We start from the raw sequence: 230,686 nt of genomic DNA, 5'->3' as shown, positions 1-230,686 counted from the left end.
GGCGGCATTTTGGTTGCCATAATAATGATAGGCTCGATTTTTCTGATTTATAACTCGTTCAACATCTCGCTGAACGAACGCACACGCCAGTTCGGGATTCTCGCATCGGTGGGTGCAACGGCAAGGCAACTGCGAAATTCTGTGCTATTTGAGGGACTTTGCATTGGTGCAGTCGGCATACCTATTGGCATTATGGTCGGCATAGGCAGTATCGGACTTGTAATTCCTATGGTTGCCGAGAATTTCGGGAAAACTTTCCACAGCACCGTGCCTTTAAACCTATCGTTGTCTGTCCCCGCAATTGTCGCAGCTACAGCAGTCAGTTTAGTTACCATTTTGATTTCAGCCTATATCCCGGCCAGAAAAGCTGCAAATACTCCCGTGATGGAGAATATTCGTCAGACCAACGAGGTCAAAACCGAATCGAAAGCGGTAAAAACATCAAAATTTGCACAGCGTATTTACGGTTTGGAGGGTACACTTGCGTTAAAAAACTTTAAAAGAAACAAAAAACGTTATCGCAGCATTGTGTTATCGCTCACTTTAAGCGTCGTGCTGTTTGTATCGGGAAGTGCTTTTGGAACAACTCTAAAACGACTTTCAGAACAGTTGATAATGGACATGGACTATGACATTCTTTTTACCACTCAGGTGACGGACGACAGCGAAATGATCCCGCTTTACAACAAACTTAAAACCTCTGACGGGGTTTATGAAAGCTCGTACCAAACCGTTTATGTGTATACATCCGTAATTAAGGCAAGCGATTTTTCAGACCGTTACCGGGAATACGCGGGGTATACTACGCCGGACGAAACGGTTCAACTACCCATGGACATCCAGTTTATTGAGGACAGCAAATATCTGAGTTTTATCAAAGAATTGGGTTTGTCTGCAGATGAATATACCGGGCAGGACGCGAAGATGATTGCCGTTGCCAAAAAGCGGATTGATAATAATGAAAGGCCAAGCGAAGTGTTTAATATGTTTGCAAATCATTCCATGACATTTAGTGTCGCCCCCCAAACAAATGACAAGCAAATGATGGAACAGGGGCAAAGCATAAACATTACGTTTGTCGATACGTACCCGGTGGATCCGCCTCCAAGGCAATCTTTAGAGCAGCGGCCATACGTTTTTATGGTGGTAGCTCCCTATTCACTTAAAGAGAACTTTAAAAGCCCGGATACCCATGCGGAAATGGGCCTGGCCTTTCTTTCAAATAATCCCTCGCAATCGGTGGCTGAAATGGAAGCGATCATTCAGGACACGGGAATGATGTCTGCTTATACCCTTTACAATGTCCATACAATAGTTGAACAATACCGCAGTTTAATATTTGTTATTGATGTGTTCACCTATGTTTTTGTTATTATGATTTCCCTGATTGCGGTTGCAAATGTATTCAATACTATTTCCACAAATATCAGACTGCGCAGGCGGGAACTTGCCATGCTCCGCTCGTTGGGGATGTCCGACCGCGATTTCAATAAGATGATGAGTTTTGAGTGTTTCTTTTATGGGATGAGGACGTTGCTGTTCGGAATTCCAATAGCGGGAATCATCTCGTGGCTGATTTATGAAGGGTTAGTGGCCGTAGAAAGGATAGATAACTTTAATTTTGTATTCCCGTGGGGCAGTATGGCAATTAGCGTGTTTGGCGTAATCTTTATCGTGTTTATTACAATGTTGTATGCCATTAGCAAGATAAAAAAAGAAAATATCATTGACGCGCTTCGGGATGATTTGGCTTGATTTTAATACCGATATTAAGATCAGGTTTTACTGCAAAATTGTGGACATACGGCTTTCTATGTATTCAAATTTAAACTTCACCAAAAAGTAAATCCTCCAATATAGATTATTTACAATTCAACAGTAATCGTTCGGCTGTGTGCCTAAACAATTATGTTTATCGTAAACATCCTTATTGGAGGATTTGCATTAGCGCAGGGTTTTTCCTTTAACTTATATTTAGAGCTACTTAGTCAACTTTATTAAATTCGATCCAGTCGATCTGTAAACCTGGTTTAATGAATTCCAGTTTCATTTCATAAAGACCTGCTTCGAGTTCTACTTTCACAAGCTTTTGTCTAATCCATTGACCTTCTGTCCCGTTGGTTTGAATGGTTGTCATCAATTGATCATTCAAATTAACATTGCATGCACTTTGAGCCAGCTCAGGTTCTGTTGACATGATATGCACGAGGATCCGATATTGTCCAGCTTGGCCAACTTCAAAGAAAGTCGATCCTTCAACTGCTGGCTTAACCTGTGGATTTTGAGATAAGGATTGTACTTGTTCTGCAGTAAGTGAAGGATTAGCCTTAAAGGACTCAACTGTTTCAACAATTTGCTGTTTTCTCGAGAATACTGGAGCATGTATGATGAACTCACAAATATTCATTGCAGAACGTTGCAGCTCTCCTCTAGTCAAAGATCCATTTTCCAAGGATTCAATGGTGTTGTCATTCCATCCATTAATTTCGGCGCCATAGTTAGCTACAACCATGTACAGGTCATTTTGTGCACGGACCATCCAATTTGTAAATTTCCGGTCTGCAGCTCCACCATTAACGACATCATTCATGATAGCCCACCAGTCTGTCATGACAATACCTTTGAAGCCCCATTCTCCGCGGAGAATTGTAGTGTTCAAATCGTAATTTGAAGCGGCCCAATGTCCATTAACAGGGTTATAGGAGGTCATAATTGAATTCGCTCCACCCTGCTTCACTGCAATTTCAAAACCTTTCAAATAAATCTCGCGAAGCGCACGTTCCGACACAACAGCGTCCACTTTACTGCGATGTTTCTCCTGATTATTGCAGGCAAAATGCTTCAGCGTGGCATTAGAGCCACCTTTCATAATCCCACGTGTACATGCAGCCGCAAACACCCCAGAGATCAAAGGATCTTCAGAAAAATACTCAAAGTTGCGGCCATTAAGCGGGCTGCGACGAATATTTAGACCTGGTCCAAGCAAGGTGTCTATGTTGTTTCGTACCAACTCTTGTCCTTCTAACACATACAGCTCTTCGACTAATTCGGCATTCCAAGTAGCTGCAAGAAGCGTTCCGATCGCAACCTGAGTCGCTTTTGCTCCACTATCCATACGAATTCCTGAAGGACCATCTGCCGTACATGCAACAGGGATTCCTAAGTTATATAGACTATCACTTACTCCTCCAAATGCAGAAGCTGTACCCGGTGTAACCAATGGGCTGCTCATACCTTCACCCCGTACAATGGCAGCCAAATCATCGTCACTAAGCTGGGCAATAAAAGCTTCCATACTAACTTTTTGTTCAAATACATCTCTTAATTTATGCCCTTGATTGCCTGTCTGGGAGATCGTTGTTGGTAGATTGCTCTCGATCCGTTCTGCTAACGAAATCTTGCGTGTTGGAACCTCTGCATAAACAAGTTCATATGAACCGTCTGCTTTTTGAACACCAGGTTGCATTCTTGTAAAGCTTTGCGTGGGTGCAAGAGCTTCTTGTAACTGTTCCACAACTTGAAGAGTTTCCACGACATAGCCGCTATTCCCTTCAACCTTGACTTCCTCCACTTTTTTAACACTCGTTCCCACAAATATGCGGTACGTGCCTTCTTCTAGCACATAAGCGGAAGCATGCCCTGACACACCAGCATCATCATAGGAAGCCATTGAATGAACAGGGAAACTCACGGTAAGACGTTGAGCTTCGCCTGGCTGAAGGACTTCTGTTTTTGCGAAGGCTGCCAAAGCTTTAGCAGGCTGTCCCAATTTTCCTTGTGGAGCTTCATAATAGACCTGAACAACCTCTTTTCCAGCAAAGGTAGTTCCTGTATTAGTTACGGTTACGCCGACTTCAACATTAAGTTCGCCAGCTTTGTAAATAAGTTTAGCTTCTTCTGGCTCGAGCTTAAACGTGGTATACGATATTCCATAACCAAATTCATATTGAACCTTTTCTGGGCAAAATGTCTCGAAATAACGATAACCAACATAGATATCTTCCTGATAAAGGTTTGTAAATTCATTACCGTAGTTGTGTGTTGACGGGTAATCGTTGATGGAATATGCGATCGTGTCTGTTAATTTTCCGCTTGGAGTTACTTCTCCAGCCAGCACGTCCGCAATTGCATTACCACCTTCCATTCCCCCCTGCCAAGAGTAGATGACAGACGAAATCGGATTTTTATAGCTTTCATCGTTCAGCCAGCTCATATCAATAATATTAGAGACGTTCAGTACAACAATCGTTTGCTCAAAATATGTAGTTACCTGCTTCAGCATCGCTTTTTCATCAGCTGTTAGTTGGTAGCTTCCTGAACCATCGACATTATCCTGATCTTCTCCTGCTGTACGTCCGATTACAATGATTGCTTTGTTCGATTTACTTCTAGCCTCAGCTACCAATTCGTCGGATAAAAGCATTTCCTTCTGGTTCCATGGCTCTGCAGCCCAAACGCCGCCACCATTATCAAATGGATTTTGCTCAATCCACTTCTCATATACTGCTGCCAAATCTTCGTTGACCGTAAGGTTCTTTTTACTGCGAAGACCGCCCAGCAGGTTGGTCGTATAAGTAACATGAACACTACCGCCCGAACCAGTACCACTGCGATAATAATTCACTTGAGTTCTGCCAAAAACAGCAACATTATCACTTTCAGCAAGCGGAAGCACCTGATGATCATTCTTCAACAGTACCGCACCTTCTGCTGCTACCGTTCGGCTAAATTCTGCAAAACCTTCTAATGGAATTCCCACACTCTGTGTACTCAACTTGTTTCCTCCTGTTGTTCAATTCTATAGGTTGTTTCTTTAGGCATCAATTACATATCATAAAGTTTAACTATACCATTATAGTACATTGGATAACTGTAATATATATAATAATTATCTTTATTAATATAATAATATTGGTCTGTTAGAGTTGGAAATTTTCAATCGGTGCTAAAAATATCAGCTAAGTTCAATGATCTTCGTGGCAACATTATGGCAAAATTCGCGATCATGCTCCACAAAAACGAGTGTTGGTGTATATTCAAGCAATAGCTCCTCAATTTGCATACGTGAAATAACATCAATAAAATTAAGCGGTTCATCCCAAATATACAAATGAGCTTTTTCACTAAGACTTTTGGCGATCAGGACTTTTTTCTTTTGGCCGCCACTGTAAGTGGATATATCCTTATCAAATTGAATTCTGGAGAAATCAAGCTTTCGCAGAATAGATTTAAAAAGACTTTCATCTATCCCATTCTCTCTAGCATAATCTGTTAAATCGCCCCGTAGATCTGAAGTGTCTTGTGATACGTAGGAAATGATAAGCTGGCTATCCTTAGTGAAGGTGCCGGTATAATCTATATCCTCACCGCAGATCAATTTGATGATACTTGATTTTCCGGAACCATTTTTACCCGAGAGTGCAATTCTCTCCCCCTGCTCAATGGTAAAGCTTACTTCTGAACATACCCTTTTCTCTCCGTAAAAAACCGAAACATTATCCAGCTCCGCAAGATGACGTTTATGATAAGCAAGCTGCGTAATCTCTAAGTTCTCAGAATTTTCGATGTTTTTAAGAAGCTTAGACTTTTCGTTGATGGCAGATTGCTGTCTCTGCTCGATGGCTTTAGAGCGTTTCATCATTTTAGCGGCCTTGTGTCCAACATAACCTTTATCTAACTTAGATCCAGAATTTCTAGTTCCATTTTTAGTTTTTTCCACCTCATGTGACCAGTTACCTGTTCGTTTAGATGAGGCTGACAAGCGTTTGATATCTCTTCTAAGTTTTTCGTCTTCCGCTATCTCAAAGTTATCTTGTCTGACTTTATTCTCCCACCAGCTAGAAAAATTGCCCTTTTGAATCTCTATATTGGTTTTGTTGATTGACAAGATGTGGTCCACACAATTATCAAGAAAGGATCTGTCGTGAGAGACCAGAATATATCCACTTTTCGTATTGAGGTAATCACTGACAAGTTTTCTTGCCGTCATATCCAAATGATTTGTAGGTTCATCAATCAACAGGAAGCTATTTTCCTTAATGAATAATGTGGCTAACAGCACTTTCGTTTGCTCTCCGTTAGACAATGAATCAAAGGGACGATATAACACATCCTCAGAAACCTTTAGCAAAGAAAGCTCACGCATTAACTTCCAATGAATATAATCCGGAAAAATCTCGCTGATCACATCTATGGTGTTAAGCTCCTTGTTATTCACCTGAAAGGGGAAATATTCAAAGCTGACATGAGCAGAAATATTACCGCTGTATTCATGCTTTCCAAGCAATAAGCTAAGAAATGTAGTCTTTCCTCGACCATTTCTCCCTGTGAAACCTAATTTCCAATCGGTATCGATTTGAAAGTTTACGTTCTCAAATATGTTATCGTAGCTGCCTTCATAGGCAAAGGTTAGATTTGTGACATTTATTAATGACATAAAATAATCCTCCTGTATTTTAACAAAATAAAAGCCACAAGAAAGTTACTTTCTTGTGACTCAAATAAATACAGCAAATCCAGCCCCAAATGGAGTTAGATATGGATATATTTTCGAGTGAAAAGAAGTAGTAACTTTCTTGCATACAAAGAATAAAACAAACGAAATAAACCATTGTTGTTGTTTTATTCATCATGGGACGCAAGAATAATTACTACACTATACTTTTCAACTCCGATCATTAATTTGTAATTATGTTATCATGCATACTTATTATTTTCAACTTCCTACCCATAATTCGTTAAAAAAGTTCAAATTCTTCTTCTATAAGATCCATATTTACACTCATAGCTGTCCGACTCCCGTCAGCCGCGGCATACACTAACTGAGAAGGCATAAAATAAGAAACATCTCCAGCCGAATATAATCCTAGAATCGAGGTTCTCCCCGCACCATCCGTGCTAAACCCACCAGAATCATTCCGCTTTACAGTCAAATGGTCTACGATTGATGACGTTTGGATCAAATTCGGAGAAATAAACCCTCCCGTTCTTAAGATCTCAGTACCATCTGCAAAGCGAACCGCCTGAAGTTGCCCGTCATGACCCATAAAAGAGGAAACTGTTTGTTCATTGACTACAACTCCCTTAGCCTCAAGACTTTTTTTCTGTTCATCTGAAAGGAATGTCTTGCCGTTCGTGCAGATAACCAAATCTTTACTCCAATTGAGCAGCATTTTTGCCATATGAAAAACATGTGGATTTTCGCAAACAACGACAAGGGGTTGATCTCGTAATTCCCAGCCGTCACAATACGGGCAATTAAACAGACTTTTTCCGTATAATGGTCGTAGGCCCTCTATCTCAGGAAGGACCTCTTTTAACCCAGTCGCCAAAATCAATCTGCGAGCTTCAATGTGACGACCAAACGAATCATGTACCGCAAATCCAGAATCAATTTTGTTAATCAAAATAATCTCAGTCTGGATATGCTTAACAGACGGATAACGTAGTACCTCTTCATACGCAATGCGACGAAACTCGGCTGGTGTAACCCCGTCTCTTGTAATAAAACCATGTGATGTATGGGTAACAGCATTCCTTGGCTGATTATTATCAATTAAAGCTACTTTTCTTCTTGCCCTACCAAGAACAAGGGCTGCGTTCAAGCCTGCGGGTCCACCACCAACAATAATGCAATCGTAAATCATATGAATCATCTCCTATATGCAGATATTAAAGACTCTTTTTGTCTATTATTAAACCAAAAAATATTTGCCACATCATAGACTTAATGAATCTATAATATCTCCAAATTAGCTAAAGTGTCAACCCAAACTTTCCGATCCTCCGTGAGTTTTATTTAGTGTAATACTAGAAAAAAGTAAATAAGCCCATTACCTTATGTTTGGAGGTAACTTAATACTCCAATATATCAGGTAAGAGCTATATGTTGAACTTACTTGGCAGTGCAGGGCTTCCTCACTTATCAACCTTCACCGTTTGCTAATTCTAAATCATCAGCCGAGGGTCCGTAAAGACCAGGTACCGGCACGTCAAGCAGCCGCAGATAAACTCCAAGCTGCGCCCGGTGGTGAACCATATGATTCAATCCGATGGTACGAAGCGCAGCTGCCCGTGTCTGACGACGGATGATCTGCTCCCCGTTCCGCAAGGTCCACTCCGCGCCGAGCATCTCCACATTGCTTGCAGTAATTAATTCCTCAATCTCACGAGCTTTCAGGTCGAACTCTTGTAGAACCGCGTCGGGACTCTCCAGTGCTTCTCGTCGATATGCCACAGATGCCAAATCAAACTCCGAGTAAAGTAGAATTGCAGATTGCCAGCTCAGAAGGTTAACGAGGTGTGTGGCCAGCCCACCCAGGCTCATTGACTTAGAGTGTGGTTTCCATGTCATATTCTCTTGAGGCAGCTTCTCCAGTATCCGACGTGTACCAGCCAGCTCTTGCAAAACATCCCCAATGATCAGCTCTTTAACCATTCATCTCTCTCCTCTCTTCTGTAAAGCAATTTCTTTTGATCATTCGTGTGATACTTTTGATTTCTTTTCCCAAACACTTTCTAACTCTCCGCTAGATCGGACCGAGGTGCACTTATTTCGTAGATTTATAGCATTTCACCAGGTTATCGGACCCAGATGCAGTTATTTCCCTAAATACACTCCAATTCTGTGCCATTACAAGCCAATAAGAGCTATGCAGTCCGATAAGCTTGAAAAATGCAGCGAAAATCTAAAATAGCTGCAATGGAGTCCGATACGATGGACATTTGGCGAAAGTCCAATACAGAATACATCAGAAGGAAGATCTAATTGGATTATCAATAACGACTTCGACATCGCTTAAGAAACATCCTGCTGAGCATTCGCTTTTCAAGTCTTCTCTCTGCAACTTTTTAGATACTTTCTGCCAATTGCATAGTTGTAACACATGTATTATCACTCTTAAAAGTGGAAAGCTCAGATTTTGCTGTTTTTCCGTCCTGCTCAATGGTTACGTTATATTGTTTGTCCCGGGGCAACCAAAGATCAATAAATCCGTTAGATAGCGATTTCATTTCTTGATCCACAATCACATTGCCTTCGCTGTCTTCGATATATACTTTAAACTCATCATCCGTTAATTCCCCTTGGCAGCCAGTCAAGCTATGTGTTGCGCAAGGATGCGTATTCTCCACATATGGAGCTATAGAAACAAAAAACTCATCTTTAGGCAAGTCGTAAGTTTTCTCTTTATTGTTACTATCGGTTACAATAAGTTGCTCAGAAGTGATAGACGCGGACAGGTTTTCCAGACTGCTTGAACTATATTCTTGCACTAATTGCTTAATGTCGGTTGTATCTTGTGCTGAAGGCGTATCCTTATCGATACCTCCCAATAACAAATACGCACCTAATGCAACAACCGCCGCTCCCGATACCACCAAGATATTTCTTTTCATTTGTAATCATCTCCTTCGCTTATTCGCCAGATTATGTACTCACTCAAAGTATCTTCCATTTCTTTTAGTATAACTAGTTAAACTAAACTAACACAATTATGAACAAGGCAAAATAGTGAAAAGTTATGTATTTGATTCATCCTCTATCAACACAAAAAAAGGCCTCCTCACTGGTTTTTCAACCTCGAGGAAGCCTTTTATCTTTTATATTATTATGCTTGTAAATTACCGACCATAACACGAATGACATCCGCAAGAGGAGTAGCTGAACGTTTCAGCAGTTTCTCTAAATCGCTACTTTCAATATTAAGCCAACCTTCACGAATCCCACGTTGTATAGCTACAACTATTGGAAGCGCAGCTTCTGGGACACCCACCTCCGACATGGTCTTGGCATAAGCCTCGTCGTCAACCTGGATTACTTTGATTTCTTTACCGATTACACTGCCTATGATCTCAGTCAATTCCTCTTGTGTTAAAGGGTTGCCAGACAATTCATACACTGTGTTCTCATGTCCGTCACCTGTCAGAACATTTGCTGCAGCTTCTGCATAATCTCCGCGTGTAGCCCAGCCAACTTTACCATTCCCTGCTGAAGTCACCCATGGGGCACCTGCTAGAGCACCTTGAATGGAGCCGATCTCATTCTCCAAATACCAGTTATTACGGAGGAAGCTGTAAGGAATGCCTGTTGCGCGAATAGCTTCTTCGGTGATGCGGTGAACTTCAGCAAGAAATAGTTCACTCTTGTCTGCTTGTCCTACACTTGTGTAGGCAATGAAGCCGACGCCTGCTTTTTCCGCAGCAGCAACAGCTGCTTTATGTTGACGAATCCGGGTTTCATTATCACCATCTGCAGATACAATTAATAATCGATCCACACTGGCAAATGCTGATTCCAGCGTCTCAGGTTGATCAAAATCACCATGACGGACTTCCACTCCACGTGCCTGAAGATCACTTGCTTTTTCTGGGTTCCGCACACTAACTACAAGATCACTTGCGGGTACAGTTTTAAGTAAAGCTTCTATCACCAATGATCCGAATTGACCTGTTGCTCCTGTTATTGCTATTTTCATTTTTACTTCCTCCTCAAATTAGGATGATAAATTTATTTTAACCACTACCTGTAACTATTGTAGTTACAATCAGTTTGGATGTCAACTTATTTATGATCCCAACTCTGGCTGGATAATAAACAGGAGAATTAAAAAATTATATTCAGAACAAAAAAAACACCGTCATTTCCGTTAGGAAAAACGCTGGTTCTATGATTAGCTCCAACTCAACTTAATAATGGTCCCTTGTCCAGGGCTACTCTCAACAGCAATTCTGCCCTCCATACATTCGATTAATCCCTTGGAGATCGCCATGCCAAGGCCGGATCCGTTGGAGCTAGATACGGTGTCCGTTCCTCGATAATAACGTTCAAATAATCGGTTAAGTGTGACTTCATCCATTCCATCGCCATCATCGGAAAATTGAATAGTAAATCCACTGTCCAAATCATTCATAGTAAGCGAAACCGTTAAAATCGTATCCGAGGGGTTATGAAGTAAAGCATTCGCAGTCAAATTGTTCACAACCCGCTCTAGCCATGGAGTATACAATCGGGCCCTCACTTCGTTTGGTGCCGGCACAAATATAATTCGCTGCTTCCCGTATTCGGGATTTGCAGCAGCTTGATCAAGGGTTTGATGTAACCAAGAGTTCAATTCCACTTCCATCAGCTCTGGTGGCTTGATCCCTGTTTTTAGCCGATAGGTCATGGCAAGATCACTGATCAGCATGTCCATATGGGCTGATTTATCCAGCATCGTCCTTGTAAACTTGCGAACTTCCTCTTTCGACCAATCATACGAAGGCTCCGCCAGTAAATGAGCATAACCAGTTATAGAAGATAAAGGAGTTTTTAAATCATGTGTAACACCTGCGATCCATTCTTCCCTCAAATTCTCTGTTTGTTGCCGCAACGCCTGATCTCTCTGCAAATTAGCAGATAATTTCTCTATGGAGACCATTACATCAGAAAAAACCCGGTATCTCCGCCTCCATTTACCTACGTGTGTTCGACTACGACGATTTCCTTTACGGTCCAAAGGCTCTGTATATATGGCATTTCCAATAGAATCGAGCCATACAAGCATATGCAGCATTGGCGCTCCAAACCTATGAGCTTGCCATAAAGATAGCAATATAAATGCAAGCAATAAAGCCGCGAGCATTGCTAATGAGCCTTTAATGACAATTTTAACCTCTTCAGGTACCCATACCTTTTGTCCTGTATCTGCACCCTTTACGTTCGGTTGTCCAACGATCCATGTTTGGCCCGTTTGTTTATCAAAAGAAGATCGGACATGATAGCCGTAACGTTCACTGTAGAGAGTGCGTAGTGCTAGCTCTGGCACTGAGTACTTGGTGGGAATCATCTTTGGCCTATTATAGGAGAGCAGCTCCGTACCCGATGAATCAATGAGTTGAACAAAAGCCTGTGATGATTTAATTTCTCTTTCAATCGAATCAGGCAGAACCAGATCTCCATCTACTGCATCAAATGTACCTTCGCTCATTTTTTTTAACAAAGGATCTAGTGTATTTGGCGCGCCATAAAGAAGCGTGAATTGTCTCCCATTTTTCTCTTGAATCCATACAGCCAGAGTATACGGAAAAGGCTGAGTCCCTGTCCAATAGGCGACTACTTCACCCGGTCCATATTGAATTGGGACATCTTTTGGAGTGTTGTAGGCACTTTCAACTTTTCCATTTTCATCGATATTTTGCAGCCAGCCCTTATTCTTCTTCACTTGCTCCAGCAAGCTCGGGGAAAATTGAATGCCCTTCTCATCGATTTTGGAGGATTCAACCAGTTGCTCTAAGCCAACATTAGCAAAATCACGCGTAATACTGATATCGAGAAAACGCAACAGCATCCAAGTAAACGTTACTGCTGCAATAGCGAGAACAACCATTCCCGTAATTGCTAGCTGTAGAACGAACCTTAACGTTAACCGACGTTTGATATTCATGGCATGGACAACTCCTGGCGGTCTACCTTCACCAGCTTATAACCAAGACCCCTAACGTTAACAATAAATTTTGGATCGGACGGGTCTGCTTCGATACGTTCTCTAATTCGATGAATATGAACCATGACCGTATTATCATCGCTCAGTGCTTCATCGCCCCATACTTTCTCATATAACTCACTTTTGCTGAAAATCTGATTAGGATGTTTGCATAAGAAGACCAGCAGTTGAAATACAAGTGCCGGACAAGCAACAGACTGACCCTCTACCAGGAGTTCTCCCGCTGTCTCATCTAGCTTAAACCTTCCGTAATCATATACATTTGCAGATTTATTGGGGACTATTTCTACACTCTTGCCAGTAGCCTGTTGGTTAGCAGAAGCAAAATATCTCCGCAGTTGTGCTCTTATACGAGCCACCACTTCAAGCGGGTTAAAGGGCTTGGTAATATAATCATCTCCGCCTATAGCAAATCCCGTTAATTTATCGAAATCAGACGTTCGAGCAGTCAGAAAAAGAATAGGGGCATCCGTCGTCTGACGGATAAAAGGGCAGATTTCGATACCACTTCGTCCGGGCAGCATTACATCCAGCACAATTAAATCATATTTTTTGGATTCACAGGCACTTACTGCTTCCTCACCTGTTTGCACTGTATCTATATTGGCGTAGCCTTCCTTACGCAGCACTGTCTCCATAATGTCTAAAAGCGATACCTCATCATCAACCAATAAAATTGAAGCCTCATTCATATAAATTTTCCCTTTCACAATAGACGTTTTTAACATCATAGCATGATTTTTTTGGCTAGCAATCTTACTAATCTTAACGGAAGCTTAATTCGTATTCATTAAATAGCTAGTAAATTATGTAAGTGTTAATATAGAATTTCAGAAGAGCTAAGGATAGACTGCTACAATCGTAATACTGGGAGGCGATATATATGAACAAAAAACCTAAAAAAATCATTCATAAAGTTATTTTGAATACAAGAACTGCATTGGCTGTAGGGTCATTGTCTTTATTAATGGCTGCCTGTGGAGGAGAGAATGCAGATGTGCCGACTACTGAAAAGGCGGAGCAGACAACAAGCCCGGCCACAGCTGCCATTCTGAGCGGATTTGCTCCAGATGAACTATCAAAGATTCTACTGGACGGGAAGTACAAGGAGTTGTATGCCCGCTTTAATCAGCCTTTAAAAGATGAAATAAGTGAAGCAGAATTAACAGAGACAGGAAAAGAATTCACTAAGGGTATCCATGCATTGGAAAAGGCATCGACCATGCAGCTTAATGGATTTGATCGACGCACATGGGTTAGTGATGCTGGCAATAAGGGGCTTGTCGGGATGTTTGATCCGGATGGGACGATTACATTAATTCAAGTTCAAGAGCTTACCCCTTCTCCTGAAACCGACAATGTACTAAGCAAACATGAATACGCACTGCCGTTTGAGGGAGATTGGTATGTATTTTGGGGTGGTGAAAATGTGCTTGTGAATTATCATTATGAGTTAGAAATCCAGCGGTACGCTTACGATTTTATCCAAACCAAAGATAACTATTCCTATACAGGAGATCCACTAAAAAATGAAAGCTATTATGCCTTTGGCAAAAACATTCTCGCTCCAGCGGACGGCACCGTTGTATCGGTTGTGAATGACATTAAAGACAATGAGCCAGTTGGGGTCATGAATCCGAATCAAGCTACCGGAAATATCGTTGTCATTGATCATGGCGGGGAATATAGTCATTTGGCGCATCTCAAACATGGGTCAGTTACTTTAAAACCGGGGGATAAAGTCGAAAAAGGTGAAGTTATTGGCTTAACAGGTAATTCTGGTAATACGAGCGAGGCCCATCTACACTTCCAAATCTCAGATGGAGCTGATCTATTCACTTCCCGGGCAATCAGAGTTAAATGGGAGCAAAATTTAAAACCAATTCAAGGTGAGACTATTTCCGCTGCTAATTAGCGCTAAATTCCGGGTCGCTAAGGTTGTCTCTCATAAATAATAAATCAGATGAGACAACCTTGATCTTCCCTAAAAAACATCCTACTTTCTTGTAATACCAATACATATAATCCGGGTAATTCACAAATAATAATAGACATATAGGATATATAGTGACTAAATATGGCTCTCTTTTCAGAGGAAAGGAAGTGTCAACCCCGATGTCTTTACTCCTAGGCTCTCATGTGTCTATGACCGGAACAAAAATGCTCCTTCGAGCTAGTGAAGAGGCAGCCTCTTATGGAGCGACCACCTTCCTTTTTTATACCGGAGCCCCACAAAATACACGCCGCAAACCCATTGAAGCTTTGAATATTGAAGCAGGACATGCTCATATGAGAGATAACGGTATTTCTAATATTATTGTACACGCTCCATTTATTGTTAACTTAGGAAATACACTTTCGGCACAGGTCTTTGAGCATAGTATAGAGTTTCTTCAATCAGAAATCATAAGAACAGAAGCTTTGGGTTCAACCCAAATCGTCCTACATCCTGGCTCCCATGTTGGTGCTGGCTCTCAAGCTGGAATCTCTCGGATCGTGGAAGGCTTAAACGAAGTGCTAACAGATAAACGAAATGTTCAGGTTTCATTAGAAACTATGGCTGGAAAAGGTAGTGAATGTGGAGTCTCTTTTGAAGAACTTGCAGCTATTATTGATGGAGTGACCCATAATGAGCGCCTATCAATTTGTTTGGATACTTGCCATATCCATGATGCCGGTTATAACGTAAAAGAAGATTTTGATGGCATATTGGATAAATTTGATCGATTGATCGGAATAGAGCGACTAAAGGTAATTCACGTCAATGATTCAAAGAATATTATGGGCTCACATAAAGACAGGCACGAAAATATAGGACACGGATATATCGGCCTTCAGGCGCTTCGATATGTGGTCCACCATCCTCAACTATCAACCATTCCCAAACTCCTAGAGACTCCCTCCATCGGTGAAAAGAAATATGTAAACGCACCCTATAAGCATGAGATTTCCTTGTTAAGGGGAGAAACAGATGAGCTGGTAAAAAAATAAAAACCGCCAATTACGCGGTTTTTCATCTGTGCAGCCATGATCGACTATCCTTTTGTGGAATCAATTGTAGTAGGTGCGGTTCCATTTACCTGGAGTTTTTTTAACGAGTTTTTCTTTGCTGTTAATTCTTTGGAAAGATCAGCTTGCAGGCGATTCATGTTCTTAATTTCATCGTTAAGCTTTTTGATTCGCGTCATTTTACTGCTCAAATCTGTGTGAGACTTGCTAAATTTCATATCCTGTTCTAATTGATTAATTTTGAATTTGGATTTTTCTTTTTTGTTCTTCACGTTTTTGAGCTTGCTCTCTACCTCTATGATTTCTTGTTCTAACCTTTGGATCATTGGTTTGGTGAAATTAATCGCCATTCTTACACCCCATATCATTTAGTGTTGCCGAGAATCAATTCTACTATAAAAGAAGAAAAAAGCACACTCATTAGAGTATGCTTTTTAAAAATAATCAGAGAAATAAGGATGTTCTGGCCTGATTAACCCTTCCAGGAATTGAACTGTAGCTTCATCTGCCTGGATCCGACCGATCCTAGCCAAATAGGTAGGTCGCTTATAGCCCATTAACATCGTGGTTAAAGTAGGAATGTCAATCAACAAGGAAGGGTTAGTCCCTCCTGCGTGCAAAACACCTGTTCCATCTTTATCCACATTAAGCGTAAATGTACCCCGGTTCCATTCCAGCATCGGATCACTCAAGGTGAAGATAAGGCAACCATCTTTATCCTGTTTTTTAAACGGATACTGTTCGATAAATAATTGCACATCCACTATCCGGGCCATAAAATAAGGAGCAATGGTTTCCTTGATGTCACCATCATCTAAAACGAAGGAAAGCGGCTCCCCTTTATAAATATCCCCTTTGACAAGAGTAATCATCGAAAAATGTGCACTTATAAAGTTCCATAATCCCACGCGAGCTTCTTCGTTAATATATACCATTTCTTTGATGTAAAAGATCTCCTCAGCAACCCAATACAACAAATACCCTGTGGGCAAATCATCATTGTTATAGTAGATGCCCACTGTCATTTCATCCAGATCCCAGCGTAAATATTCTTCCCAAGCCAACTTATTTCGAAGCATAGCTCCATGATGCTGCATGGAGAACTGATCATATATCTCCTTGATATCTGGATGTTCAATAGTTACCCGCTCCACGTTCCCAGGAACTTTTTTAGTTTTCGGCAGCTGGGTATCCGGAACTTCAAATGAGATTTTATCGGTAATGATCTCCCAGCCTTTCCGCCTATAATACGGAATAGAATACGGAAATAGATAAGAAATTGATTGCTTGCGGCCCCGCATTTTAGTTAATGCATGCAACATCAGCTTATTCATTAAACCTAAATTAGCATATTCGGGATAGGTTCCAACACCCGTCAGGCCACCCATCTCATAAATTCGCCCAAAAATATTTACTTGAAATGGGTATACTGCTAACTGTGAAATCAATTTATCACCATCAAACCAACCGACCACATCAGCATACTTTAGAACTGGCAGCTTCGCTTGGGTGATTTCACGATTTTCCCAACCAAAGATTTGTAAATCACGATTCGTCACTTGAAATACATAACGCAATAAATTATTAAATTGCTCTGCATGTTTAGTCTCGACATTTGCTAACCTGATTCTGTCCTGTAACTTATTGCGACTCACTAGCAATACCCCCGCTGAATTCCCCAGATATAAATCAGAAATCACTCTTATTATTCTTTATATCCGTTCAATAAATACATTCTTTCAGAGAAGGTTAGCCTAGCGAATTCTTTTGCAGCTGCGGGATCAAAGCATACGCAAACGTAATGAATGGGCTTAACCACAGAAGGGTGGCATAAGGTATATATTCAATTACCGGCACACCTAGTGTAGCAGCGAAAAAAGCACCGCTAACTCCCCAAGGAATTAAAGGATTAACAAGGGTTCCACAATCCTCTAACGTACGGGATAGTGTCTTTGCTGGAATGCCTCGGTGATTATATTCATCTTTGAACATTTGACCAGGCAACAAAATAGAAAGATACTGTTCACCAGTCATCCCATTAACCGCAATGGATGATGCGCCGCTCATAAGCACGATACTGCTTTTACGTTTGAGGGGTTGAATGATTTTGCGAAAAAAAGCCTCTATGACACCACAATGTTGTATTAGCCCGCCTAATGATAAAGCAATCAAGATAAGTGAAACGGAACTCATCATTGATTGCATTCCACCTCGGTTAACGATAGAAGCAACGGTTCCATTGGCAATAGTACTTTCGTATCCATTCTGCATCACACTGAACCAGACACCGATTTCTGCCTGCTGCTGAATAATAGCGGTCACTAGAAGACCAGTAACAATACCAACTATCAGTGTAGGAAGGATTGGGATTCGTTTGATTGAGCAAATAATAACGGCAAGTGGTGAGATCAACGTTAACCAGTGGATATGAAATCCATCTTGTAGAGCAAACTTAATCCCCTGAATCGACGATAAATCAATCGCATCGGCTTTTGGTGCGAACAAGAAAAAGACAGTAGTTATAATAAGCGCTGGAATCGTTGTGTACATCATATTACGAATATGTGTGAACAAGGATATACCTACCACTGCAGGTGCAAAATTCGTCGTATCGGATAAGGGTGACATTTTATCACCAAAACAAGCTCCGCAAATGATCGCTCCAGCAGCAAGTGTGGGAGAAATCCCTGTCGTCAAAGCAATACCCATCAAAGCTACGCCGATCGTGCTAACGGTGGTGAATGAGCTTCCAGTAAACATAGAGACGACAATTGTGACATATAACGCGCTTACTGCAAAGTAGTTCGGATTAATATAATCCATACCATAAAATAAAAGTGTAGGCACCGTACCACTCATCATCCATACAGCGATCAATATTCCGATTAGCATGAGGATAAGAATGGGCATTATAGCTGTTTGGATGCCTTTAATGATAGCTGCCTCAATATCTTTCCATGACACGCCAAATAAACCCAATAAGACTGCTGTGCCAACTGTGGTTGCGAGAAGAGGGATATGAGGTTCTGCTTTCAATAGGAAAATAGATACAAAAAGAAGTGCAAAAATAAAAGCGATAATAATCATACTTTTTGAAAAACTAAGCTGACGGTCCATAACGATAGTGCTCCTTAACATTGTGATTGGGATAAAATTCGGAGATTGCGGTGCTTCCTTACTTTTAAGCTTTTAAGCTTTTAGGCTTTTGGGCAATGAAGCACAGAGGTAATATTAACGATAAGATAGAGAAGAGTCAATGTTAAGAACATACAATGAAGGTTTTTCCATTAAAAAAACAGAGGGCAAAATGCCGCTCTGCTATATATTCACCCTATTCACTTTACAATTGCAGCTTTAAAATATCCTGCGGAGTTTCAAATTTATATTTCGCGGGAATATGCTCATGCTGCTTGCATCCCCATAAAGTTAAATCCAAAATCGACACCAGCATCTCGTGCACATTCATAATCATAAATCGTGTCCCCTATGTAAATAGATGATTCAGGGTTTGCTTTTGATACTCTAATAAATTCTAGCAAGGGGTCTGGATGTGGCTTATGCTCTGCTGTATCTTCTGCGATAACGGTATATGATAAATATTTAGTTAAGCCAAATGGAACGAAATCGTCATTTAGCTCATCTCTTGTCTTGGAAGTCACAATTCCTTGAACGATCTCTTTTGACTGTAATGAACTCATTACATCTACAATTCCGTCAAAGATGTTAATAGTATCATAGAAATCTTTCATGAAAACATTCCATCTCTCATTGCCCTCATGAATATCTTCGATCCCAAGTTGTGGTAATGAAGCTGAACCGGGAATACCTAACACAAAATAGAGCTCTGACAATTCATACTCTCTGTTATGATCCACCTTTAACATCTTTTGCAGAGAACTCAGAACAGCGATTTCTGTATCAATTAAGGTTCCATCCACATCAAAGATTACAGTGTTATATTTACGCATAACTACCTCCTATAGGATTACAACAAATATAAGATTATTAATCGTTAAGCTTCTATTACTTAGAAAATAACTCTACGGCTTGCGTATCCATAATCGGATTAATATATTTCTCTAGCGTAATCGTTAGGGGTTGAGGATAATCTTTCGCTCCCTTTCCAAAAGTATAACGCATTTCATCCACGGCTGTACCATCCTTTGAAGTCATGTAGCCACCGAAGTTTCCTGCCGAAGTTGTTTTGATTGCTCTTTTATGCACATTTCCTTCCGCATCAGTAAAAGTCTCAGCAAGTCTAGTGTAGTATTTTAAATATTCGGCATCAGTAATTGTATGCCGCAACAAGATCTCTCCTTCATCTGCATAATTCTCTTGCGTTGGAACAACAAGCTCAAGGCCACTTCCCGGTGCTTCAATGATTTGCTGCTTATTGAGATCGACAACAATTTTCATTTTATTCTTTTCCACTGCCGAGATACCAAAGGTTTTTAATGAAACGGTGTCTGGCTGACGGTTTAGACTGCTCTGGCTGTTCCTGAACACCAGTGTAAACTTGGAGTTGTCCGAATAGACTTCAGAATTGTCAGAGTTGATGATGTCGGGGTAAAATAATTTTTCGGTAGCTCCCCCATTTGTACTAATCAGAACTGGATTAATCAATTGGAAAATTTGTTTATCATTGTTCGGATCATACTCCAAATCTACATAGGTACTAAGCGGTGTATATTGCACTAGATTCACTTTAATCTTTTGCCCGTCAACTGTCAGCGTTTTATCCGTTTTTAGAATTCTTTCCTGTGCTTTGAGCATATCAGGATTAAGTTCGAAAGCAACATCCAGATTAGTCCGGTACTTATTACTACTGGATTGTAGCGCCTTATCTGAAGTTTCAGTGAGAATGACATTATAGTTTACTTCCTTTGGATATTTAACCGTTGGTGAAAGACTAGTAGTGTATATAAAATCCTTAGACTGGCCTGGTTGAATTCGGTTATCGCTGGCAAGCATACTTAGTGCAGCACCTTTATGTAGATTCGACTCCTGTATGCCTTCATATTGAAGCGCAAAATTCGCATGTATAACTTCTTTGTCTGTATTGTTCTGAACACTGTATAGAATATACACCTTCCTTCCATCTGTTACTGCACCAGTTACATCCACTCGGTACCCCTTGTTTTCCGCGCTCTGACCCACCGGCATCACGAGATTCTCTTCCAGAGCACTAGCAAGCGCTGGTTCTAACCTTGAAAATGAACGATAAGCTGCAAAATCATCTGTATTTTTAGGGCTGGCGGTTTGAACTGAAGGTTCAGCCACTTCCTTGGCCGGTAACCCGATTGAAGAGTATGTAAATAAAAGGGCTGCGGCTGCAACTGCGATCACTCCCAAACCTGCGGTATAAACGCGGCGTTTCTCACGTTTTTTTCCTTCCATAATTCCCTTTCGCATCGCGTTATAAATTTTCATTTCCTGTAAAGTTTCAGTATTCTGATTCATTTCATCAACATTTTTCTGCAAAATACGATCTTCTTTATCTGTCACTCCGTTCACCTCCCATATCACTTCAGCACATTACGAAGCTGTTTAAGTCCCTCGCGTAACCAGGTTTTGATTGTACCTTCAGGTTTTTTTAGCACTTTTGCGATTTCGATTGTAGTCATGTCATTGTAATATTTAAGAAGTACCACATGCCGATATTTGGGCTTTAATCGGTTCAGAGCACGTTCCAGATCAATCCGGTCGTTACTTTTCATTTCCTGAGTTGCAACCTCTGCCAGCTTCTCCGTAGGAATCACTCGTTTTTTTCGTCGTAGTTCATCCATACAGCAATTGATCGTAATTCGAATCAACCAAGGTGTAAATGACTGTTCATCTTTAAGCTTCTTACGTTTCATCCAGGCTCGACATGAAGCCTCTTGTACAACTTCTAACGCGTCCGCTTCTGTCCGTAGATAACTATAAGCGACAGTGTACATTTTCCGATGCTCCACATACAGGCGTTTAAAGAAAACTTCCTCATCCATTCGGGCAAAATCAACCATTCTGACCTCGTCCATCGTCCTATCCACCACTCACCACACCCCCTCTTTTTTTGTCAGTGTCGGTATTAGGATAAAGTCATCGTTCTGATGTTCTTATAAGTAAGACGGAGTTGAACGTAAAAACGATTGATTTTTTTCATAAAAAAGTGCTGGCAAAGATGCCAACACTCCATTTTCATATTTATCGATCACGATTAACCATATAATTCAATAGATGTTTTAAAAAATTGATATTGCGGGGGATCTCTTTTAGCGCCTCCATGGCAAGACAATAGTGCTCCCACATCTCTTTTCTAGCGCCTTCTGAACCCAGAATGGAGACAAACGTTGCATTGTTATTCTCAACATCCTGCCCTGTGGGCTTACCCAGTAATTGTAAATCCCCTTCCAAGTCGAGTAAATCATCTTTAATCTGAAAAGCAATCCCCGCATGATAAGCAAATTTCTTCAAAGCTTCAATTTCTGTCTCCTTAACCTGTGCGAGAATCGCTGGCATAACTAGTGAAGCTTCGAACGCAATGCCCGTCTTATAGAAACAAATCATATTTAATTGCTCTAGCGTCAATGCTTTCCCTTTAGAATTCAAATCCATCGCTTGCCCCATGCAGGTATCTTCCGCCTTTTGAGCTGAATATTGCATTAAAGCAATTACGGATTTAGCATCGAATGTAGAAAGGGATGCCTGTTCCTCAATCGACTTCTGAATTAGAAAGAGTCCTGTCAATTCCGCCGTTGCGCTATTATACACCTCATGTAGAGTTGAACGGCCTCTTCGAGTGGGGGCATTATCCTGTGAGGGCAGATCATCGAAAATTAAGGATGCAGTATGCATATATTCCAAAGACCTCAAAAGCGGCACAATTGCCGCGCTGTCTAATCCGTATTCGTTCACCCCCATAACCCAAGTCAGAATAGGTCGTATTCGCTTGCCATCACCCTCTAAACTATAATTGGCTGCATCAATTAACATTTCTTTCATAGCTGGTGTCCCAACAGGTTTATTAATCGGCAATTGATTGTTGATTTCACCACGAACCTTTTGAATCGTATTGTGAAAATCCACCTTTTCCTGCTTGTTGTTTTTTAAATTCGTAAGCATTTGATCTCTTAGTAGTTTGTCAAAAAAATCCACATCATCAGCTTTCAACACCATTTGCTGCACGAGACGATTAAATTCGGGTTGACCCGAAGCAAAGATCTCCATAATCTCTTTATACTTTTCAGTACCCACACGTTCTTTACAACGCTTCAAACCGTTAATTGCTCGATCTAGAATCACTTCACGGGTTTTGGCATCGGAGTGATATACGGAATGGATTAGATGAGAGATGACGGTCCAGTATAATTCAAAAGGGTTTATCAAATCTGAACGTTGATCACGGTATTTCAGAAAATAGGTATACGGCGTTACCGCTCCCTCTTTCATATCGTCAAACATATCTGCAAAATCATCAGCCAGTTGATTGTAAAGACCATAATAAAAAGTGCGTTGATCAAATCCATCATCTGTAGGTGCACTAATAACGGATCGGACAATTAAACGGGAAGAAGAGGATTTTAAGATAATGGGGATATAAAGCTCTTCATTGGTGTAATTAGCGTTGGAAAGTTCCTTAACACGGTCCAGCTCCTGAGATTGAAAAAACACAAAGGATTGCTCGAAAAATATGTTCTGCATTTCTGGACGTTGATAGCTTTTAATATATTCGAAAGCTTCACTAAGCTCCGAATGTACGTATCGAATGAATTCCATGTTCTCTCTGGACCATTCTCCAAGCTCAGGCACAGATCTAGTAAGGATAGCGTCGCGTATCATGAGGGAAAATTGCTCTTTTTCTTGAACCGTTAAGACACTGGAATCGAGAAGATCATCAATAAAAGGGTAAGTCAGCCCATAAGAATAACCAAGTCTAATGGCTTCACTAAGCTTCTTAGAACGTTCCAAAGGTGGGGTACTCTCCCCCATTTCCTCCATTACATGCAGAATGACCCCGATAATGATCTTAATTAACTTACGCTGCGCTTGTTCGGCATTCATTTCCTGCGGAATATGGGTTGATACGTTCTTTAGCTTGTCGATCACCCAGATGGTGGCGGTCTCGACGCCTTCTTTCTGCGCCCAGCGATATACTCCTGCCAAACTCATAAATTCCGATTGATCTCTTATCGTTGTTGAATCGTCTGGGATCAATTGAGATCTAATGTCAGCAACCATTCGCTGAATCCTGTTTTGTGTATCAGTAGAATCCAAGGCTTTGCCCAGATCCCTCATATATAAATAGGACACGCTGCGATCTAAATAATCATCCAATTTACCGTTAAGATTCAGCCAGCCTATATACCTATGATAATCCTGCGAATCAGGTTTCCTTTTCCCTCTAGAGAAAAATGACAACCATGAGCGGCGATGAATATGATGTTTTTTCCATAATTGAATATCTTCAGTGAGAGTAGATACATAAGTTTTTTCTTTGAACTGCATGTACAGTGAAACAAAATACTGAGCCGCCCTCTGCTCAGCTAGCGAATAGGCTGAATCGGCATGATCGGTTACATTCACATTCATAGGTGGATTACCTCAACTTCTCTTTTGGTTAATTGTCGGTCATGTTCATATCTTATACGGAGAAGTGTCTTTATGGTTACGAATTCTTCGCCATACGTTTCCCAATAAAGTCAAAGATCAGACCCGCTGTCCTTTTTATAGGACCCAATGAAACAGGATAATAATAACCCGACTCAAACCAGCCTTGTTCTTTGTAATAACGATAATCCTTGGAATGATCATCAAGCATTGTTTTTATACTTGTACGTGACATTCGAAACAGCATTAATCTGAGAAAAGAAGGAACTGGAGTCTTGGGCGACATAAGGTCCTTATAGAATCTTTCGGAGGCTTTCTTTATTTCTCTCGTCATTTTTTTCTGCGCAACTTCTGTTCTTGGCTCCAAAGTAGTCAAGACACAGCATTTTGTAACTTGAAATCCGAAATTCTCGCCCATATTACTAAGGTATTTCACAATTTTGCTGCCTCCAAAGATCCCCTGATTGACAATAGCCGTGAAGGTTTTCCCGAAAAATCGAGGTCTATGAAATACAAAAGCAAGCCGGTCCAAGAGGTTCTTCATCGGTGCCGATACATGAAATGCATAATTAGGCGTGGCGAAAATAATTCCGTCAGAATGGATCATTTTCTCCATCAATACATCGCGATCATCCTTTAGTGGACAATATTCCTCACCTTTATTGAAACATATCTTGCAGCCCCGGCAATATTCAAGCCGATAATCTTTTAAAAAGACATACTCAAATTCAATATCACCATATGCTTTTAAATTATTGCCAAATTCACAAACCGCTTCAAAGGTCGCATGCTTTTGTTGATTCCCAATAAATGCAGTAACTTTTTTCATTTGAACCCCTCCATATATGCATATTTTGAATAAGACCCATCAATATGAATGAATATTTTTTTGTTCATTCATATTGTAGCACCTTGATCCCTTTTATGCGATATAATTCCATTTGAGAATGCAAAAAAAAGAAGCCCGACTTGACCAGGCTTCTGTTAACTTCCCTCTATATCTTTTTAGCGTAATTATGTGTAACAAAATCAACTAGCAGATTCACACTGCTCTCCATATCGTAAATCTCTGTGTTAACTTTCAATTCGGCATGTTCAGGGGCTTCATAAATAGCATCAATACCTGTAAACTCACGAATTTCACCTTTTCTAGCTTTCTTATACAGCCCTTTAGGATCACGTTGTTCGCAGGTTTCTAATGAACATTGCACATAAACCTCTGCAAACTCGCCAGACTGAAAACGATATCTAATCGCTTCTCTAGCAGCTGAAGAAGGTGAAATCATCGGGACAAGCACTATAAAGCCTAGTTCCAAAAACATAGATGCTACTTCGGCTGCGCGACGCATGTTTTCTTTACGATCCTCTTCTGAAAAGCCTAAATCAATATTCAAACCTTTCCTTAGCTGGTCGCCGTCGATCACAGCACATCGGATGCCTTGCTTAAACAATTCTTTTTCAGCTTGTTGTGCTAGTGTACTTTTTCCTGAACCTGATAATCCTGTGAACCAAAACACGCCCGCTTTATGACCGTTCAACAGCTCCCAATCTTTTCTATTCATTCTAAGACGCCCCTTTCTATATGATTAATATTATACTAGTTTACCGCAGTCTTGAGAGAAATGGCTGATCCTAATTCCTTCTGTATATACGCTATATCAGTCATCTGCTCAATATGGTAAACTCCACCTGGGGGTGGTGAATCATATAGATGTTTTGCTACTGCCGCTGTTACTTTTGCCGTAATGATAGATTGATTCTTTCCTTGTAATAAAAAATCCGTATGAAGTAATTTACCTTCTGAATTTCTTCCATGTGCTTCAACCTTAATAGCGAACCCATCATCCCCCAAATGCAGCCGCCCCATAACACGAACAATTGAATTCTTCAGCCAGCCTATTTGCAGTAAGCGAACGGCTCCAGTTCTTTTCGTTATTGCCAGTATTTTAGTAACTAGAGCTGAATCAAGACAAAATCGTGTAGAGATAGACGATGATTTCAGTGTTCTGCTAAGTGTCTGTTGATCTGAGAATGGAAAACGGTAAGCATATCGGTTACCCATCTCATCACCAAAATGATACAACCTTCTGTCTGTAAAGCTCTCCACCTCAACCTGGCGATTATCCTGCTTCACTTCGAACTTAGCTGCTAAACTGTCAACTGTCCATTCTAGCGCCGCTTTGCCATGAGAATCACCTAATCCGAGCATAATCGCAATTTCTATCTCCTCAATCTGATCCATCTGCCGCTCTGCTTCAAGGGCCAGGAGATTAGTGATGCCGGGAGCAAGTCCTACACTTAAGACAGCACTTGACCCATTGTCTTCAGCTTCTCTCTTGTATTTCTCAATTTCATTCAAAAACAAACCGTTCGCAGATACATCCACATAATGAATACCGCTTCGAAACACAGCTCTTATAAAATCCGTATCCGTTTGATCTAAGCACATAATGATTAATTTCACTCGTTCTAACTTATCAGTAGGTAAAGGTTTATTAATATCCAACTGCATCGGCTTAATTTTCCCATCAGTTGCTTGACTGAATTGCTTTGCTTTTACAAGACTTCGCCCTGCAGCATATACTTTTCCAGGATATTTTTTCTCTAAGATTTCACAAATGGTACGCCCTACATGGCCATATCCACCGACGACTACAATATCTTCTTTTCTCTGCATTTTATCACCGCATCCTATATAATAGAAATAATTAAGAACCATTCTCAATTATACGGATATGGTTTACATTCACTATCCCATAAATGTGGGATACCTGTTTTTATACTCCATGACTAGAGGGCTGACCTATGAAAACCATAAGACAACTTAATCATATTAAACAACAAATCATAAGGTTAGGTACTGTTTCTGAATCTTCACATAGCTACCGTACTTCATTACTGTCGATTTTACGCGAGGCTGTACCCTTTGATGCTGCCTGCTGTACCCATGTTGATCCACAGACACTACTCTCGACAGGTGCGGTTACAGAAGATAACGTGGAATCCATTCATCATCACTTGTTCCAGATCGAATACGGTGAAGACGATATTAATCCCTATGAGCAAATGGTTCATAGTAAAGTGCATGTAGCTACTTTATATGAAGCAACCGAAGGGCAGCCAGATTTGAGTGCCCGCTATCAAAAAGTACTGTCTCCGGCAGGATTTGAGGATGAATTACGCGCTGTACTTGTTCATGGAGATGCGTGTTGGGGGTATCTGACACTTTACAGAAAGTCGGGTCAGCCTGTATTTTCACAGGAAGATTGTGTACGGATAGCCTTAATGCTTCCTGAGATTGCCGCAAGAATGCGGGCTTTCAGTCTTGAGTTGCCTGAGAGAAATCAGACTTGGCTGGAAGAAGATTACGGTTCCGGAATTGCCGTCCTTTCTGATCAACTAGTGCTCCTCTCCTCCAATCCTACAGCAGACCGCTGGTTAGAGAAACTTCGTTCATTAGAAAAAATTGATCACCATATCCTGCCACGACCAATTCGGGCGGTGAGCACACAAGCAATCAATAGTCCCTCTGAATCTTCGGGGATGGCAAAGTCCTGTATCCGGATGTCAGACGGACCTTATCTAGTGATCCGGGCTAGCCGGCTTCATGCATACGACGGTCAGACGCAAATTGCCATTTCATTCGAGCCTGCACGTCCAGCAGATATGCTTCCTATCATTGCAGAAGCGTATGATCTGACGAAACGGGAACAGCATTTACTTGAAGGAGTAATTCGCGGATTATCTACTAAAGAATTGGCTGCTGAATTACATATTTCTGCTTACACGGTTCAGGATCATTTAAAATCCATTTTTGCTAAAGCAGGTGTCAGTAGCCGTAGAGAGCTTATCTGGCATTTACATTCTCGTTATAGCATTTCAGAGAAATAGGATCGCCGAGCTTCTTATCAAAAAAGCCCAAGCCTTTATTAACAAAGGACTTGGGCTTTAATTTTTATCTTTTATTTCCTTAATGCGATGCCGTAAATTCTTCCAGCTCAGTAGCAGGGTCAAACTTCTCCCTGCTCATCACAAATGCTGCCATTAGAGCTATAACTGATGGAATAATCGCCCAAGCAAAGGTATGAACAAGAGAAGAAGATAATCCTTCGGTGATTTTATCAAGAACCTCAGAGGGAATTTTGGCCCGTGTGTCGGGAGTCAAAATTGTACTTGGATCACTTAGATTAACACCTTCTGGTGCCGCGCCTCCCTTACTGAACATGGAAGCTAGTTTATTCGAAAAAATGTGACTTTGAATAATACCAAATACCGTAATGCCAAGTGTCATTCCCAGCTCCCGTGTGAAGCTAAGTGTCGAACTTGCAGAACCCCGTTGTCTTGCTGTAAATCCATGAATCGCTGCATTGCTTAGAACAGAAAATGATGAACCTATGCCAAGACCCACCAGAAACATAAAAATAGTGACCATAAACCGGGAGGAGTCTGGTGTTAGTGTGGTAAGTAGAGCCATACCTGCTACAAGGAGTACTAACGTAGAAATCATGATCGTGCGATAATTAAATTTAGAGAGCAAGAATCCTCCGCCAGCAGCAGTGATAACAGAACCAATCATCATCGGAAGTAGAATAAGCCCCGAATTTGTGGCAGACCCGCCAAGAACCCCTTGAATATAAATTGGAATGTACACCGAGGCTGTAATAAATGCCGCTCCGCTAAATATCGCCATAACATTACTCGTAGAATAGAGACGATTCTTGAACATGCCAAAGGTAATGATTGGCTCTTCTGCACGACGTTCGATAACAATAAAACCAATTAAAAACACAACAAAAGCCATAAACAATCCCAGAATCATTGTCGAGTCCCAAGCATATTTCTTACCCCCGAGCTCAATCGCAAACATGAGACAAAGGATTGAAGCTACAAGTGTAAAAGCCCCAAGATAATCAATTTTTTCTTTGGAATGCTCAACAGATTCTTTGTAGAAGAAAGCGATCATAAAGAATGCAATAACACCAATGGGTAAATTGATATAAAAGACCCAAGACCAATGAATATAATCCGCTATATAAGCGCCAATAAGAGGACCAAAAATACTGGAAATACCATAGGCAGCACCGAATAACCCACCGATTTTCCCCCGTTTTTCTGGGGCCACTACATCGAACATAATCGTGAATGCAATAGGAACGAGTGCCCCTCCACCAATACCCTGAATTGCCCGATAAATACTAAGCTGAACAATAGAATTTGCCGTACCACATAAAGCTGAACCAATCATAAAAACAATAATACCGAAAATAAAAAATCGCTTACGTCCATACATATCCGATAATTTACCGAAAATCGGCATACCCGCCATCTCAGCTATCATATAAGCGGACGTAACCCACATCAATTTGTCAAAGCCGCCAAGGTCACCTACAATGGTTCCCATTGCGGTTGCAAGTATAGTATTATCCATTGATGCCATAAGTGTAGCCAACAATAGAGCTACTATAATAACCCCAACTTTATTTTTCTTTTCCATGCTCCTTTTTCTCCTCCACTTTTCCCAAATGTTTAGTTCTACTCTAATTGTTAAAGGATTGTGCACAGGCTTCATTCCAAACCACGTGATGTTATACCCTTTGCAAATTAGTGAATAATTCGATAAAATCAAGACAATTAATTAGGTGTTCATCAAGCATCTTGTTTATTAATTATCTTGACTATCAAGATATAAACATTTTAAAAGGAGGGTCCTCTTTTGTCAAGAGATCGACACAATCAAGTTACAATTCAGCAGGAAGACTTAACTTTACGCATGCGGGGCCTAGGCAGCCGAACGGTTTTGTATCAGCAAAAAGTAGCGACTTCTCTAGGGTTATACAATAACGATTTTCTATCTATAGATATCCTTCATGAAAAAGGTCCTATCACCGCCGGCGAGCTATCCAAATTAACTGGACTTACTACAGGCAGCATTACCACATTAATTGATCGACTTGAAAAAAACGGCTTTGTTCGCAGAGAACATGATCCCAATGACCGTCGTAAGGTGATCATTGTTCCTTTATATGAGAATAACGAGGTTGGAAATGCCTACCTTCCTTTGCACACTAAGATGGTTAAACTGGCGTCTTCCTTTACTGAGCAGGAGCTTGAGCTTATAACAACATTTTTAGGCAAAGCAAGTACCATCCTGGAAGAGCAGATTCACTATCTCAGCACTACAACGAGTAACTAAGACTGTATAATCGTCAAAAAGGACGATATCCCATGCAGTCAAATGACTTTGAGATATCGTCCTTTTAATATAAGTATGGCTCAAAGAGAAGCTGAAGCTTGAGCAACTAAAGAGACCAATTGTGCAGAATCAAATGTGTCTCCTTTTCGAAGCTTCAGGGTTTTCCTTTCAGGTGGTCCCTCAAATGCTCCCTCTGGAAGCGTTAGCTCGGTTGTATTAAAGATTACAAAGCTGACTGCGTCTTTTGATGTCGAGATGGCCGCAGCGTATTTTCCATTTTTCAAAAAATGAGGTTTCTTATACTGAATACGTTCCTGCACATCCGGTATAGCCTGATGAACAACCTCACGTAGTGAGGTGGACAACTCCACCTGCCATGATTCTTTTAGCGCTTCAATAAAATCGATTACTTCCTGATTCATTTTTCATCTCTCCCTTTAAGTAATTAAATGGTTTGCCTGAATAAGCGCAGTAAGTTGTTTAACAAAATCAGGAGGTCCTTTGAGATCCGACGCATCTGCTATGACGAACATAAGATGATGAAATCAACACATCCGCAAAAGAATTTCAAAAATTTAATAGTTTAAATTCCCCTTATATTAATTTCTTGTTCATGTAGTCATTATCCTTCTGGCAATTTAGAGATATCCAGCTCGTTACAAGCTAAAAAGGGAAAAGCTCCTAAGAGCTTCTCCCTTAACCTCGTACATAAAATTAATGAATCGTTAGATTAAAACCGCTCTGAATATAATTCAGATTCGGATAAGCAATGTTGGAGGTTGTCAGGTTATTAAAGGTTGCAGCACCATTGCCTGTATAGGTGTAAATAGCTGCACCTTTATGTGGACCTGAGAACCGTGAAGTTGTTATTCCATCAAGTCCTGTACCGTTAATATTGATGTTGTTGAACACGATGTTCTCGAATCCACCACCATATCCAAATTGAATCGCATCACGCTGGGTATTAATGATGTCTATGTTATTAAATGTAACGTTCTTGATAGCATCATTTGATGCTTCAAGATCAATTGCGCCACGTTCACCCCCATAAAGATCTTTACTCGTGCCACTGTTAATAATGGTTGTGTCTGAGAAAACTACACCCGTATTATTCTGGAAATGATAACCTGGAAAAACGGTATTCATACGTATGCCGGAACCACCAACTGTATCAATGATATAGTTATGATCAGCCTTATGACCACTTCCTCCAAAGAAAGCAATCGCTGCCGCACGCCAGTTATTCTCAATGGTGTTATACGAGAAGGTATTATTCACACCAGCAGGTGCACCATTTGTGTTACTGGTCCATACTGCAAGACCATCGTCACCATTATTTCGCACACTGCTATTGCGTACAATTGAATTGCTAGTTCCTTGCGAGAAGTTGATGCCGTCTGCAAGATTGTTCCGAATCCGACTGTTTTCAACTACCAGCCCGGTAGCATAAATCGCAGGTGTATGAGCGTAGTCGCCTACCCACATTCCGCATTCAAAATGCTCTACCCAGACATCATGGATAATAGAGTTGGTTCCAAAGTTATCCATAAAACCTTTGTAAATTGCATTTTGTCCATAACGTGAGCGCAAATTAGAATTCATATATACATTACTGAAATCTAGCTTACCTGAAATACGGAGTGAAATACCACCGCCCGCAGCATTAGGATTGGTGAACTGAATATTGGTATGCCAGAGACCAGCACCAGTAATAGTGAGGTTATTGATCATATTACTAGCAGAACCAATCTCCCACATACTGCTAAGATTAAAGGTACCTGCTGGAATATAAATAGACTTTCCGCTTGCCACGGCTGCATTTACAGTAGCTTTAAAAGCTGCCAGATCATCTTGTCCGTCGTTTGCCACAGCACCGTAATCTGTTACAGATACGGAGTTAGCTGGGCGAGAAATTGCTGTTGGAACAGATTCAATTTCAAGGAAATCCACACCATATTCCAAGCTATCTCCATTGTTCTTCTGGATTCGAATCTTATCCCCAGGTTGGAGGGGTGTATCCATCTTCCAGTGAACTTCATCAAAACGGAATAGTGGACGTCCAGCACTAGGTGTATCGCCAGGCATATCACCTGAGAAATACTGCCAGCTGTAGTATGAGGTTAAGGAAACTGTTTTTACTTTCGCTCCATTCACATACACATCCAGTGAACCATTCAATCCCATCCCATCTGCAGAGTCAGGCATTGTAAATCTCATAGTTACACCTGCGCCGCCTTGACCCTGTCTGACCGTCCACTCTAAGTTCGAACCATTCGAAGGAAGAGCTATATAACGCTGACCAGAAGCCTCAGAGGCGATTAATGCTTGATCAAAGGTTGGCGCCGATTTCAATGTCGCGCCACCCCCAAGTGTAGCATCCTCGGTATCATATCGGCTATACGGCATGCTCGCACCACGCGCAGCATAGACAACGAGATTAGAAACACTTACATTATTCGCTTGCTTGGCAGCTATCTCATTAGCATCCACTTCAACAGTAGTGGTGACTGTGTAGTTACCATTAATCGCTGTCCAAGTCCCTGGAATCGCAACATTAACTATTGCCCCCGCTGCTAAGGCACCGTTATAAGATCCATTATAGGTTTGAATAGTGGACCCCGCAGAGTTTTTAAGAACAACGCTTATACCATGTGAACCACTTGCAGAGGCAATGGTTCCTTGATTCTTAAGATTTACATTAAACGCTACATTGTTATTAGCAACAGGATTACTTGGTGTCCATGTAACAGTTCCCACTAAGTCAGAGCTGGACACTGGAGCGATAATAAGTGACGCTGGGTTCGTGTAGCTGTTATTCGCTTCATTTTGTTCGATAACTAGGTTGTCTTCATCAACTTTGGCACTAACTGAATACGTTGCGGCAGGCTTAACTCCTGCGGTAAGTGTCATCGATGCTGTTGTCGATGCTCCAGTTGCTAGTACACCTATCGGAGCTGAGCCTACAAGCTCATTATTTAAATAGAAATTAACAGTAGTAGCTGGAGAGCTGGCATTGCCGATATTCTTTACGATTGCGTTCAGCGTAATCGCATTAGACTCAACCGGATTCGTTGGTGACCAGGACATGCCAGTAATCACCAAATCCGGATTCGGAGCTGGAGTACCGTATACTTCAAATTCGGCGATCTGTCCAGCTGGAGCACCCGAGTTGGCAGTAATATTAAGCTGTAGACGTTTGACAGTTGCGGTAACAGGAATGGTTACTGTATTTCCTGAAGCTGGATTAAACGAATACGATTGTGCTGACACCAGATTCCCAAATGTCGTTGTGTTCTGATTGTGACCGAGCACTTGAATCGTTTGGGTACGTGCTCCCCATGCAGCGGCTGGATTTAACTTTAGAACGATGGAGGAAACGTTGTAGTTTGACCCCAGGTCAAGTATCAATGAACTAGGATTACTGCCACCTTCCCAGTATGTGTTGGTGTTGTTGTCATTAGCATTTGCTGCCACAAATGATTGCGTATTAGAGGATGCGGTAATCGATTTGCCAACCGCGATATTACTGCCCGCAACAGGTGTGGCCGTTGGCGTTGGTGTGGCTGTTGGCGTTGGTGTGACTGTTGGCGTTGGTGTGGCTGTTGGCGTCGGTGTGGCTGTTGGCGTTGGTGTGACTGTTGGCGTCGGTGTGGCTGTTGGCGTTGGTGTAACTGTTGGCGTTGGTGTGGCTGTTGGCGTCGGTGTTGGTGTACTAGCTCCATAAATTTCGAACTCAGATACTTGCGCTGCCGGCCAACCCGTATTGCCTGTTACATTCAGGCGTACATAACGAGTGCTGGTTGCTGAAAAATCAATCTTAACGGTGTTCCCTCCTGCTGAAGGATTGAACACATAATCAGCTGAACCAACAATGTCAGTGAATGTAGATCCATTTGTGCTGCCTTGAACGGCGAGTGTTTGCGTACGCGTCTCCCAGCCCGTTGGCAGCTTCAATACGATTTGGTCAATACTTGTCTCTGTACCGAGATCTACTTGGATCCATTGCGGAAATGCATTATTGCTGCTTTCCCAATACGTCTCTTGATTGCTGTCTTTCACATTGTTTGGACTATACGTTTGTGATTGACCACTAGCCGTCACAGTTTTGCCCAGCGTCAAATTCGCGCCACCAGAGGCACTAACAAATGTGAACGGACCCGCTGCCAGGTATAAACTTGAAATCAACAGGGTTACTACAAGCGACCAAACGACATACTTGTTGCGCATTATAATCCTCCTCTTAATGTAGATACTCACTAACGTGTCGCCTTATCGGAGTGCTCAAATGATAGCGTTTACAATCAAATTCATCTCAGAGCACATTAAATAACAACCGATCCTCCTTTCAATGTGAGACACTCTCATTATAGAGAAGAAGCGGATCAAGCTATAAGATGTAATTCTACGGAAAAGATATGTGATACCAATATCGCGAAACTACCCTAAATATGGAATCTATTAACATCACGTCCATCAAATAAAGGCCTGATTTCTCAGGCCCTAGTTTTTTATGAAGATTAACTTGTGGTTTTAAGTTCTTTTTCATTAGCTGAATCTGGAGAGTTTAATAAAACCACACCTCCAACTATTAATACTATGCCTGCAAGTGTAAGCATACTAAATGGATCCCCCCATATTACGATACCAACGATGGCGGTTAGAACTGTACCTACACCTGCCCAAATCGCATAAGCTAGGCTTAAAGGTAAAACTTTGAGACTTATGGACAAACTATAAAATGCGATAATAAAACCAATAATAACACCTATAGTAGGCAATATTTGTGTGAACCCTTCTGACATTTTCAGCATAGTTGTACCTATTACTTCGCTTATAATAGCTACCCCAAGTACCCAAAAACCCTTATTCTTGTTCATAACATTTCCTCCAAGCTCTAATGAGATCCACCAGAAAGTTTCATAATGACTACTCCACCAATGATAAGAATCAGGCCGAGTAGTTTTTTCAGATTGAAGTTTTCTTTATAAATGATGACTCCAATTAACGCAGTTAAAGCCGTACCTACCCCCGACCAAATAGCATAAGCCGTCCCTAGTGGAATCGTTGAAAGCGCTAAAGAAAGACAATAAAAGGCTGAACCCATGCCGAGTACGACTCCTATTGAAGGTAAAATCTTTTTAAACCCGTTAGAAACCTTAAGCATGGAGCTACCAAATACCTCGCAGATAATCGCTGTTGCCAGTAACACATATGAATTCAACAATAGCCCCTCCTTACTCCGTCATGTTTATTAATTCTTTAATTACTTTATCTCGTAAATCCTTATCTAAAGCTCCTAATCCGAACATTTCTGAATACCATAAACCGTCCGCTGCCAGCCTGACAATTGTGGAACGTACAGGATCTATTCCATCGTTCTCTATATTGTTTTGCCATACTGAGTATTGATCTTGAAATTTCTTAAGGATATCCGGATTCGTAAAAAGAGCAGCCGAAAGCGCGGTGCTAATCTCTTGCTCTTCCTTAAGATCGTCGTCAATCGCCTGAACAAACGCTCGTCCCCACTTCCCCGTTTCTCTAGATGTATTCGCTACTCTTTCTTGAACATTACTGAAAAAATCACTTGTTAATTCTTCCACCATACTTTTTATTAAAGCTTCCTTATTCGGGAAATGGTGCAGCAGTCCACCTTTACTGACCCCGGCTTCTTTGGCAACGGCTTCAAGGGTAAGCTTCTCCACCCCATTGTTTTTAACTACAATAGAAGCTGCTAATAAAATACTACTTCGTTTTGAATTACTGTTCACGATAATCACCTCTGTTATTTACTATACCGTCTGGACGGTTTTATTGTCAAATAAAAAATCATTACCTTAGATCAAAAAAAGCCTGGTAATCCAGGCCTCCAACATTTTTAAAGCAATTCACATTAAATTTTTAATATACCAAGCATCACAAGCGAAATGCTCCGACCCCGCAAGCGGTTCATCCAAAAGCTCAAATCCATTTTTCATATAGAAACGGTTAGCTGCGTGCATGTTTTGAAGTGTCTCCAAATAACATTGGTTGTAATGAAGCTTAGCAAAGTCCAACGCTGTATTTAAAAGTTCTTTGGCTATCCCGTTACCTCTAATCGACTGAGATAAATACATTTTTTGCAACTCACATATCTTGTCATCATTCCCGAAAGGAGCAATGCCACAACCCCCTAATACTTCCCCTCCCTCTTCGACAACCCAATAAGCCCGATTCTCACTATGATTATAATCATCTGATAAATGATGCAGGCTGTCATCCTCCCAGGCTAGACCCGAGCGATTCCCGCCAAACTCAATTAGGCATTCCCTAATGACCTTTTCAATGGAGCTATTATCTTTCATTTGTAATAGTCGGATATTCATGAGTAACGTTCTCCTATCTTTCGATTAGCTTTCTTCAGTTATTATATTGTATCAAGCTTCAGAATGGATAATTATAATGGGATTCAAACATAATATAGAGAAATTTATTTAGGAGGGGCTTCAATGAAAATGGCAGCTAAGCAACTCTCGATTGCAGCATTAGGTGGGGTTCATGAAATTGGTAAAAATATGTATATCCTACAATACGCAGATGATATTGTTGTCATTGATTGCGGCTCTAAATTCCCAGATGAAAGTCTCTTAGGGATTGACCTAATTATTCCTGATGTTTCGTATTTATTAAATAATATTGATAAGGTACAAGCGTTGGTGGTGACTCACGGACATGAGGATCATATCGGCGGGATTCCTTACCTGCTTAAACAGTTGAATATCCCAATATATGCTTCCCGTTTAACCTTAGGATTAATCGAAAATAAACTTAGGGAACATGGAATTTTACGACAAACGAAACTCCATTGTATTAATTCAGAATCCACGTTGACCCTGGGAGCCATTACTACAACATTTTTTAATACAAATCATAGTATTCCAGATTGCCTTGGCGTAGTATTCGATACACCTGAAGGTATCGTAGTTCATACGGGAGACTTCAAATTTGACATGACGCCTGTCAACAAGCAGTATCCAGATATACATAAAATGGCCGATATTGGGAAAAACGGTGTAAAGATCTTGCTGTCAGAAAGCACTAATGCTGAGCGTCCTGGCTTCACCCCTTCTGAAAAGCTTGTTGGCGCTCACATAGAAGAAGCCTTTTTAAAAGCAGACCGTAGAATTTTTATTTCTACCTTCGCCTCAAATGTACATCGTCTACAGCAGATCATTGATGCTTCTCATTTAACTGAACGTAAATTGACCTTACTCGGCAGAAGTATGGTAAATGTAGTCAGAGTGGCCCAAGAACTCGGTTATTTGAACATTCCGGACGATATGCTGATCGAACCTGCAGAAGCTGCTAAGCTCCCTCCGGCACAGGTAACTGTTTTATGTACAGGCAGTCAAGGAGAGCCCATGGCCGCACTATCCCGCTTAGCGAACTCAAGCCATCGATTGATGGAGATCCAGGCTGGGGACACGGTGCTGCTCGCAGCCAATCCCATCCCGGGAAATGAACGGAATGTTTCAAGGATTGTCGATAATTTATATATGCTGGGTGCTAAAGTCATCTATGGTTCACGCAGTGAGCTTCACGTCTCCGGGCATGGCAGCCAAGAGGAGCTTAAGCTAATGCTGACTCTAATGAAACCTGAATACTTTATTCCGATTCATGGTGAATACCGTATGCTGCATCATCATAGCTTGTTAGCGGAGGCGGTAGGCGTCAAACCGGAAAATATCTTTATTCTAAAAAATGGAGACATCGTTGAGTCATCGTCTGGTGTTGTCCGCCAATCCGGTCGAGTGACTGCTGGGCAAATTCTAGTAGATGGCCTTGGGATCGGAGATATTGGAAATGTTGTGCTTCGCGATCGTCGCCAGCTGTCAGCAGACGGTATTCTGATTACAGTGATTACACTGAGCCAAACCGATGGACGTCTATTAAACGAGCCAGACACTATCTCCAGGGGATTCGTTTATGTCCGTAACTCCGATAATTTAATGGACGAGATCAACCAGCATGTAACATCAACCCTTAAAAAAATGAACGAAACGGATCTCGGCCAATGGAATATCATCAAGCAGACCATCAAAGAATCATTAAGTAAGTTCCTATACGAAAAAACGAAACGGCGGCCAATGATTCTTCCAATCATCATTGAGGTTTAATGTAGGAATGCAATCGAATAGATATTGGCGAATTCTTACTCCATTATGAGTAAGAATTCGCCTTTTTTGTGTTTTATAGTTTTATACTCTCCTTTTATATCTTCTGCTGATAGTATTAGGTTCAGATGCAAATCTCTACATACTGAAGTACAACTAAGCAAGAATTATCAAAATCCCTTTAAATAGGTGAGGTATATTAATACCAGGGAGGTGATTAGGCTGTATTACAAGATGATTCACAATAGTATTGAATTTATTGAGAACCATTTGGAAGAAGAATTGAATCTGGACAGAATTGCGAAAGTGGCTGGATTCTCCAAATATCATTTCCACCGGCTCTTTCAGAAATATGTCGGCAAAAGTGTAGCTGAATACATTCGTTCCCGTAGGTTGAGTTCTGCTGCCCAACTGCTGCTCTATTCCGAAGAACGCATTCTAGATATTGCACTGCTTTATGGTTTTGATAGTCAAGAGGCTTTTACAAGAGCTTTTAAAGGACTTTATGCTCTCCCCCCAGCCCAATACAGGTCGCAGATAAAACTATTGATTCAGGAAAGAGAGGAATTTACCATGTCCGAAATTAAAGGTTGGTTCATCACCGGAACATCCCCCAGCAAATATAAGGCATCATTAGATATGCAGATTTACCATAAGGGAAGGAACTCTGTATCACTGGAATGCGCAGAAACTGAACCACCTGAAGAGAACGAATTTGGTACTCTAATGCAGCAGTTTGATGCAAAAAATTATCTTGGGAAGCGGATGCGGTTTGCCGGCTTTATCCGGACCGAAGAAGTCAGCGACTGGTGCGGCTTATGGATGCGTATTGATGACAAGCTCCAGAATATGCTGGGTTTTGACAACATGCAGTACAGAAGCATTAAAGGAACTGCTTCCTGGAATTTTTACGCTTGTGTGCTGGATATCCCGGCAGAGGCGGATTGTATCAACATTGGTATTCTCCTATCGGGATCAGGAAAGATTTGGCTAGATGACTGCACATTTGAAGAAGTAGGCCTGGACGTTCCCGTCACTGATTCCCGTGCACGGACAGAAGAATTTCCGACGGAACCACAGAATCTGAAGTTTGAAGCCTAAAGTCTTCTTATCGGACGGAAAGTTTTGAGGAGTGATCTATTCTTTGTGTTAATTATGAAAATCATTAAGGCGGCCATCAATTTTTGACGGATTTGTTATCTGGGAATCTGCATTGAAAGTGGAATCACTCCACATGATGATCTTGATTTCTACTCAGACGCCAATTTAAATCGCCACAATTACTACAGATAGTGCCTCGGAATAAAAAACAGGATACCCTTCGGAGTATCGAAGTAAGGTATCCTGTTTAAGATTCGTTAATTGAACTCGTATACTTAGAATACTTTCGTTGTCCAATCTTCGCAATTCCAGATATCGGTTACGATGTCCTGATAAAAATCGGGTTCGTGAGAAATCATAAGAATGCTTCCTTTGTATGCTTTTAGAGCGCGTTTCAGTTCATCTTTGGCATCGATATCCAAGTGGTTCGTCGGCTCATCTAATACGAGAATATTAGTTTCGCTATTAATCAGCTTACATAGACGAACTTTAGCTTTTTCCCCACCACTTAGTACAGCAATCTTACTCTCAATATGCTTCGTGGTTAATCCGCATTTAGCAAGGGCAGCACGTACTTCGAATTGTGACAGAGACGGGAATGTATCCCAGATTTCCTCAATACAAGTCTTGTAATTGCCTTCCTTCATCTCTTGCTCAAAATAGCCAATCTCCTGATGGTATCCACGTTCTACCGAACCGGACAAAGCAGAGATTTCACCTAAAATGCTGCGCAGCAAAGTTGTTTTACCAATTCCGTTTGCCCCAACCAACGCGATCTTCTGTCCACGCTCCATCAACAAATTAAGCGGTCTGGACAATGGAGAGTCGTAGCCGATAACCAATTCTTTTGCTTCGAAAATCATCTTGCCGGCAGTTTTACCTTCTTTAAAGTTAAACTGTGGTTTCGGTTTCTCCTTGGCAATCTCGATGATCTCCATCTTGTCGAGCTTCTTCTGTCTGGACATCGCCATGTTACGGGTAGCCACGCTGGCTTTGTTACGAGCTACGAAATCCTTCAGCTCTGCTATTTCTTGCTTTTGGCGATTGTAAGCAGACTCAAGCTGCTGTTTTCTCATTTCGTAGACTTGTTGGAACTGCTCATAATCACCCACATATCGGGTCAGCTTTTGATTTTCCATATGGTAGATCAGGTTGATAACACTGTTCAAGAATGGCATATCATGTGAGATCAGAATAAAAGCATTATCGTACTCTTGAAGGTAACGTCTCAGCCATTCAATATGCTGCTCATCCAGATAGTTCGTAGGCTCATCGAGGAGCAAAATATCTGGTTTTTCAAGCAATAGCTTAGCAAGCAAGATTTTGGTACGTTGACCACCACTAAGATCGGCTACATCGCGATCCAATCCAATGTCAGTGATCCCTAGTCCACGCGCGGTTTCTTGTACTTTCGCATCGATCATGTAAAAGTCTTGATTTGTAAGTGTATCTTGGATGGTACCTACTTCTTCAAGCAGCTTTTCCAGCTCTTCAGGTGAAACGTCACCCATTCTGCCATACATATCGTTCATCTCTTGCTCAAGATCGAACAGGTACTGGAAAGCACTTCTGAGTACATCTTGAATCGTCATTCCTTTGGTTAACACTGCATGCTGATCGAGGTAGCCAACACGCACCCGCTTGGACCATTCGACTTTACCTTCATCAGGTTGCAGTTTGCCTGTAACAATATTCATAAAAGTGGATTTCCCTTCGCCGTTAGCGCCGAATAATCCGATATGCTCGCCTTTTAGGAGACGGAATGAAACATCCTTAAAGATCGCACGATCTCCAAAGCCATGACTTAATCCTTCAACATTTAATATGCTCATTTATGGACACCTTTTTCTTATTTTTCTCGCTATATTATAAGCAGGATTAACTAAAAACTCAATGGAGAAGCAAAAAATTATCATTTTATGGGCTAATTTGCGAGCAATTTTAGTTTTGTGGACCGTCACTTGCCGAGAATGGGTTTGCGCTGGCGATTGCTCGTCATCTTTTATATGATAGTATGCATAGATACACATTGGAGTTGACTTGAGAACTAAGGAGAATTAAAAATGAATAAACTTGTATTTTTTCTTGGTCCAGCTGGAGCAGGCAAAACAACGTTAGCTAAAGCGATTGCTTCGCGGCGCAAAATACCTTTTTTCGATATGGATATCCTACTACGGCCTGCTGCTGACGCGATAATGACTTTACACGGACTGGATCCGGCAGATAGAGACTCAGCAGAGTACAAAAGGTTATGCCGCGATTTAGGTTATCGAATCACTATGGATGCTGCGCTAGATAATATAAGCTTGGACGTCGATGCTTTTGTGGTTGGTCCCTTTACCAAAGAGGCGGCCAGTTCTGACTGGATCAGCCATGAATTAGCTCGGATCGGGCGTTCCCTTCATGATGTTGAGGTCAAGGTTGTCTTGGTAGGGTTAGCCAACGAGGAATTGTACCGGGAACGAATTCAAAACAGACAATCACCACTAGATGAATGGAAGTTCCAGCATTGGAATGAATTCCGCACTTCTCTTGGCAACCGTACGGTAGAATGGCCGCTCCCGGCTGAAAATATTGCGTTGATCGACAATTCTAACCCGGATATTACTGCTACTGCTGCGGCAGTAGAACGATTTATTTACGGCTAAACTTTCGGACCCAGATGACGTTATTTCCACTTTTATCACCTTTTGCGCAATGTTTCGGACCCCAGTGCAGCTATTCGTTAGAAAAGTGGCTTGAGGCGTGTTTTTCGTGCCAATAGCGACGATGCGGTCCGTTAGAATTGCAAAAGTGCGATAATGCTGCGTTTAGGGTCAGCAGAGTCCGTTAGCTGCTGCGTCACCCGTAAAATAACGAGAGCAAACGATGTTTGAGGTTTGGACAAAGAGCCTTGGCTAAACTTTCGGACTCAGATGACGTTATTTCCACTTTTATCACCTTTTGTGCAGAGTTTCGGACCCCAGTGCAGCTATTTGTTAGAAAAGTTTGCTTGGGGAGTGTTTTTCGTGCCAATAGCGACGATGCGGTCCGTTAGGATTGCAAAAGTGCGATAATGCTGCGTTTAGGGTCAGCTGAGTCCGATAGCAGCAGCGTTCGCGTCAAATAATGAGAGCAAACGATGTTTGAGGTTTGGACAAAGAGCCTTGGTTAGACTATCGGACCCAGATGACGTTATTTCCACTTTTATCACCTTTTGTGCAGAGTTTCGGACCCCAGTGCAGCTATTCGTTAGAAAAGTGCGCTTGGGGCGTGTTTTTCGTGCTAATAGCGACTATGCGGTCCGTTAGAATTGCAAAAATACGATAATGCTGCGTTTAGGGTCAGCTGAGTCCGATACCAGCAGCGTTCGCGTCAAATAACGAGAGCAAACGATGTTTGAGGCTTTGACAAAGAGTTTTGGTTAGACTATCGGACCTAGATGACATTATTTCCACATTTAGCACCTTTTGCGCAGAGTTTCGGACCGCAGATGACGTTATTCCCACAATTCTTTTATTGAATATACTTCTGACTGACCAAATCATCAGCAAGCACCGCGGTTGGTATCACAAATTCAACGGAGCCCATATAACCAGGTGCGACATCGTATTTGTTAAACACAATCACAAGCTTACCTTCGGTGTTGATATAAAAGCTCTGATCCTTCGTAATGGAGGTAAACTGATCCGTTGGCACATCATCGCCATACTCAGGGATCCAGTAAACACTCTCAGAGTCTGCTTTCATTTGGGCAATCATCTGTTCTTTAATATTTTCACTGATGCGTTCAATGTATTGATCATCTTTAAATAGCATTGGCAATGTAATAAGGATCTGGTTCACTTTGTCTATCGTATCAAAAGTAACTTCCATTGAAGATGAACCAGCGGTTTCCTCAACATATCTGCCAATGGAGAAAATGCGCTCATTATCCGTTTTCACTTCATAACCTACATCCAGCCCCAAATGGCCCCCACCTTGTTCTTTCAACGCTTCGATCTCCGCTTGGAACTTTTCGTATAGTGCTTTATTCTCACTTAAATATTTGCTGTTCAATCCAAGCTCCAGTTCTTTATTTTCCATATCCGTAACGGCTGGAACCTTGATATTTGCATCGTAGTTCTCTTCTTCTACAACGTATTCTTTAATAGTCAGCACTTTTATTATCCGATCAACGCCTGGAATGGAAGATAATGCACTTGCTACGGTTGTACTGGTGTTTATGGCTACTAGAAAAATAACTGCGGCCGCACCAACACTAGCCACCCACTTAGTTGTCGTGTGTTTTTTTCTATTGGCTTTAAGTGACTGCTTTATAGAGCGGTTTACAATCAAATCAAGTTCTTCCGGAATGGGAATATCGGTATACTCTTTATGTAATTCTTGTATTCTTTCGTCCATCTTACTTTATCTCCTTTAAGGCTTCATCATTCAGCTTCACCCGCAATAACTGAAGGGCCTGATACAGCCTTGTCTTTATTGTATTGGTGTTCTCGTTAAGAACTTCAGCCACTTCATTAATCTTCATATCCTCAAAATATCTAAGCACAATCACACTTCGGTATTTCGCCGGCAGCTCTTCCAGTGTTCTTTTCAAATCCATATCTGTATAGCTATCCTCAACAGCCGGACTATAGGTTTCTATTATCTCTGGCTCCATCGTCTGAACCTTCTTGTTTCTGCGCAAAAAGTCTAAGGAAGTATTCACGACAATCCTGTAAAACCAGCTTTTCACGGCGTCGTGATCCTTTAGCAAATCCATTCGTGTCATCGCTTTATAAATAGAATCCTGCACAATGTCGAGGGCATCCTCTTTGTTTTTCACATAACTGTAAGCAAGCCGGTATACATTTTCTTTGTTTTCTTTGATACATCGCGTCAATATTTTCTCGGTTTTCCTATTCAACATGGTCGATTATCCTTCTCTGTTTGTGATCTGGTGTTGTAACAGGAGTAAGACGTTTGGTGAGTATAAAAAAGTTTGGAGATTCCAAATAAATTATTTATTTTCTTTTTCCAAAGCTTTAATTAGAATTGATGCATAATACTTGGCACCCTCACGTTTCAAATGAATACCATCTTTGTAGAAGTAGTCGTCTTTTCCTTCACTAGCTGAGTACCAGTCTACTATGGTCGTATTCCTGAATTCACTGGAAACTTTTGAAAGGGTGGAATTCACAGGCTGCTCCCACTTTCTCGGCACACGTGTATTGACCAAAATAATCTGCTCCGCATCGCTTAACGAGTTTAGTAGTTTACGTAATTGCTTGGAGTTAAAAGCTCCATTCGTTCCCAGCTCTATGATCATCCGCTCCCCTAACCGTCCTTGTGCTCTAAGCTGATCAATTACCTCCTGTGCCTGCATCATCTGTCTGCCGACCTTTCCATCGATGACAATACCAGGGAGACTTTCTACCAAAAATGGTGCTGCATCCAAAATGACAGAATCGCCAATGGCCGTAATATTCTTTCCAGTTTGATTTTTCCCGGTTACCGCTATGTTTCCTTCTGGTTCAACTTGTTGCTCTTCAGTGTCAGGTTTTTGCTTTTCAACATCAGTCGTATCTTTTTCTACGGGTGGTGCCAATGAGTTGTGATCTATTGGATCTTGCGCTATTCCCTCTTGCTGTACATTCTGCTTATCTGCAACTTCGATTGGAAGTGTGTCAGATTCAGCGTTGGATAAATATCCATTGCAGGCAATCGGAATAAGAATCAAAAAGATCATGGTCATAAGAAAGACTGGGCGGTAGCTGCGGCGTTGTTTTGCACTCCAATTGTTCCAAATGTTTCTTAATGATCCCCGCCGGAGCGGCTCCTCGACATATTTGTATGATAAGGCTGCCAGTAGAAAACTTCCTGCTAACTGAAGGATAATTCGAAGCACGCCGCTCTCATCTGGATTCCCATTAGGGCTGGTAAGAATTATTACGGGATAATGCCAAAGGTATAAGCTATATGAACGTACACCTATCCATCGCAAGGGTTTACAGCCCATTTTCCGTCCAAGAGAGCTGGCAGGATGAGCAAGCACGGCAATCACTACTGCAGTAATGATAGAGATGATCAAAAATCCACCCCGATATAGTGATTCATCAAACTCGTTAACCCGGTAAACTAGCACCATTAATACCAGCAGTCCCAGAGCACCAATGATATCAAACATATAACGAGATCTTTCTGTGACTGTATTTTTAAGTTTCTGACTAGGCCATGCAACAGCAAGCGCCGCTCCAATTAGAAGTGCAAATATGCGAGTATCTGTTCCATAATAGACCCTGCTTGGATCTGTGCCCGGTACATAGAACATAGCCATGGCTAAAGCTGAGACAACAGCACAAGCCAGAATCCAGGCAATAAGTTTACCTCGACGAGGTATGATCTTTAGTCCTAATACGAGCAGCAGCGGCCATAGAATATAAAACTGTTCTTCAATAGAAAGTGACCATAAATGTCCGATCGGAGAAGGAGGTCCAAAACTTTCGAAGTACGAAACATCATGAAATATTAACCACCAGTTATTAACGTAAAATAGTGATGACATGAAATCTCCTGTCAGCCCATTTAATCTCGTGGGATCTATGATTAAGAGCCATATGGTGACAACGATCAGCATGACTATCGTCGCCGGCAGCAACCTCCGTGCTCTACGTATCCAAAAGTCCAGAAGGTCCAATCTTCGATGACGCTCCCATTGGTTAATGATTTGGTCTGTGATGAGATAACCCGAGATCACAAAAAAGATTCCCACTCCCAGCAGTCCACCCCCAGCCCATTTCAAATTCAAATGATAGGCTATGACAGCGAGTACGGAAAAAGCTCTTAGTCCATCAATACCAGGCATATAACGCTTGTTGTCATTCATTCTGTTTCAGTCCTTACCCTTAATTTGTTGTTCATAGGCAGGACGCAGGAGCAGCTCAAAAAGTTCTTTAAACTGGCTAATCTGTTATCAAAAGTAAAAAAAACACCCGCGCAAGAATTACCCTGCGGGATGTTTTTAATAAATCAAACTACTTTCACAAACTTCTAAATGGTTATTTCTGAACTTCAACCTGAAGAATTTCTGATACGAATTGAACAGGTACATAGGTTTTGTTATCTTGCAGAACAGGTGCGGCACCTAAAGCTTTAGGAGTCATTTTTGCGAAGAAGTATGAATCTTTGTTAAGCGTAACACTTGTCCACTGTGCTCCTTTCATCAACTCAGCGGTTTTGGTAGACTGATTCCATTTCAATTCATAGTTTAGTTGACTGGCCACATCACGAAGCGATACCATGAGCACGCCTTTCTTATTCGTGAAAGTAGCTACTTTTTTCAAATCAAGCTTAGTTGTATCCGTTGAACTATGATTTAAGCTGAACCGAAACTCTGGTGAACCTACATAACCTGGCGCAATGCTGTATTTAGGGAATACGATTACTAAGTTACCTTTATCGATATAGAACGACTGCTCAGTTGAAGTTCCTGTGTACTCTTCTAAGAAATATTTATCTGAATCCTTTTTAATCGCTGCCAGAATGTCTGCATCGAGCTTCTCTTTGTAGTTAGCGCCCAGTAGATCCGTTAGCGCAACAGGTTCTGCCTCAGCTATATTTTTCACATTATAAGTATCGATCCGCGGCATGCTTGTTCCACCTTCAGAACCTTCAGTAGTAACAGTCAAGGAGATAACGCCTGCTGGAGAACCTGTTCCATCTGATTTCAGATCATAAGTAATATAAAGAGTATAAGGATGAAATTCCATTTGATCAGCCTGTGCTTTTTTGCCCATTTCTGCGGCGTCTTTCTCCCACTGTGCCAGATCCTTTTCAGCATGAGAGAGGATAATATCGTTCAGTTCATCTTGATAATGAGTATCCAGCATTCCTGTTAGCTGTGGTACTTTTAAATCTGCAATCAGGTATTTACTTGTTGTGTTAAGTACTTTTTCTTGCACTTTTATGCCAGCAAGGACTGGTGCTTTCGACGGTAAAGCCGCAGAAACATTAGCTGTTACTTGTGTGGAAACCATAGCATGAACCGGTAAAGAAACTGCACTCACTCCCATAATGGCTACACATCCAACTGCACTCATTTTAAATAGATTTTTTGTTCTTTTGTTCATATCTCGTCATCCTCCATCTCTATTTATAAGTGCCTTCCGATGACACTCATTAGCTAGGACGCAGGAGGACCTCTAAAAAGTTTGCTGGTTTTCTAATTTAAATATAATTTCCTCAACTTCTGTACCCCGTAACTCTACGTAAAAAGGCTGCACCTCATCATTTAGACAATACTCCAGCCGCAGTCTGAGGTTTTTCCATGTGACCATTTCCAATGCTTGTTCTATCGAGAAAAACCCAACTTCTAAGCTCTCGGAACTAGTAGCAGGTTCGCCGCCGATGGCTTTCCCTAGAAATAGGTTAGTACAAATAGATCGATCAACATTTTGAAAAACTCCGCAGAACTTATTAATCTCTATATCAATGCCCGATTCTTCTTTGGCTTCCCTGATTGCTGCTTCTATAAGGGACTCCTCCTCTTCAACCTGTCCGCCTGGCATCTCCCATCCTCTACGTGGACCTTTTATTAATAAGATTTCTTCTTGATCATTGAATACAACAGTAGCTGCTGAAAGAATATGTTTGGGGGGATTCATATCCATTGTTACCTCGCTCTAAATTTATTCTAAGCCCTAATTAATTCTGAATACAGGTCCTTTGGGTGAGAAAGGCAAGTCATTTCCCTTGGGCAAGATATAAGCATGGTCTCTTTTAATGGTCAGCTTGTCACAATAACCATCTGTAATAATTAGAAGTGGTCCTTTTTTCGGAAAATCCTCAGCTTGTTGAATCAAATCAATAGCTGGTTGTAAGATCGTTCCCCCTCTTCCCTTCACTTGTACCCGATCCGCGATAGCCTCCGGGGGCATGTAACCTGCATCATAAGGACAAGCATCACAAAAGAAAATCCGTGCAAAAGGAACATCACGAGCCTGCGCATAACTTGAAATGGCCCCTAATGCTTTGGCCAGAAGCTTTTTATCCATTGAGCCTGAGGTATCTAAAATAACTCCAAAAGTGCGGCCATCATCTGCAGCACCGCTATGAACCCACTGTGGTCGAGGGATATCAGGCGTAGAAGATTGACGTCTGCTAATTCGTGAATAAGATCTGGTCTTCTCAAGCGGTGAGAAATAATGATCAAACCAACGAGCAAGCTCTACATCCCATTTAATAGGTGGCTGGCCCAGCGCTCTAATCTCTTCAACTAGGCCTGATGGCAAAAGACCGCGACTATGCTCTTCATGATACATAAGTCCTTGTTGCATAGCATTTTTACAGAAATCATCTAGTGTCTGTCCTTCTCTCGCATCCCAAAAACTTGATGAACCGTTATCTAAAATGTCACCAAGTCCATTCCCTCTCAAGGTTGCCAGTTTCTTATAAGTGCGGATATCTCCGACCATACGATCATAAATCGTTTCAGCAGATAAACCTTTAAGCTCAGGATCTAATAAGAGTCCAATTCGCGGATACTCCCCTACACTCATTTCTACTAGCCATAGATTTATTACGTAGTCACAAGCCACATTCCAAAGATAATGATCCCGGCCAAGACATCGCTCGTGATGCTGAAGCCCCGCGTGCAGAAGCTCATGCGCCATCACGAAAATACACTCCTCATCGTTTAGTCCGGCTGCAGGGTTCATAAATATTTTGCGCTCAATAACGTCAATGGCAGCTATGGAAATATCAAATCGCCGACATATCGCTGGATCTTCTATAATCTCAAAGCCGGCGGCAAGCGCACCTAATAAAGGATATCTGTCCATAAACCATCGTTTTGCACGTTGTGGAGCGGTTAATGAAAGTGTAGGGTCACTAATAGTATTAGCATGGCCTCCAGCAACACTTACTGCATTCGTCACAGCATTAGATAACCCATAAGCAAAATAGGCTTCCCAATCCGGTGCTTTTCCCCAGTATCTTTTGGTGGTTTCTCTAACATTCATATCCAGTTTTGAAACACCCGCAGTCCCAAAATATCTGGAGGTGTCCGGAATTCCTTTTATCATAAACTGCTCGTAAAGCTGTTGTTCATCTTTAATTGTAAGATCAATTCGCGACTCCATATCTGCGGGTACTTTCCCAAGCTTCAAGTCATTTAAAAACTTTGCTATGTACACATCACATGCAACGTTCCACGCCACTTGATTCTCTTTAATCTTTAAATGTCCAAGACCTAAATGAAGATAACAATGTGCCAAAACGTACATCCATTCAGCAACCTCGCCACGCCGTTTAGGATGAGTGTAAATGTAACCGTTATTAGTGACAATTGCCCAGCCGTCTTCAGGATAGGGACTATTTTCATTATGAATAATCGAAGCTCGAACAGATAACGGCGCAAAAATAGGATGATCCGCGATTAACGAACATGCTTCATTAAAATTTTTCAAAGCGGGATTATCTGGAGTTGTTTTTTTAGCCATATTTACCCCCGCTCTTTTATTGCAAGACGTGGTAAATCACGTACAATTTCAACCATTAACCAATCTGGAATATTATCACTTTGCTCCTGCTTAGCAACTACTAGCTGTGCAATTTCAAAGCTAATGACGGACAGGTCTTTAATCAGCTTTTTAACAGTGTGTGCAAATTGGCGATGTCCATCTCGTACGTTATCTTTAATCGGAGGGAGTTCTTTGATAATCTGGGCACGCAAGGATTGCGCCAGGAAATACAGGAGATCCCGATCTTCTGGAGCCGTTGGAAATGAGGATTTACCATCTATAATTTGATTAAGTTCATATTTTCCAGTTAGATTTTTATAAAAAGCCCTGAATTGTGTGGCGTGAGCAGGTGTCAGTGAACCATTCGCTAAAATCCCCACGGTATCCGTATTTATATCATCGCCAAACTCATGTAGTGCATCACTAAGCATATGCCAAGAGCGTGGCGTGGAGAAAGGCTCTTCAGTCTTTGGAGGTGCACTCCACAAATGATCGGGACGCAATTCCAGATATTCAATAACCATAGGATGAATGTTATGCTCATATGCCCAAGAGATCCAATTTTGAAACGATACATTTAACTGTATATGGAACATCCGATTGATAAGCGCGGAGGACATAGGTTTAACAATTGCACTATCTTGTGCACGGTTACCAGCTCCTATTACTATAGAGCCCTCAGGTAGGTGATAATCGCCTATGCGGCGTTCGTGGATGAGACTATAAAAAGCTTTTTGCACTTCTTGAGAACAGGCATTAAGCTCGTCCAGGAACAAACAATAAGGTTCATCCCGAGCAATCATTTTTGGAGGACAGAATTGGCTCTTACCGTTAACGATTTGCGGGACTCCAATGATGTCTTCAGGTGCTAATTGAGAACCTAATAGAGACACACAAGGAAGACCCACCTGATCAGCAAAAGCTTCTACTAGCGAAGATTTCCCAATACCAGGCGCCCCCCAGATAAAAACAGGGCGAATCACAGAAACGTTTAGAAGTACTTGCATAAGTTGAATAGGTGTTACTGGCGTTGCTAGATTCAAATAAATGCTCCTTTTTTAATGTATTGATAATAACGATAACTATACACAGTATAACAAATAATTCATTAGCTCAGGAACGAACTTCAACAACAATATTATCAACCCACTCTATTTCATTCGAAAAAACAAACCTTTTCTTGACGAGATATAAAAAAGGATGATATATTGTTTCACGCTTTAATAATTAAGTAGTTAATCATTTAGTTGTTATCTAAAATTTAATGGAATTACTTATTCCGCCCTATTTCATAACTTTAGGAGGCGTGATTTGGCTAATAATGAAGATTTTCTTCAGATATCTACTATGTTCAAATCCTTTTTAAAAGGAATCTCTCAAGATTGGAACAAACAAGACTACCCCCTAAATATTACACAGTTCAAAACCCTCAGGACTTTATCTAAGAACGGTCCACAAAACGTATCACAGATTGCTGCAGCTCTTGGTATTACCTCAGCAGCAATTACAGGCGTAACAGACCAATTAATCGCTGAAGATTACGTAAATAAGGAACGCGCCAAGGATGATCGAAGAGTGGTACACATCACCATTACGCAGAAAGGAGAAGCAACGATTAAAGAGGTGCAGGAACGCCATCAAGAACTTATGGAATCTTACTTTAAGATACTGCCCGATGAAGATATTGAGCATTTAAGAAGAATTTTCGCAGTTATAATTTCTGATTTAGACAAGAGATAAAATTTAAAAAGTGGCGGGGAAACAATCGAATGGAACATTTATCCAGCAAACGAAAACTTAGTATTATGATAGCTATTATGGCTGCAATGCTGTTCGCAGCGATTAATCAGACAATTACAAGTACTGCTATGCCGCGTATAATCGCAATTCTTGATGGCATGGATTACTATACTTGGACTATTAACATTTATTTATTAACATCAACAATAGCAACCGTTCTTGTCGGTAAGTTATCTGATATGTTCGGACGTAAACCCTTTCTATTAGCAGGTATTCTATTATTTATGGTTGGGGCTTTTCTGACAGGAACATCTTCCGATGTTTATCAATTTATCATTTATCGTGGGATACAAGGGGTAGGTGCAGGTATTATTCAATCCACCGCATTTACTGCCGTAGGTGACTTATTCCCTCCGCGTGAACGTGGTAAATGGATGGGGTTGATGATGGCCGTATTCGGTTTCTCCAGTGTGCTTGGACCAACGCTTGGAGGCTTTTTGATCGACAATATGGATTGGCATTGGCTGTTCTGGATCTTCCTACCGCTTGGTGTAGTGGCCTTCGTGATGATTCTTACCTTATTTCCTAAAGGCAAACGCGGAGAGTCAACCAGCATCGACTATTTAGGTTCCTTGTTAATGACAACTACCATCGTTCCTCTACTGCTTGCCTTCACCTGGGCAGGTACAGAATATGATTGGGGTTCTTCGCAAATTCTCGGCCTGTTGGCGGGAACAGTCGTTTCGGCACTTCTCTTTATTTTTGTCGAATCCAAAGCTAAAAATCCAATACTCCCGCTTCATCTATTTAAGAATAGTGTAGTTACCATATCTAATATTATTGGTTTTATTATGAACTTCGGTATGATGGGAGCTATGATCTATCTTTCCTTCTTCGTACAAGGTGTTCTGGGGATCTCCGCGACATATGCAGGGTATGTTACTATGCCAATGTCGATCGTTATGGTTGTAGCCAGTGCCCTTACCGGTCAAAAGATGGCGAAAAAAGGGAAGTATAAACGTTACGCATTAATTGGAATACCCATTATGATTGCCGGTATGACAATTATGGTATTTATGAATAATGTACCGATGGCTGTCCTAAGTATGATTGTGTTTGGTCTTGGGTTAGGATTGGGGATGCCAGTATTCTCACTAGCTACTCAAAATGCGGTTTCACACACAGAACTAGGTGTAGTAACGGCCTCCTCACAATTATTCCGTAATTTAGGCGGTACGATCGGTATCGCAGTCATGGGTACCGTTATGTCCAATAGTCTTACTAAAAACTTGAAGGAAGCTCTGCAATCGTCATCAGCACCGGATTTCACACAGATAGATCCAAAACTTGCTGAGCAAATGCTCTCCTTCGCTAATCCACAGGCATTAATGAACAAACCATTGCTTGAACAGACTCAAGCTAGTCTGCCAGCCGATGTACAGCCTGTCTTCTTACAAATGATTGAGGGTATCCGTGATGCTTTAGGACAGACATTGTCATCCGTGTTCTTAACCGGAACCATTGTGCTTGTTGTAGCTTTCGTGCTTGTCTTCTTCCTGAAGGAGCTTCCACTTCGTACTTCTAACCAAATGCCAGTTCCTGAAGAAGCTGAACAGGACCTGTCAAACATGAAATCTTCAAAACTTGCAGTGGATAAAGCCTAACCGCAAATTATTTTGAAGCTGACTATAAAACAACAAAAACTGCAACGTACTCATGCGTAACTGAGTAAGTTGCAGTTTTTGTGTTGATCTATTATTTTACAGGTGAAAGCTCATCTTCTGTTACCCACTTATGATTTTTCACTTCATCTCCACCCGTAGTAGGTTTGTAATTAATCATATAGACAATGGTTTTTTCTGCTGAGTTAATCTGAGCCGTTGCACCCTTCATATCCTTCATATGATCAGCTTCCATAATAACCTCTGAGCCTGGTTGATAGGATATATCATCTGCTTCTTTTATTTCTTCATGAATAATCCACTTATGATTTGTGACCGGTTGACCTCCTGTAGTAGGTCTATAGGAAACATTATATGCTGTCGTCTCATAAGCTCCCACAATTGTCGCAATGGCTCCCTTCATCCCTTCCATATGGTCAGTTTGGATCACAGCTTCACTTCCTACTTTGTAAGTAGGATTCTCCGCTACCCTCAGATCTTTTGGAACTTCACCTGAACTTGAATGTGAGTTATGTTCCATTTGTGTATCGTTAGAAGACATCTGATTGCCATAGCTATTGTCATTACTACAAGCACTTAAGCTGAAAGCAGCTGCGACGACTAGTAGAAATAATTGCTTTTTCATATAAAAGACCTCCGAAATTTTATCTGCCTATAAGTATTATTTTACCCATTTCAGAAAATCACAAACGGAACTAAGGATTTACAGTTTGTAAAACAGTAATTTATTTTCCATTAAATGAGTGTTGTCTCAATGATTAAACTATATTTATAATGTTTTCTGAAAGGAGGCTACTATAATGAAGACTAAAATATTCACTTTGTTGCTTCTTTTGGGTCTGGTGAGCATGGCTACTATGATCGGTTCTGCTAATGCAGCTCCGCTATTAACCATAGGAAGTTCTTCAGGAGATGTATGGGATCTACAATATAGATTAAAAACCCTTGATTTCTATATTGAGCCCTTAGATGGGGTATACGGATCACAAACGAAAGCAGCGGTTGCTAAATTTCAAAAGGCCTATGGCATAAGCGCTGATGGAATTTCGGGGACAAAAACTTGGAATATTTTAAAAAAACACACACTTAATATTAATGAAATGGATATTTTGGCTAAAGTTATCTACAGTGAGTCTCGCGGTGAGCCTTATGTTGGACAAGTTGCAGTGGGTGCAGTAGTCATGAATCGTATACAATCTAGTCAATTTCCTGACAATATTAAAGAAGTTGTATTCCAAAAAGGAGCTTTCACAGCCGTATCTGACGGCCAGTATTGGCTTACACCAAATCAGACAGCTTATTTAGCTGCTCTTGATGCTGTTCGAGGTTGGGACCCCACAAACCATTCAATCTATTATTTCAATCCCGATACAGCAACTAGTGCATGGATTTGGTCACGTCCGCAAAACTTAAAAATTGGTAAGCATATATTTGCGAGTTAATTACATCAAATAGCTAAGATCAACAAAAGCCGATCTAACTACGATAGTTAGATCGGCTTTTATTATTAAACCTATTCGGTTGTGTTAGCATCCATTTCAAGCACTAAAGCCACCAAATATTGCAGTGAATTGTACTTATAAGCTTTTGCTTTTAGGAATGAATTCTTAAACATAACTTCGAAATCCCCTTTTATGGATTCGATAATTCTGATTGGTTATTGAATGTAAAAATCATCTTTAATTCATCATCATATGACTTCCCGCATTCCTCTAAATAACTATCCCCAGTGTATTCTTTTAAAGTTTTCCTCCAAAAATGCTGTGCTCTCCTATTTGTATCCGTGGGATTCGTTTGTAGCTCCCAGTTACCCAAATGAAGCTTAAAGACTTCCTTAGCCGCATATTCAGCGAGCCCCTTACCACGGAAAGGCCGTAGAATAAAAAATTCATTCAAATAGAATTCACAAGCAGACGGAGTATATGGTGGTGTAGCAACTAATGCAAACCCTATTGGAATATCATTTTCTTTTATTAAATAAGGATACAAAATGCCAGCTTTCTCCCACCAAATGTCGAAGACTTTATTCTGTTCCTGCAGTGACTGTGTCTCGTCCTCCTCGAATACCCCGTATCGATTAGGAATCGTCCCCCATATTTCTGATAGATCGTGTAAGTATAGTGGGTAAAGGTTGTTAATAATAAACTTCGAGGCACTGTCAGTTAAGGTGATTGTGATATTCATGTCGTTCCCTCCCTACCTTCTGTCGAATTCCTGAATATATTTATGGAGATCACTAAAATATTATGGTTACTGGAACAAGCTTAATCTCCATCATACCTCCACAAGTTCTTGTCTAATGTCACTTCTTTTTTAGTATAATTACGACCTCGCTCTAGTTATATGCCATATTCGATTAGAATTAATTTTTATATAATGTCACCATTTATATTTGATAATTAAGTTAACCGTACCTACTGTACTTCTATATACTCGTCTTAACTTTTGCGGATACAGTACAAACCTCACGCATATTACAATTGTATAAAAATGGGAGGTGCGCTCAGATATGCCGGATCCTTTTGTTTCGAGATCTCTAGATGAAATAAGATTCTGGTCACGAATCATGAAAGAACACTCTTTTTTTCTTAAATTAGGGTTTCGTTGTGAAGACACGCAACTAATTAATGAAGCAAACCAATTCTATGTCACATTCGAAGCCATAGAGAATAGATCACTCGGATTTACTGTGGATTCTGATCCAGCTGTAATACGGAAGTTTAATGAGGAAGTTCATAGTGCAGCTTCACATATCTGGGCGTTTAAAAGAAAAATACTAGGTCTAATTCTACAATGTAAGCTTCCAGGCGGAACGAACTTCCCCTTATTAGTGGATCATGTCAGTAGGGAAGCCAACTATTTTCGAAATCGACTGGAAGAACTGAATCAGGGTAGGTTAGATCTTTTATCAGACGCAATTATTAATGAAAACCAAACCCCTGCTCAGTCAGCAACTTGACGAGAATAAAGTCTCAGTTAAATCTCTCCGTGACTTTAAGAAAACGGCACGTGATCTTATTGAGGAATGCCGAATAAAGAGCATCATCCATCCATTGCTTGCGGATCATGTATTCCGGGAAGCAGAACGATTCCTGTATATAATTGATGCATTTGAAGCCTCTTTGAATATGAATAAACAAATCGTATAGCATTACATGAAATCTATTTAAAAGCGATTAATGTTGCAATTAGAAGCAATGACAATGATGAAAGAAGCACTAAACAAAACAAAGGTTTCTAGTACAGCTATTAATGCCGCAAATAAAAAGATGGATGAATTATAATTAAATTCCAAAAACCACGTCAGAGTTTCCTCTAACGTGGTTTTTTTGGATGATAAGCTATTTTTTTGAATAAACAATTTTCTTAATACTATCCCTAGATAGGCAATATTCATCTGAAAGCTGGTCAACCGTTGCACCCACAGCAAACCTTAGACAGATTTCGATGTTTCTAGATCTTAAGTATTTTCTGCTCCCTGACTTTTCGCCCCATTTTACATGTGATTCTTCAGGCTTAGGGATATAAACCATACCCCCGTTGATATATTTCTGAATTTCCTCTAATAATTCTTTTGGGAAAATCGTATCTGCATTTACATATTTCATAATCGCTCTGCTCCTTAAACTTTTTATGAGTTTGAAGGTAGCAAAGTCTATTCTTTAAACAACCCATGCACACTGCACTAGCGGTAAAATCAATTTTTCGCTCTATACAAACAACCGCCGTTGTTTATAAGTCTAGACTTTGCATAGAGCTGATCGCTAATCTTCTCACGATTGTACACCCTCCTTTTTAATGTGTAATTACTTGTTTCAGAATACGCTCTGCTGTTTTTTCTCCATTCGCAATACAATCTGGAATGCCTACACCATAATAGGAGCATCCAGCAAGGATAACATTAGGATACCTGTCTGTCATCTTCTTCTCTAAGGATACTACAATTTGATGATGAAGTTTATGGTAGTTTGGCATTACATCATGCCATTTGGTCACATCGTAGGTAGCTGGCTGTCCTGTTATCCCGAGACTGGTCTGTATATCTTTCAAAGCCACCTTCAATAGTTCCTCTTCAGATAGCTTGATCAACGAATCATAATGAGGGTTTGAGCTTTTATAAAAGAGTCTGACAAGCAGACGCTGTTGTCCTGACGTATGCTCCCACTTGCGACTTGTCCACGTACACGCATTACATAGAACATCATCGCTGTTGGCAGTGATGAACCCTGTGCCATTCGCAGGCAGCTGACTGTCGGGGATATCAAATCCTAAATATACACTAATCATAGAACTATTATATAACTGATTGAAATCTTCATTTAGTTTTTCGTCTTGAAGTAGCGCTTGTGCAGTAGAATGCATCGTTCCAAGTACGACAACATCGGAGTCTATGATTCGTCCATCTGCCAAAGTTACCTGGTACTGCTCTCCACGCTTCTCAATTCTTTCGGCACGAATCCCTTTGATGATCTCCGAATTAGAAAGATGTTCTTCCATAGAGTCGATCAAGGCAGATACACCTCCCTTGAATGACATGAACTTCTTATCACCATTCCCTTGAAATTTGGCTTTATTTGCGGATAAGCCTTGAATAATACTGCCATATTCATTCTTATAATCAATCAAATAAGGCAGCGTTGAGGCAATTGTAAGTTCGCTTAGCTTCCCGGAATATACACCTGAAAGAACCGGTGAAATTTGCTTCTCGACAAGTTCTTTTCCAAAAAAAGCTTCTAGAAAATCACCCACGGAATCGTTTTTCGCAAACTTATTATTGGGAGTGTAGAAATCTTTGAGTGCTTCAACCTTTCCTTCAGCTGAGATCAGTTCTGTTGTAGCAAGCGACTCCATACTGAGCGGAATGCCAAAGACTGCATCTTTAGGAATTTGCTTCAGTTTACCTTCTGTATAAATAAAGGATATTCCTGTCGCGTTATATACAACCTCATTTTGAATACCCAACTCTTCAATCAGAGGTGCAACATTCGTTTTGCGAGTGACAATAGAATCTGCCCCAGACTCCATAATGAAGTCTTCTTGTTTTAGTGTTCTGATTTTGCCGCCCAGTCTATCGCTGGCTTCAACCAAAATGATTTTTACATCTAGCTTGTTATGCTCTATAGATTTCTGTAAATAGTAAGCGGTAGACAATCCAGTAATTCCCCCGCCAATCACGACAACTGTTCTCAATTCGTTGACACCTACCTCGTGGTTATAATCTGTTCAATTCAATTGTGTACATTATATCATAGGAATTTATAAGAATTTACATACCAACGTGTCAGATATGACACAAAAAAGCCGCGTTAAACGCGGCAATGATGGGCTAATAGTTATATATTTTCCTGTTTCAATGCATCGATAATGTTCTCTTTTTTCACTTTTGAGCTTGAATATAACATAGCTGCGCTAACGATGATAAACACTGCCAATATGACACACAAGATACTCATCCACGGAAGTGTGAATCCATAAGAGAAGCTGCTCATCATTGATCTATAGATCAAGTACATAATAACTATACTAATCGGAAGCCCATATAGTAGTGACTTTATTCCATAAAAAACACTTTCGTAATTAATCATTTTATTAAAACCATTTGGCGTCATGCCCACAGACTTCAGCATCGCAAACTCTCTTTTACGAAGAGATATGCTAGTTGATATCGTATTAAAAATATTCGCAATTGATATTAAAGTAATCAAAGCAATAAAACCATAGGTGAAAATAGACATTAACATGATCATCTGCTCACTATTTTGTCTATTTTGATACACATTTTGAACATAGATATTCCGCTCTTTCATTTCCTCTATGGCTTGTTGTGTCGCTAATGGGTTTGTGCTGTTCAAGTTAAGCCGGCTTTGAATATCTTTGCTCATCGCATCATTTGTTAGTTTATCGAAGACTTGTTCAGAGACGATGATGTTTATTCCACCAACCATTGCTGAATGTACTCCCATTGGACGTTTATCAGTTAGAGCGACAATTTTTACTGGTGATAAATTCGTCTCTTTTTTGGTATCCCAATCCGTATAAATAAGCTCAAGCTTTTGGCCGACTTCAGAGTGAAAAGCTTTGGTCTCAACAATTTTTTTAGCTTTCTCATCCTCAAAGGTAACCGTATCATTCACAATAGCAGTCATCTGATCAAGCTTCGTTAGTTGTTCATAATTTATACCGACCGTTTCTGCATAGGTTTTCAAACTCTGTTCATTTAGTGCATAGATCTGAATATAGTAAGGATATTTCCCGTTCTTTAGAACACTCTTATCCGCCTGCACAATCTCTTGCAATTCTTTTGCCATATTTTTCTCATCAATCCATGAACTCACACTGAGTTCCTTAGTCACATTATATTCCGTTATATTAGGTAATTTGGATATCGAGTTCGTCAACCGGTCCACTTTTTGAGCGTCCTCAGTCCCCATATATACTTGGATATCATAGTTCAAACCATCCTGTGAGAGTTCTACCGATCTTCTCATATTAGAAGTGAACGCTGATACAGATAAAAATAAAACAATACTAATGACAAGTGAGAACACGGTTGCTTGGTACCTGCGTTTATTTCTCTTTAAATTCTTCAAACCAATTTCTGCTTCAATACCAAACAATCTGCGCACGAACTTGGATGTTTTCACCGCTTTACCTGAGAGCTTAACATCGGTTGTTTGTCTGATCGCATCAATTGCCGAGATCTTTGAAGCCTTTCTGGCTGGAAGATAGGTGGATATAAAAATTGTCAGTATTGAAACTAAACAAGCGGTTAGTAGAGACAGAGGTGTAACAATCAACATTAATCTCTCAGTTATCCCTAATACATCTTTAATCATCGAATTGATAAACATAAAAGTGATCCCGATGCCTGCTATACCGCAAATGATCCCAATTGGAATACTAATTAAACCGATAATCATTCCTTCAAAAAACACTGAATTCTGCTTTTGCCACTTTGTAGCCCCTACACTGGAGAGCATCCCTAAATGACGTGCACGCTCCGAGACAGAGATTGCAAAAGCATTATAGATTAAAGAAACGGAACCAATGATAATCACAACCATAATAATTACTGACAATAAAAGAAGTGTGTTACGTAAGCCATCGTTATTCGTCACACCATAATAGCGGAGCAGACTATTATTATAAGAGATCGACTCGATCTTATTTTCTTTTGCCAATTCCTCTGCATGCTTGTATATGGAGCTGTCCACCTTTTTTAATACAACCGTCGCTGTGGTTTTTTCAGCTGCTCCAATCATGCTTTCATCCACATAACTTATGGCAGTATAACCCGGAGACCATGTTGGTTCCCAAGTAGGACGTTTTATCACTCCCACAATCGTATAGTTCATTGATTTTTTATGAATAATCTTTTCAAGCAAGGTATCCTCTTCAGTCCGTAATCGTTCATTCTGAGATAGGGGTTGGCCACTATTTTCATCATCGCTAGTGACACGTTCACCCACATCAAGCGTTAAAGTTTCACCAATCTTGTAAGAGACTTTTGCATTCTTTGCAATCTCCTCAGAAATGACTACTTCGTGGTTTGTCTTCGGGAGTCTACCTTCCAGCAGTTCAATCGGGAATTGTTTAAAACCAGCTGCATTATATTCCTTGATATACCAATAGGGTTTATTCTCATTCTTCCCACCCTCTAAAGGGGCGTAGCCACGATCGTTGGAGATCACTAGGGCTTTTGTCGCATCATCTGTTTCTATCGCTTTGAGCTGAGCTTTAGTAACATTTCTATATTGGACATGCCATTCTCCATTTGTAGAGATACTTTGCTTCTTCATTAATTCCATAAAAGAAAAACCTAACGTCGCCACAGCCGTTACCATAGCTACTGAAATGATAACTCCAATGATAGTTACCAATGTTCTTCGCTTATTCTGTTTCAAATGTCTTATAGTTAATTTGTTTACGATATTCACGGACGAATCACCTCATCTTTAGCGATCCTTCCATCTTCAATAGTAATGACCCGATCTGCTTGCAAGGCAATACGTTCATCGTGAGTAATCACAATAAGTGTTTGATTATACGTTTTATTAAACATTTTTAATAATTCAATAATTTCACTGCTATTCTTGCTGTCTAGATTACCAGTTGGCTCATCTGCCAGCATAATTGCAGGGTTACTAATTAATGCTCTGCCTATGGATACCCGCTGCTGCTGTCCTCCTGATAGCTGATTCGGCAGATGGTTTAAACGATTTTCCAAATTTAACGCCTTCACGGTATCTGCAAATTGCTTCTTATCCACTTTATGCTGATCGAGCAGCAACGGAAGTGTGATATTCTCTTCAACCGTCAGCACCGGTATGAGATTATAGAACTGATAAATAAGACCAATTTGTCTGCGTCTAAAGATCGCCAGCTGTGTTTCATTCAAATCATAAATATCCGTGTTATCTACAAATACTTTACCGCTTGTCGGTCTATCCACCCCACCTAATAAATGCAGAATCGTTGATTTTCCTGAGCCGGATGGTCCAATAATCGCTACGAATTCACCTTTTTTAATTGAAAAAGATACATCATCCAGAGCCTTTACTGCGGTCTCGCCTTTACCATATGTTTTAGACAGATGTTCAATCTTTAAAATATCCATTGTTAGACCCCCATTTGTTGATGAGATCAGTATATCTGTCTACAATGACTCTTCAGTGACTCTTAAGTGACATTCTAGTCACTAAGCCATAATTGTTAAATCACTTGCTTGTAAAATTTGATCCGAAATTGTGTACCCTTTCCTACTTCACTCACCACATCAATCGTGCCGTTTTGTTCAGTGATAATACTTTGCGCCAAGGCAAGTCCAATTCCAACGCTGTCTTCGTTTGCATTTGTACCCTTGTAGAATCGTTTGAAAATATAGGGGATCTCTGCTTTAGGAATTCCTTTTCCATTATCAGTAATGACAATTTCCGTGAACAGCGTGTTTTCTGCAAAAGAAATCGCAATCTCTCCCCCAGCAGGTGTATGCTCTACACAGTTTTTCAGAATATTAATCATCGCCTCAGTTGTCCAATTGTAATCGCCTATAAATGAGGTAGCGTCTTCACCTTCGATTAGGATCCGTTGCTCCTTAATATCCATTGGAATCAGTATGGGCTCCATAGATTTCTGAACAAGCTTCTTTACTTTTATTGAATCTTTTTTAAATTGAATGGTTCCGGCATCGATCTTTGAGAACTTTAATAATGAAGAAACCAGCCAGCCAATCCGATCGAGCTGAAGGCTGATTTTCCGCGTAAATTCTATTCTTTTCTCAACGTCCAGATCAGGATCGCTTAATAAATCTGCCATCACGGTCATGGAGGTAAGTGGTGTTTTGAGCTGATGGGAGATGTCGGAGATCGCATTGGTAAGCTTTATTTTATCCTCTTGCAAAAGCAAACGCTGCTCCGATAACATCAACGTCACCTTATAAATATCATTTTTCAGGATACTAAGCTCGCCTTCCTGATTATCACGAACATCGAGCGAATAATTACCGCTGCTAATTTGACGTAGATACCCTGAAAGCTTCTCAATTTCGCGGTATCTCCAGCGGGTAAATAATAAACAACAACCTATAAGCAGAACTGAAGTTACCGCCGTGATCCCCATCGCTGCTGATGAAATAAATGCCGTTCCTATAATCGCCAGAAGGCTGATCGTAGTCATCGTTAGTAATAACCATCTAAATTCTCTGTTTCGTAACATCTAATCACCAACCTTATACCCTAAACCGCGTACTGTTTTGATCAGTGTGGGTTCTTGCGGGTTATCCTCTAACTTTTCCCTTAAGCGTTTAATATACACAGACAATGTATTATCATTTACAAATTCTCCGGCGACATCCCAAATCCGCTCTAACAGCTGATTTCTGGAAAGGACTTGTCCCACATGATTAGCAAATATCAGAAGCAGACGATATTCTAATGCTGTTAGCAGAACTTCATCGCCGTTCTTATAAACTTTTCCTTCAAGCGTATTAATCCGTATATTCTCTAGTTCAAAATTAGATGGAGTTTGAGCCTGCTTGTTATATCTCCTTAACACCGATTTAATGCGTGATAACAGCTCGCGAATCCGAAATGGCTTAGTTATGTAATCGTCTGCTCCCATATCAAGTCCCATCACTACATTAACTTCGTCATCAATCGCAGTTAAAAAGATGACCGGAATATCGCTCCGCTCCTTCACGATCTTACACAGATCATATCCGCTGCCATCCGGTAGAGAGAGATCAAAAATGCAAAGTGTTACTTCAGATAACCGCTCCGCCAACACCCTCCTAGCAGAGGTTGCATCATAACATAAAATAGTTTCAAAATGATCCTGCTGCAAGGAATATTCAAGTCCTGAAGCAATCGTTCTATCGTCCTCTACGAGCAATATTCTCATCAATGTTCATCCTAACCTAATAATTTGCGAAACCGTCATATTGAAAAAGCACTACACTTATATTGATGAATTTGCTGAAATCCTAAACGGAGCGCTAGCTTTCGGGAAGCTTCATTATCTAATGAACAGTCCCAGTAAGGTGTAAAACCATTTGTAAGTATATCCTCCGCTACTAAGGCCGCTAAATGAGTCCCCACTCCTCTATTCTGATACTTGGAGAGAGTTTCAATTCCGATAGCATGTGTATCCTCCGTAACGAAACTAGAATAACATACACCCATAATCTCAGTTCCCTCAACAGCAGCATATCCATAGCCTTTTGCCCTAAAGTCTTCTTTCGATGACCAGAATAAATCAATATTATCATGTACAAATTCTATATTCTTTAGATCTAAGTCCTCCCAGTCCAGCATTTTAAGATTTATAATTCTAATCGCATTATTAAGGGACTCAACGGGCTTGTGGAATAACTTGAACACCATTTGTTCAAAAGGATATAGCTTCCTAGAAGGAAACATCAATGCCAGATTCCATTCATTGTGTTGACCTGAGACTTCAAAATACTCCAGCCCAAGCTTTTTCATCCTCGGTGCAATATGACTGGATATATAACTATCTAAGCTCTTAATAAATAACTCATTGGTGTGATCGCCTATAATATAAAATCCTTGCATCCCCTTACTCCATACCAACGCGCTTTTTGGTGTTACAAGTTGATCTACAAAAATCCAGCCCGGATTATTTCCCTCGATAATGGAGAGAATTTCAGGATGAATAGGAGCACCTGTAAGTAACGGTTTCACTTCATTAAAATCCTGTTGAGATAATTCATGCATATGAACACTCCTCGCCAACAATTTATCTAAATCACTGATCAATACTTAAAAAGATTAAATCCCCTTTGTATATTCTATAAGATAATTCAGCAAATTGCTTATTATAAAATCCGATCCGGGTATCCTAAATAAAAAAGAATTGGACCCAATGCTTGACGCACAGGCCCAATCCTTTATTTGGAGTATCCTTAATGATCGAAATCAGCTTGCATTATTGACCTATCATACCACCGTCGACTGTATATAGAGAACCCGTTACGAATGAAGCCTCATCCGACAGAAGGAAGTTCATCACAGCGGCAACCTCTTGCGGTTCTCCGTAGCGTCCCATAGGTGTTGCAGCTTCGTTAGCTGCCTTGTATTCTTCTGCGCTTCCAAAATTATTTTCAATTTTACGCATCATTTGTGTATTGATCGTTCCTGGGAGTACCGCATTTACACGAATACCAAGTGGTGCAAGCTCATTTGCAGCTACGCGAGTCAAACCAATTACAGCATGCTTAGACATAATGTAAGGGGCCATGCCGGGTGCACCCATGAGTCCTGCCAGAGAAGAAGTGTTCAGAATAGCACCTGATTTTTGTTTTTTCATCACAGGAATTACATAATGTAGTCCAAGAAATACACCACGTACATTGACGTTATATACAAGATCAAGTGCTTTAACGTTAAGCTCTTCGATTTGACCTGTCGGACCTTCAATTCCGGCATTGTTTGCAAAATAATCAATGGTTCCAAATTTTTCTACCGCTCTATTAACATAATTCTGAACGTCTTCTTCATTAGAGACATCCGCAGCTACAGCTAAAGAGTTAGATTCATTTAAGCCTAAATCTTGGATGACATTTTTTATCGCTTCTTCATTCAGATCGACAAGTACAAGATTCAGTTTACGATCAGACAATCGACGGGCAAGCTCTTTACCGATTCCACCTGCAGCTCCAGTAATTACAGCAGTTTTTACATATGATTCACTCATTGTATGTTCGCATCCTTTGTTATGAATTGGCTATATATTATAGTCTTAGGAGATGGGATAACCTATCTCTATTACTAGAGTACACCCCATTAGTTAACCTGTTCAATAATCAGAATTTTAAGTAATGTCGCCTAACCAACATACTTGCTCTACGTGTTTACTTATGTCTAAATCTTGAACATTAGCTGATCTTTTGTTACTTTTAAAGTAAGAACTATAAATGAACGATAAAAAGATCATAGCTGGAGGTAGTTTTTTTGATACAGGAAGAACATGAAGACAGAAGAACCAGAAGAACACGCCAAGCTCTGAAATCTGCATTCGTTGAGCTAATATTGGAAAATAGCTATGATTCAGTTACGATATTGGACGTGACTAATCGAGCGGATTACAATCGAGGGACTTTTTATAAACATTTTGAGAGTAAAGAGGCTTTGCTTAAGGAAATACATGATGAATTTCTACAGGGTATAGGAGAGGCGCTATTAGACCCTTATGAGGGATTGGAACGTATTGAGGCAACGGAGGTCTTCCCTTCCATTCTGCAGCTGTTCGAATATATTGAGGGGCATAAAGCGGATTTTTTAGCCTTATCCGCAGTGGAACGAGGGAAAATGACTGTTGAACTGTTCCACCGTTTACGGGAATCCATGCGTGAGGATATGCGAATTGAGATAGAAGCTGATGCTGCTCCTGTGGATTATGAAATTATGTTGAGTTACCAAATGTCTGCTACAGTAGGTGTCATTATGCACTGGGCTGAAGTCAATTTCAAATATTCGGCGAGCTATATGGCAGAACAGTTAATTACACTGGTGAACAGCAAAATAGACCATATAGCTTTTATGAAAAAATCTAATGGGTAAGAAATGAATTGCAAGTGCCATATATAGGAACGAAATTTAAAAAACCAGCGCATTGAGAGATGATCTCAAATGCTCTGGTTTTTAGTAGCAGTGCTCTACTCAGCGAATATCTTTTACTCGAATATTGCTTCCTAACAGGCCCGAATCACTACTTAATCTGAATGACGGGTAATTCTCATCTGCTTCAAGTCGCATCTGTTCATCAAATAAAGATTCCTGTTGACGGTCCACAAAAAAAGTAAAGGGCTCTTTCTGAACTTCAATATCTGTAGCATGGGGTTCACTAATAATCTGAATTACGATCACGCCATTACAACCACAGCCCTCTGTATCGAAGAACAATTTAAAATAACCTGGTCGTTCACCAAGGTTTTCATTTAACTTTTCTGTAGTTAGAGAGTTCAATTGTATGAACATTGGATGATCTGCTCCTTATTTATAATTGAGTTACTACTTTCCCAAAGTATAGATTGATTTGCTTTCACTCTCGTGTGACTGCCATCACTTCTATTTTGACAAACATGAGTCTGAGGATAAATTAAGCCGACTTTTGAGTCTCCCGGGCACCACCTAGCTTAAACACTAGAATACCGCCAACAATCACGAGTACTCCGACCAACTGCTTCCAGGTGAATGGAACCTTTTCAAGCCCTAACCAGCCGAGGGAATCCCACAATAAAGCAAACCCAAGCTGAGAGATTAATACGATCGAGATCGCATAGGTTGGCCCAAGACGTTTGGTGCCTTGCACGAGACAGATTACTACACCCACCCCGATCAATCCGCTGATCCAGTACCAAGGCTCCATATTTCGCAAAGTAAATATTCGGCCGCCTTCAAAGATAAGACTCATGATAAAGGAAGCCAGAAAACCCAACCCTAATACTAACGTCGTTGTGGCCCAAGATCCAACCTTTTGATTAACCTTCGTATTAAAAATATTTTGTAAACTAACGAATGAACCCGCGACAAGCGCTAATATTAACCCTAAAATCATAACGTAACTCCTCCAGTTGTTGATTGTATTCTCAGAATTTCAAAATCACTACTCCAGCAATCATCAACCCTATTCCAATAAACTGTGGGAGTCTCATTTGTCGTTTTTCCATCCCAAACCAGCCTTTAATATCAATTAAAAAGGTCAGGCATAGCTGTGCAATGAGCAATGTCGATATAGTAAAAGTAACGCCAATCTGTTGAATGGCAGTGACTTCACTGAAAATAACGACTGCGGCAAAAGATCCGCCAATTAGATATAATGGTTTTACTTCTTTTATTCCTTGCCATTTCCCATCTCTAACAAATAAGAGGATTAGTAACGACATGATAAATCCTGTTAACTGTGTAATTGTCGCAGCTTGCCAAGTCCCAATATCTTGACTAATTCGAGCATTAGATACTCCTTGCAGAGTGATACAAGCCCCCGCTAAAAACGCAAATATAATTCCTCTCATTTCTCTCTCTCCTCAACTTCGATCTCTTACATATTAAAAAGCAATTCAGGCCTTTAAAAAAGGACATCTGTCCCAAAGCAAAATAAACGATGTTGTTGCCCCTATAAGCCTTTCGTATATTTTCAAAAAAAAGACCGCCTCAAGCCATCTCTTAGGCTTAAAACGGGCTTTCAGAACTTTAAATTGTGGATTAGGAAAGTAATTTATGCTCATGCAATTGATCGAAAATGATCTGTGTAACGACTGAAACACGATTTCGATCCTTATAAGATAACCAGGATAACTCTTCAATTTCCGACGCAGGACTAAGTGTACCTTCAAAATCCGCGATATAACATGTCATTTTAACTATGACGCCTTCAGCTTTACCGTGAGCTTCCGCTTCAAAGGTTCCAAAATAGGAGATGGTTTCTGGTTTAATACGAACAGAGATCTCTTCCTCGATTTCGCGCACGAGCGTCTCCTCGTCTATTTCTCCAGCTTCTCTTTTTCCTCCAGGCAAATAATAGGTATCTTTCCCTTTGGAACGCGCACACAAAACTTGTCCATTCTGAATATGAATCCATGCAATTTTATCAATGATTGTAGTCATACAGTTCTCCCCATATTTTTTTCTAATAATTATATCATACAGCCAAGACCATCTATTTATACAACGTCTATATTTGATTTTTGTATGTGCAGCTTAGCTTTGGCCTGAGGTACATGATGAAGCAAATAGTACGCAGCAAGCGAAAGAAGTGTTACTCCCCCCGCAACCTCATACATCATTCGGTAATCCGTATAAGAAGCAATTAAACCCATGAAATACGAGCCCGCTCCATAACCCAAATCAAATAACAAGAAAAAGGTCCCATTCGCACTACCTCTACGATCTTTAGCCGCTAATTTAAGCGCAAGAGTCTGGAAACATGGCATAAGTGCACCATATCCAATTCCCATAATGACACCAGACATCATTAACATCAAACCAGACCGAGCTTGACTTAAACTAAGCAATCCAACGGCGAAGATTAGAATTCCGGGATAGATGAGAAAATGCTCATTATATTTATCGAATACTTTACCTATAACCGGGCGAAACAATACAATCATAATTGCAAAAGCCACAAAAAAATACCCAGTAAGCTGTGATTGATGAATTTCTTTCGTAAAAGAAGCTATAAATCCAGACAAGGAGCTGTAGGAAAAAGCAAGCGTAAATCCGACAAGTGATATCGGCAAGGCTTTCGGCTCGATTACGTCTCTCCAGCGAAGCCCTTTTCGCGTCTTAGCAGGTTTCTTAACAGCTTCAATAACGTTAGCCTTATCTTCTTTTGGCATCCGAACACCTAACGTGAATAACAGCGAGAGAGCGGCAATCACACACACGCCTAACAGTAGTACATTAATATTTTCATCTTTCCAGAGAAAAAGACCCAATGCGGGTCCAATGACCATAGCAATGCTCATAAACATGCTAAAATAACCGATGCCTTCTCCTTGACGTGAATAAGGAATTAGCGTCGAGGCTATTGTACTAGTAGCTGTCGAGGCAACAGCATAACTCATTCCGTGTAGGAAACGAATTACCAGGAATAGTACAATTCCATTAGATCCGAAGTAACCAATACAGGCGATTAGAAATATGGTTAGCCCAATAACCGCCATTTTCTTTTTGCCGAATTTATCGACCCATTGTCCCGAAAAAGGACGGATCAAAACTCCCCCTATTACATAGATAGTAATCGCTAACCCCATTTGCTGCTGATTCCCGTGTAAGCTTTCCTTTACGTATAACGGGAATGCAGTTGCCAGAATGTAAAAGGTCAGGAACATAAAAAAACTACTTAAGCAAACAACAATAAAATTCCGGGTCCATATTTTCTCTCTAATCACAACAGACTCTCTCCATCCTACCTATAACTTTTTATATGTTACAATAGTATAGGACTGAAAATTAATTAAGTAAAATACATATTATATGATCGATAGATCACATTAGAGTTATAAGTAAAGTGAGGTTTTTGTTATGGAATTCCTTCAGCTTCAATATTTTCAGGCAGTTGCACGCCATGAACACATGACTAAGGCCGCAAAAGAATTAAATGTATCTCAGCCCTCCCTTAGTAATTCCATACAGCGTTTAGAGAAAAACTTAGGTGTTCCCTTATTCGAGCGACAAGGCAGAAATATAAAATTGAACGAATTCGGAAAAACCTATCTGCAACGTGTCGAGCAAGCTTTTATGGAACTTGAAGAAGGACAGCGTGAGCTCACAGATATGGCTGGACTTGAACATGGTGTAATTTCCATTGCGGCCACACTCCCGTATGTATTGCCCACTTTACTAAAAGAATTTCTTACCCTTCATCCGCATGTACGGATCATCCAACGTCAGCTCGGCTCTGCGTTAGAAATGAGAAATGATTTAGAGAGTGCAGCGATTGATTTTTGCATATCATCTACACCTGTTACCGGACCAGATATCGAGTGGCATACCTTAGCAGAAGAAGAATTATGTTTAACTGTGCCCAAGAATCATCGCTTTGCTAATCGAAAGAGTATTTCTTTGATAGAAGCTGCAGGTGAGAATTTCATTTCTTTATCTTCTAGATATAATTTCCGTGAAATTTCAGATGAATTTTGCCGACAAGCTGGATTTGAACCTCAAATTACGTTTGAGCTTGAAGAAGTAAGCGCCATTCAAACCCTAGTAGAAATGGGACTAGGAATCACCTTCACCCTCCCTCTCTCCTTAGGCAGAAGAAGTCAAAATACAGAAATTGTTCAATTAAAAATAACAGAACCACTATGTCAACGCTCTTTTGGCATCGCATGGAGCAGAAAGCACTTTTTATCGCAAGCAGCTATACATTTCCGGAAATTTGCTGTGGATTTTTTTAGTAAACCTCATGAATATAATTAAGGTAAAAACTACTATGCTAAGCATTTTTAGTTATACCAAGATGATTGTAAAGCGTACATATCTGCATAAATCCCTTTATTATTTATTAAGTCTTGATGCTGCCCCACTTCAGCTATACTTCCATTATCAATAACATAGATCGTATCAACATTTTTCGCCCAGCCCAGTCTATGTGAAATGAAGATCGCAGCTTTATCTTGGCAGATATCTAATAATTGTGTATAGATCTGCATCTCAGCATTCGGATCAATCGCAGAAGTAGGTTCGTCAAACACTATAAGATCCGCATCATTATATAACGCACGCGCTATCGCCAGCTTTTGCCACTGTCCGCCTGATAGCTGCCTGCTTCCTTCAAGCATTTGACCTAACCTTACATCTAGTCCCCCTAATTCGTAAAACAAATCCATCAGCTCACATTTTTCCAGAATACTTAGTATTTTCACATCGTCCGGCGAAGATTTGGCATCACCCAACAGGATGTTTTCTCTTAGTGTCATTTCGAATTTAATAGAATGCTGGTACACGACGGATACTTTACCTTGAGGTTCTGGACTGTCTTTCCAGTAAATAGATCCAGAACTAGCAGTGTACTGCCCTAATAACAATTTGATCAAGGTAGACTTTCCTGCTCCATTTTCTCCAACGATGGCTATTTTCTCACCGGGCTTTATGACCATATTGATGTTAGATAAAACATACTTACTGGATTTGGCGTATTTAAAATAGATATTTGAAACGGTAATAGGAAGCATAGCTTCAGAGCTGTTATTGATATTATTTTTTCGGAAATCTCTATTTTTATAGGTAAGCACTTCATTTAAGTCATATAATTTACTGCTGCTGATGTAAAGCTTGCTTAGCGGCCAGGTCAAACTCATGATTTTACCACCACAGGTTAACAAAGCCAGAAATAACACTGAGATTGTCCCCACAGTAACTGTATTTGACTCCCCCATTTTACTTAACAGATAGACCAATACGATAAAAATAGCACTCGTCTGAACCATAGCCACAATCATCCCTGTTTTGATCTCGAATTTCCTGGCACTATACCTTTTATCATGCTGCTTTTTCATAAGCTTTGCCCAGAGATCCGTAAAATAGGAGATAGAGTTATAGATTCGCATTTCCCTAATCGCATTAGGATCTTCCAAAGTTACAGCTAGATAATCTCCCATTCTTCCGTCAAAAGTAAGCTCTCGCCCTGTTCTTCTAACTTTAATCTCTGTAAACATTCGAAAAGATAAAGTAGATACGATCATTAAACCCACCACCAGTGTGACAAAAAAATATCCACTTGTAGCCGATAACCAGATGATACTTATAAGTCCTGAGACATTCCCTACACTGGACAGCAAAAAACCAGTAATTCCCTCTAAATCTTCTCCAACTATTGTTTTAGCTCTTTGCAGCTTGTTCCCAAACTCTTCATCATCAAAATCCTCAAAGTCAACTTGGTTTGCAATATCTATCAGCTCGGATTGGAAAGCGAGAGTTAGTTCCGCATTCATTCGACTTTTCATTATGTTGGTTATACTCACTGAACAGGCTTGTACCCCATGAATTAAAACAAACCATAGAATCGGAAGAAAGGTTATCGCACCAGCAGCTACTGCATTAATGATATGAACTTGAACAGAATACGAGTAAAAAGTTAATAATCCACTGATTACAGGAACTATGATCGTTATTGTTGAGATTGCTGGACTTTTTCCAACCATCCGTGCCAGTATCGTTAAAATATTCTTAAGGTCTCTTCTCAGCAGAATCTCTCCTTTCTCAGCCATATAAAGAGGACTGGCGGTTAAACATTCCCCTGTACTTACCATCCAACTTCATTAATTCTTCATGTGTTCCACTTTCAACGATTTCTCCATGCTCAAACAGAAAAATTCTATCAACGAATTTGGACATATATAGCCGATGTGTCACAATAATGGAGGTCTGCTGCTCTCCTAATTTCATAAAGGTTTCAAACGCCTGCTGTTCCGCGTAAGGATCGAGGGCTGCAGTAGGTTCATCAAAAATCGTAAGCGAGCCGTTGTTGAGATATGCACGTGCAATCGCAAGTCTTTGCCATTGTCCACCAGACAGATCAATCCCCCCAAACTGTGGACCTACTAAAGTGTCCAACGCAACACCATAAGAATCGGCTTCTGCTTTTCTCATCGCAGCTAATAATCTTGAATCGTCATACATGGCAGCAATATTCCCCATGGCTATGTTTTCTCGAATTGGTCTATGTAATTTAGTGAAATCCTGAAAAACAACTCTCACACCCTTTGTGACGTTATGAGCCAGAACTTCCTGCTCTCCATTAAACCACTGGATGTTTCCCGCTGTTGGATGATATAACCCTGCTATCAGCTTGATGAGCGTGGATTTTCCTGAACCATTCTCACCTACAAAAGCAACTCGTTCACCAGGTTTGAGGGTCATGTTTATATTTTTAAGCGTGTCCTGTGCATTGGTTGCATAACGATAATTCAACTGCTGAATTATGATCTGCATCGCATCGGTATTCCTTATGGAATCTTCCGGATCTCTTTGAACTTGCTCTTCAAGTTCCAAATACGCACTATACTCATTGAAGCGCACGCGACTTTTGGTCAGATCAGAATACATCCTTGTTAGTGCAGGAATGACAATAAATAATTGACTAGATATCTGAAGTAATAATACGAAAAGTCCGGCGCTCTGCCCGCTACCTCCAAGCGTAATTGCTAAAATAGCAATCGTAAGCCCGTTTAATAAAGTCATAGTTATACTTTGGGAGAAGCTTAAGGTCTCAGATAAAATAACTTTTCGGTGCATTTGTTTGAAATTCCCATTAAAGATCTCTTTCATTGTGGTAACCAAGTAGGAGGACATTCCGTACATTCTTACTTCCGGGAGGGTATTTCTACTAACCAGCAAATCAACGATATAATTAATCATTCGTACAGAGGAGGTTTGATTCGCTGAAATGGCCTCTACTTTCCGAGACATCCATCTGATGAGGTAAAGCTGCAGAATTTGTACTACTAAAATGAACATTGCCAGGATATAAAAGCCATAACAGGATAGGACTACGATTAGTGCGATCAATGTTATAAAGTGGATTGTCACCCCGGTCCATTGATCTAACAAATCGATCAGGGAAAGCCGTTTTGCTTTTTCTCTAATCGTTTTTGTTGCGGGATCTTCCAATAAAGCCGTCGATAATTTAGAGGTCTTAGCCAAAATACTATGTTCCAGTTCATAAATACTGGTTGCCGTTAAATTGGTTACAGAAATGGCTCGAAGAGAACCATTGATGCCAGCCAGATATAAAATTAACATCAGTGAACTTACCAATAGTAAGATATGTAGGTAGGCGTTAGTCGTGAAGTTCTGAATGAGGTCAACCACATATTTCGTTATGAACAGCTCTGCAAATAGAATTGGTGGGCTCAGCAGGTTAGTGATAAAATATAAAAGTGAGTTTCTTTTGTCTTTTACATAGAGTAGCTTTACAACGTAGAGAAAGTCAGGCAGATAGCATCTCTCCTTAAGTGTATATTTTTCACTGAAAACTCTTTCCTTTTCAAACGTGGAATCTGATTATAACGTTAATTGTTTATAATTGGAAGAAGCACTTTCAAGCTCACCAAATTATAGGAGTGTGAATTCATGAAACTTCAATTCAACTTATTCCCAGGCGGATTATCAAAGGCGCTCACTATGAGCTATGATGACGGCCAGAAACACGATATCCGCTTGGCTGGTATTTTTGATCAATATGGAATTAAAGGGACCTTCCATTTAAATAGTGCAATGATCAATGCACCTGGGTTCTTATCGCCCGCTGATGTTAAGCATTCGCTCAGGAATCATGAAGTGTCCGCCCATTCCGTTACTCACCCACATCTAGAGCGTCTTCCTTTACCGATGGTAATTGAAGAGTTGTTCGAAGACCGTAAACGATTGGAAAAGCTGGTGGATTATCCAGTGCGAGGCATGTCCTACCCCTACGGTACATACTCTCAGGAGATAATTGCACCACTTCAGTCCGTTGGAATTGAATACAGCCGCACTGTTCACTCTACTAAACAATTTGATATGCCTCTTAATTTCATGGAATGGCATCCAACCTGCCACCATATTGAAGATCTGCATCAGGTTTGGGAGCGATTCACAATGGAAGGACCCTCCCAGAAACTAAGACTCTGCTATGTTTGGGGCCATAGCTATGAGTTCGCACAGCAGAACAATTGGGAGCTAATCGAAACTTTTTGCCAACAAGCAGGTGGACATTCAGATATTTGGTACGCTACTAATATTGAGATTTATGATTATGTCACTGCCCTGTATTCACTGAAATTAAGTGCCGACAAAACGATTATCCGCAACAATTCTGCCATAGATGTTTGGGTATCTATAAATGATCAACCCGTTCAGATTAAGGGTGGAAGTATGATGACAACGAAATAATCATAAATACATAAAAAAGAGCGATGTTCAACATCGCTCTTTTTTTGTACTAATTATATTGATGTGATTCCGAATTATTTCGCTTGAAGTGTATATGTCACTGTTTTTGCTTTTTCTTCAAGGATTGGCGTATAGGTGAATGTCAGTACATTCCCCTTACGGCTTTTCATCCCTAACATTCTGCTCAGAATGTATTGATCTCTGCCATCATTTACTTTATCCCATTCTTTACGATCCTCACTAGTAATCAGTTGTTCACTGAGATTGACGATTTCTCCTGTACTGCTGTAGACAATATATAATTGAGTTGTATCTAATAAGCGAACGAGTGCCACATCCTCCGCGGCGTACTCCACTATGAAATCACCGGTTGCCCCGGTTAATTTCTCCATCTCAAACAACTTGCCCAAACCGCCATCCTTAGTAATATACTGAACGTTCTTCCCATCGGTCATATACACCTGAGTGGAAGGCACTTGAGGCGCGTGTGGATAAGCCGGAATCATATATTGATAATCCATTTGCTTAATTATTGTACCTGCTTGAACTAGTACCTGATAGCTGCTGTTGAAATCATAAAACATTGCATAATGATTGTCCGTTAATTGAAGTAAGTCCGTGCCATTTCCAAGTTTTTTAATCTCAAATCCATGATTGTAAGCTGACTCCTTAAGGGGTAGTTGGCCAATAATTACTGGTTTCCCAGCTGCCGTAGCCCGGTAATATAAATTTGCGTTTTTTTGAGATATCCAATAGGATCTACCTTCTACAGAAGCAGCAACAAATCTAGGTTCATCTACGATTTGGATAACCCCATCCGTTTTATTAAACGCGGTTTTACCCCCAAGTACACTGACTGCAGAGACCAAGGGCATGTACAACGAACCTTTTATGATACGCGGAGATTTTGTTAATGCCATCGCTGCCCCGTTCACTTTTGACGTTGCAGCACCCGCGGTGAAGATGACTTCACGCTCTGGACGTACCAGCTTGGCCATTTTGGACTTTTGATCCCACGATAACGTATAACCCATAGCATCTGCAAGTGATTTCAAGGGTACAAAAGTTGTATTCTCCGCGATCACTTGTTTACTGCTGATTCCAATTTCTTTATAGTTGAATTGAATTTGCTTGTCTGCTTGCGCAGATACCGCTCCATACCCAGTACTTAAAATCAAAACTGCAAAGATCCCTAGTGTTACCTTCCATTTATTCATTTCTATCCGTCTCCTTCGACCTTATAATCATATGTAATTAGACGGAAGATAATAGAAAAAGTTTCTTCTCACCCTCTAGCAAACTCATAAAATGCCAAAGCATCCTCCCAAGTTGGGAATCCTGCTTGCGCCAGTTTATCGCTGCCCCCGCCTTTACCATTATAGCTGCCTAGATGAGCTTTGAAAAAAGCTCCACAGGAAATCTCCGTGCTCCCATTCTGCGCAAAAACAACCTTATTCTCCGCAGAAGTAGCTAATAATACAGGAAGATCACATTTCGAAGTCAGCTTATTTGCTAAGCTCTGTAGATCTTTTAGAGATTTACCCTCAAATACTTGTGCGATCATCTTTCCCGCTTGCTCATTTAAAAGCTCTTGCACAACATAGTCGTCATTTTTTTCTTTAAGCAGGTAAATTTCAGCTTGCAGCAGCTTTTGTTCATTTTCCCATTTTTCAATTCGATCAATAATCTCATCTTTGCCTGTGTTGAATTTGGAAGACAGTGTTCCAAGGATTTGCTGACTAGTATTAAATTCCTCTAAAGCACGATACCCACATTTAAAATAAATCCGCATGTTCGCTTTTATTTTCTCAGCTTTTAAAAGCTTAATCATTCCAATTTCACCCGTTGAGGACACATGTGTCCCCCCACAAGCGTTGTATTCAACATCTTTGATCTCAACAATCCGGATGTTCTCTGTCACTTTTGGCTGTTTAACCAATTTAAGCTGTGCAGCCTCTTCCCCTGTTACGAAATAACTGAGAATATTGTGATTTAAGTAAATCTGCCGATTAACTTCTCTCTCTATGGAGTACAGTTGATCAGCAGACAGTTCTGGCACTTCTATATCAATAGTGCAATAGTCCTCACCTAAATGAAAGCTTAAGGTCATAAAGTTATGTTTTTCTAGACAAACCGCTGAGAGCAAATGCTGGCCACTATGCTGCTGCATATGGTCAAATCTTCTATTCCAATCGATCTGACAAGTTACCGATTCCTCATTAGGTAAACGTTCCAGCTTATGCAGTACAAGCTCTTCCTCACTGATTACATCAAGCACAGGGATTCCCTGAATAGCTCCAAGATCACAGGGTTGTCCACCACCATGCGGATAAAAAGCCGTCTCCTCTAAAAGAACATAAAGCCCATCTTCTCGTTCTATGGTTTCAGTCACACGGGTTGGCCAATCAGTCTGGTATGTAGAATTGTAGTATAGTTTGTTGGTCATAAATGGTTTCCTCTCTTTTTTACGTTATCGACATATTAAGTTTATAGTATCATAACGGATAGTTTGAATCTTATTATTTCAAAAAAACCAGCTCCACGCAAAAACTGCGTAGAACTGGTATTAGGGTAATTAACAAGAACAAGTAGCATCTTTTAAATTTCTAATGGCAATTGCATTTAGTCGAAGCGCTTCTACTATTGAGTCTCTTACTGCTAACAATTCAAATCTTTCACGACTGCCAATAGGCAACCTGCAAAGAATGGCTTCAATTCTTTTAAGACTTTCTTTCAGAATCACTCTTTGCTTACGCAATGCGTTCAAAGCTCTTTGAATTTTTCTCTTCTCTGCAGCAGTCATAAACTACCACCTCTTTTCGATTGTGATAGTATATGAGATGCTTATTCCCCCTTATTTGCTTGTACAATCCGGAAACCAAATAACTATATTTACTCTTTTTTGCTAGCTTCCATGATAGGAACGGACCAGTCTACATTAGCATACATTCGATTGTTTATCGTGCGCACTAATTGAAGCTGCTCGGGAATTTGTGTAAGGCCATCAGCACGGAATTGGAAATATTTCTTTTGATTATTTGACTGAGACTCGATAAATTCAATATAACCATCTTTCCATCCTACCCCTTTAGTAGTAAAAGCTCCTTGTTCAGTTAGTTTGTACTCCTTGCCATCTAGTGTCTTAAATATCCATTCACTATTTAAAAACTCATTTCTCAATCTTCCTCTAAAATGTAATACACCTTCCTTCGCTGATACATTGTTATCGGGAGATGACTCCACTGTAAAATCATTTAACATCAGTTCATCCCCGTCAAATGCAAAGGGAATCGGCTGTTCTTTCAACTTGGCAGGCTCAAATTGCACACTAGAACCATCCTTCTCTGGGATGAAATATCCATCCAATACGAAAGTATAAGGCGTATCCTGAGGTAAATATTTAAACGTATAGCTCCAGTGCATAAGTCCCTTTGTTGCCCCGGGAAGGTTAGAGTAGGACATCACGCTATTCTTATTAGGAAACTTTCTAGCATTAACACTGTGAATCTCTTCGCCTGCTGTATCCTCAAAATGGAATTTCAAGCCCTGTTGCTTCCATAGTTCGCCAGGAGAACGGGTCAATGCCTCTTCACTCAATTGCGTATCAAACTCAAAACGAACACCTTGCACCATATGAGTTAATTTTTTCAAGGTCACAGTTAAACCGTCCGGGGAGGTGTAGCTACCCGTTAGTGGCATGGAGGTTGTTTGTTTATTCGCTTCTGTCATATCCATAGAAAAATTGAAATTCCAATCGCCTTTAAGAGTAGGGATGTTCTTGCGTTCACTTCCCAATTCAGTAATATGACCTTCGACCGTAATTCGATCAGTTTGCAGAGGTTCAGTGAAATTAGCGATCAAATAGTAAAAGTCACTGGTAAATCCTATATCGTATAACTCCCCAACAACCTTCCCTTGATCATCCTTAATCGCAATACTGTTCCCATCATTAAGGGCCAACCGCTTTTTATCATGCTTTCCATCTGGTCCAAACAACTGTAACGCAACAATTACCCGTGTAGGATCTGCCACTGCTTCATCTATTTTGATTGTGTAGCCCTTATCCTTCACCTTAATATTAGGATGCTCTACCAACCCAAATTCTTGTGCTCGTAGAAGGCCAATGTCCATGTTGTTTTTTACAAAAAGAGAACGTAAAGTCTCTGCCAGTGTAGGAACGGAATATAAGATCACGGCACTTAGCACAACCAGTAACAACGCCGCACCCATAAATAATCTCAGCAACTTATTGCGCTTCGGATGCTTGCGATTCCTTTGTGTTGGAGTAAATTCCTCAAGCTCTACTTGTTCCAAAGAAGCCATTACTTGAGCAGTAAATGAATCTGGTAAGCGCTCTTCATACATAGCCTGCGACCATTCAGCTTGTTCCTCAAGCTCTGCTTCGTAGATCATATTACAATGCGTACAAGTTGCCATATGTTCAGCTACGGCTTGATCTCGTAAGATAGATTTGCTTAAAATATATTCTTCGATCTCATAGGAATTTAAGCACCTCATCGGTCTTCACCTCCTGGAGTGTAATTAGCTGCTTCAAACGCTGTTTAGCCCGGTATAAATCATTTTGAATCTTGCTTAATGGAACATCTAGAACCATACACATTTCTTCATAGCTTAAATCATTGGTATAACGAAGCAGTAAAGCCGTACGATAATTAGACGGGAGCTTCTGCATCAGGTGAAGCAGCTCTGTGCGATGCTCCGATCGCATTAATTCTTCTTCTGGATTATCCGAAAGAGAATGTTCGGCATTGTCGTCCGGCAAACTCGCTGTCGGTCGGTCTTTTTTCCACAAATCCTTCAGTAAATTAGTCGCGATAGCATATAGCCACGCCGCAAAATTCTTATCCAAATCATGTGAGGCCAGCTTACGGTAAGCTTTAATAAACGTCTCCTGCGTTATGTCTTGTGCATCTTGATGATTGGCTCCCATTCCTCGCAAAAGCCCATAAATTTTATTCTTATATCGATTTACAAGATACGAATAGTCTTCTTTATGTCCATCGAGAACATTTTGGATCCATAGCCTCTCATCCTCTTTTTCAACTTTCGGTACATGTCCCTTCACCTTGAAGCCTCCTTGAAGCACGATACTATATAGACGATCCCTATTAAAAAAACTCTCACTTTATACAAAAAAAAGTAGATCTTCAAATAAAACGAAGACCTACTGTGTAATCTACCGATTACGTTTTAGAACAAAATACAATAATTGATCCATTTCTAAAGCCATAGAATCACTGAAGCGCTAAAGAAACCACTTTACTCCAATAAATTAACTCTTCATCCCTGCCATATGCCCCGATACATTGAAATCCTAATGGCATGTTATTTATAGAGGCAGCTGGAATACTCACCGCAGGCGCTCCAGCATATGACCAAATGGCCGTCATTCCGGTCCATCCGGTTCGTGAACCCCACAGCGGAGCTGTTCCTGCCTGAGCTGGCGAAACCCACAAATCAATCCCCTGTGATTTCTGCACATCTAATAGATCATTTCTGAGCTTGATTTGTCCGCTACGATATCCTTCCAGTTCTTCCTCAGTGATGGTTCGTCCAGATAAAATAGCCCGCCGTACGGTATCCTCATAAAGATCTTTATAAATATCAAATAGTGAATGATGGACTTGCGCCATTTCTCCGTGAACAAACCGCACCATGGCATCTCCGTAGATAAAGCTATCTTCCCACGGCATCGCAACTGTTTTTATGCTGAACCCTGCTTCCTCAAGCTTCTTAAGCTGCTTCTGAAAGGTTATCTTGGTGTCATCCTCCAATAATGTCATGTATACACCTTCGGGTATCCCTAGCACAGGTTTACGAGCTTCATTAAATGGTTTCCATTCTGTTACTAGCTCCGCGGCGAGAAAGTCCATACCCTCCATATCCTGAGTGAAAAATCCAAACGTATCAAAAGATGGCGACATCAATTGGACACCATCTATAGGGATACGCGCATAACTAGGTTTAAAGCCGACCACTCCGCAAAATGAAGCAGGTGCCATAACAGAACGCAAGGTTTGTGTACCTATCGCAAATGGACAGATACCCGCGGCAACCGCAGCAGCAGAGCCTGCACTAGAGCCGCCAGGCGTATGATCCAGCTGATGAGGATTACGGGTCGTGATAGGTCCGGCATAAGCAAATTCCTCCGTCACTGTTTTGCCGGTGAACCAAACCCCTTTTTGCCGAAGCTTTTGAATAAAACTGCCCTCAGACTTCGTCAAAGCTTGTGGGGGAAGGTTCGACCCTGCACAGGTAGGCAACCCGTCTAAGTGAATTAAATCTTTGATTCCAACAGGTATTCCATATAGCGATGGTTTAGGAAATTCCGAATACTTCTCTTTTACCCTAGCCACTTCATTTTTTATTCTATCTGCTCGGTTCTCCTCTGGCACAAAAGCACGCACGTGTGGTTCTACCTTATCGTAAAGATCTAAATATTGTGTAAGATATCTATCCATGGTCACATCTGAGGTCTTATTGCCCTGAGCAAACTGAGCTAACGAAGATTTATTAATGTACATGTCTGATTGGAGCCCTCCTTAATATTCACTTAAACCAGGAAGCCATTTAAAGACGATTGTATTAATTTGGAACAGCTTCATGTTACTAGGTAACCTTATCTATGGCTATACTTTAGTTCTCTATTTCTATTTTCATCCACAATATTGATTACACGATCCACCCACCCTTGATAAAATTGCTCCTCATGAGAAACCAGAATCACTGTACCTTTAAATTGGATTAAAGCATTCTGTAAAGCATCTTTTGTTTCGGCATCTAAGTGATTAGTGGGCTCATCTAAGATTAAGAAATTACATGCTGTAAGCAATAAAAGACACAGCTTAACTTTGGATTGTTCGCCACCGCTGAGTGTACGGATAGGCTGTGTAACGTGACTATCTTTTACAACACATAATGCTAGATGACGACGTATTTCCTTAATAGTCAATTTTGGATAAAACGATGCGACGATTTCAATGGGTGTCATGCTATCGTTTTCCCAAATTAAATCTTGCTCGTAGTAACCAATAGAGACTTGTTCGGCAAAGCGGAATGCTCCGGCAACACAGGGGATTTGACCAACTAATGTTTTCAGCAATGTTGATTTTCCGATGCCGTTAAAGCCTGCTATGACTATCTTTTGTCCTCCTCGAATGGAAAATGTTAATTTTGGAAGCAGCGGCTTATCGTAACCAACCACAAGATGGTCTACTCTAAGCGCAACTTGTGCAGTAACAGGAAGCTCTTGAAAACGGATAGATGCTTTAGTGACAAACGTCGGTGCAGCGATTCTCTCCATACGATCCAGCTGCTTCTGACGGCCACGGGCAATTCTAGAATTAACACCAGCACCATTTTTCCGGATATATTGCTCAGTGGCTTCAATTTTTTTCTGCTGTGCATGGTACTGCCGGATATGGCTTTCGCGAAAATGCTCCTTCTGTCTCAAAAAATCAGCATATTTGCCATGATATTTTTTAATCGTTTCCCCTTCAATATCGCAAATGCTTGTTGATATTTTATCGAGAAAAGTGTAGTTATGAGAGACCACAATGAAGGCTTGATCGAACGCTATCAGATATTCAGCAAGCCAGTTAATATGCGTGGTGTCGAGATAATTGGTGGGCTCGTCGAGCAATAACACATCAGGTTGTTCAAGCAACAGCTTTGCCAATATAACTTTGGTTCGCTGCCCCCCACTAAGCTGATCAATAGGACGGTCCATCCCCATTGCATTTAATCCTAGCCCCGTAACCACTTTACTGATATTGCTCTCGATAGAATAATAGTCGAGCGCCTCAAGTCGTTCCTGAAGGTCTGCTGCCTTCTGCAAAAGCACTTCATTGCCAGTAACAGCACATTCCGCATAAAGTGCATTCATCTTTTCTTCCATTTCGTATAATTCAGTGAACGCTCTCCTTAAATAACTTTGAACGGTACTTGACCCATCAATAACCGCGTATTGATCAAGATGACCTATTTTGATATTGGGCTGCCATTTAATCGTTCCACCATCAGGAATCACCTCGCCCGTCAGAATACCAATCAATGTGCTTTTCCCTGTTCCATTCTGACCCACTACACCTACATGCTCCCCTTTGTAGACTTCCAAAAAAACCTGTTTATACAGCACTTTATCTCCAAAAGCATGTGATACATTAGAAACCTCAAGTAAACTCATTTGCTTTCCTCTTTTCTATAATTGTTTTTAAGCACAAAAAAAGCAGAAGACACCGCGCCCTTGGGCGCAAGCCTTCTGCTTATTAGTGCACGAATAGACGGCACAAATAGATAATTGTCAGTTTGGAAACTGAACATTATAAACACAAAAGGCTGTAGACGAAAATTGTCTACAGCCTCTTAATCATTAACATCGGAAGATGGCGTAATCAAATAAGCATGAATAATCACACTAAAATGACCTAGCTATCTTTCGATGATATAAAAAGCGATTCGCTTTTTGATTAAGCTCCGGACAACGTTTCATCGTTTGTATCCGATTGTTCGGAGCAGCTTCTGGTATATAATTTTTCAGTTTCCACATGAATCATGTTGAACCATCCCTTCGTTTGGCTACATTTTAAATCGTGTATCCGCACTTGTCAACCACCATCCGAGAGGTGCTGTTATTTTTTGCGGGCGCGTTTGACCGTACCGATCCTAGTCCCTTGAGGAATAGTAATGAACTGGCTCTTCGATACACCAATAAGCTGTGAAGTATAAATACTACTATGTCCGGAGAATAAATAACTCACCACACAAGCGATAAACATGTATATGGCTCCTTCCGAACCAAACAGCTCGATACCCATTAAGAAGCAAGCGATAGGCGTGCTAGTAGCTCCACAGAAGACAGCAATAAAACCGAGGGCAGCTAAAAAGGGTCCATAAACATGTAATATTCCAGCCAAGACATTTCCTAGTGTGGCACCAATCGTAAATAACGGAGTAACCTCACCACCCTGAAATCCTGTTCCTAAGGTAAAGGCGGTAAAGATCAGCTTCCATAAAAAAGCGAACGGCGAGACATCTCCCTCAAAAGAATCCTTGATTAACGGAATTCCGAGGCCTAAGTAATCACGAGACCCTACAAGGAATACTAAGGCAATGATAATTAATCCACCTACGGCACCTTTTATCATTGGATTGCTTATCCTGGCGGTGAAGATTTTTTTTAGAAAATGAGTCAGTTCACTGAAAAGCATACTCACGAGACCAAAAATTACAGAGGCCAATACCACTTTTAGAATAATCATTAAACTTAAAGCTGGAAATTCATTCACTACATAGTGTGTATGATGAACACCCCACAATCGAGTGGTGACCAGATCACCAACAAAACTAGCCACAAAACATGGAAGTAATGCCTGTTGGCTAATAAGTCCAATGGTTACTACCTCTAGACCAAATAAGGTTCCAGCCAGCGGTGTTCCGAAAATAGAACCAAAGCCTGCACTGATCCCGCACATTAACAGTATCTTACGATCCAGAGGACTGATTTTAATCAGCTTTCCGAACCATTCCGCAAGGCTTCCGCCCATTTGAACAGCTGTCCCTTCACGCCCAGCGGATCCACCAAACAAGTGGGTTACTAATGTTCCGAACAACACCAATGGAGCCATTCGCAAAGGTATAGTCTCTTGGCCGTCCTGAATTTGTTCTATAATAAGGTTATTTCCTTTAGCGCTGTTTTTTCCGTAACGCATATATAGGAAACTAACAAATACTCCCCCAAGAGGCAACAAATAAAGTAGCCCTGGATGCTCTAAACGTACATCTGTTACGTAATCCAAGCTTTTTAGAAAAAAAGCAGAGGCGGTGCCGGATAAAATACCAACTACACTGCCGAGCACAATCCATTTGATAAATGTACTCCAAAGAGCAAAATAACTTCGCTTCTTAGTGATTTCAAACCATCGGGTAGACCATGGATTCATCTCGACAGCTCCTAAGGACAAAATAAATTAGTCTCAACAATAAAACAGACTCCTACCAGGGAAGCTCACACTGGTAGGAGTCATTAGTCTCAGAGAGACAGTTACGGCGAACTCCATCGCCCTTTATAAAACTTAAATTATTCTTCTTCTGAATCTACGTTATGATACACTTGTTGAACATCTTCCAGGTCTTCCAAAGCATCAATCAATTTCTCGAATTGAGCTTGAGCATCTTCTGGGAGTGCCACATAGTTTTGTGGAAGCATGTTTAACTCAGCAACAGTAAATTCAGTGATGCCTGCATTCTTGAATACTTCTTGTACTGCATTGAACTGATCAGGTTCTGCATAAACAATAACTGCATCATCCTCTTCCAGCACATCGCGTACATCAAGTTCTGCATCAAACATCATTTCAATTACTTCATCAGCAGTTTTACCTTCCACACCTATAACGGCCGTAGAGTCAAACATGTAAGCTACTGATCCGCTGACACCCATATTTCCGCCATTCTTACTGAAGGTTGAACGGATCAATGGAGCTGTCCGATTAACGTTATTTGTTAGCGCATCAACGATGATCATTGAACCGCTAGGTCCAAATCCTTCATAACGAAGCTCTTCATAATTTTCTTCAGCGCTACCTTTAGCCTTATCAAGCGCACGGTCAATGATCGCTTTTGGTACATTGTAAGTTTTTGCACGTTCTAATACAACTTTCAGGGCCCGGTTCGCTTCTGGATCGGGTTCGCCCTTCTTTGCTGCTACATAAATCTCAACACCAAACTTTGCATAAACACGACTTGTGTTTGCGTCTTTGGAAGCTTTCTTTTCTTTAATATTATTCCACTTACGACCCATATTGTTCCCGCTCTCTTTCAACATGAATTAAAAACAATTGTTACTTATTATACCCTTCTTCGATAGCTCTAGTAAAGTGCAGTAGTAGGTTAATCCTCTAAGCTGTCACAATACAGATAGAAAAAGCCCCTGATTCAATCAGGAGCCTGCTAATTTTTTATAGATTACTGCCAAATTTCATCTGCAATCTCTTTAATAAACTGCAGTTTATCCCATTGCTGTTGATCTGTCAGATGGTTTCCTTCTTCCGTAGAGGCAAAACCACATTGTGGGCTCAGGCACAACTGATTGATATCCACATATTGCGAAGCTTCTTTAATCCGTCCAATGATTTCTTCTTTATTCTCAAGCTCACCTGACTTCGAACTGAACAAACCTAAAACTACTTGCTGATCTTTAATAAATCTAAGGGGTGCAAAGTCTCCGGCCCGATCCGTATCGAACTCCAGATAGAAACCATCTACATCCACCGTTCCAAATAACACTTCTGCGATAGGCTCGTATCCGCCGGATGCTGCCCAAGTGGACGCGTAGTTCCCACGGCATACATGCATCGTGATAACCATATCTGCTGGGTGATCTTTTATCGCTTCGTTATTTACAAATGCGTATAACTTAGCGATTTCGTTAACATCTACACCCTCTTTTTGACGGGCTTCCCAATATCCTTTATCACAAAGCATACCCCATGTACAGTCGTCCAATTGCAGATTACGGCAACCTGCCTCATAGAAATCACGAATAACTTCACGATAAGCTGCAGCAATATCAGCCACAAGTTCATCCTGCTTGTCGTAAACAGCTACAGTAGTCTTTTGATTGCGCTGAAGTTCAGCAAGGAACTGCGCTGGCGAAGGAATCGTTTGGCGCGCTACTACATCATTTCCCGCTATGCTAACCAATTGTCTGTAGTCAGCGATCATTGGATGGCTAGTCCCACGGATTCTTCCGGATAGTTCTGCAGTTTCCGCTCTGGTCTCTACACCATTAAACAGGTAGCCCACTGGGCTGACTTTCTTTGTTACCCCTTCAAGGCCCCACATAAAATCTAAATGCCACCAGGAGCGGCGGAACTCTCCATCCGTTACACCTTTTAATCCAACCGCTTTTTGTTTTTTCACAACTCTGGCAATCTCTGTATCTTCTACCTTGCGCAATTCATCAGCGGAGATTTCATTATTTTGATATTGGACACGAGCTCTCTTAATCGTTTCCGGACGTAAGAAGCTGCCAACGATATCTACTCTGAATGGCACTTCAGTTCTTTGTTTTCCTTTTTGGATGGTACTCATAGGGGTTCGGCCTCCTTCATTGTCTGTGCTTTTCTGTTGAATTCACTATAGCACTGTACAATCAGGACAGGGTAACTCCTAAAAACTATGGCCTACCATAAGCTTACGCTATAGCAGGCCACCAAATTAGCTTATTTAATTATAACCAGACCTCTCGGGCGGTTTCGATCACAAGGCGTATTTTATCCCACTGCTCTTCTTCAGTTAGAATATTTCCTTCCTCCGTAGAAGCAAATCCACACTGAGGGCTAAGGCACAGCTTTTCAATATCTACATATTGTGCGGCTTCTTCGATTCTTGCCTTAAGCTGCTCTTTACTCTCCAGACCCCCATGTTTGGTCGTTACTAATCCCAACACTACAAATTGGTCTTTAATAAATCGTAAGGGCTCGAAATCGCCAGCTCGTTCATTATCATATTCCAAGAAAAAGGCATCAACTTTTGTATTGGAAAAAAGCACCTCGGCAACAGGCTCATAACCGCCAGCAGCGAACCAAGTGGAGCGAAAATTACCTCGGCAAACGTGCAGCGCGATGGTCATATCATGCGGACGATTCGCAATACTCTCATTGATCAGCCTAACGTAATCCTTTGCTAACTGATCGGGATCTGTACCTCTACTGCGTAAATGGGCGCGATGTCGGCCACTGCTCAGCGTTCCCCAAGTTGTGTCGTCTAACTGAAGATAACGGCAGCCTGCATCGTAAAAGGCTTGAATCGCAGTTTGGTAAACCGCAATGATATCTTGAAATAGAGTTTCCTTATCAGGGTAAACTTCATTTCCATTAAACTCCTCCACAAAGTGAAATAGGGCAGGTGAAGGGATCGTCATTTTGGGTAACCGGTCTCCCGCCATTTCCTTGAGCTTTATAAATTGCTGTAGCATGGGATGATCTTCAAAGGAAATCCGGTCAACAATTCGGAATGATTCTGCACGCTGAACCGTTTCGGCTCTTCCATTCCCTTGGTTTAAGTTAATCTTTTCAGTTCCTTTAATTCCGACAAAGAAATCAAGATGCCACCAGGAACGGCGAAACTCACCATCTGTTACTGCTAATAATCCTACTTCCTTTTCTAATTCCAGTAGTTTAGCAATTTCAATATTCTCTATTTCATAAAGCTCACTACCTGTAATTTCACCATTCTCATATTGGAGGCGGGCTGCTTTAATCTCTTCCGTACGCAAGAAGCTGCCGACGATATCATAGCGAAAGGGTGGAGCATTTCTCTGGGTGCCAGTTACGGGTCTAATCATACCGATCCTCCTACAGCTATAGTAAAAAATGATTTAGATCAAAATAACTTCCGGAAACCAAGTCATTTAAGATTTCTATATACTTGGATGCCATCACACTAGGTCTACGATCTTTATGCGCAATCCAACCAACCGTGAATACTTCATTACTCTCAAATGGAATCGTCTTCAGTCCATTACCGTTCAGATCGGATGCCATGATTCCTGTACCCACTGTATAACCGTCCGTGCCCATTAATAAATTGGTCAAGGTTGCCCGGTCATTCACTTTAATATTCTTCTCAATCTGAGAAAAACTTAACATTTCCTCCGAGAAGTGAAGTGAATTGTTCTCACCCTGTTCAAAAGTAATATACGGAAAAGGTAAAATATCGTCCTGCGAGATCCTTTCCTTCTGGGCAAGCGGATGTCCAGTTCTAACATAAAGATGTGGGTCAGTATTAAAGAGTGGCGTGAATTTCAGATTACCGTCACTGAACAGCTTATTCATATGCTTATAGTTGCTCTCGTTAATATAAAGAATCCCCAAATCGCTACGGAGAGTACGCACATCTTCGATGATGTCGTAGGTTTGCGTCTCTCTCAAGCTGAAGTTGTACTCTGAGACATCACTTTGCTTCATGAGACTCACAAAAGCATCTACCACAAAAGCATAATGCTGAGTCGAAATGGAAAAATAGATTGGGCTACGCTTTTTCCCAGTATAACGATTCTCCATAAGCTCTGTTTGTTCAATGATTTGACGGGCATATCCGAGAAATTCCATTCCTTCTACAGAAATGCTGATTCCACGGTTCGTCCTTTCAAAGATGGTAATCCCAAGTTCATTTTCAAGCTCTTTAATAGCGTTGGACAGGCTCGGTTGAGAAACAAAGAGTTTCTTTGCCGCCTCATTCATGGAGCCACTATTTGCAATTTCGATAGCGTAGCGGAGCTGCTGCAACGTCACTCCTATTCCCCCTGTTCCAGACCTATTCGTACTACATTCTGTTTCATACTAGCTGATATCGTAGCATAAATACACATCTCATTCCAAGATAATCCTTATTATGTGCCCAATAACGCGTACTTATTGTGTTCTCTTTTTCCCAGCATCAATCTTGGCAGGATCTAGTCCTTTCCAGATATTTGGCATATCAACCTGTTCTGGATGCTCAAAAACTAAAAAAGCTGTAGGCAAATACCGCTCACCATATTGGGATGAGGGTTTATTCATAATCTCATTATCTTTTACTAGTACCGTAGAAGATCCACCATCCAGATTAGCCGCTATCACAGCTCCATGCTTAAGCAAAATTTGCTGCACATCATAGAGATTTGCTCCAATACTATAAGTAGGCTGTCGTCCGTCAATTACCACAAAAATAATAGCGCCATCTGCCCGCTGACCCATTGCTGTTCTAGGTGCAATCCCCCAACCTTCCGCTGCATTCTTAATCAATCCTTTGCCATTGACGATTAGCCGCGGGCTAAAAGTAACTGCCTCCTGAACCCCCATTTTACTAATCTCATCTAGCGTATAATTCCCTGCAACCATTTTTCCTTGTTTATCCAGACCAACAATCTGTGTAGATTTTTTACCGCCAAGACCGTTGTAATATAACTTACCTTGTGAGACTACAATTCCTATGGGTTTAAACCCGTTACCTTTCCAGTTCGGATCAGCGAACCCACCACCGTTAACTCCAGCGATAGCGCCTGTACGCTTCACCATACTGGTTACTTTTTCACCTGAACCAATCTTATTAGGTATTCCTAGTCGGACTTTGGTTGGATCATTAACAATCATTACATATCCGGTATAGCCACTGCCTGAGACATTCTCAATCTCGACAAGCGGCTTCTCTACCACCTCAGGTTCGGGAGCGATCGTATGTGTATCTATTTCGTCCCCCATCTCTTCAAAACGGGCGGTATATTCGGTTACCCGGCCCTTCAGTTGATCTTCACCTATAATATATTTAGCCATATAGCGATGTTGTGTTGTAATTAGCGTATCTGCGATTGTATAACGTAAGTTCTGAGCCGAGGGTGCAAAATAAAGCCATCCACCAGCAGCGATCATTAAGAATAAGCAGAATAAAAAAACTTTGGATAAGGTGCGAAAAAAACTCCGTTTCTTCCGCTTTTTTATTGGTTTCTTTACAGGTTTCTTATTGCGTGCATTGGAATGTTGAGGTAATGATGAAGTGCTCACTTCTGAGTATTCCTCCCTAAATATTACTAATTTGATAATATGTACAACTCGTCCTTATCATAGACGATGATTTTCGTTAAAAGTTTCTGTTTGAGAAATAGTCAGCATTCAAAAACAAAAAACGAGCAGGTTTCCAATATCTTGGCTACCTGCTCATCTAAAGCTAAACAAATTCTAATGTCTTCCTACTCCACCGCCGCTGCTAGCGCTACCGCCGCCGCCTGATGAGCCACCACCGCCGGAATAACCGCCACCACCTGATGAGCCTCTATCATCATCATCTGAGTAGCTGCGGCTGGATGAGCTTGAAGAATGTCTTCCTGCTCCTCCACCACTGCTGGAACCTCCACCACCATGGTTCTCGTTGCTTGAGGAATACCTTCCTGCACCGCCACCGTTAGTAGAGCCTCCGCCACCACTGTTTCCCCAGAAACTTGATTGCGAATTGTTTGTATTCCTATGGTGGTGATGATAATAACGTCTGTGCCAGCGTCTGCCATAACCGTAATCCGCTTGACCATGCCAAGGACCATAACGGCGTATATTCCTTTGGCTATATGGATTAAATGGCAAACCATACATTTCTATATATCTATTGCGTCGTGAAGCAGTAAATCCAAATAAGATAAGCGAACCAAAAATCGCTGAGAAAATTAGAAAAGCCTTGCTTTTACTAACCGCCTCACCTCCACTTGTAGCTGTAGTAGAGGAAGTACCAGAATTCGTTGTAGTTCCAGGATTAACATTGTTTCCGTTGTTTCCAGTGACTCCTTGCGGATGATCCGCTCTAGCTAACAAGAAACTGTAGAACGAATTAACTGTCGTTGTAGCTCCCGTACCGTAATCTTTTTTCACAAATTGGGGTTCAAGCACGGTATTTAAAATATTACTAATAGCCTCATTGGTTAAAACCTTGTCGATATCCTTGCCTTGTAGAACATGATAGTTGTCTCCGCCTATGTCCAATACCAGCATAACATCCTTAGGACCCGCACCTACCGAAGCAAACTTCATATAAGTATAGTCCTGCAATGTTTTATCCCCAGCATTTTTTACGGTGACCACATAAATTCCACTTCCGGTTGTTGTTTTATATCTGTTGCTGGAATCGTTCAGATAGTCTTTAGTTACTTTTTTGAGCACACCCGCATTATCGGATACGTAATTTTTGGTGCCAACATTTTCTGCCCAAGTGCCGCCCATAGCTTGAATAAAAGCTCCATACGTCTTCCTAGCACCATTACTGTATGTTTTAGCTGCGAAATCCGGCTCAAGATATTGTGAAAGAATCTCTTTAATCTTACTGTTAGGCAATGATTCCTCTATACCTTTACCTTGTACCGCCCAATAATCATCATCTTTTATAGAAAGGAGCAGCAGCAGACCGTTATTTTTATCCGCAGCCCCCACACCCCAGCTATTGAAAAGCGATTTTGCATACTCTTCCATCGAAACCCCTTCAGTAGAATCGACAGTTACAAGCACAACTTGAGCTCCAGTAGCCTGATGTAATCGAATACCGTAGTTCACCATGTAATTCTCTGCTTTCTCGTCAATCACATTCGCAAAATCATTCACATAAAATGACCCTGTATGCTTAGGTACAGCAGTTTTGGCTAAACTTACGGCCGGCAAAAGCAATACACTTAACAATAAGGCAGCAAGTGTGGTATGTAGCAGTATTTTTAGAGTTCTCGTGTTCATATGTACCTCCTGATCTATCATTATCTCTCTTATTTATCGGTTACGCGCGGTTAGCGGAATAGTTCCATTTTATTCTAAACTGGAAATTACACAACAGGAAAAAACGGTTAGAGTTTATGAGGCGGGTGATTTGAGGCGTGCGAGTCACTTCAGGGGCAATCATCGTGTTGTGTTGATGGATCAAACTCAAGAGCATTGGAGATTTGGAATCCCCTAATGGATAACATACTTTTCACTGATGCATCGGACTCAGGAGACGTTATTCTGTTTATTTGAGCGTTTGCGGCAGGCTATCGGACTCAGTTGCAGCTATTTACTCAAAACCACACTGTTTATCCACAAAAGTTGGCCAATAAGTGCTATTCAGTCCGATAACGCAGCAAAATGAGCTTAAAAGCCGAAATAGCTGCAATACGGTCCGTAACACCCTGAACTCTCTTAGTTACTTGAAATAATGGGAGTTTTGGATCCTTCTTAAACTTCTTAGTTACTTGAGGTACATTGGAGTTTTGGAATCCCCTGCTGGATAACACACTTTTCGCCGATTCATCGGACTCAGGAGACGTTATTCTGTTTATTTGAGCGTTTGCGGCAGGCTATCGGACTCAGTTGCAGCTATTTACTTAAAACCACACCACTTATCCGCAAATTTTTGGCCAATAAGTGCTATACAGTCCGATAACGCAGCAAAATGAGCTGAAATGCTGAAATAGCTGCAATACGGTCCGGAACACACTGAACTCTCTTAGTTACTTGAAATAATGGGAGTTTTGGATCCTTCTTAAACTTCTTAGTTACTTGAGATAATTGGGGCTTGGAATCCCCTGCTGGATAACATACTTTTCGCCGATTCATCGGACTCAGGAGACGTTATTCTGTTTATTTGAGCGTTTGCGGTAGTATATCGGACTCAGTTGCAGCTATTTACTCAAAACCACACTGTTTATCCGCAAATGTTGGCCAATAAGTGCTATTCAGTCCGATAATGCAGCAAAATGAGCTGAAAAGGCGAAATAGCTGCAATACGGTCCGTAACACACTGAACTTCCTTGGCTACTATACAAAATGGGAGGTTTGGAATCCCCCTTGAACTTCTTAGCTACGTGTAATAATAGGAGATTTGAATCCCTCTTAAACTTCTTAGTTACTTGAGATACCCGTTATCTGGAGCTATACAGCCAATACTCCAACAACAAAAAGGCTCAGCCTATAGCTGAACCTTTTGCTTGCTTTTTAAAGCCAATTCCTTGGATCTAGCGCTCATGTTCCGTTAAAAATCAAACAGCGTAGTAGTTAAGTAACGTTCACCGGTATCCGGCAGAATCACCACGATGGTCTTGTCCTTATTCTCAGGACGCTTAGCGATTTGTGTAGCTGCGTAAACAGCTGCTCCGGAGGAGATACCCACCAGCAATCCTTCTGTTCTCGCAAGTGCACGTGATACGCTATAGGCATCATCATTTTTCACCTGAAAAATCTCATCCACCACTTCATTATCGTAATTCTCCGGAATAAAGTTTGCTCCAATGCCCTGAATCCCATGTCCCTTAGGACGGCCTCCTGATAAAACAGGGGAATCAAACGGCTCGATGGCGACAATTTGGACTGCGGGGTTCTTTTCTTTCAACGCTTTCCCAACACCCGAGATAGTGCCTCCAGAACCAACACCCGCTATGAAAATATCAACATCTCCATCGGTATCCCGCCAAATTTCCTCAGCTGTAGTCGTTCTGTGTATTTCCGGGTTCGCAGGATTGCTGAATTGCTGAGGAATAAATGAATTTGGAATTTCCGCAGCTAATTGTTCTGCCTTTCTTACAGCTCCGCTCATTCCTTCTGTTCCCGGTGTTAACACAAGCTCCGCACCTAATGCCAGCATTAATTTACGGCGTTCAATACTAAACGTATCTGGTAGCACGATTATCAGTGAATACCCTAAGCTAGCAGCTGCAAAAGCAAGCCCTATCCCAGTGTTTCCACTAGTTGGCTCAATAATGACAGAATCTTTATTGATGAGACCTCTCTCTTCCGCATCTTTGATCATTGCATACCCAATACGATCTTTAACACTACCTGCAGGATTAAAAGATTCCAGCTTGGCAAGAACCCTTGCTTCTACGTTTTGGGTTTTACTATACTTTGAAATCTCTAATAACGGTGTATTTCCGATCAGATCGGTTAAGCTCTTATAAATATTAGCCATAATGATCCGCACCTCATTTCTTAATTTCCAATCAAATTACTCTGTATTAAGTCTAGCAGGATTTAAAGGATTTACAACCTATTCATTCTTAGTAGTCGCAAACTTGAGGCCTTTAATTCGTACTACGTCTAACCGAAACACTTGACTCTCGCACGATTAATCGCGGATCAAGCTGCACCCTTTGATACTCCCCGGTAATATTATCCTGAATACGTTGCAAAAGAAGCTGTGTGGCTAATCGTGCCACTTCATTCCCCATGATCGAGACCGAACTAATCTGCGGACTTGTAATGGTTGTCCATGAGTTATTATCTACCCCAACCACCGCCACATCTTCTGGAACACGAACGCCTAATTCTTTAAAACGATTCACAATACCTATGGCCACCATGTCATTCACTGCATAAATAGCATCTGGCATATGCGTCAGGCTGTAGAAATAGTCAGCGGCTTGTAGTCCAGTTTGCAAGGAAAAGTCTTCGCCAAAATATACAAGCGAAATATCCACTTGATTTAAAGCTTGCTGATAAGCAAGATAACGATCTTCAATAAGATCTTTTTGTGCCCCTGCATATGCAATCCTAGTACGACCGATATTGATTAAATGCTCCATCACTAATTGTCCTTCAAAACGTGACAAACTAACGATGTCAGCTTTCACATTTTCTGTGATTCTTTTCCCGTAGTTAATGATAGAGACCGGAACACTCGATTTATTAATTAACTCTACCATGGTCTTTGGATAAGCAAGAGGCATGATAATGAGTCCATCTACATGTAATTTTTTGACCTCACGGATTGTTTCGAGCTCAGTCCGCGGGTTGCCAGAAGTATTAATCTGGATTACCCGATAGCTATGTTGTTTGGCGGCTTGCTCTACGGACCAGGCGATATCCGGAATAATTGCGTTGCGAATGTCAGGAACGGCCAGAGCAATTTGCTTCGTTTGGCGGATTTTGAGGCTTTGCGCAGAGGTATTTGGAGTGAAACCCATCTCCTCAATCACTTGCAGTACCAGCGCCTTGGTCTTGGAACTAATTCCCTCTGAATTATTAATGGCTCTTGAGACAGTAGCAATACCTACCCCCGCCCGTTTCGCTACATCCTCTATGGTTACTTTGTTTTTATTAGCCACTCTGATAGTCCCCTTATTTCCGGAATCGTTTTCGTATTTATCTCTATTCCACTCATCTAAAATCAAAATTCCAATGTATAGATTATAACATAATAGTACATAGAAGAATACTTATCTCAACGACTAATGTGAGCCTAAAGGCTTGATATAACTCTGTTTTAGTGAATTATTTCACTAATTTTCAATATTAATATTTTCATTATTTAAATTTGACAATATGAAAATTATGTGACATATTTGTTCTCGGAAACGTTTCCTCTTTTCCAGAAATAAAACACTATTTATTATCAATTATTAATCTAGGAGATGAATGATATGCAAGCATTAAGATGGCATAACGTCAAAGATCTACGGTTAGAAACGATTGAAGAACCAGCAGCCCTTGAAGGAAAAGTGAAAATCAAAATCGAATGGTGCGGAATTTGTGGCAGCGATCTTCACGAATATGTAGCCGGCCCTATTTTCATTCCCCAAGGAACAGATCATCCCCTTACTGGTGAAAAAGCTCCAGTCGTAATGGGACATGAATTCTCTGGACAAATCGTAGAAGTAGGTCAAGGCGTTAGCAAGTTTAATGTTGGTGATCGCGTCGTCGTCGAGCCTGTTTTTGCATGTGGTGAATGTGTAGCTTGTCGACAAGGTAAATATAATCTTTGTGAAAAAATGGGCTTCCTAGGTTTGGCTGGTGGTGGCGGTGGATTCTCAGAATACGTCGCAGCAGACCAACATATGGTGCACAAAATTCCAGACAGCTTATCCTATGAACAAGGTGCTCTGGTGGAACCTTCTGCCGTTGCTCTACACGCTGTTCGTTCCAGTCAACTCAAGGTTGGAGATAAAGCTGTAGTATTCGGTGCTGGCCCAATCGGTTTGCTGGTCATTGAAGCTTTGAAAGCATCCGGCGCAGCTGAAATCTATGTAGTAGAACTTTCCGAGGAACGTAAGAGTAAAGCTGAAGAACTTGGTGGTATTGTAATCGATCCTAAACAATATGATGTGGTCGAAGAAATTCAAAAACGTACCGATGGTGGCGTAGATGTTGCGTTTGAAGTGACAGGCGTACCTCCCGTTCTAACCCAAGCAATCAATTCCACTAAATTGAGTGGACAAATCATGATCGTTAGTATTTTCGAAAAAGATGCTACGATTACTCCAAACAATATCGTACTTAAAGAACGCAACTTAACTGGTATCATTGGTTACCGTGATGTTTTCCCCGCTGTAATTAGCTTGATGGAACAAGGGTACTTCCCTGCTGAAAAACTTGTTACTAAGAGAATTAAACTGAATGAAGTGATTGATCACGGGTTTGAGGCTCTTTTGAAAGAAAAAAATCAAGTAAAAATCCTTGTAAGTCCTAAACAATAACCATAAGCAGCCTATTGGCTGAATCATAAAAGAAGGCGCTGCTCCAAGCAGCTCTTTCTAGAATTTGTAGCGGTCTCTGTTATTAAAAAACAACCAGGCAGCGATTCTCCGGGAATTGGAGTATCACTGCCTGGTGTTTTTGATCTGTGGGGGGTTTAAGCAAATTCATGGGCAAATCCTTATACGCTCTGGCTTAACTCGCTTAATCATCCGCTGATCCACCAAAGTATATTCATCCTCACTAAGCAGGAGTTGCAAGTCTGATGCCTTGAAGAAATCCTTTCAGACAGAACGTAGCTTCCGGTGCATTCCCTCTTGTTATACTTCTAGCACCTAATTCAAAGGATTCGAATGAGATAATGGAGAGTGATATAGGGTAAATGTGAAATAACTGTATTCTGTACAATTAAAACCCTGAAAATCCTCCTATAAGGAAGTAAATGAGGAATATAGATGTAATAAATACAGTTATATCTATGCCCCGACCAATTAAGGAATTATAGTTGTACAAAATACAATTAAACGCTCACTCTGCTTTAACAAATTGCTTCCGTCACCACTCTGATTCATCAATTATAGATGAAGTGTAGCTCCCTATGGAACGGCCCCTAGCCCGTTTGTTTGCTTCATCTATACTTATGCGTATTTATCATTTATCAAATAATGCAGATTCTCTTTTACAGCAGGCCATTCGGTATCCAATATGCTAAAGACCACATTATCATGAATCGATCCGTCAGACTTGATTCTATGCTTACGCAGAACCCCTTCTTTAACCGCCCCTATTCGTTCTACTGCTCTTTGTGACCTCAAGTTGTTCGCGACCACTGTAAATTCTACGCGGATCAGCTTTAGTTCTTCAAAACAATAGTGTAGCAGCAGCGACTTGCCTTCTGTGTTCACACTAGTTCTCCAATAGTCTGGTGAGATCCAGGTACATCCAATTTCAGCGTTACGATGAACCAAATCCGGATGCATAATACGAGTGGTTCCGATAATTCGCTCCGTTGCTTTATCAATGATAGTAAAGGTAATTTGTGAACCGTTCTTTTGATTCGCTAAAGCTGTTGAGATTAATCCTTGCACCTGCTCGTCCGACGTTATTTTTCGCCAGGTAAATTCCCAGATGTCTGGATTTCTTAACACTCTCGCCAATCCTTCTGCATGACTTTCATCTATTGGAACCAGCTTAATCGATTTCCCGTCAAGTATTTCAGTATTCATAACACTCATTTGGTGCACCGTTCTCTCAATGAAATATGCTGAATGATATCTGCAATTTCTTCCACACGAAAGGCGATATGGTCTGCTCCGGCTTGTTCAAGCTCTTCCTTGGGACCATAACCAAAAGTCACTCCAATAGATTCGACACCACAGCCAATAGCACCGATGATATCATGCTTACGATCTCCTATCATTACCGCTTCCTCTGGATGTATGTCATTCTCATCAAGCACGTACTGAATAACCTCTTGCTTCTTAGAACGGGTACCGTCCAGATTACTTCCTCCGATATGTTTGAAATAATGATCGAGCTTATAATGCTCAAGAATCTGTGCTGCAAAAACAGTCGGTTTGGAGGTTGCTACATACAATGAGTATCCATTCGTCTTAAGTCCCTCCAGCAATTGGGGTATACCTTCAATCACCTTATTCTCAAATAATCCCGTGGCACTGTAACGCTCCCGGTAAAAAGCAACCGCTTGAAGCGCTTGTTCCTCAGTGAAATGGTGCAGCTCGATAAATGAATCATATAACGGAGGACCTATGTAAGGAAGAAGCTCATCCAAATGCTCGATCTGTATATCAAATTTGTTCAAAGCGTATTCTACGCTTTTGGTGATGCCTTCTTTGGGGTCTGTTAAAGTACCATCTAAATCAAATAAAATGTTTTGTAATCCTCTTCCCACGGTTGTCTTGCTCCCCTCGACTGATATTATTGCATATATTTATCATACCTTCGTTTCCACATACTTTCCACATACTTCTCGAATACGATAAGTAACTGAAGCTATTACATATTATCGGAGGAGTATCTTATGAACATGACGCATTACATGTCTTTGCTAGCGGACAACCAGCCTTGGAATTTGATTATATTCATGGCCATCCCCGTGATTTTTGCTGAGACGATTACCATTACAGAGTTTATTATTTTGTTCACCAAGAATCTAACAGGCCCACTACGATCCTTCAACAAAGTCTGCAGCATACTCGCAGGGATATATTTCACAGGTGTATTTCTCTACTTGTTCCCAACTGCGTTTATTCCTTTGTCTGTGAATGGGGAATGGCACACATGGGTTGATATCGTAGCCGTGGGCTTCTATTTAAGCGGAGTACTCTTCTTATTGCCACTGGCTTTGTTAGATCTTGGTCTGATTGCCCGTAAACGATCGGAAGAGCACAAGATGAAGCTGCATTTTCTGCTTATTAGTGGATTCTTGGTCGTGGCGCATATCGCGATGATATTTGGGATGATTAATCCGGAAATTGTAGGGAGTATGGGTGGAATGGGCGATATGATGCATTAAAGTTTATTAACAAAACGTAATCTAAGACAAAAAGCAGATCAAGGATAAAACCTTGATCTGCTTTTTGTATCGTACCGGTTATCCTGCGTTTTGTACAGTTACCACAGTACGCTTCTTGCGTAATAAAAACATCAGTGGAAATCCAAACAACACAATAATGGAACCTACCACAAAAACATCATTCACACCCATCGTGAACGATAGCAAACGTATCGAATCTGTATTACTTGCACCGGAGCTGATCAACTCTTTAGAGTGGAGTAAGGATCTACTCGACAGCAGGGAGGTGAATACTGCAATCCCAAGTGAGCTTAACACATTGCGAACCCAGTTGTTGATCGACGTAGCATGCCCAGACCATTCGACAGGAATTTCCTCCATTGAGGCTGTACTGCTTGGAACATTGGCTAGTCCAATGCCGAGATTACGAACGACCATCGCCCACATAATAAAGCTATAAGATATGTTCGTTTGCAGCCGACTAAGCATGAATAAACCGATGAATATAAATAAAATACCCGCAGAAATCAACTTCACAGGTCCGAACTTTGGATACAGCTTACCTACGATTGGACTCAATAAGGCAAGGAGGATCGAGGACGGCAATAAAATCAGCCCTGTTTTAAGCGTTGTAGCCCCTTCTACCGTTTGTAAGAACAAAGGGGTTAAATAGGTTCCGGCATACATCGCAATCGTAACTAAACTATAGATACTAAGCATGGCGGTAAAACGGCGATTACGGAATACACGCAAATTCAGCAGAGGTACCTCCGCCTTCAGCTCGCGCAAAACAAACAAAACTAACAACACAACTCCCAAAAGGATTAACGATAAGGTTTTCCACGAAGTCCATCCCCAGCTATTGCCTTGGCTAAATGCAGTTAATAATGATAAACTACCGAGGACAACGGTAAGGAAACCAGGAATATCAAATGACTTCGGAATATTCATTCGATAATATGGAATTAACGTTAGGGTTAGAATAACAGCTATGATTCCAATAGGGATGTTAATTAAGAATAACCAATGCCAGCTGGCATATTGGAGCAGCCACCCGCTAAACGTTGGTCCTATGGCTGGCGCGACCATCGCGGATAACGACCAGAGGCTTACTGCAAAAGGTCTGCGTTCTCCCGGTATTACTTGAAATATGATGGTCATCGTACAAGCCATGATGAGACCGCTGCACGAACCCTGAAGCATCCGAAATACAATTAATGATGTTGGATCCCATGCCAAAGCACAAAACAAAGAGAACATGGTGAATCCCATCAAGGCGAAAAGATAAAGCCTTTTGTAGCTGAATCTTCCTCCGAGATAGCCGGCGAGTGGTGCGGTTACTCCTGTCGCCAGCATAAAACCCGTGACCATCCATTGCATGGTGTTCAGACTCGTATTGAAATGATCCATTAAAAGAGGAACAGCAATGTTGATCGTCGTTGTACTTAAGACAGAGACGAAATTTCCGAAGAATATGGCAATCATGATCGGCCAAAAATGTATTTTGCTTGCTTGATTTTCTTCCATGCTTCCCCTCCTCATTATTTTTTATATGTCTACTTTTACATATATAAGGTGACTTGAATAATGTTATAATCGTATGATCAATATGTCAATGATGACATATCCCCGAAAAATTCAATGAAAACGGATTTATAATAACTGGAGGGCTTTATAGTAATGAATACACTGTCTTATGGACTTCTAGCTTTACTTAGCGCTAACTCATTGTCTGGATATGAATTAACTCAGAATATCAAGCCGCTCTGGCGTGCTGGACATAGTCAAATCTACCCTCTATTAATGAGCATGGAGCAGCAAGGTTATATCACCTTTAAGCTCATTGAACAGACCGATAAACCGGATAAAAAAGAATACTCCATTACGAAAGCAGGACTGGAGCAATTGCGGCAATGGGTGGAAACTACTGCAGAGCCTCCGGTGCTACGGGATGAGCTGCATTTTAAGCTGTATAGCTTATGGCTATCCAACCCGGAAGAAGCCAAGGACCTATTGCTAAAACGTGCAGAGTTTTGTAAAAGTGAGCTGGAGCGATACAAGGTTTTGCTCAAAGCAAACGAAGTCTTGCGTGATGAACGCGGTGAGACTCGTGAGTTAAAAGCCACCACTTTTGGACGTTATTTACTGATCCGCAAACGTGTGCTTGATATGGAGAGCTCTATACAATTCTGCGAATGGGCACTTGAAGAGCTTGAGTCGAATCAATAACATTATAAACAAGCAAAAAAGAGACCTCATTTTGTATCGGAAGTCTCTTTTTACTTACATTTATTCGGATTTAGATAAATTCAATAGTTGCACCTCGCAACGAGTACCCGCTCCAGGCTGACTCATCATTCGAATCTTGCCTCCATGCAATTCCACCAGCTTTTTAACAATGGAAAGTCCCAGACCTGAACCTCCGTATTGTCTTGAACGTGATTTCTCTACCCGGTAGAAACGTTCGAAGATATAGGGAAGCTCTTCCTCAGGAATACCTATTCCTGTATCTTCAACTATTAGAGTTGCAGCATCCGCTGTAAATTCCACATGAACAATAATCTCGCCTTCATCCGTATAACGAATTGCATTTTCCAGAAGGTTCATTATAATCTGTTCCATACGTTTTTGATCTCCACGGATCATATACGCATCTCCGCTAAGCTGAAGCTTCAGCTGTAACCCCTTCTCTTTTGCTTTCAGTTCAACTCTGCGCACGGCTTGTTCCGTTAGCTGACTGAGATCGATCCACTCTTGGGTAAGTGTAACCTTTCCTTCCTCCATCTTTGCCAGTTCAAATAAATCATCCACCAGATGCTGGAGCCGATGTGCTTCCTGATGAATGATATCCAAGTATAGATCCCTTTCCCCCTCGGTCTCGTAAAGCCCATCTTTTATAACCTTGGTGTACCCCTCCAAATATGTAATGGGCGTTCTCAGCTCATGTGAGATATTTGCCAGAAATTCCTGCCTTGTATCCCTGTATCGTTGCAGATCGACAGCCAGATCATTTATGGCCTCTGCCAAAAAACCAATCTCATCGTTACTACGTATAGACAGTCTCGTTTCCAACTCGCCAGCCGCGATTTTCCGGGTTGCCTTTTGCATCTTGATCAGAGGTCTGGACAAAATCATGGCGATCACACCAGTGATCCCTAAAGCCAATATAAAAGCCCCTATTCCTGCAATCAGCAGCAGGTTCCGGATGGAAGCCAAAGATTGCTTCATACTCTCTGTAGAGGACATTACATAAAGTGCAGACTGAGTTGTATCCCCCTCCATTATTGGTTTTCCAATGATAAAATAAGAATATCCAGCAGGATCTTTATACTCAAAATCAACACTTTTCCCAGCGAAAATCCGGCTAACATCCGAAGCTTGGATGAATGAACGATCCATACGATCATGTGCACCCGAGTGGAGTATCACATGGCCATCCTTCGAGATATTAAAGATACTGACATCCGAAAATTCTGCAAAGGTACTCATCATCTGCTCGTTTGAACTATCCTGCGATTCCGCCATTCCAATAAAATGTGAGGTGAGTTCCTCCGTCTCTTTTTGCATCTCGTTGTAATAGAAGCTTGTAAACATCCGGTCTATAGTAATTCCAAGAACAAGCAAAACAACCACAAAAACAGACATAATAACAAAACCGAGCTTAAGTCCGATGATGTTATTTCTCATACCTGATTACCGGGAGCATGAAATTTATAACCTAATCCCCACACCGTCTGAACCGGATTATAGGCTAGGCCTGCTTTATGTAGTTTCTCGCGGATATTCTTAATATGAGTGTCAATAACACGATTCTCCCCCTCATAATTATTCCCCCATAATCGCTCCACCAGTTCTTCTCTCGTAAAAACCCGGGTAGTGTTTTGCGCCAAAGTGGCCAGTAGATCAAACTCCTTGAGCGTGAATTCAATGGATGTATCCTGAATATGTACCTCCCTAGCTTCTGGGTATATTTTAAAATCAGGGTATGTGAGCACCTTTTCCTGAGGTTGTTGAACAAAAGTAAGTGTTGAACGCCGCAGCAGAGAATAAATCCTAGCCACTAATTCTTCCGGCTCAAACGGTTTAGTAAGATAATCATCTGCACCTATACCGAGACCACGTACCTTATCCTTGGTTTCAGAACGTGCGGTTAGCATTAGAATTGGGATAGAGCTTGACTCCCTCACCAGCTTGCAGACCTGCCAGCCATCCATATCCGGCATCATCACATCCAGCAAGATTAGGTCAAAGCTATGTTGTTTCAACAGTTGGAGTGCCTCATGACCCGTTGACGCCTCTTTTGTAGACATCCCTTCTTTACTTAAATAAATCCGCAATAAATTCCGCATGTTCCACTCATCATCTACGATCAGTATCTGTAGCTTATTCAAGCCGTTCACCCTCTTTACGACCTAGTTCTTCTCATTATACAAAAAAAACACAGAACAAGCCGACATCATCCCTAAATGATGCCAGCCTCTGATGATGGTTAGTGACCGGAATGCGGATTGCCTCCTGCAGCAGGCGAGATTTCTAGCATGTCATCGATTTCACTTTGTGCTCGCTCATTTATTGTAAGGTTATCCCCACTTATCCAAGCATGATTGTAAGGACCTTCTGCTGGTGAATCTTGAAATTTAGGTTGAAGCTCCATCATATACTCCATTACTGAATCTGGCAGCCCGTCTTTTTCCGTAAAAATAAGCGGCGCATGTTTCCCCAAATGAGAAAAAGGCGCAGCGGCGATAGCGAGCATCGTTGAATCCGTGGTTAACAAAGACAGGTTATGACCGGGTGTATTGATTCCCCAGCCGAATCCGTTATTGGCATCCTTAAAACTTGCAAAAGCTATAGCGTTCTTAAAAACATCTTCTCCAGCTATACGGAGAACTGTTCCGTATTCTTTTAATTGCTTTTCTACATCTGCTGAGACAATGTCTTCTGGTCCTAGGATGTAAATGGTTGCGCTACCTCCACGTTCTTTTAAAGCCTCGACCGTTGAGTTAGGAATTTCGTCTTTGGTTACAAAGAGAAGAGGTTCAGGCATATGTGCGATCCAATTCACTGCTGGCAACGTGTACTCAGGGCTATCCATAGAACCAATAATGACCGACTTTGGAAGTTCACCCGCTGCTTTGGCGTAATAAGTATCTATAGCCTGAGCTACTGCCGCTGGCTCATCCCCTTCTATCCGGTCTACTTTTAAATCAATGGCCTTTAATTGTTGTTCGACATTGGATGCCATAGGCCCAACAAGCACTACCTGAACCCCTTTATTGCCTTCAGCACCTATTGGATTCAGTCGCTTAAGTTCAGCGAGAGTAACCTCAGGAACCCCTTCTTTTGTAGTATACAGTACAGGCCCATTACTGGGATGATGAATCAAATCTGCACTAACTGCGGCGATCTGCCAATTACTCACATCCGTCAAAACTACACTTGAAGGTCTATTATTCTTTGTTTGCGCAGTCCATAAAGTCTGAGAAACTAACACTGCGGCTTGAATCGGATCTGAAGTGTTAATACGAGTAGTATTCTTCGTAGCTATCCATGGTTGCTCCACCGTTGCAGAACTAGCTTGCGAATTAACCTTAGATGGAACATTATTGCCTGATTGGCAGCTTGTTAACACTGTACTCAAAAGCAAACTAACGGCAACAAATGGTATGATTTTTTTCATCCTAAACCCTCCTGTGTGATGTTCTCGCTTGATTTAGAGTAGTTTAGTCTACAAATGTGTGGAAAGTATGTAGAATTTAAAATAAATAAAATTTGTATATAATGCAAAAAGAGCATCCCGTAAGCCATGAATGACTCAGGATGCTCTTGGTTTAAAGTTTTTTCAACACTTACCAGTGTTTAGCGATAAAAGTATCCCGACCGGATTGCTCCCGATCTTCTTTGTAGTGCTTGGGATTCTTATGATGATAATCCTGATGATACTCTTCTGCACGATAAAAAGTTGGCGCCGGAAGAATTTCCGTAACGACTGGACCGGAGAATCTGCCACTGACCGCAACCTGTTCCTTCGAGGCAAGAGCTGCTAAACGCTGTTCTTCATTATAATAGAAGATCGCTGTCCGGTACTGAGTTCCTCGATCCTGGAATTGCCCACCATCATCGGTAGGGTCAATCTGAGGCCAATATAATTCAAGCAGCTTCTCGTATGAAAAAAGCGCTGGATCAAACGTAATCTGCACAACCTCGTAATGCCACGTTGTTCCGGTTTTGACTTCTTCGTAGGTTGGATTCTCAGTTAACCCTCCCGCATATCCCGATACAATTCCATGAATGCCTGGTAATTCCTCAAACGGTGTCACCATGCACCAAAAACATCCGCCTGCAAACATCGCTTGTTCCATATGATCAAATCTCTCCCTATCTATCTTCATCTAATAAATAATATATGCTATGACGATAAAGCCAAAAGATCATAAAGTCAATGGAAGTCCGAAGCACCATTAGAATTCAATTCTCCAAAACGTTATAATATAACAACAACAGAAGTAGAAAGGAATGCGCTATGAGAAAAAATCGTTTAGGACAATCCGATTTGTATGTAAGTGAAATAGGACTTGGCTGTATGTCTTTGGGTACGGATGAGGCGAAAGCCATTTCCATTGTTCATGAAGCACTCGATCAAGGAATCAATTTTGTTGATACAGCAGATCTTTATGATGAGGGCCGTAATGAAGAGATTATTGGCCAAGCCATTCGTCAACATCGACAGGATGTAATCCTGACCACAAAAGTTGGCAACCGCAGAATTCCCGGCCAAGATGGCTGGAGCTGGGATCCTTCAAAAGCCTATATTAAAAATGCAGTCAAAGATAGTCTCAAACGGCTGCAAACCGATTACATCGATCTATACCAGCTGCATGGCGGCACTATTGAAGATCCAATTGACGAAACGATTGAAGCTTTAGAAGAACTTAAGCAAGAGGGTCTTATCCGCTATTATGGGATCTCTTCTATTCGTCCTAATGTAATTAGAGAATATGTGAAAAAATCAAATATCGTAAGTGTTATGAGCCAATATAGCATTTTAGATCGACGTCCTGAGGAAGAAATCCTTCCTCTACTAGCTAAGCATGGAATTAGCATGATCGCACGCGGGCCTTTAGCAGGGGGCATACTGTCAGAGCGTGGTCGCAGCAAGGCGGAGAAGAATTACTTAGATTACAGTAGTGAGGAACTTCTGAATTTACATGATCAGCTTTCGCAGGAAACTAGTGACTCTCGCAATCTTGCACAAACAGCGCTTCATTATCCACTAGCCAATCCATCTGTAGCCGTTATTATTCCTGGGGCAAGCAGTCTGGAGCAATTAAAAAGCAATGTAATGGCTGCTGATGTAGCTCCACTCACTTCGGAGGAACTTGCAGACATTCAGCGGATAAGCAAAGCAAATCGTTACAAGCTTCATGTATAGATTAGTCACTTTCGTTAAAAACAATGAGGTGTCCATAGCCATACAATGGCTGTTGGGCACCCCCTCCTTTTTGAAGCTACCTGATCGCTGATCTAATCCTTAAACTTGGTTTAATTAAGTACTAATCACACTTATGAATCGCACTATAGGACACAGTTGACCTTATACGCTACTTTTTCCTATATTAAGGGTGCTCGCGGACTCCATAGCCGCTATGAGCATGATAATCACCATATATCACCCTCTATTTAAGGAATAGCAGCACTGGAGTCCGAAATCATGCTCCAACGCCTAAATATATACAAATAACGTCATCTGGGTCCGAAAGTATTCAAGTCACTCCGCGTGACACATCCAGCCTGCCATAATTCCAGTAGAATAAAATCGAGTGATTCTTGTGAAGCCTGATTCTTTCAATAACTCTTCAATTTGTTTTTCAGGAAGGAAAGAAATTTTTGTAATATTGCTACTTACATTATCAAACGCTTCGGGAGATTCATACCCTGCAACCCAAAAGCTTTTCCATACGTTTATTCTGTCGTGGAGTTCAGGATCATCCAAATCTCCATATGCACTTACGAGAACAAATGGAGCACCCGGTTTCAGATTATCCTTTATGGAGCGAAGCAATTTCAATTTTTCTTGAACATCATGGATGAAATGAAGGACCAAAATACAACTTGCCACATCGAACTTTGAGTCCTGCTGAGGAAGATCATCGATTGTACCAGGAATCAGACTGACACGGCTCTCTAGGCCCAGTTCATCTATCTTTAATCTCGCAATCTTAAGCATATCTTCCGAAGGATCCACTCCAGTAAATGTCCAGTTTGGGTTAGATGGCCCCCATGCCGAAAATTCATTTCCTCCCCCCGCACCGACCACGAGCATAGATACAGGGATGTCACCTAATTCGAAGCGAAAATAAGATTGGATCATCGAAAATAATGAATCATAAGAGGGAATCGAAATATGAGTGGTTTTTTCATAGGTTGCCCTCTTGGCATTTAATTTTTGCTCTTCAGTCATTGTAATCATCCTCCATTGTTTTAAACTTCATATTTTAGTATCAAAACCCACATTAAAGTCATTACGGATTTATATTGTCTCTAATAACCCCGAAAAAAGAACGGATCTTTACTCCGTCTTCATCGTTTTTGCCAAATCTGCAATTTTCGTGTTCTCTAAGTACTGCTCCATCTGTCGCTCAGCGTCAATCACAACCTGTTGAATCAGACATTCACTTCCGTGATCTAGACTGCATTCAAAAAAGGAAGCCGTTCCTTCGATTGCATGGATAATATCCAAAAAAGAGATTTCTTCCGACTTGCGTCTGAGACGATAACCACCATTAGCACCAGGTGCAGATTGAATCAATCCAGCCTTCACTAGCTTAGTCATCATTTTGGACAGATAGGTTTGGGAAACACCTAGCTTCTCAGCAAGCAATTGAACACCCACCGGCTTATCAGACGCCACCGTCACCATATAGAGCATTGCATGAAGTGCATAATCTGTCGCTTGGGAATATTTCATTCAGCACCTCCATTAACGACTTTAGAAATCTATGATAACTCTAACATAGCTAAAAGGCAAGTTTGTTCGCTTTTTAAAAGAGAAGAAGCTCAAGAACCTTTGTCCCAAGCTGGCTCATTTTTCCCTTCAAAAGTAACGATAAAAACCGGAGTTTTATTTAGATGTTTTGCTGTTGCAGCGTATTATTTTTTCCAGAGCATGTTCTGAAAATAATTCAAAATTAGGGTTAGTCATTAATAAATACTCAGCCTTAATATTCTTAACTGTGACCATCCGAATGAACTCCCCTCAACTAATTGGAGTATACTCACCATTAAACTCAAATTCATAGTCATTAGCGATACGGATATAGCCATATACGCAATGCCAGCGATCTCTGTAGAAAACACTGGAATAATTCTGATTATCCCTATTTCCTTCAGCAACTAAGATCTCCTTGTCATCGCATGCTAAAACAATACCTGTATGATCGTGAGGGTCATTAGTTAGCAATTTTTCATAAATCACAATATCACCACGTTGAGGAGTAAACCCCTCTTGCCCGTCAAAATAAAAAAATGCGGTCTCAGGTAGTTGCGCCCACTCTAACCAAGCCCCTACGCCAGCTAATCGAAAATCAGCATTCGGATATCGAATCGGCAGCAGAAATCCAGCTTGCATACAGCAGTAATATACAAATGCTGCGCACCAATTGTTTTGTAATACTTTATAAATCGCTTGGTCAGGCCAATATTTACAGATTTCTCGATATCGTTCGTTTCCTGGTATTCCAACAATGTTTTCTTTTCCAAATGCTTCAGCAATAGTAGCTAACTTACCTCGTTTATCCGTAGGCTGGAGAACTTCAGCCCCGCTACTGTAATCTATCTCTTCCAAAAAATCCTCTGGAATCGTCATTTCACGAAGTACATTCCGAAGTCTAGTATTGTCCTGAGGCATTAAGATACAATTCCTATTCTGCAAGTGTAATTGTAGAACTTGAGCATCCTTTAGAATCTCTTCATAGGGACCCTGAACTTTATTTCTGTCCCCTTGATGGAAGATCGCCTTTAGAATTTGAGTCAGCTCTTCTTTGGTAAACATATTCAAGTCTCTTAATAAAGGCCTTATGGTATCTGCACTGTTGGGACCTGGAAATTCCTTGACTCCGGTTTTGAAGAAATAATAATTATGAAGCAGTCCTATAATGGCTGCCAATTCCTGATTTTGTTCTCTTTTCATGGCAAGCAATGAAGCGAAACTAGACACTCCGTACAGGTGAACACACGCTTCCTGTTTCCGTTGTTCGCTACCTATAGACATGATCATTTCTTGAACCAGCACACGCACACTATCGAGGCGCTGGTTCACTTTTGTTATCAGGCGTTGAGTCACTGGAAACCTTCCCTTCCGTTACTACTCAGCTGTAATAATATTAAAGCAAATAACTCACATATTTATTTTTATCAATTCATTCCCTAAAGACTACCTTTTTCTGTCCATCCTTGACGAACTCCACACCAAAATAATCGGTATTACCGTCCGCCCCGAATTCAGCGATCCGAGCATCAGGCTTACTCTCAAAATAAATGTGATGTCTAATATTAGATCTTGGTAACAAGGTGATTTCTTGCGGCTGAACCTCTGCGAATGACCAGATCCCTTGAGGATTAACATACTCTCGAAAAATTGGACGAATCTTAATGGTTTCATTTTGCCCGCCATAGTTGATTAGCCTGATTCTACATTGGACCTGCACAATATCCTCTTGAGTACCGTACATACAGTGCGAATCTTTTTCCAGAAAATCCACAACTCCAATTCCATCATTGTTCATATTCACAAGATAATACAATCGTTCTGTTAGAAATGGATACAAATAATAAAAAATGATAAAAAAAAGAATAACCGTTCTGCCTACATATTTTTTATAGCGCTGCTTAAAGTGCATTATAGTTAAATTCCCACTGAAAATTAACAAAATGATCCCGAATATTGCTGAATAATGTAAACCATGGTTTGTCGCAGGTTCGCTCCAAGGTGGAATTCCAATAGTTCTGAAGAGGTAATCCCCAAACATAGTCCCCTGATGTGTGATTCCCACAAAAACTAAAGAAAACAGCAAAAATAAAACAGCTATCCAACCTTTACCCTTGGTCATTTCATCCCTCCCAACCAATAACAGTTATGTCTTCTCTATCCTCTAAGGAAAGATTCCTATGCATATGCAGTTCAATTTTTTTACCGCTAAAACTCAAAGTGTAATCAACTACGTAAGGGGTTTCAATGTAATATACCGTGAGGATTAATTTGGAATCATCATATTGCCAGCTTGCAGATGTACAAACTTCCTGCTCACTAAGGGATAAGTCTTTAATAAATAAACTTTTTACATGGGTAGGCCTTGAAAAATCGAACGGAAATTCATCTAAATGATCGTCGTAAAGTAAAGAAAAACTAAGGTGCTCTTCTTCAATCTTCAGTGTTAATTCTTTGATTTTATGCTTATTATCTTCAAAGATATAAATTCCACTGTACGATCTATAATCTACTTTAACAATCCTGTTTACTAAGGAGGTAAAGGTAGGAGGTTTAATAATGTTAGATGCAACCGTTGGCCAATCAAGGTTCAGTAAATTTGCATATATGATATCTAAAAAATCCTGTAACTTCTTCATCTCGGTAAAACTTGAAGTTGAAGCAATCACAATCTCTTGACTCGGATCAATGAAACACAATTGACCAAAAGCTCCATTCCCCATCTTACATCCATTCCTGCACATAAAGAACTGATAACCATATCCGTTTGACCAGTCGGGCTTATTTTGTCCCCAACGATTATCGCTTTGTTCATTTAGCGCCAGCTTTAAATAATCTTCAGAAACAATTCTACGACTATTGTAAACCCCTTGATTGAGGAGCATCTGGCCAAATTTCGCGATTCCATCTGTTGGTATGCTTAGTCCCATTCCACCAGCAACAATTCCTAACGGGCAAGTCTCCCATTCCGGTCTTTCTATGTCCAACGGGGCAAATAATCTTGGCATTAGAAAATCAACAAGATTTTCTCCAGTCGTTTTTTCGATAATAGCCGAAACCATATAAGTGGCGTGTGTATTGTAATTGTAATAACTTCCCGGTTCATCTTCTACGTCCAAAGCTAAAAAGGCACGAACCCAATCATTTTGCTTGGCTATCGCACCATATATATTATTGTTATGTCCTGTATTCATGGAAAGAAGATGATGTATCGTCATCTTCTCTAAATTAGGTGAAATTGAGCTAGGAAGCTGATCCGGGAAAAAAGAAACCACTTTATCCGTTAATTCAAAATAACCCTTATCCCATGCTATGCCTGCTGCAATAGATGTAAAGCTCTTACTTAGAGAAAATAAAACCTGGGGAACGTTTTTGCGGTACGGTTGACGATAAAACTCGGTAATAACTTCTCCCTTACGCAATAGCATAAAAGTATTAACCGGTAAATCAGATCGTTCAAGTTCTTCATAAAACTTAGACAGCGCTTGGGTCAAATTCTCTGGATTATCCATTTAAACCTCGCTTGTCGTTATATTTTTGAGTTTTCTAATAATCTCAGGTGGAGTGCTAAGTCTCGTGTCAGGTCTCCTCCATTTGTTCATTTAGACGGCAACCTTCTCATACTTAACCTAAAGACTTGTTATACCAAAAATAATCTTCAACGATTTACGACTCTTCTTACATATTTTCAAGCCTTGTTTTAAGTCTAGAATGATTACAGTTTTGCCAATCCAAATCCTTAAATATAATGAGCGGAACTTTACCGGTTTCACTATGCCTTTTTCTTCATATTCCGTTCCATCCTCTAACTCCGTTTCAGTTCTAATAAGCCATGTATTGCCGAGACCAAATTCGATATACTTCAGAATCTATCTCCCCCCGTACATGAGCTGCTTTTATTGCTCAATAGTTTTTATAAGATAAAGGCAGAGATCATCGTCCACACAAACATGTGCCCCAGGCTCAACAGGCTTATTATCGTACATGATTCCCCGCCCATCAGGGATAAAACCACGCTTTATATACATCCGTTGTGCGGTTCCATAGTCAGCGTATAATCCAAATCCAATACCAATAGTATTAGATATAGTAAAAGCATCTTTTTCAAGAGCTTCAATTAATACACTTCCTACCCCACGTTTCCTAAATGGCGGGATGACGTCAAAGTTTTGAATTTCAGGTATATTATTCTCTGCAAAATAAGGATATTCCGACCTGTATACCACATGTCCCCATCCAACAAACTCATTTTCACAAAAAGCTAAAAGTGTAACTCGCTTTTCATTTTGATTTTCTTGCCAACAACGTTGGACATAATCAAGAGGTTGGCTTACGTCATGCTCAGATAACCCCATATGTATAATATCAATATCGTTTTGTGTCATTCGACGGATTTGTAAAGGTAAGGCCATAATATAATTTCCTCCTAACTTATTAAATGAGTCCATTCCTATATTAACATACTAATTAGGATTAATCTGGTAAAAAACAATTATTGTTAAACGAACCTGTCAGATAAAAGAACAGGCTGCCGAATATACCGGCAGCCTGTTCTGATTTTGTTATTTTTTTATTTCTTTAAAGTAAAAGTCATATAATTGATCAATAGATGAACTGGAAAAGATAGACGTGGCTTGTTCAATTTTCTCACGTTTCCAATCGAACCAGCGCATTTCCTTTAACTTTTCGATTTCTTGATCTGTAAACCGTTGCTTGATCACTTTAGCAGGATTGCCGCCTACTATCGTATACGGTGGGACATCCTTTACAACAACTGATCCTGCCGCAACAATAGCACCTTCGCCTATTTTCACACCGGGCATAATCATTGCATTCATCCCAATCCAGGCATCACTAGCAATGATTGTATCCCCTTTGGATTCGTAAGAGTTTGCAATCTGGTCTACAAAAGGATACACGGTAATCCATTCAGGATGATGATTGTGATTCCCACCCATGAGAATAATTACACCACTAGCAATACAAACATAATTTCCTATAATCAATTTATCTAAATCCCAGCCATAATCTTCACTGGGATTAAACAACTTTCTTGATTGTTCATCACCCCAAAGGTATCTGACACACCCATCTTCAAAATCAAGATTATCGTAATAACCAGAGTAGTAAGAGTACTCTCCTACCTCTATCATTGGGTTGGTGACAATATCCTTTAAATACTTAGTTTCAGACCAGTGGCTAAACTGATGTTGTTTCATTTTCTTTCCCTCGCTTCTAAGTAATGTAATTCATTTATACTTAGAAGCTTGATGCAGTAGCGACATTCTTAAACCTTTTCAAACGACGAACCATCGTCCTCATCCTTTTCCTAATTGATGCCGTCATTGTAACAAACGAATGATTTATTCGTCAAATCAACCGTATTGTCCGAACTCAGCTCAATTATGAATTTATCGGATTACGGCTAGCCTTAACATGTTTAAGCTGGGCAACTATAATGACGCTAATGATCACTAGAAGGAACCACGAACTGATCTTACTGAAACTAACCAGTTGCCACGTTTGATATTGATCAGGATATTTCCATGCATTAAAAAATGTAGCGATATTTTCAGCTAACCAGATAAAAAATCCTACAATAAAAAAGGCCAGTGTCAAGGGCATTCGATAGGTAACCGTCCGTACCCTATAAATGATCCATGTTTTCCAGAAGACAACAACCACAAGCGCTGTCAGCCACCAACGAAAATCAGGAATGAAATGATGTGTGAAAAAATTTAAATAGATGGCTCCTCCCAACAATCCCGCTGAAGCAAGCCCCGGCCAACCGGTCATATCCATTTTCAATCTTCGCCATATCTGGCACATAAAGCTTGCGACACTTGCATACATAAATCCACTATATAGGGGTACACCAAACACCTTCGTAAACCCTGGCTCAGGGTATGCCCATGAACCCATCTTTACCTTATAGATTTCCAGCAATAAACCAATAACGTGGAACACACAGATTACTTTTATTTCATCCAGTGTCTCTAATCCAGTACGGTACATGAGGTACTGCACTGTAAGCAGTATTAGAAGAATAGCATCATAACGGTAAAGAAAAGGCATTTCTATTATGTTAGAAAGAGCTAAAGTCCCAAAAATCGCAACAGGAAATATGCAACTCATCGCCTGATGATATCCGAAATGCAGTAATTGTGTTATTGACTTCATTCTTATGTTTCCTCATCATTTTTGTATTCTAATAGATCTCCAGGCTGACATTCCAATGCCTTACAAATTGCCTCTAACGTTGATAATCGCACCGCTTTTGCTTTTCCATTTTTCAAAATAGAAAGGTTAGCCATTGTTATTCCAACTCTCTCCGAAAGCTCAGTAACACTCATTTTTCTTTTAGCCAGCATCACGTCAATATTAATTATAATCGCCATTGTTTTCACCTCAGACAGTTAAGTCATTTTCTGATTTTATATCAATAGCTTCTTTTAAAAGCTTTTGTAGAACTGCAGCAAAAACGGCAATCACCATGGAGGCAAAAATGATAATCAAGCCGATGACTATAATCCCTGGGGCATCATCTTTCTCCGCCATGAGGTAAAAGAGTGGCATACCAACTACATACAAGCAACTGATGATGATTGCACAATATTTTATTTTCTTTAAAACCTGTACAGACATTTCCGAGAAAGCATTGTTCTTGTCAATATAGCCTAACAGTTTAAAAGCTTGATACAGTGCAAAGTAAAAAGGTATAGCCGAGGCATACAAATCAATGGCAATGAGATATTTCAATAAACTATAATCCGGATACAGTTCTGCTGCGAAACTCGCTATTTCCGGCACCACAAATATGCACAAAGCAAGCACCGGGATACCAATAAGAATAACCGCTGCCCTTAAAAAAAGTGTTGATCCTCTTTCCATAATAAACACACCTCACAGATTTATTGTGAATTGAATTTATCATATTATTTATCGTTTTACAATATATTTTAATCGATATACAGTTATTATTGGTTGTTTTATAACTTTCGACTAAAAAGCCGAGCTAATTGACTTTTGAAGTCACTAGCTCGGCTTATTTCACCTTTTCATATCTCTTTATCTCTATTTTTCTATTCTACAAGTAATCCTAATACTGACCGAGATCGATAAAATTCAAATCCATGTTAGCTTCATCTTCAGCCTGATTTGTAACCTCTGTTGATACTGCTTTTCCTTCGTATTCAAGGTTACCGCTTGTCAAATTGAATACATACAGACGATTACCTTTGAAGTACTTATTACCCATATTCTTATAACCCACAATATAGAGATAGTCTTGTTTAAAATCATAGGTAATGTTTTCACTTAAATCTATATTTGTATTCTTCAGAGTAGTCTCATATTCTTTACTCACGAGATCGTAAGAAATAACAGTAAATCCTATATTCTCCTTACCCGATACAGCTTTTTGCAGGAAATAAATTTTCTGTCCATACGCATTCATAATATTATTCAATAACATTTCATGCCCTTGGAACGCGAGCGGCGAGATTTGTCCTGTTGCAACATCTACTTGATATGCCTTTTTATGATTATCTTTACTAACCGTTAAAATCCATTGATCCGAGTGATCCAGATTTTGATTGGCTAACCTAACGAATTGATTATCCCCATTTGCTGCTTCAGATTTAGCTCCTGGTAATACGAGCGGCTCATTCGTAATCTCCTTTGTTGTTAGATTAACACGGATAATCTGCGGTTCAGTTACATAACCTTTGGCGCCGTGATTCAAAAACACCATTGCAACAAGCTCTTGATCAACAAGCTGTACATTTTGTACATAGATATCTGAAATATCATGATCAACATTGATATCGGATCTGATTTCCTGCGTATTATCCTTTTGCTTATTAAGCACAGAAATACTGAGTCTAGCATTTTTCTTCGCTGATGGATCATTTGATTGCTGCTTATCTACGGTCCAATTCACGTAAGCAAGCATATCCTGATTTTCATAGAACCCAGCTAAGTTCTTCTTCCCACGCATGAACTGACGATGCTGATCCCTCCATTTATCCAATTGTGTGTTCACTGGTCTTCGGTTTAAGCTTTGGCTGATCGTTAACTTTTCATCTGGATAATCTGTACCATTTGTAGTGATATTAGCTCGTTTGATGCCAAAAACACTATCCTTAGTCAGATAATTTCCGTATAAGGCTATACCTTCAACGAGGGAAGCATCCCCTTGAACCATCGTCAGCTTATAATTAGGTAGTGTCTCTTGTGAGGCCTGTACATAATACGTCCCGATTGTAACAACCGAGAACACTACAAGAACGGCGGTAACCATATATTTTCTCATTCCTTAACCTCCATACCCCTTCAATTATACCGATATTTTCTTACGCAATAGATATAAACTGTACCAAAGCGAACCTCCAGCAATAATCACTATTAATCCGAGACAAACACCCATGATCTCTCCGGGATAGAAGTAGCTATCATATCTGCTATAACCCATAAGATAGGGTATTGAGGCTAATCCAGCCAGAACCGCTAAGTATAATATGATAAAGCCGATCCCTTTCAGTCTGTAGCTCCGCTCCATTAGAATCGCTGTGAACAAGACGATCAAGCCCGTAATGCCCAGTCCATAATATAGAACAAACTCAGAAAAGTAGGGCGGAACCAGAACTTTAAGCACAGTAGGATACTTCAAATAATCAAATACCGAGATGTTCCGATATAGTTCAGCAGGAAGAATCGACTGTGCTATCAAACGCTCCAGTGGCACAAGCACAATTTGCAGGGCAACAAGTCCAAATGCGAATAGCAAGATCGTAACCAGCTTGGCAAAATACAAATTCGACCGATTGGATGGCAAGGTGAGCAGGCGATATACTATCGTATTTTTACCTCTCCAGTCACGGTACCAGATGAAGCAGCTATATATTAGCAACACTGTTATGCTCAAAAATATGGGTCCGAAATATAGAAGTCCATTATAGCGAGCATACAGCATACTGTTTAGCTGAATATATCCAGTCACATTGTGATATTGCTCAAGCGTCCACTGATTCACTCTCATTGCCTCATTCGCAGAATCCAGCCAATGATTAGCACCGATGGTGACTGCTGCAAGCTGCAAGGCAACTGTCAGCACCATGAGTCCAATATATATTTTGGCAAATCGGTTCATTTCAAAATTCAATAGCTTCACAAAAGCTCTCATTTCATGTACACCTCTCTCATTACGTCCGTAATGGACTTACCTTCCTGCTCGCGAACTTCTTCACAGTAGAATTCACGTTCTACCTTCCCGTGCTGTAGCAAGACCGCTTTATCAATTAAATGCTCAATATCGTTAATTTCATGAGTTGTAATAATCACACCACGATCCTCGATCAATTCACTCGTGAACACATCAGTAATTTGCTCGCGGCTGAACATATCAATTCCCGAGAACGGCTCGTCCATTAGAATGTAATCACAATCCAAGGCAAGTCCCAGCAACAAATTCACCTTCGCAGCCATCCCTTTCGACAATGAGGATACGCGATCTGAAGAGCTCAGTCGGAAGAACTTAAGCATTTCCTTTGCACGTTCAGCGTTCCAATTCCGATAAAAGTCAGCCATAAAGCTCAAGCAATCAGCAATTCGCATATTAGAGGGCATCGTTAACGAATCTGGTATGAAAGTCATTTTCTCATACATCGCAGGTGTTAGTGATACATTATCGATTAAGACTTCCCCTTTGAATGGTGTCAGTCCCATGATGGACTTCAGCACTGTTGACTTCCCGGCACCATTGATTCCGATCAGGCAGGTAATCTCTCCCTTGGCAGCAGTGAAGCTAACGCCATTTAGTACCTTCTTGAATCCATAATTCTTCACCATCTGATTCACTTGGATCATCTTGTGTCACCACCCTCTGGAGATAACTTGCGCTCGGATGTATATTTTGTCTTTATGATCTCTACCAGTTCTTCAACTGGAATTTGAATATTCTGAATGGAGCTGATGAATATATCCACTGCACTTTCGATTAATTCAGCTCGAATCGAGTTTAGGATTTGCTGATCCTGTGTAATTCGGCTCGGGGAATTCCCTTCTGTTACGATCAAACCCTGTTCCTCCATTTCCTTATATGCCTTCTGCGCCGTGTTCGCATTAATCTTCATTACTGATGCCAGTTCACGCCGTGAAGGAATTTTGTCTCCCGCTCCGATTTGCCCTGTGGCGATCTGTTCCTTGAAATGACGCACAACTTGAATATATACCGGCTCACGAATATTAAAGCTGACGCCTGATTTCTGTTCTTCTGTCATACAACCAACTCCATATACTAAGTGTGTGTACTAAGTGGTTCATACATCTCATTTATGTACTATACGTGTAATACACTTTTGTGTCAATAGTTCAGATTTGAGCAAAAAAAAACTGCCTCTCGGCAGCTCCTTTATTACTAAAACACCTTTTGATTAAAAACATGTTCTTTTCCACCTAAACCCAGTGTATCTGCTGTTGTAGTGTGAATTTTCTGCAGAAGCACGGGATTATCCATTAGTGACAAACCATAAGAAGGAATCATTTCTTTAATTTTGGGTTCCCATTCTTTTATATATTGAGGGAAACATTTGTTAAGCACTTCAAGCATCACGTGAACAGCCGTAGAAGCTCCAGGGGAAGCCCCTAACAATGCGGCGACCGAACCATCAGCGGCACTAATAACCTCCGTACCAAATTGAAGTGTGCCTTTGCCAGCTTCTGTATCTTTGATAACTTGCACACGCTGACCAGCTACAACAAGATCCCAATCTTCAATTTTGGCATTGGGGATAAACTCTTTCAGTTCTTCCAGACGTTTTTCTTTCGATAACAGCACTTGTTCGATCAGGTATTTTGTTAATGACATATTTTTAGCACCTGCCGACAGCATTGTTATGAGGTTATCCGGTTTCACAGAAGTTATTAAATCAAACATTGAGCCCGTTTTTAAAAATTTAGGTGAGAAGCCGGCAAATGGTCCAAATAGCAGTGATTTTTTATTGTCGATAAATCTTGTGTCTAAGTGCGGTACGGACATTGGAGGGGCTCCAACTTTAGCTTTGCCGTATACTTTGGCATGATGCTGCGCAATAACTTCCGGATTATTACACACCATAAAAATACCGCTTACTGGGAATCCACCAATATGTTTCCCTTCAGGAATACCGGATTTCTGCAGTAAGTGCAGGCTTCCTCCCCCGCCACCAATAAACACAAATTTCGCTGTATGTTGTTCAATGTTACCGCTGGCATTTCTGATTTTTAGATCCCATAAGCCAGCACTGTTGCGCTTCATACTATTGACACTATGTTTGTAGTGGAGATCGACGTTTTTACTCTTTAAATGCTCAAATAAGATACGCGTTAAAGCACCAAAGTTAACATCCGTTCCAGAGTCAATTTTTGTAGCCGCAATGGATTCGTTCGCAGGACGATTTTGTATAATAAGCGGAATCCATTCCATCAGTTTTTTAGAGTCAGCGGAAAATTCCATCCCTTGGAATAAAGGATTTTTTGAGAGCGCTTCAAATCTTTTCTTTAAAAAAGCTATATCCTTCTCCCCTTGCACCAAACTCATATGAGGTAACGGCATAATAAAGTCCTGGGGAGTATGTATCAGCTTGCGATTTACAAGATAAGACCAAAACTGCATCGAAAGCTGAAACTGTTCATTAATCTGAATAGCTTTGCTAATATCTATAGATCCGTCTGGCTTTTCAACAGTATAATTAAGCTCACAGAGCGCCGCATGCCCGGTTCCTGCATTATTCCATTCATTAGAGCTTTCTTCCCCTGCTTTTTCAAGCTTTTCAAATACTTTAATTTTCCATTCCGGTACTAATTCCTTCAAAAGTGTTCCTAAAGTCGCACTCATGATTCCGGCACCAATTAAAATGACGTCTGTATCAGTTGCACTTTTGCCCATTATTACCATCCTTATCCCCTGAATTTTGCAGAAAGGATGTGGGCGCTCCTTCTTAGGCGTCACACCTTTTCTGTATCAATTATAACCTTATCATGGTGTATTACAATTATTTATAAATTTAATATCTACTATTATATGAAAAAAATAAAATATTTAAAAGCTTGTAAAAAAGATAGAAATAAGTCCTCAAGATTTATGGAACAAAAAAAGGCTGCATCATGCCCTGTTCTCATTGTAGACAATTCCGTTTTGATAGCCCATCCCCACTATTGTTTTTTGAATTTCCTGATCTACTTTTCTTTTAAAAGTTGCAAACTCTAATGTGGTTAAGCCGATTGGAAGCTCTTGTTCTATAAATGAATCAAAATCGATCGCCGTTTTGAAAATACGAAGCTTGTGCAGAAAAGGTAATTGCTCCATTCCCGTCAAATGAGCCAATGTTTTGCAATTCATAATCGTTAGCTCTTCCAGTGCCTTCATCTGCTGATCAAAGTTAATCTCACGTAGCTGGATTTGATCTTCAATCACAAGCTTTTTTAACGCACGAAAAACCGAAATATTACTCAGGTCATGAAAGCCACGGACTCTACAAATTTCCAGGCTCTCGATTTCATTTTCTTCGATGTCCTGAATATGTTCTCTGCCTCCAAGTAAAATACGTAGGTCTTTCAATTTCTTTAGCCGATTAATAAAATGTAAGGGTTTGTTGCTGATGGAGTGCAGCGCGAGATAGGTAAGATCCTCCAGATCTCCAATAGCATCAAGGTTTTTAACCTTACCTATAACATGCAACTGTTCTAAACGGGAGAATTCTTTTAGGTATTCCAGATTAAGCATCTTTTTCTCCGAGCTAATATTTAAAATACTTAGAGACCGTAACGTATCTATACTCAGAATTTCCGGATTTTCAAGCTCATATATCCCCACGCTCAGACTATACAGGTTATTCAGCTTAGCCAATACGTTCGTGTTATGTGCCTGGTGAAGACAATTCAGCAGCAGCATTTTAACATTTGGAATCTGCAGGAGTGTCTCACAATCAAAGGATACAGAATAGTGGCCATAAAAACGCACTCCAAAATTTTCATCAAAACGCGCGCAAAGCTCATTTACTTCATCCAGAATCGAACCATAGGTCGATGGATCAGAGAACTGGACAATAACTTGGTTGCCGCTGTACAAGTCTTGCTGAATCTGAACTGGATCTAGTGAAATAGGATCATTGATCAGAATCCTTCTTTTCCATGTAACACTCATTCCTAATCCCTCCTACTTGCCGTTAATCATCAGTGTATATTTATTGTAAATCTACGAATTACTTACCCAAGAACATAATTACATAAATCAACCCCATGGACAAGCTACCAAGGAAGGTTACAGGTTATTTAGAGTTTCGTTGATTTAGGAGGATTGAGTACAAGTGTTTTACATTAAAATACAATAAGCTGTATCATTCGTAGATTACTCTACTTTTGATACAGCTTATTTATTATTTATTCAGCCTTCTGCAATGAACTATAAATCCCCGCCACCAACTCCAGCGCTTTTATCCCTTCAGCACCATCCAACCAAAACTTTTGGCCCCTGGCTACATGCTCATAGAAGTCCTCAATCAGTCTCTTATGCCCGGTGCCCCAATAGGATTTACCTTCCGTGGCACTGAAACTAGGCTCGCACAGCAAGGTTTCCTTTCCATCCTTCCAAAGATACAAATGATCTCTGCGGAGGTTGATAGTACCCTTTTCAAAAACTAGCTCCAGCTCCACTGGAGAATTCTCCAGATAGGTATTTGTACCATAAAAAAGCCCTCTGACATTACTAGTGAAATCGATGCAGGCATGGGCGGTATCTTCTACCTCTATGACCCCATTTAGCACATCCGTGGTAATACTCCCTTTCACCGATGCCACCTCTCCACCAAACCACTGAAGTAAATCCAGTGTATGAATGGTTTGGTTAATTAGCAGACCTCCACCTTCCGTAGACCAGCGTCCTCTCCAGTTACTATCGCTATAATAACTTTCGCTACGGTGCCAGGTCACGATTCCTTTCATACAGAGCAGCTTCCCATATATTCCTGAGTCAATCACCTGCTTAATATACATCGAGGCATCATTATAACGGTTCTGAAACACCACACCAAGCTGACCTGTGCTTTGCTGTGCGGCTTCAAGTATTCGTCTGGCTGAAGGAAGATCTGCCGCCATAGGCTTTTCGGTAAGGACATGTTTTCCTGCTTGTAACAACTCCGTAGCCATCTCTGCATGTAAATAATGAGGCGTACAGAGATGTACAACATGAATACGGTCATCCTTTAAAATTTCTCTATAATCATTAGTGGCTTGGCAGTCATATTCATTAGACGTCTGCAATGCTTTATCAGCATCAATATCTGCAACCGCAAGTAGTCTCACACCATCGATGCCTGTTAATGTTTTTGCATGAAGAGGGAAAATGGCTCCGCATCCAATAATGGCTGCTCCAAGTTCTTTCATCTATATTACCCTCCGTTCATCATTCCATCGTTATCTGAGTATTGCTGGGGTTAGATTGATCGCTTGCTCTTGAGCCTTCAGACATAGCTCGGCAGCTTTGAACACATGGGTCTGTGTCATCGCCAGCTCTGTCCGATTCAGACAGTCAAGGATTAGCTCACCAAAGAAAGGAAAACCAACCTTTCCTGCTACATGCTCATAATGTTCCCCTTCCCCATTGACCCAGTACACATGATCCGGTGTATTTGAACGACTTATATCAGTATATTTACGCAGTTCAATGTATCCTTCAGTCCCCATAATCATCGTGCGCCCGTCTCCCCAAGTGCCCAGCCCATCAGGGGTAAACCAATCCACGCGAAAATATTGTGTTGCCCCATTGTCCCCTACAAGAGTAGCATCACCAAAATCCTCTAATTCGGGATAAGTCGGATGATTGTAATTGGCCACTTTACTATGAATAACCGAAGCATCCTGACAATCTGCATAATACAAAAATTGTTCTATTTGATGACTGCCTATGTCACATAGAATCCCACCATATTTCTCCCTTTGGAAAAACCATTCCGGCCGGTTAGGAGCATTTAGACGATGTGGCCCTAATCCAATGACTTGCAGGACACGGCCAATAGCGCCTTGTTGAATCAGCTGCCCCGCATAGATAGCGCTTTCAACGTGAAGGCGTTCACTATAGTAGACCATATATTTCTTATTGGTTGCAGCTGCCATTGCTCTAGCGGATTCAAGCTGTTCCAGGGTCGTAAAGGGGGCTTTATCCGTAAAATAGTCCTTACCATGAGCCATTACTCTATTGCCTAAAGGTCCTCGTTCAGATGGAATTGCGGCCGCTGCAATTAATTGTACTTCGGGATCTTCCAGAACTTCTTCCATTGATCCGGCAGCTTTGACACCGGGATATTTACTAATAAAATTTCTGACCTTTTCCTCGTCCGGATCATATACCCATTTCAGCTCTGCCCCTGCCTCAACCAGTCCGTTACACATCCCGTAAATATGACCGTGATCTAGGGCAATAGCGGCAATGATGAATTCCCCCGCCTTCACTACGGGTTTGGATTCATACGTTGGTGCATAGGTCATCCCATTTTTTCGATTCATAGAAACCCTCCTTCTATTAGTATTACTCCATTCTATAAGGTATTAAGAAGATACCGCAGACTGATCTCCAAGCTTTCAAAAGGATCACGGCGGCAAACATCCTGCTCCACTACGAACCATTCAACACCCGTTTCGCGACAGACATTGATAATTTCTTTATAGTCCATATTCCCTTCACCGATTTCAGCAAAGATCTGTTTTCTATTAACAATCGCCATATCTTTTAAATGCACTACCTGCATTCGACCTGCAACTTTGCGTATCCATTCGGCTGGACTCCCTCCGCCCGCTTGAACCCAATATAAATCCAGCTCAAAACCAACGGCAGGATCAGACTCAGTGAGCAGAAATCCCATGCCAGTCAATCCATCAAACCGTTCAAATTCAAAATCGTGATTATGATAAACAAATTGCAGATCATGTTGTTCTTTTAGTGTAACTGCAATGCCCGACATCAGCTTGGCGAATTCACGGTAACCTTCTTGCCCCGTACGGAATTTTTCCGGTAAACTTCCTAGTCCAATATTTTTGCAGTTCCACAGCTTATGTTCAGCGGCTAAAGCATCTAAATCGTTCACTAGCCGATCCCAAGACACATGGGTTGCACATATTGCCAGTCCTGCTTCATCTGCATACTCTTTTACGAGCTTCGGATCGATTGGCCCGATGCCTGAAATCTGAATAGCTTCATAACCCATAGCAGAGACCTTTTGAAAAGTGGATCTTAAATCCTCCGCAGTTTTAGTAAAATCACGTAATGTGTACATTTGAGCAGCAATGGTTGAACGATTCATAGGATCTTTCCTCTCTGATTAAAATTTAATGAGTTCCCTTAACATCAAAGGTTTGGGCGGCTGTGGTTTCTTTGTTGAAGTTAGAATTCTCCACCTTTTCCATGAGCTTCTCATAAAATAAATCTTCATCAATCGGTAACTCCACCCAATCGTCGGTCCAAGCCGATAAATACATCCCATTAGATAGCGTTAGACCGTGAATGCCTTCCTCACCCGGAGCTAACAATTTCTCATCGTGTAGAATGGCATTCGTAAAGTTCCGCAAAATTCCTTTATGCTGTTCCCCGCCACCCTCTTCTACAGGAATCTCACATTTCCAACATTCTGGACTGCCGAATCCTCCCGTAAACTCTGCATTGAATTGCGGCTCCGGCGTGCGTAGACGCCAAAAGGTTAATTTCCCGTCTTCCACTACGATTTTTCCATGATCACCAGTAATTTCGAAACGGTTAGTTCCCGGTGCTTCACCTGTTGTGGTGATAAAAAGCCCTGTCGCACCATTTTCATATTCCACATAAGCGGTTACATCGTCTTCAACCTCAATATTGCGGTATTTACCAAAATGACAAAACGCTCTGATCCGCTTAGGCATCATACCTGTCGTCCACTGCCATAAATCTAGTTGATGAGGATCTTGATTCAGCAACACCCCACCACCTTCGCCTGCCCATGTAGCCCGCCAACCACCGGAGTTATAGTAACTTTGTGATCTGTACCAGTTGGTGATAATCCAATTTGTGCGGCGGATTTCGCCTAGTTCACCAGACTGAATGAGATCCCTAAGCTTTTGATACAAAGGATTCGTCCGCTGGTTATACATGATTCCGAATTTGCGATCAGACTTTGCTGCAGCTTCGTTCATCTGCTTAACAGCTTTGGTATAGACCCCAGCCGGTTTCTCAACCAATACATGATAGCCATATTGAAAAGCCTCGATAGCTAAAGTTGGATGATCATAATGTGGAGTACAGATTAATACTGCATCTATGAGATGAGACTCATATAACTCTTGGGGTGTTGCAAATTTCTGTACACTTTCCGGTAAATGCTCTTCTGCCCATTTCAAACGTTCTTCCCTTACATCACATACAGCTGCAAGCTCAGCATCTTTAATATGATTCAACAGACTTTGTGCATGTGCACTCCCCATATTCCCAATTCCAATAATGCCATACCGTACTTTATTCAATCAGATCACTTCCCTATTTGAGGTTATGTTATGAGAATATACTTAATTAATAGACATGAACATGAGCGAAACTAAGCATTATTTGCACAATAATAAGATGATTTAGTTAAATTAATTCGTTATAATAAGGATAATCAAGTCATAGAGGAGCTAGATGATGAATAATCCAGGTAACCTTACCGGCAGATTCCTCCAGAATCTTACCGTAAAAGTGACCCATGCCCAACTTAGAAGCGGATATAGCGGGTGGAATCGTACGTTGGAAACTCCAACCTTTAATCGGCTGTATTTTATTGACCGCGGTGAGGGAAAAGTTATCATTAACGGTGTTACTTATTATCCGAGAGCAGGTCAGCTAATGATCATGCCCGCAGGAAGCACTCAAACTACAGAGACGTCAATGAATGATCCCTATACACGCTATTTCTGCCATTTTGATGCTGATATTGGGGAGTGGCCCTTATTCCATTCGGCAAACAAACTGTTTATCTGTGATGCGCCCAACCCAGATTCCGTACGGGTTATTTTCACAGAAATGATCGAACAGTTTCAAAAAGATGATGTATTGTCCATTCTGCGTACTCAGGCCAACGTCCTCAATCTAATTGCTACTTGTCTTGAATCGAACGAGAATATCAAAACAGACTTTATGCAAGAATTTATACATACGGGGGATCAAGGAAAGCTCGCCTATGTGCTTCAATATATTGATGAGCGGCTGGATAAACCCATAGAAATAGAAGAGTTAGCAGAAATTGTCCACTTACATCCGAACTATTTCATCCCCTACTTCAAGAAATTTATAGGGGTTCCCCCCATGCATTATGTACAATTGAAAAGAATGGAGCATGCTAAAAGACAGCTTTCTTATAGCAATTTCAGCATTTCAGATATCGCGGAGCAAGTCAGTATGGAATTAGCCCATTTCTCTAAATATTTCAAAAAGACAATAGGAATCTCCCCTTCTGCCTATCGTAACAGCACTAAGTAAATTTATTAGGGAATGTCTTAATCTATGTGATGAACTATAATAAAAAGGCTCTAACCTACAATTTTGAGGTGGTGAACGATATTCTTATCAGAACAGCATCTATAAGCGACATTCAAGAGATAGCAAGACTCTCAAGCCAGCTTGGATATCCTTTGAATATCGAACAATTAGGAGAAAGACTACAAGAAATCGGAACACACAAAGATCATACTGTATATGTAGCTGAATCAGATCAACAATTGGTAGGATGGATACATGCGACCGTTCGAATCTTACTTGAATCTCCTTCATTTGTTGAAATCGGAGGTCTTGTTGTTGATCAGACTTGCCGCGGAGAAGGAATTGGCAGACAGCTTGTAGAAACCTGTGAACGATGGGCAATCCAAACAGGGTTTAGCAAAATTAGAGTACGTACCAATCAAACCAGAGAAGATGCTGTACAGTTCTATAATCATATAGGATTTTCGCAAAAAAAATCACAGCATGTACTTGATAAGGAACTTTAATCACACTCAGGACTTTTAGGGAGGTTCAATGGTTATGATAGAATTAACTTTGCATCCAGCATTAGAAGGAAAAATCGCTGTGATTACCGGAGGAGCCGGTGTATTATGCCGGGTTATGGCGCTAGAGTTAGGTCGGCAAGGAGCTAAAGTCGCGATTCTAAATCGCACCGCAGCTAAGGGAGATTTGGTTGCCGCTGAAATTACAGCCGCAGGCGGTCAAGCGATTTCACTCTCCTGTGATGTTACAGATCAACAGAGTGTTATGAAAGCCGCAGAAGCTGTTAAGAATCACTGGGGTCCTTGCGATCTATTAATTAACGGTGCTGGCGGAAATGATTCCTCAGCAAATACGACCCAAGAGATTTTCAAAAATGATGATCTGGAGAACCCGGACATATTTACTTTTTTTGACCTTAGTGTAGATGGATTTCGCAATGTGATGGACCTTAATCTGATTGGAACATTGATCCCAACCCAAGTTTTTGCCAAGCAGATGCTCGGCAGAACGGGCACATCTGTTATTAATATTTCATCCATGAGTGCACCTTCTCCAATGACCAAAGTACCTGCCTACAGCGCTGCCAAAGCAGGAATTAATAATCTCACCCAGTGGCTCTCCGTTCATTTCGCTGAGTCTGGTATACGTGTGAATGCCATTGCCCCTGGCTTTTTCCTTACTAAACAAAATGAGAAGCTGTTGGTTCGTGAAGATGGCGAGCTTACAGACCGTTCCCAAAAAATCATCTCTCATACTCCAATGCGCCGCTTTGGACAGCCGGAGGATCTGCTTGGCACACTACTCTGGTTAGCAGATGAAGCAATGTCAAGCTTTGTGACCGGAGTTACCGTCCCCGTTGACGGTGGATTCTTGGCTTATTCGGGAGTATAGACTAATCTAATGAGGGATTACAATGATTGTAGATCCATTACGCGTATTCGTTACTGTAGCTGAACTGAGTCATTTTTCCAAAGCAGGAGAAGCGCTGAATTTATCTCAACCCGGTGTCAGTCTGCATATCCGAAATCTTGAGAATGAGCTCGGTGCTAAACTCCTGCATCGTTCTTCTAAACAGGTTAGATTAACAGAAGCCGGCAGTATTCTTTATAAACACGCCAAACAAATATTGGCTCATTTCGATGAAGCAAGTCAGGAAATCCATATGCTTCAGGACGAAGTCACTGGGAGTATACATATCGGCGCTAGTTTTACTATAGGTGAATATATTTTGCCGGCAAGACTTGCTGATTTTGCCAATCAATATCCGCAGGTCAAGCTGCAAGTGACGATAGGTAATACTGAGGAGATTATTGGAGGCGTTAAATCCAACGAACTGGACATAGGGTTTATTGAAGGTGAGGTCCATGAGAATGATCTGAATGTCACTCCTTATATGAAAGACGAGATGATTATGGTCGCTCCTGCTACCCACCCTCTGTCAAAAGCGATTTCTGTGGAGCAGAGTATGTTGCAGGATCAGGTTTGGGTGCTTCGCGAACACGGCTCGGGTACACGAGCTTTCAGTGATCATTTCCTACAGGAGGAAGATATATCTGTTAAAAGATCCTATGTCTTCAACAGCTCTCAAGGTGTTAAAGAAGCTGTAGCCTCTGGCCTCGGAATCGCCATGCTCTCCAGATGGATTGTACGGAAGGAACTAGAAAGCGGTGAGATCAAAGAGCTGCCAATCAGACAACGTCATCTGGAAAGGCAATTCTCAATCATCCGACATCAAGAATGTTCTTCTTCCTTAGCTACCGATGTCTTTATAAAAAAGCTACTTGTCTTTAGAAAAGACAAGTAGCTTTTTTTCTTCCACACTATGAAATTATACTTGATGTTCAACCAAATGCCCGTCTTCCAGATGCAGAACGCGGTCACACCATTCGAGCATCCGTTCATCATGAGTGACCATTACCGCTGCTTTACCTTCACTCTTCACCTCATCAGCGATCATGCGTACAACTTCTCTTCCGCGTTTGAAGTCCAGACTGGCTGTCGGTTCATCTGCAAAAAGAATCGCTGGTTTATTCATCCATGCTCTAGCGATAGCTACACGCTGCTTCTCCCCACCGGAGAGCTGTTCCGGATAATGATTACGCCGTTTCCAGATATCCAGCCGCTTCATCAAATCAGCAGCCCGTTCCTTCGCTTCCTTAGCACTCATTTTCGCCTGCTTGGCTACAAAAAGGAGTTGCTCCTCCACCTTCAAATAAGGCAACAACTGAGCGCTTTGGAACATAAAACCTATCTTCTCTAAACGGAGCTCCGTCAGCTCACTTTTACTTTTATCTGTAAGTGATTCCCCATCTATAAAAATTTCACCACTAGTAGGTGTTAGAAGTGCACCAGCCGCTGAAAGGAATGTACTTTTCCCTGTTCCCGAAGGTCCAAGGACAGCAACGAATTCCCCTTCATTAACGATCAGATTCAAATTGTTCAGCACAGACACCGTTGTATCGCCATCACCGTAGTTTTTGGTTACTTGCTTCATGATTAGTTTTGCACTCATGCTCCAGCCCTCCCAATAGCTTCTAATGCATCTACTTTTGCCACTTTAGCGACAGAAATTAGTGATCCTAAAAGAGACATCCCAACGAATAAACAGCTGGTTAAAAGAATGGTGGAAGGCTCCAGTTGGAATGGCATCGAATCAGGCAAAACCTTATTCATCCCAAAGGTAAGCAGTAGGCTAATGCAAAGACTTGAAATAGCTAAAATCATAACCTGCCCTACCACACTCCAAGCCAAGTAAGACATTTTGGTACCCATCGCCTTCAGAATACCAAACTGGCTAGTTTTCTGAATCGTAATGACATAGAAGAATACTGCCAGAACAAACGCTGCGATCACAAACAGGAAAACAATCATCATTAGCAGAGAACCCTGCTCTGCCGAGTAGCCCGGAACATTGGATATAGCTACTTTTTGAGTAATGACCTCTACATCTTTTACATTCGTTGAAATCTTATTTACTTGATCAGCATTCGCATTCAGGGCAATCACATTAAACGGTACCGACGAAGAGGTTTCTTCTCCTTGGTTAACCCCCTGCTTCATAGCTTGCCAATCCTGATTGTTGATATAAACTACTGGGGTATGGCTGTAAGAGCTATCCTCAACAAAACCTGCGACAGTAAATTCCATCCCGGTTGCCTGATCACGAATGATACTGCCAAGTTTGATTCCTGACTGTTCCAGGTCACGATCAACAAGGACTTTACCGTTTGTCTCATTCGTAATCTTGTCACCTTCAACTACTTTAGGAGCTAATAACCCATTCATATCTACTGCAAAAAAAGTAATATCTGCTTTTACGTCTGCCTCGTTAGCAGTGACAGTGCTCATCTGCATTGCAAGTGAAGATGCATTATTGTCTCCAACTACTGCACGTACATTCTGGAGCTCCGTATCTGTTAACTGAGAACGTCTAAAGGTCTGATCCGCATCACCTTGCACTACAAAATAATTCGCCGGCATGTTCTCTACTGCAGAGATATTTGCATAAGCTAATCCTCTGGCTAGTCCCGTGACGAAAAGTACAAGAAAGGAAACCAATAACATGATAACCATAATTAATAGGTATCTGGCTTTAGAATGTCGCATTTCCCTTAAGGCTAAAAACATATTACCACTCCTTCTAATCTGTATAGTCACAGTTTAGAAGATGAAAATGAACGGAGTATGAATAATGAATTACAAAAGCGGAAGTGTAACTGTAAAGGTAGTCCCTTCACCCAAAGTACTGGTTACTTCAATGGTTCCGTTATGCGCTTCTACGATTTTTTGAGAAATCGCAAGTCCAAGTCCGCTGCTATGTGTTTCATGCGTACGTGCTCGATCTACTTTATAGAAACGATCAAAGATTAACGGCAACTCCTCAGCTGAAATGCCTTCACCCGTATCAGACACAGAAACAATACAGTTCTGTTCCACAAGCTTCGCGGAAATCATAATGGAACCCTCAGCAGGTGTGTATTTTATGGCGTTGGAGAGCAGGTTCATCCATACCTGGAACAATAGATTTGGATCACCTAGAACGCTGATGTCTGCAAGATTCAAACGCACGGCCAGTTGTTTCTCTGTTAATCTCCATTCCATGATTTGTACGACCTGTCTTAGTTGTGCACGTAAGTCTGTCGACTTTTTCTGTATGGAATTAGGATCATAATCAAGCGAAGACAAGGTAAGCAGCTGTTTGCTTAGCAATGAAAGACGATGGCTTTCTTGGTCAATGATATTGAGATACTGTAACCGTTCATCCTCAGGTAAGGTTGAATCTTGTAACGCTTGGGCAAATCCCTGAATAGATGTTAATGGCGACTCAATTTCATGTGATACATTAGCGACAAATTCCTGACGTGCCCGATTTGTTCGTTCCAGCTCCCGGCTCATAATCATAAAATGGGAAGCTAACTGACCAATCTCATCACGCCGCCACGTATTCAATTTGATATCGTATCTGCCTTTTGAGATCCGTTTAGTGGCCGTCGTCAAACGTGTAATAGGTCTAACTACATGCAGTACGCTAATCATTACAAAGCCTAAGCTAAACAACACGGTGAACCCAATGATCACAGCAAAAAAGACGCGCAGCTCACCGAATTGTACTTCAGCATCCGGACGCATAAACAAAGCATACGTCTCATTGTTTACTTTTACAGGAACACCAATTGAATTACGCAGTTGATTATCAAAAAATCCGGTAATAAATGCACTGTCCGGGAAATCCGCAACCCCATGATAAATTTGCCCATTCAGAACCTTCTCTAGTTGCTGCTCATCCAAATCTTCTTTTCTAAAGGGCTTCCCGTAGAATCTTGATTCCCCTTCAGCATCTGTTAAATAGATTTTATAACCCAGCTTGGCTATACTCCGCAAATAATCCTCCATTGTCTCCGGATGTGATTCTGCGAATTGTTGAACCTCGATAGCCATTCCGGTAAGTTTGGCATCGTTCTGAGATTTAATCTGGGCTTGATAGTAAATATTAGACACCAAAAATCCAAGAAGGCTACTCACCACAATTACTGAACAGAAGACAATACACATCCGGACATACAAGGATCTCATACGTTAACCATCTCCAATTTATAGCCAATGCCTCGAACGGTTCGGATCACAAAATCTTCCTGATAATCTACAAAGCGCTGACGCAAACGTTTGATATGTACATCGACTGTTCGCTCATCCCCTTCATAATCCATGCCCCATACCAGTTCAATTAACTCACTTCGTGTATATAACCTGCCTGGATATTGTGCGAGTTGAGCCAGAAGCTCAAACTCTTTTACCGGTAGCAGCAGAACCTCATCACCATCGGTTATTTCATAATTTTTGCGGTCAATAACTAGAGAATTTAATCGAATCCGATCATCTGAAGCAATGGAATAGCGGCGAAATAACGCTTTGATCCGAAATAGCAACTCTTCAGGCTCAAAAGGTTTCGTTAGATAATCATCCGTCCCCCGCAAATAACCTTGCTCTTTATCACTCAGCTGCTGACGTGCTGTCAATAAAATGATCGGAATATCATACGTTTCTCTAATATGCTGACATAGCTCTAACCCATCTACATGTGGCATCATTACATCTACGACCGCTAAATCCGCAATACTGTCCTGCAATTTATGTATCGCATCTCGGCCATCACTGGCCTCCATCACCTGATATCCTTCCCTTGTTAGTACATGTTTTAATAATGTTCGAATATTCACATCGTCATCTGCTACTAAAATCTTCTTCATCATTTACACTCCCTGAATAATGGATGAACTCATAGTAACAACTTTATAACGATAGAACAACTAAAGTCAGATCAAACAAAAGGCTTAATACTCTCTCTAAGTGTGGTAACCGGCCGCTCCATCAGTCTCTCCAGATCTTTTGATGTAGAAGCAGTATCTATCTTCGCTAGAAACGAATAAATCCAATGCTGAATACTTGAATCCTGGCGAAACGTAATTTTTTTCCCTGATAACTCTGATAATACATCAACTAATTCGTTGAAGTCCCAAACGTTTGGTGCAGCTAGTTCGTAGACTTGGTTCATATGTCCATTCGTTGTAAGAACCTTTGCCGTAGCTAAAGCGAGGTCCTCACGAGTGACTGAATTAAACTGCCAGTTCCCTGGATAAGTGGGTAGCTCACCGCTTTCCATCGCTTCCTTCAACCCAAGCACACCCACAAAATCTATATACAAAGCGTTACGTAGAAACGTATAATCTATCCCTGATTCAAGAATCATCTGCTCAGTTAGTAAATGAACATGATAAGAAGGAATCGGACCTTTGGGTGGAAAGGCAAATCCAGTATAAAGCAGATGCTTCACATTGGCCTTTTTTGCTGCATGAATGACCTGAGCATGCTGATATAATCTGATCTTATCATCGGTATGAGAGCTGGAGATTAAAAGTAACGTTGTGACCCCAGTAAAAGCTTCAATCAGCGTATCTAACTGGTCATAATCGCCAAAACGGACTTCGAACCCTTTTTCTAAAAAATTAACAGCTTTCTCTGGCTGACGAACACAAGCAATAACTTGACTAGCCGGAACGTACTTCTCAAGCTTCTCCATAATTAAGCTGCCTAATTGACCTGTGGCTCCTGTAACCATAATCGACATACATAACACCCTTTCTGTTATTCGAATGTACTCAGTTTTTGTAATAAAAAGATAAGTTGATGAAGCTCCTGATCATTCAGATTCTTCATTCTCTCTGCGACAGCCTGACGATTCTCTGGAAGATGCTCCAGAAGTAATTGCTGGCCTTCAGTCGTAATCGAAATGACGCTTTTTCTGCCATCCTTGGTATCATTCGAACGGGTTATTAATCCATCTCGCTCCAATGGTGTTAACAGCATGCTTATATTAGCTTTGGTAACTCCAATAATGTGAGCCAATGTAGAAGGCAGAATCGCACCTCCCTGTTTAGAGATCTCCACCAAGATACGAATTCTTGCTCCGTTCAATCCTTTCGACTGCCAATATTTCTCAGAAATAGAAACTAAATTTGCAGTAGCTTCAACTAATGTAAAAAATGCTTTGGTATGCAATGGCTGATTCAGCACAAACTGTTGTAAATGATCCATTTTCTATAATTCAGCTCCAATATAGTTAAGTCCTTAACTATTTTTAACATACTACACTCCCCATGAGTTGTCAAAAAAAGAAGCTGCCTCACCTAGCAGAATAAATCTGCTGATGAAACAGCCTCTAAATAAACTCACTTTAGATTAACACCGTTTTTGTGGAAACAGGCTCTTCACTGTATTTTTTAGAACCCTCCAGCATAACCTCCAGCTTAATGATCTCCGACCGGCTAGCTAAACGAATTGGGGGTCCCCATGTTCCATAACCTGACGACACGACTACATGCAAATTGTCCTTACGAAGATATCCCCAGTCCAGCTCGAACAAACGTTTAGTGATCCAGTGATTAGGAGCAATCTGTCCTCGGTGTGTATGACCCGAGAGTAGAACGTCTACCCCAGCTTGAGCGGCTACGTCGAAGCCGGTAGGCTGATGATCCATCATAATCACAGGACGTGTAAGATCAAGTCCTTCGAGCAAGGAGCTTACACTTTGTCTGCCACCGGCTTCCATCGCCTCGGCTGTCTTATCTTTTCGGCCTACAATATAGGTTCCTGCGACTTCTTCAACCTCATCTTGCAGGACCTTGATCCCAATACTACTCATCAAATCGGTATATTCCTTAATTGATCCACCATAATATTCGTGATTGCCCAGTACTGCGTAGACACCATAACGAGCTTTTAACTGTTTAATCTGTTCACTCATACTATTGCGGATAAAAGGTTCAATGCTGTCATCCAAGACATCTCCAGCCAGCAAAATCACATCGGGTTGCATCGCGTTCATTTGTGCCACCATTTTTTTGAGATGACGATTGCCCACGATATTCCCTAAGTGCAGGTCTGAAGCAACCGCGATCGTTAATGGCGTGCTGGTGCCAATAGATTTATCAATAGGAATGGAATGTGTGCGGATCACGGTACTCCAGGCGTTGATTGAACCCCAGACCAGAAAGACTGCCAGTAATATCAGAATTGTCCCGCCCGCTTCTGCGATGTAATAGGTACGATCGATTCCCGACCATCCCAGTATCACATATAATAGGTCTGCCAAAGGTAACGTAATGATAGCAAATTCCATACACGCTAAATAATACGATCCAATCACTTTAAAGAATCTGGCGATCGGTTTAACCGATTTTGGCCATGGAATCATTCCAATGACATACGCAAAAGCGATGAGCATAAATAATGTCCAGAATACTGCTGACGAAACACCAGAAAACCATTCATGAATAAGTAACCAGCCGTGATAGCCAATGTAGAAATTAACAAGACCCAGAATGAGCAGCATAGCAAATCCTGAAGCTAACATTCGTAATGTTTTCATCGTTTCTCTCCCCTTTACCTAACTACTTCTCTACTTCTTATCTCAAATCATAACACAAACCGTTAACCCAGTATAAACTGCAATGCGGTGTTCGGAAAACATCGGAACTAAAAAAAGAAAATGCCCATAGGCATCTTCTTTGGAGGTTTATCTTATATCGCTTTATCACGTGTGGCCATACATTGACCAATCAGCTTATCGCATTTATTGATGTGATTTATCAGCCAGTCTGTTAACGTTCGATTAAGCTTGATGGTTGAGAGTACGGATACTCCCTTTGTTTTGACCGTTTCTTCCAATTCGAGAACTGCCTTCACGAAATCAGCATGCGTCTGACGATGTTCAGCTAGTTCAGGGAAGTTGATCTCCTCCATCAGCTGCTCTTCATTACTGAAATGTTCAATCGTGTATTCTTTTAAGAATTTCAGTGTTTCCTCAATCTTTTCTTTCCCTTGCTGATTACTGCATGCTTCAAAGAATTCGTTCAATTTCGCTAACAACTGTCTGTGCTGGCAGTCAATTTTTTCTACACCGATATCATATGAATCTTTCCAAGCGATCATGAAATCACCATTCCGTTTCTTGAAAATTACATTTTAATTTTATTTTCCACCTTTCTCCACAAAAGAACTATTAACAACATCACAGGTGCTTATATTCAACCATTAGCTGTACATATGGCACCTATTGATAAATCTCTACTTCATCACGGGTTCGATATGTACAAGTACATTGGAAACTTGGTGCCGGTCTTTTAACTGTTCTTCAATTTCTTCCGTAATATCATGACTCTGCACTACACTTAGCTGAGAATCCACTAGCACAGTTGTGTCTACTAATACGTTATTCCCATGGATACGGGCTTTGATATCTTTTATGGATTGTACACCATCAATTTCTGCTACAGTTTCTTTCATATGTTCAAGCTCTTCCGCATCAAATCCGTCCGTCAGATCATGCGTAGCTTTGCTAAAGATATCCCATGCCGTCTTACAGATGATTAGTCCGACAATGATGGCTGTAAGCGGGTCAAGCCAAGGAACGCCCAAGGAGGAAGCCACAATTCCGATAAAAGCGCCCACGCTAACTATAGCATCTGATCGATTATCCAGTGCTACTGCCCGCATTGCGTTACTGTTAATGGCACGGGCCAGCCTAATATTATACATATAGACAGCCATCATAACTACAGCACAGCCCACTGCCGTCCACGCTGCTATGAGATCAGGACTTTCCAGTGCTGGTTGAATAAATTTGTTCACAGCTTGGTACAAAACTTGAAGCCCTACCGCAATCATAATGAATGAAGCAATTAATGAAGCCACGGTCTCCGCTCTAAAATGCCCGTAGCTGTGGTTCGAATCCGGCGGTCTTCTGGAAATCTTCAGGCCAATTAGTACCGCGATAGAAGCAATAATATCTGTACTGTTATTCAATCCATCTGCAAGCAACGCTTGAGATCCTGAGACCGTACCTATGAACAGCTTGATAGCTGATAAAAAGATATAAGCAACGATGCTTAGCCAAGCTCCTTTTTCGCCTTGTTTAATGTCGTTATAAGTTTCCAAAAAAAGAACCCCCAAAGAATAGTATTGTTCTATACTACACTTTGAGAATCGGGTGGGTCTAGAGAAACAGTGTTGCTACGGGGCGCAATAGTTCCCTCTGTCAAATAGAGTTGCAAGGTCGTAACTGTTTTGCAGGACGCAACATAGTTTGCCCCCGTTCAACTTTGCTTCCATTCTTCTGGAATAGTAACTTTTTGCTATTTTTATTGTCTAATTATAGTAATGACTAATTCAAAGGAGCGTGGAGTGATGATTCAGTCTTTGCCGAAGAAAATTGTTACATGTTTAGCTATAGGGAGTATTTTAATTCCAATAACAAACAGTGGATCAATATCAGTCATTTCTGCAGAAAAAGCAATTGTAAGCCTAAGTAACACTTATTACAGTGAAGTCACAGCCCCGATCCTAAAACCTGTTTGGTCAGCACAACTCGCCATTTTAAAAAAAGACAGAATCACCGGACAGGACATTACAGCACTCGCGGAAAACGGGAAGATCTTTGCATTGCAGCGCAATGAAAAATTAACCGCAATGAATGCGGCAACAGGCAAAAAAATATGGGAGTTCGGAAGTGGATTAGCGCCGCTATTCACGTACAGCAATGGATTTATCTACGGTCTGACCCAAAGCGGCTCCCTATATGCCGTTAATGAGGCAGGTAAAAAAGCATGGTCGGCTTCCATAACACTCCCCAAAGCTACAAATATACAGCGTTTAGGATCTACTATTTATGTTACTCAAGAGGAACAATTAGCAGCAGTTGACGCAGTAACCGGAAAGATCAAATGGAAGGCTGTAGAGAAAAGCAATAACTTTACAGGCTTATCAGAGGTCATGGAATCAGATGGGGTCGTTATTCGCAGCTATCTGTCTCAAGGGGCCTTAACAACTGCTGGACTCGCCGCTTATGACAGTCTGACAGGAAAAAAACTATGGGACCAGACCCGGCAGTGGATGCCGTTAGCAGTGAAGGATGGGCTCCTCTACTCTATCACGAATACATTTATGATGGATGATGACCCGGTAAATCGAAAAGTCAAAGTATCCGTGTTCAACATAAAGACAGGTGAATTAAAAGGAGAACGTTTATATAAATGGACAGATACCGAGAATAAAGATGGTGTGTACAGTTATAATGGGATGAATGGAAACGCGTTTTTGGATGGAAAGGACTTTTATATCTTTCAGGGCAGTAAATTTGTGAAATATGATTTCTGGAATTATTCTGCAGAGGGTAAACCGGTGCAAACCTGGGCCTCGATGGTTAAAGAAAAAGACTCTCCATTGAACCAAGTTTATCAACAAAGAATGTTATTTCAAAATCAAGATAAAGGTACTTTATCCGCACTTAAGCTAGGAACCGGCCAGCTTGTCGACCTCAATATTGGAGAGAATCCAGTGGTACAGACGGATCTGTTCGGAAACGTGGTTTATAGTGGACAATCTGATGGCCTATTTCACGCTTATGACATGTTAACTCTAAAGCCTATTTTCACTGTGAACACAGGCTCTCGTAACTTTGCCCCTTCCCTTAAAACTGGAGGGATGCTGATGATTCGGACGGATAATAAGCTGCTCGCGATTAAACTTCCTACCTCTATAAAATAAAAAAGCCTGATTTCTCAGGCTGTTGGGCTTCAATAACTTATTCAGCCGGAGCTGTAAAAGTACGTGCAGCAAACTCGGCATCCAGCATGTAGAAGGCGTTGCTATCTTTTTCAATTCGTTTCAGTTTACTGATGATGTTGCTAAAGAGTGCTTCTTCTTCTACTTGCTCGTCTATAAACCATTTCAAGAAATAAATCGTCGCATGTTCACGCTCATCCAGAGCAAGGTCAGCCAAATGATAGAACCGTTTAGTGTTCTGCTGTTCATGCGCGAAGGCATGTTCAAAAGCATCTAACATCGAGTTATATTCGTTCTTCGGCTCTGGCAGTGCTTCTAGCGTAGCACGGTTATCCCGGTCGTTAAGGAATTTATAAATCTTCATGGCATGGAACCGTTCTTCTTCGGCTTGAATTAGAAAAAAGTTTGCAAATCCATCCAGACTTTCGCCGGAACAATAAGCAGCCATCGCTAGATAAACATGAGCGGAATAAAACTCGAAATTCATCTGTTCATTAAGTGCTTGTACTAATCCATCTTTCATTGGACCGTCACCTCATTATTCAAATTTAATATGTAAATATTTAAGTTTATCTTATCACCGTGCTTCTAAGTCAGCAAGGATTCCTCTCCCAATATCTAATTTAGCTAACGAAAGGACGACTATTCAGATGATTAGATTCACCCGTCACAGCCTAAAGCCTAAGATTTCCGGTACACTCTTCATTATTGCAGCTATGGTGTCACTGTTCCTCATTGCTGGCTGTTCTAATAGCAGCAGTAATTCACAGTCCGAAGCTACCGATTCACCGACCTCCCAATCCACACCTGCACCAACCACCAGCTTGGCTCCCACCCCCTCAGCAGTCAGCGATCCAATTGCTCTTCAGGTTGCTGAGATGACTTTGGAAGAAAAAATCGGACAAATGCTCCTAGTTGGAATTGATGGAACTGTCCTTGATGAGCAAGCTAAAAAGATGATTACCGAAGACAAAATAGGTGGAATCATCCTCTATAAGGACAATATTAAAAGCCTGAAAGGGATGATCAGTCTTATCAATTCTATGAAAAAGAGTAACACTGGCAACCCTGCCCCACTATTCATGAGTGTTGATCAGGAGGGTGGAAAAGTCAGCCGGATGCCTAAAGAATATGCTACATTCCCTTCTAACGGAACAGTGGGTGCAAGTAATGACGCTGCTGCTGCCGAGAAAATGGGAAAGCTGCTCGCAAGAGAAGTACGTTCAGCCGGATTTAATATGAACTTTGCTCCCGTTCTCGATATCAATAGCAATCCAGACAATCCAGTCATCGGAGACCGGTCGTTCGGCAATGCTGCTGGCCAAGTCATTCAACTAGGAATTGCCGAAATGAAGGGAATTGAGAGCGAAGGCGTCGTTCCTGTTGTCAAGCATTTCCCAGGACACGGAGATACTTCTGTCGACTCCCATCTGGATCTGCCGATTGTGAACAAAACAGCCGGTCAGCTAGCTGACTTAGAATGGCTCCCCTTCCAAGCAGCCATTAAAGAGGGGACGGACGCCGTAATGGTCGCTCATATTTTGTTTCCAAAATTAGATCCAGACAAACCTGCATCCTTATCGCGTACCATTATTGGTGAACAGCTTCGAGATGAAATGGGCTACCAAGGAATCGTAATTACAGACGATCTAACCATGGGAGCCATTATGAAGAACTACGATCTGACTACAGCAGCAGTAGATACTGTGAATGCAGGTAGTGATATTCTCCTTGTTGCTCACGGCTATGATAATGAAAAACGGGTCATGGACTCCCTCCTGCAAAACGTAAAAAACGGTAAGATTCAAGAAACACGGATTGATGAAAGCGTCTATCGGATCTTAGCCTTAAAAGCCAAATATAACCTTTCCGATGAGCAAATCCCGGTTCCTGATCTTACCGATCTTAATAAAGATATTAACGTTTGGCGTCAAACAATTGAGAAGTAAAACAAAGGGTTAGTCATTTTTACTGAAGAACAACAACATCTCCAACCTTCAACCCAGAGAGAACCTCTGTTTTGTCCGTTGTTTCCAGTCCCACTTCGATATCTTTTCGTTCATATTGCCCGTCCCCTTTATCCAGCATAACGTAGGAGAGGTCTCCTTCATGCATTACAGCTATGCTGGATACAACGGTGGCATTTTCTTTGCGAACTGTTTCAATTTCTCCGTTTAAGCTTAAGCCACCGATCAAATGCTCGTCAGGCTGCAGCGTGATAACCACTTCGAATTGAGGAACCGAACTGGCAGTAGCATTCTGCCCTGAAGCTGTCTTTGCAAATTTCGCTACCTTCGTAACTTCTCCAGATAACTTCAAATCTTTTATAGCTGTCATTTTTACGTCGACCTTCATGCCTGTCTTTATACGGAAGACGTCTTGTTCACCTACAAGAGCAATGAATTCTAGCTTGTTCATATCTACTATTTTTCCGATATATTGATTATCTGTCACTGTTTGCGGAATTTCGCTTGCACTGTCAAATAAGAAAATGCCGGTTGCCGGAGCATAATAAAGTGCTGTTTTGAGTTTGGCTTTTTTCTCTGTTAATTCGCGTGCTTGTATTTCGGCATTGACCTGATTAAGCTCGTCCCCTAGCCGTGTTGCTTCTTGGGCTGTGAGTGCTTTAATGCGTTCTGCTTCAGTCGCACCAAGGGCAGCATTCTCCTCGTCTTGCTGGCTCACAAATGCATTCAGCTCTGCTTCCAGCTTTGCTTTACGGATGGTCGCCTCTTGTGTAGCAATCTCATTCTTCAAGGCTTCCTGATCGAGAGTAAACAGTAAATCACCTTTTTTGACCTGTCCACCGTTCTCAACCTTCCACTTTGTCACCTTTGAAGCATATGGAGCATAAACAAGCGTTTCTTTCTCATAATTAGAATTACCTTTAACTTGTATGGAATTGGTAATGGTCTCCTGTGTGACCTCAAAAGTTATGGCTTGTGGGGGTTCAACAGGCTCTAACTGCGCTTCAGGCTTATACATCTTACTATATAGAAAATAACCTGCTGCAATTATAATCAGTACCAATACAATCCACTTGATTCTCCTCTTCATCACTTTGGCTTCCTTTCAACTTAAAAATAGCTAATCCCGTTTAATCGCCGTGAGTGCATTCGTTCTGGATGCACTGATCGCCGGATAAATACCCGATAATACCCCTGTCATTACCGCAAATGCGATCCCTACCGGAAGAGTCATCAGAGGAATATAAATCACCAAAGGCTCGCCTCCACCCATTCCTGAAGAGTTACCGATGAGCTTATTAATTCCTAATACAATCAAGTATGAAAAGGCTATGCCGAGCAATCCGCCCAACATCCCGAGCAATGCCGCTTCTGTAATGAACATATTGCGGATCTGGCCCATATTGGCGCCCAACACTTTCATAATACCGATCTGCCGTCGTCGTTGATGAGTGGACATAGTCATCGCAACGATAATGGAGATCGAAGCAATAATCAGAATAAATACACCTATACCGAGAGCTGCTTTCTTGACCATGCTGAAGGTATCAGCGAGTGCCTCTTTTTGATACAAATTCGTGCTTGTTGTTAGAGTAAGTTTCTGAATAAGCTTCTCTAGTTCCACGATATTCTCAGTGCTGTCTACCTTTACAATCGCTGAGTTATAGACACCCTTTTGCCCAGCGGTTCCACTCGATAGCTTCATTTGTTCTACAAGCCGCTCGCCAGTCTCTAGTGACACATAGATCTTCTTGTCGTACATAGCCATGTTCTCGTTCGTTCCACTCGGGTTGTCGAGGATTCCCACCACTTGAATCGGTGAGCTAACCAACATCCCTCCAGTTTGAGAGGCGGGATCAAAAGACTGTAATTGAACCTGTTGCTTGTACATATCTGTTGGAAGCATGCTTAAGCTGTTGTACTGTTCCATCAACTTATTGTTATATGGATCTGTACTCAGTTGTTCAAAAAGACGCTGCCGAGTTTCGTTATCAATCAGTCCAACGGTTGCACCATAGTTCAGTACAGCCATTCCTACCAAATCAGAAGCTCCGCCTTGTTTGAATTTCTTATCATATTTCGTTAACAAGCGTAGATCCGTTCCAATAAGCTGTACATCTGTTATTTTATTATCGATAGTCAACATCTGTATGTACCCTAGCTCTTGAAAGGGAGCTGCTGCAGTTACATGCCGCAAGCCTTTAATAATCTCCAGCTTTTGTGCTGTCAGCCTGCCGGGATCAAGCTTTTCATTGGCCGCAGACGATCCGCTGCCACCGTTGCCTCCTCCTTGGGAGGGTATACCTCCGTTGGGAGACACCGTAATTTCATCCATTTTGAAATTGCGGTTGATTTCCCGCTCCGTGTAGCTCTGTGCGGAGTCTCCTATACTTAATGCAACTATGATTGCAGCACATCCAATGGATATGCCAGCCATACAAAGACCTGTGACAACTTTCCGCCGTTTGACCTGTTCCCAAGCCAAGCGGGAAATATCACTAATCCTCAATGAGTATACCCCCTTCGAGTTCAGTATTCGAAGAAGTTTGGTTTTCAGTAATCATATATCCGTCCCGAAGCGTGAATATCCGCTGCATTTGCTCCGCGACTTTTAGCTCGTGAGTTACAACTATGAAGGTGGTCTTCATCTTCTTGTTCAGGTTAAGCAGGATATTGATAATTTCTTCTTCTGTCTTCGAATCTAGGTTTCCGGTTGGTTCATCTGCAAAGATAACAGATGGTTCCGTAATCAAGGAGCGTGCAATACTAACACGCTGCTGCTGTCCGCCAGACAGCTGGGAAGGGAACAAGTCGGCTTTATCAGGAATGCCGACTCCTTCCAACAATTCTAAAGCTTTTTGTTTACGTATAGAGGGTGCAACGGATTGAAAAACCAGCGGCAGCTCTACATTTTCACGGACTGTCATGCTAGTAATCAGCTCATAAGCTTGAAAGATAAACCCGATATTTTTTCTGCGAAATTCCGATAGCTTATTCTCACTCATCTTCACGATATCTTGATCGGCAATATAAATATGGCCTTCCGTAGGTTTCATTAGTCCTGCCATCAGATTGAGCATCGTTGACTTACCGGAACCCGAGCTCCCCAGCAGTGCTACCATCTCCCCCTCTTTCACAGAAAAGTCAATTTGATGAAGCACTGCTGTAGTTTCATTACCGTTTTTATAAGAATGCGTTACATTTTCCACTCGCAACATTGGAGCTGCTCCTCTTCGTACAATAATAGATATGAAATGCTATTTCTCAGTTACAACTGCTCTATCAATCTTGATGTTATAAGCTTGACTAGCCAGCTCGATCCGTTCGCCTTGGAATTCATCGTACAGCGTGATCCGGTAGGTTCCTCCTGACAAATTCTTATACATATTATTGCTAAAGCTTGCTGTATACGAGTTGTTGGTCCCTTCAAGAATATCGGTGCCAATGTTCAAGCTTCGTTCCTGAGATAGACCATATGGATCCGTCATTTTGAGGACCAGCTTATGCGTGAAGGTTCCCATATCATAGCTGCTGTCACGAAGAAGATTGTAATTCATAACTATATTTATAGAGTCACTGCCTTGTAGTGAGCGCCCTTCCGAACTTAGAACGGACATGGTATACGGATAAATAGCCACCTTCGTCAAGTTCTTCTCTGGTGGTGTGATGACCGGATTTAATGACAGTGAAGCCATATTAATAAATCCAGTGGATTCCTGACCGGGTTCCGTCAGCTTATTTCCAGTAATCCCTGGCCCAAGGAACAGGCTTACATCAGAAGCATTAACAGCCTTGGGAACCTTAGCCCAAAAGGTGATTAATTGCTTACCGCCTGGAGTAGCAGACGTATCCGGCTGATTGGCTGTAGCTTCGAATAGCTGACCATCTCCCGTTTTGTAATAAGCTTGGAGACGAGCCATTTTGCTTTGTCTTTTCTCTTCACTGCTCAGAAGCAGCTCTGTGTATACGAGATTGGAGTTAAGTCCTTCATAAATAATGGTTTTGTTCTCTTGCACTTTAGCGTTCTTGCCTTTACCAGAGATAACATAACTTCCTCCAGTTTCAATAGAGGCTACAGCGTTCATCATGCTGTTCGTAGTAACTGACAGGAACGAGCTTTTCTCTTCTTTTACCATAGAATAAAGATTTAATTTTAATTTATCGAACTCTTGTGTATAAGGAATTTTGGCAAACACATAGATTTCAGCGTTTTTACCGGGCCCAATCGTTGAAGTTTCCTTATCCATAAACAATTCCGTTGAAGATGTCATGTCCTCATTGTCTACCTGAACAGCTCCCTTTAATTCCGGCAGTGACAAGGCAACCGATTGGGTATTCGTAATATTTAATCTGGCAACAACGATATCATCGTCTTTCCATGGAAAACGCTGCAAGGAAACTAAACTATAAGTAAACGTCCCATATTCATTTGTTGCTCTATATTCCATACCTTTTTGTATCTCAGGACGCAAGGTATAGGAGATCGTAAAGTAAGCAACCGGAACCGTTAGTTTAGCTGTGTTGCTCGTAGCGACATTGGTTCCACCAGTGCTTCCAGTTGCTGCACCTTCTCCAGTAGTTCCCGTTTCACTATTATCTGGAGCAGAAACAGCCTCAATCATCTGCAATTGCAGTGAATTCTGTTCTACCTCAAGGGGTACCTGTGCGGTAAGCGGGATGATTTTTTCCTCCAGAGGCTTTATGGTTAATCCGCTCAAGCCCTTAGAATTGATCGGAAAGGTTGTCCCAGTTGAGGATTTGACGGCAAGCTCATAAGAAGGTAACGTAACGGCTGACTTCCCTGTATTCTTCACTCGCAGCTGAAAAGTCCAGAATCCCTTGTTGTTCTCTGCGTATACGGTTGCGTTATTTAATTGGGTTTCAACCGTATTGTTATTGATGGTAATTTTCTTGATTACACCTTTGCCAACTACCAGATTTGGTGTAGTAGCCGCAGGCAGCTTGTACGAGGATTTGGCAATCTCCAGCTTCAGCGCCTCATCCTTTTGGGTGAATTGCAGTTTCATATTCTCCGTCTTCATATACGAAGGAATTTCTGTAAGATAATAAATGGTTTTTTTCTCTTGGGGCTGAATTTTATAACTAAGCTGAGAACGGTCAAGGGCTAATTCATACGAGCTTCCCCCTGCCGAGACCAAATATGCTGCGTAACCAGGATCACTTAATACTTTGCTGCCTTTATTGGTCAAGCTTATGCCCACCTTGGCATAAACCTTTCCGCTGTATTTGTAGAGCTCCAAGGATTCACTTTTAGCAATAACCGGAATGTCATTCATTGTAGTGCTTACATTTTTTCCGTTTACAGCGGTTGGCGAATAGTTGGCGGGTATATTAAAAGTTCCTACTTGCTTGAGATACCCCTTGGTTTTGGAATCCCAAACGTACATTGGAATCTTGATACCTTTTAACGAATTTACCTGGCCAACATTAACATAATATGTAACGCGCAAGCTTTCGTTAGAACCCACTTTTTTCTTAGTAGCGTCCGCACTTAGTGGATTCCCTGGAATAACAGAGCCGCCAGAGGTCATAACTCTCGAAAAATAATACAGTAGGCTAGCACTTTTGCTGCTGCCATTCGAATAGTTAATTGTATAAGTTAAAATATTACCTCCAGGCTGTGACCAAATATTCACATCTTCCAGTGTAGCTTTGATATTAGCTCCTAAAGAAACGGAACCCAGATTACTAGGAGCTGTTACAGTTGCAGCAGCTACCGCCGATTTTGGCTGAACAGAACTAACTGCTGCAGCCGAAGCGGGATGCCCTGTCAACTGGCTTATGACAAAGGTGCTTAAGAGTAAAACAACATATGTACTGCTATGCTTTCTCATTGACTTCCCTCCACGAGTATTTTACTAGAATTATTATAGTGGTTAGCACAGATCCAATTGTATCCATGTTGTAACTCTTACAGGTCTTTTGTAACCTATTTGTTCCAATTTGCATATATTCTGAAAATGATTCTATAATTTCAGTTGATTTTTCAAAGCTGCAATATCAGAAGCGGCAGGCTCGTCTTCTCCGTATCTAACTTTTTCATATATTTCAATCAATTGATCTGCTGCTAAAGAATCATCATCACCCTTACGTTTATGCTTGCTACGATCTCCCCATAGCAAAACATCCCTTTTTGTTTCCTGCGGCGTAAGATAACTTTTCATTTCATAACCGTTATCGCGCTTTATATTAAGCCACCGCCGATAAAGCCAACGGACACGTTCCTGCTCGCCATTCATCTGATCCCAGCGATCCTTACGATGTTTTGAAGGAAGACGAGAGCTCCAGAAATCCTTTAACCCTCGAACGGTTTGTTCCCAAGTAAAGACGCTTTTCTCCTCGTCAAGATATGCTGTATTATTCTTAGGGGTATGTTCCCTACGTAACATCGATAACAATGCATCTATGACTTTCCGCCACTTTTCTCCAGCATTTCTGTACAACCAGCGAAGTGCATAATAGGCTGTAAACCCCAATAATACCGCCGCCAAAATATAAAACCCGTATTCTAGTATAATAGCTAGCCAGCCACGCTTTTGCTCGCCAACAGGTGGTAACATCGGAGTTGCTGGCGGCAATTCTGCTGGCGGTGGCTCTGGTTCTTTTGTGCCAGAAAATAACTGATTAATAAAATTGAAAAATGAGCGTAAGAGTCTCCATACCAATGATCCTATAGCTTTACCGACACCTGCCGCTAGTACAGCTGCAATAACTCCAATCACAATGACATATATACGATTATTCCGTTGTATCCCTTTGGGAAGCGTTTCATTCTCTTCAGTAAGTGCGCTGTATCGTATATAGCTGCTATTAGAAATAAGTAAAGTCAGTATTAAATACAGACTGCCACACCAGGTCAATAACGGCACACTTGGCTCCAATTCAGGAACTCTATGAAACGCTATAGTTGCCACAAAATAGATTATTATACCTATCCAAAACATTCTGAATCTATTATTTCTAGAGTCTACCGTCATCCCTAAGAATGTACATATAATTCCAGCCACACCTAAGGGAAGGCTTTCGATGGATAAACTCCCTGAAGCCACACCTAATAATGCCCCGAGGATTAAGGCGGCAAGTAATTGCTTCCATCTTACATTGCAAAAATTGCGCAAAAGAATGCCTGCTAAAGCTAGTATAGGCAGCGCAATCAACCATATTTGTTCATCTTGTTGGGGCAACAAATAAATCTGAAATAGAACCCAAACCGGTAGAAATAGCAACAATTCAATAATAGACCACAACCAGAGTTTCACTGTTTCCCTTACATAGCCAGACAACGTAAGCTTCATGCGCTCTCTCTCCCTTGTTCCGGAATATCCAGCCATTCCACACCATTGCCTTGCTGCATTAGGAGATCCGTCGCCTTTTGCAATTCTGCTCCCCTATGGCAGCTTATGATTAGAAAGTCTGTGTCACTAATTCCACTCTCAACCTGCAATTCCAATAGTCGACTCATAGGAAGTGTTCTATCCAGCTTCAGCCTTGCCAGGAGCTCTAACATATCTTCGAGCTGAGCCATCGGCTCTGCTTCAATTGGATCTCTTTCGCCAGCATCGTCCAATCTGCCATTACAGATTAATCCGGTCTCAATTCCATGCTGCATTGCGTATTCAGCTATAGTCGCTGCATATCTTATTCCTTGCTCGATTCGTTCCACATCAGTCACCGTTCTCCACATGGAATCACTGTCCTCTATATTCAGACAGATGACGAGCCGGGAATCAGCCGTGTAATCTTTTTTATGAACCTGCATAACACCAGTACGTGCTGTAGCCTTCCAGTTTACCAATCCCATAGAATCTCCTGAGCTATATTCACGAATGCCAGCAGTCAGAAAAGGGTCTTCAACGATCCATCTTTTCACAGGAAGCTCACCCAGCCAGCTATGAATGGGCAATGGAAGCTCGTCTAGATTCAGCAGAACGGGATAGATCAACAACTCTAACTCGAGTGGATATGTTTTGTTTTTTCGAGTCAAACCAAATGGATCTCCCGTTGTCATAGTCACGGATTCTAAACGATATAAACCACGACGCTCACATGTCACTTGATGCCGTCTTTTAATATGACGATAAGATTTTAAATAGAATAAACTAATATGATTCTGAGAGATTTCTCCTGTACTAATCCCAAGATTATCCTGACTTCCAAATTCCAGACCTCTCGCAATACTAGACTCCAATCGGAGCCACGGCAAAGGAAGAAGCTTCGCATTAATGATCTCCTCGATCATCTCAATACGTTCTCCTTCATAAGCAGTCTTACTTGAAAAATAACGAGAATAACTAAGCGCTTTCAGACCATTCCGTTTATAAATGTCAGCAAGAAGTAACACCAACGCCACTGTAATGAAAATGAACCAAGGCAAAGCCATAGGTCATTCCACCTTTCCGCCTCTTAAGGACGTCACGGGTTCAGCAGGCACCTCAACTTCACGAAGCACTTGCAATACAATATCCGCGGCTTGTCCCTCTCTTGAGCCTAATCCCCGATGAAGCAGCAGACGATGTGCAAGCACGGAAACAGCCACGGCTTTGATATCATCCGGTGTTACATAGGATCTGCCTTGAATAAGTGCATATCCCTGAGCTGATCTAAGCAACGCGCCACTGGCACGTGGACTCGCACCCAGTTTTACTGCCGTAGATTTGCGTGTAGCTTCCGTTATCCGTACGATATAACCTAATAAATCATCACTGATACTTACCGATGCGGCTAAACGCTGTGCGGCTTGAATATCTTGTGCCGTTGCTACAGGAAAAGACTCTTCGAGCGGATTATTCTCACGAAAACGCTGCAAAATATGTATCCCTTCATCAAAGGTAGGATAACCCGTAGTAATCCGCATCAAAAATCGATCTAATTGAGCCTCAGGCAGTGGGAAGGTCCCTTGGTTGTCTATCGGATTCTGAGTAGCAATGACAAGAAACGGTGCTTCTAATCCGTGCGTTACCCCATCGATAGTAATTTGCCGTTCCTCCATACACTCCAGTAGGCTGGATTGGGTTCTAGGTGTTGCACGATTAATTTCGTCAGCCAGCAGTATATTAGCAAATACCGGACCTGGTCTGAACTGAAACTCTCCCGTCTTCTGATTGTAATAGTTGATCCCGCTTAAATCGGAAGGCAATAAATCCGGCGTAAATTGTATGCGCTTAAATGAACAATCCAATGATTTGGCAAGAACCTTTGCCAGCAAGGTTTTACCCGTACCAGGTACATCTTCCAGCAAGACATGTCCATTCGCAAGTAATGCGGTCAGCAGCAGGTCTACTCCCTCCTCTTTTCCTACAATGACTTTGGCAAGATTGGCCCTAATAGATTTGATAAGTTCAGTTACTTCTTGAAGATTCATGTGAATACACCATCCAATCTGAGGATAATTATGTAATAAGTGCTTTAATCATAACAGAAAGCGTACCCGATTTATAATTCACAAAAAAAGCACTGTCCATAATTAGACAGCACCCGTCTTCCATTCGATTTTCATTTCGCAGTCTTATGCCGATATCGAAAAAAGGCTACAATCCCATAATAGATGGGTATGCTTTCAACGATTAGCCAAATGATCACAATGGCAAAGCTTTTGTAGTGTTCGTAATATCTGCCGACGTCGCGTGAATATAAGTATGCTATTGTCACTGAAGCCAGTGTTAAAAGGGGAACGTAAAATTTTTTACTATTAGTATTAAACAAACTTGCTACACATTTTGAAGCTACATAGATAAGGAAAGCGCTGTGAATAAACATCGAAGACGACCATATTCCAATCAAAAGCGGGTCAGTATTACCTAATAAATTATCTTCTTTTGAACTACGCACCATCTCAAGAAAAGGATATTGGAGTTGCTGGCCTAAATGTGGACCAAAACTCATCATTGTCAATAACCATCCTATTAAGACCGTAATTGAAACATAGAACTGCGCAAATACTAATCTTTTCATCATTTTCGCTTCAATTTTTAAATCAGGTGCAATGAACAAAAGCACAATCCATTCTCCAAACCATGACATGACCACAATAGAATCTTTCAGGGCGATTCCAGGATCATGATAATGAAAGAAAGCAGGTACCATATTAAAGTCCGCGTTTGGAAGGAATAAATTAAATAATATGATCACGGTAATAAAGAAAATAATAAATAATCCATCGGCCATATATGTAATTGTTGCAAATCCTAGACTTGCCGTGTACATGATTACGAGACCAACGACACACTGGATAAATAGAGGTGGAGTTCCTCTTAAATAATTCGAGCCGAAAAATAGTACGAAATTCTCTATATCGAAAGAAACATAATAAACACACCAGCATAGTAGGAGCAGAATCATAAATTTATGTGGCCATTTGCCAATGATCTCTTTTCCAAAGTGAACCCAAGCTTGATTAGGTCGCAGCTTACCAACATAGATTGTAAACCACAATAATATCAATCCTAATAAGGAGCCAACGATTAATGCAATCCAGCCTTGATAAGAGGAAGTAGCAATAATAGCTGGTATCAAAAAAATGGTGGTTTGTGAGCTAAAAAAAATGGTGATAAACCGGAACAGCTGCCACTTTGTTGTACGCATAACTTCTCCTTCCTCAGTTCTTTATTTTGCTGTCCCAAAATCCACAATCCGAAAGTCCGTCTTCACCTTAATATCTGCCTCATGAGCGTAGTAATTATCCCAACGTTCTCTTAATTGCTTCCAAAGTTTCGGATCATTCCATTCCAGCAACATGCCGAGCTGTAGAACATCCGCACCTGCTTGTTGGGATAAACGTATAGCTTTGGTCAGATTAGCAGTTACTTTATCGCTTAGTTTCTCTGTAATGATATTACTGATCTCCTCTAGATTTCTTTTCTTAGGATCCCTTAAATAAATCACACTAGCTTTTCCCTTTAATTTCACTGTAAAAACTGGACCCTTATCCGTTATTTTTACTTTTTTCGAAGATTTGGTGCTAACAAATACAACACTTGCTGCACTTTCTCCACCATCCCAGGTAACAGAATAAACCGACAGCTTAAGCTTGCCTGCGGCCCATGCCAATGCCCTCCCCTCTTTAAGCTTTAGTATTCCCTTCATTTTCTCATTCTGAAACAACATAGCTCCTTGAATGCCTGCCCAATATTGTGGTTTACCTTCTTTTGTAGTTTCTTCTTTTTTGCCAAATGAAAGATTATTTATAGCAAATCCAACGCCCGATGCCTCAGCGAATATGCAGTCCTTAATTGTAGTCGAAAACATATATTTTTCTGTTCCAAAGCTCCTCAGTACATCAGAAGGCAATTGTTCATAGATAGGTGTTAATGTATTCATCTCTTTTGCACTGCCGGGACTAGCCATGACATAGGTTCCAAGGGGGAGACTTGGCTCTCTTCTAATCCATAATAAGAGTTCACCGATCCCTTGTTCTGCATAAGCTTTCCCTAAGACGATTATTTTCAATTGAGAAAGACTAAGTTGACGTGTCAGATCTTTCTGAACTAGTAACATGGCGTCTGCGATCGTATCTGCGGTCTTAGAAACTGTAGAATAACTATTCCCATCACCGCCACCACTTGAGGGCTGGCTTCCCGAGTTGAGACGATTAGGCAAAGGAGAATTAATCGTAATTTCAACGGTGCCTGCTTCTTTGCCTACATCTATAAATAAGCCGTACACAAAGGTTAATTCGTCCAGTTCCACCTTGGACGACCAACAGCCTGTTAAATTTAGGAGTAGAAGTATAACAACTCCTATCTTTAGAGTTCTCATTTTTGATTCTGTCTCCTTAGATTCCTGTTGCTATAAAGTTTGCTGCGTTTCTTCATATAGTTAGAGGGAAAGCGAGATAATGTGTCCTTCCAATCTTCTAACACCAAAGGGGCAACGGGTTGTAAATACGGTGAGCCTAACGGTCTAAGATTAGCTAAATGTCCGTAAATCAAAAAAGCTGTAATATATACCCCGAGCAATCCCATTGTTCCCCCCATAATCAATAAAGGGAAACGAAGTAAGCGAAAAGTCAGACCGAGCTCATAATGGGGAATAATGTAGGTGGCAATTCCGGTAATGGAAACAACAATAACCATTGGAGCGGATACAATTCCCGCTTGTACCGCAGCCTGACCGATGACTATACCCCCAATAATAGAAACGGTCTGGCCCACAGGCTTTGGTATTCGGGTTCCAGCTTCTCTAAGGGCTTCGAAGGTAAGCTCCATAATCAAAGCCTCAGTCAATGCTGAGAAAGGAATGTTCTCTCTGGCAGATGCTATCGTAATTAACAGGTTTGAGGGAATGATCTGAGGATGAAAGGTTGTAATCGCAACATAAAGCGATGGAAGAATCATCGATAGGATGGAGAACACAAATCGAACCATTCGAATCCAGCTTGCGGCATAGAAGCTTTGATAATAATCCTCAGAGGATTGTAGCATTGTAAAAAAAGAGGTAGGTGCAATCATTGCAGTGGGTGTGCCATCCTGTAATATTCCGATCCGGCCTTCCATTAAAGAAGCTGCCACCGAGTCGGGGCGTTCTGTATATTGAAATACCGGAAATGGTGTCAAGTTCCCCTTCCGTAATTGTTCCGATATATAACTAATGCCCAATATGCCATCAATATCTATTTCATTTAGTTGCTTTTCAATTTCAGCAAGAACTTCTTTTTTATAAAGTCCTTCAATATATACAACATACACATCAGTTTTTGTATATTTACCAATCGTATAATGAATAGTCTTTAGATCCGGATGTTTAATTTTGTGTCGGAGCAGGGACAGATTTGTTTCAATATCTTCAATAAATGCTTCTTGTGGTCCAATCACCACAAGTTCATTTTGTGATTCCGTAACCGATCTTTTCTGATATTGCGTGATCTCAAAATAATAAACATAAGGAAGCTCTTCAAAATAAAGCACTACTTTTCCAGCGACAATCAAATCCACAGCCTTGTTTATGTCAAACTCCTTAAGATACGGGATGGGAAAAACAGCTCCTCGATCCAGTCGTTCTAAAAAATCCGGCCATTTGTGCTCTGAATTTGCTTCATTTTTTAGCGGCAATGCAATATCTTTATGAAGACTCAGGGAATTTACAATGAATGGGATATAGATCAAGTCACAGGAATGCCCATGAAGGCGAATGTTTTGAAAAACTGCATCACTAGATCCTTCCAGTTGTTCTTTTATTGTTTCAATAATTCCAGACATCTGCAGACTACCTCCAAAATTGTGACTTGTTAATCTGGCTTAGTTTGCCAACGTGATGGAAGGTTTATACTTAAAACAAACCAAATAGGCACAAATCCGGTATAGTACCGGACTCATGCCCATCAAAATATCGAATAAAATGACCTATCTAATCCTACAGAGTCAATTAAATAAGGAGCTCAAACCCCTAGCTTTCAAATCACGGAAAAGTTGCACCAATATTAGTTCCGCTAGGTGTTCCAGTTCCGATTAGATCGCTACCCCCAGTTAATTTGAGGAAACTGCCCAGACTAAAAGAACCATCTGCATTTCGTACCACTGAAGGTGTAAGACTTACAAAATCAGCGGCACTGGCCACCAAACCCTTGGCATTGGTACTTGCATTACTTTTCCACCACACATTAGTACTTAGAATATCGGTTCCACTTGTTTTGTCACTCGATCCTCCAGCAAAAGACAAGTTGTTCGTAAATTGGTGAGTACCGGCATCAAAAGCAAAGTTACTCTGTCCGTTACTCCAAGAAGTATTATTTGTTAACTGAATGGAACCTGGATTACTATTGTAAGTGAATCCGTGTTTTTTATTTTGAAACGCTATGCTATTCAGCACAATGTGGTTTACTGCAATTTTTTCACCACCTAGTTTGAATCCATTCCCATCACTGTTTGCCGTTGAATTTCCATCTGAGGTCTGTCCGTTCTTATAGGAGATACTATTCTTGATCGTCACCACTCCGATGGGGCCTGTTTCTGATTTACTGTAAAGATCCCAGCCGTCATCTGTATTCCATGCAGCTATACATTTATCGAATACGTTACCAGGACCTATGGTCAGCTTAGCAGCAAAACCATCAGCGTCTTCCCCGTTATCCGGATCATAATTATCATGAGAATACACTCCAATGATCTGATTATAGCTCGGCCATTGACTCATGCTGGTCAGTGATGAAGCATAACGGCTGATTTGCAGTCCCGAATCCCGATTATGGTGGGTTTCAACATTCTCAATAATGTTATAGTTCCCGCCAATAAAGATCCCATTGTCTCCTGAGCCTCTTATCTCTAATCCTTTTACCTTCCAGTAGTTACCGTATATCTGCAAACCACGTTGAGCTGGGTCAAATGGCTGAGCGTAAAAATCCAATATAGGCTTCTCAGTCCCATATGCAGTGATGTTCTTTCGTAAGTTAGAGCTTCCGCTATTATCTTGTCCAACAATTATTGTTGAAGAATACGTGTAAACCCCTCCACGCATATAGATGGTTTCCCCGGGGGCTACCTTCGTAATCGCTGAGGCCAGTGTGGTTGGACTACCAATTGTTCCTGCGTTGCTGTCCAGACCATTTGGAGCTACATAAATAGAGCCTGCAACTGGTGTTGCTGTTGGTGTGACGGTTGGAGCTACTGTCGCAGTGGGGGTTGCGCTTGCTGTTGGAGTAGCCGTAGGAGCTACCGTTGGTGCAATTGTTGGAGCTATAGTAGGCGTTGGTGTCGGAGTGCCCGTGGTGATATCGGAGACATTGATATTGTCGAACTTCGCTGCTGTCTTATAAGCTACAAGTCCTATACCTCCTGCTGTCAAAATGTTATCGTGTGCATTTAGCTGTAAAACATCATTAACATACATTTTAAGCGAATCTCCACTAAGCTCTAGCCTAACTGTATAGGCAGTCCCTGTAGTTATAGGAAAATCAGTTTTACTAGCCAGTGTTGAACTTGAACCATTCACTTTTTTTCGTATTTCAAGCGTCCCACCATTACTGTTAGACAGAGATGCAGCATAATAGTTATTTCCGTCAACATAGCGCCCGCACACATAAGTTCGATTAGTCCCATTGAAATCATCAATCTTCACATCAGCTTGAACGCTGTAATCTGTCCACGTGTTGCTACCGGAGAACGAACGTCCTTCGTTTTGACTGGATTGGTAATACACATGATTGCCACCTTCTTCAACTACAGACCAAGTTCCTGTTGTACTCATCCAATTGTCGGCACTTCCATTCTCAAAATCATTACTGAAGATATTTGCTGCCTGAGCGGTAGGGTTACTCCATGCCAAATTACCTAGAACCAGCGAAGTTGTAAGCGCAACCATAATTCCGAATGAAAATCTTCCTTTTAGTTTCACGTGAACATCTTCCTCCTTGTTTTCTGATGTAAATAAAAAGCGAAGGCATTCCTCCAATCTTGTGTCATCTATAACTCCAGCCTAATCTCAACTATAATTAATATTTCGAAGTTGTACAGCTACTTTATGCCCATATTATTACATTTATTTAAATTAATATAAAAAACACCCTCGATCTTACTCGAGAGTGCCTTTATCTTTACCCTTAGCTTTGAATTAACGGTTTCAAAACCTTCAGTGAAGCCTGCAATTGCTCCGAACATTGTTCATACATTTTTTTAGCTTTTTCGTTATCTGTTGATAAACTGAACATCTCTAAATCAGCTTCACACTTTTTCAGCAAAGCATATAATTGAGGCTTATCCTGCGGCTGTGGGACTTTAAAGTTATCTGCATACAAATCGACAGTCAGCTCACCATAAGAATCAACTTGTCCAAGAAAAACATTCTCAACCGTAAAACCCATTTTCTCAAGGGCTCCATCCAGCCAGCTTCGCGTCAGGTTTAGGGTGTCTAATGGTTTGTCGAGCACTTTACCATCCATAATGACAACTTGCGACTCTTTCTCCGGGGCAACCTTTATACCCAATTGCTTAGGGGTTACCGGCTGATATTCACTCTTGAGTAAAACATTTATGGCTCCATCAGATTCCATAATCGCAAATTCCACTTCCGATATATTGAAAACGTCTTTTTTGCGTAATTCCTCCAGCAGTTCATCTGTGGTTAAACGTTCTTTTTTCATATGATCTTCGAGTATTTTTCCGTCCTTAATTAGTACGGTGGACTTGAAATCAATAAAGTCTCTTGCTTTTTTACTCTTCATCTGAAGGTATTCGATCCCTAAAGAACAAGCCACCCATACAATCAGTGCAATGAGCCCTAAATGCCATAACTTATCCGTATCCAAAGAAATGTAAGCGGCTAAGCTGCCGACGGTTATCCCCGTTATATACTCGAAGAACGAGAGCTGCGATACTTGTCTCTTTCCCAGTAATTTTGTTAAAAAGAAAAGTACAACCACAGCAAAGAGCGTTCGAACTACAACCTCTAACCACTCCGGCATTACAATTACCCTCCTTTTGAATCAAAACTTGTTTACTAACACTCATTATTTGTCAATAAAGGCGCATTCAATCCGGAATTTCACTACTTATTTATGGAAAATCATCTATTACTAGAAGTATGAATTTTTTTCCTGCATAACGCTAGAAGCATTTGAGGACAATAGCATTCGTCATGCTAATAATCCAACACAGAGGAGAGAAACTCAATGACAGTAGCCTCACAAGTTAAAACATGTTTATCTTCTTTAAAAGGTGCTCAAGCCAGTCTTGAACAATTTGCACTAGAAACACAAAACGAGAGTGCAAAAACCTTGTTCACGAACGCAGCCGAGCAAACACAACAAATCGTAACTCAAGTAGAGAACCGGGTAACCGAATTGGAGTCCGAAGAGCCTCAATATAAAGGATTTTAATTAAAATTAAAGGGGTCTTAGGCTAGAAAAACTAGCTTTAAGACCCCTTTTCATCATGTACAACATTCGAACGAATGCCACGCTTGCCCTTATTAGCAGGAATTAGTATCTGAACAGAAGTGCCAATTCCAACACGGCTAAAAATGGTTACGCCGTACTCAGATCCATATTGCAGTTTAATCCGCTGATCTACATTACGGACCCCATAACCTGTATTCGTGTGGCCCTTTGGATCAAAAATTTGATCAATACGTTCCTGTCTCATGCCGATTCCATCATCAATGATGCGGAATAGAATATCATTGCCCTCTTTACGCCCAACAATGCGTAAATGAATGTGATCACCACACCAGGCGTGCTTCAGCACGTTCTCGATAAAGGGTTGTAGAATCAGTTTTATAGTCTCATAAGGCCAGATTTCTGTATCAAAATCAAACATAACTTCCAGACGATCACCGTATTTAATTTTCTGAATTTCTAAATAAGCGTTTGCCTGCTCAATTTCAGTCGGGACCGGAATCATGGTTCGTCCTTCATTAAGCGTCAGGCGATAAAACTTCGCTAATTCCAGCACCATCTGCTGCAGCTTCTCATTTTGACCAAACTTGGCTAATTGAATAATAGATGACAACGTATTATATAGAAAATGAGGATTGATTTGTGATTGCAGAATTTCAAGCTCTGCTTCCTTCTTCTGGAGCTGCGTCAAATATACCTCTTTAATCAACATATCGATATTTTCGCCCATATCATTTAATGCGGTTGCAATCTGAGAGAATTCATCCTTGCCTCGATAGGAAATACGCTTGTGAAGATCACCTTCCCGATAGGCATTCAGCACGTACACGAACTTATTAATCCGAATTGAAAAATATCGGGATATAAATATGCCGACAAAACTAAAAACTACACAACAGATGAGACACATCAAAATAATAAACAGTCGTACCTTCACTGCATCCTGTTCAAGAATCGTAATTGGAACTAGCGCGTTTAATTGCCAAGCTTGGTTAGAAACTGTAACTGTTTCACTAATCGTCAGGTAATCCTTATTAAGTTCGGCTTCGTTGGAATAGTGCTCTGGTAGTTCTCCCGATTGGTACATCGTTCTTCCGAACTCGTTTTTTAAAATTAGAATACTTCCTTTTCCTATCTTCGTATAATTCACACTATTGAACAGATCTGGAATGCCTACATTAATCCGCAGGAAGCCAATCTCCTTAGGTACAAGAGGATCATATGTATCTATTAATCTACGTAGCAACGAGATACGATTATTTTCTACATCGCGCTCAATCTGCCACCATTTCATAGTCTCCGCATATTTCTCGGTTGGAAAATCATAATACCAGGATTTCCCTTCAATCCGGTTCATATGGTAAAGATGATAGAAGCTACTATTATCCAGATAGCCCTCTAGTGAATTCGAATAGATCTCAGGAATGGATTCATTCTTTAAAAATAGCGACATCCCAATCCTCATACCCGTTGATTGAATAGCTACGTCCAGCTTTGGAAGTACCTTCATAGACATCCGGTCATAATTCTCCCAGCCTTCTTCATAGCTTCGCAGATTCCGATAGAAATCATAATCACTATATAATTGCGTGGATATCCGGGTAACTTCCCCCATTTTATAATCAATATTATCGCGAATTTGCAACAACGTACCTTTAATATTCGAACTTGTATGCTCGCGTAATGAATCATTGTACATAGAGTGAGAGACAAAACCTATCACAGATACTGGGATAATAATGAAAAAAATATACGTCAGCATTAATTTATACCCTATCGGCACATACTTATGTTTACTTCTTGGTTGTTTCATGCAACATCATCCCCCATCACTTCTCCCGCTTACGATATTCCATAGGTGTCATACCATAGGCTTCTTTGAATTGTCTGCTGAAGTAAGGAAGATAACGGTAACCTACCTGGCTCGCGATTTCATAGATTTTACACTTCGGATCTTTCAAAAGCTTGCCGGCTTGTTCCATTCGCAGCTGAATGAGTACTTCGCTGAACGTTTTCCCAGTTTCCTCTTTAAATAGATATCCCAAATAGTTGGGTGAGAAAGAGAACTGCTGTGCAATATCCTTTAACGTAAAATTCTCGCTCATCTTATCCTTCATCATTTGCATAATTTCTCTAATCAGTTTATTGTTCACTGACTCTGTTTTACTGCGTAGATACTCGGATATTTCAAACGTTTTGAGTACAAGCCAAGAGCGTATATCACTGATCGTATCGAATTGAAGCAAAATATCTAAACTATGTAACTCCATACCTAAGATTTCAAATAAATCCTCACTAACCTCTTTCAACTGCTGATCCAGCTTCCATATAATATACATGGCTAGATTATGAATCGTGAATTTAGATCTTAAACTACTCACGGATTTAAACAGCTTATCGATCTCGTCATAAATAAGGACTAACTCATATTCTTTCATCGCTTTAAAAAGTGTATCCATACGGGCATCCAACGTACGGGCATCAATCATTCCAGGTTCGCTGCTAACCGTTTCATACATAATTAGTTTGCCCTTGCCGAGAAACATCTTTCCGTCAACGGCTTCCATAGCTTGCCGATAGGAGGTGTGGACCTGGTCCATAGCAAATGTAGGCTTCCCTACCCCTACGGTCATAGTGACAGGAAATTTTGTGCGAATTGACTCATAAATTTCTTCAATAAACTTCTCCATCTCCTGTTCGTTAATCAACAACGCGATTCGATAAGAAGATACCTTATAGCAATGTGGCATACCGTGCTTCTGAGCAATAGTATTCACTTCATACAGAAAGTCCTTGGACATTAGATGTTTAGTTAGATTATCCTGTTCTTGCAACCAGTTGAAATAATCCAGCTCCAAAACCGCCACACGTATAGGCCATTCCAGCTTATCCAGACCGTAGGACTTCATAAGCTTTAACATTCCAGCTTGAGTGTCCCCCTCCCATTCCCCTTCAAATAAGCGGATCAACAAATCATTCTTGGCCATAGGAATCATATGCTGATAAGCTTCTTCAACGTCACGCCGTTTACTTTCATCATCTAAATCCTGCTTTACTTTCTGTAGTGCAGCAATAAGTTCCTTGTCATCCATTGGCTTAAGGACATAGCTATATGCTTTTAGTGAAAGCGCCTGTTTCACATAGCTGAAATCCTGGTAACCGCTTACAAAAATCACACGTATATCGTTTTTTTTCTCTATGGCAATCCGAGCCAGCTCTAGACCCGACATATTCGGCATATTCACATCACTAACAATAATATCAATAACATGCTGTTCTAAAATATCGCATGCCGTAAACGCGTTATTCGCTGCCTCCACGACCTGCATACCCAGTTCATTCCAAGGAATGAATTGTCTCATGCCTTCAAGATCAAGCATCTCATCGTCTACTAATAATACGTTGTACATCAACACAATCCCCCTTTGAAATGTTTTAATCCAACCAGCTGAATTCTACTAACCAATCTTTTTCAGTATACCATTCATTCTCTTCCCTAACAGCTGATAAAACAATGAGTACAAGAAATGGGACGTAAAAACGAAGGCTTGCTAAATAGCAAACCTTCGTATTACAAATTATTATTTACCTAAAGCTTTCTTATTTTCTGTCCATACTTTTGTTACATAATCAAGGAATTTCTCATAGCCAACCTTGATAGAATCTTCATGTGCTTTATCAAGAATTGCTAATGCTTCTGCATCAGTCTTCGCATACATCGATTTTGCTCTTGCTGTTAACCAGATATCTCTGACACTTTGTCTGATAATCCCTTCTTCACTGTCTGGAGCCGGATCCCAATTCAGGAACTCCGTAAAGTCACCTTGCGAAGCCCAAGTTACTTCCATCTGCCAACGGTTACTAAAGTCAATCTTGTCAGCTGGAAGGGTTTGCAACATCATTTTCTTTGTATTATCCAAGAAAACAGTATTACCTACCCATACCAAGTCACCGGCTTTTCCGTTAATTTCGGACAGAGCTTCTGGCTCATTCAGATATTTATCTTTATTAAATTTAGGAGTAAGTCCATCTGCTTCAAATCCATCCCAATAACCTTCTGGTCCTGGAGGACCCCAGTTAAGAACCATAGAACCTTCTGGTCCTGTCATCCAGTCAAGCATAGCGAATACAGCCTCTGGATTTTTAGCGTTTTTAGTGATTGTAGCAACGTTCCAACCTAACTGATTATACGTTCCTGGAGTAATCTTACTTTGATCCAAACCAGCTTTGTAAATCGGTTTAATAAACATATATCCAGCTTCCGGATCCGTCTTCTTCATCTCTTCATCAGCAGTGGCGAGCAATTTCATTGGATCAAAAGTCGCAATAACAGCAAACTTGCCATTCATCGCTTTCTCTCTAATTTGATCTTCTGTTTGAGTATTCGCATCCTGCGTCATTAGCTTCTCACGCATTAATTTAGCAGCAAATACAACTGACTCACGGAATCCTTCATCCTTGTATATCGAACCCATTTTGTCGCCATCAGGTACGGCGTATATTCTAGTATACGACAGATTACTCTCTTTAAAAGAGGAGAATAACTGGTCAATTCCGTTACCATCTCTCGCTAAACCCGTCTCGAACGGAATAACGTCAGGGAACTTCGCCTTAACAGCATTTAAATAAGCATACAAATCATCTGTCGTTTCTAGCTTAGGAGAACCAAGCTCTTTGTAAATCTTTTTATTAATAGCATAACCGGCATTTCCGTTTGGCTGAGTTGTATAATAATTCGGCAGCTGATAGATCTTCCCATCAGGGGACCGAAGCAATTCCAAATGTCCAGCTGTTAAGTATTTCTTAAAGTTTGGATATTTATCAATATATTCATCCAAAGGAACTAGCATATCCGCTTGGCGAAGACGTTCTACGTCAGCACCTTTCTCGGTCCACACAATATCCGGCAGCTCGTTACCAACGATCATCGTTTGCAGCTTTTGAGCGTTATTACCACCAGAGCTAATTCCTGTGACATTGATCTTCAGATTATCTAAAATCCATTTAGAAGCAGCATCTTTGCCCCATTTCGGCATTTGATACCAGCCGTAATTTCCGTAGAATGAGACTTCAAGCGGTTCTTTCCCTAATTCATACAAATCAGCCGCAGGTGCTTCAGTTGCTGTGTTGACCGCTGTTCCTCCTTCTTTCTCTGGTTCAGCAGTTGCCGCCGGAGCGCTTGAATTGTTGCCACCACAACCCGCCACCAAAGTCGTTAATAGCAAGGTAGACATCATACCGAGAAGCATCTTTCTCTTAGTCTTCAATGTATTTTCCCCTTTCAATTTGTAATCTATGTTCAAAGCAATACGCTCTAAACCCATTCTCATTCTATCATCCTACTCTTTCAATGATCCGACCAAGACCCCTTTAACGAAGAATCTTTGTAGGAATGGATACACACATACAATCGGAATGGTTGCAACCATGATCGTAGCCATCGTTAATGACTTCGAGGTTATTTTCTTTGCCGAGTTAATATGAGCAATGGAGCTTGCATCTACATTAGACAGCTGTTCTGAAGCAATATTAGAGAACAATATCTGTCTTAAGATGGTCTGAATCGGCATTAACTCCTCTTTCGTAATGTAAATACTCGCTACGAACCACTCATTCCAGTGATTTACTGCTGTGAACAAAGATAATGTTGCTATAACTGGTCCCGACAAAGGAAGTACGATGCGGACAAAAGTCCCCCAATATCCGCAACCGTCAATCTTTGCTGACTCCTCTAAACCTTGTGGAAGGCCTTGAAAGAAGGTCCGGAATATGATCATATTCCATACGCTGACCAGTGCAGGAATTATAAACACCCAAAATGAGTTGAAGAGACCTAAACTTCTGATAAGCATGTAAGACGGAATGAGTCCCCCACCGAAATACATAGTAATGATACACATAATCATGTAGTATTTGCGACCCATCAGTTCACGCTTCGACATTCCATAAGCGAATATCGAAGTGGCCAGTATCGCTGTTACTGTACCGATTACTGTCCGCAATGTAGCAATGACGAATCCACCCATTAGACGAGAATCTTCAAAAACGATCTTATAATTCTCAAGCGTGAACTCACGGACCCAGAAAGTAACTCCACCTTTCGAAGTATCCATCCCCTCATTAAAGGAAATAACAAGTGAGTTCCAAAATGGATAAAAAGCGGAAAATGCCAGTAAGGTCAAAAATACATATATGAATCCTATAAATATTCGATCTCCTATATTAATACGTTTCATAGTTTGGTCCCCCTATATTGAGTAATTCATTACCACAAGCTGTTCCCTGCTCTTCTGGCAATGAAGTTGGCAAAGGTAAGTAATGTCACGCTGATCACGGCCTTGAACAATCCGATAGCAGTCGCATAGGAGTACCTGAAATTGTCTATACCGACACGTACAACATATACATCAACTGAATCTGACACTTCTCGCAGAGCTGGATTGGAAGCTAGGATCAAAATATCTTCGAATCCTGCATTCACCAGATTACCGATTGCCAAAATCATAAAGATGATTACAACTGGCATAATTGAAGGCAACGTTATCAAATATATCTGTTTAAACCGACTTGCACCATCCATCGAAGCCGCTTCGTATAAATGCGGGTCAATACCAGCAATGGCAGCTAAGTACACGATTGAAGCAAATCCAATTTCTTTCCATACATTGGTTGTAACTAAAATGCCCCAGAAATATTCTGTCATGGAAAGGAAGTTGATCGGTTCATCAATGAATTTCAATTTCTCAAGCAGCATATTTATACTGCCGTTATCTACGGATAACATCGAGGTAACCATTGAGCCGATAACTACCCAAGATAAGAAGTGAGGCAAGTAAGTAACGGTCTGAATCACCCGTTTAAAGAACATCTTACGGACTTCGTTCAGCATTAACGCCAAAATAATCGGTGCAGGAAACCCAAAACAAAACTTCAGTAAGCTGATAATGATTGTATTTTTCATAACCACTTCAAATTCAGGAGCATTAAAGAAGTAAATAAAGTGCTTTAAGCCAACCCAGTCACTGCTAATAAAGCTATTCCCTAACTTGTAATCCTGGAATGCAATTAGAATCCCGTACATGGGGATATAGGCAAAAATAAAAACTAGAACAAGTGCTGGTAATACCATAAGCTGTAGATCTATTTGCTTAAAAAAGCGTCTGATCCCGCTAGTTCGTTGCTTGTTGAGATTCGGTCCGGATCTCTTGTCTGGTGCGACGCTTGCGTTCGCCATAGGTGAATCCTCCTTGTGATGATTTTGAAGATATGTACAGATAATTGATGTCCTTTCTCCCTCCGCTATAGTTGCAACATTTATAAAATAATCATAAGGTTTAAGCGCTTTCAAAAATATATGACAAAACAACTATTATTGATACTTTGACACTCTCTTGCATTAGCTCTTCTCATATTCCTTAAGCTTGAATAAAAAAAGACACATACAGAGATAACATCTGCATGTGTCTTTGACTTTCTCCTTAATTAGCAAGAGTCCTCAGTATTTCTTCATTTATCTTTTCAGTAATTACTCTTTGGATCTTTCCATCATCTAGATAAACAATAGAAGGAACTGAATCTATTCCTAGCTTGGCAGCAAGTCCGGGTGACTTATATACATCTACCTTTGTGACCCTGACATCCGAATGGGATTGCTCAAATCCCTCAATTAGAGGCAATAACTCCCGACAGGAAGGATCTGTGGCATTCCATAAATAAACAACAGATGCTTTGCCTTGATTCAGAATTTGATGCTCATACACCTCACATTCAGATATATACTTCTCTGCACCATACCCTGCAATGGCACCATCGCCAACAGCGGTAGCAACTTGTTTTAGAAATTTATCGCACACATCTCCTGCTGCAAAGACCCCAGGTATATTCGTTTCCATTTTCTCATTAATAAGTACATATCCATTACGATTTAGATCTACTACCCCTGATAAAATTTCTGTGTTAGGGGTGTATCCAATAAATAAGAAACATGAATCGACCTTTACGTTTTGCAGTTCATTAGATTTTAAATTTTTCAGGACGACGGAATTCAAACGTTCCTCACCTTCGAAAGAACTTACCACCGTATTCCACATGAATTCCATTTTAGGGTTTTCTAGTGCCTGCGTTTTGGCAATTTCATTACAATCCATTTTCCCATGATCATGCATGACAGATACGATCACTTTATCTGCAAACTTAGTCAGAAACATCCCTTCCTCAATAGCTGCATCACCACTGCCAACGACCATAACTGTTTTCCCCGTATTTGCCGCAGCGTCACAGGTTGCACAAAAGGAAATTCCTTTATCATATAAGAACATATCTTCATTAGCTGCACCTGTAATTCTTGGTTTTCCTCCACTGGCTATGATAATGACTTTACATTCATATCGAACCCGAAAGGTTTCCACTACTTTAATCCCTTCCGCTGCCGAGACAGATTTGACATCTGTCATTTTGAAATCCACACCAAATTTTTTGGCTTGTTTATGAAATAATCCCATAAGATCTGTTCCGGTCGTTCCTTCAGGAAAACCAGGATAATTTTCTATTTCATTAGTATAAGTCGCAAGACCGCCTACCAGCGATTTTTCCAAAAGAAGTGTCTTCAATTTTGCTCGTCCACAATAGATCCCTGCTGTTAATCCAGCAGCCCCGCCACCGATAATGACGACATCATACTGTTCTGTCTTCTTTTCCATTTCAATTGACCCTCCTGTGTAGACTATGATTTCAATAAAATAGGCTGACTCTCGTCAGCACTATAAGCTCAGCCTATTTCACTTTTACATAAAGAATTTGGCTAATAATTTACTGCCTATAAATGCACCAACCAGCAGGAACAATCCAAAAATCCAGCCTGAAAGCGATAAAGAAGCTATAGCCGTAAATAATGCACCTATATTACATCCATTAGCCAGTCTAGCTCCGTACCCCATGAGCAACCCACCAAGTACAGCCGCCACTACCTGCTTTTTGGACTTAATTTTCTTAAGCTTGAACTCGGAAGCAAACAATGTCGCTGCTAATGCACCTAAGATAATCCCTACATTTCGAATAGACCCACCATCATTCAAAAATCCGGAAGATAATGTTTTTTGAGCTTTCTCCGTACTAAAGTAAGCCCAGTTATCTACATTTCCTCCTACCAGTCGATACGCCCAAGCTCCCCAGTCCGCGAAGGCGCTGGTTACTCCCCATCCTTTTGAGAAAACAGCCAGATGTGCTGTAGCGAACACAGCGAGAAGTACAGCTCCAGTTACATAAGTAAACGGTTCTTTGAGCAATTGCTTGTAAAAGCGGTTAGACGATATCTTCAACCAGAATTCGTTCACCGTTTCATTCACCGTCCTTTCCTACTTAGCGATCCTATTTTACCTTCTCAATAACAACTTCCCACTCGCCATCATCGACCTCTTCGATTTCCACATTATGTCCCTGTTTTCTCGCCCATTCTGGTACGTTTTTCATTGCGCAGCTATGATCAATAGCAACAACTAGAACGTCTCCAACATTTAGTTCAGTCATTTTCTTTTCTGTTCTCATTAACGGTACCGGACAAGCTTCTCCCAGGCAATCAAGTGTAAATTCAGCCATCTTAAAAACCACCTTTTATATTTTTTAAAATTCCTAATAGTGAAAATATTCACGTAATAACTTAAACTAATCTGCGCTTCCCATCTTTTTCTCTTGCCATTTAACTGCAGCGATGTACAACAGAAGAATGATCAGGAACTGAACAACTAGCGCTCCAAGCCAACCAAAGACGTCTGGTAAAAATACAGTGGGTGCATCCTTTATAACGTTAGCTCTCCACCAACCCATATCATGTGATCCCCAAAGTGACCCAATGACAAAAAACACAAGTGACAACATCTGCATCGTGAATCCTTCACCTACACGCATCAATGTACCCGAAGCGCAACCCCCTGCAATAACCATGCCTATTCCGAATAATACTGCGCCAATTATCAAAGCAAAACTGATTTGACCCACATTATCCATCCCAGGAATCGGTTTACCTTCCAGGAATGCTGGATACTTTATGGCTGTAAATCCGATCGTAGCGAGAGAAAATGCTATCAGTACAGCTCTTGTTACCGATGTGCTGCCTGTAATACATGGATCTCTAAGTGATGCAGTAAAACAGAAACGTGATCTTTGCAAAATAACGCCAAACGAAATACCGAAAAGCAGGTAGACAACCATTTTATCGTGGGAATGGTCTAGGAAAAAACCAAACCCAATAATGAGAACTGTGACCAGCAACGCGATGGGCAACTGACTCTTTTTAGGTTTTCTAGGAGCTCTGGTTCGAGTTGATTTCGTTTCGGGACTTACGGTTTGCCCCATAGTCTAACACCTCCATCGTTTTATGTAATTGACTATGTGAAAATAGTAACATACTTATTTGCGCTGTGGTTATCTGCTTTCTTTATGCTGTATAAGTGTTACTAATGGCACAGATGGAGCGTAATCAAGTATGCTATAGTTTGCACTAACAGCGGGCAACAGGAGGAATAAGTATGAATATGGAAACGCTTAAATTATTTTTAGATATTGCTTCGTTAAAAAGTATATCTAAAGCCGCTCAGAAATCTCATATCACCCAATCCGCACTGAGTCAGCAGTTGAAATCCTGGGAGAATACCTTGGGTTCTGAGCTTTTTGTGAGAAGTAATAAAGGGGCCAGCCTAACAGAAGCAGGGATTATAGCAGAGAAGTATGCGGAGCAAATCTGTAAATTGTATGATGATATGGTCACAGAGATCAATCATTTACAGCCAACACAACATGAGCTGTCTATTTATGCGATTCCAGAAGTCTGTAATTATGCCCTGCCATGTACTTTATATGAGGTAAAAAAGCATTTTCCCAATTGCCATATCACTCTAAACGAAGGGGCATCGTCACTGGTAGAAGAACGTTTGCTTCTTGAAGAAGGTGATGTTGGCTTTATTTCCGGGCCTTCCCCGAAATCTGAATTAAGCTCCAATATGGTGTTTTCTGATCAAGTTATGCTAGTGGCAAGCAGTACGACCGTTTGTCCTGATAAAATCACACTGAATGAGCTCCCTAAATATCCGTTAATCTGGTCCTCACAGCTTCATTGTGTGCAAAGGGCTTTAAATAACATATCTGCGGGTGAGCTTAAATTAAACATACTGTTTAATCTGGACTCCCTTGAGGCGGTAAAGCTTGCTGCAATTAGAGGACATGGTGTTGCCTTTCTGCCTTATATGTCCATAAAAAAAGAGTTGTATAGTAAACAACTCAAGATTATTCATATTGATCAGTTCCAAGTAAATAACGATGTCTACATGGTAAAAAAACATAATCAGCGTTGTGACAATGATACGAAACAATTAATTCGTTATATAGAAAAGACATTGATTGATACATTGTGTTGAACTTATATCTCAATCGTAATCTCCCATACCCCATTAATAACTTCTTGGATGGTACATTTCAAATTTGAACCACGACAGTAATCCGTGATGGAAACTTTTGCGCAGCTATGATCAGTAACCAGCATCACCTGTTCGCCATTTTGAATGGCTTTTTGATGTTTTTTTAACATCATTACTGGTACTGGACAGATTTCTCCCAGACAATCAATTTCAATCATGAAGTTACCATACTGAATTGAATGGGTAGCACCCCCACGTTTGTTTCGATCTTTATCGAGCCAGCTTCACCAAGGATCCCCTTTGTTTTTAAAGCAAATAAAGATGCCATTGTAGCATGTCCACAAAGATTGATCTCATGGCCTGGCGTAAAATACTTAAGCCTTAAATCAGCTACATCTGATGAGACTACAAAAACTGTTTCGTTAAAACCGACCTTATGAGCTATCGCTTGCATGTCACTTTCGCTCAAATGAGCCGCATCTAATACTACACCAGCTGGATTTCCTTTGTTGGGATAAGGAGAAAAAGCATCATAATGAAGTACTTTTATGTTGTTCATTGGTTAGTCTCCTTTCAATTTATTTCAATAAAGCTTGATAACTTCACGAAGTGAGAAACTCAGCAGTAAAAATTTCTATTTCTCTTAAAACTTCTTGGCGGTTAGATATCGCATTACATATATAAAAACGGTCTTTATTGTGCTCATGAAACTGTTTAATTACATTAGGCTGCTGATTTAAGAATTCTTTATGAAGAGCTTCACAATCAAGATGAGTATCATGAAGTTCCTTGAGTTCAAATACAAGGACATCTTTTTTGTGCTGGATTATTTCACAGACCACATCTTTTGCGTATATACCGTGAGTTAATAAGATTCTTAATGCCGATAGGTCATTGGCTTTTTCCTGTGAAATCTTAATTAATTCTGCTTGTATCTGTTGGACTTGTTTCGTGTTCCAATGATCAATTAATTTTTCGAAAATCCAATACACCCATTCTTGATCATCGCTGTGTTGATTTAGTACATCTTTAACATATGGAATCATCGGATCCCCTATTTCAAGTAAAAAACCAGCTATTTCCCCCGCACCTGGCCAATTTAAATCTTGTATCCATTCAAGCAAACCCGGCAATATGCTTTTCACACGTGGATATCCTAAACGTATGACTGTTTCAGCCGCTCCATCCCAATAGTCTTTTGATATAGGTTGTACTAATAAATGCAAAGCTTCATCCTTTATATATTGTAGCTTATTAATTGCATCTTCCTTTTCCTCTTCGCGTGTGTGCCATGATAATTTTTTGATTAGACTAGATGCTTCTTCCACTAGATTCACCCTTTGAACTTGAATTTTCCACCACGCCGTTCTAGCTACAACACTGCTTTCTTCCGCTTCATTATCCAAATTATTAATAAGACGATAACCGATGTCCCCAATAAGAAATACATCCAAATCGTTTTTTTAACCAATTCATCATTGGGATAATGGCCTTTATTATAAGCTTTTACAAAGATATCCTCTTGGGTCTTAATAGCAATGTAATCTTTTGGATCGGTATTGATAATTGAGTAGTAGGGCGTACCTTTAGGATAAATATTCGAGAAATTCCCCCTGTACGTGCCTTCCTCATCGGAATATTTAGTTACATGCCCTATCTTCTTATCGATTTCTTCGGAGGGGATGAGTTCATCGTCTGATATTTCGTAGATGTCACCTGAATAAACAACAAACGAACCGGCCCAATCCGCGTAGACCGCATGTAATGGCAATAAAGCAATTATGGCTAGAATTACAATAATGAATTTCTTCATCTCAACCTCCTAGCTTTGGGATTCGATTGATTTATAGATTGTTTTGAAATCTTTTCCATTATTTAATCCATCAATAAGCTCCACTAAACCTGACAAAGATTCCAAACCATCTATTAATTTCTGAATGGGCGATCACATCCGCGTTAAATCCGTCTGGATCAATATCGTTCAAAAGTATCGTTGTTGTGACCTCTGTAAAATCTGGTTCTACATAAAAGGTTGAGGATTTATCATATAGACAACAATCAGCATCAGAAGCAAAAATGAAAGAAATGCGGTGATGATTATGAGTTTCTTTCTTTTTTTGATCATAGGGATTAACTCCTTACGATTTAGATACAAAGTGATTTCCGATAAATGTATTTATGATCCTCATCCATATCCGTTGATTTCATATACCCCACACTGCGCCAAAACCTTTCATTTGCATCATTAGTCGGGGTTAACTCGATATACTTTGCACCGTCTGCATAAACATGTTTTTCGACCATTGAATAGGCAAATTCACCATACCCTAAATTCCGATACGTAGGTTCAATATAATACTCCATTAAAAAACACTTTCCACCCTCATCAAAATAAGTAACATACATTAAAAATCCAAGCACAGTACCGTCCTTATGTATAAGAAACAAATTTAAAGGATTTATATCTCTTGTTCTTAGCTCTTCAATGATCTCTCTATACTCGTCTGAATAAAAGTAATCCAGGTCAAAATCATCGCCCATAGATACGTGGAGAGATAATTCATTAATGTAACTATTAAAAAGTCCCCAAAATATATCTACATCCGATTGATCTTTTGCTGCAAAAACCTCTAAATGGATCGTATTCATTTCAACCTCCTTAATCATAGTTTTTAATGAAAATCTTAAACGAACTCTCAATTGCGTCAAAATCAGTCGAGCCAATAATTTGATCCATGACCTTGCCATCAGAGTTTATAAAAAACAACGCAGGAAAAGCTTGTTCACCAAATTGTTTATGGAGATCACCTGTTTCATCTAGGAGAACAGGATACTTTATGTTGTAATCCGCCACGTATTGTTTTACTTCAGAAAGATCATCTTGATAAAGCAAATTGATTCCGTATATGTTCACTCTATTTTTATATTTCTCATACAATGAGACAATCTTAGGAGCGTCGTCATTACAATATGGACACCATGAGGTGAAAAATACGAATACAGTGGGTTTCTCCGTGAAGTCCACTTGTATTTTGTTTCCATTCGCCAACTCTTTTAGTTCAATGTTCTCAGGACTCTTAATGGGTTTAGAAGTGTTGTTTACTACGACAAGTATAATCGAGCTTAATGCAATCAAAAATATAAATGTACTTACAATAATAGATATCTTCTTCAAAAATAATCCGTCCTTTTATACTTCCTTAGTTACATTAAGCTTTTTCCATTTGCGAATCTTAGAACGAAAAGTCTTAAACGGTGCTACTGAATTAATATGAATCCATTTGACCATTGGCCATCTTGGATTGTTTCCTGTCCATTTCCGCACGCCTTGCGTAAAAAGTTCTTCATCACTTAAAGAATCAATCCAGTTCTGCCACTGATGCTCTGTCTCTTGAAATAAAGATCTTAACTCGTCTAATGAGTAGGCAGCATATGTATGATAAAACGATTGATATAATCCGCCAAGCTGATTCCATTTATAATCCGGTGAAGGTGTAATAACGGTTAACCCTGCTTTTTCATCCTTATCCCATTTCATAATAAGATTCAACCAGCCCAATTGATAAGCAATGATTTCTGCTGGGGTACGATCAACCCCTTCCATACGATTGTCTCTTTGGGAGTGCTCAATGCCATCAAATTCATGATCAAGAGACTGATAGGCAATATGAATCGCATCTTTCAATTCTTCTTTTGATAGATAATCTTGTGTAGACATCATACCCCTCCTTTAAAACACTTTTTTAAATTACTTTACAAACGTATTATGTACTCGCTCTGATTTCAATAAATATGCAGTCCAAATTGCACACGTAAACACTGACCTAATGATCCCTTTGAGTGAATCTCCATTTCCAAGTTCTCTGGCAAGCGGAATTTGATAAAGAAGTACAACATCAATGATTCCTACTACAGGGATTGCAATATAGAAAATAATCAATAACCGTGGTAAAAATGCTTTTTTTCTGTAGAAATTAATTAGAATATATACACTAAACGCTAATATAGCTATATTGAAAGTGGTTTCAAAAACAATTATAAATCCCCACAAGGGATGATAGAAATCCGAACCTTTAGAAGTAAAAGCAGTCCAGATATCGGCATCAAATGCTGTAAAAGAATCCTGAAAAAGCTGCATCAACTGAATGATAATCGTCCCATAAAGACCGATTTGTACAAGAATCAACCATCCCCCAAGTCCTGATATCCCTAATGGTTTATAATCATTTTTCTTTTCGTTTAAATTAGTTTCCACGTCAACTCTCCCTGTTTATCATCTATCACTGCTATTTATCCATAATATCCCTAAACAATTGTTCTTTTTCTTCATCTAGATCCTGATAAATCCCTAAATAATCAAAGATTTCAAATGAAAAATCAACAAATGCACGGCCTTTAGCAGTAATGATATGTTCATCTCTAACTACTCTCTTATCAACATAATTGTCTCTTGGAAATGGATCATCTACATTAAGTTTACTGATTCTTTCTACTGAACACGAAGTAGTGAATTTACAATGGTCTAAAATGCCCGCTCGTCCTAAATACTGTGGTCCATGACATATGGCTGCCAGCATCTTCTCTTCTCGATCAAGATGGTTTATCAGATCAGTTAAATCCTGTTTTTGATTTACAATCGGACCTCCGGGAATAATTAGCCCTTCAATATCATTAAGCTTAACTGCTTCTTTGAGGACCAAATCAGGTTGATAAGTCAGACCAGATTCGCTAACTACAGATTCATAACTGTATCCTACGGATAACACTTCTTTTTTTCCAACATTTCTAATCTTATGTAGTGCCAAGGTAATCTCAAAATCCGCAAAATCATCAGATATGAAGCAAAGAATTTTGCCCATCGCACACTCCACCTTTTTTACAAAGTGATTTTATCACCCACAACAATACACTTACTGTTACTGCCATGCCCAATCTCAGCTGTCTTTATGATAGGAATGGAGGCGGAATGGCTAATTTCCTTCACATACTCTTCTACTATCGGGAATTCATTAAAGTTCTCAAGTTCTGAAAACGACCCTAGAATCAATCCAGCACAAGCATCAAAATATTTCAATTGCTGGAGCTGAGCAAAAAAGGAGACTATTTTGTTAGCTCTGCCACTTAAACTCTCCAACAATAAAATTTTGTCCGAAGGATCCGGAAAATAGCTTGTCCCTGCCAGCTTCAAAAAGCAGCGAATATTCCCCCCGATTACTATCCCGCTCATCTGGTTACCACGAACCCAATGATACCGGAAATCGTAAAGATCGTTTTGACCCTCGAAGAATGTTCGATAAAAAGCCCTTTGCTGCTCCGCCCCATCAGAAGACACTAAATTCATCAACTGATAATGATAGGATTTCGAATTATTTTGCGTATATAAAGCGTTCAAAATAACTGACAAATCACTCATTCCGAAAAAGGGTTTGGGGGTCATTCGGATACTTTCATAGTCTATGTACTCTAAGATCTGATTGGCAGAATCCCCACCTGAAATATCGAATATCGCGCTAATTTCAGTATTTTTAAATAGTTGATTCAGCTCCACTGCTCTTTCCATGGGATTGCCGCTGAAATAACCCTCTTTTCTAAACAAAGTATTAGCCACCACTACATGGAGTCCAAATGAATGCAAAACTCTTTTTAATTCCTCTACTTTTGCTAGGTTTTCTACTCTCACACCATCTGAACAAGCAATCAGTCCTACTTTATTCCCGTGAGTAAATTTTAAGGTTGTGTTCATTTTAATAATCCTTTCGATTCTACTTTTTAGTTTAATCTCCTCAAATTTACGATCATATTTACACCATACCATATTTAGGGATTTGAATCATTTTCTTCTTGAAATTATGAAACCACAACATGGTAATATAAGTATAATAATGCAAGATCAAATACATTGGGGGTGTACTAATGCGTAAATCACCGTTGATATTAAGCATGATATTATTATCCCTGGCGTTAATTATGGGATGTAGTTCAGAAGTAGATGATGCTACTAAAGCCGCAGAGAAATATAAAAATATAGAATATACCGTCAAGGCTTCTGAGGATTTAATGTCTGATGAATCCATTCTTGCGCGAAATGAAGAGATGAAACCGTATTTTACAGAATACTTTTCCGAAAAGGCTATAGCGAACCGAATTACAACTATCCCATTTAAAATCGCTGATACACAAAAGCTTTCTTTAAAACCGGAAAACCTAAAATTCAACCTTTCCGAACAAAAAAAGGATATTGTCGAGTTAAAATATACGGTGGATCTTGTTTTATTGGATAAGGATGACAAAGAAAGTAAACGTGTACCTTTGGAAGGTATATTGACTCTCTTTGATGTGGACGGTAAATGGTTAGTTCAAGGGGATCGATTTGATACTGTAGCATTAATGAACTTGATTGATGGGTGAATTTGAATATCCTTCTTATCATAAAAAGCAGACTGCTCTAATGAGCAACCTGCTTTTTTGAATTACATTATTTTTTTGCTCATCCTATAATTGACCAACAGAACACCTTTTCGTTCTATACTTTGTTTCGCAATAAGCTGGTATCCCAGTCGTTCAAAAAAAGGTTTAGCAGTGATGCTTGCTTCGGCATCCATTTCATAAAGACCCTGTTCTTTTGCTTTCAATTCAAGCTTATTCGCCAATGCAGAGGCTACACCTTGCCCTTGGTAATCTTTGTGAACATATAATCGATCCAAATGTCCTTCTGCTGTCATATCAGAAAAGCCCACAATAATATTATTAATTTCGGCTACATAAGTGATATTTTGACGTAAAGAAGCTCTCCAAGTATTAAGCTTAAGTGCCTCTTCCTCTTTAGGTGCCCAAGCATCCAGCTGTTCCTGTGAGTAGTCTTGTTTGTTTACGGAATGAACTGTTTCGTAGAACAATGAGATAATTTGAATAAGATCCGATTCTCGGTAAGCTCTAATATTCATTTTGATCTCCTTGCTGGCGATTGTAGTAACAGAAGTCAATCTCAAAACTCCACTAGATCGATTTTCCGGCCAGATTCAGCACTTTCCAGCGCTCCGAACACCATTGCCATACTATACCGATTATCTCTACAATTCGTCTCTGCAGGACGTTGCTCTGCCAATGACAAGAACATCTCATCCAAACACCCTTGATGGAATGTTTTACTCATCTCAACGTTTTCACCCTTTACACGCTTTACGTCACGAATGAACATATCGCTCTGATCTCCTGCAGTAACTACCTCAGCATATGGCAGCTCATGACCATCCCAGATTGCGGTTCCTTTCTCCCCGTTAACCCGCCAAGAAGCTTCCCATGACGTGGATGCACCTTCTGCACACCAAGATCCCTGATAGGTAAATATTGAACCGTCGGACATCTCGAAAATGCACACTGCCGACGCATTCCCCTCATACCATGAACCGGGAGGATTAAACTCCTGACAGTATACGGACACAGGGTTCGCGCCACTAATAAACCGGGCCTGGTCGAAGGTATGAATCGCCATATCCAGCAGCAACGGACTTTTCATAACATCACGGAACCCCCCGAAATGAGCCCCAAGGAAAAAGCTTGCACCGATAAATCCTGTTCTACCAATCGTTCCTGATTCTATGATTTTTCTTAAAGAACGAATACGAGGATCATAACGGCGGTTCTGCATCACCGCATGAGCGTTTCCAGTCCGTTCCGAGATCTCAACAATCTTATTACATTCCTCCATAGTCTCAGCTAAAGGTTTCTCACTAAACACATTACACCCAAGTTCCAATGCAGTGCTAGAAATATTGAAATGACTTCCGGGAACAGTAACGTCAAAGACGAGATTTGCTGCGGTCTCCTGTATCGCCTGCTTAATATCCGTAAACGTCAGACATGAAATCCCATGCTTCACGGCCATCGCCTCAGCCGACTCCAACCTTATATCTACTAGAGCAACGATCTTAGTATCTGTACGCAATAAAGCGTATTCAATCCATGCATTAGCCATTCCTCCGCAACCTGCAACTACTACCCGATACTGTGCTGTCATATTTCTCCCCCTGACTTATTAAAGCGGATTAGGCACAAAGCTGCCCCCGCGGCATTGTTTTAAATGATTCAAGGCATGTACTTGACCCATCATTTCCAGTTCATCCCGATAGACAGGATCATGCCAACCTTCAATATCAATGGTTCCTTTATAACCAGCCTGACGCAAAATGGAGATAACATCCGTCCAGTTCGTATCACCAAAACCCGGAGTACGGTGCCATACATAAGGTTTCGGGCCGTGGATTCCATATTCTTTTACAATATCCCAAGCGATGGTGGCATCCTTGCCGTGTACATGGAAAATCTTATCTGTCCATTTGCGCAGCTGTGGAATCGGGTCAATCAACTGCACCATCTGATGGCAGGGCTCCCATTCGAGTCCCATATTGTCAGCAGGGACAGCGTTAAACATCTTTTCCCAGGCTATTGGATGATGAGCGATATTCCAGTCCCCTGAAGTCCAATTGCCATCCATGGAACAGTTCTCAAAAGCAATTCTTACTCCGCGATCTGCTGCTCTTTTTGTCAGCTCACCAAATACCTCGGCAAACTTCGGAATCGATTCATCAATGGACACTCCTGGTAGTCGTCCCGTGAATCCTGATACCATATCAGTACCAAATACATGAGCATGATCAATAAGCCGTTCCCAGCTCGCTAATGCATCGGAATTGTCACCCGTATTCGTCAAAGGATTGCCAAAGATGCCAACCGATGAAATCACAAAATCATGTTTTGCCGCAAGTTCTTGCACACGCTTACCAGTTTCCACAAGATCTGTTTCACCTGTAGTCTGCCAGAAGGTTAAGCTAAAAGATTCGAAGCCATGACCTACGATTTGCGGAATCACTCTAACAGCATCTCCGCCTCCAACTAATGTGCCTATACGCATTGTATCCTTCATCTTGTGTACCACTCCAATATTGGTTTATAGTAAGTTCTATAACCCGAGTATATACTGCATTTGAGCTTAAAACTCTTATTATATTGTGTTTATATAGTCGTATATTGTGGGAGTTGAATAAATATTGAGCTATCCTAATGATCTTAAAGAATACCCTCAATTAGAAGGAAACACCTATCCGTTTCGATTGTTTTTTAATGAATGCAGACATGCGAAAATCGGCCAGAACATCCTTTTTCTACACTGGCATGAGCATTTCGAAATCATTATCATGCAAGCAGGCAGCGCCATTTTCCACATCGACAGCAAGCCCTACGAACTGCATCCCGGAGAGGTTTTGTTTGTTCCTTCTGGAGGTTTGCATGTTGGATATAGTCTGCGGGATGATCATGTCCGATTTATATCCGTCGTATTTCATAGTTCTTTATTTAAAGATTGGAAGCAAGATCCTCAACATGAACAATTCGTAGCTCCCTATTTGGAGAATCGATATCAGCTACCAGTTAAACCAGCGGCACTAGTTCCAACCTGTTCTACTTATTACTCTCTTCTGAACACTATCGTGGATGAAGTGCATCAGAAAGGTCCTGCATTTCAGTTGATCATCAAAAATCAACTTCATCTACTTTTTGTATTGCTCTCCCGTACCTTTTTGCCTGAGCAGGTTTCTGGCAGAACAAATGAACGTCAATCCTTCAATCGTGAGCGTTTTAAGCCATTGCTGGAGTACATGGAGAACCATTTTGATGAGAAAATGACTATTGAAAGCGCCGCGAGATCCGTTAATCTAAATCCATACCATTTCTGCAAAACCTTTAAGAAGCTCACCGGCCGAACCTTCATCGATTATGTTAATCTTTGCCGCGTAAATGAAGCAGAACGACTGCTGCTGGAGACAGATTTTACTGTAACGGAGATTGCTGGACGAGTGGGCTGCGACAATCCTAATTATTTTACCAAGCTGTTTAAGCAATATAAAGGAACTACACCATCCGGTATTAGAAAATAATTCACACTGGAAAATAGGAGATTATAAAATGAATTTAAAAGAAACGTTGATATGCATAAAAGAAAATGATTACCAAGCACCTTCCGATACCTTCCAGTTGGTACAAGAAATGATAAATAACATTGGTTCTTTAGATGCCCAACTACGGGATGAGCTAATTTATACAACTTTTTCTCATTGGATCCCAGGTAATTCTCTAACTACAAACGGACTGGAACAACTTATACCCGTTATCTTGGATAAAAACCATTTGCATTTTAAGCTTGGCGAAACCAATACAGACTCTGTCTTTACCAGATCTTTCTCTATGCTAGTTATCCCACTCCTCTTCATGAGGCATAAAGAATCACCATTTCTCTCAAGAGAGCAAATTCATCAGATAAAAGAGAAGGTATTTTGCAGTGTGCAAAATGAGCGGGATTACCGGGGGTATGACGAAGAAAAAGGCTGGGCTCATGCTATAGCCCATGCAGCAGATACTTTAGATGAATTGGCTCAATGCTCCGAACTGGATGAAAATGACCTCATAACTATCCTCGATTTGGTTTACGAAAAGATGACCATAACAGATCGAATATACTCCGATGGGGAAGATGAGCGAATGGTAAGATCCATAATGAGTGTTTTAGATAGAAAAATGCTTAGTCAGACTTATGTAGAGCAATGGATTCAAAGTTTTGGTGATGTGGAGAAAAATCCAGAATTTCTTCCTGCCTTTAAACAAAAAAATAATATAAAGAACTTTTTGAAAAGTTTATATTTTCGAGTTAAATATTACAAAGTACATGCCAATCTCTGTCCAACAATCGAGCATACATTATACAAAGTAGAAAAAGTATACTATTCCTAATTAAAAAAAGTGAGGGTTAGAGCACCCTCACTTTCCATCTACAGTTCAAATACGTGGAGCACTTGCTACCTGTTGACGGGTCTATTAGATTATTCAGTAATTGCTAGCTCCATCCTCCGCACACTCGCAAGCGCGGGAAAAGATTCCAGCACCATCCCTGTATTCCATAACTTAACCTGCTGTCCAACCTGTAAATCCTTAAAGCTGATGGTCTCTCCAGCTTCATTAAACATTTCAGATTTCGCATTGAATGTGAACCAGTAAGATGGATCTTCGTTACCAGGTTCAAGGATTAGAATCCGCTTCGCCTGTTTAGTATCGATATCAACGATTGTACCTACTACATGCGGATCACCTATTTCTGAAATATCATAGGTCAACATCTTTGGATCGATCCACTTTTCAATTTCAAGCTTAGCTGCTTCCGCATCATCTGACGGAATGGTAATAGTTACTTTATTACCAATCGTATCTACACCAGAGCCGTAGAGATTCAGCTTCTGGTATAGTTCTTGTTCATGCAACAATTCTTGAGCAGCTAATAACTCTTGCATCGTATATTTCACATCATGAAGCTCATAAGTACCTGCAGTGAAAGTCTGAGCAAGGCTTTGCTCAATCTCCGAGTTCAAACCTACAATATTAATATGAACCTTGTTATCTTGCAGATAAATATCTCCGTTAGGAATCTTCTGAGCTGATAAGAAAGTCTTAACCGCGCCTGGATCATCCATTGCGGGGTTCGTAGAAGCTAAAATTTGTGGTTCTGAACTAATTACAGGAGTTGGAACCGGCTCCTTATTCGCTTGTTGAGCCTCTGAACAGCCACTGATTAACAAAATAACAACGGGAATCCATATCCAACCAATAATTATCTTACGCATCCTATTAACACCTCCACTCTTCATCTTCTCAAACGAAGACCGGAAGTGATAGGTTGCAGATTCAGGAAGAATTCTCTAATCCAAAGTATAAGGAGCAAGACCGATTGGAAGTGCCGCAGGACGAGTGCAGGTGCTTTCCATTTCGTAGAATGAATGAGCATCAGAAGAATCATGGAAAGCCCACATTGCTTCTAATACGTGATAAGCCAGTTCTCCACTGGCACGATGCTCTCTACCCGTCCGAATGGCGTAAGCCATATCTGCTGGTCCAATCCCGCGGGTATTCTGATCATACCCTGACAACAACGGCTGTTCCGTCCACTCATTCTCACCCATAAGCCGGAGTTTCACGGGACCCCCAAAGTTATTCGGGTCTGGAACTTGAATCGTTCCTAGCGTTCCGTAGATTTCTATATGCGGCAGGTTGCTCCCGCCAAAGATATCAAAGCTTGTAATCAACGTTGCAATGGCACCATTTTCAAATCGTAAGGTTCCGGCTACGTGAGTTGGAATTTGAACAGGAATTTTATTCCCAAATTTCTTCTCGCTTGTAATCGTACGTTCTTCCAGCGCTTTCCCAGTCATTCCGCTAACCGTATGAATAGGACCCAACAGCTGCACCAAAGCCGTCAAATAGTAAGGACCCATATCGAACATTGGACCTCCACCAGCGGCATAATAAAATTCCGGATCTGGATGCCAATGCTCATGTCCACGGCCCAGCATAAACGAAGTAGCTGCAACAGGTTCGCCAATTACTCCTTCATCTATCAGCTTCAAAACCGTTTGAATTCCCGCTCCGAAGAATGTCTCCGGTGCACTGCCCACAAGTACTCCCTTTTCCCGCGCAGCTGACAGAACTTTGCGGCCTTCTTCTCTCGTCACAGCTAGAGGTTTCTCAACGTATACATGTTTACCTGCTTCAATAGCTTTTAGGCATACTTCCGCATGAACAGCTGGAATCGTTAAGTTGATTACGATTTCTATCTCTGGATCATTCAGTAATTGTTCTGTGGTATAGACGTTTGGAATATTGTATTTATCCGCTTGTTCTTGTGCTCTCACCAAATCTAAATCCGCACATGCAACTAGATCAAGGATCTCGAACTTTTGACAGTTCTCCATATAGATACTACTGATTTTACCGCATCCAATAATACCAACTTTGACTTTATCCATTCGCTGATCGCTCCCAGAATTTATTGACTGTCTGCCATTCCACTATAGCTATTCATAACCTCCGAAACATTGGATAATGCTTGCGCTTTACCTTCAGCTGCCCATATTAATCCTCTGCGCATCATTTCACGCACTTGCGGCTGATCTACAATGTCCGCATGATGCCCCAGTGAATTATAATAAACTCTGCCCAAGCCCCAACGTTTTGTCCAAGCTACTGGCATATCAACAGCCTTATTATACGAATGAGGCCCTTCAACTACTGGAAAACGAGTCGTAGCAAGAACTTCAACAGCTGGATCTACATGCAGATAATATTGCTCTGAGCAAACACTGAAATCTTCTAATCCTTCTACCAGAGGACTTGAGCTTTGACAAATCTCTACGGTATAGTTAACGCCGTCATTCCCAGGATGAGCTACCCATTGTCCACCCGTCATAAACTGCCAATCTACATTATTACGAAAAGAATCACACATCCCGCCATGGCAACCGGCAAGACCTGTTCCATGCTGTACAGCTGCGGAGACATGATTCACAAAATCCTGCTCGATTGTGCCCATTGTCCATACCGGCACGATCAAATCTAGTCCAAGAAGCTTATCTGCATCAGCAAAAGCCTCCAGTGTATTCGATACTTCAACTTCAAACTGTTCCTCTTGCAACATTTTAGCGAATATATCAGCGACCTGCTCAGGCTCATGACCCTCCCAACCGCCCCATACAATCAATGCTTTTCTCATCTTCAGCACTCCTTCTAAGGTTAGATTACATCTCGGATAAATCGACCCACCGGCGTTCATCAATAGAGCGTTCTACAGCCTCTAACACCGCTTGGCATTTCACTCCATCATTGAAATTCGGTTCTGGCTGACGACCTTCTTCAATTGCGTTAGAAAGCTCCAGCATTTCGTGAATAAACGTATGTTCAAAACCAATCGTATGACCTGGTGGCCACCAAGCCTCTGCATACTCATGAGCAGGATCGGTCGCCAGCACACGGCGAAAACCTTGTACATCCTCTGCATCCGAGGTCAAATAAACTTCTAATTCATTCATACGTTCGAAGTCGAATTTCACACTGCCAAGACTCCCATTGATCTCAAAAGAATTGGTAGAGCGATGACCCGCTGCGAATCTTGTAGCTTCAAAGCTGCCCAGAGCACCATTATCAAAACGGGCTAAGAATAAGGTGGCATCGTCAACGGTAACCTTACCCTTGGGTGCATCCTTATCTCCTTTAGCGCTTAAACCAGTCATTTCAGCGGCGAGCGGACGCTCTTTTATGAAGGTCTCGCTCATGCCGATTACTTCCTTCATATCACCTACTAAGAAATGAGCCAAATCTATGAGATGCGCCCCCAGATCTCCATGCGAACCTGAACCGGCGATATCCTTCTGCAGTCTCCACACTAAAGGGAAATCCGGATCTATTATCCAATCCTGTAGAAACCAAGCCCGAAAATGATAAATCTTTCCCAGCCGCCCACTCTCTATGAGCTTCTTAGCCAGTCGAACTGCCGGAGAAAAGCGATAATTAAAACCAACCATATGTGTAACTCCCGCGTCTTCAGCAGCTTGCAGCATTTCACGGGAATCCGCCAAGGTCAGCGCAAGTGGTTTTTCACAAAAAATATGTTTACCTGCTTTGGCTGCTGCCAAAGCTATCTCCTTATGCGCGTTGCTGGGAGCATTAATATCTATAAGATCAATATCCTCTCGAGCGATCAGATCCTTCCAGTCCGTAACACAATCCGCCCAGCCTAACTGCGATGCAGCTTCTCCAAGCGCTTCACTATTACGTCCACAGATTACAGACATTTCCGGTTTAAGCGCTTTCGGGAAAAACATAGGCAAACTGCGATAAGCATTACTGTGGGCTTTACCCATAAATTTATAACCGATCATTCCAATGCGAAGCTGTTTCATCTTATTCCTCCTAAGTGTTGATAGATTTAGATGAAGCTCGTATAACTAGTTCTGTCGGTAATTTGATCTGTACGGCTGGTACGGGTACTTCTGCCAGATTGTTTCCCAGCAATTCAATGATTTGGGCTGCGGCAAGTTCACCTAGTTCATAAAAGGGAACCCGCACACTGCTTAATGCAGGTGTGGTAAGCTCCGCAGCTTCCGAATCATCATAACCCACAATAGCTGGCAGGCGATCCCTTGGTATTCCTAGCTCCTGCAGCCCTTGCTGCAAACCTATGGCCATCCGATCATTAGCGGCCATAATCGCATCAATCTCATTCAGCAAAGGTAACATTTCTTTGGCAGCTATAATTCCGCTTTTCCGGCTAAAGTTACCTTCGAACAAAAGTGAAGAATCTACAGAAAGATTCACCTCTGCCAAAGCGCGGGTATACCCCGTTAAACGATCTCGGCTGTTGGAATAAGATTCTGGCCCATTTAGAAAAGCAATCCTCGTAAAACCTTGTTCCAGTAAGTGTTTAGCTGCTTGCCAGCTTCCTTCGACATGATCGGCATCCACCTCGTGAAAAGCTTCCCCAGCAAAATGCTGATTAATCAGACAAAAAGGATGGTCTTCTTCCTTCAAACGGCGGAGTGAGGCTAGCTCACCTGGCTCTTCTTTAGCGCCAAGCACAATGCAAGCATCGATCTTCCGCATCTTAAACAACTCGTTATAATCCATTGGCTCTTCGGCATTCCGAAACAGCATTAACAGATCATAACCCTCTTCTCGCGCCTTGCTCCCTATTCCACTTAATATTTCCGAAAAATAATAAGTGGAGAACAAGCGGGCTTTCGGCAAATAAGGCATCACTACACCCAAGTTCCCGCTCCGTCTACGAGCAAAGCTCTGAGCAAGTGAACTAGGGGTATAGCCTAGCTTCAGTGCAGCTGCCAACACACGTTCCTTCGTTTCTTCCTTAATCGGACCAACATTGTTTAACACGCGAGACACTGTGGCTTCTGAGACACCTGCAAGCTCGGCAACCTCTTTACGGCTGGCGATATAAATTCCTCCTTCTCATAGGTTATGAACAGTGACATTAAGCCTCGTTCAATTCGCTATTCGAAAACGCATTCATTTAATGTACGCGCGTACATTTTCTCATGAACAAGGCTCTTCGTCAACCCTAAGATTGGATAAATTTAAAAGACGTTCATATACACTAAGGAGAAGAACGTCTTTCTATTTCTTTTCAACTATCCGCGAGGTACTAGCATTAGGACACCAAGTAAAATGATAATCAGAAATAAGTAACTCTCAAATTTTTTAGCAGGAATACGTTTATTCACATATACCCCAAGCACCGTAGCTAAGAGAATTGCTGGAATAGAATATCCATAAAGAATAAGAGCATCCACCGTCCACAATCCCCCGATAGCATGACCCGTTACAACGAGTACACCAGAAATAAGAAAATGAGCTTGCAACGTACCCCGAAAACGATCCGGATTCCATTGTCTTAAAGTACCATAGATCACGACAGGGACACCATTAAAGTTATAAGCACCGCCAAGGACACCCGAAGCGAATCCGAAAGGATACACCCAGCCTTTTGCCTTAAGCAAGGGATGATCGATCGTCTTAAATATTCTCTTCTTAATCACCGAATAAACTCCATAAACAATCAAAAATATACCAAGTCCAGTCATAATTACACTTGCAGGTGCTAAATAAAGCATGACTAGTCCTACAGGAATTCCTATCACTGTTGAGAGTGCTAGTCGAATCAAAATAGGTCGTTCTATATGCCGCCACCCACTCACAACTGTAAGTGAGGCAACCGTGAGGCCTGCCAATCCAATCAAAGAAACTGAGGTATGTATAGGAATCGGGAGCAGTGCAAGCAGTGGCATGCTCACAATCGCTTCACCAAAACCAAACACGGTTCTCATTAAGGCACCTATAAATACTGCTACTACGACTAGTGTAATTATTGTAACGCTCAATCGTATAATCCTCCTCCTAATCTCATCCATCCGTAATTGTGCATAAAGTCCTCACATTTCCAGAACATCTGAATACATTCCTTATTTCCACTCTTCTAATTATAACATATTAATTATACTAAAACAGATATTAATAGAGGATCAACATGCAATTTAACGTCTCTTAAATCCTCTATAATGCCGCCAAAACTATAAGATAATGGAGATATACATATGTTTAACGAAAATCCTTTAAAATCGATTACAGTGGGCCTGTGTGTAGTTCCTGTTTTCTGAAAAACTAGCTGAAGTACTAAACAAAAAAACTGATCCCCCTTAACTTTGATGAGGTATCAGTTTCTTATTTTTTGACGTATTTATTTAGGTGTTATCTTTCAGCCACACCTGCACATGCTTTAGAAATTTTTTGGTGACGGGAGAAGCATATTTCATAGAGTGGACAGCAATTCCTAACGATCTGAAACTACGTTCCTCCAATTCTAGCATAGCCACATTATAATTTTGCCGGGTCAAGACAAGCTCTGGCAAAATACTAATGCCAAGGCCTTTCTCCACCATCGACATAATGGCATAGTCATCACCTGCTGAGAATTTAACATTAGGTTTAATACCCGCCTTATCCAGCACACGTCTAACATCATAATCCGAGCCTGCTTTCGGGATAATGAAATCCTCCTTAGCAATTTGCGATAAGGAAAGAAAGGGTTCTGCACTAAGCGGATTCTCTTTAGATACAATCCCTAACATCCGGTCTTTTTTTAAAGGAATTACGTCAAACTTCTCACGTGTAGGCAGTGAAATAAAACCGCAGTCGATCACTCCAGCCTCTATCCATTGCTCAACCTCCAAATAACCGCCTTCCATCAGCTTGATTTCTATATATGGGTATTCACTGCGAAATTGCTTAATCATCCCTGGCAGCCAATGCACAGACACACTGGTGAACGTACCGATGGTGATCGTGCCAATCTCTAGCCCGTGGATGTCCGCTACCTCCTGCTTCAATTTCTCGTTCCATTTCAAGATTTCACGGATAGGCTGCAGAACTTGTTCCCCGTTTACCGTCAATTTCACACCGGATCTATTTCTAATTAATAACGCGAACCCAAACTCCATTTCCAAGCTGCTAATGGTGTGACTAATTCCGGATTGCGTAAAACCCAGCATTTCTGCTGCTTTTGTTAAGCTGCCTAGCTCTACAACTTTCAGAAAAATCTCATATTTATTAATGCTCAACCTCTGTTCCCACCCTTATAAATTACATAAGTTTTACTCATGTATCCTATGATAAACATTCAGTTACCTTATGTATAGAGCCGTATTATACTATATTGAGTTGAAAATGAAGAAGGATGGATGAAGAGATGAAACCGCTCAAAGCTGAGCTGCTGCTGTTAGTTGTAACATTATTTTGGGGCTCCTCTTACATATTTATGAAAATGGGGTTAGGTACGTTAGGCGAATTCAATCTGATTGCACTCCGCTTCGGACTTGCTTTTATATTAGCCGCTATGATATTCCACAAACGATTAAGACGAGTAGACATGAGAACATTAAAATATGGTGCTCTCCTCGGATTCCTCCTGCTAGGCGTATTCACATGTATAACCTTCGGACTTCAAACAACCACCACCTCAAACGCAGGATTTTTAGTTGCATTGACGGTTATTTTTGTACCGATCTTGGATCGAGTTATTTTCAAAAAAAGAGTTGCACCTCCGCAAGTGTTCGGCTCCATCCTCGCCATAGCCGGGATTGGACTTCTTACCTTAAATGCAACCTTAACTATTCAACCGGGTGACTTTCTGTGTATCCTTTCGGCAGTGTTCTATGCGGTACAGATCTTATTTACAGGCAAGGCGGTAAAAGAATGTGATTCCCTGAATATTGGAATCTTGCAGTTAGGATTTGCCGGAGGGTTGGCCTTAGTGTTGTCCGCAATCTTCGAGACACCTTCGCTCCCCTCTACTTTGCCAGGTTGGGCAGCAATACTAGCGCTTGGTATCCTATGCAGTGCCTGTGGCTTCATCCTGCAACCTATTGCTCAAAAATATACTTCACCAACCCGCACCGGACTAATCTTCTCCCTTGAGCCGGTCTTCGCTGCGATGTTTGGTTATTGGTTCGCTGCTGAGAAGTTGTCGATGCAAGGCTATGCTGGCGCAGCGCTTGTTCTGCTGGGAATCGTGGCTTCTGAGCTGCTTGGTAAAGCAACTCTCCCCGCATCGTGGGCTCAGAAGAAACCAGAGCATTTATAACAATAAAGGCGTCGTTCAACTATACAAGCTGAACGACGCCTTTTCTATATTATCTATGTTTTTGGGTTCAATTAATGCCCCATCATCATCGCCGCATCTGCCTTCTGTCCCTCTCCAGAGGAAGGATCTCCAGTGGAAAGCTTAGGCTTGCGCAAAATAATACTCATCAATACACCTACCACACCTATGCAGCCAGACAGGAAGAACACATCATCAAAACCACTAACTGCGGCTGTCAAAGGATTACTTCCCACTTTCAGTGCTCCCATGTGAACAGCGATCTGACTAGTCAGGTAACCTGTCATTCCAGCTATAGCAAATGAAACAACGACTTGTTGAGCAGCAGCAGTAAGTGAAGTTACACTTCCCACCCATTCACGTGGAGCAGCATTCAAGACATGAGTATTCAAAGGCATCATCGTTAGACCCATCCCAAAGCCTAAGAAACCCAGGTATGTCATAATTAACGATAAATTTGTTGTAACACTAATTCCGGATAACAGGAACAAGGTGACCGTAATGATACTAAGTCCAACAAACGCCAGCGGACGAGCCCCGATCTTATCAAACAACCTGCCGCCAATCGGCATTCCGATTGCTGAAGCTAAAGCCTGCGGAAGTAGAATCAGGCCGGTCTCCAGCGGGGTATAGCTTCGAATCTGCTGCAGGTAAAGGGGCACAAATAACATGGACCCAAACAAAGCAGCTTGCATAACCCAAGTTAAAATAATACCCCGAGTGAAATCCGACGAACGAAAAACTCGCAGTTGTAAAAGCGGATTTTTGTGAAGCAGCTCCACAATGACAAGAAGGATCAATGCAACCCCTCCAACAGATAAGCCAACAATAGCGGGAGTAGACGACCAGCTTGTTCCACCGCCTTCATTCACTCCATAAGCCAACATAGAGAAGGCAATTGGGGCAAGGATAATGCCTAGGATATCGAGTTTGCCTTTGCTCTTTTGTTCAGACTTCGGCAAATATTTAACACCAAGAATAATGCCAACAATTCCAATAGGTACATTAATCAAAAAGATCCAGTGCCAGCTTACGTACTCCACCAGCCAACCGGATAAGACTGGACCGAGTGCCGGAGCTAAGAGCATTGGAATACCAAGCATCCCCATAATAGAACCTCGACGTTCTACTGGAGCTAATTTAAAAACCATCGCCATCCCAATGGGAGCAACCATCCCCCCGCCAAGACCTTGAATGACTCGAAAAATAATGAGCTGAGATGAGCTTTGTGCAACCGAACATAACATAGAGCCAAGAATAAACATCGTAAGAGTTGCCAGAAAAACTTGTTTCGATCCAAAACGATCGGTCATCCAGCCCGCGAGTGGGATTACAGCCGCTAAAGCTAAAGTATAACCCGTAATCGCCCACTGAATCGTTTTGAGATCGGAAGCAAAATAATCAACCAGCTTGGGAACGGCCACATTCACAACAGTACCATCCAGAATAACCATAATCATACCGACAATAATAGCAAGAAGCGGGGGGATGATTGCTTTTAACGAAAAGGGTTGCTCTTCTGCAGTACTCATTCCAGTCATTGTTTTTGTCATCCAGTACTCCACTCATTTCTCTAATTTAATTAAATGCTTTATTGATTATTTCAAATTTTAATTTACATTCGATGAATCTGGAAGTCAACAAATAAAACCATTTTTTACATTAAAAACACATCGGGTTTACGATACCCTTCAGAAATTATCTGGGAAAGTATATTAGAACAGCAAAAAGACTATGCATAATCCCCTAAAATCTTCTCGCTTGGGAAATGTGCATAGTCATCATGGAATCATTTTCCGATTAGAGCGTCTCTCTTAATTCTATAATTTTGCCCGATGTGTTCAAAATAATTTCAAGTGGAATCTCTGTCTCTGCAAAATCCAATACACAGCGGATAGAAAATTGATCCTCGTTATAGCTACTTTTTGTAGATTTAATCCCATGATAATTCCCGGCTTTTATCGTAATTTGCTTCCAGTCTTCCAGTAATCCATTTGAGCTTGGCTTATTTACGACCACATCATAATGATATCGCTCCGATAATTCATTATATTTACCGCCGACCAGTAACCCCGCTATAACACTCGCTGTCACTTCAGGGGTATACACTTCAACTTGATTGGACTCCCCATCATATGAGGTTACTAAACCAATTGTCTTAAAAAAGGAGATTGGAACATAGATATGATCCTGTCTGAATTCGAAATCATCTTTAAAAACCAACTCTTGTGCATTATTGATGCTAACTAAATGTTCGTTAAGCTTCCATTTAATTATTTCATTTATCCTTGTTAGCGTTATAGTTTCTGAACTTTTTTGATATGTTGTTGTATATTTCAGTGCATTGGAAGCCTCTCTGAGCGGAATCATGACCGTGGAACCCTTGTTGTAGGCTGAATGGGGATCAGTTTCCAGTAGTTTACCATTCAAAATCACGCTAACCTGGCCGGAGTCTGCCCATACTGTTGGAGCGGCAAATCCACCAAATCCATTAGTTAAAAACAGAACACCTAACACAACAACCGCTGCCATTTTGATCATCTGCTCGAAACCTCCCTTTAGTTATTACAAGTATTATGTGCGTTTCCAGCATGTGCTAATCCTAAGGATAATCAAGCCAAGAAAAAAAGAAGCCGTTCAACATTATATTGAGCCGCTTCTTTAGAAATGATTATTCCACCTTGAAGTCAAAATACTGCTTAGGAAAAGGTTCTTTTATCAGCGTAAAATGCCACCATTCCTTACTATAAGGTTTAAAGCCTTGCTTCACCATAACCTCTTTGAGAATTGCGCGATTTGCTTTCTGAGTCTTGGTGATTAACGATGTATCATAAAAAGAGATATCTCCGAAAAAATCAAACGGGCTGCCCATATCTACATCTAGACCGGTCTCTTTATTGACGATCGTTAAATCGATGGTACTGCCTCGAGAATGTCCTGATTTTTTCGCTATAAATCCGAGTTTGAATAAATTACGTTTATCCAGTAGCGGGTAATATTGCTGCTTCATCTTAGTATCCGCGGAATTCTGTGACCATCTTACAAAATGATTCACCGCGGTCTGCGGACGATAAGCATCATAGATTTTTAGGATATATCCTTTTTTGGCTAAATCCTCACTTACTGCCTTCAAGGCTGTAGCTGCAGTCTGTGAAAAGATCGCTAAAGGCGCTTTATAACCATCAATCCGCTGCCCTACAAAATTATTGTCCCCGTAATAACGAATCTCAAATTGAGCAGTAGGAATTACTTCATCCAAATAGACAAATCCTTGCGGCAGGCGGTTTTTCTTCTCCAGCTGCATTTGCTGCAGTACATTGTCTGTAGATGATCCAACGTAAGCTGCATCTGCGCTGCCCATAAAAATAGTGTTTGTCCATAACAACAGCACAAATGCGAAAACTATGATTTTTGTTCCTCTAAATCCGCTTCTCAATAGATCCCGCCTCTTCATTTCGAATTAACCGTTTGATTCAGAAATTTCTCCACTTCAGGTGTGAGTTTATTATTCGTGGAATCAAGTAACTGCAGTAGTTTTTCTAAAATCATTAGGATTCTGGTGTCGCCTTTGTTTCCTTTTAATGCATTCTCATACGCCTTCTTTACTTCAGGTTTGATTACTTGCTCATCATAGTCATAAGCTGGTGTGTTGCTTGATCCATATAATAAGCGTGAAGTTGCATTGAGCAGCTCTTTTTGAAGAACGGTTGACCGATTGGAAGCTGGGTATTTCGTCACAAAATCCTCCAGTGCAAGCGCCCTGTTCGTTAACTCTGTCCAACTAATCACAATAGCTGCATCAAAAACACTTGGTTGATTCGATTCAGTGGCCATGATATCTATATAAGCAGCGATGTCCTTCGTGACATACGGCTTAAAGCTTTTGAAACCCTCATAATGCATCACTGGATAGTACATGCCCTCACTAGTCTCCAGCTTAAACCCCTTATCCCGTCCTTCAATTAACATATTGCGTACATTAGCATCTTTGATCGCATTAAGGAGTGTGCTGTAGGTTAGATTTTTGCTTTTGGAAAAAGCATTATTTATCTCTTTCTGAACATTCTCCGGAAAAACCTTCTCAGAGTACACAGGTAAATATGCCTTCTGTGCATTTTCGAGCTGGAGTGTCATCTGAGTTGCTGTCCAGGTATCCACTTCTTTGATATGGTTAATCAAATAATTCCGTGCGTTAGCAAGAGATGCCGGTTTCTGTACATATTGTTGGAATTGGTTATAGACTTTTGCAGATTCTTTCACAGTTGCGGCAGCTACAGTATCAGTTGTATGTATACTCCCAAACCCTCCCATAGAGCCTAGGGCAAAGGCAATACTTAACAAGCCTGTTTTTTTCCATCCCATTAAAAGACCTCCCTTAAGTATTCATACTTAATAATTAGACATACGAGAGGATCCTGAATCTAACTCAGTACAGTATTATCCTGGACGGCTCCAATATCCTTCCTACGATAAATTCCCATCAAAAGTCCAATAGCCGCATATTCAAACCATACATGACTCCCATAGCTCAGGAAAGGGAACGGGATAGAAGTCAGCATCATTCCGCCGCTCAAAACAGCAAGACCATAGGTTAGTCTTATGGCTAGTAAAAATGCCAAACCCAACACTAAAGCTTGTCCATAGGGCTCACGAATCGCTCGTATCGTAGATAGAAGCTTAATAAAGAACCAGGAGATAACTGTAAGCAAAAGCAGCGCCCCCGCCCAACCAAAACAATGAATAAGATAGACAGGCAACATATCTGAGTAGACATACGGCAGCTTTTGTTCTACTGCTCCGAATCCGTGCCCCCACCAACCCGCTGAACTAATAACTTCACGCATTACTTGATAGATATAGCCATAACCTTCTGGATCTAAAGATGGATTTATTGCACTAATAATTCTGGCCATCAGGTAGTCGCTATTGAAGATGAACATTAGTCCAACTATTACAAAGAACCCTAATAATACTACACTCTTTATCCAATCGCGAGTAATCCATACATATAATACTAGTGAAGAGATTAGATACACCACAAGCTCTGGAAGAGAGTTTAGAGAGATAAGAAGCCATGCAGGTGCTAACAGAAGGCTTATGTCGAACAACCCACTCCGCCAAGTTTTCTTTTTAGCCGATTCCTTACGATTCACTAAAATCCCTGCTAACGCGACTATCAAAACATAAGGACGATAGGATGTCATATCAGGTAAGATCAAAAAAATCCTAGGACCATAATTTACTCCATTTATTGTTATCCCCCAGAATATACTCGACAGAATTCCTGCTATTGATGTTCCGTATAATACCCACGAGAAACTTTTCAGCTTTCTGAAATCAATGAAATACAATCCAAACATCAATACAATTCCAATGAGTATATTTATCGCTTGGCGTCTAAACGCATTATCCAAAAAAGCACCTTTAACAATATCACTGTAGCCTACATCCACAGAACTCATTCCGATCAGACTGATCGCGGATAATATAGCTACAACGCCAAACAATCCCCAAGGTACATGTGGTTTATGTATTAGATGAAGTTCCTTTCCTAACGTTTGCGGATTCCCCATTTGTGCGATCGCCCAAGCTATGGCTTCTTCCCGTGATACACCTTCTGATTCTTTTTCACAAATTAAATCTTCTAGATGACTAGCTAATTCTTGACGTATCTCTGGGTGAGTTTTTTTCGCTTTAATCTCTGCACACACTTCATCCAAAAATTGCTGCTGCCTCTCTTTCATCATACACCACCCTCTCCCAGAACGGAGTCAACTGCACCTTTAAACATAACCCATTCTGCTTTTTTCTCCTTGAGTTTCTCTTTACCTTCATCCAGAATTCTATAGTACTTACGCTTCCTTCCCTCTACCTCCATCCAGTAAGCCTCTACCCAGCGCTCACTTTCCATCGCATGCAGAATTGGATACAAGGTTCCTTCTTTTAATGAAAAAACACCCTGTGATCTCAGCTCCAGCTCTTTGATTAACTCATAACCATATAATGGCTTCTCCAGTAAAAGAGTCAGAATTAACGTACCCGTACTGCCCTTCAGCATCTCTTTACTTACTTTCAACGGCTAACACCTCCTAAATTCTAACTTTACAATTGGCGTGGGACCGGATTCCGCTCATTCTACGGGATATATACCGTTGATTTGCTTCGTGGGACCGGATTCGGCTCATTCTACGGGATTTATACCGTTGATCTGCTTCGTCGAGCCGGATTCGGTTCATTCTACGGGATATATACCGTTGATTTGCTTCCTCGGTCCGGATTCAGCTCATTCTACGGGATTTATACCGTTGATCTGCTTCATCGGTCCGGATACGGCTTATTCTACGGGATTTATACCGTTGATTTACTTCGTCGAGCCGGATTCGGCTCATTCTACGGGATTTATACCGTTGATCTGCTTCCTCGGTCCGGATACGGCTTATTCTACGGGATTTATACCGTTGATTTGCTTTCTCGAGCCGGATTCGGCTCATTCTACGGGATTTATACCGTTGATTTGCTACCTCGGACCGGAATCGGCTCATTCTACGGGATATATACCGTTGATTTGCTTCGTCGAGCCGGATTCGGCTCATTCTACGGGATTTATACCGTTGATTTGCTACCTCGGACCGGAAACGGCTCATTCTACGGGATATATACCGTTGATTTGCTTCGTCGGACCGGATTCGGCTCATTCTACGGGATTTATACCGTTGATTTGCTTCGTCGAGCCGGATTCGGCTCATTCTACGGGATTTATACCGTTGATTTGCTTTTTTTCCCATGACTAATATCTGTATATCATGAATATTAGTTATCCTTTTATACCTAGGACAACTATACATCGTAAATCTATGTATGTAAAGTTTCTATTAAGAAAGCCCTTATTCCCTCCTCATTCATGTATAATAATGGTAATACAAGCAGCATGTTGAGGAGATCAACGATGAGAAAAACAACAATAACAATCTTGAGTTTTACCGTTCTTTTCATATTTATTTTCGTTGGATATATGCTCCGTAACAATTCGATGAACTATTATGAGACGTGGAAGATAAATTGGGGCATATCGATCTCTAAACCTACAGAGTCAAAGGTGATATTTGAAAGTCCACCCAGTTTCCATGGGGATGGCGAAAGCTATTACGTATTAGATTATGACGAAAAGCAATTCAAAGAAATCAAAGATGCAGCATTTTGGCATCCCCTCAATGTTGAATCCATTGACCCCTTAAAAGAGAGAATATCAAGTTTCAAAGACTCTGTGATTGCCATTTATCCAAATGAAAAAGAAAAATACGAAAAATTATTTTGGGCTAACCCTATAGAACTCGAAGAAAGAGGATTCTATTACTATAAGAAAAAAGATGATGGTAGCTACTGTATCGTGATCCTTAACGTGGAGTTACAACGAGTATATATGATGGAATGGACACAATGAAAATTTAATAAGTGAGAATTAAATGACGATCGCTCCCCGGTATTCTGCCAGGGAGCGATCGTCGTTTTTTCGGGATGTCTCTTAATTATTATGAATACATAAAAAAACAACTCCAAGTATCCGTCCAATATATATTGACTAAATATATAAAGGTCTGATATATTGTGATAACGATATACAAATATTTAGAAACTTAAAGGAGGCCCTATTTTGAACAGTCAGGATGTTATTTTAGGCATGCTTATGAAAAAATCGTTGACTGGATACGAAATAAAGCAGTTATTGGAAGAAATATTCTCTAATTTCTATAGTTCTAGTTATGGAACGATTTACCCTACACTTGCTCGCATGGAAAAGGAGGGTCTGATTACTAAGGAAAACATACCTCAGGAAGGTAAGCCTAATAAAAATCTTTTAAACATCACGGATAAAGGAAGAGATAGTTTTAATGCCTATTTACTAGCCCCACTAGAGGCTGACAGTATTAAGAAATCTGATTTTATGATGAGGCTTTATTTTGGTGAATTTGTCGGGTATGAGAAGGTGATTATTTGGTTGAAGCAAGCTCAAGAGGAATCACAACATAAGTTAGATCAATTACTCGCTCAGTATTCGCTTTATAAAGATGAAATGCATCCAGCACAGATCATCTGCATTCAAATTGGCATAGAAGAATATAAGGCTAAACTAACAACCATTGCTGAGGGATTGTTAAACATGGAGAAGTTAGTACTTACGAAGTGAGTTTTAATACGAACCAGGTTAAGATGTACCGCTCATAAAACTTTTAGGAGGAATTGTAGATGAAAACAATTTTTATAACGGGTGCTTCGTCTGGTATCGGTAGAACTACAGCAAAACATTTTGCTGAAAGAGGATGGAATGTGGTAGCCACGATGCGTTCACCTGAACAAGAAAGTGAATTCACTACACTTGATAATGTGTTGGTGTTACGGCTCGATGTTGAGAAAGCAGACACGATTCAACCTGCGTTAGAGGAGGCGATTAAGCGGTTCGGTAAAATTGACGTTCTTCTCAATAATGCTGGTTATGGAACAATGGGTCTTATTGAAGTAGCTACAGATGAGCAGATCAGAAGACAGTTTGAAGTCAACGTTTTTGGTCTTATCAGTATGACTAAAGCCATGCTGCCACATTTTAGAGCTAATCAAGATGGTTTGCTAATCAATATCTCTTCTATGGGTGGAAAAGTTACCTTTCCTACAATGTCTCTGTATCATTCAACGAAATTTGCCGTAGAAGGTTTTTCTGAATCCGTATCTTATGAATTAGCATCACAAAACATCAAAGTAAAGTTAATTGAACCTGGTGCCATTCAGACAGACTTTGGTGGTAGATCGATGGAGTTCTTTTTTAATGAAGCATTAACGGAATATAAACCTTTTACTACTGCATTTTTGGGTAAATTGGGTGAGATGGAAAAACAACCTGCGTATGCTTCGCCTCCAGAACTTGTTGCGGAAACAATATATCAAGCCGCCACAGATGGGACAAGTCAATTCCGATATGTTGTTGGTGAAGATGCAAAAATGCTCATTCAAATGAAAGAAAATACGGCCGAAGAAGAATATCTGACTAATATATCCCAGCATTTTTCTTGAAAAGAAAGCTTTAAGTGGAGTCGCTTTTCGGTATTCTACCGAGGAGTGGTCCTCTTTCTTATTGCGAACAAAAAAATCCCCTTCGATCAACAGTGTTAAGTCCAAGAGATCATGAACTTTTTTTCACTGTCTATCCTAAGGGGATTTTACAAACTAACCTATTCGAACACCTTTTCTTGCGTCAAATTTATTTATTAATGCATCGGAGTATTCATTTTATGATTAACAACTACTCTTTTTATGAAGAAAGCAAGAATTAGTCCTACAATCGCCATACTCATTCCGAAAATAAAAGCATTTTGTACACCATTCGTGAACGCAGGTAACATATTAGCTGGATCTGCTGGGTTCTCCACAGTTTTCATGTAGCTTTTTGAACCCGCGGTCATAATGCTGACTGCTAATGCAGTACCAATGGCACCAGCAACCTGCTGCAGTGTATTCATAATAGCTGTACCATCTGGATAAAGTTCTAGTGGCAACTGGTTAATACCATTCGTCTGTGCCGGCATAAATACCATTGAAATACCAATCATAAGCGTACTGTGAAGTACGATTACGAACACAACCGTAGAAGCTACAGTAATACTGGAGAAGAACCACAAGGCTACTGCTGCAATAATCAGACCTGGAATCACGAGCCATTTCGGACCGTATTTATCAAACATACGACCCATAATTGGGGACATCAATCCGTTTATAATTCCGCCTGGAAGCAGCAACAGACCCGCTTTGAAAGCTGTATAACCTTGTCCTTGTTGAAGGTACATCGGAAGAATCAACATGGAGGACAGAATAACCATCATACAAATAAATACCATAGCTACACCAATAGCGAACATTGGATATTTAAAAGCACGCAGATTAATCATTGGCTCCTTCATCTTCATTTGACGAAGTCCAAACAATAACAGTGCTACTACACCTACGATGATCGCAATGATCACTTTCGGACTTCCCCAGCCCGCTTCTTCACCGGCGCTGCTGAAACCAAACACAATACCGCCAAACCCGAGTGAAGATAAGACAATAGAAAGGATATCAATCTTCGGTTTCGTCACCTTTGTTACATTCTGCATGAACAGAATCCCGAATATCAATGCAATCACTAAGAATGGCAATGACAACCAGAAGATCCAGTGCCAGCTGAGGCTTTCAATAAGCAGTCCAGCAATGGTAGGCCCAATCGCCGGAGCAACCATGATAACCAGACCGATCATCCCCATTGCTGCCCCACGTTTTTCAGGAGCAATGATGATAAGGATTGTATTAAACATCAGTGGCAACAGAAGCGCTGTTCCCATAGCTTGAACCACTCTTGCTGTAAGTAAGAACTCAAAGTTAGGTGATACTGCCGCTAGGAATGTTCCTAGGATTGAAAAACATAAAGCCGCTATAAACAGCTGTCTCGTCGAGAACCATTGAAGCAGCATCCCCGAAATTGGTACTAATATACCCAGTGTAAGCAGATAAGCTGTTGTCAACCATTGTGCTGTTGCTGGGGTAATTTGTAGGACATTCATAAGATCGCTTAAGGCAACATTTAATGCCGTTTCACTGAACATTCCGATAAAACCTGCTAGTAATAAAGAGACAAGAATTGGAATAGTCTTAAACTTCTTGACCTCTTTTTGTTGATTCCCTTGCATAGTTGCTTCCACCCTTAATCCTCCTGATAATCTTATCTATTTGTCTGTATCTAACCAAGTATTACTGGGATAAACTTTGCCGCCGCGAGAAGCGGTTGTTCCTCCCGAAAAGTCAGCGTCTGGAGAAGCGCCCCTTCAAATAAAGAGATTACCACTGAAGCCTTATCAGCCGCGGGCATGTTCTCTACGCCTTCATCCAAAAGACGTTTCTTGATCACATCCTGCAAGTCCATAAACACAGATTTACATGCAGTCCGCAGCTCCTCACTAATACAGGATGTCTCCGCCGCCAACCAAAAACTAAACGGAACAATCCCTTCGTATGAGGATTCCACAGCATCTTTAGCCATTCCTAGAATGAAATCCTCCATTGCCTCAGACGCACTCTTGCTGTTCTCCATATGATGTCTAAGCTTCTGAGCGACAACTTCACTAGTCCGGTTAATACATGTCAAAGCCAGTTCTTCTTTACCGTGAGGAAAGTAGTAATAAAGAGACCCCTTCGGTGAATCGCTGTCTTTGATAATCTGATTCAGTCCTGTTGCATGATATCCCTGAGAAAAAAACAATTTCGAAGCTGTGTCCAAAATCGCCTCACGCGTATTCGGCTTGTTCGACAAGCTGACACTTCCTTTGCATTATAACAATTGGTCTACATAATAAAACCATATTTCAAAGAGATATGTCAACACATAAATTACTTAAATTCAAAGTAATTTTGGTGGAAGATCGTGGGGGTTGGTTGGGTTGGGTTGGGTTGGGTTGGGTTGGGTTGGGTTGGGTTGGGTTGGGTTAGCTCCATCCTCCCTATCGGACTCAGATGCAGCTATTTGTGCTAAAACATACTTTTGGGCTCATTTTCGGACCTCACCGTCGCTATTCCCCTCAAACCGGACTGTTTTCATCCCTTTTTGTGCACATAGTTGCAATGGAGTCCGATAATTACTCAAAAGGTTACTTTTCCAGCAAATAAGGACTCTGGGGTCCGATAGCTCCTAACTTCGAACATCCTTCTACTTCACATTTACTTCTCATTGAGCTATTAGCTTCATTAGGTCGCACACATGCCTCACACTATTTCCGCGCATGCATTTGTCCGTGTACTCCCTTGCTTCACACTTACTACCACACTTTTGTTTTCCCTGTACTACACTTGCTCTCAAGCTAACATTCCTATCGGACTCAGATGCAGCTATTTGTGCTAAATCATGTCTTTTCACAATTTATCGGACCTCAGCGCCGCTATTCCCCTCAAACCGGACTGTTTTCATCCCTTTTTTGTGCTCATAGCTGCATTGGGGTCCGTTAATCTTTCAAAAGGTTACTTTTCCAGCAAATAAGGACTCTGGGGTCCGATGGAGTGAATGAGATGAGGTGAAGGAGATGGTGTGAACGAGATGGTGTGAACGAGAGAAGGCCCAATGTGCTGTGGAGAGGAGGTGAGGACGTAATGTGCTGGGTGGGTGGGATGCTATTAATGTCCATCTGTATTTTCTCAATAAATTACTACCTGCCTCCATCCAGCCCATCTGCTCCTTCTGTCCCCACTCGCCCCATTTGCTCCATCTGCCCCCTTCTAGCCCGTCTGCTTCATCCGCCCATCTGCTTCATCTGCCTCCATCCGCCCCATCTTCCCCATCCGCTTCCAGCCATCTCCATACCTTCTCTCTCCCTCACTAAATTAAATCCCGACACCCCACGTCCGCTTGAAATTATCTACTTCCCATTCCCACAATCCCAGCGTATACTATAATTATTCCAATGAGAAAGGTGTGAATAAAATGCAAAACGTGCGCAAAGGAATTCCCCGGCCATTAGTAAAAACTAATCAGGCGTTTATCGTCATTTCTGTAATATTAACATGGCTAACAGGACAACACTGGATACTAGCGCTGCCCTTGTTTGCCGGATTGCTCGGTCTTTTGTTCGGTTATAATCCCATCATTAAGCTAGCTGCCAGGTTTCTGACAAAAGAGCGTTCCCACTATGTACTCGAAGACTGGTCACAACAACAGTTTAATCAAAGCATAGCTGTCTTCTGCCTCGCAGGGGGTCTCATCAGCTTCATCGTTGGCTGGACGATCGCAGCTTACATTTTCACAGCGCTCGTTGCGGTGGCCGCCACTGTGGCAATCCTAGGTTTTTGTATCGGATGTTTTATCCATTATCAATGGAGAATGTACAATTATAGACGTAAACAAAGCAGCACAAATTAAATTTGTTAATCTTAATCTCTCTCTTCTCCAACAACATCCCAGCGATGGCGAAATTTTAGTAACCGTGGATGCAGTGATGAAGGTGCAGATGGCAACAATAACCGAATCTTTACAATCCACTCTTCAAAAGAAGAATAAGACGCAAACTGATTCGCCACCTCAGGCGTTAAATACAGAAAAATCGGCGAAGGATAGATCTCCAAAAGATGCCGCAACGCTGAATCAAACGGAGTATACTTCTTTCGCTTCCCTTCCAAACTCTCTACCGTGATAAGGCTACGCCCTTGCTCCCTTTTCCATTCATGCAGCCGGTCCTCTCGCTTATAATAAGCGCTCACCGGCTCTTTGCTCATCCGTCGCACCGTTTCCTCATGAAGTGGATATAACACCAGTTTGGTGAAACGCCGGTCTGTTGCAGTTTTTGCCGCCACTTCAAGCTCTTGATCTGTTATATGTTCAAAAGAGTCGTAAAACACTAAAGTCCCTTTACGTTGCTCAACTGGTGGCTCATAGCCATAGGGTACATGCTGAATGTCTCTTTTCAATGAAATCCCTCCTGCTTGTTCTATTTATTAATCATATCATGTGACAACAGCAGGGCTATCATTCTTATCCTACAGCTGAAGATGAATGGTTAATGAAATCCTGAACTATTGATATCAAGGCTGGGTAAATCAAGGGATACGTCAGTTCTTTTGGTATCTCAGTAAATCCTCTGATTTCTGCCATCTCATAAGGAGGAAGTTCTGCGAACTGTTCCACATTTGCAAAATATAACTTACCATAATTTTCTGGAGCGTCGATACTAGTGACCCTATAAATAGCTATTGGAAAAAGTAAGAATTGTTCCGCACCCGTTTCTTCATATAATTCTCTGGCAGCAGCCTGCTCCGGGATTTCGCCAACCTCTATATGCCCTCCGGCAAACTCCCACGTCGAACGGTTCTGATGTCTCGCTAAGATCCATTCTTCACCATGTTTAACCATAATAACAACGTACTTCAGCTCAACTTCTTTTTCCTTATCCAACTCAAAAAAGTTTACCTGCAAATTATATCCCTCGCCTTCCCACCAGCCTCAAACATTTTTTGCCGCATCCCAAGCCAATTTAAATTCTGCTACATTCCGATACCGCTGCTCCCTCACCGCACTGACAGCCCGCAAAGCAACCTCGTAGAGGGCTTGGCTGGTTTCCCATTTTGCAAACGATCGATCGGATGCTCCTCCTAACAAAACAAATGCTGTGGCGCCCATATTAAATACATTCGTAACTTCATCAATCGGTGCATCCAAGATAAACTCTTCCGGTGACTTAAATCTGGATGAACCCCAGAAGTTCTCTCCTAGATCATTTACAGTAGGCTTACGTCTATAATAATCAATATCACAAATTTTAGTTTCATCGTTTACAAAATCATATAGAATACTTCCATCATAAAAATCGACAGCCACATAACCCTGTAACTCCACATATTCATGAAACGAAAAGATTACATCTAATGAAGACAGACGTTTTTCAACGGATAATTGCTTATAACGAAAAAAAGGCGACTCCGGATGACTCAGCTTCGCTTCTCCCGCAAACAGCCAATGCGAATGTAAACATTCACCTGCAAACCAATCAAAGACTGCTACATACCCCGACTCAACTTCAAAATGCGACAGTAGCGTGATCAGCGCATCATATCTAAGTTCGTTATATAACGGAATAGCTTCAATTAAACGGTTAACAGCATCCTGAGGATTCCCGGCATAAGTCAAAGGTTTCGCCCCAGCAAATTTCACAAAATACTTCTTCCCATCCTGCTCAACGCCAAAAGAAAGATTTCCGGAGTCTTGCTGATCGAACACTTTAAACACTTTTCCCAGCTTAGTTAACCAAGCAAAATCACAGGCTTCCTGTAATTGAAAAGTTATCGCATCGATTTCATATGTATAATTTTTTTCGCGCAAATTAACCTCCTGCATTCACTTTCTAGATTAAATTTATAAGCTTCATTCATGGTCTTGTTCGATATTTAATCACTAGAATAATAACCAGCAATACAACACATAAAGACATCGTATTCGTAATCAAAAAAGCTAATCCAACCCCCGTAACCGCCAAACTGATCGCATAAGCTTCCATTAGACTAATCCCGAGCAGCATAAGTAAATACGATTTGAGATTTAAATCGGCTACGGATTTTGATTTGAGGATTTGAACAATCTGCGGGATCCATCCCAAAGAAAGAATCACTCCACCTATTAATTGCATGATTGCAAACATAAGAGCACCTCCACGGTTTTATACAGTTGTATTCCGGGCGGCTCGATCTGGTTCCATTTCATGTAAAAAAACAATTAACACTAAGCAAAGTTTAATTTCCCTGCATCTTGCAGCTTACTATACGCATAAGAGGCCGCACCTATAGTTCCTGCTCGACTCCCAAGCTCTGCTTGAACAATTTTACACTTACTGCTTGATAGCTTCAACGCATGCTGATGCACAGTCTCTCTTACAGGTTGGAGCAATTTATCTCCCGCCGCTGCCATTCCCCCACCTACAATAATAAGATCCGGGTTGAGGATATTCACAACATTCGCTAATCCAAATCCAAGTATAGTTCCAGTCTCCTGCATTACTTCCATAGAGAGAGCGTCTCCAAGTTCGTAAGCCTCAGATATCATTAACGCGGTAATTTGCTCATCTTGATCCTTAGTCCAAGTCTGAATAATACTTGTTCGACCTTCTTTCAGCTTTTCTTTAAAAGTATTCACCATGCCAATCGCGGACACATATCGCCCCAAACAACCGGAGCTTCCACATTTGCAGGGACGCCCGTTCCTGTACATATTCATATGCCCAATTTCACCAGCGCTATAAGACGTACCGTAGATCACTTTTCCGTCGTTTACAATACCCGACCCTAATCCCGTTCCCAAGGTAATCAGAACCAGATTGTTATACCCTCTTCCTGCACCTTGTTGCCATTCACCATAAAGATTAACCCTAACATCATTATCAATAAAAGTAGGAAAGTCATAGAATTTTTTCATCTCATCTACAACATGTACATGCTCCCAATCCGGAAAATTCGGTGAGAAAAAAGAAATTCCCGTTACTGGATCAAGTAATCCTGGCACTCCGATTCCCATTCCTTCTACCAAATCTAATGGAATATTCGCTTCATCCGTGATTAAACGTACTGCTTCTCTAATCCGTCCCAACACATGGGCCGGGCCCTTAGCAGCCTCTGTTGGTATAGATCTTTCTTTTACAGCTATAAAATCAGTATCGTAAATCCCTGCTTTAATATTGGTTCCGCCAAGATCAATCCCTAACATATACCGTTTCATAAAAACCTCCAGAATTAGGTATTCTATCGTTTTCGATTAAGTTCTAGTACTAACTGCCGCTTCCGTTTCAGCTAACATCAAGCGGTTCACACCCATCTTAATCTGATTCTCGGTGAGATTGGAATAACCAAGTAGAAAGACAGGACCTTGAGGTTTACTGCCCACAAAATAAGAAGACGCAGGATAGACCCGAACTCCATAGCGTAACGCCAATTCAGCTATACGATGCTCTTCGGCATTGGATTCCAGCTCAATTAATAAATGAAGACCCGCCTCTTCCCCATAATAGCGGACATGACTGCCAAATTCAGCATCCAAACTTTTTACTAGACAAGCCCTGCGGGCAGCATAAAGTTTCCCCATCTGCGTAACATGCCTTGCATAATGTCCATTCTGAATAAATTCCGCCAACGCTTCCTGATCCAAAGCAGAAGACATACGATCTGTTATCCATTTGACCGCCAAAAAAGGTTGAATCAAAGTCGGAGGCAATACAACATAACCTATGCGCAGAGAAGGAAATAACACTTTACTAAAACTGCCTACATAAATTACTCTACCCTCAACATCTAGTCCAGCAAGTGATGATAGCTTCGGACCCTCGTACCTGTATTCACTGTCATAATCATCTTCAATAATAAAAGCTTGATTGGCTTTGGCCCATTCCAGTAACTGCACTCTTCGTTTCATCGACAGGGTCACCCCGAAAGGAAACTGATGCGAAGGAGTGACATAAGCTAGTTTTGGTTTTTTATGAGGATCTTCTTTGATGGTATCACAGCTTGCTTGGAGCTCATCTACACAGATACCCTCTAGGTCAACTCTGATGGGTGTAACCACCGCTCCAGCGAACGAAAAAATCTCCCGCACAACGTTATGTGATGGATCTTCAACAATAACTTGATCACCTTTTGAAACAAAAATTCTCGATAATATATCCAATGCCTGCGTCGCCCCGGATGTAATCACAATTTGTTCCGGAACCACGGGCATCGAACGAGTAGACCGTAATAAACGTGCAATCTCTTGGCGTAGTCCCAAAGAGCCCTCGACCGGGCCGTAACCCAAAGTATCAGGAGATGCACGACGACAGGCATTCATTAATGCTTTTTGCCACTGATCCATTGGAAAAGCGTCCCATGCAGGTACACCGTGCCGAAAATTACATAATACTGTGTTCAAGTCGTTATCTATAATAGAAGTAGGATTGAGTGTTAGGAAATCAGGACCCTTCGTTATAAAATTGTAAGGGTTCTCAGAATCCTGGGGGTCTTTCTCCTCCACCGGCAGCCCCGTTATATAGGTTCCTGCCCCTTTTCTCATCTCCAGATAACCCTCTGCTTGAAGTAGCTCGTAGGATTGAAGAATTACACTTCTGGATACTTCCAGTTGATTAGCCAAAGTCCTTGATGGAGGCAGTGAATCCCCCCCACTTAAAGCTCCTGAATGGATAGCATTACGAACCTGCTCATAAATTTGACGGCTTAATGGAATGGGTCTTTGTTTATCGAGAGTAATCAGCAATTCATGCTTCATAAGATTTCCTACCCTTCTAATCCGGGTTTTCTTAATGGTTCATAGTAAGGATTTTTACAATTAGTGCTGCAGAAACAGCGCCTAAGATCACGAGTAACAGCGGGATTTTCCTAATTAATACCAGTATAACAGCGACTATACCCGAAGCGATACCTACAAGATTGTCATCTGCGTCCACCTGAAATATCCCAGGAACCGTTAAAGCACTAAGAACCGCGATAGGCAAATATTCCAACAAAGCTTGGACTTTGGAAGAGTCATTCGTATGCTTTGTCAGCAGCAAAGGTACAAAACGAAATGAAAATGTAAGGATTGCCATCCCGATAATGATCAGAATAGTCATACGGATACCTCCTTTTCTACTTCAGCTTGCTTTCGAAATAAGGAGCCTACTGCCATACCCATTAACATAGCTGCAAGTATCGAGGAGTTTCCAAGTACGGGATGTAGAAGCCATGAAGAACCCGCCGCTGCTAAACATATGGCCAAATTCCGAATGCTTCCCTTTAGTTGTGGCACTATTAGTGCTATCAGTAAGGCATATAATGAGGTGTTCAAAGCAGGTAAGTATATAGCCGGAATGTAGGATGCCAGCGATATTCCCGCAGCTGTTGCCAGCAAATTTGCTATATACGGAGGAATTTGTAGACCCAGCAAATATGGAAGTTTTATATTTTCTTTTGAATGATTGCGGGGGATCATACTAACAGCGTACACTTCTTCTGTTAAACTGAACCCAATCCAGACTTTGGACAGTGAATTGATTGTACGGTCAAGCTGACCCCCAAAAGATAGGCTTATAAACAAATATCTTAAATTAATGATCAACGTAAGCAGCAGGATCATTGGAGCGGCGGCACCAGCGGCAAGCATTTTCACGCCAATAAATTGGCTGGCTCCCGCAAATACGAGCGCTGACAATAAGAACACTTCCAGACTCCCCAGGCCTAATCCCTTACCGACCAATCCAAACGTAAAACAAGCAGGAATAAATCCTGCAACAATAGCTACAGAATCCTTAAGACCCGTTCTAAACATCACTTTCTGATCACTCATAAGTTTCTCTCTCCCTTATCGTTGTCCCTAGAGAGAGCATACTTGGATACAATTCTGGTGGAAATAACCGCATGGGTGCGTATGTACCATACCAATTTCTTGACATAGAAAAAAGACCGCCCGCTAAGAGAGCGATCTTTAATGAAGGTTAAACCTCCTGAGGACTTTCTACAATCCCGCTGATTTCTTGTTGAATTTGGGATTTAATCTGATCTACATGGTCAAAATCTGTAGCGTCGGCATAGATTGTCTTTAACTCATCCAAAAATACTTTGGCATCAGTCAGATGTTGAATGGATTGTTTCATGGTGCTGGAATATCGCTCTTTAATACTTGCGATGGCTTCGGCAAAAGCTTCATCCGTACCTGGCTGAATGCACCGTGAATACATATCAACAATCTCGTCGGTAGCACGATCAGGGAAATACTCATGCGGAGCTGTGCTGTCAAAAATAGCAAACCCAAGCTCGCGTACGATAATCATATCAAGGCTGTTCGGATCGAAACCACAGTGGTAAATCTCAACATTGACACCACGTTTTATTCCTTCAGCCGCCAATTTTTTTAAAAGTGTAGATTTACCGGAACCCGCGCGACCTTTTACAAGATATCTTTTTAGCCCTGCGGTTAAATTAGGTACAAAATCCACTGCACCCTTAGGCGTAGCTGCACCTAAAAAACGGTGATCCACCCGGCTTACTTTTTCGAAGTTCTGATCACCATACAGAAGTTGAATATACTCCTGAGTCAGCTCATCAGCGGCTTGGAAATTCATTGTCGCAATATAAATCGCTTCCCATTCGTCATGAATGCGGAGTGCTTCAGCAAAGCCTGAATAAGCGAGTTCATGCTCTTCCGTGTACTGATCAACTAAGCTGTCGATCTCAATACAACGCTGGCTTAACTGGAGCGTATCGACGGCCTGCTCCAAATTCACATGTATGATGACCTCTTCAGGCAATTCTGGCTTAATGACCCGTGGAGCCGTACCATCTATAATTCCTACTTTTAATTCAGGAATAACCACTCCGTCGAGTGAATCATTATCTGACGCTGTGTGAATTAACCAGATCTCATAACCTTGTTGAGCCAGAAGATCTCCGATTTCTCGAATGATTCTAGTTTTCCCCGTACCGGGGCCTCCTTTTAAAACAAACAAACGTGTTAAACCTTGCAATGACGACTCATAGAGGTTAGAGAAGCCGTGAGCTGTGTTGCCGCCAGCAAAGAAATTCAGGATTGTTCCGTCCATAATCGCACACCTTTCCGGGCTGATGTCATGTTTCATTGTTCATCTTATTAACGTTCTGCGGGAAGGGTGACGCTTTAGAAATCGAAGTTAAGCAGGAATCTAACATTTATGTGACAACACACTCTTAGATTATTCTTAATTGTATTTGCTCAGTATCTCTTTCGCTTCCCTCTGCGTCATATTTCCTTGCTTGACTTGTTGCTCACAGTAAGGTTTAACCTTAGCAAGAAGCTCTTCCTTCGTGTCAAACGGGCCAAATGAGATAACCTCACCGTTGTCCGACGAAATGGTTTCACTGTAGACAGAAGTACTTATTTCAGTCGCATTAGAGGACAACATCATGTCGTCCTGACCATTCACGGTCTTTGAAATTTTTGTCCCGTTCTTAATATCAGCAAGATTTTTTTCATACCTAGCGATAACATCATCCACACGCTTCTGTGTCCATGTGAACCACCCATCTCCTGAGGTCCATGCTTTTCCTCCAATTATTTTTGGGAGTTCTATTTTTACATCTTCGAGCCAAGCTTTGTATTCATCATAAGTCCACCATTCTACATCTGAAACGGGATATTTTGCTTCATACTCCACTTGGCTCATCCATGTCTTTCCTCCATTCGTTGAGTACTGAATATTATCATTGTCCCCACGAGTCAACACAGATGAATCTTGATTCGTCTTCAAGCCAGCAGACTTCGCTGAACTGGTTGCAAAAACAGCCGTAGCCCCAACAACTAAGACAATGGCTAGAACAGTCGCAGCGGTGGTCGTTTTTTTCATCTTCATAATCATCATAATCCTTTCTTCAATCGCATTTTTTGAAAAATGATTGCTTAAAGGGTTTAGCTTATTCTTTCGTTCTTCCATTGTTATAAGAGACATTGCATAAGCTCTTTTCGTTGTTTCGCCAAATGATCGCACAACCGTTTCATCACAGGAATGTTCAATATCACGATTAGCCAGCATATACATGACCCACACTAACGGGTTAAACCAATGAACACAGAGAACAGCTGTTAATATCAGCTTCGTTATCTGATCGAATCGTCGAATATGTACTAGTTCATGCATAAGAATGTATTGTATCTGCTCAATATTACTCCAGTCTGTATTTTTCGGCAGTAGGATTACTGGATGCTTAATTCCATAGGTTAGGGGTGAACGGATTAAATCCAATTGCCGGATCTGTATCGTGCGTGTCAACTTATGTTCATCTAGCCACTTCAAAGCAACGGGATGATCAACAGGCAAAGAAGCATGAAATTCTCTTCGACATTTCACATAAGTGATGATGAAGTACAATGCGGAAATAACCATACCCATTATCCAAATGACTAAGATAGACGAGATAGCAAAAGACAAATCGTTATTAATCGACTGAACCTCAGACGTCGAAGTCGAACCTACTAGATTCATGGTTAAGGTTAGAGGGGAGGACGGATTAACGAAAGTCACATTGTTCGAATTATTCAAAGGTAAACTATCAACCCATGTGTAAATACTAAATGGTGACGGCAAAGAAAAGGGAATCAGTAGTCTGTATACAACCACCCCCCATAACACCATAAAGGTTTTCTTAGGCAGCTTATTGATGACCAGCGCTCGAATGACAATAATAGCCACGATCATCACCGCAGCAGTAAAACTCATATTCATAAAGGTGCTCATAGGCCATCACCTCATTCAACGTTATCGACGATTTGTTTGAGCTTCTCAATCTGTTGAGCAGATAATTTCTTACGCCCAAGTAAGGATGCAAATAACTTGTCGACAGAACCATTGAACACCTTGTCAATCAGCTCATCTGTCTCCATTTCTTGTACCTGCACCTTAGCAATTAACGCATGACACATAAAATTAGGTTCATAGCGCTCAATTGCACCTTTACCAATACACTTTTTGATAACAGTATAAGTTGTATTCATATTCCAACCAATCTCAGCCTTCAAAATATCAGAAATTTGTTTGGCAGACCTATCTCCTTCTTTCCATAACACTTCCATTACTTTAAGTTCCGAATCAAAAAGTTTAATAGTCATTTAAATCATCTCCTTACACTATTGCAATAGTTTGGGTCTTGGATACAGACTACTCCAATAGTTTGACGAAGTCAACACTGCTGCTATAGTTATTTTCAACAGGAAAATTCGTGGATGTACTGAAACTTCCGAGGAAATGGCAAACTAAAGAAAGGGCTACCACTAGGCAGCCCTCTTTAATCTTTTGAATACCATCCGACATCACTTCACAAAACGATCCAAAAACCTCTTAATGACGGGAACATCTGGAGGAGACAGCTCGCTTGGCAATTCTGCATAATTAAAAAAACGCAATTCTTGCACTTCAATTCCATCTACTTTTAGCGCCCCATCAAAGTCTGTGCATAGATACGCAGCCACAACATTATATACTTCATCCCCGTGCGGGTATTTATAATAAAGATCTTTTCCAGAGAACATGTCGAACAATTCAAGACCTTTGGCTGTTAAGCCCGTTTCCTCAAAAAGCTCCCTCTTAGCTACCTCTTCTAAAGTCTCCCCAAGCTCCATCGAGCCACCTGGCAAACCCCAGCATCCGTTGTCCGTTCTACGTTGTAATAATAATTGATGATTGCTGCACAATAAAACACAGGCTCCTGCCATTATAAGCGGTCTGGTACCTACCAGCTTTCTTAACTCCATAATATAATCGCTCAAAAAACTACATCCTTTCTTCTAATAGGCTCAAATATCCTAAGCTAATTAAAGTTTATTTCTTTTTCTGCACATGAAAACCATTGTCTTGCGCGTAATTTTCAATGCTCCAAATACCTCTTCCCCGCTCTCGCGCCTTATCCTGAATCGCTCTAAATTGATCTACGTATTTTGTATTAGGTGCAAATACATAGGCTACACGTGCATAACCCTGCTCTAGCAGAATCTCATTGAACATTTTCCCATCTATATAGAGGTAACAAAGTAGGCGGCCATATTTGTCCCGCTCCGATACATCTAGTTCAATTTGTACATCTTTATCCGTAAGCATCTTTTTGGCGAAATCAGAAGCTTCTAACGAAAAGGGCTGTGGTTCGGGGATGTTCGGATTCACTGACTCTGGAGTATCGACCAGCAATAAACGAATGGTTTCCTTTTTGCCGCCTATAGTCAGCTTCATGGTGTCACCATCGACTACTCGTGTTACCTTTGCATCTATTAAACGTTTGTTGTCCTCTGTTGTATTGTCTGGCGTAGAACCCAATCCAGAACTGGAATCAGCCGTAATCGTTGGAACTGGCTCTAAAGTAATCTGCTCGGCTAAGTTGCAGGCAGTTGTTGTTCCAAGTAAGAGTGTGATAGCTAAAAAGCTTTTTACTAGATAAATCTTATTCATTGTTAACCTCTTTCTTATACACGTATGTAATTTCATGGGGTCTATTAAAAATAAATTAAAAAACTTAAAAACACAAGACTGTACTACTAATCATAGAAAACAGCGACAGCCATGTACCAGAAAAAAGATTCTTGGCTATCGCTGTTTCGCTTTTACTCTACTTCCACCACGTTTAATTTGGAAATCTTTATTTTGATTATGATCGATAAGAAAGCAAGCAGGGAAAACATAATTCCGATCCAGATGAGTTGATGTATTCCTGCGTGAGAAATAAACCAGCCACCGATAGCAGTCCCTATAGTAATTCCAAGGTTGGAAAATGAGATAAACAAGCTGTTACCGAATTCGGGAGCTTCTTTCGCTTCGGTCGTTAACCATGCTTGACTGACAATCAGTCCGCCGGAATGCACTGCCCCCCAAATGATTATGATAACAACCATCGGAAGGAAATAAGAACCTAGATAATATACGAATAAGTAAGTTACCGCATATAACAATGGAAACATGATAACGGTCTTTGTAATGCCTTTATGCAAAAGGCTTCCAAATAAAAAATTCCCAAAAATCATGATTATCCCAAAGGCCATCAACATGATACTAATCCATGACCCGTTCATATGTGTTACCTGCCCAAGATATTCAGCAAAGTAACTGTACACAGAAAACATAGCTGCAAAGATAAAAATAACTGCCACAATATTTAACCACAATAGAGGTTTGCGTAAAATACCAAGTTGTTTACCATATGACATTTTTTCTTTAACTGGCATGGAAGGGAGCCAAGCTAGTATTCCTAAAAAGGCAATTATACTTACGACAGCTCCAAACAGAAAAGCGACTTCTAACGAAATTTTGTCCGCGAGATAAGAAGTCAAAGGCACACCAAAAGCAAACCCGACCGTTATTCCGGCGAAAACCTTTGTAACTGCTTTGGTGCTCTTTTCCGGAGGGACAAGTTGGGCAGCGGTAACAAGTGCAACTGAAAAAAACACGGGATGAAAAATAGCAGGGATAATACGGAAAATCAGCATTACTTCAAACATGGTCGTATACGCATAAACAATATTTGAAATTGCAAAAATAAGTACAGCAGTTAATAGAATTATTTTACGATTAATTCCAGAAGCCAATAAGGTCAGAAATGGACCTGAAATAGCAACAACTAAAGCAAATATACTTACAAGCCATCCAGACTGAGAAGTTGATATATTAAATTTTTGAGTTACCTGTGGCAGAACACCTATAATCCCCATTTCCGTTGTAATAATGCCAAATACGCCTAAAGCCAAAATAATAATAAGCAAAGGGTTAACCTTTTTCATTTTAAAATAATCCTCCATTTATATTCACATATTTAGATTTGTAGATATGTATTACCAAAAAAAAGCCCTACCTCCTTTCTCCTATAGTTTCTCTTTAATATAATCGGAAAACTCTTGAATTGTCTTTTCGTTTCGACGATAATACGTCCACTTCCCAATTCGCTCAGATTCCAGCAAACCAGCTTTTTGCATAGTCAATAGATAGCTCGAAATAACCGACTGTGCAAGCCCCGCTTTAGCTTGAATATCTCCCACGCAAATCCCAATTTGAAAATTTAGGCCTTGTTGTAAATAAGGCTTTTCATCAAAAAATTCCTCGGGAGTTTTTAGCCACATCATAATTTGACTACGAGTCTCGTTAGACAACGCTTTGAATATCAATAAAGGTTCCATGTGTTCCATTATATCTACTTTTATAGATTTGTAAATACAAAAGATGCCGATGTCTCGTTGTTGCAATAACATTATGTAGAGTCATGTTTCGTATCGAATTGTTCGTTTAGTGAATTAAATATTTCCATATCAACCAGCACAGCAGTACGGATACCCACGAAATGAAACCGAAAATCATCACGATTTTGTTCTCACTCCATCCGTATTTTAAGCTGAAGTGGTAATGGATCGGAGCCATCCGGAATAGCCGCAGCTTCGTCCGTTTGTAGTACCAAACTTGTAAAATGACCGACAACTGCTCCGCAAAATAAATGAAAAATAAAATCGGAAGCAAGAGCTCAACCTTTTCAATGACAGCCAGAACGGAAAGGGAGCCACCGATCGCCAGTGATCCAGTATCGCCCATAAACGCTCTTGCAGGATAAATATTGTAAAGCAAAAGCCCTAGCAGACAACCGATCATAACAAGTGAAAATGTCTGCACTTCAGGTTTGTCCGAAATCATAAAAAAGAAAAAATACGACGGTATGGCAACATTGATCAATAGCCCATCGAGACCATCTGTAAAATTGATGGCATTCGCGGAGCCGACCACAAACAGCAAAATGATGGCCACATAAAGGTACACAGGCAACTGCAGATTTTGGCCTTTAAATAACTCGATATTACTCGTCAGGCCGAACGAATGGAACAACACATATAATATAATTCCAGTAAAAAGAAATTGAAGCACCAGTTTTGAGCGGCCGCTGATGCCGGATGGATTTTGCCAAAAAGCCTTTTTGAAATCATCCAAAAATCCGACTGAACTAAACAACAAAAACGTAACGCATAAGAGTAACATTAGAGGCCCGGGTTGAAACTGCAGCGAAATCGCTATCCCGATAAGCAGGATCAACCCTGCCATTAGTGGTGTACCCCGTTTGGCCTGATGCTCTGCTGGAAGCTCGGCACGAATCGGCTGCGTTAACCTCAGTCTATGCAGCGTCCAGATTAATAGAGGCGTAAACACCGCCACCAGAAGAAAAGACAGGCCGGAAACAGCCAGAATTCCATACATACAACGAACTCCCCTCTTTGAAAAGATCATTTATAATACTCACAAAATATTTCTAGAGTTAATGAGGTCGTCTGTAATTATGTACTCTTTTCATCTGTTGATAAAGAGAAATTATTCTATTTTTATTTCCTGTTTTCTGGTGTGTAACAGCTAAGAGTTTTCTATAAGCAGATCCCAAAGCGTAAACTTGCCCAATGAGAAAGTTTGCACTTTGGGCAAGTTTACATTAGTATATAGTCATTAATCCTAATCTTCACCACAATAACAGCCATATGGGAGGTGTATACATAAAATTATGATTAAACAAACGTTGAGAGATTTCAAAAAAGAAGCCACTGAAAAAGCGCTAGCAGAAGCGGCATTCGAACTTGCACTTGAACATGGGTTGGACGGTTTTGTTGTTGAAGATATCGTGCAAAAAGCCGGCTACTCCAGAAGAACTTTCGCAAACTATTTCACATGCAAGGAAGAGGCAGTTGCGATGGGAGCAGTTACCGTACGGAACACGAATGAGTATGAAGAATTGCTCACCAAAATTCCTGATAATGCCTCCCTGCTGGATACCTTATATCAACTAATTAAGATGCAACTTACATCTGAGCTTATAGGGAGGTTGCGTGAGCTTTCTTTACTTTCCCGAAAATTCCCAGCTCTCGAGCCCCATTATCTAAGAGCAATACATCTTACGCAAACTGGAGCACAAAAAACATTGTTGCACTTGTCAAATGGTAAGTATGACGAGGTCTATACTTATCTGCTTATAAATTCGGTTTACGGAACTGTACTTCCCTTAATTGACGGAAAACTTAATGTGCTGCTTCCGGGACAAACGACGAGCGACGATCCAAGTCCTGAAACTCTTACGTTCGATCAATTTTTGGAAACTATTTACGGATATTTACGCAACGGATTCTAATAGGCTAACAATCAGTTTTCATCAACGAGGGAGTGTAAAATAGATACATGTCAACATTATTATACAGAGTGGGAAAAACCGCTTATCGCAAACCTGGGTACTTCATTTTAGGTTGGATTTTAATTTTAGGAATTGTCATCTCTATGATCAGCATGAATGGTATTCATATCAGTTCAGAAATGAAGATTGAAGGCACGGAATCGCAAAAGATTTTGGATCAATTAGCAACAGAACTTCCGGCTGCATCTGGTGGACAAGGAAGTGTCGTGTTCAAAGCACCTGAAAATGAGCGATTGGATACGCCAGAACGTTTGGCAGCGATCACTAAAGGTGTTAATGAGGTTTACGGTATAAACGAAGTGATTAATCCTGCGGATTACGCAGCGGAAGCAAGTAGTTCAACTACTGAAGCAACTCAGGCTGCCAGTATGGATCAGTCTGCAGCAGCCACAGCACCCCTTTCCTATGGTCCTCTGATGGCAGATGGCGTTCCAGTACCTGGAGTTATTCTTTCCGCAGACGGTAGCATTGCATTGTTCCAATTCCAGTTTACTATTGAGCAATCTGCTATCTCTCAAGATATTTTTGATTCTGTAATTGATACCGTCAAGAATGTCGAGAAAGATACTAACATTACTGTACTGCCGGGCGAGACACTTAAATCAGTATCTATCGGTGTAGGATCAGCTGAGATTGTCGGACTTGTCATTGCTGCAATTGTTTTGCTGGTGACGCTTGGCTCTGTCGTTGCAGCAGGTCTGCCCCTTATAACTGCACTGCTTGGAGTCGGCATCGGTGTAGGTGGAGCATTTTCTATTTCCAAATTCATTGAAATGCCTAGTGTCACTTCCGTCTTGGCGCTTATGATTGGATTAGCCGTCGGAATCGATTATGCTCTTTTCATTGTAAATCGCCAACGCCGGATGATTATTGATCAAGGATTAAGCGCACAAGAAGCTGCGGCTAGAGCTATTGGCACATCCGGCAGCGCCGTATTTTTCGCCGGTTTGACGGTTATTATTGCTCTCTGCGGTATGCTTGTAATCGGGCTTACTTTCTTATCAACGATGGCGTTAGTAGCAGCTGCTACCGTCCTTATCAACGTATTTGTTGCCTTAACCCTATTGCCGGCATTGCTCGGATTGGTGGGTGAACGCATCTGTTCGCCTAAAGCTCGCAAGAAAAACAAGGATCATCATACAACGGGTAACCGCGGTATAGCTGATAGATGGGTTAAATTCGTCATCAAGTATCGTTGGGTCACTATTGTTGCCATCGTCGTGGTACTTGGCGTAGCAGCAACCCCTATAGCCAAAATGGAAATGGGCATTCCCGGAGCTGCCTCAGCGAATTTGGACACGGTAGCAAGACAAAGTTATGATGCTATATCCGAGGGTTTTGGAGAGGGCTTTAACGGACCGCTTATTTTGGTTGCAGAACCAAAGAATTCTTCCAATCCAGTCACTCCGGAGCTCCTAGGAAATCTTGTAAAAGAGCTCCAAGCTCAAAAGAATGTCGCGTTGGTCACTCCTCTGGGCATGACTAAGGATTTGGCTATCTTCAGTCTGATTCCAGAAACGGGTCCTAGCGATATAACAACCAAAAATCTGGTGAATGATTTACGGGCTACGGAATCTAGTATCGCTCAAAGTAATGATGTTAAACTCGGGGTTACCGGCTTTACCGCTGTTAACATCGATATGTCGGCCAAACTGGCAGATGTATTTCCCATTTATGTAGGAATCATCATTCTCCTATCGCTCATTATTCTTCTGTTGGTATTTCGTTCGATTATCGTTCCTATCAAAGCTACGATCGGCTTTCTGCTTAGCATACTCGCTACCTTCGGGATCACCACAGCCGTGTTCCAATGGGGCTGGCTCCATTCTCTCTTTGGTTTCGACACCGGTGGCCCATTGCTAAGCTTTATGCCAATCATCGTTACGGGTATCCTATATGGGCTTGCGATGGACTATCAGGTTTTCCTTGTCAGTTCCATGCGTGAATCGTACGTTCATGGTCATGAGGGATCAGAGTCCGTTGTCCATGGATACAACCAGGTGAGTCGTGTCGTAGTAGGCGCTGCTATAATTATGATCTCCGTTTTTGCAGGGTTTATTTTTACGGATGATGTCATGATTAAACAAATCGGCTTTACACTGGCCGTAGGGATCTTAATCGATGCTTTCATTATTCGAATGGGATTAGTTCCTGCTGTAATGTCTATTTTCGGCAACAAAGCTTGGGCACTTCCAAAATGGCTCGACCGTATTCTGCCAAACCTGGATGTCGAAGGCGAGAAACTGATTGCTACACTCAATGCTAAAGACAAATCTAATTCCATGAAATAGATACAATAATAAACAGCCTGAGACCTGTATTCCTAGGGGTTCAGGCTGTTTTGTTTCTGTGGTAGGGTTCACTTCCCGCGAAGAGCAGATGGGCAAGGCTCTGGAAATTATCTCATTGAAGATTAAGGATTAAAGCGGGGCGCACACCGTAACAAGCTAAGTTGACATGTCCGTAACTGCGAATACTGCTACGAGTACCTACAAAATACGCACGTGAAGAAATCGCAGGTTGAGTTCTCAGCCACCACCATGAGCAGCCAAACTCTTCATCCTTCTCAAGGATATAATCAGCTTTGACTTTTTTATCATACACATACAATTTACATCCATCGTTCTTTTTCACTTTGGAGAATCCCGTTCCTATCGCCCTACGCTTCGCACGTAAAGTATCTTCTCCAAGTTTAAAGGTGAATTCATTCGCCTCCGAAACACTAAGCAGAAAAATCTTTTCTTCCGTGTTTATACTTCCCTCTCCGCTATCTGTGCATTGTGTAGTCTTGATGAGCCTGTGCTCGGAGTCATTAAAAGCGGCATTATAAAACTCATCGTTCAACCACTTTCGCAAATCGGAGTCATGCCATGTAACATCAACATATTCATCGTGATACCGCCTGCAGTCCAAAATATACTCGCTCAAAATGAACAGTTCTCTACCTGAATTTTGCAGCACCCGCCACTTTATCGGCATTTGGTCTGCTCCGTCCGCCATTTGCGGATAAGAACCAAAAGTAATTAGTTCGCCGGGTTTCGCCCGCTCATACATGGAAGCAAGATTATCATTTTCATTACAAATCATAATTATAAATTCTGTAGTTCCTTTAACGATTTCAGCTTCCCTGCTAAATCCTAGTTTTTCATACAAGCGTATCGCTCTATCGTTGAACTTCGCCACTGTCAGCCGCTTTGGTTTTTCCTCGCATCTCTCATTAATATAGTTAAGGACTGTTGTGAAAAATAGAGTCCCATTCCCCTGTCCGGTTAACTCAGGCTTCATTCCTAAACCCACATCTATAAAATCCTGAGAATATGTATATTTATCATTTGGAACCTGTGCCGGACTTCCTACACAGAAGAATCCGATCAATTGTTTATCTGCATCAAGTACAGAAAAAAATGCTTCCTCTAGCATTTCACTTATAGCTTCAGGAGTTAGTTCATTATTGTAAAAATCATAGGGTGGATCATATTGCCAGCTTAAAATATCCCTAGCAGCATCAGCATTCAGCTTTTCCACGTAAAGTTCCAATTTCGCATCCCCCTTTGTTTTCAAAATCGATAAGTCCCTAAGAGTCTAGCTCTGCTAACTCCTGAAGGATTGTCTCTACATCACCATCAGGATTTAACGCTTTGATCATCTCTTTTGTAATGGCTGCATCCTCATAAACTTGTGCAACAACCTCTAAAGGGAGTGTGAGTTCAAAATAACCTTCGGCAAATTCCACAAAATCCTCAGCTGTGCGGAAAATAGTCCCTAGCAAAAAGTCCGAACCATCTTCTACCTCCGCTGGAATCTCTACCTTCCCCTTCTGCCACGTCAAATCATTATTTTCACGCCAAAAACAAAAAGTAACATCGTCCTTAGCTATCGCCTCATCTTCCAGTATAGACAATAGCGAGGTTGGGACCTCTTCATAGATTCCTGGCCAAACTTCATGTTCGTCACGCGCATATGGACTTACTTCGGACTCATGATCAAAACCTTTAATTATCGTTCCTTGAGGTGTAAAAATAATAAACAAATTATCGCCTGAGCCATTATCGATCGATGCTAGAGAAACATTCTTATCAAATTTAGAATCAAAACTATGATAGCGAAGCCAGTCCTCTGGACATAGGACAATATTTAGAGAAGCAAGTGTTTTCATAAGTTTTTTTAAGTTTTCGGGTGCTGGTAAAATATCTAACACATTCATCTATGATTCCTCCCCATTGTAGATATATATGATTTTAGCATATTCATGAATTCCGGGTGAAAAAAAAGACTACCCGAAGGTAGCCTTTCCAACTTAACAAAACACTAGCTTAACTTAAGACCCCGCACCTTTATATCTTCGTACGCCATAACTCCAGGCTAACAAACCAATCCCCAGGAATATAGCGCCTACTACAGGTGTCATCAGAGCAAGGCTGGTCATCTCCTCCCGCTGTAGAAAAAGCGCGGCTGGATACACTCCGACGAATGCAAATGGAATGATCCAAGTAAGCAATACCTGTATAGCACGATTGTAAATCGTTACCGGGTAACGGCCATAAGTCTGAATGTTGTACATTAACGGAAGAATGCCAGTAGGAGCATCCGAATAGAAAGACAATGAAGTCAACGTTGTGTAAATCCCCGTATAGATGGCGACCGCACTTAACGTTAGAATGATCAGAGCCGGTATCGTCCACCATTCAAAGGGAAGACCCAAATTGCTGCCACTGATGGCCATAATAATAATACCTATGAATGAGCCCATAAGTGCTGGTGGATCAACATTTTCCAAAAAGATCTGGAACAAATTATGAGCTGGGCGTGTCAAAATACGGTCCATCTCACCTTTAACGATGTAACGTTCACTAAATCCCCATAGATTCACAAAACAACTAAAGACCCCAAATGGCACCATAAAGAATCCATAAACGAACACTACTTCATTCTGATTCCAGCCGCCCAGGCTATCTGTGTGCATAAAAATTACGAGAATAAAGATAAAGTTGGTAGCTTGAAAAAGTAAGTCTGAAATGACCTCTACCCAAAAGTCAGCGCGATAGGTGAGCCGGCTCTTCATATAGTTTTTGATATATTCAATTAATAATCCCAGGTAATACATGTTTCCTCAACCTCCCTGCACGAAGAGACGCTGCCGCGCCGCATGATATAACCAGACAATTGGAATCAGCAATACCAGGAACCAAATAATTTGTATCCCTAATACATTCCATATTCCAACCCCTTGCACCCGTCCCGTAAACACTGAACCTGGCAAGTAGGTAATCGCCTGAAACGGCAGCACCTCAAGTACGGAAGATAACCAGTTAGGAAACAGACTGATCGGTACGATTAAGCCGGAGAATAAGTCTACAATCACCCGCTTCATTCGCATCATGCCTTCATTATTTTCTACAAAAAATGCCGAGAGCCCTGTAATGATATTGATCTGTGAATTAATTAAAAAGCTGAAAAAGAGCATCACCAGGAACCCTGCCCAAGCAGATGGCGCTGTTGGCAATTGAACCGGGAACAGCAACATCGCTATGGCCATGCCGGGAATCATAAATAAGAGGAAGCGGAACATTCCCTCTCCAAGACCTTGCATCATTTTGACTAAGACATAGTTATAGGGCCTTATAAACTGGATAGCGATACTTCCATCACGGATATCCGTAGAGATTTCGCGGTCTAGGTTATTAAAATAAAAGGCTCTAGCCATCCACGATACAGCTACATATGACGTCATTTGCGTTGCAGTAAAGCCACCCAATGAATCCCCATTGCCATAGATGGCCATCCAAGTGAAATAGTTAACCCCAATATTCAGTGAATAGATAAGAATACCTGAGTAGTAGTTAATCCGATAAGCAAGCATGGTAAGAAAACGGATGCGTATAAAATCTAAGTAAGCCCCGAATAGTAATTTACGGCTATTCTCCTGAGGACCACCAGAAGATGCGCCTCCTGAGGAGGAAGACATAGCCGTTGCAGGATTAAGCTTATCAGACATGTAAAGCCTCTCTTTCATCCTTCAGAGCGGCAGCCATTTCATCAGGCTTGTCTGCAGACCCAGATTGATAAATACTGCGAACAATATCGTCCGTATTGGTCTCTATGATTTTGATATCAGTAATGTCTGCTTTTCCCACTACTCTGCCTAATACATCCGATACATTTAGCTCTAGCGGTATCCAGACAGACGCCCCTAAATCGTTCTCCGCAGACCAGGTAACAGGCAATCCCTCAGTCCATAACTCAAGTTGCTGACGTTTCGTAGCATTTCCAAATTGAAATTGAACCTCACGTCCGGTTCCCCAACGCTGCTTCAGGTCTTCCAGTCCTCCGTCATAAATGATACGGCCATCATCAAGCATTATCACTCGGGAGCAAAGCGCCTCAATATCTTGCAGGTCATGTGTAGTCAGCAGTATGGTTGTCCCATGCTCGCGGTTCATATCTTTTAGAAATTCACGGATCTCTGACTTCACCACAATATCTAAGCCAATGGTCGGTTCATCCAGAAATACAATCGACGGATTGTGAAGCAATGCTGCCACTAATTCACAACGCATCCGCTGACCTAGACTTAGCTTACGAACCGGACGATTCAGCAGTTCTTGCAGTTGCAGTCGTTCGACCAATTCATCCAGCCGTTTCTTGAAATCTTGTTCAGATACCCGGTAAACCTTGCGCAGGAGCTGGAACGACTCAATCACGCCAATGTCCCACCATAGCTGACTGCGTTGCCCGAATACCACACCGATATTTTTCACGAATTTCTCGCGCTCCAAATACGGAACATACCCACCTACTGTCAGGTTTCCGGAAGTCGGCACGAGAATACCTGTGAGCATTTTGATCGTGGTCGATTTCCCAGCACCGTTCTCGCCGATATATCCACAGATCTCACCTTCAGGAATGGAAAAGGAAATGTCCTTCACCGCAGTCACTTCCGTATATTCCCTTTTAAACAAATCAGCGAAGGCCCCTTTGAGACCCTCGCGGTTTTTTTGTACTTTGAATGTTTTGCGTAAGTCTTGTACTTGAATAGCAGTCATATTGTACCTCACTAAGCTTAGAGTTGGTTCCCAGTACCCCATTATAATAGAAGAAGCGCAAAAGCACTACTTCAATCTTTACTTAGCCAGTCTTTCATTTAGCGAATGGGTGTCCTTCACAGCTTCTAAATGCCCTGAGCGAGCGACTTTAGTCCGCAAATATTTCTCGTTAAAAGAAGATACATCTCCCCATAACGCTACTCTTTTCACGGCATTCATCCCTGCAGCCTTGAGCGCATCCAATTTCTTCGGATTATTCGTAATCAGCGTCACTGGTTTGTGACGTAAAGTTTGCAGAACACTGATTGCCTCTTCGTAGTTTCTTGAATCATCAGCAAATCCCAACTCTAAATTAGCCTCAACTGTATCGTATCCTTCTTCCTGTAAAAGATACGCTAAAGATTTGCTGAACAGGCCAATGCCTCTTCCTTCATGATTCGCGAGATAAAATAATGCCCCAGAGCCATGCTCAACAATCATTTTCATGGATTGATGCAGCTGGAAGCCGCAATCGCAACGTTTACTGCCAAAAATATCGCCAGTATGGCAGATGCTATGCATCCGGATCAATGCATCCTCAGACCCTTCGAAATCGCCATATACCAACACACTGGATTGTTGTCCTTCTGCTAAGTTCATGGATGGCAAACGTGAAATTAAAGCTGCCGTTGCTTTACTGCTATCCTCTTGAAGAAGCTCTGCATCCGTTGTATTCAGCCAGTTGTACCATTTAAAAACAACGGTCTCGCCGTCTAAATTCACCGGTAACGTGATGGGTCCAACCAATATATTTGTGGAATTTGCTAAAGGAATTCGCGTGATTTTATTCTGTAAAATAGAAGTGATTTCTGGTTTAATCATAATTACACCTTCCTCATTGTTCATCAATGCTTAGATAGAGCTAAGCATAAGGATAAAATATTAGTTAAATTATAAGTAACTATTTGTAAGTAAGTTTATCATTGTAATATAACTTCGTCAAGTTATAATATATCTTTAAATATTTATAATTACTTTATGTAAGTTTATGATATAATGAATGTCGAGGTGATATTATGAATGATTTCAACATGTGTCCTCGCTTTGAAAAAGCGGTAGACTTGCTAAGTAAACGTTGGGTCGCGCTTATTGTTTTCGTGCTTATGCCAGGGCCACGCCGTTTTGGTGAAATTGAGAGCTGTCTGTCCAATCTCAGTGGCAAGGTGTTATCTGACCGATTGAAGGAAATGGAAACCGAAGGTATTATAGAGCGAACTGTATATCCTGAAATGCCAGTACGTATTGAGTACTCTCTGACTCCAAAAGGCACAGCGCTTGCTCCTATACTTGGTGAAATTGGAAACTGGTCTACCGAATGGATTGAGCTTGGTATTAAGAAATGATTCCCGCTACACAACACAAAGAGCCCTAATTGTCCCGATCATGAGACAAGAGGGCTCTTTTTGGATTAACATCCCCTTTATAAGTCTTTTCGCTCGAAGCGAAGTAGACCTATAACAAAAGCTAACAGGGTATATCCTATCGCATAAAAAATAAACATATTTGACGGAACCGTATTAAAATCCAGCAATCCATTCATGCTGCCGAACAATCCCATCATTCCACTCATTTCATTAGCGCTGAACAGGACGGCGGTCATTTTCCGCTGTAAACCATCCACTGGCATAAGCAGTGCCATCATTCCTGACAGATTATTTAATGTGTCAAGGACATCGGGTTCTAATCTCAGCGATCCTCCGATCTTATCAATCATCCCGCCTAACCAGCCAGCTCCATATAACATTGTCATAAAGACACCATTCCCCACTGCTGAGAAGAATCCAGAACCCAGCATAGAAATCGTAATTAGCAAAGGCACTACAGAGGAGAATAACAAAAATGATTTCAATAGGACTACGGCATCTCTAGGAACGGTGGCATGGATCTCAGTAATCCATAAAATAGAAATAAATAAAATCAGGGCATAACCGATCCCAAGCGTCACATATCCAAGCCAGCGACCTGTATACCATTTCCACCGCGGCAGCGGTCTTGGCAGTAAAGCCTGCATAACCCCTTGTTCCGCTTCACCTGCAATAGCTGAGAAGGAACTAAAGATCGCCAAAAAGGCGAGTACAAAAGCGCCAAAAAAGAAGCCAAGTGATAATATAAAAGCACCATTTGTAAAATTAGCTAAGAGATGCTCGCCACTGCTAATATCTGTTCTGTTCGGTATTCCGCTTTGTCCGATCGTATTTGCCACAAACCAAAACCCTATAAGAAAGACAATGGTCATAAGCAATGTTAATACCATTACTCGTTTACGCAGCAATTCCTTCCAGGTCATTCCTATGATTATTCTCATTCGTGTTCACCTCTGTGACTTAGGCCGGATACAGCACTCATAAACCAGTCTTCCAGACGTTCTCGCTTCCGTGAGACTTCATATAAGGTCATGCCCTGTTCAATAATTAACGTGTTCAGCCAGCCTACTTGCTCCTCATTCTCCAATTCCGCTTCCAGCCAAACTGTGCTACTCTCCAATGTAGCTGGGAATGAAGCTCCTTTTTCAGATTGAGCTCCGATATCCGCTGAAACTTTGATCTGAAGTTCAGTACTATCCTGTAACCAAGACAACAAAATAGGCGTAAAACCGCCCACTTTAAAATGCCAGCTTGTTCGCTTATTTAAGATCTCAGATACTTTCCCATGCCGCAGTATAACTCCGTTATTCAGCAGTGCCATACGGTCGCAGATGAGTTCAACATCCTCCAGTAGATGAGAGTTAAGAAATATTGTAACTCCCTTCTCTTTTAGCCTCTGCAAAATATTCCGAACTTCCTGACGTCCAATCGGGTCTAGCGCCGATGAGGGCTCATCCAGAAAAACGATGGCCGGATTGTTTACAAGAGCGCAAGCAAGCCCTAATCTCTGCTGCATCCCTTTGGAATAATGTTTCACACGATCCCGTCCACGGTTTCCAATTCCAACTTCCGCTAGAAGCTCTGGAATTCTTTTGTCGGCTACAGATCGCTCTACACGGCACAGCTTGGCATGCAGTCTTACTACTTCTTCCCCCGTAAGCCATTCTTGATAGCGATATAATTCCGGTAAATATCCGATTTGGGACTTGGCTTCAAGTGAACCGATCTTATGACCAAATAGAGTAGCACTACCATTCGATGGACGAATGAGACCTACCAACATTTTGACAAAGGTACTTTTCCCCGCACCATTAGGGCCGAGGAAGCCAAAGGCTTCCCCTTTCCCAACAGTAATCGTTACATCACGGCAACCACGTCCGTTATCATATTCTTTGGTCAAAGACTTCGCTTCTATTGCAGCAGCCGTCATTATTCAATCAACTCCCCTAACTTCTCTAAGAATACAGCTTTATCTGTATACACGCTTCCTCCGTTGAAATCAAACAGTTGTCCGTTCTGTACCCAAACGGCCGAGTACACAATCCCTTGACTATATTCATTCTGATTCAGTAGAACCGTTGTATCTTTAATCTTTATTTGATCGGTATTCAGGCCTTTTACCAGTGGCAGAGGAATTTCACCCGATAAAATGCGGCTCTGCTTTAAGCTGGATTTCAGATAATCTGGCAGCAATGGAAAATCGATTATAGCTTCCAAAGCTTCATCAACCTTTATAGTTGGATCTACCGTAATTAAAGGAGTCTTCGTCTGTGTAAGATTAGCCCATTTATCATTATCAATCGAAAGATCATAATTCACGATCTCCGAAAGATCTAATTTAATTTCTTTCCCATCTATGGCTTCTGGAAGAAGCTGTTTTGCACCCAATCTTTTCATTGCTTTATTAACTGCTTCAATATTAAGCTTCAAGGTTATTTCTTGTGAATTGGTTATATATGCGCTCTTCACATTCTCGAGCAAAGTTCCGCTTGGAAGTGTAAAACCTAGAGTCTCTTCCACCTGATTTAGCGGAATAATCCCTTTATTTGAACCAAAGGAACTTGTAAACACACCAAATTTGTTCATAGCTTCATTCATGGATTGACTTTCATTTACCTGATAAAAAATATCCCGGATATCATTTTCATTCACAACTGTAACTTCTTCCATCCGAAATTGATTCAGCAGCGATGCCATAGCCGTATTTCCTACTGGAGTTCCAAGTATAACCGCAAAGATCGCGGCACCTGCCACTGCTACTCCCCATTTGCGCCGACGATTCATGCGAGGACGCTTGGATGGGCGATTAGCTGTTGGATTGTCATCCGTAGATTGAGGCTGGTCTATATGTGGATCTGTTTTGTCATCATCTTTCATAACATCCACAGACAACTGCTGACTCCACACAGACCATTTGGGACTTGCAGGCTCAGACACTAACTTGTTTTGCAATTTGGCCCAGGCTTCATCTGTATGTTGTTTATTATGATCTTGATTTAGCGGTTGTTTAGTCATTAGTAATCCCTCCTAAATAATTTAGCTTCGCTTATCTCGTTTTATTATTCCGTCTGAGACAGTGATTTTGCTGCATTTTGTCTTAACCTCTGGGTCGCACGGTGCAGTAATGTCCCTACTACGGGAGGTCTTAGACCAAGCTCGCCTGCTATTTCCGCATAACTGTAACCAGAGTATCTAAGCAGAAGCGCTTGTCTATCCCTGTCAGGCAGCTCGTTCAACCATTCATGAACATCCTCCTGATCCAGCTTACTGATTAAGACTTCCTCTCCTGAAGGAGGTGATTCCCCCACTTCGTATAACTGTTCTTGTTTATTTTGCAGCCGCCGTTCCCTTGCTTTTTTGTCCAGATAATCATATCCAATACGAGTAAGGACTCTATGAAGCCAGGCACCCAGCGCTGCTGGATCATCTGGGGGGTTACGATACAATCTCAGAAAAACTTCTTGTGCCAAATCATCTGCTGCCGACTCATCACGAACCAAAGCGGTCAGCTTACGTCTGACAATAGGATAATGTTCATAGAATATTGCTTTAAAAATTTCAGATTCCGGAATTCCCATCTTGTAAATCCTCCTTATCAGCTGCAGCTATAAGTAAGACGACTATCAATGTATTTTTGTATCAAGATTACGTAAAAAAAGACAGCCCCTAAATTAATAAGGAAACTGTCTTCTAGTGTTTACCTAATTCGAATGTAACGATTAAGAATCTTTTTAGATAAAATACTCCGTTCCAGCCTAAGCTCCCAGAGCTGCTCTTTCCACTGAAACTGTTGCTCTGAATGTTCATTCTCCCGTAACTTCTCAAACAGCTTCATAATCATTATGTTAATGGCATCAAACCTTGACCAAAGTTCTATTACACTTTCTTCTTGTATCTGAGGACTTTCCGCTGCTGCACTAAGATTCTTTAAACGCTCAATGATGTCAGCCTGCCACTGCCCATCTTTAATCGCCTTGGCGTAATTTAAAAGATCCAAATAATCATCGACTGACATGTGTACCGACTCCTTTGCTTACTTATACCAAGTATTATACTAGGCATTATCTATAAAGCAACCCTTTATCTCTGGACACAGCAAAAAAACAGGACTGGTATGAGAACCAGCCCTGTTTAAGGATTTCAACATGATCAATTTAGTTATAAAAGCTTTTGAATATCATCTTTAATTTGCTCTGATTTTGGACCAAATACGATCTGCACAGCCCCTTGACCCAGTCTCATAACACCGGAAGCTCCGAGCTGTTTCAATGCGGAATCTTTAACGGCTTTTTCGTCATTAACAATCAGACGAAGGCGTGTGATACATGCATCGATATTGCGGATGTTCGATGGACCGCCGATGTTCTCAAGAATTTGAGCAGCTTTAGAAGACGATGAAGGCGTTCCATTACCTCCAGGTGGTGCTAACAGACTTTCTTCATCATCATCTTCACGTCCAGGTGTTTTTAGCTTGAACAATGAGATAATAAAGCGGAATAGTACATAATACAAGACGAAGAATCCAAGACCCACAGGAATAAGTATCCATGCATTAGTAGACAGTTTCAGGTTTACAAGATAATCGATCAAACCTGCGGAGAAACCAAAACCAAGCTTAACATCTAAAATGTACATCAAGGCCATGGAGAATCCTGTTAATAAAGCATGAACTCCGTACAAGAGTGGTGCTACGAACATAAAGGAGAACTCAAGTGGTTCAGTGATCCCTGTTAAGAAAGAGGCAATGGCAGAACCGATGAAGATGGAAGCAACCATTTTACGTTTTTCCGGTTTAGCTGTATGAATAAATGCAAGTGCTGCCCCTGGAAGCGCAAACATCATAATTGGGAAGAATCCAGTCATAAACATCCCAGCAGTTTTATCTCCAGCGAAGAAGCGGTACAAGTCACCATGCACCAGTTCACCAGCCGCATTCGTAAAATCACCAATTTGGAACCAAGCAATCGTATTAAGCACGTGGTGAAGACCGAACGGAATCAGCAAGCGGTTAGCTGTACCGAAGATGAATGCTCCAACAGCCCCCAGTGACACAACCCAGTTCCCGAAGTCACTGATAACATCTTGTATCGGACTCCAGATCATACCCACAAATACAGCAAGAACCATCATAGAAGCTGCCGTAATGATTGGGACAAAACGTTTACCTGCAAAAAATCCGAGCCAATCAGGCATTTTTATATTGTGATATCTCTTGTATAAGAACGCTGCCCAAGCACCGGCAAAAATACCACCAAGCACACCCATGTTCAATACAACATCATCATTGATGAAAGAGAATTGAAGCGGTACGATAAGCAGAATCTTAGTCAGTACCATGTAAGAAATTACTGCTGACAAAGCTGCTACGGCGTCACCGGCAAATCCAATGGCAACCCCTACCGCGAAGATTAAGGCTAGGTTACCGAAGATCGCATTCGCTCCGGCGTTTAGAAATGGAGCAAAGTATTGATTCAGAAATCCACCAATGGTCGCTCCTAGCGGAATATCTTTTTCGTAGTTAAGCAAACCAAACCCTTGAAGAATAGCTGCCGCCGGCATGGTTGCAACAGGAAGCATTAACGACTTACCTAGTTTTTGTAGAAAAGCCAACATTTAAAATCATCCTTTCGGTTCAATAGTAGTAGTGCTCTATAAACCATTTACTTTGAAGCCACGGTAAGAATCAGATCCTGTCCTGCTGTAACCTGACCATAATGTCCGCTTACTTGAGGTGGATTCTCCTCTGTACTGGTCACGATTACAGGCGAAATTGTGTCACAACCTGCCGCGCGAATTACGTCCAGATCAAATTCGATTAGGGTTTGACCTGCTTTTACTTGATCTCCAGAGGTTATATGACTGACAAAACCGTTGCCCTTGAGGCTGACAGTATCGATTCCGATATGTAATAGCAATTGCATACCGGAGGAATGTTCCAGAATGACTGCATGACTCGATTTCACGATATGAGCAACCCTACCGTCAAAAGGCGCTTTCAAAATTCCTTCAGAGGGTTTTATTGCAATTCCGTTACCCATATGACCGCCAGCAAAGGTTTCATCCGGAACCTGTGCTAGTGGAACTGACTCCCCGCTGATTGGTGCCATGATTTCGATGGTATGTTCAGTATGTTTCTCTTCTTTTTTTGATTTCCATTTGGAAAACATATGCTCCACTCCTCTTAAGATGTTAATTTGATTTCACTAAGGTCTGAAATAACCGATGCAAATGCATGGCTAGAAAACATAGTTCTTCTTCCGGAATTTCGACCTCAAGCGATCTTTGCATTACTT

General features: G+C 41.1%; 220 protein-coding genes, 2 pseudogenes and 1 riboswitch (2 of these 223 cut by a window edge). Of the genes and pseudogenes, 39 read left to right on the top strand and 183 right to left on the bottom strand.

All coding sequences use genetic code 11. The features are described 5' to 3' along the window. Positions 1–1,755: the 3' portion of an ABC transporter permease gene (locus MKY14_RS05610; protein ID WP_339191029.1), read on the top strand. 834 nt of this gene lie to the left of the window's left edge; 1,755 of the gene's 2,589 nt are visible here — the last part of the coding sequence; its start codon lies beyond the left edge, outside the window; the stop codon is at positions 1,753–1,755. Between the two features lie 229 nt (positions 1,756–1,984). Here the strand turns inward: MKY14_RS05610 and MKY14_RS05605 are convergent, their stop codons facing one another. The 8 genes from MKY14_RS05605 to MKY14_RS05570 all read right to left on the bottom strand — a co-directional run bounded on the left by MKY14_RS05605 (position 1,985) and on the right by MKY14_RS05570 (position 13,174). After that, entirely contained in the window at positions 1,985–4,774 is a 2,790-nt protein-coding gene (locus tag MKY14_RS05605) for a glycoside hydrolase family 3 C-terminal domain-containing protein (protein ID WP_340975960.1), read from the bottom strand. A gap of 180 nt (positions 4,775–4,954) precedes the next feature. Beyond that, entirely contained in the window at positions 4,955–6,436 is a 1,482-nt protein-coding gene (locus MKY14_RS05600; RefSeq protein ID WP_076222543.1) for an Lsa family ABC-F type ribosomal protection protein, read from the bottom strand. A gap of 301 nt (positions 6,437–6,737) precedes the next feature. Continuing rightward, positions 6,738–7,646 carry an NAD(P)/FAD-dependent oxidoreductase gene (locus MKY14_RS05595; protein WP_340975959.1) on the bottom strand — a complete coding sequence of 303 codons (909 nt, stop codon included), beginning with the start codon at positions 7,644–7,646 and terminating at the stop codon, positions 6,738–6,740. Positions 7,647–7,924: 278 nt separating this feature from the next. Beyond that, a complete protein-coding gene (locus MKY14_RS05590) occupies positions 7,925–8,437 on the bottom strand; it encodes a DinB family protein (RefSeq protein ID WP_076125721.1) in 513 nt (170 codons plus the stop codon). Positions 8,438–8,850: 413 nt separating this feature from the next. Further along, positions 8,851–9,396 (bottom strand): CueP family metal-binding protein, encoded by a 546-nt coding sequence (locus MKY14_RS05585; RefSeq protein WP_076278438.1) that lies wholly within the window; start codon positions 9,394–9,396, stop codon positions 8,851–8,853. 212 nt (positions 9,397–9,608) lie between these two features. Next, complete coding sequence (locus tag MKY14_RS05580) at positions 9,609–10,475, bottom strand: SDR family oxidoreductase (protein ID WP_339174188.1); 867 nt, start codon at positions 10,473–10,475, stop codon at positions 9,609–9,611. A 195-nt stretch (positions 10,476–10,670) separates the two neighbouring features. Next, complete coding sequence (locus tag MKY14_RS05575) at positions 10,671–12,422, bottom strand: sensor histidine kinase (protein ID WP_339174185.1); 1,752 nt, start codon at positions 12,420–12,422, stop codon at positions 10,671–10,673. Continuing rightward, positions 12,419–13,174 carry a response regulator transcription factor gene (locus MKY14_RS05570; protein ID WP_076217551.1) on the bottom strand — a complete coding sequence of 252 codons (756 nt, stop codon included), beginning with the start codon at positions 13,172–13,174 and terminating at the stop codon, positions 12,419–12,421. Before MKY14_RS05570 ends, MKY14_RS05575 begins: the two co-directional genes overlap by 4 nt. 191 nt (positions 13,175–13,365) lie before the next feature. Between MKY14_RS05570 and MKY14_RS05565 the strand changes: the two genes are divergently transcribed. Then, on the top strand, positions 13,366–14,397 hold the full coding sequence (locus MKY14_RS05565) for a M23 family metallopeptidase (RefSeq protein ID WP_340975958.1): 1,032 nt from the start codon (positions 13,366–13,368) through the stop codon (positions 14,395–14,397). A gap of 200 nt (positions 14,398–14,597) precedes the next feature. After that, the gene (locus MKY14_RS05560) at positions 14,598–15,473 is read left to right on the top strand and encodes a deoxyribonuclease IV (RefSeq protein WP_076303784.1); all 876 of its coding nucleotides are present in this window, start codon (positions 14,598–14,600) and stop codon (positions 15,471–15,473) included. 44 nt (positions 15,474–15,517) lie between these two features. On the opposite strand, the gene MKY14_RS05555 is transcribed toward MKY14_RS05560, so the two are convergent. The 10 genes from MKY14_RS05555 to MKY14_RS05510 all read right to left on the bottom strand — a co-directional run bounded on the left by MKY14_RS05555 (position 15,518) and on the right by MKY14_RS05510 (position 26,757). After that, positions 15,518–15,841 (bottom strand): hypothetical protein, encoded by a 324-nt coding sequence (locus tag MKY14_RS05555; protein WP_036677934.1) that lies wholly within the window; start codon positions 15,839–15,841, stop codon positions 15,518–15,520. A gap of 84 nt (positions 15,842–15,925) precedes the next feature. Then, positions 15,926–17,146 (bottom strand): GNAT family N-acetyltransferase, encoded by a 1,221-nt coding sequence (locus tag MKY14_RS05550; RefSeq protein ID WP_076184556.1) that lies wholly within the window; start codon positions 17,144–17,146, stop codon positions 15,926–15,928. Between the two features lie 94 nt (positions 17,147–17,240). Beyond that, positions 17,241–18,608: a Na+/H+ antiporter NhaC gene (nhaC, locus tag MKY14_RS05545; RefSeq protein ID WP_340975957.1), complete on the bottom strand. Its 1,368-nt coding sequence runs from the start codon at positions 18,606–18,608 to the stop codon at positions 17,241–17,243. A 284-nt stretch (positions 18,609–18,892) separates the two neighbouring features. Then, positions 18,893–19,459 (bottom strand): HAD family hydrolase, encoded by a 567-nt coding sequence (locus MKY14_RS05540; protein ID WP_340975956.1) that lies wholly within the window; start codon positions 19,457–19,459, stop codon positions 18,893–18,895. A 55-nt stretch (positions 19,460–19,514) separates the two neighbouring features. Continuing rightward, positions 19,515–20,996 carry a DUF4179 domain-containing protein gene (locus tag MKY14_RS05535; protein WP_076125748.1) on the bottom strand — a complete coding sequence of 494 codons (1,482 nt, stop codon included), beginning with the start codon at positions 20,994–20,996 and terminating at the stop codon, positions 19,515–19,517. 17 nt (positions 20,997–21,013) lie between these two features. After that, complete coding sequence (locus tag MKY14_RS05530; protein ID WP_076125874.1) at positions 21,014–21,511, bottom strand: RNA polymerase sigma factor; 498 nt, start codon at positions 21,509–21,511, stop codon at positions 21,014–21,016. A gap of 166 nt (positions 21,512–21,677) precedes the next feature. Further along, the gene (locus tag MKY14_RS05525) at positions 21,678–24,062 is read right to left on the bottom strand and encodes a polyprenyl synthetase family protein (protein ID WP_340975955.1); all 2,385 of its coding nucleotides are present in this window, start codon (positions 24,060–24,062) and stop codon (positions 21,678–21,680) included. A 76-nt stretch (positions 24,063–24,138) separates the two neighbouring features. Continuing rightward, positions 24,139–24,909, bottom strand: a complete 771-nt coding sequence (locus tag MKY14_RS05520) for a flavodoxin family protein (RefSeq protein WP_340975954.1) — start codon at positions 24,907–24,909, stop codon at positions 24,139–24,141. Between the two features lie 166 nt (positions 24,910–25,075). Next, a complete protein-coding gene (cysC, locus tag MKY14_RS05515; RefSeq protein WP_340975953.1) occupies positions 25,076–25,642 on the bottom strand; it encodes an adenylyl-sulfate kinase in 567 nt (188 codons plus the stop codon). A gap of 35 nt (positions 25,643–25,677) precedes the next feature. Beyond that, a complete protein-coding gene (locus MKY14_RS05510; protein WP_340975951.1) occupies positions 25,678–26,757 on the bottom strand; it encodes a saccharopine dehydrogenase family protein in 1,080 nt (359 codons plus the stop codon). A 128-nt stretch (positions 26,758–26,885) separates the two neighbouring features. Between MKY14_RS05510 and MKY14_RS05505 the strand changes: the two genes are divergently transcribed. Beyond that, positions 26,886–27,971 (top strand): helix-turn-helix transcriptional regulator, encoded by a 1,086-nt coding sequence (locus MKY14_RS05505; RefSeq protein ID WP_076190407.1) that lies wholly within the window; start codon positions 26,886–26,888, stop codon positions 27,969–27,971. Positions 27,972–28,050: 79 nt separating this feature from the next. Here MKY14_RS05505 and MKY14_RS05500 read toward each other — a convergent pair whose 3' ends face one another. After that, positions 28,051–29,574 carry an MDR family MFS transporter gene (locus MKY14_RS05500; protein WP_340975949.1) on the bottom strand — a complete coding sequence of 508 codons (1,524 nt, stop codon included), beginning with the start codon at positions 29,572–29,574 and terminating at the stop codon, positions 28,051–28,053. Between the two features lie 276 nt (positions 29,575–29,850). Between MKY14_RS05500 and MKY14_RS05495 the strand changes: the two genes are divergently transcribed. Further along, positions 29,851–30,273 (top strand): MarR family winged helix-turn-helix transcriptional regulator, encoded by a 423-nt coding sequence (locus MKY14_RS05495; protein WP_248548335.1) that lies wholly within the window; start codon positions 29,851–29,853, stop codon positions 30,271–30,273. Between the two features lie 80 nt (positions 30,274–30,353). Here MKY14_RS05495 and MKY14_RS05490 read toward each other — a convergent pair whose 3' ends face one another. From MKY14_RS05490 to MKY14_RS05465, 6 genes are all read right to left on the bottom strand, one after another. Continuing rightward, on the bottom strand, positions 30,354–30,695 hold the full coding sequence (locus MKY14_RS05490; protein ID WP_036677965.1) for a DUF1801 domain-containing protein: 342 nt from the start codon (positions 30,693–30,695) through the stop codon (positions 30,354–30,356). 292 nt (positions 30,696–30,987) lie between these two features. Continuing rightward, entirely contained in the window at positions 30,988–34,500 is a 3,513-nt protein-coding gene (locus MKY14_RS05485; RefSeq protein WP_340975947.1) for a discoidin domain-containing protein, read from the bottom strand. A 290-nt stretch (positions 34,501–34,790) separates the two neighbouring features. Beyond that, complete coding sequence (locus MKY14_RS05480) at positions 34,791–35,150, bottom strand: DMT family transporter (protein ID WP_076125771.1); 360 nt, start codon at positions 35,148–35,150, stop codon at positions 34,791–34,793. 17 nt (positions 35,151–35,167) lie between these two features. Continuing rightward, positions 35,168–35,494, bottom strand: a complete 327-nt coding sequence (locus tag MKY14_RS05475) for a DMT family transporter (protein WP_036677974.1) — start codon at positions 35,492–35,494, stop codon at positions 35,168–35,170. A gap of 13 nt (positions 35,495–35,507) precedes the next feature. Continuing rightward, the gene (locus MKY14_RS05470; protein ID WP_143759822.1) at positions 35,508–36,041 is read right to left on the bottom strand and encodes a TetR/AcrR family transcriptional regulator; all 534 of its coding nucleotides are present in this window, start codon (positions 36,039–36,041) and stop codon (positions 35,508–35,510) included. A gap of 117 nt (positions 36,042–36,158) precedes the next feature. Next, complete coding sequence (locus MKY14_RS05465; RefSeq protein WP_076125777.1) at positions 36,159–36,635, bottom strand: GNAT family N-acetyltransferase; 477 nt, start codon at positions 36,633–36,635, stop codon at positions 36,159–36,161. A gap of 123 nt (positions 36,636–36,758) precedes the next feature. Between MKY14_RS05465 and MKY14_RS05460 the strand changes: the two genes are divergently transcribed. Then, on the top strand, positions 36,759–38,426 hold the full coding sequence (locus tag MKY14_RS05460) for a ribonuclease J (RefSeq protein ID WP_256715769.1): 1,668 nt from the start codon (positions 36,759–36,761) through the stop codon (positions 38,424–38,426). A 231-nt stretch (positions 38,427–38,657) separates the two neighbouring features. Then, positions 38,658–39,524, top strand: coding sequence for a helix-turn-helix domain-containing protein (locus MKY14_RS05455; RefSeq protein WP_076125779.1), 867 nt, complete (start codon positions 38,658–38,660; stop codon positions 39,522–39,524). A gap of 275 nt (positions 39,525–39,799) precedes the next feature. On the opposite strand, the gene MKY14_RS05450 is transcribed toward MKY14_RS05455, so the two are convergent. Further along, positions 39,800–41,356 carry an ABC-F family ATP-binding cassette domain-containing protein gene (locus MKY14_RS05450; protein ID WP_036677991.1) on the bottom strand — a complete coding sequence of 519 codons (1,557 nt, stop codon included), beginning with the start codon at positions 41,354–41,356 and terminating at the stop codon, positions 39,800–39,802. A gap of 231 nt (positions 41,357–41,587) precedes the next feature. On the opposite strand from MKY14_RS05450, the gene MKY14_RS05445 reads away from it, so the two are divergent. Continuing rightward, on the top strand, positions 41,588–42,172 hold the full coding sequence (locus MKY14_RS05445; protein ID WP_076125781.1) for an AAA family ATPase: 585 nt from the start codon (positions 41,588–41,590) through the stop codon (positions 42,170–42,172). An 847-nt stretch (positions 42,173–43,019) separates the two neighbouring features. Here the strand turns inward: MKY14_RS05445 and MKY14_RS05440 are convergent. From MKY14_RS05440 to MKY14_RS05410, 7 genes are all read right to left on the bottom strand, one after another. Then, the gene (locus tag MKY14_RS05440; RefSeq protein ID WP_076305499.1) at positions 43,020–43,907 is read right to left on the bottom strand and encodes a DUF3298 and DUF4163 domain-containing protein; all 888 of its coding nucleotides are present in this window, start codon (positions 43,905–43,907) and stop codon (positions 43,020–43,022) included. 1 nt (position 43,908) lies between these two features. Next, positions 43,909–44,415 carry an RNA polymerase sigma factor gene (locus MKY14_RS05435; protein ID WP_076125785.1) on the bottom strand — a complete coding sequence of 169 codons (507 nt, stop codon included), beginning with the start codon at positions 44,413–44,415 and terminating at the stop codon, positions 43,909–43,911. A 90-nt stretch (positions 44,416–44,505) separates the two neighbouring features. Beyond that, the gene (locus tag MKY14_RS05430; protein ID WP_076305500.1) at positions 44,506–46,371 is read right to left on the bottom strand and encodes an acyltransferase family protein; all 1,866 of its coding nucleotides are present in this window, start codon (positions 46,369–46,371) and stop codon (positions 44,506–44,508) included. A 172-nt stretch (positions 46,372–46,543) separates the two neighbouring features. Then, entirely contained in the window at positions 46,544–47,614 is a 1,071-nt protein-coding gene (locus MKY14_RS05425) for a stalk domain-containing protein (RefSeq protein ID WP_340975944.1), read from the bottom strand. Positions 47,615–47,686: 72 nt separating this feature from the next. After that, positions 47,687–48,148 (bottom strand): NUDIX hydrolase, encoded by a 462-nt coding sequence (locus MKY14_RS05420; protein WP_076125878.1) that lies wholly within the window; start codon positions 48,146–48,148, stop codon positions 47,687–47,689. A 36-nt stretch (positions 48,149–48,184) separates the two neighbouring features. After that, positions 48,185–49,984, bottom strand: a complete 1,800-nt coding sequence (locus MKY14_RS05415; protein ID WP_340975943.1) for a vWA domain-containing protein — start codon at positions 49,982–49,984, stop codon at positions 48,185–48,187. Between the two features lie 2 nt (positions 49,985–49,986). Next, positions 49,987–51,048, bottom strand: a complete 1,062-nt coding sequence (locus MKY14_RS05410) for a MoxR family ATPase (RefSeq protein WP_340975942.1) — start codon at positions 51,046–51,048, stop codon at positions 49,987–49,989. A 268-nt stretch (positions 51,049–51,316) separates the two neighbouring features. On the opposite strand from MKY14_RS05410, the gene MKY14_RS05405 reads away from it, so the two are divergent. Further along, positions 51,317–51,745: a MarR family winged helix-turn-helix transcriptional regulator gene (locus MKY14_RS05405; protein WP_036678010.1), complete on the top strand. Its 429-nt coding sequence runs from the start codon at positions 51,317–51,319 to the stop codon at positions 51,743–51,745. 29 nt (positions 51,746–51,774) lie between these two features. Next, entirely contained in the window at positions 51,775–53,409 is a 1,635-nt protein-coding gene (locus MKY14_RS05400; protein WP_076276465.1) for an MDR family MFS transporter, read from the top strand. A gap of 91 nt (positions 53,410–53,500) precedes the next feature. Here the strand turns inward: MKY14_RS05400 and MKY14_RS05395 are convergent, their stop codons facing one another. Then, positions 53,501–54,052, bottom strand: coding sequence for a YdhK family protein (locus MKY14_RS05395; RefSeq protein WP_340975941.1), 552 nt, complete (start codon positions 54,050–54,052; stop codon positions 53,501–53,503). A 175-nt stretch (positions 54,053–54,227) separates the two neighbouring features. On the opposite strand from MKY14_RS05395, the gene sleB reads away from it, so the two are divergent. Then, entirely contained in the window at positions 54,228–54,869 is a 642-nt protein-coding gene (sleB, locus tag MKY14_RS05390) for a spore cortex-lytic enzyme (RefSeq protein ID WP_445669862.1), read from the top strand. A gap of 190 nt (positions 54,870–55,059) precedes the next feature. Here sleB and MKY14_RS05385 read toward each other — a convergent pair whose 3' ends face one another. Continuing rightward, entirely contained in the window at positions 55,060–55,611 is a 552-nt protein-coding gene (locus tag MKY14_RS05385) for a GNAT family N-acetyltransferase (protein ID WP_076125801.1), read from the bottom strand. A 325-nt stretch (positions 55,612–55,936) separates the two neighbouring features. Here MKY14_RS05385 and MKY14_RS05380 point away from each other — a divergent pair. Next, a pseudogene (locus MKY14_RS05380) lies at positions 55,937–56,576 on the top strand (DUF2935 domain-containing protein). A gap of 192 nt (positions 56,577–56,768) precedes the next feature. Here MKY14_RS05380 and MKY14_RS05375 read toward each other — a convergent pair. The 8 genes from MKY14_RS05375 to MKY14_RS05340 all read right to left on the bottom strand — a co-directional run bounded on the left by MKY14_RS05375 (position 56,769) and on the right by MKY14_RS05340 (position 65,640). After that, positions 56,769–57,035, bottom strand: coding sequence for a CD3324 family protein (locus tag MKY14_RS05375; RefSeq protein WP_038570858.1), 267 nt, complete (start codon positions 57,033–57,035; stop codon positions 56,769–56,771). 187 nt (positions 57,036–57,222) lie between these two features. Beyond that, positions 57,223–58,617, bottom strand: a complete 1,395-nt coding sequence (locus MKY14_RS05370; RefSeq protein ID WP_340975940.1) for a protoporphyrinogen oxidase — start codon at positions 58,615–58,617, stop codon at positions 57,223–57,225. A 143-nt stretch (positions 58,618–58,760) separates the two neighbouring features. Next, a complete protein-coding gene (locus MKY14_RS05365; RefSeq protein WP_076305503.1) occupies positions 58,761–61,364 on the bottom strand; it encodes an ABC transporter permease in 2,604 nt (867 codons plus the stop codon). Then, positions 61,361–62,044, bottom strand: coding sequence for an ABC transporter ATP-binding protein (locus MKY14_RS05360; protein WP_076125806.1), 684 nt, complete (start codon positions 62,042–62,044; stop codon positions 61,361–61,363). Before MKY14_RS05360 ends, MKY14_RS05365 begins: the two co-directional genes overlap by 4 nt. Before the next feature lie 95 nt (positions 62,045–62,139). Beyond that, positions 62,140–63,141, bottom strand: coding sequence for a sensor histidine kinase (locus MKY14_RS05355; RefSeq protein ID WP_076305504.1), 1,002 nt, complete (start codon positions 63,139–63,141; stop codon positions 62,140–62,142). Further along, positions 63,142–63,825, bottom strand: coding sequence for a response regulator transcription factor (locus MKY14_RS05350; RefSeq protein ID WP_076125811.1), 684 nt, complete (start codon positions 63,823–63,825; stop codon positions 63,142–63,144). A 35-nt stretch (positions 63,826–63,860) separates the two neighbouring features. Then, a complete protein-coding gene (locus tag MKY14_RS05345; RefSeq protein WP_076190421.1) occupies positions 63,861–64,661 on the bottom strand; it encodes a GNAT family N-acetyltransferase in 801 nt (266 codons plus the stop codon). Positions 64,662–64,872: 211 nt separating this feature from the next. After that, a complete protein-coding gene (locus MKY14_RS05340) occupies positions 64,873–65,640 on the bottom strand; it encodes an SDR family NAD(P)-dependent oxidoreductase (RefSeq protein ID WP_340975936.1) in 768 nt (255 codons plus the stop codon). 257 nt (positions 65,641–65,897) lie between these two features. Here MKY14_RS05340 and MKY14_RS05335 point away from each other — a divergent pair, with 257 nt between their 5' ends. After that, on the top strand, positions 65,898–66,506 hold the full coding sequence (locus MKY14_RS05335; RefSeq protein WP_340975935.1) for a TetR/AcrR family transcriptional regulator: 609 nt from the start codon (positions 65,898–65,900) through the stop codon (positions 66,504–66,506). A 99-nt stretch (positions 66,507–66,605) separates the two neighbouring features. Here MKY14_RS05335 and MKY14_RS05330 read toward each other — a convergent pair whose 3' ends face one another. The 5 genes from MKY14_RS05330 to MKY14_RS05310 all read right to left on the bottom strand — a co-directional run bounded on the left by MKY14_RS05330 (position 66,606) and on the right by MKY14_RS05310 (position 69,838). Further along, the gene (locus MKY14_RS05330; RefSeq protein ID WP_076125818.1) at positions 66,606–66,923 is read right to left on the bottom strand and encodes an iron-sulfur cluster biosynthesis family protein; all 318 of its coding nucleotides are present in this window, start codon (positions 66,921–66,923) and stop codon (positions 66,606–66,608) included. Positions 66,924–67,044: 121 nt separating this feature from the next. Beyond that, positions 67,045–67,503 carry a DMT family transporter gene (locus MKY14_RS05325; protein ID WP_076125820.1) on the bottom strand — a complete coding sequence of 153 codons (459 nt, stop codon included), beginning with the start codon at positions 67,501–67,503 and terminating at the stop codon, positions 67,045–67,047. 31 nt (positions 67,504–67,534) lie between these two features. Continuing rightward, on the bottom strand, positions 67,535–67,960 hold the full coding sequence (locus tag MKY14_RS05320; RefSeq protein ID WP_076280686.1) for a DMT family transporter: 426 nt from the start codon (positions 67,958–67,960) through the stop codon (positions 67,535–67,537). Between the two features lie 190 nt (positions 67,961–68,150). After that, positions 68,151–68,552, bottom strand: coding sequence for an NUDIX hydrolase (locus MKY14_RS05315; RefSeq protein ID WP_076309385.1), 402 nt, complete (start codon positions 68,550–68,552; stop codon positions 68,151–68,153). Positions 68,553–68,608: 56 nt separating this feature from the next. Next, positions 68,609–69,838 (bottom strand): MFS transporter, encoded by a 1,230-nt coding sequence (locus tag MKY14_RS05310; protein WP_340975932.1) that lies wholly within the window; start codon positions 69,836–69,838, stop codon positions 68,609–68,611. 133 nt (positions 69,839–69,971) lie between these two features. On the opposite strand from MKY14_RS05310, the gene MKY14_RS05305 reads away from it, so the two are divergent. Continuing rightward, positions 69,972–70,868: a LysR family transcriptional regulator gene (locus tag MKY14_RS05305; RefSeq protein WP_076125828.1), complete on the top strand. Its 897-nt coding sequence runs from the start codon at positions 69,972–69,974 to the stop codon at positions 70,866–70,868. 26 nt (positions 70,869–70,894) lie between these two features. Here the strand turns inward: MKY14_RS05305 and MKY14_RS05300 are convergent, their stop codons facing one another. Then, complete coding sequence (locus MKY14_RS05300) at positions 70,895–72,658, bottom strand: ABC transporter ATP-binding protein (RefSeq protein WP_340975930.1); 1,764 nt, start codon at positions 72,656–72,658, stop codon at positions 70,895–70,897. Then, positions 72,651–74,192 carry an ABC transporter ATP-binding protein gene (locus MKY14_RS05295; RefSeq protein ID WP_339174113.1) on the bottom strand — a complete coding sequence of 514 codons (1,542 nt, stop codon included), beginning with the start codon at positions 74,190–74,192 and terminating at the stop codon, positions 72,651–72,653. Before MKY14_RS05295 ends, MKY14_RS05300 begins: the two co-directional genes overlap by 8 nt. A 330-nt stretch (positions 74,193–74,522) precedes the next feature. Between MKY14_RS05295 and MKY14_RS05290 the strand changes: the two genes are divergently transcribed. Further along, positions 74,523–75,323 (top strand): polysaccharide deacetylase family protein, encoded by an 801-nt coding sequence (locus tag MKY14_RS05290; protein WP_076125834.1) that lies wholly within the window; start codon positions 74,523–74,525, stop codon positions 75,321–75,323. A gap of 74 nt (positions 75,324–75,397) precedes the next feature. Here the strand turns inward: MKY14_RS05290 and MKY14_RS05285 are convergent, their stop codons facing one another. From MKY14_RS05285 to MKY14_RS05210, 16 genes are all read right to left on the bottom strand, one after another. After that, positions 75,398–76,540 carry a copper amine oxidase N-terminal domain-containing protein gene (locus MKY14_RS05285; protein ID WP_076190425.1) on the bottom strand — a complete coding sequence of 381 codons (1,143 nt, stop codon included), beginning with the start codon at positions 76,538–76,540 and terminating at the stop codon, positions 75,398–75,400. A 68-nt stretch (positions 76,541–76,608) separates the two neighbouring features. Beyond that, on the bottom strand, positions 76,609–77,769 hold the full coding sequence (locus tag MKY14_RS05280; RefSeq protein ID WP_340975929.1) for an alanyl-tRNA editing protein: 1,161 nt from the start codon (positions 77,767–77,769) through the stop codon (positions 76,609–76,611). A gap of 129 nt (positions 77,770–77,898) precedes the next feature. Next, on the bottom strand, positions 77,899–78,126 hold the full coding sequence (locus MKY14_RS05275) for a hypothetical protein (RefSeq protein ID WP_036678084.1): 228 nt from the start codon (positions 78,124–78,126) through the stop codon (positions 77,899–77,901). An 89-nt stretch (positions 78,127–78,215) separates the two neighbouring features. Continuing rightward, positions 78,216–79,841: a DUF4179 domain-containing protein gene (locus MKY14_RS05270; RefSeq protein ID WP_076125839.1), complete on the bottom strand. Its 1,626-nt coding sequence runs from the start codon at positions 79,839–79,841 to the stop codon at positions 78,216–78,218. Further along, positions 79,819–80,409, bottom strand: coding sequence for an RNA polymerase sigma factor (locus MKY14_RS05265; protein ID WP_076125840.1), 591 nt, complete (start codon positions 80,407–80,409; stop codon positions 79,819–79,821). Before MKY14_RS05265 ends, MKY14_RS05270 begins: the two co-directional genes overlap by 23 nt. A gap of 169 nt (positions 80,410–80,578) precedes the next feature. Then, on the bottom strand, positions 80,579–81,868 hold the full coding sequence (locus tag MKY14_RS05260; protein WP_076125842.1) for an amidase family protein: 1,290 nt from the start codon (positions 81,866–81,868) through the stop codon (positions 80,579–80,581). A 95-nt stretch (positions 81,869–81,963) separates the two neighbouring features. Beyond that, positions 81,964–83,529, bottom strand: coding sequence for an ABC-F family ATP-binding cassette domain-containing protein (locus tag MKY14_RS05255; RefSeq protein WP_076280393.1), 1,566 nt, complete (start codon positions 83,527–83,529; stop codon positions 81,964–81,966). 445 nt (positions 83,530–83,974) lie between these two features. Continuing rightward, entirely contained in the window at positions 83,975–85,285 is a 1,311-nt protein-coding gene (locus tag MKY14_RS05250; protein ID WP_340975928.1) for a voltage-gated chloride channel family protein, read from the bottom strand. A 67-nt stretch (positions 85,286–85,352) separates the two neighbouring features. Continuing rightward, a riboswitch (Fluoride riboswitch) is annotated at positions 85,353–85,415 on the bottom strand. A 7-nt stretch (positions 85,416–85,422) separates the two neighbouring features. Then, complete coding sequence (locus tag MKY14_RS05245; RefSeq protein ID WP_036678376.1) at positions 85,423–86,145, bottom strand: YebC/PmpR family DNA-binding transcriptional regulator; 723 nt, start codon at positions 86,143–86,145, stop codon at positions 85,423–85,425. Between the two features lie 164 nt (positions 86,146–86,309). Beyond that, entirely contained in the window at positions 86,310–87,437 is a 1,128-nt protein-coding gene (locus MKY14_RS05240) for a 5-methyltetrahydropteroyltriglutamate--homocysteine S-methyltransferase (protein ID WP_340975926.1), read from the bottom strand. Positions 87,438–87,576: 139 nt separating this feature from the next. Then, complete coding sequence (locus tag MKY14_RS05235; RefSeq protein ID WP_076184511.1) at positions 87,577–88,692, bottom strand: 5-methyltetrahydropteroyltriglutamate--homocysteine S-methyltransferase; 1,116 nt, start codon at positions 88,690–88,692, stop codon at positions 87,577–87,579. Between the two features lie 16 nt (positions 88,693–88,708). Continuing rightward, positions 88,709–89,641: a LysR family transcriptional regulator gene (locus MKY14_RS05230; protein ID WP_076105621.1), complete on the bottom strand. Its 933-nt coding sequence runs from the start codon at positions 89,639–89,641 to the stop codon at positions 88,709–88,711. A gap of 120 nt (positions 89,642–89,761) precedes the next feature. After that, positions 89,762–90,889, bottom strand: coding sequence for a phosphodiester glycosidase family protein (locus MKY14_RS05225; RefSeq protein ID WP_340975924.1), 1,128 nt, complete (start codon positions 90,887–90,889; stop codon positions 89,762–89,764). Positions 90,890–91,063: 174 nt separating this feature from the next. After that, complete coding sequence (locus MKY14_RS05220) at positions 91,064–92,593, bottom strand: TPM domain-containing protein (protein ID WP_340975922.1); 1,530 nt, start codon at positions 92,591–92,593, stop codon at positions 91,064–91,066. A 1,270-nt stretch (positions 92,594–93,863) separates the two neighbouring features. Beyond that, entirely contained in the window at positions 93,864–94,796 is a 933-nt protein-coding gene (cysK, locus tag MKY14_RS05215; protein ID WP_076129370.1) for a cysteine synthase A, read from the bottom strand. 112 nt (positions 94,797–94,908) lie between these two features. Further along, a complete protein-coding gene (locus MKY14_RS05210) occupies positions 94,909–95,931 on the bottom strand; it encodes a LacI family DNA-binding transcriptional regulator (protein ID WP_076129369.1) in 1,023 nt (340 codons plus the stop codon). Between the two features lie 315 nt (positions 95,932–96,246). Between MKY14_RS05210 and MKY14_RS05205 the strand changes: the two genes are divergently transcribed. Further along, on the top strand, positions 96,247–97,299 hold the full coding sequence (locus tag MKY14_RS05205; protein WP_076129368.1) for a 2,3-butanediol dehydrogenase: 1,053 nt from the start codon (positions 96,247–96,249) through the stop codon (positions 97,297–97,299). Positions 97,300–97,935: 636 nt separating this feature from the next. Here MKY14_RS05205 and MKY14_RS05200 read toward each other — a convergent pair. After that, positions 97,936–98,532 carry a GNAT family N-acetyltransferase gene (locus MKY14_RS05200; protein WP_076146092.1) on the bottom strand — a complete coding sequence of 199 codons (597 nt, stop codon included), beginning with the start codon at positions 98,530–98,532 and terminating at the stop codon, positions 97,936–97,938. Further along, a complete protein-coding gene (locus MKY14_RS05195) occupies positions 98,529–99,209 on the bottom strand; it encodes an HAD family hydrolase (RefSeq protein ID WP_340975921.1) in 681 nt (226 codons plus the stop codon). The genes MKY14_RS05200 and MKY14_RS05195 overlap by 4 nt, the downstream gene beginning before the upstream one ends. Before the next feature lie 129 nt (positions 99,210–99,338). On the opposite strand from MKY14_RS05195, the gene MKY14_RS05190 reads away from it, so the two are divergent. After that, positions 99,339–99,833 (top strand): DUF6803 family protein, encoded by a 495-nt coding sequence (locus MKY14_RS05190; RefSeq protein ID WP_076129365.1) that lies wholly within the window; start codon positions 99,339–99,341, stop codon positions 99,831–99,833. A 78-nt stretch (positions 99,834–99,911) separates the two neighbouring features. On the opposite strand, the gene MKY14_RS05185 is transcribed toward MKY14_RS05190, so the two are convergent. After that, positions 99,912–101,360, bottom strand: a complete 1,449-nt coding sequence (locus MKY14_RS05185; RefSeq protein ID WP_076185870.1) for an MDR family MFS transporter — start codon at positions 101,358–101,360, stop codon at positions 99,912–99,914. A 153-nt stretch (positions 101,361–101,513) separates the two neighbouring features. Between MKY14_RS05185 and MKY14_RS05180 the strand changes: the two genes are divergently transcribed. Further along, positions 101,514–102,062 (top strand): PadR family transcriptional regulator, encoded by a 549-nt coding sequence (locus tag MKY14_RS05180; RefSeq protein WP_076308547.1) that lies wholly within the window; start codon positions 101,514–101,516, stop codon positions 102,060–102,062. A gap of 60 nt (positions 102,063–102,122) precedes the next feature. Here MKY14_RS05180 and MKY14_RS05175 read toward each other — a convergent pair whose 3' ends face one another. From MKY14_RS05175 to msrA, 4 genes are all read right to left on the bottom strand, one after another. Further along, positions 102,123–103,520, bottom strand: a complete 1,398-nt coding sequence (locus MKY14_RS05175; protein WP_340975919.1) for a sensor histidine kinase — start codon at positions 103,518–103,520, stop codon at positions 102,123–102,125. Then, positions 103,517–104,224 (bottom strand): response regulator transcription factor, encoded by a 708-nt coding sequence (locus MKY14_RS05170; RefSeq protein WP_175620041.1) that lies wholly within the window; start codon positions 104,222–104,224, stop codon positions 103,517–103,519. Before MKY14_RS05170 ends, MKY14_RS05175 begins: the two co-directional genes overlap by 4 nt. Positions 104,225–104,322: 98 nt before the next feature. Continuing rightward, entirely contained in the window at positions 104,323–105,513 is a 1,191-nt protein-coding gene (locus MKY14_RS05165; protein ID WP_076302007.1) for an ArsR family transcriptional regulator, read from the bottom strand. A 169-nt stretch (positions 105,514–105,682) separates the two neighbouring features. Beyond that, positions 105,683–106,195: a peptide-methionine (S)-S-oxide reductase MsrA gene (gene msrA / locus MKY14_RS05160; RefSeq protein WP_340975918.1), complete on the bottom strand. Its 513-nt coding sequence runs from the start codon at positions 106,193–106,195 to the stop codon at positions 105,683–105,685. A gap of 161 nt (positions 106,196–106,356) precedes the next feature. Here msrA and MKY14_RS05155 point away from each other — a divergent pair, with 161 nt between their 5' ends. Then, positions 106,357–107,265, top strand: coding sequence for an aldo/keto reductase (locus MKY14_RS05155; protein WP_340975916.1), 909 nt, complete (start codon positions 106,357–106,359; stop codon positions 107,263–107,265). A gap of 336 nt (positions 107,266–107,601) precedes the next feature. Here the strand turns inward: MKY14_RS05155 and MKY14_RS05150 are convergent, their stop codons facing one another. From MKY14_RS05150 to MKY14_RS05050, 21 genes are all read right to left on the bottom strand, one after another. Continuing rightward, entirely contained in the window at positions 107,602–108,294 is a 693-nt protein-coding gene (locus MKY14_RS05150; protein ID WP_076194252.1) for a class I SAM-dependent methyltransferase, read from the bottom strand. Positions 108,295–108,402: 108 nt separating this feature from the next. Next, positions 108,403–108,801 (bottom strand): RrF2 family transcriptional regulator, encoded by a 399-nt coding sequence (locus MKY14_RS05145; RefSeq protein WP_036678138.1) that lies wholly within the window; start codon positions 108,799–108,801, stop codon positions 108,403–108,405. A gap of 288 nt (positions 108,802–109,089) precedes the next feature. After that, positions 109,090–110,175 (bottom strand): CHAP domain-containing protein, encoded by a 1,086-nt coding sequence (locus MKY14_RS05140; RefSeq protein WP_254847606.1) that lies wholly within the window; start codon positions 110,173–110,175, stop codon positions 109,090–109,092. Between the two features lie 76 nt (positions 110,176–110,251). Continuing rightward, positions 110,252–110,941 (bottom strand): hypothetical protein, encoded by a 690-nt coding sequence (locus MKY14_RS05135; RefSeq protein WP_340975915.1) that lies wholly within the window; start codon positions 110,939–110,941, stop codon positions 110,252–110,254. Between the two features lies 1 nt (position 110,942). Further along, a complete protein-coding gene (locus MKY14_RS05130; protein ID WP_340975914.1) occupies positions 110,943–112,331 on the bottom strand; it encodes a serine hydrolase domain-containing protein in 1,389 nt (462 codons plus the stop codon). A 117-nt stretch (positions 112,332–112,448) separates the two neighbouring features. Next, positions 112,449–112,685 (bottom strand): DUF3977 family protein, encoded by a 237-nt coding sequence (locus MKY14_RS05125; RefSeq protein WP_076194262.1) that lies wholly within the window; start codon positions 112,683–112,685, stop codon positions 112,449–112,451. A gap of 30 nt (positions 112,686–112,715) precedes the next feature. After that, a complete protein-coding gene (locus MKY14_RS05120) occupies positions 112,716–113,231 on the bottom strand; it encodes a GNAT family N-acetyltransferase (protein ID WP_340394238.1) in 516 nt (171 codons plus the stop codon). Positions 113,232–113,381: 150 nt separating this feature from the next. Beyond that, positions 113,382–114,038, bottom strand: coding sequence for a CatB-related O-acetyltransferase (locus MKY14_RS05115; protein WP_340975913.1), 657 nt, complete (start codon positions 114,036–114,038; stop codon positions 113,382–113,384). Between the two features lie 184 nt (positions 114,039–114,222). Next, positions 114,223–114,999, bottom strand: a complete 777-nt coding sequence (locus MKY14_RS05110; RefSeq protein WP_076135041.1) for a DUF817 domain-containing protein — start codon at positions 114,997–114,999, stop codon at positions 114,223–114,225. A gap of 2 nt (positions 115,000–115,001) precedes the next feature. Next, positions 115,002–115,217, bottom strand: a complete 216-nt coding sequence (locus tag MKY14_RS05105) for a helix-turn-helix domain-containing protein (protein WP_076129351.1) — start codon at positions 115,215–115,217, stop codon at positions 115,002–115,004. Between the two features lie 10 nt (positions 115,218–115,227). Further along, positions 115,228–115,710 (bottom strand): DUF2975 domain-containing protein, encoded by a 483-nt coding sequence (locus tag MKY14_RS05100; protein WP_038570783.1) that lies wholly within the window; start codon positions 115,708–115,710, stop codon positions 115,228–115,230. A 208-nt stretch (positions 115,711–115,918) separates the two neighbouring features. Beyond that, the gene (locus tag MKY14_RS05095) at positions 115,919–117,133 is read right to left on the bottom strand and encodes a hypothetical protein (RefSeq protein ID WP_076280705.1); all 1,215 of its coding nucleotides are present in this window, start codon (positions 117,131–117,133) and stop codon (positions 115,919–115,921) included. Positions 117,134–117,157: 24 nt separating this feature from the next. Further along, a complete protein-coding gene (locus tag MKY14_RS05090; RefSeq protein ID WP_076308557.1) occupies positions 117,158–118,003 on the bottom strand; it encodes a hypothetical protein in 846 nt (281 codons plus the stop codon). Next, a complete protein-coding gene (locus tag MKY14_RS05085; protein WP_340975912.1) occupies positions 118,000–118,686 on the bottom strand; it encodes an ABC transporter ATP-binding protein in 687 nt (228 codons plus the stop codon). The genes MKY14_RS05090 and MKY14_RS05085 overlap by 4 nt, the downstream gene beginning before the upstream one ends. Continuing rightward, complete coding sequence (locus tag MKY14_RS05080; RefSeq protein ID WP_076129346.1) at positions 118,683–119,099, bottom strand: GntR family transcriptional regulator; 417 nt, start codon at positions 119,097–119,099, stop codon at positions 118,683–118,685. The genes MKY14_RS05085 and MKY14_RS05080 overlap by 4 nt, the downstream gene beginning before the upstream one ends. Before the next feature lie 137 nt (positions 119,100–119,236). Next, positions 119,237–120,745 carry a malate:quinone oxidoreductase gene (locus MKY14_RS05075; RefSeq protein WP_076129345.1) on the bottom strand — a complete coding sequence of 503 codons (1,509 nt, stop codon included), beginning with the start codon at positions 120,743–120,745 and terminating at the stop codon, positions 119,237–119,239. A gap of 216 nt (positions 120,746–120,961) precedes the next feature. After that, positions 120,962–122,002, bottom strand: a complete 1,041-nt coding sequence (locus MKY14_RS05070) for a hypothetical protein (RefSeq protein ID WP_076194272.1) — start codon at positions 122,000–122,002, stop codon at positions 120,962–120,964. A gap of 236 nt (positions 122,003–122,238) precedes the next feature. Then, positions 122,239–123,240 carry a Gfo/Idh/MocA family protein gene (locus MKY14_RS05065; protein ID WP_340975911.1) on the bottom strand — a complete coding sequence of 334 codons (1,002 nt, stop codon included), beginning with the start codon at positions 123,238–123,240 and terminating at the stop codon, positions 122,239–122,241. A gap of 30 nt (positions 123,241–123,270) precedes the next feature. Continuing rightward, complete coding sequence (locus MKY14_RS05060; protein WP_076278977.1) at positions 123,271–124,359, bottom strand: Gfo/Idh/MocA family protein; 1,089 nt, start codon at positions 124,357–124,359, stop codon at positions 123,271–123,273. 32 nt (positions 124,360–124,391) lie between these two features. Beyond that, a complete protein-coding gene (locus tag MKY14_RS05055; protein ID WP_076306762.1) occupies positions 124,392–125,153 on the bottom strand; it encodes a sugar phosphate isomerase/epimerase family protein in 762 nt (253 codons plus the stop codon). Between the two features lie 25 nt (positions 125,154–125,178). After that, positions 125,179–126,342, bottom strand: a complete 1,164-nt coding sequence (locus MKY14_RS05050; RefSeq protein WP_076129340.1) for a Gfo/Idh/MocA family protein — start codon at positions 126,340–126,342, stop codon at positions 125,179–125,181. 154 nt (positions 126,343–126,496) lie between these two features. On the opposite strand from MKY14_RS05050, the gene MKY14_RS05045 reads away from it, so the two are divergent. Genes MKY14_RS05045 through MKY14_RS05030 form a run of 4 tightly spaced genes read left to right on the top strand, consistent with a single transcriptional unit; the run spans position 126,497 to position 129,641 of the window. After that, on the top strand, positions 126,497–127,333 hold the full coding sequence (locus MKY14_RS05045) for an AraC family transcriptional regulator (protein WP_305953559.1): 837 nt from the start codon (positions 126,497–126,499) through the stop codon (positions 127,331–127,333). Positions 127,334–127,362: 29 nt separating this feature from the next. Further along, complete coding sequence (locus MKY14_RS05040) at positions 127,363–127,839, top strand: GNAT family N-acetyltransferase (protein WP_340012737.1); 477 nt, start codon at positions 127,363–127,365, stop codon at positions 127,837–127,839. Positions 127,840–127,873: 34 nt separating this feature from the next. Beyond that, positions 127,874–128,728 (top strand): SDR family oxidoreductase, encoded by an 855-nt coding sequence (locus MKY14_RS05035; protein ID WP_076280711.1) that lies wholly within the window; start codon positions 127,874–127,876, stop codon positions 128,726–128,728. Between the two features lie 22 nt (positions 128,729–128,750). Beyond that, entirely contained in the window at positions 128,751–129,641 is an 891-nt protein-coding gene (locus MKY14_RS05030) for a LysR family transcriptional regulator (protein WP_340975909.1), read from the top strand. Between the two features lie 24 nt (positions 129,642–129,665). Here the strand turns inward: MKY14_RS05030 and MKY14_RS05025 are convergent, their stop codons facing one another. From MKY14_RS05025 to MKY14_RS04985, 9 genes are all read right to left on the bottom strand, one after another. Next, positions 129,666–130,349, bottom strand: a complete 684-nt coding sequence (locus MKY14_RS05025; protein ID WP_076129337.1) for an ABC transporter ATP-binding protein — start codon at positions 130,347–130,349, stop codon at positions 129,666–129,668. Further along, complete coding sequence (locus tag MKY14_RS05020; RefSeq protein ID WP_076275698.1) at positions 130,346–131,464, bottom strand: ABC transporter permease; 1,119 nt, start codon at positions 131,462–131,464, stop codon at positions 130,346–130,348. The genes MKY14_RS05025 and MKY14_RS05020 overlap by 4 nt, the downstream gene beginning before the upstream one ends. Positions 131,465–131,533: 69 nt before the next feature. Then, positions 131,534–132,910, bottom strand: a complete 1,377-nt coding sequence (locus MKY14_RS05015; RefSeq protein ID WP_076194281.1) for a sensor histidine kinase — start codon at positions 132,908–132,910, stop codon at positions 131,534–131,536. Next, positions 132,907–133,584 (bottom strand): response regulator transcription factor, encoded by a 678-nt coding sequence (locus MKY14_RS05010; protein ID WP_076129334.1) that lies wholly within the window; start codon positions 133,582–133,584, stop codon positions 132,907–132,909. Before MKY14_RS05010 ends, MKY14_RS05015 begins: the two co-directional genes overlap by 4 nt. Before the next feature lie 71 nt (positions 133,585–133,655). Further along, a complete protein-coding gene (locus tag MKY14_RS05005; protein ID WP_076185932.1) occupies positions 133,656–134,462 on the bottom strand; it encodes an NmrA family NAD(P)-binding protein in 807 nt (268 codons plus the stop codon). Between the two features lie 17 nt (positions 134,463–134,479). Continuing rightward, the gene (locus MKY14_RS05000) at positions 134,480–134,929 is read right to left on the bottom strand and encodes a MarR family winged helix-turn-helix transcriptional regulator (protein ID WP_076308563.1); all 450 of its coding nucleotides are present in this window, start codon (positions 134,927–134,929) and stop codon (positions 134,480–134,482) included. Between the two features lie 139 nt (positions 134,930–135,068). Next, positions 135,069–136,262, bottom strand: a complete 1,194-nt coding sequence (locus tag MKY14_RS04995; protein ID WP_076301988.1) for a metallophosphoesterase — start codon at positions 136,260–136,262, stop codon at positions 135,069–135,071. A 152-nt stretch (positions 136,263–136,414) separates the two neighbouring features. Beyond that, positions 136,415–136,825: a bacteriohemerythrin gene (locus tag MKY14_RS04990; protein WP_051491008.1), complete on the bottom strand. Its 411-nt coding sequence runs from the start codon at positions 136,823–136,825 to the stop codon at positions 136,415–136,417. A gap of 135 nt (positions 136,826–136,960) precedes the next feature. Then, positions 136,961–137,830 (bottom strand): cation diffusion facilitator family transporter, encoded by an 870-nt coding sequence (locus MKY14_RS04985; RefSeq protein WP_076129330.1) that lies wholly within the window; start codon positions 137,828–137,830, stop codon positions 136,961–136,963. A gap of 249 nt (positions 137,831–138,079) precedes the next feature. On the opposite strand from MKY14_RS04985, the gene MKY14_RS04980 reads away from it, so the two are divergent. Continuing rightward, entirely contained in the window at positions 138,080–139,438 is a 1,359-nt protein-coding gene (locus MKY14_RS04980) for an outer membrane protein assembly factor BamB family protein (protein ID WP_340975908.1), read from the top strand. Between the two features lie 37 nt (positions 139,439–139,475). Here the strand turns inward: MKY14_RS04980 and MKY14_RS04975 are convergent, their stop codons facing one another. Then, a complete protein-coding gene (locus MKY14_RS04975; RefSeq protein ID WP_076129328.1) occupies positions 139,476–139,979 on the bottom strand; it encodes a ferritin in 504 nt (167 codons plus the stop codon). 127 nt (positions 139,980–140,106) lie between these two features. Here MKY14_RS04975 and nagZ point away from each other — a divergent pair, with 127 nt between their 5' ends. Further along, positions 140,107–141,405: a beta-N-acetylhexosaminidase gene (nagZ, locus tag MKY14_RS04970; RefSeq protein WP_076305059.1), complete on the top strand. Its 1,299-nt coding sequence runs from the start codon at positions 140,107–140,109 to the stop codon at positions 141,403–141,405. A gap of 19 nt (positions 141,406–141,424) precedes the next feature. Here nagZ and MKY14_RS04965 read toward each other — a convergent pair whose 3' ends face one another. The 12 genes from MKY14_RS04965 to MKY14_RS04910 form a co-directional block, all read right to left on the bottom strand. Next, positions 141,425–142,513, bottom strand: coding sequence for an efflux RND transporter periplasmic adaptor subunit (locus MKY14_RS04965; protein ID WP_076129326.1), 1,089 nt, complete (start codon positions 142,511–142,513; stop codon positions 141,425–141,427). 30 nt (positions 142,514–142,543) lie between these two features. Beyond that, positions 142,544–143,932, bottom strand: coding sequence for an ABC transporter permease (locus tag MKY14_RS04960; protein ID WP_175619944.1), 1,389 nt, complete (start codon positions 143,930–143,932; stop codon positions 142,544–142,546). Next, positions 143,922–144,641: an ABC transporter ATP-binding protein gene (locus MKY14_RS04955; protein WP_076129325.1), complete on the bottom strand. Its 720-nt coding sequence runs from the start codon at positions 144,639–144,641 to the stop codon at positions 143,922–143,924. Before MKY14_RS04955 ends, MKY14_RS04960 begins: the two co-directional genes overlap by 11 nt. Before the next feature lie 39 nt (positions 144,642–144,680). Next, on the bottom strand, positions 144,681–147,278 hold the full coding sequence (locus tag MKY14_RS04950; RefSeq protein ID WP_340975907.1) for a hypothetical protein: 2,598 nt from the start codon (positions 147,276–147,278) through the stop codon (positions 144,681–144,683). 132 nt (positions 147,279–147,410) lie between these two features. Further along, positions 147,411–148,739: a hypothetical protein gene (locus MKY14_RS04945; RefSeq protein ID WP_340975906.1), complete on the bottom strand. Its 1,329-nt coding sequence runs from the start codon at positions 148,737–148,739 to the stop codon at positions 147,411–147,413. Beyond that, positions 148,736–149,824, bottom strand: coding sequence for a DUF58 domain-containing protein (locus MKY14_RS04940; protein ID WP_076129323.1), 1,089 nt, complete (start codon positions 149,822–149,824; stop codon positions 148,736–148,738). The genes MKY14_RS04945 and MKY14_RS04940 overlap by 4 nt, the downstream gene beginning before the upstream one ends. A 3-nt stretch (positions 149,825–149,827) precedes the next feature. Further along, positions 149,828–150,805, bottom strand: a complete 978-nt coding sequence (locus MKY14_RS04935) for an AAA family ATPase (protein WP_076217909.1) — start codon at positions 150,803–150,805, stop codon at positions 149,828–149,830. A 131-nt stretch (positions 150,806–150,936) separates the two neighbouring features. Continuing rightward, positions 150,937–152,025, bottom strand: coding sequence for a GerAB/ArcD/ProY family transporter (locus MKY14_RS04930; protein ID WP_076185951.1), 1,089 nt, complete (start codon positions 152,023–152,025; stop codon positions 150,937–150,939). Between the two features lie 21 nt (positions 152,026–152,046). Then, entirely contained in the window at positions 152,047–153,198 is a 1,152-nt protein-coding gene (locus MKY14_RS04925; protein ID WP_340975905.1) for a Ger(x)C family spore germination protein, read from the bottom strand. After that, positions 153,195–154,637 (bottom strand): spore germination protein, encoded by a 1,443-nt coding sequence (locus MKY14_RS04920; protein WP_076185956.1) that lies wholly within the window; start codon positions 154,635–154,637, stop codon positions 153,195–153,197. Before MKY14_RS04920 ends, MKY14_RS04925 begins: the two co-directional genes overlap by 4 nt. Before the next feature lie 199 nt (positions 154,638–154,836). Then, positions 154,837–156,114, bottom strand: coding sequence for a right-handed parallel beta-helix repeat-containing protein (locus MKY14_RS04915; RefSeq protein ID WP_340012735.1), 1,278 nt, complete (start codon positions 156,112–156,114; stop codon positions 154,837–154,839). An 859-nt stretch (positions 156,115–156,973) separates the two neighbouring features. Beyond that, positions 156,974–157,834 carry a DUF421 domain-containing protein gene (locus tag MKY14_RS04910; RefSeq protein ID WP_076129318.1) on the bottom strand — a complete coding sequence of 287 codons (861 nt, stop codon included), beginning with the start codon at positions 157,832–157,834 and terminating at the stop codon, positions 156,974–156,976. A 207-nt stretch (positions 157,835–158,041) separates the two neighbouring features. Between MKY14_RS04910 and MKY14_RS04905 the strand changes: the two genes are divergently transcribed. Then, on the top strand, positions 158,042–158,248 hold the full coding sequence (locus MKY14_RS04905) for a DUF1657 domain-containing protein (protein ID WP_036678243.1): 207 nt from the start codon (positions 158,042–158,044) through the stop codon (positions 158,246–158,248). A 37-nt stretch (positions 158,249–158,285) separates the two neighbouring features. Here the strand turns inward: MKY14_RS04905 and MKY14_RS04900 are convergent, their stop codons facing one another. The 9 genes from MKY14_RS04900 to MKY14_RS04860 all read right to left on the bottom strand — a co-directional run bounded on the left by MKY14_RS04900 (position 158,286) and on the right by MKY14_RS04860 (position 168,616). Then, complete coding sequence (locus tag MKY14_RS04900; protein WP_076185958.1) at positions 158,286–160,079, bottom strand: sensor histidine kinase; 1,794 nt, start codon at positions 160,077–160,079, stop codon at positions 158,286–158,288. A gap of 16 nt (positions 160,080–160,095) precedes the next feature. Then, entirely contained in the window at positions 160,096–161,676 is a 1,581-nt protein-coding gene (locus tag MKY14_RS04895; protein WP_076185961.1) for a response regulator, read from the bottom strand. A gap of 171 nt (positions 161,677–161,847) precedes the next feature. Next, positions 161,848–163,533, bottom strand: coding sequence for an extracellular solute-binding protein (locus tag MKY14_RS04890; RefSeq protein WP_175617374.1), 1,686 nt, complete (start codon positions 163,531–163,533; stop codon positions 161,848–161,850). 72 nt (positions 163,534–163,605) lie between these two features. Continuing rightward, the gene (locus tag MKY14_RS04885) at positions 163,606–164,502 is read right to left on the bottom strand and encodes a carbohydrate ABC transporter permease (protein WP_036678249.1); all 897 of its coding nucleotides are present in this window, start codon (positions 164,500–164,502) and stop codon (positions 163,606–163,608) included. Positions 164,503–164,531: 29 nt separating this feature from the next. Then, entirely contained in the window at positions 164,532–165,500 is a 969-nt protein-coding gene (locus MKY14_RS04880) for an ABC transporter permease (RefSeq protein WP_076129315.1), read from the bottom strand. A gap of 244 nt (positions 165,501–165,744) precedes the next feature. Then, on the bottom strand, positions 165,745–166,965 hold the full coding sequence (locus MKY14_RS04875; protein ID WP_340012542.1) for an FAD-dependent oxidoreductase: 1,221 nt from the start codon (positions 166,963–166,965) through the stop codon (positions 165,745–165,747). Between the two features lie 84 nt (positions 166,966–167,049). Further along, on the bottom strand, positions 167,050–167,610 hold the full coding sequence (locus MKY14_RS04870) for a YeeE/YedE thiosulfate transporter family protein (protein ID WP_232061338.1): 561 nt from the start codon (positions 167,608–167,610) through the stop codon (positions 167,050–167,052). A 22-nt stretch (positions 167,611–167,632) separates the two neighbouring features. Further along, positions 167,633–167,860, bottom strand: coding sequence for a sulfurtransferase TusA family protein (locus tag MKY14_RS04865; RefSeq protein ID WP_076129313.1), 228 nt, complete (start codon positions 167,858–167,860; stop codon positions 167,633–167,635). Positions 167,861–167,926: 66 nt separating this feature from the next. Further along, complete coding sequence (locus MKY14_RS04860) at positions 167,927–168,616, bottom strand: YeeE/YedE thiosulfate transporter family protein (RefSeq protein WP_076135115.1); 690 nt, start codon at positions 168,614–168,616, stop codon at positions 167,927–167,929. A gap of 173 nt (positions 168,617–168,789) precedes the next feature. On the opposite strand from MKY14_RS04860, the gene MKY14_RS04855 reads away from it, so the two are divergent. Further along, complete coding sequence (locus MKY14_RS04855) at positions 168,790–169,674, top strand: LysR family transcriptional regulator (RefSeq protein ID WP_076135116.1); 885 nt, start codon at positions 168,790–168,792, stop codon at positions 169,672–169,674. A gap of 2 nt (positions 169,675–169,676) precedes the next feature. Here the strand turns inward: MKY14_RS04855 and MKY14_RS04850 are convergent, their stop codons facing one another. The 10 genes and pseudogenes from MKY14_RS04850 to MKY14_RS04805 form a co-directional block, all read right to left on the bottom strand. Further along, positions 169,677–169,892: a sulfurtransferase TusA family protein gene (locus MKY14_RS04850; protein ID WP_076129310.1), complete on the bottom strand. Its 216-nt coding sequence runs from the start codon at positions 169,890–169,892 to the stop codon at positions 169,677–169,679. A gap of 14 nt (positions 169,893–169,906) precedes the next feature. After that, positions 169,907–170,233 (bottom strand): annotated as a pseudogene (locus MKY14_RS04845) (PhzF family phenazine biosynthesis protein); the annotation flags it as partial. Positions 170,234–170,276: 43 nt separating this feature from the next. Beyond that, positions 170,277–171,002: a DUF5071 domain-containing protein gene (locus MKY14_RS04840; protein ID WP_339173994.1), complete on the bottom strand. Its 726-nt coding sequence runs from the start codon at positions 171,000–171,002 to the stop codon at positions 170,277–170,279. Positions 171,003–171,046: 44 nt separating this feature from the next. Next, positions 171,047–171,487, bottom strand: coding sequence for a hypothetical protein (locus MKY14_RS04835; RefSeq protein WP_175617375.1), 441 nt, complete (start codon positions 171,485–171,487; stop codon positions 171,047–171,049). Between the two features lie 332 nt (positions 171,488–171,819). Then, positions 171,820–172,323, bottom strand: coding sequence for a GNAT family N-acetyltransferase (locus tag MKY14_RS04830; RefSeq protein ID WP_076185971.1), 504 nt, complete (start codon positions 172,321–172,323; stop codon positions 171,820–171,822). Between the two features lie 10 nt (positions 172,324–172,333). Next, complete coding sequence (locus MKY14_RS04825) at positions 172,334–172,849, bottom strand: TlpA family protein disulfide reductase (RefSeq protein WP_076185973.1); 516 nt, start codon at positions 172,847–172,849, stop codon at positions 172,334–172,336. A gap of 15 nt (positions 172,850–172,864) precedes the next feature. Continuing rightward, positions 172,865–173,392 (bottom strand): ClbS/DfsB family four-helix bundle protein, encoded by a 528-nt coding sequence (locus tag MKY14_RS04820; protein ID WP_076278990.1) that lies wholly within the window; start codon positions 173,390–173,392, stop codon positions 172,865–172,867. A 30-nt stretch (positions 173,393–173,422) separates the two neighbouring features. Continuing rightward, positions 173,423–173,929, bottom strand: coding sequence for a DUF2569 domain-containing protein (locus MKY14_RS04815; RefSeq protein ID WP_340975903.1), 507 nt, complete (start codon positions 173,927–173,929; stop codon positions 173,423–173,425). Between the two features lie 31 nt (positions 173,930–173,960). After that, entirely contained in the window at positions 173,961–174,533 is a 573-nt protein-coding gene (locus MKY14_RS04810; RefSeq protein ID WP_076105584.1) for a DJ-1/PfpI family protein, read from the bottom strand. A gap of 17 nt (positions 174,534–174,550) precedes the next feature. Continuing rightward, a complete protein-coding gene (locus MKY14_RS04805; RefSeq protein WP_076217938.1) occupies positions 174,551–175,417 on the bottom strand; it encodes a S66 family peptidase in 867 nt (288 codons plus the stop codon). Positions 175,418–175,587: 170 nt separating this feature from the next. Between MKY14_RS04805 and MKY14_RS04800 the strand changes: the two genes are divergently transcribed. Continuing rightward, entirely contained in the window at positions 175,588–176,082 is a 495-nt protein-coding gene (locus MKY14_RS04800) for a hypothetical protein (RefSeq protein ID WP_280752851.1), read from the top strand. A gap of 62 nt (positions 176,083–176,144) precedes the next feature. Here the strand turns inward: MKY14_RS04800 and MKY14_RS04795 are convergent, their stop codons facing one another. Genes MKY14_RS04795 through MKY14_RS04785 form a run of 3 tightly spaced genes read right to left on the bottom strand, consistent with a single transcriptional unit; the run spans position 176,145 to position 178,597 of the window. Further along, entirely contained in the window at positions 176,145–176,618 is a 474-nt protein-coding gene (locus MKY14_RS04795) for a GNAT family N-acetyltransferase (protein WP_248548186.1), read from the bottom strand. A gap of 41 nt (positions 176,619–176,659) precedes the next feature. After that, positions 176,660–177,691 carry a Gfo/Idh/MocA family protein gene (locus tag MKY14_RS04790; protein ID WP_248548185.1) on the bottom strand — a complete coding sequence of 344 codons (1,032 nt, stop codon included), beginning with the start codon at positions 177,689–177,691 and terminating at the stop codon, positions 176,660–176,662. Between the two features lie 18 nt (positions 177,692–177,709). Next, positions 177,710–178,597, bottom strand: a complete 888-nt coding sequence (locus MKY14_RS04785) for a sugar phosphate isomerase/epimerase family protein (RefSeq protein WP_076129303.1) — start codon at positions 178,595–178,597, stop codon at positions 177,710–177,712. Between the two features lie 124 nt (positions 178,598–178,721). Here MKY14_RS04785 and MKY14_RS04780 point away from each other — a divergent pair, with 124 nt between their 5' ends. Both MKY14_RS04780 and MKY14_RS04775 read left to right on the top strand, forming a co-directional pair. Then, entirely contained in the window at positions 178,722–179,606 is an 885-nt protein-coding gene (locus MKY14_RS04780; RefSeq protein ID WP_076185982.1) for a helix-turn-helix domain-containing protein, read from the top strand. A 28-nt stretch (positions 179,607–179,634) separates the two neighbouring features. Continuing rightward, positions 179,635–180,456 (top strand): DUF2785 domain-containing protein, encoded by an 822-nt coding sequence (locus tag MKY14_RS04775; protein ID WP_076194322.1) that lies wholly within the window; start codon positions 179,635–179,637, stop codon positions 180,454–180,456. Between the two features lie 89 nt (positions 180,457–180,545). Here the strand turns inward: MKY14_RS04775 and MKY14_RS04770 are convergent, their stop codons facing one another. The 7 genes from MKY14_RS04770 to MKY14_RS04740 all read right to left on the bottom strand — a co-directional run bounded on the left by MKY14_RS04770 (position 180,546) and on the right by MKY14_RS04740 (position 187,676). Then, positions 180,546–181,340 (bottom strand): hypothetical protein, encoded by a 795-nt coding sequence (locus MKY14_RS04770; RefSeq protein ID WP_076185986.1) that lies wholly within the window; start codon positions 181,338–181,340, stop codon positions 180,546–180,548. Positions 181,341–181,415: 75 nt separating this feature from the next. Continuing rightward, positions 181,416–182,519, bottom strand: coding sequence for a Gfo/Idh/MocA family protein (locus tag MKY14_RS04765; RefSeq protein ID WP_076194324.1), 1,104 nt, complete (start codon positions 182,517–182,519; stop codon positions 181,416–181,418). A 20-nt stretch (positions 182,520–182,539) separates the two neighbouring features. After that, positions 182,540–183,262 (bottom strand): ThuA domain-containing protein, encoded by a 723-nt coding sequence (locus MKY14_RS04760; protein WP_076194326.1) that lies wholly within the window; start codon positions 183,260–183,262, stop codon positions 182,540–182,542. 25 nt (positions 183,263–183,287) lie between these two features. Then, positions 183,288–184,448, bottom strand: a complete 1,161-nt coding sequence (locus MKY14_RS04755) for a Gfo/Idh/MocA family protein (protein ID WP_076185992.1) — start codon at positions 184,446–184,448, stop codon at positions 183,288–183,290. A gap of 10 nt (positions 184,449–184,458) precedes the next feature. After that, positions 184,459–185,502 carry a LacI family DNA-binding transcriptional regulator gene (locus MKY14_RS04750; protein WP_339191195.1) on the bottom strand — a complete coding sequence of 348 codons (1,044 nt, stop codon included), beginning with the start codon at positions 185,500–185,502 and terminating at the stop codon, positions 184,459–184,461. Positions 185,503–185,690: 188 nt separating this feature from the next. After that, positions 185,691–186,440 carry a sulfite exporter TauE/SafE family protein gene (locus MKY14_RS04745; protein ID WP_340975898.1) on the bottom strand — a complete coding sequence of 250 codons (750 nt, stop codon included), beginning with the start codon at positions 186,438–186,440 and terminating at the stop codon, positions 185,691–185,693. 360 nt (positions 186,441–186,800) lie between these two features. After that, entirely contained in the window at positions 186,801–187,676 is an 876-nt protein-coding gene (locus MKY14_RS04740; protein ID WP_076185996.1) for a LysR family transcriptional regulator, read from the bottom strand. Between the two features lie 128 nt (positions 187,677–187,804). Between MKY14_RS04740 and MKY14_RS04735 the strand changes: the two genes are divergently transcribed. After that, complete coding sequence (locus MKY14_RS04735; RefSeq protein ID WP_339190878.1) at positions 187,805–188,698, top strand: DMT family transporter; 894 nt, start codon at positions 187,805–187,807, stop codon at positions 188,696–188,698. A 71-nt stretch (positions 188,699–188,769) separates the two neighbouring features. Here the strand turns inward: MKY14_RS04735 and MKY14_RS04730 are convergent, their stop codons facing one another. The 6 genes from MKY14_RS04730 to MKY14_RS04705 form a co-directional block, all read right to left on the bottom strand. Next, entirely contained in the window at positions 188,770–190,269 is a 1,500-nt protein-coding gene (locus MKY14_RS04730) for a DHA2 family efflux MFS transporter permease subunit (RefSeq protein ID WP_339190876.1), read from the bottom strand. 247 nt (positions 190,270–190,516) lie between these two features. Beyond that, the gene (locus MKY14_RS04725) at positions 190,517–191,257 is read right to left on the bottom strand and encodes a stalk domain-containing protein (RefSeq protein ID WP_340975897.1); all 741 of its coding nucleotides are present in this window, start codon (positions 191,255–191,257) and stop codon (positions 190,517–190,519) included. A gap of 130 nt (positions 191,258–191,387) precedes the next feature. Next, on the bottom strand, positions 191,388–192,152 hold the full coding sequence (locus MKY14_RS04720) for a M15 family metallopeptidase (RefSeq protein WP_340975895.1): 765 nt from the start codon (positions 192,150–192,152) through the stop codon (positions 191,388–191,390). Between the two features lie 14 nt (positions 192,153–192,166). After that, on the bottom strand, positions 192,167–193,078 hold the full coding sequence (locus MKY14_RS04715) for a hypothetical protein (protein WP_340975894.1): 912 nt from the start codon (positions 193,076–193,078) through the stop codon (positions 192,167–192,169). Between the two features lie 59 nt (positions 193,079–193,137). Further along, entirely contained in the window at positions 193,138–194,463 is a 1,326-nt protein-coding gene (locus MKY14_RS04710; protein WP_340975893.1) for an FtsW/RodA/SpoVE family cell cycle protein, read from the bottom strand. Continuing rightward, a complete protein-coding gene (locus MKY14_RS04705; RefSeq protein WP_036678319.1) occupies positions 194,460–194,792 on the bottom strand; it encodes a PadR family transcriptional regulator in 333 nt (110 codons plus the stop codon). The genes MKY14_RS04710 and MKY14_RS04705 overlap by 4 nt, the downstream gene beginning before the upstream one ends. An 81-nt stretch (positions 194,793–194,873) precedes the next feature. Here MKY14_RS04705 and MKY14_RS04700 point away from each other — a divergent pair, with 81 nt between their 5' ends. From MKY14_RS04700 to MKY14_RS04685, 4 genes are all read left to right on the top strand, one after another. Next, on the top strand, positions 194,874–195,503 hold the full coding sequence (locus tag MKY14_RS04700; protein WP_248548182.1) for a hypothetical protein: 630 nt from the start codon (positions 194,874–194,876) through the stop codon (positions 195,501–195,503). A 159-nt stretch (positions 195,504–195,662) separates the two neighbouring features. After that, positions 195,663–196,157 (top strand): hypothetical protein, encoded by a 495-nt coding sequence (locus MKY14_RS04695; protein WP_076309349.1) that lies wholly within the window; start codon positions 195,663–195,665, stop codon positions 196,155–196,157. Between the two features lie 210 nt (positions 196,158–196,367). Beyond that, positions 196,368–196,901 (top strand): PadR family transcriptional regulator, encoded by a 534-nt coding sequence (locus MKY14_RS04690; RefSeq protein WP_081388325.1) that lies wholly within the window; start codon positions 196,368–196,370, stop codon positions 196,899–196,901. A 59-nt stretch (positions 196,902–196,960) separates the two neighbouring features. Then, positions 196,961–197,779 (top strand): SDR family oxidoreductase, encoded by an 819-nt coding sequence (locus MKY14_RS04685; protein WP_076186022.1) that lies wholly within the window; start codon positions 196,961–196,963, stop codon positions 197,777–197,779. A gap of 194 nt (positions 197,780–197,973) precedes the next feature. On the opposite strand, the gene MKY14_RS04680 is transcribed toward MKY14_RS04685, so the two are convergent. Both MKY14_RS04680 and MKY14_RS04675 read right to left on the bottom strand, forming a co-directional pair. Continuing rightward, positions 197,974–199,428 carry a DHA2 family efflux MFS transporter permease subunit gene (locus MKY14_RS04680; RefSeq protein WP_076130929.1) on the bottom strand — a complete coding sequence of 485 codons (1,455 nt, stop codon included), beginning with the start codon at positions 199,426–199,428 and terminating at the stop codon, positions 197,974–197,976. A 50-nt stretch (positions 199,429–199,478) separates the two neighbouring features. Further along, positions 199,479–200,048, bottom strand: a complete 570-nt coding sequence (locus MKY14_RS04675; protein ID WP_076130927.1) for a TetR/AcrR family transcriptional regulator — start codon at positions 200,046–200,048, stop codon at positions 199,479–199,481. A 1,161-nt stretch (positions 200,049–201,209) separates the two neighbouring features. Between MKY14_RS04675 and MKY14_RS04670 the strand changes: the two genes are divergently transcribed. Further along, positions 201,210–201,644, top strand: a complete 435-nt coding sequence (locus MKY14_RS04670; RefSeq protein WP_340975892.1) for a DUF4395 domain-containing protein — start codon at positions 201,210–201,212, stop codon at positions 201,642–201,644. An 11-nt stretch (positions 201,645–201,655) separates the two neighbouring features. Here the strand turns inward: MKY14_RS04670 and MKY14_RS04665 are convergent, their stop codons facing one another. From MKY14_RS04665 to mraY, 16 genes are all read right to left on the bottom strand, one after another. Then, complete coding sequence (locus tag MKY14_RS04665) at positions 201,656–202,189, bottom strand: hypothetical protein (protein ID WP_340975891.1); 534 nt, start codon at positions 202,187–202,189, stop codon at positions 201,656–201,658. Between the two features lie 64 nt (positions 202,190–202,253). Next, positions 202,254–202,694, bottom strand: coding sequence for an NUDIX hydrolase (locus MKY14_RS04660; protein WP_340394201.1), 441 nt, complete (start codon positions 202,692–202,694; stop codon positions 202,254–202,256). Positions 202,695–202,721: 27 nt separating this feature from the next. Next, entirely contained in the window at positions 202,722–203,597 is an 876-nt protein-coding gene (locus MKY14_RS04655) for a serine/threonine protein kinase (protein WP_340975890.1), read from the bottom strand. A 46-nt stretch (positions 203,598–203,643) separates the two neighbouring features. Further along, positions 203,644–203,913, bottom strand: a complete 270-nt coding sequence (locus tag MKY14_RS04650) for a PQ-loop domain-containing transporter (protein WP_076126195.1) — start codon at positions 203,911–203,913, stop codon at positions 203,644–203,646. Positions 203,914–203,993: 80 nt separating this feature from the next. Beyond that, positions 203,994–204,983, bottom strand: a complete 990-nt coding sequence (locus MKY14_RS04645) for an ROK family protein (RefSeq protein ID WP_076190051.1) — start codon at positions 204,981–204,983, stop codon at positions 203,994–203,996. Positions 204,984–205,019: 36 nt separating this feature from the next. Next, a complete protein-coding gene (pdxR, locus tag MKY14_RS04640; protein WP_340975889.1) occupies positions 205,020–206,519 on the bottom strand; it encodes a MocR-like pyridoxine biosynthesis transcription factor PdxR in 1,500 nt (499 codons plus the stop codon). 31 nt (positions 206,520–206,550) lie between these two features. Continuing rightward, positions 206,551–206,862: an AzlD domain-containing protein gene (locus MKY14_RS04635; RefSeq protein WP_076190049.1), complete on the bottom strand. Its 312-nt coding sequence runs from the start codon at positions 206,860–206,862 to the stop codon at positions 206,551–206,553. Beyond that, a complete protein-coding gene (locus tag MKY14_RS04630) occupies positions 206,859–207,575 on the bottom strand; it encodes an AzlC family ABC transporter permease (protein ID WP_076190048.1) in 717 nt (238 codons plus the stop codon). The genes MKY14_RS04635 and MKY14_RS04630 overlap by 4 nt, the downstream gene beginning before the upstream one ends. Positions 207,576–207,723: 148 nt before the next feature. Next, positions 207,724–208,827 (bottom strand): PRK06851 family protein, encoded by a 1,104-nt coding sequence (locus tag MKY14_RS04625; protein ID WP_340975888.1) that lies wholly within the window; start codon positions 208,825–208,827, stop codon positions 207,724–207,726. Between the two features lie 135 nt (positions 208,828–208,962). Next, on the bottom strand, positions 208,963–210,495 hold the full coding sequence (locus tag MKY14_RS04620) for a M56 family metallopeptidase (RefSeq protein WP_340975887.1): 1,533 nt from the start codon (positions 210,493–210,495) through the stop codon (positions 208,963–208,965). A gap of 11 nt (positions 210,496–210,506) precedes the next feature. Next, a complete protein-coding gene (locus MKY14_RS04615) occupies positions 210,507–210,866 on the bottom strand; it encodes a BlaI/MecI/CopY family transcriptional regulator (protein ID WP_076126183.1) in 360 nt (119 codons plus the stop codon). 201 nt (positions 210,867–211,067) lie between these two features. Beyond that, positions 211,068–211,508, bottom strand: coding sequence for an NUDIX hydrolase (locus MKY14_RS04610; protein WP_076126240.1), 441 nt, complete (start codon positions 211,506–211,508; stop codon positions 211,068–211,070). 67 nt (positions 211,509–211,575) lie between these two features. Next, a complete protein-coding gene (locus tag MKY14_RS04605; protein WP_339248558.1) occupies positions 211,576–212,196 on the bottom strand; it encodes a thermonuclease family protein in 621 nt (206 codons plus the stop codon). 152 nt (positions 212,197–212,348) lie between these two features. Then, complete coding sequence (locus MKY14_RS04600) at positions 212,349–213,518, bottom strand: MFS transporter (RefSeq protein ID WP_076305482.1); 1,170 nt, start codon at positions 213,516–213,518, stop codon at positions 212,349–212,351. 81 nt (positions 213,519–213,599) lie between these two features. Beyond that, positions 213,600–213,911, bottom strand: coding sequence for an ArsR/SmtB family transcription factor (locus MKY14_RS04595; RefSeq protein ID WP_076190171.1), 312 nt, complete (start codon positions 213,909–213,911; stop codon positions 213,600–213,602). 106 nt (positions 213,912–214,017) lie between these two features. Further along, positions 214,018–214,971 carry a phospho-N-acetylmuramoyl-pentapeptide-transferase gene (gene mraY / locus MKY14_RS04590; RefSeq protein WP_076305483.1) on the bottom strand — a complete coding sequence of 318 codons (954 nt, stop codon included), beginning with the start codon at positions 214,969–214,971 and terminating at the stop codon, positions 214,018–214,020. Positions 214,972–215,266: 295 nt separating this feature from the next. On the opposite strand from mraY, the gene MKY14_RS04585 reads away from it, so the two are divergent. Together MKY14_RS04585 and MKY14_RS04580 are read left to right on the top strand one after the other, a co-directional pair. Next, the gene (locus tag MKY14_RS04585) at positions 215,267–215,887 is read left to right on the top strand and encodes a TetR/AcrR family transcriptional regulator (RefSeq protein WP_076126175.1); all 621 of its coding nucleotides are present in this window, start codon (positions 215,267–215,269) and stop codon (positions 215,885–215,887) included. A 47-nt stretch (positions 215,888–215,934) separates the two neighbouring features. Next, the gene (locus MKY14_RS04580; protein ID WP_340975884.1) at positions 215,935–218,238 is read left to right on the top strand and encodes an MMPL family transporter; all 2,304 of its coding nucleotides are present in this window, start codon (positions 215,935–215,937) and stop codon (positions 218,236–218,238) included. A 112-nt stretch (positions 218,239–218,350) separates the two neighbouring features. On the opposite strand, the gene MKY14_RS04575 is transcribed toward MKY14_RS04580, so the two are convergent. The 6 genes from MKY14_RS04575 to MKY14_RS04550 all read right to left on the bottom strand — a co-directional run bounded on the left by MKY14_RS04575 (position 218,351) and on the right by MKY14_RS04550 (position 223,851). Further along, complete coding sequence (locus MKY14_RS04575; protein WP_340975883.1) at positions 218,351–219,484, bottom strand: GNAT family N-acetyltransferase; 1,134 nt, start codon at positions 219,482–219,484, stop codon at positions 218,351–218,353. Positions 219,485–219,521: 37 nt separating this feature from the next. Then, a complete protein-coding gene (locus MKY14_RS04570; protein ID WP_340975881.1) occupies positions 219,522–220,151 on the bottom strand; it encodes a hypothetical protein in 630 nt (209 codons plus the stop codon). Between the two features lie 114 nt (positions 220,152–220,265). Next, positions 220,266–221,051 (bottom strand): ABC transporter permease, encoded by a 786-nt coding sequence (locus MKY14_RS04565; RefSeq protein WP_036686696.1) that lies wholly within the window; start codon positions 221,049–221,051, stop codon positions 220,266–220,268. A 6-nt stretch (positions 221,052–221,057) separates the two neighbouring features. Then, entirely contained in the window at positions 221,058–221,807 is a 750-nt protein-coding gene (locus MKY14_RS04560; protein WP_051491475.1) for an ABC transporter permease, read from the bottom strand. Positions 221,808–221,934: 127 nt separating this feature from the next. Next, positions 221,935–222,990 (bottom strand): ABC transporter ATP-binding protein, encoded by a 1,056-nt coding sequence (locus MKY14_RS04555; RefSeq protein ID WP_076126169.1) that lies wholly within the window; start codon positions 222,988–222,990, stop codon positions 221,935–221,937. 78 nt (positions 222,991–223,068) lie between these two features. Continuing rightward, entirely contained in the window at positions 223,069–223,851 is a 783-nt protein-coding gene (locus MKY14_RS04550; protein WP_036686690.1) for a GTP cyclohydrolase II, read from the bottom strand. 194 nt (positions 223,852–224,045) lie between these two features. Here MKY14_RS04550 and MKY14_RS04545 point away from each other — a divergent pair, with 194 nt between their 5' ends. Then, positions 224,046–224,372: a winged helix-turn-helix transcriptional regulator gene (locus tag MKY14_RS04545; protein WP_036686688.1), complete on the top strand. Its 327-nt coding sequence runs from the start codon at positions 224,046–224,048 to the stop codon at positions 224,370–224,372. A 77-nt stretch (positions 224,373–224,449) separates the two neighbouring features. On the opposite strand, the gene MKY14_RS04540 is transcribed toward MKY14_RS04545, so the two are convergent. The 8 genes from MKY14_RS04540 to MKY14_RS04505 all read right to left on the bottom strand — a co-directional run. Then, a complete protein-coding gene (locus MKY14_RS04540; RefSeq protein WP_076183784.1) occupies positions 224,450–225,334 on the bottom strand; it encodes an ABC transporter permease in 885 nt (294 codons plus the stop codon). Continuing rightward, positions 225,331–226,323 (bottom strand): ABC transporter ATP-binding protein, encoded by a 993-nt coding sequence (locus tag MKY14_RS04535; protein ID WP_076183782.1) that lies wholly within the window; start codon positions 226,321–226,323, stop codon positions 225,331–225,333. The genes MKY14_RS04540 and MKY14_RS04535 overlap by 4 nt, the downstream gene beginning before the upstream one ends. Next, complete coding sequence (locus MKY14_RS04530; protein WP_340034444.1) at positions 226,323–227,408, bottom strand: DUF4179 domain-containing protein; 1,086 nt, start codon at positions 227,406–227,408, stop codon at positions 226,323–226,325. Before MKY14_RS04530 ends, MKY14_RS04535 begins: the two co-directional genes overlap by 1 nt. A 44-nt stretch (positions 227,409–227,452) precedes the next feature. Next, on the bottom strand, positions 227,453–227,971 hold the full coding sequence (locus MKY14_RS04525; protein ID WP_076218030.1) for a sigma-70 family RNA polymerase sigma factor: 519 nt from the start codon (positions 227,969–227,971) through the stop codon (positions 227,453–227,455). Between the two features lie 119 nt (positions 227,972–228,090). Continuing rightward, a complete protein-coding gene (locus MKY14_RS04520; RefSeq protein WP_036686678.1) occupies positions 228,091–228,408 on the bottom strand; it encodes a hypothetical protein in 318 nt (105 codons plus the stop codon). Positions 228,409–228,551: 143 nt separating this feature from the next. Continuing rightward, complete coding sequence (gene nagE / locus MKY14_RS04515) at positions 228,552–230,006, bottom strand: N-acetylglucosamine-specific PTS transporter subunit IIBC (protein WP_036686675.1); 1,455 nt, start codon at positions 230,004–230,006, stop codon at positions 228,552–228,554. 47 nt (positions 230,007–230,053) lie between these two features. After that, positions 230,054–230,560 carry a PTS sugar transporter subunit IIA gene (locus tag MKY14_RS04510; RefSeq protein WP_076126158.1) on the bottom strand — a complete coding sequence of 169 codons (507 nt, stop codon included), beginning with the start codon at positions 230,558–230,560 and terminating at the stop codon, positions 230,054–230,056. Between the two features lie 22 nt (positions 230,561–230,582). Next, positions 230,583–230,686 carry the 3' portion of a PRD domain-containing protein gene (locus MKY14_RS04505; RefSeq protein WP_076305489.1) on the bottom strand. Its footprint extends 769 nt past the window's final position, so only the last 104 of its 873 coding nucleotides appear in the window; its start codon lies off the right edge, out of view — the gene reads right to left on this strand; its stop codon occupies positions 230,583–230,585.

The sequence above is a fragment of the Paenibacillus sp. FSL R5-0887 genome (genome assembly GCF_038002305.1).
GTDB lineage: Bacteria > Bacillota > Bacilli > Paenibacillales > Paenibacillaceae > Paenibacillus_AQ > Paenibacillus_AQ odorifer.
This window is presented reverse-complemented; position numbering and strand designations above follow the sequence as displayed.

Bases quoted from the DNA above. Each gene is read 5' to 3' on its own strand.
- MKY14_RS05600 (WP_076222543.1), bottom strand. From the start codon at position 6,436: ATGTCATTAATAAATGTCACAAATCTAACCTTTGCCTATGAAGGCAGC.
- MKY14_RS05595 (WP_340975959.1), bottom strand. From the start codon at position 7,646: ATGATTTACGATTGCATTATTGTTGGTGGTGGACCCGCAGGCTTGAAC.
- MKY14_RS05590 (WP_076125721.1), bottom strand. From the start codon at position 8,437: ATGGTTAAAGAGCTGATCATTGGGGATGTTTTGCAAGAGCTGGCTGGT.
- MKY14_RS05585 (WP_076278438.1), bottom strand. From the start codon at position 9,396: ATGAAAAGAAATATCTTGGTGGTATCGGGAGCGGCGGTTGTTGCATTA.
- MKY14_RS05580 (WP_339174188.1), bottom strand. From the start codon at position 10,475: ATGAAAATAGCAATAACAGGAGCAACAGGTCAATTCGGATCATTGGTG.
- MKY14_RS05575 (WP_339174185.1), bottom strand. From the start codon at position 12,422: ATGAATATCAAACGTCGGTTAACGTTAAGGTTCGTTCTACAGCTAGCA.
- MKY14_RS05570 (WP_076217551.1), bottom strand. From the start codon at position 13,174: ATGAATGAGGCTTCAATTTTATTGGTTGATGATGAGGTATCGCTTTTA.
- MKY14_RS05565 (WP_340975958.1), top strand. From the start codon at position 13,366: ATGAACAAAAAACCTAAAAAAATCATTCATAAAGTTATTTTGAATACA.
- MKY14_RS05560 (WP_076303784.1), top strand. From the start codon at position 14,598: ATGTCTTTACTCCTAGGCTCTCATGTGTCTATGACCGGAACAAAAATG.
- MKY14_RS05555 (WP_036677934.1), bottom strand. From the start codon at position 15,841: ATGGCGATTAATTTCACCAAACCAATGATCCAAAGGTTAGAACAAGAA.
- nhaC (WP_340975957.1), bottom strand. From the start codon at position 18,608: ATGGACCGTCAGCTTAGTTTTTCAAAAAGTATGATTATTATCGCTTTT.
- MKY14_RS05540 (WP_340975956.1), bottom strand. From the start codon at position 19,459: ATGCGTAAATATAACACTGTAATCTTTGATGTGGATGGAACCTTAATT.
- MKY14_RS05530 (WP_076125874.1), bottom strand. From the start codon at position 21,511: ATGGACGAGGTCAGAATGGTTGATTTTGCCCGAATGGATGAGGAAGTT.
- MKY14_RS05525 (WP_340975955.1), bottom strand. From the start codon at position 24,062: ATGAATGTGAATGTAACCGATCATGCCGATTCAGCCTATTCGCTAGCT.
- MKY14_RS05520 (WP_340975954.1), bottom strand. From the start codon at position 24,909: ATGAAAAAAGTTACTGCATTTATTGGGAATCAACAAAAGCATGCGACC.
- cysC (WP_340975953.1), bottom strand. From the start codon at position 25,642: ATGAATAGAAAAGATTGGGAGCTGTTGAACGGTCATAAAGCGGGCGTG.
- MKY14_RS05510 (WP_340975951.1), bottom strand. From the start codon at position 26,757: ATGCAGAGAAAAGAAGATATTGTAGTCGTCGGTGGATATGGCCATGTA.
- MKY14_RS05505 (WP_076190407.1), top strand. From the start codon at position 26,886: ATGAAAACCATAAGACAACTTAATCATATTAAACAACAAATCATAAGG.
- MKY14_RS05500 (WP_340975949.1), bottom strand. From the start codon at position 29,574: ATGGAAAAGAAAAATAAAGTTGGGGTTATTATAGTAGCTCTATTGTTG.
- MKY14_RS05495 (WP_248548335.1), top strand. From the start codon at position 29,851: ATGCGGGGCCTAGGCAGCCGAACGGTTTTGTATCAGCAAAAAGTAGCG.
- MKY14_RS05490 (WP_036677965.1), bottom strand. From the start codon at position 30,695: ATGAATCAGGAAGTAATCGATTTTATTGAAGCGCTAAAAGAATCATGG.
- MKY14_RS05485 (WP_340975947.1), bottom strand. From the start codon at position 34,500: ATGCGCAACAAGTATGTCGTTTGGTCGCTTGTAGTAACCCTGTTGATT.
- MKY14_RS05480 (WP_076125771.1), bottom strand. From the start codon at position 35,150: ATGAACAAGAATAAGGGTTTTTGGGTACTTGGGGTAGCTATTATAAGC.
- MKY14_RS05465 (WP_076125777.1), bottom strand. From the start codon at position 36,635: ATGAATATCCGACTATTACAAATGAAAGATAATAGCTCCATTGAAAAG.
- MKY14_RS05460 (WP_256715769.1), top strand. From the start codon at position 36,759: ATGAAAATGGCAGCTAAGCAACTCTCGATTGCAGCATTAGGTGGGGTT.
- MKY14_RS05455 (WP_076125779.1), top strand. From the start codon at position 38,658: ATGATTCACAATAGTATTGAATTTATTGAGAACCATTTGGAAGAAGAA.
- MKY14_RS05450 (WP_036677991.1), bottom strand. From the start codon at position 41,356: ATGAGCATATTAAATGTTGAAGGATTAAGTCATGGCTTTGGAGATCGT.
- MKY14_RS05445 (WP_076125781.1), top strand. From the start codon at position 41,588: ATGAATAAACTTGTATTTTTTCTTGGTCCAGCTGGAGCAGGCAAAACA.
- MKY14_RS05440 (WP_076305499.1), bottom strand. From the start codon at position 43,907: ATGGACGAAAGAATACAAGAATTACATAAAGAGTATACCGATATTCCC.
- MKY14_RS05435 (WP_076125785.1), bottom strand. From the start codon at position 44,415: ATGTTGAATAGGAAAACCGAGAAAATATTGACGCGATGTATCAAAGAA.
- MKY14_RS05430 (WP_076305500.1), bottom strand. From the start codon at position 46,371: ATGAATGACAACAAGCGTTATATGCCTGGTATTGATGGACTAAGAGCT.
- MKY14_RS05425 (WP_340975944.1), bottom strand. From the start codon at position 47,614: ATGAACAAAAGAACAAAAAATCTATTTAAAATGAGTGCAGTTGGATGT.
- MKY14_RS05420 (WP_076125878.1), bottom strand. From the start codon at position 48,148: ATGAATCCCCCCAAACATATTCTTTCAGCAGCTACTGTTGTATTCAAT.
- MKY14_RS05415 (WP_340975943.1), bottom strand. From the start codon at position 49,984: ATGGCTAAAAAAACAACTCCAGATAATCCCGCTTTGAAAAATTTTAAT.
- MKY14_RS05400 (WP_076276465.1), top strand. From the start codon at position 51,775: ATGGAACATTTATCCAGCAAACGAAAACTTAGTATTATGATAGCTATT.
- MKY14_RS05395 (WP_340975941.1), bottom strand. From the start codon at position 54,052: ATGAAAAAGCAATTATTTCTACTAGTCGTCGCAGCTGCTTTCAGCTTA.
- sleB (WP_445669862.1), top strand. From the start codon at position 54,228: ATGAAGACTAAAATATTCACTTTGTTGCTTCTTTTGGGTCTGGTGAGC.
- MKY14_RS05385 (WP_076125801.1), bottom strand. From the start codon at position 55,611: ATGAATATCACAATCACCTTAACTGACAGTGCCTCGAAGTTTATTATT.
- MKY14_RS05375 (WP_038570858.1), bottom strand. From the start codon at position 57,035: ATGAAATATGTAAATGCAGATACGATTTTCCCAAAAGAATTATTAGAG.
- MKY14_RS05360 (WP_076125806.1), bottom strand. From the start codon at position 62,044: ATGGATATTTTAAAGATTGAACATCTGTCTAAAACATATGGTAAAGGC.
- MKY14_RS05355 (WP_076305504.1), bottom strand. From the start codon at position 63,141: ATGTTACGAAACAGAGAATTTAGATGGTTATTACTAACGATGACTACG.
- MKY14_RS05350 (WP_076125811.1), bottom strand. From the start codon at position 63,825: ATGAGAATATTGCTCGTAGAGGACGATAGAACGATTGCTTCAGGACTT.
- MKY14_RS05345 (WP_076190421.1), bottom strand. From the start codon at position 64,661: ATGCATGAATTATCTCAACAGGATTTTAATGAAGTGAAACCGTTACTT.
- MKY14_RS05340 (WP_340975936.1), bottom strand. From the start codon at position 65,640: ATGAGTGAATCATATGTAAAAACTGCTGTAATTACTGGAGCTGCAGGT.
- MKY14_RS05330 (WP_076125818.1), bottom strand. From the start codon at position 66,923: ATGTTCATACAATTGAACTCTCTAACTACAGAAAAGTTAAATGAAAAC.
- MKY14_RS05325 (WP_076125820.1), bottom strand. From the start codon at position 67,503: ATGATTTTAGGGTTAATATTAGCGCTTGTCGCGGGTTCATTCGTTAGT.
- MKY14_RS05320 (WP_076280686.1), bottom strand. From the start codon at position 67,960: ATGAGAGGAATTATATTTGCGTTTTTAGCGGGGGCTTGTATCACTCTG.
- MKY14_RS05315 (WP_076309385.1), bottom strand. From the start codon at position 68,552: ATGACTACAATCATTGATAAAATTGCATGGATTCATATTCAGAATGGA.
- MKY14_RS05305 (WP_076125828.1), top strand. From the start codon at position 69,972: ATGGAATTCCTTCAGCTTCAATATTTTCAGGCAGTTGCACGCCATGAA.
- MKY14_RS05300 (WP_340975930.1), bottom strand. From the start codon at position 72,658: ATGGCTGAGAAAGGAGAGATTCTGCTGAGAAGAGACCTTAAGAATATT.
- MKY14_RS05295 (WP_339174113.1), bottom strand. From the start codon at position 74,192: ATGTTAATTTTATATCTGGCTGGCATCAATGGTTCTCTTCGAGCCATT.
- MKY14_RS05290 (WP_076125834.1), top strand. From the start codon at position 74,523: ATGAAACTTCAATTCAACTTATTCCCAGGCGGATTATCAAAGGCGCTC.
- MKY14_RS05285 (WP_076190425.1), bottom strand. From the start codon at position 76,540: ATGAATAAATGGAAGGTAACACTAGGGATCTTTGCAGTTTTGATTTTA.
- MKY14_RS05280 (WP_340975929.1), bottom strand. From the start codon at position 77,769: ATGACCAACAAACTATACTACAATTCTACATACCAGACTGATTGGCCA.
- MKY14_RS05275 (WP_036678084.1), bottom strand. From the start codon at position 78,126: ATGACTGCTGCAGAGAAGAGAAAAATTCAAAGAGCTTTGAACGCATTG.
- MKY14_RS05270 (WP_076125839.1), bottom strand. From the start codon at position 79,841: ATGAGGTGCTTAAATTCCTATGAGATCGAAGAATATATTTTAAGCAAA.
- MKY14_RS05260 (WP_076125842.1), bottom strand. From the start codon at position 81,868: ATGTACATTAATAAATCTTCGTTAGCTCAGTTTGCTCAGGGCAATAAG.
- MKY14_RS05255 (WP_076280393.1), bottom strand. From the start codon at position 83,529: ATGAGTTTACTTGAGGTTTCTAATGTATCACATGCTTTTGGAGATAAA.
- MKY14_RS05250 (WP_340975928.1), bottom strand. From the start codon at position 85,285: ATGAATCCATGGTCTACCCGATGGTTTGAAATCACTAAGAAGCGAAGT.
- MKY14_RS05245 (WP_036678376.1), bottom strand. From the start codon at position 86,145: ATGGGTCGTAAGTGGAATAATATTAAAGAAAAGAAAGCTTCCAAAGAC.
- MKY14_RS05240 (WP_340975926.1), bottom strand. From the start codon at position 87,437: ATGAGTACCATCCAAAAAGGAAAACAAAGAACTGAAGTGCCATTCAGA.
- MKY14_RS05235 (WP_076184511.1), bottom strand. From the start codon at position 88,692: ATGATTAGACCCGTAACTGGCACCCAGAGAAATGCTCCACCCTTTCGC.
- MKY14_RS05220 (WP_340975922.1), bottom strand. From the start codon at position 92,593: ATGAACACGAGAACTCTAAAAATACTGCTACATACCACACTTGCTGCC.
- cysK (WP_076129370.1), bottom strand. From the start codon at position 94,796: ATGGCTAATATTTATAAGAGCTTAACCGATCTGATCGGAAATACACCG.
- MKY14_RS05205 (WP_076129368.1), top strand. From the start codon at position 96,247: ATGCAAGCATTAAGATGGCATAACGTCAAAGATCTACGGTTAGAAACG.
- MKY14_RS05200 (WP_076146092.1), bottom strand. From the start codon at position 98,532: ATGAGTGTTATGAATACTGAAATACTTGACGGGAAATCGATTAAGCTG.
- MKY14_RS05190 (WP_076129365.1), top strand. From the start codon at position 99,339: ATGAACATGACGCATTACATGTCTTTGCTAGCGGACAACCAGCCTTGG.
- MKY14_RS05185 (WP_076185870.1), bottom strand. From the start codon at position 101,360: ATGGAAGAAAATCAAGCAAGCAAAATACATTTTTGGCCGATCATGATT.
- MKY14_RS05180 (WP_076308547.1), top strand. From the start codon at position 101,514: ATGAATACACTGTCTTATGGACTTCTAGCTTTACTTAGCGCTAACTCA.
- MKY14_RS05175 (WP_340975919.1), bottom strand. From the start codon at position 103,520: ATGAGAAATAACATCATCGGACTTAAGCTCGGTTTTGTTATTATGTCT.
- MKY14_RS05165 (WP_076302007.1), bottom strand. From the start codon at position 105,513: ATGAAAAAAATCATACCATTTGTTGCCGTTAGTTTGCTTTTGAGTACA.
- msrA (WP_340975918.1), bottom strand. From the start codon at position 106,195: ATGGAACAAGCGATGTTTGCAGGCGGATGTTTTTGGTGCATGGTGACA.
- MKY14_RS05155 (WP_340975916.1), top strand. From the start codon at position 106,357: ATGAGAAAAAATCGTTTAGGACAATCCGATTTGTATGTAAGTGAAATA.
- MKY14_RS05150 (WP_076194252.1), bottom strand. From the start codon at position 108,294: ATGACTGAAGAGCAAAAATTAAATGCCAAGAGGGCAACCTATGAAAAA.
- MKY14_RS05145 (WP_036678138.1), bottom strand. From the start codon at position 108,801: ATGAAATATTCCCAAGCGACAGATTATGCACTTCATGCAATGCTCTAT.
- MKY14_RS05135 (WP_340975915.1), bottom strand. From the start codon at position 110,941: ATGACCAAGGGTAAAGGTTGGATAGCTGTTTTATTTTTGCTGTTTTCT.
- MKY14_RS05130 (WP_340975914.1), bottom strand. From the start codon at position 112,331: ATGGATAATCCAGAGAATTTGACCCAAGCGCTGTCTAAGTTTTATGAA.
- MKY14_RS05120 (WP_340394238.1), bottom strand. From the start codon at position 113,231: ATGGCCTTACCTTTACAAATCCGTCGAATGACACAAAACGATATTGAT.
- MKY14_RS05115 (WP_340975913.1), bottom strand. From the start codon at position 114,038: ATGAAACAACATCAGTTTAGCCACTGGTCTGAAACTAAGTATTTAAAG.
- MKY14_RS05110 (WP_076135041.1), bottom strand. From the start codon at position 114,999: ATGAAGTCAATAACACAATTACTGCATTTCGGATATCATCAGGCGATG.
- MKY14_RS05105 (WP_076129351.1), bottom strand. From the start codon at position 115,217: ATGGCGATTATAATTAATATTGACGTGATGCTGGCTAAAAGAAAAATG.
- MKY14_RS05100 (WP_038570783.1), bottom strand. From the start codon at position 115,710: ATGGAAAGAGGATCAACACTTTTTTTAAGGGCAGCGGTTATTCTTATT.
- MKY14_RS05095 (WP_076280705.1), bottom strand. From the start codon at position 117,133: ATGAGAAAATATATGGTTACCGCCGTTCTTGTAGTGTTCTCGGTTGTT.
- MKY14_RS05090 (WP_076308557.1), bottom strand. From the start codon at position 118,003: ATGAGAGCTTTTGTGAAGCTATTGAATTTTGAAATGAACCGATTTGCC.
- MKY14_RS05085 (WP_340975912.1), bottom strand. From the start codon at position 118,686: ATGATCCAAGTGAATCAGATGGTGAAGAATTATGGATTCAAGAAGGTA.
- MKY14_RS05080 (WP_076129346.1), bottom strand. From the start codon at position 119,099: ATGACAGAAGAACAGAAATCAGGCGTCAGCTTTAATATTCGTGAGCCG.
- MKY14_RS05075 (WP_076129345.1), bottom strand. From the start codon at position 120,745: ATGGGCAAAAGTGCAACTGATACAGACGTCATTTTAATTGGTGCCGGA.
- MKY14_RS05070 (WP_076194272.1), bottom strand. From the start codon at position 122,002: ATGAGTGTTACATGGAAAAGAAGGATTCTGATCAATGATCCTATTTCA.
- MKY14_RS05065 (WP_340975911.1), bottom strand. From the start codon at position 123,240: ATGAAAGAACTTGGAGCAGCCATTATTGGATGCGGAGCCATTTTCCCT.
- MKY14_RS05060 (WP_076278977.1), bottom strand. From the start codon at position 124,359: ATGAATCGAAAAAATGGGATGACCTATGCACCAACGTATGAATCCAAA.
- MKY14_RS05055 (WP_076306762.1), bottom strand. From the start codon at position 125,153: ATGAATCGTTCAACCATTGCTGCTCAAATGTACACATTACGTGATTTT.
- MKY14_RS05045 (WP_305953559.1), top strand. From the start codon at position 126,497: ATGATGAATAATCCAGGTAACCTTACCGGCAGATTCCTCCAGAATCTT.
- MKY14_RS05040 (WP_340012737.1), top strand. From the start codon at position 127,363: ATGAACTATAATAAAAAGGCTCTAACCTACAATTTTGAGGTGGTGAAC.
- MKY14_RS05035 (WP_076280711.1), top strand. From the start codon at position 127,874: ATGATAGAATTAACTTTGCATCCAGCATTAGAAGGAAAAATCGCTGTG.
- MKY14_RS05030 (WP_340975909.1), top strand. From the start codon at position 128,751: ATGATTGTAGATCCATTACGCGTATTCGTTACTGTAGCTGAACTGAGT.
- MKY14_RS05025 (WP_076129337.1), bottom strand. From the start codon at position 130,349: ATGAGTGCAAAACTAATCATGAAGCAAGTAACCAAAAACTACGGTGAT.
- MKY14_RS05020 (WP_076275698.1), bottom strand. From the start codon at position 131,464: ATGTTTTTAGCCTTAAGGGAAATGCGACATTCTAAAGCCAGATACCTA.
- MKY14_RS05015 (WP_076194281.1), bottom strand. From the start codon at position 132,910: ATGAGATCCTTGTATGTCCGGATGTGTATTGTCTTCTGTTCAGTAATT.
- MKY14_RS05010 (WP_076129334.1), bottom strand. From the start codon at position 133,584: ATGAAGAAGATTTTAGTAGCAGATGACGATGTGAATATTCGAACATTA.
- MKY14_RS05005 (WP_076185932.1), bottom strand. From the start codon at position 134,462: ATGTCGATTATGGTTACAGGAGCCACAGGTCAATTAGGCAGCTTAATT.
- MKY14_RS05000 (WP_076308563.1), bottom strand. From the start codon at position 134,929: ATGGATCATTTACAACAGTTTGTGCTGAATCAGCCATTGCATACCAAA.
- MKY14_RS04995 (WP_076301988.1), bottom strand. From the start codon at position 136,262: ATGAAAACATTACGAATGTTAGCTTCAGGATTTGCTATGCTGCTCATT.
- MKY14_RS04990 (WP_051491008.1), bottom strand. From the start codon at position 136,825: ATGATCGCTTGGAAAGATTCATATGATATCGGTGTAGAAAAAATTGAC.
- MKY14_RS04980 (WP_340975908.1), top strand. From the start codon at position 138,080: ATGATTCAGTCTTTGCCGAAGAAAATTGTTACATGTTTAGCTATAGGG.
- MKY14_RS04975 (WP_076129328.1), bottom strand. From the start codon at position 139,979: ATGAAAGATGGATTAGTACAAGCACTTAATGAACAGATGAATTTCGAG.
- nagZ (WP_076305059.1), top strand. From the start codon at position 140,107: ATGATTAGATTCACCCGTCACAGCCTAAAGCCTAAGATTTCCGGTACA.
- MKY14_RS04965 (WP_076129326.1), bottom strand. From the start codon at position 142,513: ATGAAGAGGAGAATCAAGTGGATTGTATTGGTACTGATTATAATTGCA.
- MKY14_RS04955 (WP_076129325.1), bottom strand. From the start codon at position 144,641: ATGTTGCGAGTGGAAAATGTAACGCATTCTTATAAAAACGGTAATGAA.
- MKY14_RS04950 (WP_340975907.1), bottom strand. From the start codon at position 147,278: ATGAGAAAGCATAGCAGTACATATGTTGTTTTACTCTTAAGCACCTTT.
- MKY14_RS04945 (WP_340975906.1), bottom strand. From the start codon at position 148,739: ATGAAGCTTACGTTGTCTGGCTATGTAAGGGAAACAGTGAAACTCTGG.
- MKY14_RS04940 (WP_076129323.1), bottom strand. From the start codon at position 149,824: ATGGCTTTGCCTTGGTTCATTTTCATTACAGTGGCGTTGGTGTTACTT.
- MKY14_RS04935 (WP_076217909.1), bottom strand. From the start codon at position 150,805: ATGAATCTTCAAGAAGTAACTGAACTTATCAAATCTATTAGGGCCAAT.
- MKY14_RS04930 (WP_076185951.1), bottom strand. From the start codon at position 152,025: ATGCGTACAACAAAGTGGCAGCTGTTCCGGTTTATCACCATTTTTTTT.
- MKY14_RS04925 (WP_340975905.1), bottom strand. From the start codon at position 153,198: ATGAGAACTCTAAAGATAGGAGTTGTTATACTTCTACTCCTAAATTTA.
- MKY14_RS04920 (WP_076185956.1), bottom strand. From the start codon at position 154,637: ATGTCTGGAATTATTGAAACAATAAAAGAACAACTGGAAGGATCTAGT.
- MKY14_RS04910 (WP_076129318.1), bottom strand. From the start codon at position 157,834: ATGCCGGAGTGGTTAGAGGTTGTAGTTCGAACGCTCTTTGCTGTGGTT.
- MKY14_RS04905 (WP_036678243.1), top strand. From the start codon at position 158,042: ATGACAGTAGCCTCACAAGTTAAAACATGTTTATCTTCTTTAAAAGGT.
- MKY14_RS04900 (WP_076185958.1), bottom strand. From the start codon at position 160,079: ATGAAACAACCAAGAAGTAAACATAAGTATGTGCCGATAGGGTATAAA.
- MKY14_RS04895 (WP_076185961.1), bottom strand. From the start codon at position 161,676: ATGTACAACGTATTATTAGTAGACGATGAGATGCTTGATCTTGAAGGC.
- MKY14_RS04885 (WP_036678249.1), bottom strand. From the start codon at position 164,502: ATGAAACGTATTAATATAGGAGATCGAATATTTATAGGATTCATATAT.
- MKY14_RS04880 (WP_076129315.1), bottom strand. From the start codon at position 165,500: ATGGCGAACGCAAGCGTCGCACCAGACAAGAGATCCGGACCGAATCTC.
- MKY14_RS04875 (WP_340012542.1), bottom strand. From the start codon at position 166,965: ATGGAAAAGAAGACAGAACAGTATGATGTCGTCATTATCGGTGGCGGG.
- MKY14_RS04865 (WP_076129313.1), bottom strand. From the start codon at position 167,860: ATGGCTGAATTTACACTTGATTGCCTGGGAGAAGCTTGTCCGGTACCG.
- MKY14_RS04860 (WP_076135115.1), bottom strand. From the start codon at position 168,616: ATGGGGCAAACCGTAAGTCCCGAAACGAAATCAACTCGAACCAGAGCT.
- MKY14_RS04855 (WP_076135116.1), top strand. From the start codon at position 168,790: ATGAATATGGAAACGCTTAAATTATTTTTAGATATTGCTTCGTTAAAA.
- MKY14_RS04850 (WP_076129310.1), bottom strand. From the start codon at position 169,892: ATGATTGAAATTGATTGTCTGGGAGAAATCTGTCCAGTACCAGTAATG.
- MKY14_RS04835 (WP_175617375.1), bottom strand. From the start codon at position 171,487: ATGAAGAAATTCATTATTGTAATTCTAGCCATAATTGCTTTATTGCCA.
- MKY14_RS04830 (WP_076185971.1), bottom strand. From the start codon at position 172,323: ATGAATACGATCCATTTAGAGGTTTTTGCAGCAAAAGATCAATCGGAT.
- MKY14_RS04820 (WP_076278990.1), bottom strand. From the start codon at position 173,392: ATGTCTACACAAGATTATCTATCAAAAGAAGAATTGAAAGATGCGATT.
- MKY14_RS04810 (WP_076105584.1), bottom strand. From the start codon at position 174,533: ATGGGCAAAATTCTTTGCTTCATATCTGATGATTTTGCGGATTTTGAG.
- MKY14_RS04805 (WP_076217938.1), bottom strand. From the start codon at position 175,417: ATGAACACAACCTTAAAATTTACTCACGGGAATAAAGTAGGACTGATT.
- MKY14_RS04800 (WP_280752851.1), top strand. From the start codon at position 175,588: ATGCGTAAATCACCGTTGATATTAAGCATGATATTATTATCCCTGGCG.
- MKY14_RS04795 (WP_248548186.1), bottom strand. From the start codon at position 176,618: ATGAATATTAGAGCTTACCGAGAATCGGATCTTATTCAAATTATCTCA.
- MKY14_RS04790 (WP_248548185.1), bottom strand. From the start codon at position 177,691: ATGACAGCACAGTATCGGGTAGTAGTTGCAGGTTGCGGAGGAATGGCT.
- MKY14_RS04785 (WP_076129303.1), bottom strand. From the start codon at position 178,597: ATGAAGGATACAATGCGTATAGGCACATTAGTTGGAGGCGGAGATGCT.
- MKY14_RS04775 (WP_076194322.1), top strand. From the start codon at position 179,635: ATGAATTTAAAAGAAACGTTGATATGCATAAAAGAAAATGATTACCAA.
- MKY14_RS04770 (WP_076185986.1), bottom strand. From the start codon at position 181,340: ATGCGTAAGATAATTATTGGTTGGATATGGATTCCCGTTGTTATTTTG.
- MKY14_RS04765 (WP_076194324.1), bottom strand. From the start codon at position 182,519: ATGGATAAAGTCAAAGTTGGTATTATTGGATGCGGTAAAATCAGTAGT.
- MKY14_RS04760 (WP_076194326.1), bottom strand. From the start codon at position 183,262: ATGAGAAAAGCATTGATTGTATGGGGCGGTTGGGAGGGTCATGAGCCT.
- MKY14_RS04755 (WP_076185992.1), bottom strand. From the start codon at position 184,448: ATGAAACAGCTTCGCATTGGAATGATCGGTTATAAATTTATGGGTAAA.
- MKY14_RS04735 (WP_339190878.1), top strand. From the start codon at position 187,805: ATGAAACCGCTCAAAGCTGAGCTGCTGCTGTTAGTTGTAACATTATTT.
- MKY14_RS04730 (WP_339190876.1), bottom strand. From the start codon at position 190,269: ATGACAAAAACAATGACTGGAATGAGTACTGCAGAAGAGCAACCCTTT.
- MKY14_RS04725 (WP_340975897.1), bottom strand. From the start codon at position 191,257: ATGATCAAAATGGCAGCGGTTGTTGTGTTAGGTGTTCTGTTTTTAACT.
- MKY14_RS04715 (WP_340975894.1), bottom strand. From the start codon at position 193,078: ATGGGATGGAAAAAAACAGGCTTGTTAAGTATTGCCTTTGCCCTAGGC.
- MKY14_RS04710 (WP_340975893.1), bottom strand. From the start codon at position 194,463: ATGATGAAAGAGAGGCAGCAGCAATTTTTGGATGAAGTGTGTGCAGAG.
- MKY14_RS04695 (WP_076309349.1), top strand. From the start codon at position 195,663: ATGAGAAAAACAACAATAACAATCTTGAGTTTTACCGTTCTTTTCATA.
- MKY14_RS04685 (WP_076186022.1), top strand. From the start codon at position 196,961: ATGAAAACAATTTTTATAACGGGTGCTTCGTCTGGTATCGGTAGAACT.
- MKY14_RS04680 (WP_076130929.1), bottom strand. From the start codon at position 199,428: ATGCAAGGGAATCAACAAAAAGAGGTCAAGAAGTTTAAGACTATTCCA.
- MKY14_RS04670 (WP_340975892.1), top strand. From the start codon at position 201,210: ATGCAAAACGTGCGCAAAGGAATTCCCCGGCCATTAGTAAAAACTAAT.
- MKY14_RS04650 (WP_076126195.1), bottom strand. From the start codon at position 203,913: ATGTTTGCAATCATGCAATTAATAGGTGGAGTGATTCTTTCTTTGGGA.
- MKY14_RS04645 (WP_076190051.1), bottom strand. From the start codon at position 204,983: ATGAAACGGTATATGTTAGGGATTGATCTTGGCGGAACCAATATTAAA.
- pdxR (WP_340975889.1), bottom strand. From the start codon at position 206,519: ATGAAGCATGAATTGCTGATTACTCTCGATAAACAAAGACCCATTCCA.
- MKY14_RS04635 (WP_076190049.1), bottom strand. From the start codon at position 206,862: ATGACTATTCTGATCATTATCGGGATGGCAATCCTTACATTTTCATTT.
- MKY14_RS04630 (WP_076190048.1), bottom strand. From the start codon at position 207,575: ATGAGTGATCAGAAAGTGATGTTTAGAACGGGTCTTAAGGATTCTGTA.
- MKY14_RS04625 (WP_340975888.1), bottom strand. From the start codon at position 208,827: ATGGACGGAACAATCCTGAATTTCTTTGCTGGCGGCAACACAGCTCAC.
- MKY14_RS04620 (WP_340975887.1), bottom strand. From the start codon at position 210,495: ATGAGCACCTTTATGAATATGAGTTTTACTGCTGCGGTGATGATCGTG.
- MKY14_RS04615 (WP_076126183.1), bottom strand. From the start codon at position 210,866: ATGACTATTAAACTTTTTGATTCGGAACTTAAAGTAATGGAAGTGTTA.
- MKY14_RS04610 (WP_076126240.1), bottom strand. From the start codon at position 211,508: ATGGAGTTAAGAAAGCTGGTAGGTACCAGACCGCTTATAATGGCAGGA.
- MKY14_RS04605 (WP_339248558.1), bottom strand. From the start codon at position 212,196: ATGAATAAGATTTATCTAGTAAAAAGCTTTTTAGCTATCACACTCTTA.
- MKY14_RS04600 (WP_076305482.1), bottom strand. From the start codon at position 213,518: ATGAAAAAGGTTAACCCTTTGCTTATTATTATTTTGGCTTTAGGCGTA.
- MKY14_RS04595 (WP_076190171.1), bottom strand. From the start codon at position 213,911: ATGGAACCTTTATTGATATTCAAAGCGTTGTCTAACGAGACTCGTAGT.
- mraY (WP_076305483.1), bottom strand. From the start codon at position 214,971: ATGTATGGAATTCTGGCTGTTTCCGGCCTGTCTTTTCTTCTGGTGGCG.
- MKY14_RS04585 (WP_076126175.1), top strand. From the start codon at position 215,267: ATGATTAAACAAACGTTGAGAGATTTCAAAAAAGAAGCCACTGAAAAA.
- MKY14_RS04580 (WP_340975884.1), top strand. From the start codon at position 215,935: ATGTCAACATTATTATACAGAGTGGGAAAAACCGCTTATCGCAAACCT.
- MKY14_RS04570 (WP_340975881.1), bottom strand. From the start codon at position 220,151: ATGAATGTGTTAGATATTTTACCAGCACCCGAAAACTTAAAAAAACTT.
- MKY14_RS04565 (WP_036686696.1), bottom strand. From the start codon at position 221,051: ATGTATTACCTGGGATTATTAATTGAATATATCAAAAACTATATGAAG.
- MKY14_RS04560 (WP_051491475.1), bottom strand. From the start codon at position 221,807: ATGCTTGCTTATCGGATTAACTACTACTCAGGTATTCTTATCTATTCA.
- MKY14_RS04555 (WP_076126169.1), bottom strand. From the start codon at position 222,990: ATGACTGCTATTCAAGTACAAGACTTACGCAAAACATTCAAAGTACAA.
- MKY14_RS04550 (WP_036686690.1), bottom strand. From the start codon at position 223,851: ATGATTAAACCAGAAATCACTTCTATTTTACAGAATAAAATCACGCGA.
- MKY14_RS04545 (WP_036686688.1), top strand. From the start codon at position 224,046: ATGAATGATTTCAACATGTGTCCTCGCTTTGAAAAAGCGGTAGACTTG.
- MKY14_RS04540 (WP_076183784.1), bottom strand. From the start codon at position 225,334: ATGAGAATAATCATAGGAATGACCTGGAAGGAATTGCTGCGTAAACGA.
- MKY14_RS04535 (WP_076183782.1), bottom strand. From the start codon at position 226,323: ATGACGGCTGCTGCAATAGAAGCGAAGTCTTTGACCAAAGAATATGAT.
- MKY14_RS04530 (WP_340034444.1), bottom strand. From the start codon at position 227,408: ATGACTAAACAACCGCTAAATCAAGATCATAATAAACAACATACAGAT.
- MKY14_RS04525 (WP_076218030.1), bottom strand. From the start codon at position 227,971: ATGGGAATTCCGGAATCTGAAATTTTTAAAGCAATATTCTATGAACAT.
- MKY14_RS04520 (WP_036686678.1), bottom strand. From the start codon at position 228,408: ATGTCAGTCGATGATTATTTGGATCTTTTAAATTACGCCAAGGCGATT.
- nagE (WP_036686675.1), bottom strand. From the start codon at position 230,006: ATGTTGGCTTTTCTACAAAAACTAGGTAAGTCGTTAATGCTTCCTGTT.
- MKY14_RS04510 (WP_076126158.1), bottom strand. From the start codon at position 230,560: ATGTTTTCCAAATGGAAATCAAAAAAAGAAGAGAAACATACTGAACAT.